This window comes from Paenibacillus sp. FSL R10-2736, assembly GCF_038000245.1.
Lineage (GTDB): Bacteria > Bacillota > Bacilli > Paenibacillales > Paenibacillaceae > Paenibacillus_AQ > Paenibacillus_AQ phytohabitans.
Genome location: NZ_JBBOBN010000002.1, coordinates 1,263,903 through 1,494,588, shown reverse-complemented (window position 1 = coordinate 1,494,588; position 230,686 = coordinate 1,263,903). Strand labels below are relative to the sequence as shown.

The window sequence follows — 230,686 nt, the reverse complement described above, 5'->3', positions numbered from 1 at the left end:
TGACCTCCTGCACGGTGGTAATCTCACGTACCAGCCCGGCAATCTGGCCGGCCATTACCGAACCGTTCTCTGTATCCCCGTCACGGACCGCAAGACCCAGAGAGCCCATTGCCAGTGCCTCCAGCTCCTCTTTACCCGTCCCGCCATTCTCCAGCCTCATGTACTCCAGTGTCATACGGTTCTTAATGCTGCGCACAGGAACACCAAGCGAACGGCCGGTTACCAGCGTATCGCCGTCTTGTGCGGCAACAACCGCCTGCTTAAACTGCTCATGGGCCGGACATTCGATTGTCGCCAGGAAGCGTGTGCCCACCTGCACCCCTTGCGCTCCCAGTGCAAAAGCTGCCGCCGCTCCCCGGCCATCGGCGATTCCGCCGGCAGCAATGACGGGAATGGCTACAGCATCGGCAACCTGTGGAACAAGCACCATGGTTGTAGTCTCGCCCACATGACCGCCCGCCTCTGTGCCTTCGGCCACAATCGCGTCGACTCCCAGCGCCTCCATTTTCCGTGCAATCTGCACAGAAGGAACTACAGGAATGACCACTATACCTGCTGCCTTCCACATGGCCACATAATTCTTGGGCGAACCCGCTCCTGTGGTCACGACCTTAACGCCTTCGTCTATCACCAGTTGCGCCAGTTCATCCCGGTTGGGAGCCATCAGCATCAGGTTGACGCCGAAGGGCTTAGCCGTCAGGCTTTTACACTTATGAATTTCTTCCCGCAGCCGGTCCGCACTCATCCCGCCGGAGGCAATGACTCCCAGTCCCCCCGCATTCGACACCGCTGCTGCCAGTTCGGCGTAGGCAATCTGCGCCATGGCCCCCTGGATTATCGGATAGGTGATCCCCAGCATTCTTGCAATACTCATAATCCTTCCCCCTTATCACATCAAAAAGCGGATCGATAAGGAAGGCTCCCCCATCTCTCCGCTTGCTGCGCTCTACCTATTTGGTGGCCGAAACCCACATTTTCTCCAGCCATTCATCGAAATTCTCGCCCTTCTCGCCTTCATAGGCATCGTAGACGTCAACCCGCATCTTCTTCAGCTTCTCTTTGAATTCCTCGTAAGAATGGTCTTTCGGAAGACTCTTCTTAATCCGCAGAATAATCTTCGATACCCCTCTGAACAGCTCGGCCTTGTTCTTCGACGGAACCTTGACCTCTTCGCCGAAGGCTCTCAGCTTGTTGTATGCGGCTTCTTGAACGGTATATACAGGATCGCTGATCATCAGACGATTAAGGATATCAATAATTTGTTTGTGGTTGTAGCGGCCCAGCTCTTCCACTGCTTCAAGACGCGCTCTCCAATCCGCGGAGCGGCCGGCGGCTTTCTTCAGTTCCTCATAATTCTCTGGCAGCTCTTGGATTACTTCTTCATTATTCAAACGATACAATCCCCTTCTTGGTTAAATCTGATATATAGAACGTTTATCTTGCATAGTGCAATTCTACAGTACTGTACTCCTTGATTTCAATCTTTTGTACAAACATTCATGCGATTCCGGAGCAACCGGCAGCTCTTACTCATTTCCTCCGGCATTCTCCGCTTCAGCACCAGGAACAGCAGCAGGCTTGCCTGCCTCGATCAGCACCTTATTACCCAGCAGGAAAAAGCCTTGGATAAACAGCAGCATCCCCGTAATGATCAGCAGCCATTCAATCTGTATGAGATCGGCCAACGGTCCAAAGACCAGCATGCCCAGCGGCATCATCGAACTCGAAATCATGCCCAGCACCCCGAAGACCCGGCCCAGGTAATCCGGCTCCACCTTCTCCTGCAGCAGAACTGTGGAAGGGGTATTGAAGAACGGCAGCGCCAGTCCCACCAGCCCCATTACGGCAAGATAAATCCAGAAGACCGGAATTACACCCAGCGCAAACGTGCATAACCCGACGGCAAGGGCCGATAGGGTCATCGTATGAACCCGGTTCCGGAAACCCGGCCAGACGGCCATCAGCAGCCCGCCAAGCATCATCCCGATCGAGAACGTAATCTCAATGGCGGTCAGCCGCCAGATATCCCCGCCAAAGGTTCGCGTAACCTGCAGCGGAGTCAGAAACGATACCGGGGCCGCCAGCACAAAGAAAAAAGCACAGAAAATAAAAAAGCTTCTAATATAAGCATGCTGCCGGATATAGCTGAAGCCCTGGCGCAGATCACTCAAATAGCTGAGTGTCTGCTCTGCAGCAGCTTTGGCGTGAAGCGGCACCTGCACGAAGAAGAACATCGTCATAACTGCCACTGCAGCAGTAATCACATCGATGAAAAATATAATTTCAATACTCGCCATGCTCAGCAGGGCTCCGCTCAGCATCGGGGACAGCAGCATCACCATTGCCTGAATGCTGCCGTTGATTCCGCTGATCCGGGTCAGTTTGTCTTCCGGCACCAGCTGCGGCAGCATGGCTGCTACAGCCGGTGTCTGCACTCCGCCTCCAAGCGCCCGCAGGGCAGACACCACAAAAAGCAGCCACATCTGGTCGTACCCCAGCAGAAACAATATCGCCAGAACCAGCGTCGAAGCCGCAATAATGGAATCCGAGAGGACAATCAGCCATTTGCGGCTGTAACGGTCTGCCCAGACCCCCGCAAAGGGCGACAAGAGAAACATCGGCACAAATCCGCAGATAATCGCTAACGTCATCATTACTCCGGACTGTGTATTCAGGGTAATATACCAGAGAATCGCATACTGGACCAGTGAAGATCCGAACAGCGAGACGGTCTGGCTGGTAAGGAAAAAGGCAATATTTTTCTTCCAGTCAGTGTTCATTGTCAGGGGATTCCTCCTCTTTCTCAGCACTTTAGAGTCATATTCTAGCATAGTTTCCACAGCGCTACCTAATGGATTTTGACCAAGCAGGAACGGTTTGCCGTCCTTTTTCAGGGCGCTACCGTTTCAGCGGGAAAGATAAGGATAATTTATGCGCAGAGCATATAAATTCTTAGCTTTTAAATACATCTGCAAAAGTATAGTATGTAAAAACGAATCTGCAAGCAGTATAGGAGGTTACCATCAATGAAAGCCATCGCTATTCATGAGTTCGGCCCCGCCGGAAATTTAACAGAGATTGATATCCCCGTTCCCATTCCGGGTGAGCATGAAATTCTGATTGAAATGTATGCGACTTCTGTTAATCCGGCGGACTTGAAGGTCAGGGAGGGCTCATTGCCTGCTGGCAGCGGCCACACTGCCGCCTTTCCGCTGATCCCCGGAATAGACGTTGCCGGAGTGGTCGTGAGCACAGGCAGCAGAGTCAGCCGGTTCAAACCGGGTGATGCGGTGTTTGGGCTGATGCAGGTTAAGGAGGGCGGGGCCTACGCGGAATATGCATTGGCAAACGGCCAGGAGCTGGCGCCGATCCCTCCGGGGTTATCCTTTGAAGCAGCCGGCGTTCTGCCTGCTGCCGGACTTGCCGCCTGGCAGGCGCTGGCCAGTGCCAGGGTCTCCAGCCGGGACCGCGTGCTGGTTCACGACGGCGCGGGAGGTATCGGCAGCTTGGCTATCCAGCTTGCCAAGCTCCGTGGAGCTACCGTGATTACGACGGTAAGCGGTGATGAGCTTGATCTGGTCTGGGGCATCGGAGCCGACCAGGCGATAGACTCGCAAGAGCAGGATTTCGCCGCTATTCTCGGGCAGAGCATAGATGTTGTAATCGACACCGCCGGAGGTCTGATCCTGAACCGGAGCTTCGCGGTTCTCGCACCCGGCGGGAGGCTGATCTCCACTGCGGAGCGGCCTGACCCGGTACAAGCGGCGGCTGGGGACATCACTGCAGCGTACCTCACTCCCGCCGCCGACCCGTTCCAGTTAGCCGAGCTGGCCCGGCTGACGGCCGAGCGCCGGTTGAAGCTGCTAATCGGCCATTCCTTCCCGCTCACTGCAGAAGGACTGCGCAGCGCACATCTGCTGTGCGAAGGCCGGCAGATTCAGGGCAAAATCGCTATCACATTCAAATAACGGTCCCGCAATGCGCATGCCCGTTCATCTGATATAAGGCAAGGATACCTCCACTTCAAGACCATTTATGGGCTAAGTGGGGGGTAGTTGATTATAGAAATATTAGCCGTTTCATCACAAGTTCAAGCGGAGGAAATCCCGTATGGCCCAGATTCTCTCAATTCAGTTGAAATCCATGCACCAGCACGACCAGCAGTACAGCCACAAGAATGCCGGGCAGAAGGTTGGCTACCTTGATCTTGGTAATTCCCAGCAGATTCAGGCCGATCGCCATGATCATAATCCCTCCCGCTGCGGTCATCTCAGCAATACAGTCGTTCAGCAGCGCTTCAGGTACAAACCGGGTAATCTGTGTAGCAAGCAGAGCAATAATCCCTTCATATAGAACAACAGGGACCGCCGAGAACAGAACACCGACTCCCAGCGTCGAGGTCAGAATAATGGAAATGAATCCGTCCATAATCGCTTTGGTATATAGAATCTGATGATCACCTTTGATGCCGCTGTCCAGGGCTCCGAGAATGGCCATTGCACCCACCACAAACACCAGGCTTGCCGTGACGAATCCCAGCGAGATACTCCCCTGTCCGCCTGCCCCCACTCTACGCTCCAGCCAATTCCCTGCACGGGTGAACCTGTCTTCAATGTTGATCCATTCTCCGGCTACCGCCCCGATCACGAGGCTTAGAATGACGATCAGGAAATTCCCGCTTTTGAGGCCCATCTGCACCCCCAGCACAACAATTGCCAGCCCAATCCCGTTCATCACCGTATTCTTCATACTCTCCGGTATCCGTTCCAGCAGCTTGCCCAGCATTGTTCCGATAATAATAGCTGCTCCATTCACCAAAGCTCCCAACAGCACCATCGCTCAGCAGTTCCCCCAACTATAATTTCTCTCTTATCCTAGCATTATAGGGGTAACAGGCACTGTAGCGTCAAGAGTGTTGCCGGCTGAGCAGATGCATATGGCCCATCAGGATTACATCCCCAGATTAAATTGACAGATTTCTGCTAACGATGGTACGCTCACTAATATCATTCTCTAAATACAAGTAGAAACGGCCAGCCTTCCTGAGAAGGACGGTATCCGTTTCAGCGGGAAAGATAAGGACATTCTAATGCGTCAGGCATATATATTCTTATCTTTGAACAAATCCGGTGGATCTGTTCAAAGCCAAGTAAGGAGAGTCTCTATGAATGAACGGCCTACCCTCGATAAGGGGAGCTTATCTAAGGAAACATTACTTCTTCTTGCGCTTTTAACTTCTGAGAATATCAATGAAACGGTACACCAGAATCCGCAGCTGTTCACGGGCCTGGACTGGGATGTATTCTTGCGGCTTACCTTGCATCACCGGGTATACCCATATTTGTACCCCAAGCTCAGCCGGATGGATGGGGATGTGATTCCTGCCAGCGTCCTGGAGCGGATAAAAATGGAGTATCGCCGCAATACCGTCCAGATGCTTCAGCTCAGCGGTGAAATGAGTAACCTCGGCACTCAGCTGGCCGAATTGAATATCCGCTGCCTATTCCTCAAGGGTCCGGTGCTTGCGCAGGCGTTGTACGGAGATATCTCGCTGCGGACCTCACGGGACCTTGATTTCCTGGTGCCGATGGCGCAGCTGCAGGATACGGAAGCCCTGCTGATCCGTCTGGGGTATGTGAAGGAAGAAACGTTCGAGAGCATCCTCGGAGACTGGAAATGGCGCGAGCATCATACTACATTCAATCATCCGGTTAGTAAGATCAAGGCGGAGGTACACTGGAGATTAAGCCCGGGGCCGTCCAAAGAACCCGATTTCGATACCCTGTGGAAGCATGCGCGGACAAGCAGCCCATTCGGCCGCAACGTCCACTATCTGGGCCAGGAGGATCTGTTCCTGTTCCTGGCTGCCCATGGAGCCAGACATGGATGGTCCCGGCTGAGATGGCTGCTGGACATCAAAATGCTGCTGTTGCAGCAGCCCGACTTCGCTGTATTGACCCGCCTGCTGCGGCGCTACAATTACAGCGCCGTAGGCGGACAGGCACTTATTCTGGCAGCCAGTCTGCTGGAGGCGGAGATAGAGCCCGGATTGTCCGCTCTGACGGACCAACCCAAAGCCCGCAGATTAGCACAGCGCGCCCTGTTCTATGTGGCGCGGATGGTCAATCTGCACAACCCTCCGCTGGAGCCGGAGGTCGAGCGTCATTATAAATATTACCAGCCGGCGATTCTATCCCCCTGGCATCAGGTACTCTATGTAACCGGCTTTATGTACCCTTATGCAGCGGATGCGAAGACACTGCCGCTGCCGGAGGCGCTGCATTTCTTGTATTTCCCCCTCCGTCCTTTCCTGTGGAGCTGGCGGAAGGTAACGGGTGCAGAGAAACGGATATAGCGGGCGGGATGCGGGAACCGCACTTTCCTCAACAACCGCACGAGTTGCGGTCAATATCGGTCGATCGCTGGCGGGACTGGTCAGACTGGTCGGACTGGTCGGACTGCCGGGACTTGCGGGACTAACGGAATAAACACTTAAACACTTAAACACTTAAATCCTCACTTCTGATTGATTTCCGGCAGAATTGAGTCTCTTAAGTAAGCAATGCGGGCATAAATGTAACCTTAAATAAGCAATATAGGCATAAATGTTGTACGTTTTGCAACTTTGACTTCTGGATTGCAGGGTTTGCGGGAGGATTGTTGTACAAAATACAAGAATAATCCAACAAAGCCGCTTGAATAAGGTGAAATGCTGCATTTTGTACAACAATATTGGATTTGAGCCGGTAACATGAGGAAAATGTTGTATTCTGTGCAGGATTTTATAAAGTTACAGGTTCACTACCGCGAACAGGGGATGATTAGCGGAGGATTAGCGGAGGATTAGCGAAGGATTAGCGGATGAATCCAGAAATTCATACTACAGTTCATCAGCCATCCGGAAGTCCAAGATCACCGCAGTGATGTCCAGCGTAGGCTAAAGACAATATAGGGGAGGGGCTAATTAGCCCCTCCCCTATATTGCTTCTTCCTGCCCGCTAAGCAGACGGCTGAACATGCCGCCCTTCTCTGAAGCCAGGCCGCTGTATATTCCCTGCTGGATCACCCGTCCCTGGTCGATGACCAGAATCTGATCGGCTCCCCGGATGGTGGACAGGCGATGGGCAATGACGATGACCGTCACCGATGCCTTCAGCCGCTCCAGCGCCTCCTGAATCCGCTTCTCATTCTCGGTATCGAGCGCACTTGTCGCTTCATCAAGCACAAGGATGGACGGCTTGCGGATAATCGCGCGCGCCAGCACCAGACGCTGCCGTTCCCCGCCGGACAGGCGTACGCCGCGGTCGCCGAGCAGCGTATCCAGTCCGTCCGGCAGCTTGCGCACAAAGTCAGCCGATGACGCAAACTCCAGCGCCTCCCACAATTCCGCTTCCTCCGCATCCGGCTTGATCATCGTCAGATTGTCACGGATGGTCGCATTGTACAGAAAAGGGTCCTGCGCAACATACCCGATGGATCTCCGGTAGGACAGCAGCCTCTCACCTGTGATAGGCGCGCCGTCAGCCAGGATCTCTCCGGTCTCCGGCTGCATCAGTCCCATGAGCAGATCAACGAGCGTGCTCTTCCCGGCGCCCGAACGTCCGACTATGGCGGTCATCTTCCGGGCCGGAATCGAGACATTTACGTTCTGAAGCGAATATTCCGGTTCATGCGGATGATAGCGGAAGTCAACATTTCTGGCTTCAAGACCATGCTTCAAGATCATAGGGGCTACAGCTTCTCCGCCTTCCACCCGGTCATGCTCCACAGCGGCAAGACATTCGTCCTGCAGCAGCTGCAGCTGCTTGAAGGAGGGCAGTACGGAGGCTAGCTGCTCCATCAGCGACTGCAGGGTAGAGAATGTCGGCCACAGCCGGGTAAATACCAGAATAACCAGCAGCAGATTAGGACCCTCTGCTTGCATAAACCGGAAGGAGACAAAGATAAACACGGCAATCAGCAGTGTAGAGGACAACTTGTACAGCAGCTGTGAGTTCGAACGCAGGCGGGTATAGTCCAGCTGCTCCTGCTTCACCTCTCCGGTGAAGGCATGCAGCCACTCCAGCCGGGAATGCTCCAGATTATTGCTTTTGATATCCTTGATTCCGTTCAGCTGATCCGTAATTCCGCCCAAGTAGGTCTTGCCAAGCTCCGTGCTGCGGCTGCCCAGCTTCTTAGCCTTACGGATGAAGCGGCGGGAGAACAAGGACAACAGGACAGCGCAGACGAGTACGGAGAGCGTCATCTTGGGGGACAGCCAGAAGGCGAAGCCGATCTGCACCAGCGTGAACAGCAGCGAGGTAAGAAACTGCAGGAAGCAGCTGATGCCGGCAAGCACTCTGGCCAGCTCCGTGGTCATCACGTTGATCAGATCGGAGGTGCGCTTTTTCAGAAAAAAAGACCATTCGGCCCGCAGCAACGCGCTGTATACCTCATAACGCAGCTGTCTGCCGTAGGTCTGTTGAATCTCCACATTGCGGATGGCCACGGACCGTGAGATCAGATTCTGGCAGAGCACAATGAGCACATAACCGCCAAGCACCAGCAGGAGCGCTGTGGTCTGCGGCAGTTCGGAGATGAAGCCAAGCATCGGAAGATGAAGACCGGCGGTGGCTGTGCCGCCTAACTGAATACCAGCCATACCCAGCATAGGTACAAGCAGCAATATGGCAGAGCTCTCCAGCAGACCACTGATCACCATACCGGACAAATTGAGATATAGTTTAGCTCCCGACAAGCGCTGAAGCTGCCGGAAATAATAGATTATCGCTTGCATGGGCCCACCTCGATCACTCAGCTTGTAACACTTTGGCGAATTTCTCCACAACCACGAATCCCTGCATGGCATCATCACCGGAGACATAATACGCCCCGCTTCGCAGCCAGGCATGGGCAATCATCTGCCCCTGCTTATCCCGCGCCACCCCCATGTAGAGGGTGCTCTCAATCCCCCGCTTCTCCAGCATCTTCAGACCGGCTACGGCTCTTACCATACAGGTGCTTTTCCAGGGCGTATAGCGGCTGATCACCCGAATGGCCTTCGTGATCTGCTGAATGCGGGGAATATCCGTATCTTTGGATACCGCCGGAGTCTCCAGGGATTTCACCCCGAGCTGCGGAGCCGTCTTGGCAAAAGGAAACAGCAGCTGGATTCTAACCAGGAAAAGCCGCCATAACGCCTCAGGAATCAGCGCCAGCGCGGCTTTGTCATACTTCAGCAGTAAACCGATGCGCCGGAGGGTAATCATGGCCCGTTGACGATGGCGACGAGATCCTCATTCAGCAGATTCTGCACAAAATCAAATACATCCTGCTGTGCCAGCTCCGCCGGAACCTCAAAGATCTCCTGCATGATCTCGGCAATCCGGCGGATGGACACCGGTGAAGCCAGGGCTTCCCAGATCTCGCCCCCGACCTCGCCAAGGTTGTAATACTTACCGTTCTTCACATTCAGCATCACCTTCTCGCCATCCATGTCACTGGCGATATTGCCTTCCCGCTGAACCAGAACCGAATCAAGGGACAGGACTGCTGCTGTATCCATATTCATATTTTCATCTCCTTCACCTTTTGGGTAATCGTCTCAAAGATCAGCTCCGTCTGCTGCGGTGCACTGAAGCCCTGCTCCGGACGGGTCAGCCGGTACATCGGCAGCCGGTTAACGAATGAGGCCAGCATACCGAAATGCCATTCCCTGACCCCCATGGGGTCCACCAGCGCTTTTTGATAGGTATGATTATATAAGGTATGAAGCCGCTCCAAGCCGCTGATAGCCTCTACTGACACCGGCCCTTCCTGTACAGACAGTTCAAATATTCCTGCAAGCGGCAGCGGTTCAGCCTGGAACCGGTCATGAACGGGTATGGCAAACTTGGTCTCCCGCTTAAACAGCGGGCGGTACGCAGACGAATTCATTCCCAAATAGTCCAAGCTCTGCTGCCACAGCTTCTGCTGCGGATAACCTGGAACAGCTAATGGAGATCCATTATGCACCAACACGGGAATAACGTCGTCACTGACCAGGAGATGTCCCTGATCCATTAAATAGGAGGCAAGCGTAGACTTGCCCGCTCCCGAACGCCCGACCAGCGCGTATGCCTTATTCTCAAGAACAAGTGAGCTTCCATGAAGAGCCAATACGCCTTTTTGCATAAGAAGAACACCCATGCAGCTGCCCAGAATGAACAGGCGGATGCTATCCGGATCGGCATGGACTGCGGGAGATACGGTAATAGTGCTGCCATTCTGTATAGAAAATACGGCTGTGCCTTTAACCATGAACATCACTTCTTGCTCTGCCATACCCAGATTCGGTGAAATCTTCGGTATCGCCTCCCAGCGCTCGGACAAATCAGCCTCCACAACAGATACGCTGCCCAACCTTCCGGGCTGCTCCGTACGGGGAAGTTCCGGCAAGGGGAATTCGCTGAGAATTTGCAGACCAAAAGCCTTATACCCCAGGCATTGCACTGTGCTCGCCATACGGTTCACTCCACCTTTATCAATTTCACCCGGCTGCCTGCCGGTGATGTGAGGATAGCCCTTATCCCCCTCCAGCAAGCTAAGAGGGATGAGGGCTGGGATGTTGCCAAGCAAAACTAGGAGTGACTAACGATTTCTTCCGGATCCGATTGGAAGGAGTCGGCAATAGCGATCCCAGGTCCAGCCATAGTCATTTTAACATCCAGAACTTCCAATGCAGGCTTGCTGTATTCCTTTTTCATATTTGTCACCCCCTTTCAAGAAACATCCATCAGGTCACACGCTTCAGAAAGCGGTAGAACACCAGTCCTCTCGTAAGAAGGCGGAAATCCGTGTTGAATATTAATAATGGTGCGGGCTCACTACCCAGCCGGTCTAAACACCCGGCGAGCCCGGCATGATTCAAGTAAGAGGAAGTCCGGGGGTCCTGAAGCATCTCCCTTAGCTCCTGCAGGAACATCTGCCATTGGGGCAGCATACGTGTAATCCCATCTGCTCCCTGTATACCGCGCCGCGTCTGGTTTAGTCTGACCTTGTCCGGCAGCCGTCCTTCCATGGCCCGGCGGATTAACGACCGGTCCACTCCGTTCTGGACGTACTGCCCTTCAGGGACAGACAGACAGAAGTTGATGACACGCAGATCATTCGTAGGGTCACGATCCCATACCCTGTACTTCAGCGACAGCTTGGTAGCTGCCGTTCCATTCACATTCCAGATATGCGGCTGCTGGAAATGCTGTCTGCGGATATCGTATACCGTCTGGGAGGAAGCATCTCCTTCAAGCTCTCTCAGCTTCTCTTGCACCCCTGTCCGCCGTGCGAATTCAGGATGAATCAGCTCTAGAGGGGCCTCCTGCTTCCCGGAGATCAGCTGGCCAAGGCCGGGGAACACCTTGCGGCCGACAATCTTCAGCATTTTCTTGCGGCTTGCCCCCATCGAACGACTATAAAGCTTGTTCTCGCGGTAGAATGAAATCCAGTGAAATTCGCGCAGCAGCTTCGCCTGGTAATCCAGTGCAGGCCCCCAGGAGATACTCCAGTTGCCCCGTTGTCCGCTGAGCAGAACACCGGCGCCTTTCATTTGTGCTTGTTCATATATGCCTTTGAGCCAATAGGAATTCTCTATGAATTTGTAGGGCATCTCCATAATATCCAGCCATTCGTCAATTTCACCATAAGGGCTCCGGTCAGGAAAGTTCAAGAAGCTGGGCTGAATGTTCCCCACATGGTCGATGGTCTCTTGAATATATGGACGCTCATCGGTGACCCGCTGGCCCAGTTTAAAACCTGTAAAATTGTCCAGCGGATAAGAGCTGAATGTAAATAATGGCTTGCCGCGGCGGCGGAGCTCCTCTGCAGCAAAGCTGACCACTGAGCCGGAATCCAGTCCGCCGCTCAGATTGGCGCCTACGGCGAGATGGGTCCGCAGCCGGTCTCTGACTGCCTGCCCGAATACCTCACGGAACGCTTCCTCGTATTCGCCGTTGCCGCGAAGCCTTAATGGAGGCGGAGTCCGGAAGGTGTAATACTGGGAGAAGGAAACCCCCTTCGCGCTGACTGTAACCGAGTGGGAAGGCGGCAGCTGTTCCACCCCTTGATAAACCGTGGAGAACATATCTGCCACATCGTTCCGGGCCTGGCTCGCCAGATACTCTGAAATCCAGCCTTCGTTCAGACCCTGCTGACCATCAGGCAAGGCCAGCAAGGGATGAATTACGGTACAGAAGGAGAATTCTCTGCCGGAACGGCGAAAGTAAAGCGTCCGGTTACCCGAGAAATCCCTCGCCCCAAACAGCGTCCGCTTGCGCGCGTCCCAGATCATGAAGGCAAAGTCACCGACCAGATGAACCGGCGCCTCTCCCCCCCATTTCTCATAGGCCAAGAGAATCAGTAGACTGTCTGGAATGGAATCACGATCTTCCCGGACAACCTGAAGTTGTCCGAACAGTTCGCTGCGGTTATCAATGATTGCATCGGCCACAATCGCCAGCCCGCGTTCCGGATCATAATAGGGGAGAATCTCATTCCTTGACTGTGGGGTGATCCACTGCGAGCGGCAGCCGAGGAAAAGTCCCTCTGCCCTCCAGGCTCTGGCATCATCAGCCGGATAACGCTGCAGCTGCTGCATAAGGCGCGGACCCAGCTCCGGGTCCAGCGGCCCATGCTGCATAGAATAGATCCCGGCGATTGCGCTCATTGTACGACCTCCAGCTGTCTAAGAATTCGATATTCGTTCTTAATAATGAACACTTCTTACTATATAAGATAACGTTCTTTCCATTGATTGTGAATAGTACCAGAGAGTACTTTTAGGTAGCCTTTAGCGTATTGACTTATCAATAGTTATATGATATATAGCAGCTGAGTGAAGACCTATATAAGTTGCTATAAAAGTAGCTTCATTGAAAAGCTTCATTATATGCAGCTATATATAATACTCACGCTCAGACTACATATCTCTCTAGGAGCTGAACTTATGCCTATTCATCCGATTGACCCGATCCTCCTCTCCATGCCGGAGAGCTTTGTAAGCAGCCGCCTGCTGATCCGTGCCGCTCTATGGGGAGACGGCGCCGCTGTCAACGAAGCCGTCCGGGAGAGCACAGCCGAATTAAGCCCTTGGATGCCGTGGGCACAGCATATCCCGTCTGTGGAGGAATCCGAAGCCTCCATCCGGAAGTCACGGCTGCAATTTCTGGAACGCAAGGATATCCGGCTGCTGCTCGTGAATAAGAAGACCGGCCAGCTGGTCGGCAGCAGCGGCCTGCACCGGATCGACTGGCAGGTGCGGAAATTTGAAATCGGTTATTGGGTGCGCACCTCCTGCGCCGGACAAGGTTATATCACGGAAGCGGTGAGGGCAATTGCCGATTTCGCCGTACAGGAGCTGCAGGCGGCCCGGCTGGAGATCCGCTGTGATTCCCGCAATACACAGAGTGCGCGGGTGGCTGAACGTGCAGGCTTCACTCTGGAAGGCATTCTGCGTAATGACAAATTAGATGTACAAGGGGCCTTAAGAGACACCATGATTTATTCGAAGGTTCGCGGGGTTGAATATTACTGAAGGAGCAGGTGCCATGGATAATCTTCAATTTGTCTGCAATTATAAAGATCGGGAGCCGCTAAGAAACAGCTTTTTCGCGCTGGCTGCTGATACGTTTGAACTTGAGCTGGAGCGCTGGTATGAGCAGGGCTTCTGGGGGGAACGGTACATTCCTTATTCTTACGCAGAGGGAAATCGGGTAATTGCTAATGTCTCGGTGAACCTGCTTGAGCTGATTATTAAGGGTGTGAAGTTCCGCGCCGTGCAGCTTGGGACGGTGATGACGCATCCTGACTACCGGGGACAGGGCCTGTCCGCCCGGCTGATGAACAAAGTGCTGGAGGATTACGGACAGCAGTGTGAATTCATGTATCTTTTTGCCAACGATACGGTATTGGACTTCTATCCGAAGTTTGGATTCCAGCCCGTGGAAGAGCAGATCTTCTCTATGAACTGCCCTCCCGCATCAGCCGGATCTGCCCGGTCTGCGGCAACCCGCAAGCTGGATCTGTCCATAAGTTGTGATCTGAGCCTGGTCGCCACCTTCGCAGCCCAGCGGCAGCCGGTATCTGAACGCCTCGGCGTGAGCGGCACCAATGGACTGCTGATGTTCTACTGCCTGAACGTCTTCAGCAGCAATCTATATTACCTGGAGGACGAGGAGGTCATCGCCATCTGCCGGCAAGAGAACGGCCGGTTAGAGATTTACGATCTGATCAGCACGAAGCCCGTCGCCGTCCGCGAAATCGCAATGAAGCTTACGGACAGCGTCACGAAGACTATAGTCTTCCACTTCACGCCAAGTGACGATGACCTTGAACTGGCGGGCAGCAGCTGCCCTAGCGGTTTGTTCGTGCGGAATCAGAGTAGACTGCAGTACCCTGCGAACGTCAAGCTTCCGGCAACATCCATCGCTTAAGCTAAGCCGTCATCACATAGGATTCAGAGTGTCATGAATTGCCCCTGCCGGGCCAGATAAGCTTCCTTCTCTTTGTAGTCCGGCATTACACTTCCCAGGCGGCGCCAGAAGGACCGGTCATGATTCATATGCAGCAGATGACAGAGCTCATGAATGATGACATAGTCGATCACCTCCGGCGGCGCCATGGCAAGGCGGTAGTTAAAGGTCAGTTTTTTATCAAAGCTGCAGCTCCCCCATTTGGTCCGCGATTCCACAATCTCGATACTCTTCGGCTTCACCTTCAGCTGGGCCTGATAACGGGTGATGCGCTCTGCAACGATTTTTTTCAGACTGGCTATATAGAACTTCTTCAGCGCAAGCTTCAGCTCCTCCGCATTCATACCGCCGGTCGCAATCAGCTCATGCAGCGCGTGCTCCTTCCCCAGATACAGGTATGTTTCTTCCCCCTGATACTCCTTGACCTTCGGCACCTGCCGGGCCGCCGCATTGCTGCGCAGCTTCTCCAGAATCTTCGGGCCGAGGCCTTCCACCGCACTGCGGATACTCTCTTCACTTGTTCCTGTAGGCACCTTAACGGTAATGAGATCTGATCCGTCAATCTGAACGGACATTTTCTTGCGCTTGGCATATTGAACATGGAGCGTAATCATCTGATCTTCGAGCTGAATCTGCATAGCCACCATCATTTCTGTAATTTCTAATACACCGGATACCCGGCTACAAACACTGCCAGATACAGCAGACTCCCCGCAATGAATAAGGAGGTAAGCGCGATATCCTTCCATTTCTTATCTTGTGTCAACACTACTGCCGCGAAGGCCAGCGGAAAAGCCACGGCGAAATAACGCGGAGCGGACAGCAGCCAGGTCGGACCCACAACGTAGACGAAATAGACGATTAAATACGCCATATACGCAGGATGAAGTCTCTTCGCGCTTTTGAACATCATCAAGAGCACCAGGAAGATACTAATCAGATTGGGCAGCCACAGCCCCAGGAAAGAACGGAAGTCTGCATCCTTGAAGGTATTCACGGCATACTCCATCTGATATCTCACCGTATCGAAAAAGAAGTAGAACTGCTGCGACCAATGCTCCCGCTGATAAATACTGAACTGGAACGCGTTGCCCGTAACATTGTAATTGATATAGAGATAAGCCAGCAGACCAAAGGACACTGTAGCCAGAGAGACCACTGCTTTGACCAGTCTGTTAATAAAAGCCTTCCGCTCCAGCTGTCTGTAGCCTGCTGCCAAATCCCGGGCAAATTCCACGGCAACCGGTATAGCCAGCAGTATCCCCGGAGAACGGGTGAAGCCGGCCAGCGCCGCACAGAGACAGCCGAGCAGCCAGCGCTTCTGGCGCACATAATACAATGCCATCAGGGAGAGCAGCAGGAACAGCGCCTCCGTCATGGGGATGAAGAAAAAGAACGCCGAAGGAAAGATGAAAATATATTTCACGACCCGCAGCGCATTGCTGCGTCCCATGTCCAGCCTGGCAAGCTCATAAGCGAACAACGCTGCAGCAAGGGTGCAAAGGTTAGCGGCTACAAAGCCGGCGACCATATAATTGCCTGTAAAAAACTGCGCCAGCTTAATAATGACTGGAAATAAAGGCAGGAACACAATGTGGAACCGGGAGTCTCCTTCCGTGACATACCCGTGCTCAGCGATCCCCAGATAAGACATGGCGTCTATTCCGCGAATATGCCAGGTATCGATAAAACGGGAGAATAAGCTTCCGGAAACCCCGTCTTTAAGCATCCAGAAGACATAGGCTATCAGAATGAGCAGCACACGGCTGGCCACCACCCAGAGCACAATCTTCCACCATGTCCGTTGCCGCTCCTCAGGCAGACTGTTGGTACGTACCGGCTCCTGCATATTCCATGAACTTATGTATCCGGTCAAAGCGGGAATGGCCCGCAGTCCCGTCCAGATAAACAGCCCCAGACAGACTAGCGAGGCAAGGGTGCCCATCAGGCTCCACGCATGCACGGACACCGCCCATATCCATACGGCCACTATCATTATAAGAATAAAGAGAGCTGAAACTGCTTTGTCGACCTTTTTCACCATAGCCTCCGGTTCCGCATCCATTGCGGCATTGATTAGGATTAGAATTATAATTACAATAATCAGTCTTTTTCTCATTTTCTTATAGAAGTGGCTTTTACACAATAATTAGTTTACGGCGGTATCAAAAGCAAAGAGGAGCGCTGCCCATAAACCCGGCAGCACTCCTCTTCATCTATTTCAAGTTTGTCCCTCCCGGCAGCCGGGGCTTCAGACTCTTATTTCGCTGTAACGCCGCCGTCTACCGGCAGTTCTACACCAGTGATATAAGCCGACTCATCGGAAGCGAGGAACAGCACGGCTTCCGCCACTTCGGAGGCACGGCCGACACGCGGCAGCGCCGTCTGGGACAGGAACCATTTCAGCCTTTGTTCGTCATTCACGAACTCAGCGCTCATTGGCGTTTCGATAAAGCCGGGATGCACAGAGTTGACCCGGATATTATCTTTGCCGAAATCAACAGCCGCCGCTTTGCTCAGCATGCGGACCCCGCCTTTGGAGGCTGTATAAGCGCCTGCGCCGCTGCTTCCGGTCAGACCTGCGATCGATGAAATATTGACAATTGAGCCTCCATTATTCTCCTGCATATGCGGAACCACATATTTCATCCCAAGGAAGGTGCTGGTCAGGTTAATGCTGATGACCTTGTTCCACTGCTCCATAGTTGTATCCAGAAGTCCGGTTGCAAGCGAAATTCCCGCATTGTTAACCAGCACGTCGATTTTGCCGTAAGTCTTCATCACTTCTTCGATCACATGGACCCATTGCTCTTCAGAGACCACATTATGAACATAAGCTGTAGCCTGACCGCCGTCAGCTTCAATTTCCTTCACTACAGCCTGCAGCGCAGCTTCATTAATATCGGTAACTGCAACCTTGGCACCCTCCCGCGCAAAAAGCAGTGCTTCTTCACGTCCCATGCCGCTGCCGGCTCCGGTAATAATGGCAACCTTATCCTTCAGTCGATTCATAGCTGTATCCCCTTCGTTGTGTAAATTAAAATGTGTGGTGATAGTTACACTATCACTGTGATATTTATCATATCACTTTGTGCGGATAAACTCAAACCCTCCTTGCTTAAAGAATAAGCACTAGCTATACTACTGGTAGTTCAAATACCGATAGTGAAAGGGTATAAGCTCTTATGGATCCCAAAACAAGATACGAGAAGGAACGCCTTGACGGCAAACAACAGCGCTTATCCCTGATTCTGGAAGCAGCAGAACGCGTATTTAATCAGAAGGGGATTGAGAAAACCACGATGCAGGATATTGCAACTGACGCGAATATCGGCATTGCTACCCTGTTCAGGTATTTCCCCAAGAAAGAAAAGCTGATTGTCGCCGTTGCTACCCGGCTGCTGGAGCCGATGCTGGAGCGGTTTGAATATGTGGCCGGATTGCCTGTGCCATGCCTGGACAAGCTTGAAGCATTATTCGATTTTTTCATTGAGGATCACTATAAATTAAGCACAACCTTCATGGTTGACTTCGAAAGCTACGCCGCCCATTTCCCGGAACCGCTGGAGGATATTCATCATTTCAATGCTCTGACCCGCCGAATTTCGCAGGTCTATTCCCGGATCATTCAGAATGGCATTGAGGACGGCTCGGTCCGCTCTGATCTCGAGGTGAGGGATACTTTAACTACATTAATTAATACGTTCGGCATTTTCTCGAAGAAGCTCTCGCTGCAGAAGAACATCCCTATGCTTGAAGCGGATCTTCCAACAGAGCTCCAGCTGGATATTCTCAAGCGGGTGTTTCTCGACTATCTGAAGCCCCCCGTATAGAGCACATATGCAGGGCAATGACTATTCCAGAGATACAAAAATAGGGGGTGACCCCGCAGCCAGTAGTGGATATGGCTGCGGGGGCACCCCCTTAATCTGCGGGACATCCTTAGGAAATCGCGGATTATCTATGAATTCGGAAGCAACGGGAAATGACAGGCCACCGGACGGCCTGGAACAACCTCTTCAAGCAGCGGCTCCACCTGGCGGCATTTGTCCTGGACAAACGGGCAGCGGGTATGGAACCGGCAGCCGGACGGCGGGTTAGCCGGGGATGGCACATCCCCCTCCAGCACAATGCGGTCCTGCTTACGTCTTGGTGTCGGCTTCGGAATCGCCGAGAGCAGGGCGGCTGTGTAAGGATGCAGCGGAGCTGCAAACAACTCCTCCGTCTCAGACACCTCCACCAGCTTGCCCAGATACATTACCCCGACGCGGTCCGAAATATGCCGGACCACATTCAGGCCGTGCGCAATGAACAGGAAGGTTAATCCGAGTTCTTTCTGCAGCTTCATGAGCAGGTTGATCACCTGGGATTGTACCGATACATCCAGAGCCGATACAGCCTCATCGGCAACGATAAACTGCGGATTCAGGGCAATCGCCCGGGCAATCCCGATCCGCTGGCGTTGTCCGCCGGAGAATTCATGCGGGTAACGGTTCCGGCGGCTGGCATCCAGCCCCACCAGTTCCATCAGCTCCACTACCCGGGCATCGATCTCTTTAGCCGACATGCTCCGGTGAATGCGCAGCGGCTCTCCGATAATATCCTTGACGAGGAACCGCGGATTCAGCGAGCCGAACGGATCCTGGAAGATAATCTGCATTTCTTCCCGGAGCTTCCGCATGTCACCGGAGCTCAGGGAATGGATATCCTTCCCCTTGAATAACACTTCTCCCCCTGTTGCACTCTGCAGCCGGAGCAGCACCCGGCCGAACGTGGATTTGCCGCAGCCGGATTCGCCGACCAGCCCGAAGGTCTCGCCTTTGCGGATGGATAAATTCACACCATCCACAGCCTTGACCTGTCCGACGGTGCGGTTAAGCAGACCCTTGGTGATCGGGAAATATTTCTTCACGTCCTTAACTTCCAGCAATATTTCCGAAGAAAACTTATGTTCTCTTACCGGTTGGGTTGCCGTTTCATTCATCATGCGCGTTTCACCTCATTGCTGTAATCTGCTTGCACCGGCTTATCCTTAAATAGCCAGCAGGCCGTCCGGTGATCGTCCGAGATCATGAAATCTGGCGGCTCCTGGTTCCTGCAGATATCCATGGCATGGGGACAGCGCGGATTAAAGCGGCAGCCGGAAGGCAGCTGGCCAATCGGAGGAATCGTCCCGAGAATGGTATACAGCTCGCCTCCCCGTCCGCCTTCAAACCCCGGAATCGACCGGAGCAGCCCGACCGTATATGGATGGCTCGGGTGGTCGAAAATCTCTTCGACCGTCCCCTCCTCCACGATGGCTCCGGCATACATAACAGCAATGCGGTCAGCCATCTCTGCCGCTACTCCCATATCATGGGTGATCAGCAGAATGGACATTCCGAGTTCGGACTGAAGCTTGCGCAGCAGATCCAGAATCTGAGCCTGCACCGTAACATCCAGTGCAGTTGTCGGCTCATCGGCGATGAGCAGTTCAGGATTACAAGCCAGCGCAATAGCAATGACGACGCGCTGGCACATCCCGCCGGACAGCTCATGCGGATACTGCTTGGCACGGATCTCCGGAGCCGGGATACCGACTAATTTGATCAGATCAACCGCCATCCGCATGGCTTCGGCATCACTCTTGTTCTGATGAAGCCGCAGGCTCTCCGCAATCTGTTCACCTACCGTAAATACCGGATTCAGCGACGACATCGGGTCCTGAAAGATCATGGCAATCTGATTCCCGCGGATTTCCCGCATCTCTTCCTGGCTCTTCGCCGCCAAATCCTGGCCGTGAAAATTAATACTGCCGTCAAGAATCATCCCTCCGGCATAATCAATCAACCGCATAATCGCGAGTGAGGTTACACTTTTACCGCTGCCGGATTCACCGACAATACAGACAGTCTGGCCTTTGTTCACAGAAATGGAGATGCCGTCGGTTGCTTTGAGAAGGCCCTTCTCGGTTGCAAAGCCGGCGGTCAGCTTCCGGATTTCGAGTAGTTTTTCCGCCATTGTTCCAGCCTCCTCCGGGATTTGGTCACTTGTTGTCTGGGATCTAGAGCATCCCGGATACCGTCGCCGATAAAGTTAACTGCCAGCACTACGAGCAGGATGCAGAAGCCCGGGTACACTGCCTGCATCGGGTCAACCAGCATGAATTCCTGAGCGTTGCTGAGCATTAGCCCCCAGCTTGTAGCCGGTGCCTGAATGCCGAGGCCCAGATACGACAACGCAGATTCACTCAGAATCGCACCGCCGACCATCAGGGTCGCATTTACGATAATCGGGAAGCTTGCATTACGGAGCAGATGCCGGAAAATGATGCCCCAGCTGGATACTCCAATCGCCCTGGCCGCCTCCACATATTGCATTTCACGCAGCTGCAGGAAGGTCCCCCGGACGAGCCGGGCAATACTCATCCAGCTCGTAAATGCCAGAATAAGAATCATGTATTTAATCTGTGTGCCGAACAGCGCCATAATCAGGATGTTCAGGAACAGGGTCGGCACAGAGTTCATCACGTCTACAATACGCATGAATACCGTATCCACAAACCCGCCGAAATACCCTGAAATCGCACCGATAACCGATCCCACAACTACGGAAACAAACGCAACGGAGAATCCGATAGCGAGTGAAACACGCGCACTGTACAGCAGTCTGCTGAGAATATCGCGGCCCAGCTCGTCTGTGCCCATAGGATGCCCTTCAGCCCCCGGCTTCAGATTGGCGAACATCAGATCAATCGTTTCCGGTTTATATTTGGTCAGCCACGGAGCGCAGAGTGCAATGAGCACAAATATAATAAGGACTACCAAACCGCCCATTGCGAACGGATTGCGCGAGAATTTCTTCCATAAAACACTCCAGGGACCCGGCGGCCGCTTGGAATCCACTACCGCAATCTCAGGGTCTGTCCCTCCGGGCATCGGATTCATGTCCGGGGTTCCAAACGACTTAGATACAGCCCCTTTGGTAAGCTCAGTATTCTCTGTATTCATGCCGTCTTGCCCCCTTGCTTACCGAGCTTCACCCGGGGATCAACTACGGCATACAGTATATCTGCCAGGAGATTGCCGATAACGACTATAACAGCCGTCACTATAGTAACAGCCATCAGTGCCGAATATTCGCGCGCACCTGCCATCTCAACAAACCAACGGCCCATTCCCGGCCAGTTGAATACATTCTCAGTTAAAGCGGCCCCTCCCACCAGTATGGGAAGATCAAGGCCGAGTATCGTAATAATCGGAATCAGTGCATTGCGCAGCGCATGGCGGAAGACCACCTTACGCTCTTTGACGCCCTTGGCACGTGCCGTACGGATATAATCCTGATCGAGCACTTCCAGCATACTTGCGCGCGCATATTTCATATAAGAGGCCAGGAAACCAAGTGCCAACACTGTTATTGGCAGCACCAGATGCATGAACAAATCGCCTATATTGCCTTCCTTGCCTCTGGTATACATGTCCGACAACGGAAACCAGTCCAGCTTCAGTGACAACCATTGCTGGAGGAGTATTCCGAACCAGAAGGTTGGCATTGCGAAGCCTAAGTAAGAAATGAATGAAGCCGTCTGGTCAGATAGACCATACACTTTGGTACTGTTATAGATTCCCCAAGGAATTGCGATCAGCAGTGATACCAGCCAAGCCGCACCCATCAGAATCACGGTATTACCAATACGCGGCCAGAGAAGATCGGATACCGCAATATGGTTCTTGAAGGTGTAACCCAAGTCTCCTTGCAGCAGGTCGCCGATCCAGCGCACATACTGTACCGGAACAGGCTGATCCAGCCCAAGGTTCTTGGCTTGCTGTTCAAATATTTCCGGGGATAAGCCCGGAGATAGCATGACTTGCGTTGGTCCGCCCGGAGCAGCATGGATGAGAAGAAAGGTCAGTATGGTAATCAGAAAGATGACCAATACCGATTGAAGCACGCGTCGTATCAGATATTCTGTCATGGGCTATCCTCCTAGAGATGGTAAGGCGATAGATTACGGAAGGCTCCCCCATTCATACAAAAGGGGGAGGTGAAAGAGAATTCTCTTTCACCTCCCGTAATTCTATTCAGTTTGTTCGGTTCGTTAGTCGGTTACCCACCATTTGATAGCGTGGAAGAACTGTCCATAGCCCAGTGACGGCTCAGGAGCATCTTCCTCTGCCCAGTGTACTCTAGGTCCTGTTCCGATAGCCTGACCATATTGATACAGGAATACATAAGGAAGGTCGGTAGAAATTTCTTTACCTACTTCTTTGTAGATCTCTTTACGTTTATCCTGGTCAACAGTGGAATAACCGTCCACCCACAGCTGATCCAGCTTCTCATTCTTATACCAGCCGCTGTTCTGGCCGGCAGGCGGGAAGTATTTGGAGGAGAAAATGCTCTCTGCATCCGGATCCGGTGTATTCAGAGACCATGCCAGCAGCAGGGCCTGGAATTTACCCGGTGTTACGTTCTGGTCAATCCAAGCTGCAAAGTCGATCGCCTTAGGTGTTACTTCGATACCAACATCCTTCAGGTTCTGCTGGATAACAGCGGCTACTTGCTCGCGGCGGCTGTTGCCGGCATTGTATTGCAGCTCGAAGGAGAAGCGGTGTCCGTCTTTAGTGAGAATACCGTCTTTGGCATCGGCAACCCATCCGTCTTCTGCCAGGAGCTTCTTGGCAGTTTCGGCGTTGTAGTCATAGTTCACAGCGGCATCACCCGGGTCAGCCCAAGTGTCCGGAAGGAATGGGGCATTCATCAGGGCGCCTACGCCTTTTAGAATATTGTCTACCATACCTTGACGGTTCAGTGCATGTGCAATTGCCTGTCTGGTCTTCTGTCCGGCGAAAAGGCCATAGTTATCAGGGAAGTTCTTGCCGTCGAAGTTAAACATTACATATTCATACTGTGCGCCCGGCTTCTGAATAATGTCGATATCGCCGTCAGCTTTAACGGCTTCAACCTGCGTTACCGGAATCGCACTGATATGGTCCGTGTCGCCCTTCATGATAGCCTGAACCTCAGTGTTCTGATCGGCGTAGATTTTGTAAACCACTTGAGCGATATGTGGCTTAACAGTACCCCAGTAGTTCGGATCGGCATCAAGGGTGTGGCTTTCGCCTTGTTTCCAGGCTGTCCATTTCCAAGGTCCGCTGGTTACGGTCTTGGCCGGGTCTGTACCGAAGGCATTGGTTTGGATTTCAGTCGGCTTTACATCCTTCAGAATGTGCGCTGGCACGATAGCCTGGCACAGGGCGTACAGGAACGGCGCATAGATTTGGGACAATGTGAATTTCACAGTCTGGTCATCGACCTTCTCAACGGTCTTCACCTTGTCAAATGCACTGGTCAGCGGTGAACCTGTCTCCGGATTTTTGCCGGTTTCGATTGTATACACCACATCATCGGCAGTGATCGGCTGGCCGTCACTCCATTTGATTGTATCTTTCAATTTCACGGTATAAGTCAGACCATCTTCAGAGATAACCGGAAGCTCTGCAGCCAGTGACCAAGGCTCCGGAGTTACGTTCCCTCCACGGTCCAGATCATACAAGGAGGCGAATACGAATTGGGCAATATCGCCTGAAGAGGTGTCATTGATTAAGAGAGGATTAATATTAACAATATCGGAGAATGTGCTGAGTACAATTGTTCCGCCGTCAACCGGTGCATCTGCGGCCGGTTCAGCTGTAGCATCAGGTGCTGCGCTCTCAGCGGCTGTTGTTGCTGCAGGAGCATTAGTTGGAGAACTTGCAGTGTTATTGGTGCTGCAACCCGTAAATAGAACCCCTACCAACGATACAACAAGTAAACTAGACCACCATTTTCTCTTTTTCGCCATTCCTTTTACTCCTCCTTAGTTAAGTGCGTGTAGTGAGCGTTACCCGGAACCACAGGTCCGGTTCGCCACCTTCTCTTCAAAGCTTCCGGGAGACTGGGTATTCTGGATGATTCTACCCCTGCCGCTATAATTCAGCTGACATCTGCAATTCATGTAATATAACATCACATGCAATGCCTATGACATTCAGAGATCAAATAGACCGCAGGTCAATTAGAGGCAGGGGCAACTTTCCCGGCTGGGAGTCTTAACAATTCCCTATAAATTATGGTTTATATTACATGTGAATATATCTTACGTCAATATATTTCTTTATCACTTTCATATCTTTTTTATGTGTACAAAAAATAATTCCTTCCAATATAGTAAAAGAAACTCACCTTAAACCTCTTTTCAAACTATTCAACTGTGTTTAATACGGTTAGTTTTCATGACTTAATGTTATCATTTTCGTGTTAATTCGACATCTTTCAGCATGATTATCATTTTTGCGAGCTTGGTCGCATAGTGATTTCTATATTTCAATACACAAAAAGGAAGAAAACCAGGCCAGGAGAACTCTTCCGGCAGCCTGTTTTTCTTCCTCATTTTTTTGCTCTTTTTATGTTTTTGACAAAATAGTGACTACGTTACTCCACCGATTTCAACGCTTCAATCATATGAATCCGCTTCAGCTTAAGGTGCATGAACGCCATTACAATCCCAGAGAACAGCACAGTCAGCAAGGCTGCGTACAGATAACTCTGCCATTTGATCAGCGGAGCGAACATCGTGGCATCCAGCTCAGCCGTTGACAGGACAAAGCCATGCAGCAGAATCCCCAGTGCACCGCCGAAGATGATCCCGAGCAGTGTTAAGAGAATATTCTCCCGGTATATATACATGGTGACTTCCTTATCATAGAAGCCCAGCACCTTAATCGTAGACAGCTCACGGACCCGTTCAGACACATTGATATTGGTCAGGTTATAGAGCACCACGAAGGCCAGCGCAGCAGCGGACACGATCAGTACTACTATAACAACGTCCATGCTCTTCATGGTTCCGTCAAAAGCTTCGCCCACCCCGCTGGAAAAGCTGACCAGCGCCACCTGGCCGTTGGCGGTTAATTTTTCCCCGAAGGTGTCTTCCCACTGCTTATCCTGCGCGCTGTAGTTCAGCAGCTGAGTGTTATAGACCGGCCCGCCGCCAAATACCTTGGCATAGTAAGCCGGCGTCATATACACATAATGCAGCACATAGTTCTCGGTAACCGCCGACACCTTGACCTGAAATTCCTCATTGTTGCTATCCAGAACAGTCAGGCTGTCTCCCGGAACCAGATCATACAGCTTGGCGAGCTTCTCGGTAATGATTGCGCCATCGTCTGTCAGCACCCGCGGTTCATCTGTTGTACGGTCCTTCAGTGTAACGAACGGAGCCAGTTTATCAGCATCTGCAGGGACAAAAATCCGCACCTCCTGATCGTTAACCCCTTTGGCCCGGGCAGTCATTGCTTCCTGAAGCACATCCAGCGTTCCCGTAACTGCGGACTCCTGTTTAATCAGTTCTGCGTAGGACGCCTTATCTTCGGCTGTTGCATTGTCATGCAGCGCAACCAGGGCGCTATATTTCATAATCCCGCCGAACTGCCGGTCGGCAATGCTGCCAATGGAATCCTTCAGTCCAAAACCGGTCAGAATAAGCGCAGTACAGCCCGCCACCCCGATTACCGTCATGAACATCCGCTGCTTGTAGCGGAACAGATTGCGGGCCGTCACCTTCTGCACGAAACTGAGCCGTTTCCACAAAAAGCTGAACCGTTCCAGCATAATGCGCTGTCCGCTCTTGGGGGCCTTGGGCCGCATCAGCACCGACGCATTGCTGCGCAGCTCCACCCGGGAAGCAATCATCGCCGTCATGGCTGTACATACCAGCGCTACTATTATGGAAATAATGGCGTAGGCGGGATAGAAGCTTTTGATCACGCCCGGCAGGTTATAGAGCTGGCTGTAGGCATTGTAGATAATGCCCGGAAATAAGGTAAAGCCGATCGCAAGGCCCGCAATGGATGCCGCCAGACTGGCGAGTGTGCCATACACCAGGAATTTGGTCATAATATCCATGGAACCATACCCCAGGGCCTTCAAAGTACCGATCTGCAGACGCTGCTCCTCAACCATACGGGTCATCGTCGTTAAGCTGACGAGTGCCGCAATCAGGAAAAAGAACACCGGAAACGCCGTGGCAATCGCCGACAGCCGGTCCGCATTATCCTTGTATTCGGCGTAACCCGGGTTAATCGTCCGGTCTGTCACATACACCTTCGGCAGCTCCAGCGGGTTCTGCGCTGCTGAGGCCTCCGCCTGCTGTTGCTGCGTTTGCTGTTGCTGCGCCTCGTCCATAGGCTGCTGGCCCGCAGCCAGCAGCTTTGCGGCTTCCGCTTTCAGCTCTTCCAGACGCTGCTGCGGGTAATCCTTCAGCGCTTCCTCGGTCTCCGGCAGATGCCGCTCGATGAGAGCATCATAAGCCGGAGTATAAGCTGTTTCTGCAGCCGTATCCGTGAAGCTGAGATAGGCCTCTGTGTACACCGGGAGGCTGAAGTCATCCTCCGGGATGACAGCAAACGCATCGGCTGTCCCTTTGCCGATCCGGCTCGTTCCTCGGGTCGACGTTTCAATATATTGCGGACTCTGCGCGAAGCCGACCACGGTATAGCTTAATGTCTGGAAGTTCCCCGCGAGATCATCCCCGGCCTCGCCGCTGAAAGTAATTGAATCTCCCAGCGAGAACTTCTCCTCCTGCAGCAGGTAGGCGTCAAGTACGATCTCCCCGGATGCCTCAGGCAGATGCCCGGAGGTAATCTTGTACCCGTTCAGTTCATTATCGTCAGCATAGGAATACACCTTAGCAATCAGTCCGCTCTCACCAAGAAACACATCCGAGCTGTACACAGGCTGAACACTCTGCACTCCGGGAATGTCCCGAAGATTATCAATACTCTTCTCTGTCAGCCCATAAGTGGACTGCACACGTAAATCCATCAGCCTATGATCCTTATAATAAGTCGCTGCGGTATCCAGCATATCCGGCCCCGCTGATTTGATCCCGGCAAAAAAACTTACCCCCAGCATAATAATCGCAAAAATCGAGAGAAACCTTGCTTTCGTATGACGGATTTCCCGAAAAACATCCTTCCATAATGCCCGTTTCTTCATGGCCTCCGGCTCCTTACCATTCGATATCTTCCACGGATACCGGTGTTGCGTTCCTCACCATTTTCCGTACCTTCGCGTTATTGATTTCAATAACCCGGTCCGCCATCGGTGCAATAGCCAAGTTATGCGTAATGACAATAACCGTGGTTCCGGTATTGCGGCAGGTATCCTGCAGCAGCTTCAGTACCTGTTTGCCGGTATTGTAATCGAGCGCACCAGTCGGCTCATCGCAGAGCAGCAGCTTCGGCTGTTTGGCCAGCGCTCTGGCAATGGCGACACGCTGCTGCTCCCCGCCGGACAGCTGGGCTGGAAAGTTATTCAGCCGCTCTCCAAGTCCTACATCCTCCAGCACCTTACGGGCATCCAGCGCACGCGGAGAGATCTGGGATGCCAGCTCAACATTCTCCAGCGTCGTCAGATTGGGTACAAGATTATAGAACTGGAATACAAAACCCACGTCATTACGGCGGTAGCCGGTCAATTCTTTGGCGCTGAAACGAGCGATGTCGGTACCGTCCACAATGACCTGGCCTTCGTCGGCGGAATCCATCCCGCCCAGTATGTTAAGCACCGTCGATTTCCCCGCTCCGCTGGGACCTACAATCACAGCGAACTCGCCCTGTTCAATTTCAAAATCAATTCCGTCATTGGCTACAATCAGGGTCTCCCCCATCTTATACCGCTTATATTCGCCTTTCACAGTAACAAACGCCATGCCATCTCCTCCTGTCTTCTCCACAAACCGCCTTTGCTTGGGCATACATGCCGGCAATGCAGCCCTGCTCTCAAGTTTAGCACAAGAGCCCCCTATAAATACAAAAGCGGGATTATGCGGCAACCCCCTGCCCCGTTCCTCGCGGAATAACGGAATCAGAACAAAATCACCCTAACGGCTGAATTAGGCTGGAGCTTATGCGGTTATGCGGGCTGTGCAGCTTATGTAGATATAAAGGCCACTCCTCATTTCCGCCTTCCGCCCACTTTCGGCGGATTCAGGGGCGCTAATGCTCTTCATTTTCTCCTTTTGCCCGCCCTCGGTGAAATCAGGGGCACTAATGCTCCTCATTTCCTCCTTTTGCCTGCATTCGATGAAATCAGGGGCACTAATGCTCCTCATTTTCTCCTTTTGCCCACACTCGGTCAAATCAGGGGCACTTTTGCTCCTCATTTCCGCCTCCCGCCCACTTTCGGCCGATTTAGAGGGATTTATCCCTTTGATTTTCCCGTACTGCCCACTTCCGGCGGGATTAGAGGGATTTATCCCTTTGATTTTCCCGTATCGCCCGCTTTCGGCGGGATTAGAGGGATTTATCCCTTTGATTTTCCCGTACCGCCCACTTACGGCGGGATTAGAGGGATTTATCCCTTTGATTTTCCCCTACCGCCCACTTTTGGCGGATTTAGAGGGACTTATCCCTTTGATTTTCCCGTACCGCCCGCTTTCGGTGGGATTAGAGGGATTTATCCCTTTGATTTCCCCAGGCCGCCCACTTCCGGACTTTCGGCGGATTCACTGGGAATCCTGCTATAAGAACACATTCGTCCGTCAGACGAATCTGCTCCTAATCCGACTTTATCCACTACAGACAAATATCATAATTCCCAATATAACAAAAAACCTCCTTGCGGAGGTTTGAGCTTATACGCTGATTTAAGGTGTCGGCATACCGCCGTTAGCATTCAAAGTCTCGCCGCTGACATAACTGGATTCCTGGCTGGCCAGAAATACATAGGCCGGGGCCATTTCAGCCGGTTGGCCGGGACGGCCGAGTGGTGTTTTGGCTCCGAAATCCTTCAGCGCTTCCTGCGGCTGTCCGCCGCTTACCTGAAGCGGAGTCCATACAGGTCCAGGTGCCACAACATTAACCCGGATTCCCTTGGCGGCTACCTGCTGAGCCAGCGATTTGCTGAAGGTGTTGATTGCGCTTTTGGTGGTGGCATAATCCAGCAGAATCGGCGCAGGCTCATAAGCCTGAATGGAAGCAGTGTTAATGATCGTACTGCCCGGCTTCATATGCTTCACCGCCGCTTTACAGAGCCAGAACAGCGCATATACATTGGTCTTGAAGGTTGCATCGAATTGCTCGGTGGTCAAATCAGCGATATCCGGTACAAACTGCTGCTTGCCCGCGATATTGGCCAGGATATCAATCCCGCCCAGTTCTTCCACGGCCTTCTCAATCAGTTGTTCACAGTACTTCTCGTCCTTCAGATCGCCTGGCACGGCAACGGCTTTGCGGCCGGCTTCCTCCACCAGCTGGACAACTTCCTTCGCGTCAGCTTCTTCCTCCGGCAGATAGGCAAGAACCACATCAGCCCCTTCACGGGCAAAAGCAATGGCTACCGCCCGCCCGATTCCGCTGTCCGCTCCGGTTACAACGGCCTTGCGGCCGGTAAGCCGTCCGCTGCCGCGGTACGTTCCCGCCCCGTCATCGGGACGCGGGTGCATCTTCTTCTCCAGGCCGGGACTCGGCTGCTGCTGTTCAAACTCCGGCGTAGCTTTTTCATATTGCTTCGCAGGGTCCTGAATCGTATACTGATCGCTCATTGTGTATTCCTCCTCTGTAGGCTTCTGACTCTTTCTATGTAACCAGCTTCCCATTTTCCTAAACGAATTATGTATGACAAGGGATATGAAAAAGCCCCCTACTAAATAAGCAAGAGGCTTAACACTTTCCATTCAACCCTTCTTAAAACTCTTCGTACACCGCAGGGTCCTGATCCCACAGCGGGCCGGTTGTCGGAATATCCGAGATTAGCTTCATCTCTTCATCGGACAGCGTAAAGTCGAAAATATTAATATTCTCCCGCTGATGCTCTTCCGAAGAGGATCGCGGAATCGGAACAGCACCCAGCTGAACATGCCAGCGCAGAACAATCTGTGAGATGGATTTATGATGGGCGGCGGCAATTGCGCCGAGCTGTTCATTCTTCAGCAGCTCCGTGCCGCGTCCCAGCGGACTCCAGGATTCTGTAATAATCCCGTGTTTCCCGTGGTAAGCACGCTGCTCTGCCTGATTGTAATACGGATGCAGCTCAATCTGATTGATGCTCGGTGCTACGCCAGTTTCCTGAACCAGACGGTCCAGATGCTCCGGCAGGAAATTACTTACCCCTATAGAGCGGATCAGCCCCTGCTTCCGGGCATCGATAAGTGCCTGCCATGCTTCTACATACAGGTTCACCTTCGGATTCGGCCAATGGATCAGATACAGATCATAATAATCCAGCCCTGCCCGGTACAGCGATTCCTGAACGGTCACGATCGCCTCATCATACTTGTGGTGACGTCCCGGCAGCTTGGAGGTAATGAACAGCTGGTCTCTGGGCACTCCGCCCTGCCGCACCGCTTCCCCGACAACGCCTTCGTTCTCATAGTTAAATGCTGAATCAATCAGGCGATAGCCCAAATCAAGGGCAGTCTTCAGATGCTGTACTCCCTCCGTGCCTTTAATCCACGCCGTTCCAAAGCCAATCGCAGGCACTTTCAATCCGTCGTTCAACACTACTTCTGGAATGTGATTTGCCATGATGATGCAGCCTCCCTATTAAGATAGTTGCTTACATTATCGCAGAGAATGAGGGTAATATCAAAAAGCCCCATATCATTATTCTCATGATCTGCTATACCAGGCGGCTCTCCAGCGGGTAGCATATACCCCTTCCTTCAGATAATTAAACGGTACTGCCTTCCGCCGTAATTCCGGCAAATAGCGGATCAGGTTCAGGTCTTCAATGATCCAGACTGCACCGTCCTGATCTCTGGTATCTACAAACTGCAAATCCCGGCTGCGCAAATATTCCACCAGGTTAAATCCGGAGCCGGAGTCCCCATCCTCTCCCGTTCCAGAACTGTCGGCCGTTAGGCCCTGCCAGTAAGGAAGCTCCAGACCCGCATCCGCTTCCAGCAAGCTAAGCTCCTGCTCCAGCACCGCCTGTCTGTCTTCTTCCCTGCTTCGCATTTCTTCCGTCCAATAGTCCGTCAAATTCGGCTGCCGGCTGATTTCCTGATAAAAGAATTCCGCCGTCTCCTCTTGCGCTTGCTCCGCAGCAATGAACCCCTCCGGCTCCGCCGCTGACCCCGGAGAGCTCGAATCTTCAACACCAGGTTCCCGTTCAAGCTCCTGCCATTCCCGCCGGATCTGCGCTGCCCTGTTTACGATAACCGTCTTCAGCGCAGGTTGTCCGGCATCCCCGTCATCCGCCTCCGCCTCCTGCCGGTGAAGCTCACGGGGAATATCGAGCTCCTCCAGTCTGCGGAACAGCGGCTGCAGCGCCTGCTCCGGATTCCGGAAATATTCACCGCCCCGCAGCCGCACAAAACTCCAGCCAAGGCGTTCCAGTATGGCTTGTCTATCCATATCTTCCTTAAGCTTCTCTGCCGGATGCCATTTGTCTCCGTCGCATTCCACCGCCAGACGTCTCCCGCCGCCTTCAACAACCATATCAATCCGGTACGCCCCTACTTTCCATTGAGGCAGTACTCTATAGCCTTCGTCCATCACCCGCCGCATAACCTGCCGCTCGAATTCGGATTCCAGTACAGGCTCATGCTGTTTATACGTTTCATCCGCTGCATACGGATTTCTGACATATTCAATTAACCGTTTCCGCAAATCCCCTTCTTTGAGCTGGGCTACGGAATCAAGTGAGTGCACCAGCCATAGCTGGTCGCGGGCGCGGCTTACAGCTACGTTATACCTTTTCTTGGTGCGGTTCCCCGGATCAGAGATGAGGCGCAGAGGCACAGCTTCCTCTGAAGCGTCCACCATGGACAGGAACACAATATCGCGCTCATCCCCCTGAAACTGGGCGGAGTTGCCGCAGCGAATCTTCCGCCGCTTGTATTCCGTTGCCGGAATATACTTCTGCAAATACTGGTCAATCAGAATGGCCTGCTCTTCGCCAAGCAGCGTAATCACGCCAAATGTAGCATCCTTGTATTCTTCCAGCTGGATAGCAGACAGAATTAGCGAAGCAATGGCCTCTGCTTCTGCCTCATTGCGTTTACTGTTCCGGTTCCCGCCCTCAACCCGGTATTCTACGGTATACGGTTTCGTGGTTACTCCGCCGGCATCGCGGAGCGGAAGAATGGAACCATTATAGGAGAGCAGGTTGCTGAACTGGATAATCGGCTCCACACAGCGGAAATGCTCCCTAAGCTGCGTCATGCCCGCGAATGAAGTTTTGGCTAAGTCATAAATTGAGGTGCTGCCGTCATAAAGTGCGGCATTGGGAATCCCCTCCAGATGGGCATCCATCAGCCTTCTGGTCTCATCGAGCCTCTGGCCGATGGCTTCCGGGCTCACCTGCTCATCATCGCCTACCACGACAATTTGTGTGCCCAGATACAGTGCTGTCAACGCCATAATATCTGCCTGGCTGGCTTCATCCACGATAACCACATCGAACCGGTTCTCCGACGGAGTGAAGCTGTCGACCACTCTGTATGTGGGCATAATCCAGACAGGAACAGCTGTCTGGCAGACCGGCATCAGCTTCCGGGCTTCGGCAAGCAAATGGGGAGCCGCTTTTCCCGTACGTTTGCCGGCTTTTTTCATCAGCAGCTTCCAGCCATGAAGAGCGTTCTGCTGCTTCAGCGTAGTTTTCCGGGCAAGCGCCAGCCAGGCCTTCTTCTCCACTAATTGAAGTGTGGCCGCTTTGAACTTTTTACGAATCTCCACCAGTTCTTCTTGAAGTTGTTGTGCGGAGATGCCCGCCCGCTGATCAAGCTCCATATCCAATTGTTTAAGCAGCCAACCCGCTTCAAGTCCATCGGGGGCCCGGTGCTCTCCGTGGATTCCGCTTCTGTCCTTGAGCGCCTCCGCCCAATCCGGAGCGCTCTGCTGCAGCCGCTCCAGCCATTCTTCCCTTTGGCCGATCCGCTCGCTTTTATCCCATAATTGCTGAACTGCCTGATACGCTTGCTCATAGGACTGCCGATCCAGCCGGGCTACACTCTCCTGCAGCCGGCGGGCTATAGCGGAACGGGAATCTGCCAGCGACTCTGCAGCCCTGCCTGCTTCCGCAATCTGCTCTTTAACTGTTCTCCATTTCTCTGCATTAATAATGGAACATATAATAGAAGGAAGCTCTTGCTCTACCAGCTCCCGCATATGAACCCACTCCATATGTTTGCCTACCGTCATAGGCTTGGCATTCAGCAGAACATTCCACAGCAGCCCCTCGCTCTCGAGGGAATGAATCGGCGCATCAAAGCTTGTCTGCCGCCAGTCCAGCAGGCTGCGGATCTCCTGAATAATGTTATCCATATACTCTTCGGGCTGCGGTCCGAACCGGGCCAGATCATATCCGCCCCCGTCCGTAACCTGACGCTTCCAGCGGATGACGGACTTGGCACGCTGCGCCTGATAGGTACCGATAGTAAGCAGAGCCTCCAGGTAGGCAGCGTTGACCTCTTCAATTCCTTTGCCGGGAGGCGCAATAAGCTCGCAGGCCTTCTTCCACTGCCTCTTAAGCAACAGCTGGAACGTGCTCAGCTTCCCCCCGTCTTCCAGATACCGCTTCATCTCCTCCAGTACAGGCAGCAGCGGCTGCAGGTCCGTATCGGCCAAATGTTCAAAACCATATCTGTACCGCGCAGTTCTGGCGGCACGGTACAGCTCAAGCCACTTCTCCACTTCTTCCAGCAGATCAGTCCAATCGTGCTTATCATTATCTTTTGCCGAAATCAGATCCAGCTTCCACTCTTCCTCAGTAACGGCACCAAACGCCTCATGCAGCTGCTGGAGAGCGGCGTTCAGCTTCCCGGGATGTACAATACCGGGCTTGAAGTAAGGAAGATGTCTGACGGTATCTGCAGCGGCAAGTGTCTGATATTCCAGCACAAGCTCATGGAAAATTTCAGGAGTGACAGGCAGTTCTATACGATTGCGTAAGTACTGGAATTCCGCTTCATCCAGCGCACTAATTTCCCCAGTGCTTCTATATAACTGTTCCAGCTCGTCAGGAGTAAGCGGACAAGCCTGCCCGGCCGCTATCCTTCCCGGCACCAGCTCCATCGTATGCCGGCCTGCGGAGATCATTTTGGCAGCTGCAGAAGGATCGAAGGAAGTGCCAAACATAACAATAGACCGGTAATCGTTCTCTCTGGAGAGCCGCAATCTGTCTTCAATGCCTCTGATCTGCTCCAGAATGGATTTGCGTCCGGCAGTCAGCTGCTCTACTTCCGCTTCCGTCTGTTCAATGGATATGGAGCTTAAGGTGGAAGTAATCTTATCGATGGAATTCTCCAGCTGCTTCTGCCCGCTGGCATCATCCAGCACACTGACACACAGATCCTGAAGCGGCCTTGCCACCTTATCACGCAGCACGGCGAGTGCCCTTGAGGTATGACTGGTGACCAGTACGCTTTTGCCTTCCGCCAGGAAATGGCCCAGCAGATTGGCAATCGTATGCGTCTTCCCGGTACCCGGCGGGCCCTGCACCAGAACAGAACCATACCTGCCCAGCTTAAGAGCAATATCCAGCTGCTCTGAGTTCGCTTCTTTGGTGAACAGAATCTCTTCGTTCTCACCATTCACATTCAAATTCGAATACGAAAACACCTGCGTTCCGTCTGAAGCCTCCCCCGGATCAATGCCGGTAATTCTGGCAATCGCCTGGGGGAGTTCCTCTCTATCTTGTAAATCCTGAATAATCTCTTCGAACGCATGATCGAAACCGGCCGACCGCTTGCGCAGGAAAATAACCGGTTCTCTCCGGATATACACTGCTGTCTTGTCCTGAGCCGGTTGTGCAGATGTTCTATTATAAGGAATAAACGCTGTCTGGGCAGACAAGTATCCGGATACTTTGCGCAAATATTCATCCGTATCCGTGAAATCCAAAGGGGAGCATGCAGCCTCGAGCAAATCCGCGATGCATTTCTTAATCGACCCGGGACTGACTTCAGGCACATCTCTGAACAAGGAGCCATGAAATTCGGGGGCGGCTTCGGAGGCTATAACTGTAAATTCGGGTCCTTCCGGATCGAATACAAGCTCGATCCTCTGTAGCAGCACCGGATGGTGAATCGTCTCCGGTGTAAGCTCCCAGTGCAGAATCCCGTCGCCGATCATCAGCTCCACAGTGTCCCGCTCACGCTCAATCCACGAATAGAGCATGTACAAATCCTCGAACAGCTTAATTGTTCTGCGGACAGGCCACTCCCGCTCCTGCCAGGCCTCACGCTCCTGAGTCCAATTCTCCCAGAGTCGCACTCTCTCTTCGTCCTGATCGAAACGTTCAACATAAGCCTCATATTCCCCGGAATCCGCAGCCTCCCGGTAGCTGTCCATGCTCTCCAGCCGTTCCGGGCGGGTATGAATTTTCTCCCAATCCGGCTTCAGCCAGCGCTGCAGCAGCTCCGGCGGCTTCGGACAGGCTATCCGGTCAGGCCGCTTCACGCGCAGCAGAACCTCAGGCATCTCCTCGTCTATACGTTCAGAAGGGCTTATCCCCTCTGTGAAATCACAGGTCACATTAGAATGAACCGGCAGATCCGCAAGGGACTGCGACCATAACTGCCCGGATATATGCTTGATTATCGGCTGCTTCAGCTGGTGCAGAGCCTGCAGATAGGTGAATACCTGAATAAGCTTCTGTTTCGCTGCGATTCGCTGATCTTCACTAATTCCCATACAAAGCCCTTCTTCTCTGTCCTTTTGCGACAAAGATCCTGTTTTTTGAACTAATTATAATATAATCGGCCAGGTTAAAATACCCATATTTCCATACCAAGTAGAAACGGTACCGTCCTTTAAAGGACCGTACCGTTTCAGCGAGAAATAGAAGGATAATTTATCATGTGAAACATATAAATTCTTATATTTTCAAATAACCCCGCAAGGCGGGGCTTTAACTGCGATGTTTAATCAGGTACTTTGTGTAGACTCCATAGTATAATTATTTCCAAAAAAAGAGACGCGGATTCCCCGCGCCTCTCATGAACCTTATCTGCTTTTCAATTACTCTTCTAAAGAAAATCCGCCCGTGCCGGTGTAAAAGCATCCAGTAAAATGCCGTCATCCTCCAGCGGGATACAGCCGTGAAGCACATTGGACGGGAAGTGGATACTGTCGCCAGCCTTGACGGTCTGTATATCCTGCGTTTCACCGTCATCGATCATGAACTGAAAGCTGCCCTGCAGCACATAAGTCACCTGTTCATGCACATGCTTGTGCAGCGGGATTTCTCCTGCCTGGGCTTGGGCGAACATCACCTTGGTATACATGATCTGGTCGCTGTGAGCGAGCACCTTACGGGTAGTATTGCTGTCTACAGTTACAGCCTGAATCTCTTGATCGTGATAAAACATAAATAATACCTCCTATTCAATAGTCACTAAATCGATTTAGTTAATGCGCAAAAAAATTAATGGAACCAGCGGAAAATCCCCCATAGGATAACCGACAAAGAAGTGAAGTCCGGATCAGCAAATGTTACCCCTTCAGCTCCCAGGTAGGAGAACAGTGGCAACGTAAGAGCAGGCAGCAGACACAGCAGGAAACCGTTCAGACAGCTGGAAATGACAGCCCCTCTGAAGCCGCCGCTGGAATTCCCAAAGATCGCAGCAGCACCGCCGGCCAGGAAGCAGGCCATAATTCCAGGAACAATTACCGGCAATCCAACGAGCGGGAACAGGAACACGCAGGCCACACCCGTGAAGAAGCTGACCAGGAATCCGACCAGAGCGGAATTCGGCGATTTGTCGAACAGAACCAGGACATCCACGCCTGGGATTGCGCCCGGAGCGAACACTTGGGAGAAGCCTTTGAAGGCAGGGACGATTTCTGTAGTAAACAGCTTAACACCGGCTTTGGCGATATACAACCCGGCGGCAAAAATTGCAGCCTGCTCCAGAATGAAGACGATATATTCCTTGCCCTCTGATAATTCATTTACAAAATCAGCACCGGCGACGAGCCCCGACACCAGCAGCAGCACCAGCATCGTTAAGGTAGTAGCCACATTGGGATCGCGCAAAAAGCTGATCCGGTCGTTAATCTTGATGTTCTCCGTATCATTCTCACGGTTGCCGAACACTTTGCCCAGGTACGTACCGATGATGTAGGAGGTCATGGAAGCATGAGCGATGGTATATTCATCCGACTTGATGATGTTCCGGCTGGCATTGCGCAGCAGATAAGGAAATACCGCCATGTAACTGCCTATGGCCAGGGAACCGACAATAACAGTCACTACTGAGCTTAGTCCCAGACCTTTCATAACCGCAGTAGCGGCGAAGCTCATGAACAGAACAAGGTGCAGAGACAGATAGATGTATTTGAACTTCGTTACCCGTGCAAGCACAATGTTCAGAATCATGGAGAACAGCAGGATCAGCGCAGCGTCTGCTCCAATCTGATCAATGGTCAGCGCCATGATCGCTTCGTTACTCGGCACAACACCCTTGAGGTGGAAGGCATATGAGAACATTTTGCTGAAGTTGGTGAGCACGCCGCCCAGGATACCGCCGCCTACTTTGATCATGGTGAAGCCCATGAAGGAAAGGGTTGTGCCCGTAATAATTTCAGGAATCTTCTTACGCTGGAAGATGAGGCCGAGAAGCGTCACAATGGCAATAATAATCGATGGTTCTTTGATAATACTCATAAACATATGCATGGCGGGTCTCCAACTTCTTTCTCAAGGTTATAGTTTTAAACTAGTTACTAAATCGATTTAGTAGAATTCTAAAAAAATTTGGTCCTCCCGTAAACCATGAAACAACATGCCTTAACATTGTGCAATAAAACTACTCTGTTTGTTTGTGAACAAAATCACAACCATAATCAAACACTTCACTCATTAACCACCATCCGGTACCCCCTCTTCAAAAGAACACGCTATCATTGTTAAAAACAGGAACAATCGGGAATGCAAGGGTATTCATTACTCGAATCATACGATCATTATAACGTGATATCTGCTTTTTGCAACAGAAAAAATAAAACCGTTTCCAAAGCAAAAAAAGACTTACTCTCCTTCTCCGGTTCTGTCTCCGGTCCAAAAGAAAGTAAGCTGCGCGATTCAATACTCTATGCTCCTAATCGTTCAGTCCAGCCTGCGGACCGATTCCCTATGGTTAATCTCAGGGTTCAAACGGACCAGCTCGGGCCGCCCATCCTGCTCTTCTTCCTTCTGGTCAATTAAGTCGAGCAGCAGCCGGGCGCTTCTTTTCCCCATTTCAAAGCTTGGCTGGGATATGGTCGTAATCGGCGGATTGTAGAAGGAAGCAAAGGATACATCATCGATCCCGATCAGGGAGAAATCCTCCGGTATGCTTAAGCGGTTATTCTTGGCGTAGATCAGCACCTGCTCCAGAATCATGTCATTGGTGGCGATGATGGCAGTAGGCGGATTGTCCATATGGAACAGCTGCCCGATCAGCGCCGGCATTTCGTCCAGCCTGCCGCTTTTGATATAGCTCTCTTTCACCGGAAGACTATGCTTCTTCAGCGTATTTCTGTAACCGGACAAGCGCTCAACCCGCGTGGTAATTGCCTTTTTTCCAAGCGGGAAGGTGATGATTCCTATTTGGGTATGGTTATGAAGGACGAAGGCTTCGACTGCCAGCTCGCTGGCTTTTTCGTTATTGAGCAGTACGGTGTCCACGCTGATATCATCTATTTTACGGTCAACAAATACAAATGGATAACCATTCTTAACCAGCGAGGAATACATCTTCTTATTCTCTTCCGTCGGAAAAATAATCAGGCCGTCCACCTGCCGCGCAATCATCGACTGAACGTATTTCTTCTCCTTGAGCGGGTCATCATCAGTGTTGCAGACGATCACCTGCACCCCCTTCAGCTGGCATTCATCCTCGATGGCACGCACAACCTCCGTAGTGAATTTTGATAGAATGGTTGAGGAAATCACACCTACAATGAACGTCTTCTTATGCTTGAGACTGCGGGCCACCTCATTGGGAATATAGTTAAGCTCTTCAATGGCCTCTTCAATCTTCTTCTTCGTATCCACACTCATATAGTTGAATCTCTTGTTCAGAAATTGCGAAACCGTACTTTTGGATACCCCTGCAAGTTCGGCAACTTCCTTCATCGTAACTGCCATGATCCAGCCCCCTACAACACTTTCCCTTATGCAAAAAGACACTTCGCCCGTGTGCCAAAGTGTTTTCACGACGCATGTGAGTTCTACTGTATTATATACTTTCTTGGGCGGGTAGGAAATCAGGCATAAATTTGCCCAGGCGGGAACGACACAGTTTGTTCAGAATTCATTCTTTAAGCGAATCGCGGGATCTTTTGCAGCCGGCAAAGCAATAAATCATAAATGTTGTACGTTTTGCAACTTTGATTCAATCATATCTGTGTGTTTAAGAGAATTGTTGTATGAAATACAAGAATTCTACCGCTAAGCCGTCTGCAAGAGGAGAAATGTTGCCTTTTGTACAACAATTTCCGATTACGGTCGATTTAATGAAGGTAATATTGTATTTAGTGCAGGATTTCAAGTCAGTGTAACTGACTGCTGCCAAAAGGAGCGCAGGAGGACCTCCACCAGTCCTCCCCCTCAACTAATCAGGCCTCGTTAAGCTGGCCAGATGCCGGTACTGCCATTCACGCTCCTGCGTGACGGCGAGTTCCGCTCCGTCAGGGGCCGCCGCGGCATGAACAGCCTTGACGGCATAGGTTGCGGCATGCACTGCATGAGCGGCAACATGCGCAGTTGCCGCAGCATGTCCGGCAGCGCGGGCTGCAGCGCAAGCCTCTGCCGGACCGGCGTCACGGGCCGCTGAATGAGCGGCAAACGCTGCCTGGCGGGCTGCGGCCATCTTAAGCTCACCGCGCACCCAGGCGCGTCCTGCTTCAACCGCTTGCCGCGGCCGCTGGTCTTCCGGGCATGCTGCCTCCAGATAAGGCAGCACGCGCTCGGCGCAGTCGGCAGCCCAGAGCGCTAACACTTGATGATTACTTGCGCCTGCAAGCGCGGCGATGGACTTATCCAGTCCGCCCGCGGCCAGTTTCGCTTTCACTATATTCCTCCCTTGGAAGAAGGCCGGAATCCTCCTGAGATTCCGGCCTTTTCCTATATTATATGTTTCTATCAGGCATTGCTTAGCGGAAGCTTGACCAGCACATTATACACCGTACCAGGTTTCAGATCCTTAAGAATACCACCCTCCGCTAACTGGCCGTCCAGATAGACCTCTGTCGCCTTAACCCCCGCTTCACGCTGCATCTTGATATGCAGCCCGGCACCTCTGAAGTTACGCTTAACCGTAACCTCCGGCCAATCGGAAGGGAGCTGCGGCTTCACCTGCAGTCCTTCGCGCATGCCCTGGAGTCCAAACAGGCCATCTATCAGGCAGCGGTATACCCACGGAACGGTGCCAGTATTAAACAGATGGCTGGAGCGTCCGGCAGTCTTCGGGAATTGCTTGTAAGCACCGCGGTAATAGTTGGGGATGAAGACAGGCAATTGGCCCCGTCTGATGATATCCTCAAAGTCGGGTCCAGGGAGCATTTTGCGCAGCAGGCGGTACGCCTGATCCTGCTCTCCCACCGCATACAGGCCATAGATATAGAACGCTGCGGCATGATTATAGACTGCCCCGTTCTCGGCGGTGCCCGGATGCTTCTGCGTGACCCGGCCTACATCCTCCCGCATGGCGGTATAGGAGGGTGCCAGCTTTTCAACCCCATATGGTGTCTCCAGCTGCTCCGTGACCGACTTCATCAGCTTCTCCCGCTTCTCTTCATCGGCCGCACCGCTGAGCAGCGCCCAGCCTTGCGGATTAATGAAGATCCGCCCTTCCTTATCCTCACTAATTCCGAACACGACATTGTCATCGGTGATTCCCCGTGCGTACCACTCACCATCCCAGAAATACTGATTGACGATCGCATTCGTCTCATCCGCCGCAAGGCGGAATGCCTTGCCAGCCTCCAGCCGGCCGCTGTGATCACAGATATCCGCCCAGATCATGCAGGCATACGCCGTAGCTATCGTCAGCCATCCGGATACTCCTTTGCCCCGGTAACCTACCATATTCATCGGGTCACACCAGTCACCCTGATTGATATAGTTCAGACCCCGCTCATCCCGCTCATGAATCAGCCAGTGCATCGCCCGGTCAATATGTTCGAAGACTGATCCGGTTTCCTCACTCCCCGCATAAGGGACAACCTCTTCCAGAATGCTGTAATCATCCGTCTCATCCAGATAGGTACTGAGGCAAATGGGCAGCCAGACACAATGGTCCGTATGCGGGACCTGATTAATATATTTCAGTTCAGCAGCCTCATGCAAAATAATGCCATCCGGCATAGCTCCGCTTACCGCCTGCTGGCTTAGAGCAGTCAGAAAAGCCTGCCTGGCTATCTGCGGCTTAATATAACTCATGCCCATATTATCCTGCAGATAATTACGGGTCTGGGGGTCTGTCGTCAGGCGGTTCGTCTGCCCGTGATAGTACATCTGCCGGGGCAGCCAGTGGTTGACCAGATTATCAAGATCCGCATCCGGAGTCGTGATCTCAATGCAGCCTCTGCCTTCGCGGATGTATTCCGCGTATTCACGTTCCGCAAGCTCGAATCCGTCTTCGCCGTCGGCATCCGCATTCTGGAACATCCGCTGGCGGATATCAGCGATCTCCTGCTCTGTCTGAGCCGGACCGAAGATGAACCGGTATTCGCGCTCTTCACCAGCCTCGAGGCCGAGCCGATATTGCAGAACGGCAACCGGCGATTCGTAACGGGATTCTCCCCGGGATAGCAGAATGCTTCTCAGCGCTGACGGCGAGCTGATCCCGCCTTCCCCTTCGAATGCTTCCTGGTTCACCTCCCAGGATGCCGGAGCGTGATCAGCCAGCAGGAAGGTCTTGTCCTTCAGGTGTTTGATTCTGTCGTATTCCTGATATTTCTGGTAAGGCGTAACGGCTGTAGCGACGATGCCTTGCAGAGCTTCCTTATACTCGCCGGACTGGTTCATCCATGACATGTAGCCGATGGTGAAGTAGGGATAGATGCTTATTTTCCGTGGAGCAGAAGACAGATTGGTTACCTTCACGCGCCACAGCTCCATCGGCTCATCCTTGGGCAGGCTCAGCGTCATCTCGATGGCGATACCGCTCTTCTCTATTTTCCACACAATATTATGTTTGCCTACTGCAAAGGTATAGTGATCAGGGGGCATACGTACGGGTTCATACGGGGCAGAGAATAGCTCACCGCTCTCCTCATCCTTCACATAGACAAACCGGCCGGGATGGTGGGCATAATAGGGCTGCTCCGGCTGCATGAAGGTCTTGGCTTCCAGATTCGGGGCATAGGAGTACTTGGCAGGCTCGGGCTGCATGAACTGGGCTACCGCATACCCGCGGCAATTCATATGAATCATCATCTGCTCATTCCATAGGAATCCTGAAGCCTTGGGCAGAATTGTCGGGCTCGACAACTCATAATACTCGTTATCTTCAGATGCTCTTATCATTCTCATGCCTCTCTTTCCAGGTTTATAATGCGCTGATGTACCTTCTCTATGTTCAAGAATACGCTCTCATAGGTTACACGGCAAGTCTATGAGATTAGATTCATTTTCATCATTTTGGTTTGTATAGTAGAATTAGCCCAAGTGTCCAAGTATAGATGAGAGGTGTACCCGATGAAGGAACAATACCTGGCAAGACTTGAATTGTTCGCTGAAAATGCACAGAGAATCAAGAAAGAATTCCCCTGGCAAAATGCTCAGGTGAACCGCCTGGCCGCATTGCTCTACACCGTGGAGAACAAAACAGCCGATCCTGAAGCGATCCGTGCGCACCATGCGTTGATCAAAGAGAACACCCGGATGTTCTCTTCCTTCCGCGGGACTTCCGCCATCAGTATTGCCACCCTGCTCTCTCTTTCTGCTAAACCGGAGCAGCAGCTTGCCGAAACGCTGGCCGTCTATGAGCTGATGAAGGATGTCAAATTCAGGGCTTCTGACTATCTTGTCATTGCCGCCTATCAGATTGCTGCCCATACTGCTTCCGAGCAATATGTCCAGGTGATCGAACGCACGAAGGCATTCTTCGATGGCATGAGAGCGAAGCACCCTTTCCTGACCGGACAGGATGACTATATCTTCGCTGCCATGCTCGGAATTTCCAATATCGGAATCGAGCACGGAGTAGAGCGCCTGGAACAGCTCTATGTAGCTCTGAAGCCTGAGTTTTTCTCCGGCAACAGCGTTCAGGCTCTGACACAGGTAATGCTGCTTGGGGAGGAAGATGGCGGATCTGCAGAACGGGTGCTCAGCCTGCGCGAGGCCTTCCGTGCACAGGACATCCGGATGGACAAGGAATATACCCTTCCTTCGCTTGGCATCCTGTCGCTGCTCCCTTATGAACAGAAAGAGCTGGTACGCGATGTCTCGGAGACGTATGAGTTACTGCGTACCCGGAAGGGCTTCGGAAATTGGTCGATTAACAAGCAGGAGCTGCTCCTGCTGTCTGCTGCACTGGTGTCCTATACGTATATAGACGACGTGAAAAGCGGCATTATCACTTCCGCGTTATCTACCAGCCTTACCAACATCATCATTGCCCAGCAGACGGCAATTGCGGTTGCAGCCGCAACATCCGCTGCTGCGGCCTCGTCTTCTTCGAATTAGATTTATAGGCCTGCCGTGTGTGGCAGAGACCGGTTATGTGATGGAATTCCTGCACCAAATACAACATTTTCTTCGAAAAATCGGCCGTAAACCAGAATTGTTGCACAAAATGCAACATATCTTCGGTTTCAGCCAGTATGACGGGAAAATTCTTGTATTTTGTACAACAATACTCCCAAACACACGGGTAACTATGAGCCAAAGTTGCATTACGTACAACATAAGGCCGATACAGTGTTTACCCAAAAGTCTCAATTCTGCCGGCATTGTATTCCGGCGACATTTCTATAAAAGTGGTTCCAGAAAAAGAGCCCGTCCCCAATTTATTGGAGACAGGCTCTTTATTATCTTCTATGCTTCCCCTGCCTCCTCCGGACGCTCACGCTTGCCAATGCCGAAGGCATAATAGCCTGCAACAACAATGGCCAGGAACGAAGCCCCCACAATCAGCGACAAGTGTGTGTCCGGGTTGAACCACATGCCGACGATCACGAGCGACAGGAAGATAATGATAATGTAGTTGCTTATCGGGAACAGGCGCGACTTGAACGGATGATCTGCCATTTCTCCCTTCCACTTGTCGCGGAACCGGAACTGGCTGAAGGCCAGAGCGAACCACGGAATCATTCCCGGAAGCACACTGGCGCTGTAAATATAGAGAAACAGCTTGGAATCCGGCATAAGGTAGTTGAACAGCACCCCGACCAGCAGCAGGGAGATGGTTGTAATAATACTGTTTCTGGGCACCCCGCTTGCCGAGACCTTCCCGAAGAACTTCGGAGCCTGTCCGTTCTGCGCTAATGTATACAGCATTCTGCCCGCACTGTAGATTCCGCTGTTGCAGCCTGACATAGCCGCTGTCAGCACGACAAAGTTGATGATGCCCGCAGCGCCGACAATCCCCACCTTGGCAAAGGTCATCACGAATGGACTGCCGATTTCGCCAATTTCGTTCCATGGATAGATCGTTACAATGATGAAGATTGCCCCCACATAGAAAATCAGGATACGCCAGATGATATTTTTGATCGCTTTTCGTAGCGTTTGCTTAGGGTCCTCGGCTTCCCCTGCGGTAATGCCCACCAGCTCAATCCCCTGATAGGCGGCCGTGACAATGCAGAGCGCAAACAGGAAGCCCTTCAGTCCTCCCGCAAAAAAGCCTCCATGGCTGTACAGATTCGACAAGCCGAGCGGCTGTCCGCCGTTCCCCAGACCAAAGAAGATCACTCCGGTTCCAATCACCAGCATCACGACAATGGCGACCACCTTAATCATCGCGAACCAGAATTCAAACTCCCCGTACAATTTCACAGCTGCCAGATTGGCTGCCGCAATAATACCTACACCAATCAGAGCCGGAATCCACTGCGGTATGTCCGGGAACCAATATCCCACGTAAATCCCGATTGCCGTAACCTCCGCCATGCCTACAGTCACCCAGAGGAACCAGTAGCTCCAGGCAGTGAGAAATCCGGCCAGCGGACTGATGTATTTGTGGGCAAAGGTGGCGAAGGAGCCGGTGACCGGTTCGAGCACCAGCATCTCCCCCATAATCCGCATCACAAAAAACATGATTATTCCGGCCAAAAGATAGGCCAGCAGCACCGACGGCCCCGCCCACTTAATCGTACTTGCAGAGCCCATGAACAACCCTACGCCAATCGTACCGCCGAGTGCGATCAGCTCGATATGGCGCGGCTTAAGCCCTCTTGTTAACTGTTTCGTTTCCAAAAAAATGCTCCCCCTCATATATGTCCCTTGCCTATGTAGAACGCAAAACTATCATAGTATGTCAGAATCATTGTAAGCTGTGACATACATTAACGCAATGCAGAATTACTCCACCAAAAGTTCGGTCGATTGTAACAAGAAAATTAGCTGTAAACCTATACATTTTGTTTCATAGTGTTATAATCACTTTGATTTATTCACACGAAATAAGAAAAACAGAAGCAGGTGATCAGATGTTTGAACTTAAATGGCTGTGGCAAAACCTGGAGGGCAACCGGGCACGGTATATCGTGGCGCTTTGTCTCTCGGTAGTGGGCTCAAGTCTAACGATTGTGAACCCGTACCTCAGCCAGCGCATTGTCGATACGTTTATAGCCGGCGACCATGCAGGGCAGAATCTTGCTACAGAGAGGGGTCTGCTCATCGCGCTCTGCCTGGGCATGATTGGCTTTTCCCTGCTCCGTACAGGTCTGGCTTATCTAACGACCATGCAGTACGAAATATCCTCCCAGAATATGATGTACAACATCCGCATTTATTTGTACAACAAGATTCAGGGGCAGGACCGGGAGTATTATGACCGCAACCGTACCGGTGATCTTATGACCAAGATGACAGGCGATCTGGATATGGTCCGGCATTCGATGGCGTGGATTTTCAAGACGATCATTGAATCGCTGACTATTTTTCTGGCGGCCGTTATTTATTTCCTTACGATTGATGTCCAGCTGACGCTGTGGATGCTGATCCTGTCGCCACCGATTTTTGTCGTGGCCTTTATCTTCGCCAAACGTGTCCGTCCCATGTACATTGATCTGCGCGAGCGGCTGTCCCAGCTTAACACTACGACCCAGGAGAACATTTCAGGCAACCGTGTAGTCAAGGCTTTCGCCCGTGAAGAGTTTGAGATTGCCAAATTCACGGAGAAGAATGTCAACTACTCTGTGGCGAACAAGAAGGCGGCCCTCGTCTGGCTTGATTACTTTCCTTATCTGGAATCCTTCGCCCAAGCTTTCAACGTCATTCTGATGCTGGCCGGCGGTTACTTCCTGATGCACGGCCGGATCACCTTTGGTGAGTTCGCAGCCTTCTCCTCGCTAATCTGGGCGGTATCCAACCCTATGCGCAATATCGGGATCATTATCAATGATATCCAGCGCTTTTTTGCCAGCTTATCCAAAATCGTAGATATCTATTATGCCCGCCCCGCTATTGTGAACGAGCACAATGTCACAGAGAGCCGCCGCTATGAGGGCCGGATTGAGTTCGAGCATGTCCGGTTCAAATATGACAGCGCTACCGTGCTTGATGATCTGAGCTTCACGATTGAACCCGGCGAAACGATCGCCATTATGGGCGCGACAGGCTCAGGCAAGACATCGCTGATCAACCTGATCCCCCGGTTCTACGATGTGGCCGGAGGCCGCGTGCTGGTAGACGGCAGAGATGTCCGTGAGCTTGAGCTTGATGAACTGCGCGGGAATATCGGGATGGCTACGCAGGACGTCCTCCTGTTCTCCGATACGATCGACGGGAATATCGCCTATGGTGACCCCGAGCTTACGGAAGAAGAAGCGCAGGCCTATGCCGGCCTCGCAGCAGCCCATGACTTCATCGTCAAAATGCCGGAAGGCTATGACACGGTAGTCGGCGAACGCGGTGTCGGCTTGTCCGGGGGACAGAAGCAGCGTATTGCGCTTGCCCGCGCGCTGGCGGTCCGCCGTCCGATCCTGATCCTGGATGATACGACGTCTGCGGTCGATCTGGAGACGGAGGAGCATATTCAGCGGAGTCTGCGTGAGCTGGAGTATCCCTGCACGAAGATTATCATTGCACAGCGGGTATCCACTACCGCCCAGGCAGACCGCATCCTGATTCTAGAGGGCGGCCGTCTGATTGAGGAAGGCACCCACGCCGAGCTGCTGGCCAAGCGGGGGTATTACTACGATGTATTCATGCTGCAGAACGAGGGCATTGGAAGGCAGGTGACCCAGAGTGGCCAGGAATAAATTCGATGTCGATGAGAATCTGGAATCGCCGTTTAATATTAAGCATTTCCGGCGGGCCATGGTCTATATCAGACGCAAGAAGAAACCGATGATTCTCGCATTCGTGCTTAGCGCCTTGTCGGCGGCTATCGCCCTATCCGCCCCGCTGATTATGCAGCATGTGGTAGACGTGACCATTCCCGCCAAAGAAATGGGCGCGCTGGTAGGCTGGTCCGCGCTGATGCTGGTGACCATTGTAACCAGCGTAATTCTGGCTACCATCCGCTCACGGATTATGACCAGTGTCGGGCAGGATATTATCTTCGATATCCGTACCGATCTGTTCAAGCATCTGCAGGATTTGCCGTTCAAATATTACGATGACCGGCCGCAGGGCAAGATCCTGATCCGGGTTGTTAACTACGTCAATGCGGTATCCGACGTATTGTCGAACGGAATTATTAACTTTATCCTAGAAATCGTGAATCTGATCTTCATCGCTGCCTTCATGTTCGCCGTCGATGTCCGGCTCTCCTTCGTCATCCTTGCCGGACTGCCTGTATTCCTCGGTGTCATGCTGCTTATCAAAACCCGGCAGCGCCGGGCATGGCAGGCGGTATCGAACAAAAGCTCCAATCTGAACGCCTATCTGCAGGAAAGCATCAGCGGGATCGGCGTGACCCAGATGTTCTCCCGGGAACAGCGCAATGAGGGCGTCTTCACACGTCTGGCCGGTAATTTCCGCACGGAATGGATGCGGGCACTGCGTTACAATACGCTTATTCCGTTCACTGTCGATAACTTGTCTACCATGGTTACGGCAATGATTTTCCTGGTTGGCCTGCTGACTCTGAACCCGCAGAGCATGACGCTTGGTGTCATTCTCGCGATGAGCAGTTATGCCGCCCGCTTCTGGCAGCCGATTCTGAATCTATCCCAGCTGTACAATAACTTCATCAATGCGGTAGCCTACCTGGAGCGTATCTTCGAAACGCTGGATGAGCCGGTTACCGTCAGCGATATTCCCGGGGCGAAGGCGCTGCCGCCCGTTCAGGGCCGGGTCACCTTCGACGATGTAACCTTCGCCTACGATCCGGGGCTGAACATCCTGGAGAACATCTCCTTCGATGTCGCAGCCGGAGAGAGCATCGCCCTGGTAGGTCCGACCGGTGCAGGTAAAACTACGGTCGTCAATCTGATCTCGCGCTTCTATAACCTTACCGGCGGCAGAATCCTGATCGACGGGCAGGATATTGCCGGGATCACGCTGAAATCGCTGCGCAGCCAGATGGGGATTATGCTGCAGGACAGCTTCATCTTCTCGGGGACGATTCTGGATAATATCCGCTACGGCAGACCGGATGCCACCGAGCAAGAGGTCATCGCCGCTGCGAAGGCTGTCTGCGCCGATGATTTCATCCGTGAATTTGACCAGGGCTACCTGACGGAGGTTAATGAGCGCGGCTCCAAGCTGTCCCAGGGACAGCGGCAGCTCATCTCGTTCGCCAGAACCCTGCTGGCCAACCCGCGCATTCTCATTCTCGATGAAGCCACTTCTTCCATTGATGCGCAGACCGAGCGTCTGCTCCAGAAGGGTCTGAATGAGCTGCTTAAGGGACGTACCTCATTCATCATCGCGCACCGGCTGTCCACCGTGAAGAACTGCGACCGCATCATGTATGTCTCGAATAAGGGCATTGCGGAAAGCGGCTCACATGATGAGCTGATCGCCCGCCGCGGCCTCTACCACCGGCTCTATACGGCGCAGAAGATGGAAGCATAAGCCTCCCCCGCAAAGTGAGGCTCCAGCTTCGAAGATAACTCAGGCACTTTGCGGGGACCCCAAAAATCACCCCAATAATTTAGTTCTTAACGCACCAAAAAGCTCAAGCCTATTAACGGGCCTGAGCTTTTTTTATCTTATTGTCACACCTGAATATAATCTTCCCTAAGCATACTGTATATCTCCAGATCGACAATTCCTTTGCCTGACCACAAGGCGGCTTGCCGCAGCATCCCCTCCTTGATGAAACCGGTCTTCAGGAGCACCTTCTTGGACGGTTCATTCATCAGCATGACTTCGGCCTGAATTCTGTTTACCTGAATCTCTCTGAAGATATAATCCAGCAGGATTTCAACAGCCTTGGAGGCAATACCTTGTCCCCAATGGGCTTCCGCCAGGAAGTAGCCGATCGTCACCATATTCACCTTCTGATTGAAATCACAGGCTTCAATTATTCCGAGCAGACGCCCCTCCTCACCACTGGCAAAGATCCCCCACTTGATCCTTGATCTTTTGGCGTAGTCCCGTTCGAAATGTCCTATCATATTGCTGACTGTAGCCTTGTTATGCTTCGGAATGATCCCGCAATATTCAAAGACCTTGTCATTGCTGTAAATGTCAAACAGCTCGTCCAGATGAGACTCCTCAATTCGGTTCAATACAAGTTCATCTGATCTTAGTACAGGAAACCGTTCAAATACAACATCCAAATTCATTCCCGCCACTCCATTCTCCGAAACTTATACGTGCTGCTTAATGGGGATGTACAAATCAACCTTACACTTGCCTTCCTGATCCTTCATGGGATCATTCAGACAGAATTCAAGACACGGCCTGTCGTCCGCTTCGTACCCGCTGCGGGGTAACCATACGCTGAACATACTCTCATACGCGAGGACAAATTTGTCTACCGTATCATAGTAAGAATACACCGCATATATCCCGCCGGATAATGTCTTGAATTCCACCTGCAGCCGGTGCGTCTCCCGCTCAAACCCTTCCGGAAGGGTGACGCAGGCATCATACCGGCAAGCAGACTCCTCTACGAGATCCCCGTCATCCAACGATATTCCGATAAACTGCTGATTCCCTTCATGAATACCCTGCTGGTCTGCCCAGCGGCTTAACTTGTCCCATGCGCTATACGTATCCAGGTAACTTCCAATATGCCTTATATAAGCAACTTCAACCTTAGGGATCTGCCTGATTTCTACCATACTCTCCCAAGCCCTCCTTAACAGCGGATTACTTCTTGCTCTATTGTAATCTGCCAGGAAAGCTGATTCTGCCTGCATATTGCTGAGGGATGATGCGAAATTGCTATTTCTCCGGCTGCTGTTCCTGATACTGCCCGGTGTACAGCCATAATACCGTTTGAAATGGGCATTAAAGACCGATACCGATTCGAAACCGCTTTGACCCGCAACCTCCAGAATGGTCTTATTCGTTTCGGTCAGCAGCACCAGTGAGTGCTGTATACGCTTCCTGTTTACAAAGGCCATCGGAGTCACACCGACCATAGCTGTGAATATTCTGCTGAAATGATATTTGGAGAAATGGGAGATCTCCGCCAGCGTATCGAGCTTAAGCGGCTGACCGCTGTGTTCCTCTATGTAAGCAATGACCTTATCGATCCGCTCTCTATAATCAAGATTCATCGCTGAATTCCCCGCTTCATTCATGATACAATGCATTACAAATATTAGCAGATGAGGTGATAAATAATGGTTACAAATTTGTATTTGGTAAGGCATGCGCACTCGGCTTATTCTGCCGATGAATTAAACAGACCTTTATCTGAACGCGGACAGGCAGATGCGCGAAAGGTCAGCGGACTGCTCATCCAAGAGAATATTCATGTCCTGATCTCCAGTCCCTATAAACGGGCAATACAGACCATTGAAGGACTGGCCGGACCCCTGGGCCTTGAACCTGTAATCGAAGAGGATTTCAGAGAACGGTTATTGTCCGGCGGACCCGTCAGTGACTTCGGCCAGGCCGTTGCGAAGGTATGGGAGAATCCCTCTTTTGCCTGGGAAGGCGGAGAATCAAACCTGATTGCCCAGGACAGGGGAGTTCAGGCACTCCACAAAGTATTGCAGCAATACCAAGGCAGTAACGCCGTCATCGGGACTCACGGTAACATTATGGTCTTAATCATGAATGCGCTGGATAAGCGTTATGATTACGGCTTCTGGAAGCAGCTGGATATGCCGGATATCTATAAGCTAAGCTTCAATGGAGATACACTTACCGGCGTGCAGCGGATTTGGAACAGGACCTGACTCTGGTTAAACTAGACAGACTGCTGTCACAGCTCTATGGTATAACCAATGTAAAGGAGTGAGCGCTATGGCAAGCTATGAATATTCGTCCAAACAGGAGCTGATGGAAACGATCCATACCCTCTACCTGCTCTTGGACGCCGAGTATGACGGTATTGACGATAAGTATAAGGATACGCGAATTCCTGAAGTGGATAAAACCCCTGCCGAGATCATCGCCTATCAGCTGGGATGGCTGGAGCTGGTGAGGAGCTGGGATCAGAAAGAGCTGGAAGGACAGGCCTTCCTCATGCCCGCCCAGGATTATAAGTGGAATGAGCTGGGCGGATTATATCAGTCCTTTTACAGCACATATTCTGAGTATTCACTGACTGAACTGCGCAGCCTATTCCGGCAATCAGAGCAGCAGTGGCTGGACTGGGTCGGCACATTGACGGAAGAGGAGCTGTTCATCCAGGGCTCGCGTAAATGGACCGGAACCAAGGACAACTGGCCAATGGCCCGGTGGATTCACATTAATTCAGCAGCTCCGTTCAAAACCTTCCGGGGAAAGATCAGAAAGTGGAAAAAACACTTCCCCGCCCAGCTGGCGTAACCTCTACTACCCGGCCGGCTCATTGCTGGCTATTGCTGGCTGCTGCCCGTTCCCCTATCCGTCCCCTGACTGCCGCCTCTGCGCGTTCCTCCCCGATCCATCCCCCGGCCGCCGCCATTGAAATTCGTGCCGCTGTTCATGCCGGGGAACCCGCCCGACCTGGAGTTGAAATCGTCACTTGAGATCTTCTGGGCAGTAATTGCCTCACAAGAGGTGAGCACCAGTGAACAGCTAAGCACAGCAATGAGTAAGGTGATGCGGATTCTCTTAGTCTGTATCTTTAGCCGCCTATTGAACTGCATGTTCAAGCCCCCTTTTCGTGGTCAGAAGTTCATAGACATCTTTAAAGCCCATATAGGATAAGACGATCAGCAGCGGATATACCGGATAAATATACCGGGCCTTGATCTCCCAGAGCAGATAGAAGCCGATGAAGCCCAGGATCACCAGCACCAGCGGGGTTTCCGCAAACCGCCTAGCCCGTATCCCGCTGATCAGCCGGAAGAGAATGAAGCCATACATCAGGAAATTCTGCACATACACCACCCATTGCAGTCCGCTCCGGTAATCCGAATCTCCCTTAAGCAGCTCAGATGACGAGGTAGAATAGATATACCGGTCCATCACAAAGCCGTTTCTCCCCCCGCCGCCTATAGAGGTTCCATCATTCCCTATGCCGTACCGTTCAAACTGATACGTTCCTTCGGTCCAAATCCATACGAGCTTTTTATAATACATTCCGGCAAGCTCCCCTAGAGTAGCCCCAGAGAGCTTATTGCTGATGGACGCTTTGAACAGCTCCACACTCTCCGCTTTATTGTATCCGGCATCCTGCTGATAGATATTATAGCTCTCCCGGTTATCCCAGAAGCCGAGCGTCTCCAGATTGATCCCCATATTCAGCCACATATAGACCGGCGCAGCATTGCTGGAAGGGGATTCGTCCACGATACCTGTTGCCTGGAGCGCAGCGTTCTGCGTCCAGCCCGGAATGTTAAATATCAGCAGTGTTATGGCTATGGAGGCGATGGCTTTTTTAAGCCCCAGGTGACGCAAGCTAAACAGCAGGCAGATAACTACTGCAATCAGGAAGATCATGCCTGTGCTCCGGAAATAGTTGCCGATGGCCAGCAGGATGGCCGCGAACACGATATCCTTCATGGATCTTCTGCGGATGAACGTAACGGCAAAGTACAAAGCGCTGGTCAGCAGAGCGGTTGCAATCACATCATTATAGATAAAGTTGCTCATAAACAAGGATGGAATATAGGTCGCGGCAAATACCAGGACACCATAGTCATTCGATCGGGACTTGGTATTCAGCTCTTTGTAGAGCAGGTAGATCATTAGCGTGGTGACCAGCGAGAACAGGATATTGAAGCTTTTGATCACCAGATAATTGTCCGGGAACAGGAACAGCAGCGTCTTCAGGTACAGAACGATTGAGAAATTGAACGGGAACATATACAGATATCCGCCCTGCTGGAAGGATGAATAATCCTTGTTGTACAGCATATCCCAAGCCAGCGACAGCACCGTTTGCGAATCGTCCGTAGGCATGCGGGTGAACAGGAGGATGATCACGAGTTGAATGGCGGCAGATAATAAAAGGACCGCAGGGATGACTATCCTCCTGCTGTATTTATTAAGCTTCAGGCAGAGCCTGTACAGCACATAGCTCAGTCCCAGAACGGCTGCGGTCAGCAGGGTAAAGAGCAAGATATTTTGTTTCTCCAGCACTGTTGTATCACCATAGATTGCATAGTTATACTTCGCCCTGATAAAGAAGGAGGAAGCAATAAACAGCCCTATGAAAAAGGCAAGCAGGACGTATAAAATTCGCTGGATTCCTTTTACCATGTTAACCTCCTCTACGGCAGCGTCCATTCTCCATCCGCACATGCCTTGATTTATAGAAGTAGTATAAACACCGAACCTGAATAACAGATGAAGATGGGGTTAAGGTGAATTTCAGATGCGCCAATATACTTGGAGAAAGCTGAATAGCACGCTCCCCCGCCCAGCAGCAGAGTAAATCCCACAATTTCACCCTCAGAAAATAATAATGTTGTACGTATTACAACTTCGAGTCGTAGATAACCGGGTGTTTGGGAGAATTGTTGTACAAAATACAAGAATCCCCCCGCTGAACTGCCAGTAGGAGGAGAAATGTTGCATTCTGTACAACAATTTTGAAATTCGGCCAATTTATTGAGGAAAATGTTGTATTTGGTGCAGGATTATATAATACTAACCCTTCAGGTTCACTCCTGGATCTGTTTTTCTTTCACGATCTATGATGTTAAAATATGTATAATAAAACAATTCTCTTACCAGGAGATGACCCCGATGCCAATTACCCCCACCCTGCACTTTAACGGGCAATGTGAAGAGGCGATCGCTTTATACACGCAGGCTTTTGACTTAAGAACAAACTATATCCTGCACTACTCTGACGCAGACAAACGGGACTGGGATACCCATCTCACCGGCGAACAGCTCAGCTATGTATATCATTCAGAGGCTTATATTGGTGAGCAGCGCCTGATGCTGGCAGATGAGCTTGAACTGCAATCTGCCGGAAGCCGCTCTTTCTTTCTCACGGTTACTTTTGAAGCTGAGGCTCAGGTAAAGCTGGCTTACGAGGTTCTAACGAGGGAGGGGAGTATCCTTCAGTCCTTACGTAGCACAACCTATAGCTCCTGCATGGCTTCCGTCATAGACAAATTCGGATTTCGCTGGGGGCTTATGACGGAGCAGGCATAGCCGTGCACCCTAACGACAATAATCAGCAATAACTGATCAGGAAAGTGCAATCTTTTGCCAAATATGTTGTGCTACTATGACAGCATTAATAGAGAATGGATGCTGACGATTAGGAATACACATAGAAATCCCCTCCAAGCCCTCTCCAGCCACCGCATCCTAAGATGCTGCTGCCGGAAAGTCTGCCTGAAGGGGATCTGCCGTACTTGAATCTATTTACTTAAGCGAGTTAATCATTAATACCCTAACAGACTCTTTGTCTTCGCAAAAATGTCATTGGCCATCTCCGTATACCGCGTGCTGCCGTTCGCTTCAACCTGAGCCGTATACTGGTCCCAGTTGTCCAGCTTTTCCTGGCCGGTCACGAACTTGAGCGTCATGGTCTTGACGTAATCCATCAGCGGCGTCGAGATCAGCTTCATCTGCTCATTCTCTTCAGGAGTAGCCATGATCGGCGGTGCCAGCTTGCGGGTATCCCGTGTCGACTGGACGCGGCTCACGAAGTCTTTCTCCCCATCGGTCATCTTGGACAGCTTCAGCTTCTCAGAGCCGCCGTAGGCGAACATCCCGCCGGCGAAGCCGTAATCCACATTCAGCTGCTTAGCAGCACCTTCATTGATTCCGTTATAATAGATATCCGGATTCAGCACTACATTTCCGTCTGCATCCAGGGTATACGTCTCCCCTTCTACGCCCCATAAGCTGAGCATCTGACCCTCATTAGAGTACCAGAACCAGTCGACGAAACGGAGCATCTTAATGAACTCTTCTTCGCCCAGGTCATCCAGCGCATTCTGGCTGATCATGATTCCGTTCTCCAGACGGGAGGTTTCAACCTGCAGCTTCCCTTTGGGGCCGCCCGGCTGGGTGATCATGTAGAGCTCGCTATCCGGAACCTGCATCTTGCTCTTGAAATCGGCCATAACCTGATAGATTCCGCTGATCACGTAGGTGTCGCCCTTGAAGAACTTGGCTTGTGCCGCATCATCTTCCTGAGTGAAGGATTCAGGGTCCATAATGCCTTCATTGACTAACTTGTTGAAGTAGCCCAGATAGTCCTTGAAGTCATCGGAGGCATCGGCAAAAACAAACTGCTGCTTATCCTGGTCAAAGACCAGACCGTTGGATAATCCCCAGCCGGCAGTAACGCCATATTGAACCGCAGCAATGTTCAGTGCGGAATCTCCCTTGAACTGGTCAGAGATGACATATTTGCTGCCTGTGAAGTCCTTGACCTTCTTCATCGCTTCATAGAAGTCTTCATAGGTCCAGTTGCCCTGCTGGCCTTCAACATCCACTCCCGCAGCCTCAAACACATCCTTGCGGATAATGTAGGAATAACCGCCGCCGGCAATCTCCCACATGCCTGGAAGCACGTAATATTTGCCGTCCTCCTTGAGCTTAGCCTTCAGATCCTCTTCCATTCCCCAGTCCTTCACGGCCTTCATATAGTTCGGCATGTACTGCACCCAGTCACTGACAGGTACAATCTGGCCTGTGGCCACGAAAGCGGATTCATCATAAGTCTTAGGAATAATATAAGGAGCATCTCCGCTGTTCACGAGCAGGGATTTCTGGTTCTCATATTCGGTTCTTGCCGTAATGGCCAGATCGAAGTTTACATTCGTTTTCTCCTGGATCGCACTCCACAGCCGCCAGTCTTTATTATATGGATAATTCTCATGGTCGCTGTACATCATGGAGTAGGTTACCGGTTCATTCGAGTGGAAGGTCTGATCTGCGCCAAAGGTATAATCTTCCGCCCCGGCTGTTGCAGGTGCATTCGTACCCGCAGCATTCGGTGCTGTGGAATTACTGGTGCCCGAAGCCTCTTTATTTCCGGATGAACAAGCTGTCATAGACAACATCAACGCCAGCGATGCCATTGCAAGTGGTTTACTGAATCTCATTGTTTGCCTCCCTTTTTGTGTATAGAGCTATATATAACAGAGAGGGCCATAACCCCTCCGGTTATACCGTTTATCCTTTGACCGCGCCGATCATCATGCCCTGTACGAAATACTTCTGCACGAAAGGATACACGCAGATGATAGGCAGTGAGGTTAACACCATGGCCGTCGATTTGATGCTTGCCGCAATCTGGCTCGTCTGATCGGAGGATGCCCCGATTTCGGTCGGACTGACCGCATTGTCGATGATTTGCTTCAGATACAGGGCGACCGGCCATTTCTCTTTCGACTGCAGATAGAGTGACGGTCCGAACCAGTTATTCCACATGCCGACCATCACGAACAGCATAATGGTAACCAGAATCGGCTTTGACAAGGGCAGAATGATTTTGGTGAAAATCCCGAATACCCCCAGGCCGTCCACCCGTCCCGCTTCTTCCAGTTCATAAGGCAGGCTGGCAAAAAACGTCTTCATCAGGATGACATTGAAGGCGCTGATCGCCCCCGGAATGACAATCGCCCAGATTGTATCCCGCATGTCTAACGTCTTGGCCACCAGAATATAGTTCGGGATGAGTCCGCCTCCGAAATACATTGTGAACAGGACAAACGGAATGAAAAATTTGTTGAGCCGCAGTTTATCTTTGGATAGCGGATAAGAGATTACTGCTGTTGCCGTCACGGCGATTAAAGTGCCTGTTACGGAATATACAATGGTGTTCCAGTAGTAATGGAAGAAATCCGGTTTGCTCAAGATAACTTCATACGTCTTGGTCGTAAACTCCACCGGGAATAAGGTTACCTTGCCTGCATAGATAGCGGCTTCCGAACTGAAGGACTGGGCCACCAGATAGACGAAAGGATATAAGGTGAAGATGACAATCAGAATCATGAATATACTGTTCAAAATGTTAAACAAGTTAAAGGTTGAGGTTCGCTTCACGGGTTCGGCTCCTTTCTACCACAGGCTTGATTTCGTAGTTTTTTTGGATACGGTATTGGCAATCGTCACCAGGATCAGTCCAATAATCCCTTCAAACAAGCCTACCGCTGTCGCATAGCTGAAGTTCCCTCCGGTGATCCCCATCCGGTACACATAGGTAGAGATAACATCAGCGGTTTCGTAGGTGAGCGGATTGTACAGCAGCAGGATTTTCTCGAAATTGGAGCCCAGGATGCTGCCGATATCCAGAATCAGGAGCACCATAATCGTCGGCAGAATGCCGGGAATGGTCACATGCTTCGCCAGCTTGAAGCGGTTAGCGCCATCAATCTTCGCTGCCTCATACAATGATGGATCGATGCCGGTCATCGCGGCCAGATAGAGAATCGTTCCCCAGCCCAGGCTCTGCCAGACGCCGGAGGTAACATAGATCACCGGAAACCACTGCGGCAGGGAGATGAAGGAGATTGTCTCCAGTCCAAAGGACGTCAGAACGCTATTCAGGGGGCCCGTTAAAGAAACCACCTCTTTAATCATCCCTGCGACGATAACCATGGAGATGAAATGCGGAAGATAGGATACCGTCTGGACGAATTTCTTCCATTTGATCCTCCGTATTTCGTTAAGCAGGAGCGCAAATGACAAAGTAACAGGGAATTTCACCAGGAGATAACTGACACTTAAGGTAAGATCATTGAAAAAAGCCCGCCAAAATGTCGGATCCTTCATAAACATCTCGAAGTACGTAAACCCGACCCATTCCGTACCCAGGATATTAGGCCCGCCTCTGTACTTCCGGAAAGCAATAATGTTCCCCAGCATCGGCGCATACTTGAAAATAATGAAGTAGATTACCGGGATGACCAGAAACGAATATAGCTTCCATTCTTGTTTAACATGCTTCCATAAGGGAATTCTGTCCGCCTTCTTGCGTGGAATCATGCCTGCAGTCTTAGCTTTAGCAGGAACTGCCATGTCATCATCACTTCCTCACGAATAATTCACTCTAGCAGGGACGGCTGCCTGACGCTTGCGGGCGGGTTCGCAGCCGTCCGGATGTAATCGCTTTCTGCTCCATCAATGTACTTGCTAACCCGGCGGCTCATCAATGTTCAATACCGGAAATGATGTACGTTAACCTGCAAATGGCGGTTGACATCTTGAAACGGATAGACGGTTTCGCGTATTTCCGCTCTGGAAACCAAAAAAGATGACCTCCGGCAACCGGAGATCATCTGTCACTCTGCCTCACTATCCTGTTTCACTATCCTGTTTCACTATCCTGTTTCACTGGATCGCCTTGTATTTCCCCGGCGTAATCCCTTCATACTTCTTAAATACCCGGATAAACGCATGGCTGCTGGCGAATCCAACCTTCTCGGCGGTATCGTCGATGCTGGCCCCTTCGAGCAGCAGAACCTTGGCTGCTTCAACCCGGCTCTGGCTGATATAATCACGCAGTCCGACCTGCCCTGTCTGTTCGCGGAACAACCGGGATACATACTGCGGCGTCAATCCGAAATGATCGCCGATCTGTGACACACTCAGGTTCTTGTCGCTGTAGTTCTCCTGCACGAACGCTGTAACCTTCTCGCCGATACCGGCACTCGTCTGCAGATTAGGCTTACTGCGGAGCACCGTGCATACCCGCTCAAAGATATCGAGCAGCTCCTGCTCGAATTCAGGCTTCGTGGTGCAGGACAGCAGCCGCTTGAGCGGCCGCCATTCATCCCAGGCGATGCTGGCCTGCTCTTGATCAGGAATGGCCTTAATCATCGTAGCCGCTACATCAAGCAGGATGCATTTCGAAATTTCATGCGACCTCTCTCTTTGGAACGCTTGCTGTAAGATACTATTAATCATCTCGTTGGCCTTATCGAATTCATCGGCCTTCAGGAAGTTGATCAGCATCATCTGGTCATTCACCGTGAAGAAATAACTGCCGGCGCTTGGCTTGATGCTTCCGTACCAGATCAGCATCTCATCTCCGAGCACGCTGCGGTATTCCTGGGCTTCCAGGGCTTGAAGGAACGCGAGATTCACGCCGTTCAGACCTGTCTGCAGCTCACTGCCCACTGTGGTGAAGCGGAGCTTGTACCGGAGAGTAATGAATTCGTAGGCTTGGGCCAGATCATCCTCGATATCATCCTTCCAGTGCTCTGCACGCTCCGGAGCTACGTTCACGACCGCCGCCAGCATGCCGTCCATATCTGTGAAATTGATCGTCCAATGATTGCTGACCAGGTCGGCAACAATATTGGATACAATAAATTGGGATAACGCGAGATCCTGTATCCCATCGTCATCGCTATCGATATAGAACAGCAGCACTGCGAAATGATCAGTCGTCCAATTCAGCTTATACATCTTCGCCAGCTCCGTGAACGGGACGTTACGGTCGGCCTGACCCTTCAGTAGCCTCCCTAAATAGTAATTCTGCAGCACGCGCAGCTGTTGATCATGCTTATTGTTCGTATCATCCCGTTCCCTGATCGTCTCCAGAACATTCCTGCGGATGAACGTATATTCATCCAGGTATTCACCGGTGCCCTGCGCCGGATTGCGGGTGAATACGCTGACCAGCTCTTTGATCGGATCATAGTTTTTGCGGGCGAAATAATAGATAACCGCACTGCCTACCGCAAAGCACAGCAATAATCCGTACATGTTCATCGTCCGCATTCCCCCGATATGCTCCCAGAAGACATCGGTCGGAAACACGCTGATATACTTCCAGCCTGTCGTATCGGACGACTCGATGGTGATCATCGATTTAACTCCCTGAAAGGTACTCGTAAAGGTGCCGGTGCCGCGGTCATTCCATTCCTGATAAGCCGAAGGTTCGATCAGCGTATCTCCAGCATTCTGAATCATAATCCGGCCATTCGTGTCCATAATAAATACCCGGCCCCGCTCTACCCAGTCGATATTCGCGAGCATCGTCATCATCTTCTCCACATTAAGCGGTATGATGAGTGCGCCTGTTAGTTCGGCAGTCGCCTGAATCGGCAACGAACGGATATAGAACGGGGTATACGTAGCTTTTTTATCCGAATTCTTGAGCGGAAGCAGCACGTATTCACCCGAATGATGCTGGCCCATAAGCTGCTGCCAATCATCGTAAGCGAAAGTATCCGTCTGAAGCTTCATCTCATAAAAAGATTGTTCTTCTATATAGGTCTCACTGGAAAGCACCGACTGCAGCGGCTTCGAATATAAGTTAATCTCCTTAATGAAGTTGTTGGCAGATAACATTTTGCCCAGCTCCTGCTTCAGCCCGTATATCTTGTAAGCGTTATCAGGTGTGGATGAAGACAGAAAGCCTTTCACTTCGGAATGAACGGCCAGCTGTGTGGCCAGGCTCTCTGTCTGCAGCAGCTCCCCGTCCACAATATATCTTACCTGCTGAAGCATCGCTCTGCTTGCCAGCTTAATCTCATTTTTCACAACTTCTCTCGTCTGACCATAGATGATCACACTAAGAATGACAGGTATGCACAGAATCACCGCATACGAGACAATTAACCGGAAAACTACACTTTGTGTGAAGTGACCCCTTTCCAAATTCAATTGCAATCCCCCTAATTCCCTTTTTTGTACATTTCAATCATAAATGAAATTGGGGTAAGCTTCATATGTACAATTTGAAATCTGATGTACAGTTTAAGCAGGTTGGCTATTTACTCACTGCGGATCACACGAAAACCCTGGTCATTTCCCCTGCTGCTCCCCTCAAACTTGCCCCGAAACGATACCTCTGTATTGTTAACGCCGCCGATCCACCCGCCGCCCTTCACCAGTCTGAGGGAGCCGATGCTGCTGTCCGGGCCTTCGTACCAGTTCCAGCACCATTCCCTCACGTTACCTGACATATCGTAAAGCCCCAGCTCATTGGGTTTCTTGAGGCCGCTAATTTTCGTCTGGTTATGGTTATTCTCGATCGCCGGCCAGTTCCAATCCCCGGTTAAGAATTGATCCCCGGAATTCCTCCAATACCAGGCTACCTCATCAGCCTTGCTACTTCCGCTATAGCTGCTGCTCTTGCTCATCTGTCCCCCGCCTGCTGCATATTCCCACTCCGCTTCAGTCGGCAGGCGGTAGCCGTTCTCTCCTGCATTGACCGTTACGGTCCATTTCATGAAATCTCTGTCGCTTGTATTATTCGGATCAACAGTGTTCTTGTCTATATTGTAATAGGGCTTCAGGCCCTCTTTCATACTCCGTTGATTGCAGTACTCCACAGCATCATACCAGGTTACACTCTCTACGGGCAGATTATACCCCTGAAACTGGGAAGGGTTATTCCCCATCACCTCCAGCCATTCTTGTTGAGTCACCTCATACTTACTGATATAAAAATCAGGGAGGGTCACATCTGTTCCGTAATAATTGGATTTTGTGTCTACAAAGGCACCGCCCTCGACCCATACAAGACGCTCTTCCCTGGCAGGCTTCTCCTGCGAGCAGGCAGCGGCAATACCCGTTAATGCTATTAAAATGACAATCAATAGTTTTCGCATGGATATATCTCCTTTGAACCGATTGGGAAAGGTACGGACCTGCTGATTAGCCTCTATATAGGCAGCACAGTAGTTATAAAGGTTGTACGTTCTGCAACAGCATGACGGAAATGTTGTATTAATTGCAGGATGATATAAAAGATTTCAAGTGGAGTTCAGCCTATATAGCTGGCTTATTAAGGCCGCCGGCTGTGTGACCGGCAGGCCTCAGTCCTATCAATGATCAGCCGTCTTTCTGAATAGCCGGAACCCGGTTAGTGCCTGTCAGCCGCCTGTTACCACACCGTTACGTTAGAGCTGCCGCTGCTCTGATAGCCTTCTGTTGCAAGCACCTGATAGGACCAGCTGCTTCCCAGATTCATCCCTTTGCTCTTCCATGCGTTAACATGGTTACTGAAAGTGATAGCAGAATTGCTTCCCGTCGCTCTCTTCGACTGTCTTACACTCCAGTATTGAGGGAATGTGGCATTACCATCAATGGAAGGCGCGTCGTAGCGCATGGTGGTATAGATATCATAGGTGCCCCCGTCACTGGTCACGGTGCCCTTATACGTTCCGGTAGGTCTATAAGTACCCCAGCTGTCTACAACGTAATATTCGATGAGTGAATTTCTTGTCCAGCCGTACAGGGTTAAATACCCGTTGCCGGATGGCGCCCAGACGCCTGCATTGTAGTTGATTGTTCGTGTTGGCGATCCAACATTCCAGCCTTTACCGACCACGAAATTTCCGGTATTGGACCAGTTCACACTGTAATTCCCGCCTGTTCCGTTCGTAGCATTGACTGTACCTCCGCCATCAGTCCAGTTCTGCCAATAATCTGTTGCTGCACTTGAGGTCGCTGCAAACGCGCTGAAGCTCATTGTGGCTGCCATGAATACCGTTAGAATTTTCTTGTTTAGCTTAAACATTGAATTACCTCCTAAGAATAATTTGTTGTGTACAGCCTTTCTTCCCCGCCCTCACTTGCCCGTAGCCTCTGTCCGCAGAATCTAACTTATCCTGAGTTATCTCCCAGATATTTACTTGTCCTCCTTCACGAGTAAATTATATAAGGTAAGCGTTTACATTTCTCTCTGCAAATTAAAGGTTTAATCCCAATTTTTATAGGTCTTATGGAGACGAGGCGGCATAACTTATCAATTAAAAAAGCCGCCCCATGAAAGGACGGCTCTGCATCAGCAATCTTATGGATTCGTCAGCCCATCTTGATTACGGCCTTCACCACATCTTCCTTGTTATTGATGACGAAATCAAAAGCTTTCTGGGTATCCTCGAAGTTGAATTCATGGGTCACGATACCCTTGACGTCAATTTTACCGTCGGCAATCGCTCCAATGGCGGCAGGATACAGGTTCCGGTAACGGAATACCGATTTGATATCGGCTTCTTTGAACATAATCTGCATAAAGTCGAAGTCGATGATATCCTTGGCTGCGAGTCCGACGAGCACAATCGTTCCGCCTCTTTTGACCAGATAAGGCGTTTGCTTCACGGTATGCTCGCTTCCTGCGGTTTCAATGACCTTATCCACGCCCTGACCGTCTGTCAGTGCAGCGATTACATCCAGAACATTCTCCTGCCTGGCGTTGATTACCCGGGAGGCGCCCAGCTTCTTCGCCGCTTCCAGCCGCTTCTCAATGATATCTACGACCACAATATCCGTTGCTCCGTACGCCTTGCAGGCCAGAAGTGTGACAAGCCCGATGCACCCCGCTCCGAGGATCACAACACGGTCACCCAGCTTAATTCCGCCTTGCGCCGCAGCATGCAGGCCCACGGCCAGCGGTTCCACCAGCGCCCCCTCTTCCGAGGATACGTTGTCCGGCAGCTTGAAGGCCATGTTCTCCGGAAAAGCCATATAATCCATCAGGCAGCCATGGTAGGGCGGAGTGGCCAGAAACTGCACATCCGGGCAGAGATTGTACTTGCCGCTCTTGCAGAATTCGCACTGGCCGCAGGTGACTCCAGGCTCTAGCGCAACCCGGTCACCCACCTTAAGATGCTTCACCCCGGGGCCAAGCTCCACCACTTCTCCGGCACATTCATGCCCGAGGATGAAATCTCCGTCGACCACGAAGTCGCCGATCCGCCCATACTCCAGATAATGCACATCCGAGCCGCAAATTCCGACATATTCCAGCTTTACGACAACCTCGCCCTCTTTGGCCACCGGCATGTCAATTTCATTCATTTCCAGCTTCTTGAGCTCTGTCATATAAAAGGCTCTGTTCTTCACAAGTTTCTCCTCCTCAGGGGCATTAGCGTTCTGTATAACCATCTGAATTACTTCAAGGCCTCTGCCTTCTCCAGCAATGCGATATACTCATCCACGTTATCCTTGGCAATCAGCGGGTTGCCGATATCGGTGTCGATCTGTTTCTCCGCGCCGGTCAGCAGCTTGTTGCTGGTATCGAGCAGCTTCTCTGCCAGCTCAAAAGCATTCTGCAGACAAGTGGAGGTCATCTTGCCCTCCTTGATCAGCTGAAACGCCTCAGCCGTTCCATCCACTCCATAAGCCAGCATGCTGCTGAACTTGGCATTATCCTTAACCGCTTCAATCGCGCCTGCCGCCATATTGTCGTTCATGGAAACAACAGCATCGATGGTATCGTTGGCCTGAACCCAGTCCTCCATATATTTCATCGCTTCGTCCTTGTTCCAGTTGGCGATCTGTTCGCCGACGATCTGCACATCCGGACGTTTGTCGAAGAATTCCTTCTGCCAGCTTTCTCTCCGCTTATCGGCGTGGAAGTTCCCGGACGGGCCGTTGAGTACTACGACCTTGGCATTCTGTGGGATCTGTTCCAACGCTGCGCGGGCATTGACTCCGGCCTGCTCGTAAGGATCGGCATCCACAGTGGATGCTCCTTCAATGCCGGAGATGCGTGCATTAGTGGTGATGGCATAAATACCGGCTTTGATTACCTTCTCTACGTAAGGTCTTTGCGCCTCACCGTTATTCGGCTGCACAATGACAAGGTCGAACTTGTTCGTGATGGCATTCTCGATCATGGAATTCTCTTTATCGTCACTGGCCTGCCCGTCGAAGACCTCCAGCTTGATGTTCGGATATTTCTTGGCTTCTTCCTTCACGGCGTTGGCAAGCCAGGCGGCAAAGGAGTCAGACTGCGCACGGGCGATGTAGGCAACCTTATATACTTTCTCACCGCTGTTACTTCCTTGCGCTCCTGAATTAGACGAGCTTGACGTATTCGAATTGCCACAGCCTGCGAGCAGTCCCAGTATCAACAGCATCAAAACTAAGGTGATCCATGTTTTTCTCATTGTTTTTCCCCTTTTATTTATTTTAAACAGCGCCGCTGTTTAATCCGGTTGCCTGGACATCCTCTTACCTGTGCCGGGTCACTTGGCGATTCCCGGACTCTGCTCCCTCTTGCGTCCGCTGCTCTTGCCGTTCCTGCCGTTCTTGTCTTCAATTCTGCCAAGTGTGTTCTTGGTTCTGCGGTTCTTGGACCGGATATCGTAGATTACCGCCAGCGCAATGATGGCCCCGCGGATAATCTGCTGCATGTAAGAGTCGACATTGGTCAGGTTCATGATGTTATCCAGGAAGCCCACAATGAAGGCGCCAGCCAGGGTGCCTCCCGCCGAGCCGATCCCGCCGGAGAAGCTGGTGCCCCCGATGATCGCCGCCGTCAGCGCCGTGAATTCATAGTTGATTGCACCGTTGGGAAGCCCGGCATTCACCCGGGACATGAAGAGAATTCCGGCAACCCCTACGAAGATACCGTTGATGATAAAAGCAGTGTATTTGACCTTGGATACGTTGATACCTGAAGCGGTAGCCGCTTCTTCATTCCCGCCCACTGCAAACAGCGAGCGTCCGAACCTGGTGTGCCGCAAGATGTACCAGGTGATAAGGGCAAAGGCAATCAGAAATAGCACGGGGATAGGAATGAAGCCGATGGAGCCTTGGCCGAGGACGGTGAAATCCCCCAGCTGCAGGATGTTCTGTCCTTTGGTGAAGAGGAGGGCAACCCCGCGCGCCATCGTCAGCATGGCCAGTGTAGCAATGAAGGGCGGCGTCTTGAAGGTGCTGACCATCACGGCATTGACAATATTGCACACCACGCCGGTCACGATGCCGACGACAATAGCGGCTGTAAAAGAACCTGTAGATTTGTAAGCGGATACAGCAAACACTCCGGAAAGGGCCAGCACAGAGCCCTGCGATAAATCCAGCATCCCGCTGATAATCAGCAGGGTCTGGCCAAACGCCAGGATGGTAGTTACCGCCAGCTGGGTGGAGATGTTGGTCAGGTTATTAATGGACAGAAAGTTCGGGTTGGCAAAAGAACAGACAATAAATAATGCCAGCAGCACCAGATAGATGCTGTACGTCTTTTTAAATGTGCTCCAGAATTGGCTCCAATTCATCTCTTTCAATTCAGTTCACCTCATTTGATGTAATCGTTCCGGTGGCGTACTTCATAATCTTCTCCTGGGTGAAATCCTCCCGGCTGATCTCCCCGGTAATCGTGCCTTTGGCCATCACGTAAATCCGGTCGCACATCCCCAGCAGCTCGGGCAGCTCGGAGGAGACCATAATGACGACCTTGCCCTCCTTGACCAGATCGGTCATCAGCTTATAGATTTCGTATTTGGCGCCCACGTCGATGCCCCGGGTAGGCTCATCCAGAATAAGAATATCCGGACCCAGAATCATCCATTTGGCCAGCACCACCTTCTGCTGGTTGCCTCCGCTCAGCGAGGCGATAACTGTATCCATCGAGGGTGTCTTCACCCGCATCTTCTGGAACATCTCCGACACGATATCCTGCTCGGCCTTGGCATGATGCCGGAAGCGGTAGAACACGCTCTTCAGGGAAGACAGGGTCGTATTCTCCTTCACCGACCGCATAGGAATGATCCCGTATCTGCGTCTGTCCTCGGAGAGCATGACCATACCATGCCTGATGCTCTGCTCCACGTTCTTGATTGTGACCTCGCGGCCCTTGATGTACACCTGCCCGGAGGCGATGGGATCAAGCCCGAAGAGCGAACGCATCACCTCGGTTCTCCCTGCCCCGATCAGTCCGGCGAAGCCGACCATTTCCCCCTTGCGCGCATGGAAGCTTACATTCTCATAGCCGCCGTGACCGCTCAGATTCTCTACCTTCAGCAAGGTGTCGCCAATCTCTACCTCTTCTTTCGGGTAGGTATTGGTAAGCTTGCGGCCGACCATCAGCGAGATCACCGTCTCAATGTCCAGCTTCTCCTTGGGATGGCTCTCCACTACCGTTCCGTCCCGGAATACGGTAATCTCATCGGCGATCTGAAAAATCTCGTCCAACTTATGCGAGATGTAGATAATGCTGACGCCCCGGGCCTGCAGCTCCCTGATCTTCACGAACAGCTTATCTACTTCCTCGTGGGTAATCGCAGAGGTAGGCTCATCCATGATGATGATATCTGACTTGTACGAAATCGCTTTCATAATTTCCAGCATCTGAATATCGGACACCGTCAGGTCCTTGAGCAGGGTAGTCGGGGAATACGGCAGATTCTCTGCACGCAGCAGCTCCTTGGTACGCGCTCTGACCTGCTTCCAGTCCACCTTGCCGAAGCGGTTCGCCGGCAGATTTCCGAGGAAGATGTTCTCTTCCACGGTCATTTCCGGCACATAATTCAGCTCCTGGAATATCATCGAAATCCCCAGGCTCCGTGCCTGAATCGGGTTGCTGATTCTGACGGGCTTCTCGTCTATGAAGATCTGCCCGCCATCCGGCTGGTGAATGCCGTTGATGATCTTCATGAGGGTTGATTTACCTGCACCGTTCTCGCCGCACAGGACATGCACCGAACCTTTTCTTACCTTGAAATCAATCTTGTCTAACGCCTTGACCCCCGGAAAGGACTTCTCGATCTGTGACACCCTGAGTTTAATGCTCTGTTCCATTCCTTTCCCCCCAAATGATGAACTGATTTCCCGCCTGCTCCAATTGTTACTAAAGTACTTTTATAAAACCTTCTAAATAAGATTATAGCCAGTTTTGTATTGAAGTCAACAAAAACTTAAAGCGTGATGGAAACGCATTCAATTAGCGGTTTTCTGAAGGCAGACATACAAAAACGCCTCCGGCAGAGGGCGGAGCCGCAGATGCAGCACCGTCCCTCTTCCGGAGGAGCGGGAGAAGAACACGATATTCTTTTGATTAAAGGTTATATCTAGATGCTGTCAATAAACTCCGTTACCAGTTCCAGCGCAGCTCCCACGGCGGTAGCCTCCAGCTTGTATTTGCAGACCCGGAGGTAGGTGCCGTCCTGCTCGAAGGTGTTCTTCCGGGCCGCGAGCGCCTGGAGATCATCAATGTATTCCTCCATGTACGCTCCGGCATAACCGCCGAGAATTACATCGCAATCGTACAGCATCCGCAGGTTGTTAATTGTAATCACCAGGTATCCAAGGTACTCCTGCCAGATGGACTTTTGCGGCTCATTCCCTTCCCGCAACAGCCGGAAAAATTCAGAAATGCTGCCCCCGGTGCTGTCCGATAGTATTCTAGCTGAGCAATAGGCATCCACACAGCCCTTCTGTCCGCAATAGCAGGTACGGCCCTCAGGCATAATCGTCATGTGTCCGAACTCTCCGCCACGGTGGTTCTGACCGGCATAGATCTGGTTACTAACTATAATTGAACCGCCCACGCTGTTGTTAAGCGATAAATAGACTACATTGTGAATGTCTTGCTCCCCCCACAATTCGGTGAAGCCGGCCGCATTCGCATCATTGCTGAGAATACAAGGATAAGGGATGAATTCCGCGAACCGCTGGACACTTCCCCCCTTGAAATCAATTACCGTGGCATAGCTCACCGTCTGGCGGTCATCGGACAGAATCGCGGGCAGCGCAATCCCCACGCCCAGAATCCGGCTGCGGTCAAGCTGACAATCTTCCACAAAATCCTCCACCAGCCTGCCCACCCCCTGGAAATAGACCTCGCTGTTCGCGAAGGGGAAATGGTTTCTGACATTCTTAACGATTCTGCCGCTTAAATCAATGATGACTATCCCCACATGATTCAGGGTCACATCCAGCCCGATGGCATATCTCGCCACACTGTTGCAGGCCATCGACTTGGCTTTGCGGCCGCCGGTGGATTCGAACAACCCCGTCTCCTCGATCAGCTCTCTTTCCTGCAGCTCTTTAAGATTCTGGGTAACTGTAGGCAGGCTTAGATTGAGCGCCTGCGCAATCTCTTGAATAGAAGTAGATTCACGGTGATACAGATATCGGTAAATGGCGTTCCGGTTCATCTTTTTAACTTCCATACTGTTCAAGCGATGTGTCGCCATTATATAGCCTCCGACTTTTACAAATGTACTTTAATAATGTATATAAATATAATATACAATCACACCCGTTTTTGCAATCATCTGTATGTTTTATTTGTGAATATTTTCACTAATGTAAAGTCATTGTATCAAGTATTTATTTCCCCGTCATTAGTCTTTTCACACTAGCACCCCGGATTGCGTTGTTTGGTCTGAAGCGCGTCCCCTAGACTAGTTGGACTCTTACGTTCACCCGCACTAACATCCTAATGTTGTACGTATTACAACTCTGCCCCCTAAATAATAGACGCCTCGTCAGAATTGTTGTATGAATTACAAGAATTGTCCCGCTCAACCGCCTGTTGGAAGGCAAAATCCTGCCTTTTATACAACAATTCCCGAATAGGACTGATATTAATAGAGTAATGTTGTATTTCGTGCAGGATTTAGTAGGGTAGAAGTGACAGAGCACGGTTGAGCCTGAATGCAGCCAGGACAACAGCTAAGCATCCGGCAGCGGGGGAGCAGGCATAGGCATCATAAACAGATACCGGGCAAAAAAGAGAATGCCGGAAAGAATGAATGTGATTCCGCCAAACTTAATCAGGTTAACCGTTGGTTTCAAGCCGCTTCATCTCGATTCAGTTATATATGAAATCAGCCTCAGAATCCATTTCTTGTCGTATGCTATAATCATAGCAAAATTGCCAGGAGGAGCCTATGAACCGGATACAAAGAATTACAGATAGAAATCAGGCCGTATTGCAAGAGCTGCTGGACATTTGGGAAACAGCTGTCCGTGCCACGCATCTTTTCCTAACAGAACAGGATATTGAAGGATTACGTCCCTTGGTTCATCAAGGTATCGGACATATCTCCCATTTGCTTGCCTATACCGGTCAGGAGCATGTTCAGGAGCAGAAGATTGAAATGCTGTTCGTAGACCCCGCCGTCAGAGGACAAGGCATTGGTAAGCAGCTAGTCACTTATGCCCTGCACACTCTGAACGTACTCTACGTGGATGTGAATGAGCAAAATCCCCAGGCTCTCGGATTCTACGAGCATCTGGGATTCCAGGTCTATGACCGGTCTGAACGGGATGAACAAGGCCAGCCTTGGCCTATTCTGCATATGAAGCTATCACAGATATAGCAATCCGGGTAGCCTTAACAATATCACCCAGCGCCATGCTGGCCTTGCCCGGTTTATCGAGCACTTGCTCAGGGATATAGGGCACATGGATGAAGCCGCCGCGCATAGCCGGATAATGTTGCTCAATGTGATGGAGCAGACCGTACATGGTGTTGTTGCAGACATAAGTTCCAGCGCTGTTCGAGAGGAAGGCCGGCAGGCCGTTGTCTTTGATCGTCTGAACAATTCTTTTGACAGGCAGGCTGGAAAAATAGGCATTCGGTCCGTCCGCGCAGACCGGCACATCCTCCGGCTGGCAGCCTTCGTTATCGGCAATGGAAGCATCCATCAGATTAACGGCAATCCGTTCCACCGTAATGCCGCTGACCCCGCCCGCCTGTCCGATACAGACCACCGCATCCGGCCTTTCGGCCCCGATATACCCGATCAGTGTCTCCACCGATTTCTGGAACACCACGGGCAGAGACCGCTTGATGATCTCCGCACCGCCAATGTAATTCTCCAGATGCTGTACCGCCTCCAGCGAAGGGTTGACAAGCTCTCCGCCAAACGGCTCGAAGCCTGTTATAAGGATTTTCATAGCGTGTAGCCTCTCTTTCTTTCTGATCATGTCAGCTTAACCTCTACTCCCTCGCTGTCCAAATATTCAGCGCACGCGAGCGGACCGCAAGGTTCGTGTGATTTCTGAACGACCGCAAACGCTCTGCCGGTTCCGGGCTCCAATGTAGAGCCTGTCCTGCTACTTCCAGCAATGAAAGTCCCATATACGGGGATTCGTAACGCTGTTCAGCCCCTAGCACATCCACAATTTCGAGCAGAGTCTCCGGATTCCAGTATCCTGTGCTGTCTTGTATACTATGGGCGATCTGGCTGTACGCTTCGCTTAACAGCTGCGGCTGATCTGACATACCATCAACCATCCGGTTCAGATACGCGGCGGATTCCTCCACGTTATTCCAGTCCATGGCAGCGATATACAACTTCATCACAAGCTGCTGTAAAGTCTCATCGGCTGCGTGACAATCGATCAGTCCCAGGTACAAAGGGATAAGATGTACACGTGTATTCTTCGGCAACGAGGTCAGCTGGTTAATTAATTTCTGGAGGCGCTGCCGGTGAGGCAGATCTCTTCCCGCAGCTGCATTCCAATCCCCGCTTATCCCTGTACCGGCCAGCTTCCGGCAAACACCAATTACAACCTCGTTGACCTTGCCGTCGCGGCAGGTTTCGATCAGCGTGTTCACCGCAGCTTCCCATCTCGTGCTGTCTTCCAGGTCCGTAATCGCCTGAGCAGCGGCAGCAGCAATCACATCTTCATTTCCATTAGTCCACCAAATCATAGCAGCAAAAGCATACCTGCCAACGGACGTATCCGGATGATTGGCAATCTCAATGATTAAGGCCAGATAGCGCGGTCTATAGTCAAGCGGAAGAGCATTAGGCTGCTGGGATAATAAGCTTAGTGCGATATCACTTTGCGGGGAAGCAGCGATGGCCCGTAGAATCTCCCAGCTGCGTTCATCATCCAAAAGCTGCTTCGCAGCATGCCCTATGGCGATGATCACATCCTTATGGGCGCTTGGTTTGCCGAGCTCGTTCAGGAGCAGCGGAAGGCTGTCCTCACTTCTATACGCGCCCAGCAAGCGGATGGCTTCTTTCCGGACCGTAATCTTCAGCTTATCCCGGTTTAGCAGCTCCTTCAGCAAGGTAACCAATAACACCGGATTCACTCTGCGGATGCACCTTGGTATGGAGTACATCGCTACACGTGCCCGGTCTCCATCCAGATTGTCCAGCAGCACGGGGAGCACCTTCTCCGGCTCTTCCAGGAGTGACAGGGCATGAAGCGCCGCCTCTGCTACAGCGACTTCCTCATCCTGTACCAGTCCAAGCAGCCTGTCCGGGCCAAGATCAGGCATACCGGCCATAATCCTGATCACTCTTGCACGCTCGGACAGACTGCGCTTAGGATCATCCGCAATTTTCGCTAAGAGGGAACTGTAAGCTTGCTGCTGACGCGGCAGCCACCGGTAGAATCCGCTCTCCGCCGGCACGGGATAAATCGTTTTGCCTGACAGGAACCTGCCTTTGATCACAGCCCCCGAAATATACGGATCGAGCCACTCCTGGCGCTTCAAGTGCAGATGCCGGAACACTTCATGGATCGTAATATACGATTTATCCGAGGCCAAAAGTTCCTTAACTCTGGCATCACGCATCTGATGTGGTTCAAGCCAGAGCCGGGTTGCACGCATAGCTATTGCATCTGCCTTGGCCCTCGTGGCTTCCTGTAACAGATTCTGAAGTTTAATAATACCGTGACCTCTTTTGCCAAAAGAACCCGCCAGGCTCATTACCAGATAGTAGTTCTCTGTCCGGTTGGCCTGTGCAGCAAAGGCGTATATGCCGTCGAAGATCATCTCTTCTACTCCCTGGGGCAGTTTCTCTAGTGATGGAAGAGATAGCTGCCCGTTCTGCTTGGCCAGCTTCTTGATTGTAGCTAACGCAAACTTGAACAGCTCACCGTGAGGCTGCCCTGCGTTATGCCGCAGAATCGCAAAGGCCAGCTGCTGGACAGAGAACTTCGTACCATGCGAGGTATCTCTGGCATCGATAACACTATCAACGAGTAAAGTAAGCGCCTGCACATGGGCATCCTCGTATACAGACGCAGGACTTTCCGACAGCTCCTTGAACACTGCGCTGCGTACAGGGTCCTGGTCATTCTTAATCCGGCCCAGATAGACCAGGGTTTCATTCATCCCCTGCCTCGACAGAACCGTACTTCGGATCAGCTGCATAAGCGCCGTAGCACGTTCGTCTGCACTGGATACCCGTGTAGCCAGCTCAAGCTGCTCTCTTGAATGAAGAATGGAGCGGCAGGCGGTAATACGGAGGGTCCGGTCCCGGTTATCCTTGATCTCACGAAGGCCAAGCATCCGGGCAGCTTCCTTATCACGCAAGGCATACGGCAATTCATACAGTAACTTTTCCGGGAAAATACGCTCTTTGCGTCTATCCTCCTCATACACGGCATCAAAAATCACCTTGCGGTTAGACGGCGCCATATGTTCAAGCAGCTTCGCTACATGCATAGGGTAATCTGCGAGTAATTTCGCAATCCCGATCCACTGGTCTATGGACAGAACTTTCTTTCTTTTCAGCACAGCCTCAGGAACACCATGGGACAGCAGATCGCTCCGCAATTCCGTTTGTGTCAGCAGCTGAAACACCTTATCCGGATTCTGGCGTACAAGTGTGCCCAGATGTTCTTTGAGTGCAGGATGTATAATGCCCATAGGACCGTGATTCAGTGCACACGCAAGCATCAGATCCGCCTTGTGATTGCACAGATGCTCCATAGCAGACGAGAACCTCGACCAGACATGCCCTTTTCCCCTGAGTGGGGTGCTCTCCAGCGTGGCTGCGAAGTATTCCGCTACTACATCTAGATGCCGGCTTGCTAACTTCTTCCAGTCTCTGATGGCAAAACCGATATCCGCAAGCCATGTGCTAACCGTTGCCTTATGGCAGGCCTGCAGTATTATCGCTGCCTCCTCCGCACCCCACCGGGCGTATACCACGGGTAACAGGCGCTCCGCCAGTTCCTGACGGTCTATCTGTGAAATGGTGCGGAGCAGCTTGCGGCGGCATTCATGTGATAAATGCGGGAGCTCACGTTCTATTTCTTCATCTGAAGCCACTTTAGCCAATAGGCCCGCAGCCGTGTTCCTGATACTTGCCAGGGGATGCCGCAGAGCAGACAGAATAACCGGAGCATCCAGTGTGGCGATGGCACCCATTAAGGCAAGGCGCGCTTCATACGCACCGCCCTCCAGTAATGAGGCCAGTAATTCGGAGTACTTGGCTGATCCAAGGTGCTCACGGCCCAATGTCGTTACTCTTCTGATTCTGTCGGAGTAACCTAGTGAATCCAGTTCTTTAAGTAAGCTCTGCTTGTCCAATGGATCTCTTCTCAAAATCATAAGTCCTCCTCGTTAACCTGTTCTGATTTCATTCATTATAGGCTGAACTTAAGATACTAACTTAAACGCAATTGTCACTACGGTGAATATTTGCGCTATTGTTATTTTCTTTTATTCAGCTTAGATATTCTTCTTAACAAAAAAAAGGCAACCCCAATCCGGTTATTCAACCGTCTTCAAGATTACCCGTTGCAAGCCTTACTCTACCATTTCAGTCTTATCGCGCTTCTGTTGGATAAACACATACGTGTTCTCATCTGACAAGCCTTCCGCAAATGCGAAATCAAACCCGTCGAAGCCCTTAATATCCTCCACACGGGTAATTTGCCGCTCGGCCATGTAGCGGACCATTTCACCCCTGGCCATCTTGACCAGCGTCGCCCGCTCAACCACCTTGCCGCCGATGTCCTGCCCGAACACCACACTAATCATTCGAGCGTCCTTGCCAATGTACGGCGAGATACACTTGCTGTATTCCTTGGAAGCCAGGTTCAGAATGATGTCACTCTCCGCGAACAGCTGGTCCGCCAGTCTTTTATTCCAGAACTCATAGAGAGAACTGAAGCCCTTACCACCCAGCTTAGCCTGCATCTCCAGCCTGTACGGCACAACGCCATCAAAAGGTCTGACGATTCCATAGAATCCGGATAAAATCCGCAAATGCTGCTGAAGATAATCCAGCTCCTCCGTCTGAAAGATCCCGGGCGCCAAGTACTGGTACTGTATTCCCTCATATGAGAAGATAGCCGGCGTCAGATTCCTGGTGACATCCATCTCCCGGATCCGTTCCATATTCAGCGTGGCGATGGCATCATTGCATTTCCATAGCGCTTTGGCTTCTTCATAATTCAACTTGCGTAATAAGGCCAGAAGAGTCTGCGAATCGCTGATGAACTGCGGCACTTGGCGGTAATCCAAGAAATCCGTGTCCGTCTTCATCTTCTTGGCAGGCGATATAATGATTCTCATGCTGCTCCCTTTTCTACCCCCGCGGGGAAAACTAAATATACCTTTATACTATCATAATTTATATTATATAAGCTGAACTCAAGATACTAACTTAGTATACTAACTTAAACCTTAGTCGTCACTGCGGTGAATATTTGGACTTCCGGCCGCTGTTGTCCGTCCTTCTAGTGACACATTGTATTCGATTTTTCGCATACATTAGGCCCCTTCCCCCTATCGCCGGCACATTGTATTCGATTTTCAGCATACATTGGGCCCATCCGCTCTATCGCTGCACATTGTATTCGGTTTTTCACATACATTAGGCCCGTTTAACACCTCACACAACACAAAAAGCCCAAGCCCGGCATAACACCCCAGGCTTGAGCTTTTTCACATTCCTATTCCCCAATAGTCCGAATAATCGTATCGAACGGTTCCAATTCCACAGTCTGCGGCCCATACTCCGTCTCAATCGTAGTCTTTTGCAGCTGGTCGCTGTTATTGATCACGACAAGCATCTTGCTCTCCGGATAATACGCGCACTCGGTATAGAGGTTATCCGGAATATATTTCGTTTCCTGTAGCTCCTTACCGGCATAGCGGATCAGGTTCAGCAGCAGACGGGTATTCTCCCAGCCGAATTCGAAGGAAGGCAGGTAGATTCCCTTACCTTTACCGAAACTATTCGCAGATAGTGTGATTTTACCGTCTACCTCACTGAGCACAGCAGCGGAACCATCCGTAAGATGGATACCGTTCTTCGGCGAGATGCTGGCGCCATCAGGCACCAGACCTTGCTCAGCTTGAACCTCATATGCCCATTTGCCATGTGCTACCCGCGCACCCGTGTCCTCATCCACACCCAGAACATGCGCCATTCTGAAGTAGCTGTCGTATCCCTCAACGGCCGAAGGCTGGTTAATCCCGATAAAAGCACCGCCCTCATACACCCATTTGGTCAGGACATCCACCGGTTTGCTGTCTTTCCAGTACTCCCCTCCGCTCCAGGCTGTACCGGCACTGCCTGCATTAATCACTACATCCACATGCTGCAGCACGCCCTGGCGGATATCCTCGAAATCAATGAACTGCACCTCAACCGGCAGACCGGATAGTGCTTCATTAATGTGAATCAGATCATGCATATACGTCTCATGGAAGTGGCCGGACAAGGTCCAAGATCTCAGCTTGCCCCAGCTATGCAGAATGGCTACCCTGGTCTTGATATGATAGGGCTTGCCTTGCTCATGCAGCTCCTTAATCTCTCTGAATTCATTCGCAATCTTCTCGATATAATCACAGAAATCCGGGTAAGGCTCGACCAGATGCAGATATCCGCCCAGGCCAATCCGGTCAATCGGCTCACGCAGGAGGGCACGCCGGATGTTGATCCAGTATTTTTTGGCATCCAGTGTCGGATTCCCCCCTTCCATGAAGGTAGGCGCACCGCCTAAACCAACCGGGAACAAGTACGGATGCAGCCGGATCTCATGCGTATCCACTTTCACCCCTGAACAGAGCCTTGCCTCATATCCCGAGAACACACATTTGATCATTCCGTCGAAACCAAACTCACCGAAGCGGTCATTGTAAGGCTCTGCGCCAACCCAGCTGTCATCGTAGAAGACATACGCCAGTTTGTCATGCTTATGCACAATATCAATTAACTGCTTGCCGAATCCGATCACGAAATCATTGATAAAAGCCATATAGTCGAGCTTGCGCTGCTCCGCCGGGATATGACTGACACGGTATTTGCCGCCGTTCACGAAATCTTCTGCCGTCAGCGAATAGCCGTATTGCTGCGCGAACAGATCCAGACCCCTCGCACTCACCGTGAAATCATAGGAACCCCAGTCTGAGAAAAGATGGCGGTTACGCTCACTGCTGCCCCAGATCCAGGCGAAATTATAGAACAGGGAAGTAAACCGGACAACCGTCGTTTCCTTATGCTCCTGGCACCAGTCTTCCATCCATTCCAGCAGGTATTTCTGCGTGTCAGCATACATAGGATCAATCTGCATCAGATGCTCTTTGTTCCAGTTGTTCGTGGTGTGATTGTACATGGAGATCTCTTCCCAGATCCGGTAGGCCATGAAGCTGACGGTGTATTTATGCCAAGGTACGATTCCGGTAAGCACCACATTGCCTGATTCCCGGTCGTAATTCCACTGCTCTCTCGGTACTTCCTCACCGGTCGTCCGGTCATACACCTGCCAGTACTTATACGCCTCACGGGAATCATTCACTCTGAACTGTTCAGCGAAGAAATCCTCCATCAGGTAGACCGACAAATAATCTTGCACAGCTACCTTCGGATTGGTAATAAGGAAGCTCTGCTGCAGCTTATCCGGGTTCTGCGACGCCCATTCATTATGGTCCCGGATGATACAGACTGTAGAATAAATGCCGTATCCGGCATTGATAATCTCATCAGATAACTGTGTACCGTCACTGTCACGGATGACATCGGCACCCCAGCGTTCAGCGAGTTCAAGCGTTAGCGCTTCGTAACCGGATTCTCCCGGCAGTGTGAAAGCGCCTGTTGATGGTTTGGACAATTCGGTTCCCTCCTATTTAAGCATATCGGACAAGAAAGCAAGCGCTAAGCCTTGGCCCCAGCCTTGAATCCAGTCTTTTGGAATATTGCGGTACCCTTCGCGGTCCTTCATTACGGCTGTGCCGCCGGATACGCCCAGGACACGTCCGTCTTCGCTGATGTTTGCAAGAATGCCCTTTAACGCTTTTTGCACATATTTGGTGTGCAGCGGATTGCCGTTGTTGATCATCGCCGCCGCAATGCCGCAGGATGCCGATACTTCTTCATAAGATTCCTCATCATCCAGCACCGTCCGCCACAAGCCGTTCTCTGTCTGGACAAGCTTCAGCGCCGCCAGCTGATCACGGAGCGAACATTCCACGTCCATACACTGCGGATACAAATACCAGTCCTTCAAAAGCGGCTTCACCTGCGACATCGTATACGCACCCCAGGCATTCGCTCTGCCCCAGTATAATCCGGACATATGATCCTGCTTCACATTGTTGTAGCCATGGAACCAGAAGCCGGTGCCAGGGTCCTGCAGATACTTGATATGCCAGTAGTATTGATTGAGGGCATCCTGGATCAGCTCCTGATCCTTCAGCTTACTGCCTACACGCAGCAGGAAGAATGCCGCCATAAACAGCGTATCCGCCCAAGCCTGTTCCGGAAAATCATTAGAAATCGATACCGTATGCTGCAGCACATTGTCTCCGAACCGCAGCGCATTTTTACGGATGTATTCTACCTTGCTCATCGCAATATCCCAATATTTCTGCTCTCCAGTCGCTTCATACAAGGTGATCAGCATGTGGCCCATGGCACAAGTATTAACCGTCCAGTCCGGCAGCCCCAGCTCAATATATTCATCCGCCCACTGAACCAGTCTGTCCAGGTACTCTTTGTTCCCTGTAGTCTGATAAGCTCTGGATACCCCATAATAAGCTACGCCGCAAGGCCAGTCCCATGTTAAGTCCATCGCCAGTGTTTTGTTGGTGACCTTGTCGATAATACTTAGAATCTCTTCCCTGTTGAAATCCACTTGAATCATCTTATTACCCCTCTCTTGTCTCACGCGCCTCAATAGCGCTTACTATCCGTCTCATTGCAAGCGCTTTACATACTCCATTGTAAGCAGTAAAATATTCTATATCTAAGCATATTCACAGCAAAACTGCGCATTTTCGACCATTTATCTATTTTAATATTATAGAGGAGCCCCCGGATATGCCCAGAAAAAAGAAACCCGTCATCGAGTACCGCCACTACAGCCTGCCGATCCATTTCCCTGTGCTGCTGTTAAGCGGGGAACGCTGGAAGATCTCCGATATTAAGAGCGAGCACCTGCATTTCCATAACCACCTGGAGATTGGGATTTGCTATTCGGATAGCGGCATCATGGAGATCAAGGGCGAGTCTGTACCTTTTACAGCCGGTGATGTGACCTTCCTCCCCCGGTACCTTCCGCATACGACGTATAGTTCTCCGGGTGAGGCCAGTCTGTGGTCTTATCTCTTTTTCTCGCCGGAGGACCTCTTTCAGCATTCCTTCAAAAGCGCCTATAGCAACTTCGAGCCGAATTTGTGGGCGGTGCTGGGGAAGAACTGTATCCTGAATAAGGATAAGCATCCCATGGTGTATAGTCTGGCCACGTCGATTGTGGAGGAATTGCAGCAGCAGAAGCCTTATTATCAGGAGAGCGCCTACGGCTTATTGCTGTCGCTGTATATCGAGCTGCTCCGGATCCATTCCACGAATGAGGCGCTGACCGATCAGGAAGCAGGGCATAATCTGAAGGGCGACTTCGTCATCTCCCCGGCGCTGGAGTATATCACCAGGAACTATATGCTGCCGATGACCATCGACTTCCTGGCCGACCTCTGCCACCTGAGCACCACCCACTTCCGCCGCAAATTCCATGAAATGATGGGCACCGCCCCCCTCGACTTCCTGAGCAGCACCCGGATCGAAGAGGCCTGTAAGCAGCTGAAGAGCACCGAGGATTCTATTCTTGAGATTTCTGAAAAGGTGGGGTTTCATTCCATCTCCAGCTTCAACCGCTGCTTCTCTAAGCTAATGGGCACGTCACCCAAGGAATGGCGTAAGAGTGCACAGTCCGAGACGCAGTCGGCGAAGGCAAGTATTCTGGAATTTACGGGGTGGGTATGAGAATGAATAATAAGGGTGAAAAGTCTGTCCTTGCAGACAAGATTCACGAACTGAACAAGCAGGTGCTGGCAAAAGAAGAGGAGCTTGCCGTCCTAAAAAAGACCCGCGCATATCTTCCGCAATCTAAAGCACAAAGATTTCAGTTCATCGAAGACCATAGCTCCGAATTTACGGTAGAGAAGATGTGCAGCATTCTTGAAGTATCACGGAGCGGATTTTACAAATGGAGAAGTGCCGAAGTCAGCCCTCAGGCGAAGCGAAAAGCCTTACTGCTAAAGCGGGTCGCTTACCTCTTTGAGGCTAACCACGGCCAGTACGGCAGTCCAAAGATCACCCTCCTCTTAAGGGAAGAGGGCTATATTATTAGCGAGCGCACAGTAGGAAAGTACATGCGGGAACTTGGTTTACGTGCGTCTTACAACAAGCAGGTGGATAAACTCGCAGAGGATCACTCCTGAATGCCCCATACCGAATCAAGCAGCTCATCCACTGACCAGCAGATTAGGCCCAACATACTGGTTCGCCTTCATTTCATCCCTTAACTGAACATCTGTATAGAAGAACTCCCCTACACTGCGCATAGTGGTTACCCCCGAATGCAGTGCGGTCAGAGCATTCCGCTTCATTCTTTTCTTCAGTACACTCCGGCCAAGCTTCGTTTCAGAATATGATGATAGGCAAAATGCAGCAGCCCTTCGCTGACGGGCAACGTGAACGGCTTACCATCTGCAAACAGATGGACATGCGCATGATCAGCCCGGCATCAGATATTTCCCCGCTACATCAATCGATTGATAACATTAGTAATTGGATAAACGTATCTTAATTTGGACGTTATTATCCAACTGTTGCCCGTAAGGGAGCCGTCCCGTTATGAAATTTAGTGAACAATCAGGACGGGGCAATTTGATAACTGTGAAACTTTGTGACTGACACTACCTAACATCATTTCTTTTATACCGCTTAGCCCGCGACTTCCAATAATAATTAGTTGCTGTTTGGTGTTTTTTGCATAATTTAATATTTCATGCGCAGGGTCTCCCTTAAGATGAATCGTTTCTGCAAAGATCCCTTCAGCCGCTAATTTGAATCGGGCTTGTTGAAGCTGTTCTAAACTCATCTTTTCCATCTCATTTAACATTTCTTCCAAGTAGCTCTCTGGTATATATGGCATTCCGCTGTTTACATATGCATGGCTGACATTCACCAAAGTTACCTGAGTATTTTTGTTTTGTGCAATTTCAACGGTTGCTTCAAGGATTTTGTTAGTTATTTCAGATTTATCGATGGCCACGAAAATTTTCTCGAACATTATTAAATCAATCCTTTCCTTCGTATGTCTTAATTGATTCGGCATTTTTTCTCTGCGGATGTCATCCTCATGATGAAGAACGGTATGATTATTGAAAAAGGAACCCATGAAGAGGTTCCTTTCCGGCGACACCTTCTATGCGGATTTTTGTATAACAGCCTCTTCTGTTAAAAGGAAGTTAGAATACTTGTACAACCTCTTTAATCTCATCGATTTCCTCAAGAATTGCGCGCTCAATAGCAGCCTTTAACGTAATCGTAGCACTTGGGCAACCGTTGCAAGCTCCCAAAAATCTTAATTTGGCTATACCGTTCTCCACCTCGACGAGTTCAGCATCTCCGCCGTCACGCAGTAAGAAAGGACGTAGTTTGAGAAGCACTTCCGATACTTCATCGAATAAAATTCCATTCTCCTCCATAATTCCAGCTCCTATCATTGTTTTACCAACAGTCAATTCTCTTTTTCAACCTAGATAGTCTGAGTGATCCTTTGCTTTTTGCCTAAGAATGGCCTCTTGATCCGAAAGTTCCCTTATAAGCGTATAAACAGAGTCTAAAGGTATCAACGCACCACAGCTTGCGCTCAATCCTGACAGCATATTGTAGTAGAACTGAAGTTTCCGTATCTCCCGGGTAAGTTGAGCTAGTTCTGAATTGTCCGAATTCTTTTTCTTCATTACCAACACCTCGTACTTCCTTTATGAATCAACCGATGCTTCCTTCCATCTCAAATTGAATCAGCCGATTCATTTCAACGGCATATTCCATCGGCAATTCTTTGGTAAACGGCTCAATGAAGCCCATTACAATCATTTGTGTGGCCTCTTGTTCTGTAAGTCCGCGGCTCATTAAGTAAAACAATTGCTCCTCGGACACTTTGGATACTGTTGCCTCGTGCTCCAAAGTAATCTGATCATTTTTAATTTCATTGTACGGAATCGTATCTGATGATGACAGATTGTCCAAAATCAACGTATCACACTTAATATTAGACTTGGAGCCTGCGGAATCGCGGCTGAAGCTGGACAATCCCCGGTAGTTTACTTTGCCGCCCTGCTTGCTGATGGATTTGGATATAATCGTAGATGTTGTCTCGGGAGCAAGGTGAATTACCTTCGCGCCGGCATCTTGATGCTGATCTTTACCGGCTACGGCAATAGACAGGATGGACCCCTTGGCTCCCCTTCCTTTCAATATTACAGCCGGATACTTCATGGTTACCCTGGAGCCAATGTTGCCGTCCACCCATTCCATTGTGGCATTTTCCTCTGCCACAGCCCTTTGGGTTACCAAGTTGTAGATATTAGGAGCCCAATTCTGGATTGTCGTGTAACGGACACGGGAATCTTTCCGGCAAATAATTTCAATAACTCCGCTGTGCAGAGAACTGGTACTATAAATAGGCGCTGTGCATCCTTCCACATAGTGGACAAAGCTGCCCTCTTCGGCAATAATTAATGTCCGCTCGAATTGTCCCATATTTTCAGAATTAATCCGGAAGTACCCTTGGATCGGCACCTCACACTGAACACCTCTCGGGATGTATACAAAGCTGCCACCTGACCAAACCGCGCTGTTAAGCGCAGCAAATTTATTGTCGGCGGGAGGGATGATCGTTCCGAAATACTGCTTGAACACTTCAGGATATTGCTTTAAAGCAGTATCCGTATCAAGGAAAACAACACCTTGATCCTCCAGTTCCTTCCGCATACTGTGATAGACTACTTCCGACTCGTATTGAGCGGATACGCCTGCCAGAAACTTTTGCTCCGCTTCAGGAATACCTAGCTTGTCAAAGGTTGCTTTAATCTCAGAGGGAACCTCCTCCCAGGTCTTTCCCTGTTTTTCCGATGGCCGAACGTAATATTGGATGTTATCAAGATTTAGCCCGGACAAATCCGCTCCCCACCCAGGCATCGGCATTTTGTAGAATTGCTTCAAAGCTTTCAGCCGAAAATCGAGCATCCACTCCGGCTCTTCCTTAATTCGGGAAATTTCCCGGACAATCTCTTCAGTCAGACCTTTTCCAGATTGAAAAATAGACTGGTGCTCATCGCGAAACCCGTATTTATATTCACCCATATCCGGCGCTTTTTTAGCCATTAGTGTCGCTCCTTTTAACCTTCATAAGAATCACTTTGATTGGCTCTAATTCCCTATGATCTGCCAAGCTTTTTCTCCACTACATCCTGCAGGCGGCTACGCACTCCCTCCAGCGGGATCTCCGAAATGACAGGAGCGAGGAATCCGAAAATAACAAGATATTCGGCTTCACTCCGTGAGATGCCGCGCGACATCAGATAATAGATTTGTTCCGCGTTTACTTGCCCCACGGATGCAGCATGACCGGCGGTTACATCATCCTCATCTATCAGCAGGATCGGATTGGCATCGCCGCGCGCATTTGGACTTAACATCAGTACACGTTCTGTTTGCTGACCATCACAATGGGTTGCACCTTTTTCGATTTTTGTAATCCCGTTGATAATGGCTGTAGCTTCTTCACGCATTACTGCGCGTGTGATCATTTGGCTCACCGAGCTTCTGCCAAAATGCTGGGCTTGCGTAGTAAAATTCAATTTCTGGTCCCCAGAGCCTATCGCAATCACCTTAGCGTCAGAGATGGACCCGTTGCCTTGGAGTAATGTCTTGGTATCACTGGCGGTATAGCCATTATTCATCTCGCCGACAATCCATTCTACACCGCCATCCGCAAGCACAACCGCAAGCCGCTGGGTGAAGTCCGTTGTTGCTGCAGCAAGCTGATGAACAGAAGCGACCTGCACCTTGGAGCCTGCCCCTGCAAACACCTCTACCACACCGTTATGCAAAACCTTGATATCATCTCTGCTCGATATATAATGATCCACATAGCTGATCTTGCTGTTGTTACCAGTCACAATCAAGATATGAGGAGCAAAACGAACCCCGCTCGTATCACTATAAAAGATCGCTTGAATGGGAACTTCAATCTCTATACCGTCTGGGACATATAGAAAAACGCCACCACTCCATAAGGCACTGTGCACAGCTGACAATCTGTGCTCTTCCGGCTTCACTGCCTGAAAGAGATAACGTTGAACCAACTGCTCATACTCTTTTGCCGCAGTATGCAGGTCCGTTAAAATTACTCCCTGGGCGGCTAAGCTCTCGAACAATTTCGTATACACTACATCCGAATTGAACTGAACGATTAGTCCGCCTGTCACTGGAGAAGCAACCAAACCTCGAACAATCTCCGGCGCATCTTCCAAACCTGACCACGCATTCTCAGCTTTGTAGTCTCCACTCTCGTAGATATCCCATTTTTCGAGTTTGATTTTCTCCACGCTTGGCAGCTCCAGCGTCCCTGCCAGCTCGAGTGCCTGAATCCGGCGTTCAAGCAGCCAACGAGGTTCATTCTTAGCGCTTGACAACGCGCGTACATCGTCCACATTCAATGAGTTTCTTGCTTGTATACCCACTTGCTCTTCCTCCTCTCCGGCTCTTAAACTTCCTCGCCTACTGCCTCATCCGTAATCCCAAGCTCCTCCTTCACCCAATCGTACCCTTCTGCCTCTAAACGGTGGGCAAGCTCCGGACCGCCAGATTTAACTATCCGGCCTTGCATCATGACATGCACAAAATCCGGGGTAATATAATTCAACAGCCGTTGATAATGGGTGATGATTAAAAAGCCTCTATCCGCGCTGCGCATCTCATTTACACCATTGGCCACAATACGCAGTGCATCAATATCAAGCCCGGAGTCCACTTCATCCAGGATCACAAACTTGGGTTCAAGCAGCATCATTTGCAAAATCTCATTCCGCTTTTTTTCACCGCCGGAGAAACCCTCATTCAAATAACGATGCGCAAATTCCGGGTTCATCTCCAGCCCCTTCATTTTGCTCTCCATTTCACGGATGAAACGGATTAAGGATATTTCTTCTCCTTCTTCACGCCGTGAATTGATGGCACTTCTGAGAAAATCCGAATTGGTTACGCCGGCAATTTCACTTGGGTATTGCATAGCGAGGAACAAGCCTGCACGGGCACGCTCATCCACCTCCATCTCCAGAAGATCTTCATTGTCTAGTGTCACCTTGCCGCCAGTAACCTCATATTTGGGATGGCCCATTAAAGCTGAAGCCAACGTACTTTTCCCCGTCCCGTTTGGCCCCATAATCGCATGAATCTCTCCGCCCTGAAGCTCCAGTGTGAGCCCTTTTAAAATTTCTTTCCCTTCAATCTTGGATCTTAATTCCTCAATCCTTAATGTCGTCATTTATCGTAAACTTCCCTTCGGAGTATTCTTCGGCACGCGCCACCAAATCGCTCATGAATTTTCCAATAGTCTGCAGTTCAGCCTCTGTATAGGATTCAATGAATTGGTAAAACCTTTCTTCTTTTTCTTTGTGCAGCTCTTTATGCAAATCATAAACGTGTCTTCCCTTATCCGTTAAACTAAAGTAAATCTCCTTACGATTGTTGTTCAGCTGACTTCTCATAATGAAGCCCATTTCCAGCAGCTTTGAACAAATTTTATTAATGCCAGCTTTGGACAACCCCATCTTCTCCACAATCCCGGTATGATTTATCGGTTCATAATCACCAATGCAATCTATAACGTGTACACTAGTAATATTGTTGGAGAGCATGTCAATCTCGTACTTTCTGGCCTGTTCCCGAAACGAATTAAATTCTTGTTCTGTATACAACTCATTCAGATGCAGCATTCTAATATATTGCTCGTAAAGATGACCTTTAAAATTATTTTGAAACTCCAATTTCGCTGTCTCCCCTCTCCTGTAGTAGTTGCAGACCAAGTTCAGTGTCAGCAATAGACTGTTTTATTTTGTTCTCTAGTGAACAAAATTATATTAACATAATTGATATTGATAATCAATATCAATTAGCATTAGGAAGCCAAACGAATGCCCGGATCGACATTTTTGGAAATTGTATAATTTTCCAAACAATAAAAAAGCGAATCCAGCTCTACGTCTGAATTCGCTTCTCCTATAATTAACTTAATTAATCAATCAAATCCGACTTCTGCAGCAGCCGCTGAATCAGCACTGCCACTTCCGCGCGGGTAACATTAGCTTTCGCCTCCAGCTTGCTGTCTCCACGGCCGGTGATTAAGCCAGCCTTAGCAGCAAGCGCCAGACTATCCCCGGCCCAGGCGCCTATGCTGTCTGCATCTGTAAAGGCTGCAAGTACACTTGCTGTATCCACTGTGCCAGTCTGGTCTGCCAGGCCTGTCAGCTTCATCGCTTTGGCGATAATGCTCATGGCCTGTTCACGTGTGATTCGGGCTTCCGGACGGAAGGTTCCGTCCTCGAAGCCGGTGATCAGACCGTATTCGGATGCTGTTTCCACCGCTGCTGCATACCAGCTATCCGCTGCAACATCCGCAAACGCCGATGTTCCTTCCCCAGGCTTCAATCCCAGGCCGCGTACGATAATCGCTGCGAACTCTGCACGGGTGATGTCTGCGTTCGGGTTGAAGGTGGTTTCGTTCACACCGTTAATGACCAGACGCGATCCCATATCGTTCACTGCGTTCTTCGCCCAATGATTGTCCACATCCGCAAAAGTCAGCGGATGCCAGACCACTGCATACGAGCTGTTCGTCAAGCTCTTGATATCTGCGTAATATCTGCCGTCATTCCGGACGAGTCTGGTCGGCACATGGCGCACTGTACCATCCGGATCTACGACGATGCCCGTCGTAATCCGGTTAGGGTCAATACCATCCGGAAGAGCTACTGTCCGCTCCACGTAAGCATTGAACCGGCTCACTTCCACTGTCAATATACCGTAAGTTGCGGTAACGGTGAAATCTATTGGCGGTGCAACAAGGGTAAAGCCCCCTCTGCCTGCAGCAGCTGTCACTACCTGGTTCATGGATGCCGGGGTTTCGCCAATCGTAATCCTCAGCGTAATGTCCTCCAGCTTAATCCCGTTTCCGAGTCTCTCGGCCAACGCACCGATGTTGATCTCGGAGGCCGGCAAAGTATAAGTCCCTTTGGTTGTCTGAAGCACCAGGGTAGCCGATACATTCTCCATGTTCTTGATCATCTGGCCGTTCAACTCCGCGATGATGATATTGGAATCCAGCATCATCGGAATTGTAACTACAGCGCCATTTCCTTCCGCATCCAGCTTCGCTTGAAGCTTCGCCGGATCAACAGCGATAGTAGTTATCTTCAAGTTTCCGGAGGTCGTTGTTGTGGCTTTGCCCGCGTTCTCTTCCTTGCCGTTAACAAGGACGATCACATCGGTAACATTGCTTGCCGCGTTACCGGTACTGGTTCCGCTGCCCGGATTGCTTCCGGTTCCCGGACTGACGGGATCGGGATCTGGTGTTACGGTATTAGCCGCCACAACAACCGCTGTTGCGCTGCCGTACTTCACTACCTTGCCGTCAGCATCCACTTCTGCTATTCCAATCCTATCGCCGTTAGCTGCAGGAATTAGACCATCGATTCCTACAAGGGTGTATCCCGTCAGGGTTTCCCCCGCATTAGGTGCAACAACGCTGCCAGTGCCAAAATTCTTGTACAGCAGCTTATGTCCTGCAGTTGGCTCCGGTGTAACACTGATCTGCGTATATCCGTTATTCCCTGCACCACTTGGATCGCTGGCGCTCACGGACAAGCCCCCCGCAGGGATAAGCTCATTAGTTGTAAAAATCAGCGTAGTTGCCGGACCCGCCGGAACCGATCCGCTGGCCGCAACCCTTACCTTAACGGTGTGTTCACCGCTCAAGTCCGTCAGGTTGGTTCCGTCGTAGCGCACGAAAGTTCCGTCGTCCACTGAGAATTCCATGCTGGTGTTCAGACCAACAATTGTATTGTTCTGGTCATCCGCTGCCACTTCAGGTGCATCCGGAATAACTGCATTTGAGTCATGAACGGTAACCTGAGCAATATTAGAAGCGAATGCTGTTGCCGTTGCCTTCTCCCGTACATAATACGTGTCCGGTGCAAGGCCAGTAATGATTGTGTCTGTAACTTCTGACCAAAGACCTGTACTGCCAATCTTGTACTCCATTTGTACTGTCAGATTCTGCAGGGTACCGTCATTCGCCCCGTTGTACGTCACATCTGTAACAGTGACACCAACCGGAGCTGCCGGACGGGCTGGAAGACTCACAGTCTGCGACGCACTGTCTATAGTCGTCGAACCGTTCCCCTTCTTCACAATGTTCAGTGACGTTCCCAGCCAGCTGCTATCTATAGCCAGCTTACCACCTGCGGCCGCTGTTACTGTCAGTGTACCGTTTATTGTGTACGACCCGTTTGGCGTCAGACCCGTCAGTTGCTCAGCCGCATAGTCAATCTCTGCAGCCGGAATTGCTTCCGATGTTGGCACAAACGCCACAACCGTTACACTCTGTACTTCTGAGGCAAACGCCATCGAAGTCGCCTTCGTCCGTACATAATACGTGTCCGGCGCAAGCCCTGTCGCGCTTGTGCCCGTTATACCAAGCCACGTACCCGCGATGCCCTTCTTGTATTCCATCGCCGTGGTTACCCCAGTCAATGCGCCATCTTCGGCGTCTATTGCTGTTTCATCCGTCGCCGCCACACCAGTAGGTGCCGCTGGACGACTAGGAATATTTACCGTCTGCGCCGCACTATCTATAGTCGTCGAACCGTTACCTTTCTTCACAATACTCAGTGAAGTTCCCAGCCAGCTGCTATCTATAGCCAGCTTACCATCTGCGGTCGCCGTTATTGCCAGTGTACCGTTTATCGTGTATGCACCGTTTGCCGTCAGACCCGTCAGCTGCTCTGCCGCATAGTCAATTTCAGCTACGGGGGTCGCTTCCTGCGTCGGCACAAACGCAGCCACCGTCACGCTCTGTGCTTCCGACACAAATGTCGCAGGCGTCGCCTTCGTCCGGACGTAATACGTATCCGGCGAAAGCCCTGTCACGCTTGCGCCCGTTATACCAAGCCACGTCCCCGCGATATCTCTTTTGTATTCCATCGCTGTGGTTACGCCAGTCAATGTGCCATCTTCGGCATCTATTGCTGTCTCATCCGTCGCCGCCAAACCAGTAGGTGCCGCCGGACGAACAGGGATGCTCACCGTCTGCGCCGCGCTATCTATAGTCGTCGAACCGTTACCTTTCTTCACAATACTCAGTGACGTGCCCAGCCAGCTGCTATCTATAGCCAGCTTACCATCTGCGGCCGCTGTTACTGCCAGTGTACCGTTTATCGTGTACGAACCGCTTGCCGTCAGACCCGTCAGCTGCTCAGCCGCATAGTCAATCTCTCCGGCCGGGGTCGCCTCCGATGTTGGCACAAAAGCATTTACTGTCACGCTCTGTGCTTCCGACACAAATGCTGTCGATGTCGCCTTCGTCCGGACGTAATACGTATCCGGCGAAAGCCCTGTCACGCTTGCGCCCGTTATACCAAGCCACGTCCCCGCGATATCTCTTTTGTACTCCATCGCCGTGGTTACGCCAGTCAATGTGCCATTTTCAGCACCTATTGCTGTCTCATCCGTCGCCGCCACACCAGTAGGTGCTGCCGGACGACTAGGAATACTCAACGTCTGCGCCGCACTATCTATAGTCGTCGAACCGTTACCTTTCTTCACAATACTCAGTGAAGTTCCCAGCCAGCTGCTATCTATAGCCAGCTTACCATCTGCGGCCGCTGTTACTGCCAGTGTACCGTTTATCGTGTACGAACCGCTTGTCGCCAGTCCCGTCAGCTGCTCGGCCCCGTAGTCAATACCGGCTGCCGGGGTTGCTTCCGGCAATGCCGTGAACAGCGATACAGCTACCGTCATCGGCGAACCGCTGATCTTGTACCCGCTTGGCGAATTTACCGCTACCGATACGTCTCCTTCAGTTGTCACTGAAGTAAGCGCGATGCTCCAATCTGTCCCTGCTCCGCTCAACGTTCCTTTTACCGCAGAGCCTGCACCATTCGTAATCGTGATGTCGTCTGCCGTCAGCCCGACAATCGCAGTATCGAAGGTCAGATCAATTTTTGTCGATGTTGTTGTTCCGGCTACGCCGTCGGCTGCCGCTGACAGCAGCACAACCGGAGTTGAAGTCTCTGTATCAAACAGCTTCCCCTTTATTCTATAGTGACTCGCATCCGTATTATCTGTTTTGATGAGAACAACCTTATCGCCGAAGGCGGGATACAAAGCGAATTTCGGATAATATTCTACAGCGAACATCCAGCTGTCTTCATCATATCCCTGAAATACCACCGGAGCGGAATCTACAGGCTGATCTGAGGTTAAGACCAGGTTGCCTTCATAATCATAGTAGTTCAGGTAAGCATACTGAGTTCCTGACCACTCTGTACCGTAGTTGTATGCATCGTTGATGGCTTCATTAGAGGTGGGATCAGTGCTTACTGTTACAAAACCCGGCAGTGCACCGTTCTTATAGATTGCAGCCGAAGCTTCCCCCAGGGAACCGCTTATCGTAAATCTGCCTTGGCTATTCCCCTCGTTATCATATAAGGAGACCGTAGAGCTATCATTAACCCAGTAATATTGGCTGAGCATGAAATTCCCGTTATTTAGCGTAGACAGATACAGCTGTCTCTCATTCGTTCTTGCTCCTACATCAATTGTTCTTAAGAGTGTTCCGCTGTTGCTGAATAGCTTCAGATAAATATTATCGTTCGAGGGCCCCGAATTGTAAGCAACCATATATACACCATCTCCGGCGGATACATAAGACATGCTCGCATTAGCATCTACCAGAAGTGTTTCACTTGTAACAGGCGAACCCGCAGCGGTGAACACACGGGTAACTGTGCTCTTATTGTCGTTTCTTTGCCAGGAGAAGGCGATGTTACCATCGGACAATTCTGCTATCGATACATTACGTGTAAGCTGCGGCGGAAGACTTCCATCACTAAATGTATTAATCTGAGTCTGGGCGGTTACTTTGTGCCCCTCTTTGTTAAGTACCATGAAATAGGTGTTAGGAGTGCTCTCCTTCACTGTCCCCAATTGCAGATTATGTTCATTAGAGTCGCTTTTATTGTAAGTAATTAATAGATTACCGTTATTTAGCGCAAGCATACTCACATAAGTCATTTTGTAATAAGTGTCCATTAAACTGCTCAGATCCACATCCGTGATCAGCGTTCCTGCACTATCAAAAACCCTCAAAAAATTAGATGAAACAAAAACATTACCTTCATAGACAAATGAATTCAGCAACACTGCCGTACTTCCGTCCTGAAGACCTTGGGCAGTGGAAATATTTTTGCCCGCATTGTATGTTGCCGGAGGCTCGATAACAAAGTCCTTTGTTTCCGTGAATGAAGGCATCGCCGCGTATGCGCGGAGTGACATCAGGGGCAGCAGCCCAATGACCAGCACCAGAGCCAGTCCTATTTTGCCTACCTTGCCTATCTTTTTCAACATTTCGTTCCTCCTTGTCGAATGAGTATCTTTTATAAATTGATAACGTTTCCGTATGAGCGCACAACAAAAACTCTTAGTCTACTTTATCGACATTTCGCATGAATAAGTTTAATTTTCGACAAACAATCGTAGTAATTAGCCTGATTCACATGACTTTTATTATTGCTTAATAACAAGAAGACCCAAGCATCCATGCCCAGGCCCTATGTCTATATCTATTCCGGGGTAACCCTATCATCGGATTCCGCATCTACTTTTGGTTCCTCTTTTTGGCATCTGCAAGTATTTATTGCTATAGTAGAATGGTGCCTGGCATGTGATCAATCAGAAGGTCATCATAATTAACTATGGATGGGGAGGGCTTCCTTTGCAAGAGCTGTTTAAGACGATCATCAAGCAAGACGTGAAACCTTTTTTCTCCGCACAGGGCTATCGTACAAAAGATCTGAATTTCTACAAAACAGAAGGCCAACTCAGCTATAAAATCAATATCCAGAAATACAAGTACAATACACACAAGCAACTCAGCTTCTATGTGAATTACAGTCTTCATTCCGAAGAGCTTGCACAATATAGGCCTGCTTCGTCTCTGGGCTTGCCTCACTTCTATGTCCGGATCAGGAACATCGTCCCCGCCGCCCCGGAACGCTACTTCCTGACGCCGGAGGTAGATGTGGACAAGTTCACGGCAGACCTGCTGCTCCATTTGGATCAGGGTCTTCAATTCTTGTACACCTTAACCGATGCCAGGGCCATTATTGAATACTATATGCAGCGGACAGCACTGCATTTAAGTGAGGAGACCTTCGGGTTCCTGCTGGATACAGGGGATACAGAGACTGCGGAGCAATACCTGAAGCAGCTCCAAGCGAAATACGGCGCCGAGAAGCGCTGGGCGATCTTGGAGAAGAAGTATGCAGCGGTTTGGGAGAAATACGGGCTGAAGCTTTAGCGTTAGCACATTGGGTTCGGTTTTTCGCATACATTCGGCCCGTGCGCACTCGCACCAACCCTACACAAATAAAAGGGCTTCCCGCTCTCGTAAGGAGACGCCGGGATAGCCCTTGTTCAATATACATCTATCTGCACAGGTCAGGATAGATTCTCCGACATCAGTGTAAACCCTTCAATTACAGCATCCTCATCAATCTCAATCAGGATACAGCGTTTCCCTTGATAATTTACCTGTCTCACATACTTCAGATCCTGCGGGCTGACCGTAATCGAAGCTACCTTTGTATCGATCTTTATCGATTTGGATGTGAATTTCGGGATCACGCTGCTTGCTTTCATCTCATAATTCTTATCGTCGACGATGGTTTCGAACGCGCGCTCTACCTTCTCCATCGTCACTTCCTCTACGCCGCTTGCCTTCAGCACACGCTCTACATCCCGGTAATCGAGCTTCGGCGGTTCTTCCTCATCCTCATGGTCCTCGATGACCTGATGAATACTTTCGTATACCTGCGCAATGGTCGCCACATCGAGTTGTTCGCCCGTTATTTCCTTTACGATATCCTCGAAGATGGATCTCTCTTCCATGGCTGTCACGGACCGCTCCGCATTCAGCACCTGTTCGATGAAATGAGGGTTCGGATTATTCGAGCTCCCTGTACAATACAGGATACGATTAATATCCGAATAGTTGTCCGTTACACTCGGGTAGAAGAACCCTTGCTCCGGCGTGCTAAGCTTGATGATCGGATCAACCATCACATTGTATTTGAATTCCCGCTCCACGTAATCGAACAGGAGAGTTTTGCGCTGCTGCTCCGTGGAGTTCACACTGCATAGGATGAACGGATGTGAGAACATCTCATCCTTACCGGTCTCTTCGGCTTCATCATTCCGGGCCTTGGTCGGCCGGAAGTATTGTCCGCGGACAAACGTGATTACCGCATCCTTCTCATACTTGACGTCCACCAGCATTTTATCCACCAGCATCAGCATCAGGTCCTGCCATTCTTCCGGATCGCCCGTCACCAGCCCCTGGTGAAGCATGACCTGCGACGGCTCCTCCGCTTCTTCAAGGAACTTCAGCTCGAACAGTTTATGATCCAGCTCCCCGGTCAGCAGCTTCCGGAAATTCGCCATATACAGCTCCTGCTTCTCCCGGTCCAGCATGGCGAACGGCTGGCGTTCACAATGGTAGATTTCATTGGTTTCCTTCATAATATACACGTTCAGAATATCGAACAGATGCAGCTGATCGTGGTCCATCTTAAATTGCTTACGTATATGTGCAGCTTCTTTCTTTATCATGTTCTGGGCACAGCTCCTATGAAATAAATTGGTTTAATCAGTATAAACGATATAAAAACCCTTCGCCAGAAGGGTTTTTATTGCCGGTTCTGTTCAGTTGTGTACACACGCCACAGGAATCTACGGTTCCGGTTCGCTCTGATTGCTGTTTTCTCTGCTCCTGCCGCTCAATCATTCCCAGGTAGCGGTCAAGCGAGCCCATCCTGCCTGCTCCTTTCCTTTGCTTAATTATTGCCCTGTTCCTCTACCGCCACCTGCGCCCCCCCGGCCACCTCCACCGCCGAACCCGCCTCCGCGTGATTCCGTGATTTCAGTGATTTGTTCGCCATTGACCGTGACAGTGCCGCCATTCAGTTCAGCTGTACCATCCGCATCAAAAGCGGAAGTCGCTTCTACATTAATGGTCCCGCCATTGATATAGATGTCACCATTTGAATCAAAAGCATCCGTATCCCCGCTAGCCATACTTACTTCAATCGTACCGCCATTGACTACAATCGATGCATCCGCGTTGACTTTTGGTGTTGCATTTATACCGTCATCAGTCGCATACAACGTAATCTGACCTTCATTTACGATAATGTTGTTTGCCTCGATACCTTCTACTGCACTCTTAATGTTGATGATTCCGCCATCGATTTGCACCAGGTTATTGCCGGTAATGGCATCGTCAGCAGCAGTGATTGTTAAGGTGCCGCCTTCAATATAAATATTTCCAAGGGTAGTATCCTCTTCGTTCTCGCTATGCAATCCATCCTTCTGTGTATCAATCGTGATCGTTCCATCATGGATCAGAATCGCATCATTCGCTTCTAATGCATCCGCAGAGGACTCTATGGTATACGCACCTCCGGTAATTTTGAGATCATCCTTGGAAGAGATCCCATTTCCTTGACCCGATACAATATCTAAGGTTCCGGTTCCATTCAGGGTCAGATCTGCTCTTGAGAAAATAACCGCATCCAGATTGGTCTCCCCATCCGTCACATAGCTTCCGGACACCTCCATATAGTTCTCACTGTCCGTGGAGGTAACGAATACCTTATCCGCTGCTTTCACATAAATGGCAGGTGCATCTTCATTGGTTATACTCACACCGTCAAGAACGATCTGAACTTTGGCATCGTCGGCAGCCTCAACCGTTACTGTCACATTGTCCGCCTCGCCGCTTAAGACATAGACGCCTTCCTCACTTAATGTCACATCCTGATTGCTTTCCAGATTCATTGGTGTGGCCGCGGTAAGATCCGCCGAATGCTCCAAGTCCCGGTCACTGAATAATTCCGCGGTGTCCAGAGCGGAAACGGCAGCCTCCGGTGTTTCAACAACAGTACCTTCTGCTGCGGATGTTGCGCTTGGCGACATGGCCTGAGCAACAGATGGAGTGGTTGCAGCAGCAACCCCGCTGCCTTCTTGTGCATTAGAGCATCCTGCGGCAGATACGGTAAGTACTGCGGCTAGAGCAATGACACTTATGCTGTTCAGCTTTATGATTTTCATGAATTAACACTCCTCGTATAATTAGTAGCCGTTCCTCAACTTTTGCCGTTCAATAAGCACTATCGCTTCCTGACTTATTCCAAGCATAAGCCATAACACTTAAATCAAACTTAAACCGCGAAAACTAACTATATATGACAATAGATGTCATTCCCATACTCTATAATGAAGCTGTATTCAACAAAGGAGGTAACCACGGAATGAGGAGTTTACAAGGGAAAATCGCTTTAGTAGCCGGAGCTACCAGGGGAGCTGGCCGGGGGATCGCTACCGAGCTAGGGGCAGCTGGCGCAACGGTATATGTGACAGGAAGATCGACGCTAGCCCAACGTTCCGAATATGACCGTCCTGAAACCATAGAAGAAACGGCAGAGCTTGTCACCCGGGCTGGCGGTCACGGAATTCCGGTTCAAGTCGATCATCTCGATCCTGTCCAGGTAGAGAAATTGGTCAATCGAATTGAAGAGGAGCAAGGCCGGCTCGACATTCTTGTGAATGATATCTGGGGCGCCGAAAAGATCATCGAATGGAATGTTCCGTTGTGGGAGCATTCCCTTGAGAAGGGGCTGCGGATGTTACGGCTCGCGATAGATACCCATCTCATTACAAGCCATTACGCGCTCCCTCTTCTGATTAAGAACAAGAATGGGTTAATTGTAGAGATGACGGACGGAATCGCTGAATACAACAATCAGAATTACCGGGTGTCGATGTTCTATGATCAGGCCAAAACCTCCGTGACCCGTATGGCCTGGGCTCTTGCCCAGGAGCTTAAGCCTTATGGCTGTACAGCGGTAGCACTCACACCAGGCTGGCTTCGTTCGGAGATGATGCTCGAACACTATGGGATACAAGAAGATAACTGGCGGGATGCTGCTGCCAATGAGCCTCACTTCATCATCTCGGAATCCCCACGTTATGTAGGCCGGGCCGTCGCTGCTCTTGCTCAAGACCCCGAATTATCCAGATGGAACGGACGGTCACTCTCAAGCGGAGAGCTGGCGCAAGTCTACGGGTATACTGATTACGATGGCACGCAGCCGGATTGCTGGCGTTACATGGTCGAGGTCGCAGATGCCGGTAAACCGGCGGATGCTGATGGATACAGATAAAATACAAAAACCCGGGCGCTGAACGCATCCGAGTCTCCTTATATCAACCTGCCCTATACTGATTCTGGAACAGCAAATCATAGGCTTCGTTCCGGTTAAACAGGTTCTCATGGGTATCGAAAGCTGCGACCCTGCCCGCTTGCAGAACCATTACCTTGTCGCAATCCAGAATGGAAGATAGACGGTGTGCAATGGAGATCATGGTTTTCCCGGAGGAAAGACTCTTGAGTTCGCTAATGATGTCACTCTCATTCTCGCTGTCCAGCGCGCTTGTGCTTTCGTCGAAAATAATGATGTCCCTGTCCTGCAGAAAAGCACGGGCAATCGATAACCGCTGTCTCTGGCCTCCGGAGAGCTTCACACCCTTTTCTCCAATGATCGTATCCAATTGATCCGGCAAGGTGTCAATGAAATCATATATACTCGCCCTGCGGCAGCACTCTATCAATTCCGCGTCGGTTGCCCCGGCCTTGGCCAGCAACAGGTTGTCTCTAATCGACATGTTGAATAGAACGGGTTCCTGCACAACTATACTCACTTTATCGGATACACTCTCACTGTTCACCGAAGAGATATCTGTGCCGCCAATGCTTACCGTTCCCCCTTGCGGTTCCATCTGCCCTGTCAGCAGCTTGGCGATGGTGGATTTGCCGCTGCCGCTTTGTCCAACGATCGCCAGATGCTCCCCCTTACCCACAGAGAATGATATACCGTCAAGCGCAAATGAATCGTTCCCCTCATAGGTGAATTTCAGCTGGTCAACATTGACATCTGTTCCTTCAATCTTCTTATAAGGCTTCTTAGCTGCTTCTATATTTAGAATCCCGATCACTTTACCGATACTCACCGAGTCATTCTTGAAGTTCATCATGGAATTACTAATGTTCTCGATGTATCCGAAAAACTGCCCGTAAAAGCTGATAAACACAAGCAGCACACCAACCTCCGAGTAGCCTTTGATGACAAATAATCCGCCGATAAAATAGATGAACAGCTGGGTAATGAAATTCTTGGTGAAGAACGAATAGGTAATCCCCAGATGCATATAGAGCTGGTTAAGAAACCACACATGCCTGATCTTCTTGTAATGTCCGTTTAGCTTAGCCGATTGTGTGTCTTCAAGATTATTGGTTTTGATATCCTTCCAGTTTTGAAAATTGGAGTGTAAAAAGGATTCATACTGAATCTGCAGTTTCCAGAGCTCCTCTCCGGTAAGCTTCGCTTTCCCTCCCAGAAAATTAACCGTTACCAAAGAGACCGGAACAAAAATAAAACTGATGAGCGCAATCCGCCAGTCATAGCATAGTAGAATTACCGCTAACGCCACAGCGTAAACAACAGCGTAGATAAAATCCAATATATGCGTCTCGAAAAATTTCCCGGCAATTGACGAATCGTTCTCAATCCGGCTCTTAACATCGCCAATGCTGTATTGGCTATAGTCATCGTTATCGAGGCTGATAAGCTTTTTGAGCAGTTTATTCTTGATTCTCAGATCATATTTCAGGATTAACTGGTTAGAAAACCGCTTACTGACGGCAATCCCGTTTGTAGTAAGCAGGAAAACCGCCAGATATCCGCTGATAATTAGCCAAAGCTCATTCAACTGCTTATCTACCAAAACGCGGTTAACCAATAACGAGTACAAGAACAGGGGGATCAGCCCGAATACTAAACTCCATATCTTGAACATCCCCAGCGCAAGGAGCGGTTTTCGGATACCGTCTATATCCCGGGTTAAGGCCTTATAGGTGTCCCATCGTTTCATACAGCTTCACCTCCTGCATACTGTTCGCTGAATAAGTCTATGTATGTTGGATTGCCCGTAATCAGTACGTCGTGGGTATCGTAGCCTTTGACAACACCGTCTGCTAACACCGCGATTCTATCACAGCTCTGGATGGTGGAGAACCGGTGGGCGATGATGATCAGCGTCCGGTCCTGCGAAAGCTCACGCATTACTTTCCGGATCAGCGCTTCGTTCCGGCTGTCGAGGAAGGATGTAGCTTCGTCGAAGATCAGAATCTTCGGATTCTTGACTAAAATCCTGGCGATTGCCAGACGCTGCTTCTGCCCGCCGGATAATTCCTGCCCTCCCGTCCCCAGCAGAGTATCCAGTCCGTCCGGGAAGGTCATGACCACATCATACAGAGCAGCCTTCTTGATCGCTTCTATCAGGGCTTCATCATTATCCTTAAGATTTGTAAATGAAAGATTGTAACGCAAGGTCTGATCGTACAGAATAGTCTCCTGATGGACAATCCCCACCTGGCTCCGCAAGCTATGCAGGTTATAGTCATTAACATTTACACCGTCGATCAGAAGCTCGCCGCTGTCCACTTGATACAGATTGTAGAGCAGGTTGCCCATCGTTGTTTTACCCGCACCGCTCCTACCGACAATGCCGATCGTGCTGCCTGCATCGACGCGGAGATTGAACCCGTTCAGAACCTGTCTGTCTTGGCTGTATCCGAAGGTGACATTATTAAATTCAATCAGGCCCTCTTTTATGGGCTGCGGAGGCTGGTTTTCCCGGTAATCCTCTTCATCCTCATTCAGAATATCCACGACACGCTGCAGGGAGACCCTCTGCCCCCAGACATCGGTAATTTTGCCGTTAATGGAGCTGAAGTAATTCACGGCCATATTGAAATAGCTTATCGCGGCTACAAACACACCGAGCTGCATTTGGCCTTTAACAATGAAATAGGCGCAGATAATAAATATGAGCAATTGTGCGGCAAGCGTGATGAATGCATTCACCCTTTCTGTGGTCACTCCGATTTTTCCGTTTTCCACATTCATTTTATGAATGGCAGCCGTTTTCCTTAGATAAGTGCTTGTTACTTTTTTACCTGCGCTAAGGATTTTGACGTCCTGCAGATTCTTCACAATTTCGAATAAATACGAGGATAGCTTTCCCTGTTCCGCCCGAAGCTCCTCGTTTACCTGTTGCGCTCTGGTCTTGAAATATTTCGAGGCAAAAAACACGGCGGGAACCAGAACAACCGTAAAAGCGCCCAGCAGTATATTGTAGTAAAACATAAAACAGACAGCGAATAGGATATGCAGCAGGTTGGAGTATCCCCACAGTCCGCTCCAGAAGACGAGATTCATAATATCCGTAGCGTCGTGGTTCATCCGGCTGATCATATCCCCGCTGTACATCCCGGAGAGGTCTTTGCCTTTTTTATGTAATATCTTGTTGAACAGAGCCCGCCGGATATCGAAGACAAACCCGGTCATCATCTGCGACGAAATAAGATTGTTTAACGTTGCAACAACAAACTGATTGAACAAGAGTATGCCGGCATAGACCAGACATAGATCCAAGAAGGCGCTCATGTCCTTATCATAAAAAGCGATATTGATCATCTTCCCGCCCAGGAACGGATAAATCAGGTTGACCATCGTCATCAATGTTGTGATCATGAACCCGCATAGAAAAACCCATTTGTGCATCAGCATAAATTTCATGACCCATTGCCTCTTTGTCATAGACTCACGCAGCCCCTTCCATATATTCACAAAAGGTATTGTAGCACAAATGTTCGTATATGCGAATGATGATTTCCATTGCGGAACCATGACCGATTGATTAAATATGTACCACGCAAAAAAAGACACGAGTCCATTCGTGTCTTTTGGCTTTGAATTCCTGTGGCGGTTAAGCCCCTTCAACCATATCCCGTTTGCGATATCCAATATAGCCCAATCCCATTAAGGCAACGCTAATCACGGACATCGAAATAAAGATTACTCCATCAAACTTATCTATCGGCATCCGTGGAATCCAACTTTGGACGGCTGTTTTGGAGAACCATTCCGGTAAATCTAGAATCCCGCCAAAGTAGTTCAAGGCAAAAGAATAGCCCAGATAGGCATAGATAGCTTTACCCAGTCTTGGTGCCCAGCCTAAAGTCAAAGCTGCAAGTCCGGTAAAGAACAACACAGACGGCAGGAAGTTATAGCCTGCAGCGAAGAAGTCCCTCATATCCATGGATGAGCTGTCACCCATTGCAGAAATCGCTGTACCCCCAAGACCGGCTGAAGCCAGCAAAACGCCCACTAATCCAGCAATGACCGCCATAATGACACTCGTCCAATAGAGCTGAGCCCGGGTCACTTTTGTTGAATACATCTGGCTCAAATGCAGTCGCGATTCTTCCGAGAACAGTTTATTAACGATGGCAATGGGTAAAATAGAAACCATTCCAATCATTACCATCATAATCGTTCCAGTGAATGATTCTTCGATTGAGACCCCTGCTATCGTAAACATTTGACTCATCATTTCATTGCTTCCCAGGAAGGTCTGCATATCTCCATAAATTGAGCCATAGGCTGCTCCCATGATTACAAAGGCAATCAACCAGCTAATGATAATGCCTTTATTAAGCTTCATAAACAAGCCGGGTACGGACAACAACGATTTTTTCGCAGACTCACGCCCTTCTCTTTCCGGTAAATAACCAGCCCCCATATCCCGGCCGCCCTCAAGGGCAAAAGCAAGAATCAATACAATGACACTGAAGGCTACGGCCAAAATTAGGGGAACCCAATTGTTGTCTGTAAATGGATAAGTCAGATAGGTCCAGCCCATAGGATTGATCATTGAGAAATCAACATTCGATACATCCGTACCCGCACGAATAATGTAGAGCAGACCTACAATTCCTAGCGAAGAACCCGTTGCACCGGAGGAAGTTGGCATAATTTGTGCCATAACTAATGCAATCACAGCTCCCAAAATACCGGCTATCCCGATGGAAGCGCCAAACAGGAATGACCCTTCGGCCGAAATCGTATCTACACCAAAGCTAGTCATAACCCCGCCAATAAGGAGTGCCAATACAATATTGATACACACTACTTCGGCAATGACAGCAAACGAATTGGCTTGACGACCTACTTGAAAGGAGCGCACCAGTTCAGTAAGCCCGTACTCTTCTTCTTTACGGGTATGGCTCACAACATGCAGAGCAGCTATAATCATCGCAAACAAACCGCAGAATAACAACATTTCGTGCGCATACATTGCACCCAGGGTATAACCAGCTGCGGTGTTAACCGGTGTCGGCCCAACCATTGAGATCATGGCGGGATTCTGCAAGGTCTCATACATCCCCTGCAAACCTTGCCCCTTGCCGATTTCTTCAAACGCCGGAACATAACCCGCTGAAAATAAACCCAGACCTATAATCCAGATCATTATTTTTTTCCAATCACGTTTCAGATATAGCATGAATAGTACATTCCAGCGTGCAAATTTTTCTTTCATCGCATTTTCCTCCGTCCACCGTTTAGACTTCATAATGCCGCATGAATAAGTCTTCAAGCGTTGGCGGTACAGATTCAAACCTCTTAACACCCAGTGTTGCCGCTCTGGTCAATATTTCATTGATATATTCATTATCCGCAGAGAATGTCGCCTGATTGCCTGTATGCTTAAAGTCATGGACACCGTTAACAGATGCCATCTCAGCCACATCCCCCTCGGTTACCAGAGTTACTGTAGAACGGGTCAGGTGACGCAGTTCATCCAATGTCCCGGTTTCAACAACCTTTCCTTGACGAATGATAACCACCTTATCTGCTAAACGTTCCACTTCACTCAAAATATGAGAGGATAGTAAGATTGCTTTCCCTGTATGCTTGATTTTCTCAACCTCATCCTGGAAGACAGCTTCCATCAACGGGTCAAGGCCAGAAGTCGGTTCATCGAAAATATACAAATCGGAGTCAACGGACAAAGCCGCAATCAAGCCAACCTTTTGCCGGTTTCCTTTTGAATAGCCTTTAGCCTTCTTCTTAGGATCGAGTTCAAAACGTTGAATCAAATAATCACGCTTATTCTTGTCTCCTCCACCATGTAACTTAATAAACAGATCAATAATTTCGCCGCCTGTTAAGGTGCCCCACAGAGCCACATCCCCTGGAACATAGGAAATCCGCTTATGAATCTCAAGGCTATCTTTCCATACATCCTTGCCAAAGATCTTCACATCCCCGGCATCACGATTGATAATTCCCAGCAAAGTCCGAATCGTTGTTGACTTACCCGCGCCATTCGGCCCAATAAAGCCCACAACCTCCCCGGCATTTACTGTGAATGTCACATCATGCAGTGCTTTAAATTTCCCGAACTTTTTTTGCAGGCCTTGCACACTTACGATTTTATCCATAGCACTAAAACCCCTTTTAAACAGTTTTAGTAACGTGCTTTCCAGTTTAAAGCAAAGTCTCAGATTAATATGAACTATTAATAGCATTAAAGTTCATAATTATCTAATTTAACCTTTGTTTTAAACCAAAGTTCATTTACATATTCAGTTATATATCTTTTTAGAGGTCTAGTCAATTTAAAAATCCTTAGTTTAGAACTATCGCATGCTTGATAATACATAACTAGCGCTATATACTTAATAGGAAAGAAAAATATGAACTGAACCACCCCAAAATATTTTTTACTTACTTAAGATAGAAGGCAGGAATGATAAATGAATGGTTTTGAAAAGCGGACACAGGAGAAGAAAAATCAAGTATTAGAAGCAACCTTTAACTTGATGAATTCAGATGCCGGTATAGAAAAATTAACAATGGATGAGATTGCTGAACAATCCAACGTTGGAAAAACAACGATTTTTAAATATTTCGGGAGTAAAGAAAATCTGATTCATGAGGTTTTTAAGTATTTTTTGAATAAAATGGGGGACACCGCCCGAGGGATTATGGCTGAGAATAAACCCTTTGAAGAAACTCTCATTGCCATGAGTCAGACAAAAATCCATTATCTGGACAAAATCAAAAAAGAGTTTTATTTAGAGATGATGGATTACTTCACCAGGAAGGGGGATGATGGCTTATCTTTGATGATGCAGGAATACGCTAAGGAAAGCTTTAATATCATGCTGGATTTATTCCATCGCGGACGTAAGGAAGGCAAGGTTGATCTGAAATATTCAGATGAATTTCTTCTGATTTATTTCCAGGCCTTAGTTGAAGGGATCTCAAGCCCACATATCTACGGCAGGATCGTCCCTTATACCGCCCATTGGACAGAAATGCTGATGAAAGGTATTGCTCCAGATTCGCCGTCCGGATCAGCCTATAAATAAGACAAACCGCCAATCGGTATAATTAAAAACGCCGCTCAATTAAGAACTATTGGCACCCCTCAGGCCAGCAAGGCGCGGGCTACCTGATCCACAATGCAATTGATGCCTGTCGGCCCATAGCAGCCGATCCATGTAGCGGCATCCACCGGGTATATATGCTGCCGTTCATCTGCATCCAGCAAGCCCCGGACGTTCTGCTCGGTCACAGCCAGGTCATCCTGCAGCAGCTCGTTGCTTAGCCAAAAGTAGTGGCTGGCATGCACTGCCGGCAGCCTGTCGACGGAAATATGATACGCCGTGTCGGAGGTATCTGCGACAAATAGCGGAGCAGGCAGACCCAGGTCGCGGTACAGCACGGCGCCTGTGCGGTGCGAAGCCGTATGTACCCGGACCAGTGACTCCCGCGGGCGGATCAGAGCCACGCTCTTGCCTGCCAGCACCGGGGCAAGCTCTGCGGACAGCAATGCCGTGCGGCGAAGGTAATCGGCAATAATACGTTCCGCCTCGGCCCGCTTGCCCGTCAGTTCACCGAGCAGGCTCAGAATCGTCTGCCAGCTCTCATTGCGCTGAAACATGATAGTGGGAGCAATCCGGTTTAAGCGTTCATAATGCTGATCATGCACCTCGGTACAGATAATCAAATCCGGCTGCAGCCGTTCCACAGCCTGCAGGTCCGGGTACTCGTAGGTTCCGAGCATTTCCGTTGCCTTAAGCCTTTCCCGGATATATTGGGGGAATTTCAACACTGCACTGCCCAATCCTACACTTCCTGCGGGCGACAGCCCAAGCGCAAGCAAATGGTCAGCATATTGAACATCGAGTACAGCGATTCGCTGCGGAGAAGCAGTGACGTTATATTCGCCCCGCATATGACTGATCACCGGGTCAGGCAGCCCGGAATACGCAGCGCTCGCACGGGGCTCTGAAGCGGCAGTCCGCCTGTAGAGCTGCGGGGGGACTCCATAATATTTCTTGAACGCCCTGCTGAAGTAATACATGTCGCGGTAGCCTGTTCTTTCAGCGATTTCGCCGATGGGGGCATCCGTATGACGCAGCATCCGCTCTGCGCTCTCCATCCGCAGCCGGATCACATATTCCATCGGGCCGAGCAGCTTCTCCTGCTTGAACCGCCGCTGCAGCTGTCTTGCACCGCATCCGGCAAGCGCAGCCAGCTCTTTAAGCTCCAGCTCCTGACGGTAATGCCCCGCTATATAGGCAGCAACAACCTCCACCATATCCGGCTCCCCGCCGCCCTGACCGCGTTCATGCTCCATAATAAGCTCGTACAGCATTCCTTGCAGCAGCGCATTGGTATGGAAGCGTTCCAGCCCTTCTCCCCGGCTCCATTTGGCTATGATCTTGTCCGCTGTCTGATGCAGCTCCGCCGGATGCGCGGGATGATGAATAAACGAAGTGCGCAGCGGGTGATTGCGCTGCGGGAACAGTACACGGGCCGCTCCCGCCATTGGAACAGCCTTGTAGATAATAACGGTATAATGAATGTTCTCCGGTCCGGCAGTCATCGTAAATGCCGACCCCTTAACAGCGTGGCAGACAAAAGAGGCCTGGATATGGCGAACCTCGCCATTCATCACAAGCCTCCCTTCCCCGCCGCCTGCCAGCAACAACAGATTGGCTGACAATCCTGCTTCGCTCAGAACACCGCCGGGCGGCAAAGTACCGCTGCGTACGTCAAGCGTCTTGATCGCCGTATCACTCCATAAACTTGCCTGCTCCTGCAGCGGCATTTCTCTCATCTCCTGACAATAGCATCCTTTTGCTAACGGACGACCTGTTGTCATTTTAATTGAGATTCATTCTCATTGTCAATTTTCGGGCATTTCCTGCAATACTCCCCTGACATCCGGTAATAGAAGCAGCAGGTGCTGCGCTTGTTCTTCGCAACCGTCGTCTCGTGATTATGCTCTGTGAACCGGGTAAACGGATTGCGCCTTGACCCAAACAACTCTCCGGGAGCCGTCCTTGTCAGAAAAGCGAAATCGGCTTGCATCCGCTGCCTGTCTTGCCCGGATTCGTCTGTTCCAGGAGAATATAGCGGGGCAATGCGCACCATAATATTCTCCCAAAGCACCGCCATCGGGACGGGTCCTATGGCGGCAAGCGTCTGCAGCAGCGGGGCAAGCCGTACCGCAAAAATCTCCTTAATGACCTCCTCCCGCCACGCTTCCCTGTCTTCCGGTGGCGATGCTGTTCGAAGCCCGTTCACCGCCAGGAAAGGAAAATGCGTATCCCCTTTAAACTCCGGGGAAGCCGGATGATAGAGGAAGCTATTGTCCAGCGGGAAGGAGACTTCCCGGTTATGAAAGGTCATCGCAGCCAGCAACGGTGCGATCCACAGATAGCCGATCCGCTTAGCCAGCATGGAAGCCGCAACCTGCATGTCCGGCGCGCCGATATAATCCTTAAGCCAGCTTACATATTCGCGGCATGCCGCTTCTTCCTGCAGCTGGCCCAGAGCAAGGGTGCGGATGCTGTCTTTAGGCGGACTGCCCATCCGCAGCCGGTATTCCTCCGCCATGTCCCTCCATGAGGCCGACGACAGATAGTTGTCCATTTCAATGCGTTCCCAGCAGTGCTTCCGAGGCCTGATCTACAATAATATTGAGCGCAATGGGGCCATAGTAAGCGATCCAGAGCGTTGAATTCACGTCATAGGCACGGTTATTCTTGACGGCATCAAGTGATTTCCAGACCGGGCTGCCTGCCAGAGCCTCTGCCTCCTTGGCGAACAAATCATCCGACAGCAGGAAATAATGATCTGCTCCGACATCAGCGACTGTCTCCATCGAAATTTCAACGGAGGTGTCATCTTTAATCTCCTGAACGAAGGCCGGGGCATTTAACCCCAAATCCTCATAAAGAATGCTTCCGGTCCGGTGTTCGGGACCATGTACACGGATACCCTCCGGTCTCGGACGAATCAGTGCTACGGTTTCAGCGCCCAGCTTCGCCGCCAGCTGCTCCCGCAGTCCGGTGATTTTGTCCCCGTAAGCCTGACGCACCACCTCTGCCTCCGCCTGCTTACCTGTTATCGTACCGATGACAGCCAGCGTATCCCGCCAATCCTCGTAGAAGTCGAGCACCACTGTAGGCGCAATTTGACTGACGCTGTCATATACCTCCTCCTGAAAGTCGGTCATCAATATAAGGTCCGGATTCAGCGCCACAATAGCCTCAAGATTGGGCTCATCCCGTGTGCCAAGGACCTTCACATCACCCAATTGGGCGTTTAAATATTCTGGGAACTCGTCCTTCGTCCCAGCCACAACGCTGCCCGCCGGGCGCTCGCCAACCGCTATCAATTGATCGACGAATTTCACATCAAGCGCTGCAATCACCTTCGGCTTCTCCGTCAGTGTATATTCGCCCTTCAGGTGTGAGATCGTTACCGGAAAAGCTGCAGCAGCCTGCGCCTCTGGCGACGACTTCGCCTCTGTATCCGGTGACGCAGACGACTCCGCTGAAGCTGCTGCAGACGGCTGCGCTGCTGTGCCTCCATTAGTGTCTCCTCCAGTGCCGCAAGCCGTCAGCACAAGTACCAGTGCCAGCATCCATATCATTAATAGTCCTGATTTCTGAGCGGCGTATACCCTGCTGCCGGTTGTCTGCCTCTTTTCTGCTCTCTTCATGCTGACTCCCCCTTTTTATGTGATAATGATTTTCATTATCATATTTATAAAGTGAGTATAATCGATCTGCCTGCTCCGTTTCCATGTACTTTTGCGACATTGCAGCCGGATTAATGCGACATTGTGTTTCATAGGAGCATGCTTCCTTTTACACAGTATCCCTTCGGGATTCCGATAATCCAATATAAAAAGACTGCCGACATTACCTTCGACAGTCTTAAGGAAGGGGACCTGCTCCCCTCATTAACTGAGTTAAATATTAATTACCCCAATATTGCTGGGCAATCTGTTGTCCTTGTTTAATTTTCGCCCACTGTTCATCTTCCGTTAATTCATTGCCGCCATCACAGGACGCAAACCCGCATTGATGAGAAAGTAATAATCTATCCTTATTAATGATTTTCGAGGCTTCATCAAGCATTTGAACTACACGGGCCTCATCGTCAAGCGTATTGGTCTTAGAAGACAACAATCCAAGTACAATTTCTGTATCAGGCTTATCTTTGAACACCGCAAACGCCTCAAGGGAGCCTGCACAGCTTGGTTTCACGGTCGCGCGCAGCTGACCGAGCTGTTTGTCTCTGCCACGATGTCTCATAAAATTAGATCTATAGCGTAGAATAGTAGAGAAGATTGAGGCCGTTATACACGATATGCACCACGACCCCGGGCCAGATGGAACCCGTCTTACGGAACAGTATACCATTCAGGATGCCGACCATGAATGCGTCGAACAGGATGACGTTGAATCCATGAACGACGCCGAAGATCGCAGCGCTGCCAACCACGCCGGCCCATGCTCCGTAACGGTTCAGCGCATTGGCAATAACGCCCCGGAATACAAACTCCTCGCCGAGCGGCGTGAGGATAGCGCCAGTGATAAGCAGAACGAAGAGTGAGAGCGCGCCACCTTGCGCTGCCGTCTGGAAGTCCGCTTGGTTGTTCAGCTCGGTGATGAAGTGAAAATACACCCCCTCTATAACGAAGCATCCGCCGAACGCGACAACACCGAGGGCGGCTCCCACAAGCAGCCATTTCCGTTCGATCGCCCGGAAACCGAAAGCGCGCAGACTTCGAACCCGCAGGGCGTAGGCTGCGAACAAGGCGGCGAGGCCAACAAGAGCATTGCCTGCACCCCCGATGTTAATTCGCAAAATGGCTTGCTCGTCAGGGATTTGCGTCATCCAAAGACCGAGCATAACTATGCCGATCAGATAGAGACCCAGTGCAGTTAGGGTCTCTGGCCAGCCAGGTCGGGCTTGGGGCATAGTAGACGTGGAAGAGCTAATTACCTCCATGAGTTCCTTTTCAGTTTCAGACAATTTTTGAACATTTTTCACGGGTGTACACCTCTTTGCATCGTTAGCGTAGATAACGACTTATTTAGTATATAAGTTGAACAAAAGGGGTTTATTTCCATGTCATCGAATAAAGAACTTCAACCTACGCTAGCTGCGGTGGATGAAGTCAAGCAACAAGCCTTCACAGAAGTAACTTTTCCTACTTTAAAAAAAGGTTAATGGACGAGAAAATCGCTCACTTGCTCTTCAAAGATGAGTCGATAATCCGCGATTACCAAGCGCTTCAGCATACGTGGTTTCTCAAAGGCAAGCAACGTGTCATCCAGACAAGAGGCAAACATCGTGGTGTTAAACGATCACGGCCGTCCCGCTTACGGCAACCATCAGCATGCCATCGCGAATGACTTCATAATCAATGTCGACACCGACAATCGTATTAGCTCCCATCCCTGAAGCTTTCTGAGTCATCTCAGCAAATGCCGTATCTCTCGCTTCCTGAAGCTTGCCTTCGTAAGCGCCCGAACGCCCCCCTACTAGGTCGGTAATCGAAGCCTTAAAGTCTCTGAATACGTTGGCTCCTATAATGACTTCACCGGTGGCAATGCCCAGATACTGCCTTATCGGGGAGCCTTCAATAGTTGATGTAGTGGTTATAATCATAAATTTTCCTCCTCAATTGGCCTGGCTATGGGTAATACTTTTGTTGCTGTTTTCCGCTTCAGGCCCCAACCGGCCTTTTTCGGATGAGCTCCTATTGGGCGCTGCTAACTTGGTTCAGCATCCACTTGCCGGTATCCTCAATGACCTCGGCTCAACATGTCCAGGAGTGTTCATCCCGTACATTCTGGAAAGCGCCCCATTAGGACGATCTTCTCATAAACCAATCCTTTGTATGTTCGAAGAGCTTTCTCACCCCTATCCTACCAGCCCCAATGAAACAGAACCTAAACGGATAGACAAACATCAGCTTAATTTCACTCCCGCCGTTTAGGTTCTGTTAAAGTGATTATGCTACTATGGAAATGGGTGAAAACAATGACAAATCTATCCGATTTTAAAATCGCAATCGTCGACGACGAGCCTTCGATTGTCACGATGCTGCAAATGGTGCTTCGCAGGGAAGGGTTTCATCAGCTGTACGCGGCTTCCACCTGTGCGGAAGCTCTCGATTTAGCGAAGCGTGAAGCCCCCGATATCCTCCTGCTCGACATCATGCTCCCCGACGGCAGCGGCCTGGAGCTCTGCTCCAAGCTCCGCAAATACGGGAATCCGCATATTTTGTTTCTGACGGCCAAGGCTTCGGATCTCGATGTCCTGCGAGGCTTCGCTATGGGCGGGGACGATTATATCACGAAGCCCTTCAATCCTCTGGAGGTGGCCGCAAGAATTCAGGCACGCATACGCCGACTGGAGCCAGAAACCTCGACGTCCAGTCCGGCGAAACGGCCCGATCCGGGGATTTATCGGTTTGGCCGCTTCACCGTCAACGAGGTGGAGGGCGAACTAATCGTGGAGGGACAGCCAGTTCCTTGCCCCGCGCAGGAGTTCCAGCTGCTGCTGCACTTCTGTAAGTTTCCCGGCATCGTATTTTCCAAAACACAGCTCTACGACAAGGTTTGGGGGATCAACGGACAGGGCGATGATTCGACGGTAATGGTGCATATCCGGCGCATCCGAGAGCGGATTGAGATCGACCCCGGTAATCCGAAGCTGCTGCTTACCGTACGCGGGCTTGGCTACAAGCTGGCGAAGGAGCCGCAGGAGCGATGAAGATCCAACAGCGCATGGCCTTCCACTTCACGTATCAATTGATTTTTTATGCCCTGCTTATGGTGGCTATCACTCTGGTTGCCTGCATCTTGTTTTTCCAGAACATGACGAGTAATGAGATACGCCGGAACTTTCCGGTTGGCGTCCTGCAACAGATCGCTCAAGAAGCTCATTACAAGGACGGGATGATTCAGATCTCCCCTGAGTGGGACAAGCTCATCGAGGAAAAAGGCATGTGGCTACAGGTTGTCAGTGCCGAAGGAGAGGTGATCTACGCCGTCAATACAACTCCGCATCATACGCTGCCGGCCTCCTACTCCATCGCTCAACTGCTCGATATCCAAGAGACACGGACGTTTGGGACGTATGCCGTACACACTCAGCTTAATTTTGCTTTCCAAGACCCGCTTCTGTATATGCTGGGCTATCCTAGTCCTGACCTTGACCAGCTCGTTGCCTGGTTTCATGCCTACGGGCAGCATGGAATCGTGCGTAGCGAAGCGGTTTCCCACTTGGACCGGCGGCTGCGCAAAACCGGCAGCTATCTGCAGGTGATCGACCCCGAGAGCCATATCGTACAAGGCATCGGCGATGGAGCATACGTGCATAAGGCGTATCGACAGCTGGATATCCTGGCCATCCAGCAATCGCCCAGCAACTATGACACGAATATTGTCGCCCATCGGGACAATCTGAGCGGAATGACGTGGATTCTCTATACACCCCATGCAGCGGGAGCCCCTCTGAAGCATCCTGTGATGGAAAAGGCAACGCGTGGACTCGTCCGGATTACAGTTCTGATCCTGCTCTTGGCGCTGCCGATCTCCATCTGGCATGGCTACCGCTACGGTCAGCCGCTGATTCTGTTTGCAGGCTGGTTCGAACGTATGGGCCGGGGACAGTACGACCAGGTACTGACCGCCAAGGACATGCGCAAGGTATTCCGCCGCAACGGCATGATGCGCATCCGCTACAGGCTCTATAAGGAAGTGATTGAATCCTTCTATCAGATGACTCATCAATTGGCTCAGATCGAGAAGGAACGCGAGAGGATGGAAAAGGCGCAAGCGGAGTGGATGTCAGGGATTTCCCACGATCTGCGCACACCACTGGCCACAATTCAAGGTTATGGGTATATGCTGGAGAGCTTGCCTGAGCAATGGAGCCAAGAGGAGATGCGCATCATGGGCTCGACGATCCGGGAAAAGGGGGATTATATGCTGGAGCTGATCTCCGACTTCTCATTGATTCATCAGCTCAAGCAGGGCGATTCAATCATGAAGTTTCGGGAGATCGACTTGGTTGAGCTGGTGCGCTGCTCCGTACTGAAGTACGTCAACGGCGCCATGATGTCTGAGTATCAGTTTCACTATGTTGGGGAGGATTGTCCCTTGCTGATACAGGCCGATGAAACCTGGCTGATGCGGTTGATGGACAATTTGCTGTCCAACGCCGTGAAGCATAACCCGCCTGGCGTGATTGTCAACGTCTATGTCGGCAGGATGAACGACAAGGCATGCATACGAGTAATCGATAATGGCAAAGGGATGGACGAGGAAACACTGCATCATTTGTTCAATCGCTACTACCGGGGAACGAATTCCGATGAATCGACGGAAGGATCCGGGCTCGGGATGAGCATCGCCAAAACCATCGTGGAAGCGCATGGCGGCGAAATCCAGGTAAAATCCAAACTGTGGCAAGGCACGATAATTGAGATCTTATTGCCCAACTGAGCGTTTGGCTGGGAATGATTCTTCCCTGTATGTACTCCCAACATTGAACACGATTCCACATGTGTGGAGTAAGCAGAGTCAACACATACAACAACAAATTAACGGGAACGCCTAAAAAAACCTCCCGATAAAGAGAGGGCATTCCCACGCCGAACAATCAGAACCGAATAAAATCAACCACGCCATGCGCAATCATCGCTGAAGTCACATCCCGCTTCCACTGCAAATAAGCAAAAGGCAGCCCGAAGAGCAGCCCCCATGTAATACTACCCGTCACCCCACCCTTTTCATTCCGTCTCAAACATTGAATCGGACTCTCCTGATATACTGCAAACGTACTTTCGAGTCTCATATTTGGAAGCTCCGTCCGTATCTCTGAAGAATTATCCATGAACAGCAATATAGCGTTCAATCCCCTGGAAGCCCCAGACAAATTCCAGATGCCACATCGATTTGGAATATTCCCCATCCGTAAGAATGGACAGCCCATTCTCGCTCTCTTGCTCGACTACAGTCTGAATCGCCTCATCCTCACACTGCTCATAGCCCTGGAAATCATGGTAAAAAGGATAGCTAAGATCATCCCGATGCTCAATTTGCTGTTTATATTCCAATCTGGTTATAGTGAAAGGTTATAGTGCGCCAGCCCGGATATCCAAGCTCTGCTCACTTCGTAAGACAATCGTAATACTTAGCTTAGAGAATCGTAAGCTCTCTTGCTTATGCTGTTCATGTAATCAAATAAAGCGATGGAGTGTGATAAACATGGTTAAAGGTAAACCAGGCAAAAGGTTAATGATGACGGCGGTATTGGTGCTCTCTCTGGCGGTGTCCGGAATAGCCGGTGCGGCAGGAATGAAAACGATGAAAAAGAACGGCATGGAGCTAGTGAACTTAAGACAGGCGGCCGGGATGTACGGCTATAGCATCGAGTGGAACAGCAAAGACCGGTCCGTATCCCTGGTTTACATGGACAAGATGATGGACGATGGCATGAAGCCGATGGGCAAAATGATCAAGGTATGGATCGGATCGAAAAAGATTATGGTCGACGGTATGGCTGTCAGCCTGAATATGGCCCCTGCTCTCTACGATGGCAGTACTTATGTGGTAGATATGGTAGTTGCAGAGTACATGAAGCCTGCCAAGGCGATGAAATAAGACGGACTGAGCGGTACCATCACCATATGCTATGATGGAGTCAAATGTATTTTTCCGGATATGGGGTGGGTTAGGGTGAATGAACGAATATTGGTCGCTGATGATGATTCAAATATTACCGATGTGTGCCGCAGGTATCTTGAACGGGAAGGTTACCTGGTGATCACCGCCAAAGACGGATTAGAGGCGCTGGAGCTGTGGCGCAGTCAGACTTCCAGCCTGATTGTGCTCGATCTGATGATGCCGCATAAGAATGGCTGGGAAGTGTGCAACGAGATCCGGCAGACTGAAGATGTCCCGATCATCATGCTGACGGCCCGCGGGGAGGAACAGGACCGTCTGATGGGGCTGACCATGGGGGCTGACGATTATTTGACCAAACCCTTCAGTCCAAGAGAACTAGTGCTGCGTGTGCAGGCGATCCTGCGCAGAATGCGGGTGGTTCAGGCATCGCCCGTTACCCCCGCTGAACACACCATTAAGTATGAAGGACTTACCGTGGATGTAGCGAAGCGTACGGTGGAGATCAGCGGGCAACTGATTGACTTGACGGTTACAGAATTCGAGATGCTGTACTTGCTGGCAAGTCATCCTGGCCAGGCGTTCTCGCGGACCCAGATTCTGAGCAAAATATGGGATTTCAGCTACGAAGGAGATACCACAACAGTTACCGTTCATATCCGGAGATTAAGAGAGAAGATCGAACAGACTCCCTCTGATCCGAAATATATCAAGACGGTCTGGGGAATAGGCTATAAGTTTGCGGGGGATGGCATCTCATGAAACTGCGTACGTATTTATTGTTGTCCAGCCTCACGGGGATTGGCGTATTACTCATCTGTTTATTCGTCAGCTACTCCAAAATGCTCCTCACCATCGATCAATTCTATTGGTTGTCCGGTATAACGGCCGGCGTAGGCTTGCTCTCCTTCATCCTGCAGCATTTGCTGACACGGCCGTTAGAGAAATCCATTGCACGGATTACACAGCAGACTGTGCGAATTGCCGAAGGGGATTTCCATACCGAAGTCCCCTTAATCGGCCCGCAGGAGTTCAAGCTATTGGCACAGCAATTCAATGTAATGAGCTTCAAGCTGAAGGAAAGCTTCGACAATCTGCACCATTCTGAATCCGCGCGCCGGGAGCTGATTGCGAATGTCTCCCACGATCTGCGGACCCCCCTCGCCTCCATTCAATCGTTTGTTGAAGCGCTGGAGGACGATGTCATCCAGGATGAGGTTACCTTTCAACGTTATCTGAATACCATCCGGCTGGAAACGAAGCGGCTCGGGGGGCTGATTCATGATCTATTTGAATTATCCAGTCTGGAAGCCAAAGGTGAAATCTTCGACCCGCTGCCTTATCATGCCGATGAGCTGCTGATCAGTACGCTGGAGAGCTTCTCGTTTCACCTCGCGGAGAAGAAGCTGAACGTGGAGATTGATCTGCCGGATAAACTGCCTGCCGCTCTGATGATGCCTGCGCAGATTAAGCGGGTCTTGTCCAATTTATTGCAGAATGCCATTCAGCATTCACCTGTGGAAGGAAAGGTCATTCTGGCTGCCGCTGAAGAGGGTCAATACCTGCGAATCTCAGTGACCGATGAAGGCCAGGGAATTGAAGCGGAGGAGACCGCACGTATATTCGAACGGTTCTACCGGATTGATAAATCACGCAGCAAGAACAACGGGGGTGCCGGTCTGGGCCTCGCCATCGCACAGTCAATTGTTGAGCTTCATGGCGGCGCAATTGGGGTGCACAGTGTTCAGGGGGCAGGCAGCTGCTTCTGGTTCACCGTTCCCATCTATACCAGCCGGTAAGCCTTAGGGTCAGGGTAAGCAGCATTTATTAAGGTGGTGACTGATTTGGCCGGTGATTCTATATTTCTGTTTGGCGTATTCGGCGCAGGGCTGTTATCGTTTTTTGCGCCATGTATTCTGCCGTTGCTTCCGGTATATGTGTCTTATCTGTCAGGAAGCCTAGCGGACGGCACGAATCAGGGAGTGGCTGACACCAGCTCCTTCCGGTTTCGTTCCAGTTTTATGCTGCGGACGTTGTTGTTTGTGCTTGGACTATCTGTTGTCTTCATCTTACTCGGTTTCGGTTCCGGCATCCTGGGCAATATCATATCCAGCCCGAGATTCATTGCCATCTGCGGAGCCATCGTTATCTTATTCGGGATCTATCAGACAGGCTTAATCAAGTTATCTTGGCTGGAACGGGAAAAAAAGCTATCCAGCAATCGTGTTACAAAAGGCGGATATATTGGTGCCTTCCTGCTCGGTCTGACGTTCAGCTTCGGCTGGACTCCCTGCATCGGCCCGGTACTCGCAGGCATTCTCAGCATCGCTGCCGGTGAAGGCTCTCCTGCTTATGGAGGCTTCCTCATGTTTCTGTATACGCTCGGTTTAGCCCTCCCCTTCCTGGTCATATCCGTATTCTCGGAAGTTCTGGTGAAGCGGATTCGCCGCTTGTACAGATTCATGGGAGGAATCAAAATCGCATCCGGCTGTATGCTGATTATAATGGGACTGCTGCTCATGACAGACCGGCTGAATACGATTGTCGGCTGGATTCAATAAACCGCTAGGAGGGTTAGCTATGAGGAGTGCGTGGAAATGGATGGGATATGTCCTGGTGATTGGCGGAATGCTGTCGCTCCTGATGGCCTGTGGTACGAAACCGAACGCACCCGCCGGCAATACCGGCTCCCCCGCTGCAATGGACAAAGGAAAGCCTGCACCTGATTTTGCATTACAGGATCTGAAGGGTAACTCCCTACAACTGTCGGATCTACAGGGTAAGAAAGTGTATGTGAAGTACTGGGCTTCCTGGTGTTCCATCTGTCTGGCCGGACTTGAGGACCTGAATACCTTGGCCGGGCAAGAGAATGATTTCCAGGTGATCACGATTGTTACACCGGATGCCAAGGGAGAAAAGTCCTCCAAGGAATTCACGGAGTGGTTCAATAGACAGTCTTATGACAACTTAACCGTACTTTTGGATGAGGATGGGGTATGGGCCAAGAAATTTGAAGTCAGGGCTTTCCCTACCTCCTTTTATATTGATGCGGACGGAAATCTAGTGAAATCACTCCCGGGTCATGCTTCCAATGAGCAAATTACCCAGACCTTCGGGGAAATGGAGTCCACGGTCCGCACTGTCAAGACCACTGCCATTGCCGATAAGGATCTGCACAGCCTGTATCTGGCGGGCGGCTGCTTCTGGGGTGTGGAGGCCTATATGTCCCGCATTCAGGGGGTTCAGGATGTAACCTCGGGTTATGCCAACGGGGAAGGCGAGAATCCGGCCTATGAAGATGTCATTCGCGGGGACCGGGGGTTCGCGGAGACCGTTCATGTGAAATATGATCCGAAGCAAGTGACGCTGCAGCAATTGCTGGAGTCTTATTTCAAAGTGGTTGATCCTACCAGCCTGAATAAGCAAGGCAATGACAGAGGCGTTCAATATCGGACAGGAATCTATTATTCGTCCCCTGAGGATGCAGCCATCATTCAGCAGGCCGTAGATCAGGAGCAAGCGAACTATGATAAGCCGATCGTAACGGAGGTTCTGCCTCTGAAAAACTATTATCTGGCCGAGGAGTACCATCAGGATTATCTGGAGAAGAACCCGAACGGATACTGCCACATTGACTTAAGCATTCTGGATGAGCAAGCGGTTGTGATTGATCCTGCCCAATACCCCCGCCCCTCCGATGAACAATTGAAGGAACAATTAACCACTGAACAGTATGCGGTCGTTGTCAACAATGATACCGAACATGCCTTCAGCAACGAATACTGGGATAATTACGAACCCGGCCTGTATGTCGATATCACGACTGGAGAGCCCTTATTCACCAGCCGGGACAAATACGATTCCGGTTGCGGATGGCCCAGCTTCACGAAGCCGATTACCCCGGAGGTGGTAACTTACACCACAGACACCAGCTTCGGCATGGAGCGCACCGAGGTCCGCAGCCAATCCGGCGATATCCACCTGGGTCATGTGTTCGATGACGGCCCCGAAGACCGCGGCGGCAAACGCTACTGCATCAACAGTGCCTCCATCCGCTTCATCCCCCTGGACCAGATGGAAGCGGAGCATTACGGGTATTTATTGGGACTGGTGGAGTAGATCAAGTGGAACCGTACAGATTCTTAAAAAGATCGCCCTCCATACGCTCAAGAGAGCTGTACGGAGGGCGATTGTTGTTTGTTACTTTACTTAACCCCAATATTGCAGGGCAATCTCTTGTCCTTGTCTAATCTTCGCCCACTGCTCATCTTCCGTTAATTCATTCCCGCCATCGCAGGACGCGAACCCGCATTGATGGGACAGTAACAATCTGTCCTTATCAATAATTTTTGATGCTTCATCAAGCATTTGAATTACACGGGCCTCATCGTCAAGCGTATTCGTTTTGGAAGACAGTAAGCCTAATACAATTTCCGTCTCCGGTTTATCTTTGAACACCGCCAGCGCCTCAAGGGAGCCTGCACGGTCATCATCCCATTCCAGGAAGAAGCGGTCATACTTCAGCTGCTTCAGGAACAGATTCGCAATCTTGGCATACGAGCCGCCGCCCATATTACGGGAATCATAGTTGCCGCGGCAGTTATGCGTCCACATTTTGAGGCCCAAGCTATGACCATAATCAATAATGGTATTGTTGATGTCAATAAATTCTGCAGCCAGACCCTGTACTTCCTCATGATTGATTTTCTCGCCGGTAAATGGAGAGTTCGGGTTATCATCGGCAAATAACTCCCATAAGCAATCGTCGAATTGCAGAATTTGTCCTCCGGCAGCAGCGAATTCCCCTACAAAATCCTTATAAGCCTTAACCAGACCGTCTTTCAGCTCATCTTTGTCCTTATACACTCCTGTACTGCCAATGTTATCCGACCAGGACAGCTCACCAAAAATATGGGATGGTGAAGGTACGCACAGCTTGGTCTCACGGTCGCCGGCAAGAGCCTGAAGCTTCTTATAGGCATGAATGAAATGATGGTTCTTTCCGCCCAATTCACCTGTAATGCGCAGACCGATATCTTTTCTGGTCTCATATTTGGAAGCTCCATCTATATCTCTGAAGAAATATCCATGATCCGCGATATAGCGGTCAATCCCCTGGAAGCCCCAGACGAAGTCCAGATGCCACATCGATTTGGAGTATTCCCCATCCGTAAGAATGGACAACCCGTTGTCTCTTTCTTTATCCACTACGGCCTGAATGGCCTCCGATTCACACTGCTCATACCCCTGAAAGTCCTGGTAAAAGGGATACTGGATATCATCACGGTGTTCAATCTGCTGTTTATATTCTAATAGCTCCGCCGGACGCAGCAGGCTGCCTACGATTTGAAATCTATTGCACATATATAGTCCTCCTCTATTCTCATACATCTCTTTCTCTTGTGTCTAAATTCTAGCATGGAGGACTTAGAGGTACGTAACACTTAAAAATGATATCTGGTTATAGTCAAAAGGTATAGTAAGGATCTGTTATGTAGTGTCCGTACCATTTTTCCTCCGTGACGACACAAATAGACTTTTCCCGGTGTGAATTCTAATTGAAAGCCCATGTGTAATTTGCTAATATTAATGGCTGATTGGGATTTCTAGGACTAATGACTCATGATGATCAAGGAGCGGCTGGGCCGGCTGGAGAATGATGCGGTCCGGTTTGCCATTAAGGATAACGGCAGGGAATATCGTCCAGGGCTGCCGGAAGATTGGCAGAGGGCAGATGTGGCTAAAAAAGAATAAGGAGGTGAACATATGCTTCGGGCGATAATTGTCGATGATGAACGGCTTTCACTTAATCAGCTTAGCTGGGTTCTGTCCGAGAGCGGAGAGGTCGTGATCTGCCAGACCTTCCAGAATCCGGTGAAGGCCTATGAATATGCCAGGGACAACCCTATCGATATTGCTTTTCTGGATATTTCCATGCCGGAGGTAAGCGGGATGAAGTTATCCCGGCAGCTTCATGAGCTATATGAAGCCATGGACGTGGTATTCGTTACCGGCTATGAGGAATATGCACTTCAGGCGTTCGACGCCAGCGCAACTGACTATCTGCTGAAGCCGGTTTCTGCGGAACGGGTGAGACAGACTCTGGATAAAATACGGAGGCGGCCGAGGCGGCCGGAGGTGGAGCCTGTGCTGGAGGTATGCATGTTCGGCGGCTTTAAGCTGCTGCACCCCGGACCGGACAGGAAGCCTCTCAGGCTGAGGAGCCCCAAGACGGAGGAGCTGTTCGCTTATCTCCTGTACAAACGCTCCGTCAGCCGTGACGAGATCATGGACACCCTGTGGAGCGGGTTTGAGTCCGGGAAGGCAAGCAACAACCTGAATAGCAATCTGTATTATATCCGCAAAGCTATCAGTGAAAGCGGGCTTAAGGTATGCCTGCTGCCTGACCGGAATGAGGTACAGATTGTGGAGAATTCCCTGTCCTGTGACCTGTATGCATTCGAGCGTTTGCTGAGAGAAATCAGAATGAACCGGGACGGGCATACGGAATTACTGAAACAGGCAGCAGCTTTGTATACCGGACCTTTTCTTAAGGGTAAAACCTACGAATGGGCCAGCACCAAGGCGCGCCGTCTGGAGCAGGATTATATAGAGCTGCAAGAGTTGGCCGCCCGTATCTATCTCGAGCAGCAGCAGACGGAGCAGGCACTGCAGGCATATGATGAAATCCTCCGGATCGACGCCCTGCGCGAGGATATCGCCGGGCAGGCCCTGCGGCTGTTGATCGGACTCGGAAGAACAAGCGAGGCCATCCGGCGGTACCGCAAGCTGGAGGAGGTTCTGCTGCAGGAGCTGGGAACACAGCCGGGCACCCCCATCCGTGAGATAATGCATAGATTGAACAGATAAGCAGAAAGTTTAAATAAGCAGACAAAAGCCGATTGCCCTGAAACAGGCAACCGGCTTTTTAGATTAGGATGATACTAACGGATAATCTCGATCCGTTTGTCTTGCGGGAACCACATGACATAAGCTCCTAAGGCTTCCGAAACGTAACGCAGCGGCACCATGATTCTGCCGTCAATCGCCTGCGCAGGTACGTCCATGCCTTCAATCAATTCTCCCAAAGTCATTGTCAGCACTTTACCGTCAAGCGTAATGGTAGCTGTTTTGGTTGCGTGGTCCCACTTGACTTCAGCGCCCAAAGCTTCCGCTACAGCCCGGATCGGCACCAGGGTTCTTTGCTCCTGGATAACAGGCGGCACATCGTTTTGCTTAGCAAGTGCTCCAATTGAATACTCTTTGCTGTCAACCTTGAACGTAATCTTGGTAACCGAATCAGCCTTAACGATGCTGTACAAGCTGAAGCTGTCCGTATAGAACTCAAAGCTATTCGTTGCCGGGATATAGACCCCGCCAAGCTTGATCGTCTTATACGTGCCGTCTGCCTGAGGTACGAATCGAACCGCTGTCAGGTTGGTCGTATCACCGGTCAATCCTAGCTCCTTCAAGTTAATCGTGACCTTGACCGGTTCAGCGAAGCTCTTGATTCTCGTGCTGGTGCCGTTCGAATAATTCAGCTGGGCAATCAGGTCCAGAACCTTCCCGCCGAGCGGCTGCATGCCCGCCTGATCCAGCTTGGCTCCTGCCAACACCTCATCGGTTTTGGACTTCTCTGTCATAAGTATTCCTAACTCCAGGGAAGCACCTAATCCTAGTTTGAGCTCCGGTAAGTTTAAGCCATTCTTACCAAAATCAATTACACCAAGCGTAGATTCAAGAATAACCGGCTTCGCAGCCTTCATGATCTCTTGAACCTCAGACGCAGCTGTTTTTACCGTGCCTTGTCCCGTTTCAACTGTGTTCAGTCCATCTGTAATTTTGGTAGACGGCTGTGTCACAGGCTGTGTAGCTGCCGGTGGGGTATCGGTGCTAACCGGCGGTGTATAGGAATTAACGGGCGGTGTATACGAATCTACCGGTGCAGTCTTGATTACAGCTGCCCGGAAGGCATTATAAGCCGCTGTTAATTGCTCATTAGCCTTGTCAATCTCTGCTTGTGTTGCCGCCGTGCGGATGACATTTTCCGCCGCCGTAATTGCGGCTTGCAGGATTGCTTTGGAACCCGCCGGATACTGCCCTACGCCGTTGCCCTCTGTGCTTTCATTTAAAAGAGTTGTCGCTTCAGTAATTTGGGCTTGAATCTCTCCGGCATTTCCAGCTTGAATGACTGCCGCTTCAAAGGCTGCCACCGCTGCTTCCAACGTCGCTTTGGCTGCGTCGATTTGTGCTTGTGTTGCCGGGTGATCAAATACTTCCTTAGCTGCCTTGATTGCTGCTTTCAACACGTCGACTGCTTCTGACGGGTATTGGCCTACGCCTTCGCCTACTGGCACATCGACCAGCAATGCTCCTGCTTCGGTCACAGCTGCGTCAGCTGCTTCACTGCTACCTTCTTTATTTACCGCAGCTTCAAATGTTGTGATTGCTGCTTCTAATGTAGCTTTGGCCTCATCGATCTGCGCCTGAGTTGCTGGATGTTCAAACACTTCTTTGGCTGCCTTGATGGCTGCCTTCAACACGTCGACCGCTTCAGACGGATATTGGCCTACACCTTCCCCTACTGGCACATCGACCAGCAATGTTTCTGCTTCGGTCACAGCTGCGTCAGCTTCTTCGCTGCTGCCTTCTTTATTCACCCTAGCTTCAAATGTCTTGATTGCCGCTTCCAACGTTGCTTTCGCTTCGTCAATTTGTGCTTGTGTTGCCGGGTGATCAAACACTTCCTTAGCTGCCTGGATGGCTGCTTTCAATACGTCGACCGCTTCGGCCGGATACTGGCCTACGCCTTCGCCTACTGGTACATCAACCAGCAATGTTTCTGCTTCGGTCACAGCTTTGCGTCAGCCTCTTCGCTGCTGCCTTTTGTATTAACCGCAGCTTCAAATGTTATGATGGCTGCTTCCAATGTAGCTTTGGCTTCATCAATCTGCGCTTGCGTGGCTGGGTGTTCAAACACTTCCTTGGCTGCCTGGATGGCTGCTTTTAACACGTTGACTGCTTCTGACGGATATTGGCCAACGCCTTCGCCTACTGGTACATCGACCAGCAGTGCTTCTGCTTCGGTCACAGCTGCGTCAGCTTCTTCGCTGCTGCCTTCTTTATTTACCGCAGCTTCAAATGTCGTGATTGCTGCTTCCAACGTTGCTTTCGCTTCGTCAATCTGCGCCTGCGTTGCCGGGTTTTCGAACACTTCTTTCGCTGCCTTGATTGCTGCTTTCAATACGTCGACTGCTTCTGACGGATATTGGCCTACGCCCTCGCCTACTGGTACATCAACCAGCAATGCTTCTGCTTCGGTCACAGCTGCATCAGCTTCTTCGCTGCTGCCTTCTTTATTCACTGCAGCTTCAAATGTTGTGATTGCTGCTTCTAATGTAGCTTTGGCCTCATCGATCTGCGCCTGAGTTGCTGGATGTTCAAACACTTCTTTGGCTGCCTTGATGGCTGCCTTCAACACGTCGACCGCTTCAGACGGATATTGGCCTACACCTTCCCCTACTGGCACATCGACCAGCAATGTTTCTGCTTCGGTCACAGCTGCGTCAGCTTCTTCGCTGCTGCCTTCTTTATTCACCGTAGCTTCAAATGTCTTGATTGCTGCTTCCAGCGTCGCTTTGGCCTCATCGATCTGAGCTTGCGTTGCCGGGTTTTCGAACACTTCCTTGGCTGCTGCAATCGCTGCTTCCAGTGTTGTTTTGGCTGCCAGCGGGTACTCACCTAAGCCTTCACCTACAACGCTGTCTTTCAGTAGCGTTTCTGCGCCGATCACTACCGCATCAGCTTCTTCACTGCTACCTGCTCCATTTACCTTAGCTACAAATGCGGTAATTGCCGCTTCCAACGCCGCCTTAGCTGTATCAATCTGCGCTTGTGTTGCCGGTTGTTCAAACACTTCCTTGGCTGCTGCAATCGCAGCCTCCAGTGTTGTTTTGGCAGACAGTGGATATTGGCCTACGCCTTCGCCTACAATGCTGTCTCTCAGCAGCGTTTCTGCGCCGGTCACAGCTGCATCAGCTTCTTCGCTGCTGCCTTCTTTATTCACTGTATTCTTGAAAGTTGTGATCGCTGCTTCCAACGCCGCTTTAGCTGTATCAATCTGCGCTTGTGTCGCTGGTTGTTCCAGCACTTCCTTAGCTGCTGCAATAGCAGCTTCCAGTGTTGTTTTGGCTGCCTGCGGATATTCGCCTACGCCTTCACCTACAACACTATCTTTCAGCAACGCTTCTGCTTCTATCACAGCTGTTCCTGCTTCTTCGCTGCTGCCTTCTTTATTCACCGCAGCTTCAAATGTCTTGATTGCTGCTTCTAATGTAGCTTTGGCTGTATCAATCTGCGCTTGTGTTGCCGGTTGTTCAAACACTTCCTTGGCTGCTGCAATCGCAGCTTCCAGTGTTGTTTTGGCTGTCAGCGGGTACTCACCTACGCCTTTGCCTACAATGCTGTCTCTCAGCAGCGTTTCTGCGCCGGTCATAGCTGCATCAGCTTCTTCACTACTGCCTTCTTTATTCACCGCAGCTTCAAATGCCTTGATTGCTGCTTCCAATGTTGTTTTGGCTGTATCGATCTGCACTTGTGTCGCTGGTTGTTCCAGCACTTCCTTGGCTGCTGCAATCGCTGCTTCCAGTGTCGTTTTGGCTGCCTGCGGATATTCGCCTACGCCTTCACCTACAACGCTGTCTCTCAGCAGCGTTTCTGCGCTGCTCACTACCACATCAGCTTCTTCGCTGCTGCCTTCTTTATTCACTGCATTTTTGAAAGTTGCGACCGCTGCTTCCAACGCCGCCTTAGCTGTATCAATCTGCGCTTGTGTTGCCGGTTGTTCAAACACTTCCTTGGCTGCTGTAATCGCAGCCTCCAGTGTTGTTTTGGCAGACAGTGGATATTGGCCTACGCCTTCGCCTACAATGCTGTCTCTCAGCAGCGTTTCTGCGCCGGTCACAGCTGCATCAGCTTCTTCGCTGCTGCCTTCTTTATTCACTGTATTTTTGAAAGTTGCGATCGCTGCTTCCAGCGCCGCTTTAGCTGTATCAATCTGAGCTTGTGTCGCTGGTTGTTCCAACACTTCCTTAGCTGCTGCAATCGCAGCTTCCAGTGTTGTTTTGGCAGACAGTGGATATTGGCCTACGCCTTCGCCTACAATGCTGTCTCTCAGTAGCGTTTCTGCGCCGATCACTACCGCATCAGCTTCTTCACTGCTGCCTGCTCCATTTACCTTAGCTACAAATGCGGTAATCGCCGCTTCCAACGTTGCTTTGGCTTCGTCAATCTGCGCTTGTGTCGCTGGTTGTTCAAACTCTTCTTTCGCTGCTGCAATCGCTGCTTCCAGTGTTGTTTTGGCTGCCAGCGGGTACTCACCTAAGCCTTCACCTACAACGCTGTCTTTCAATAGCGTTTCTGCTTCGGTAACTACCACATCAGCTTCTTCAGTGTCTCCAGCTAGTATCTGCGCCTTCTTAAACACATCGACCGCGTCTACAAGGGCTTGGTAAGTAGCATCAAGCTTCACTTGCGAAGAAGGTTTATCGATCACAATAATCGCTGCATCAAATACTGCCTCCAATGCTGCTATTGCTTCAGCCGGATATTGTCCAACTCCGGTTCCTGCTTTGCTGGCCTCCAAAAGCCTGCCAACCTCATAAATTTTTTCGAGAGCTTTCGAGATATTGCCCGCTGGAATTATTTTAGCGATGAAAATACCTGCCGCATCTATCAGTTCCTCATAAGCCTGATCAATCTCCTGCTGGGTAGCCGGTTCGCTGATCACATTCGATGCTGCCGTAACCGCTGCCTGCAAAATCGCTTTTGAACCTGCCGGATATTCTCCTGCGTCATCCCCCTCTTTGCTGTTGCTCAAAAGAGTGGTCAAATCCGTAATGGCCAATTGAAGATTTGTGCTGTCCCCGGCACGAACTACGGATTTCTGAAAATCTTCAACCGCATCCGCAAGTGTTTGGAGTGCTTCCTCTATTTCTTCTTGAGTTGACGGTCCGCCTGCTACTATGTTTGCCGCCTCAATGGCTGTCATGAACAACTCTTTGACTTCCGGCCAATATTGCCCTGCACCGTAGCCCTCCGGGCTAGTATCATAGAGTGTCATTGCCTCCGATAACGCGATTAGAAGCGGGGCATACTCGCCCTCCTGAATCTTAGCATTTTCGAAAGCTTCGATTGCTTGTACCAAATCATGATGGGCATCATCAATCTGTTGCTGTGTCCCGGGGGAATCCATCAGAGTCTCGGCAGCTTCAACAGCCTTATCCAAAGCATCGAAGGCTTCTGACGGATACTCTCCAGGGCGATCACCCTCTGCGCTAAAACTCAAAAGATTTCTTGCTGCTTCAATTTTGAGTTGGAGCTCTGTGCTGTTCCCTTCCTTGATCACCGCAGCTTCAAAAGCTGCAACTGCGTTGTTCAGAGTTAGGATAGCCTCATCCATTGCTACTTGAGTCGCTTCTTCATTTGCCAAGTTTTCTGCATCTGTAATCGCAGATGCCAGTAAGTCCATGGCTTCTAGCGGATATTCTCCTACAGCATTTCCTTCAGTACTTCCCTCCAGGAGGATTTTCGCCTCAGTAATTGCGGCTTGTAGTGCTGTATTGTCTCCCGCCTTAATTACAGATTCTTCGAATTTCTCCATTGCATCCGATAATGCCTGGAGGGCCTTATCCAGTTTGGTTTGGCTGGCTGGATAGGTCGCTATTTCATTAGCTAGCTCTATAGCTTCATCAAAGTCATTAAATGCCGCATCTGGGTATGCACCGATCCCATCGCCTCGTGGACTTTCCCGATATAGGGATCGCGCTTCTATAACTTTTTCTTGAAGTTTAAGGTAATTTCCCATTTCGACCGCTGCAGCATAAAAGGTTGTAATTGCAGCATTTAGTGTTTGAGTTGCCGCGTCAATCTCAGCTTGCGAAGCTGCTGACTTGTCGATCAGAACTTTAGCAGCGTCAATGGCTGCCTTCAAAGCCGTTTTTGCTTCAGCCGGATATTCTCCAAAATCAGTGCCAACTCGGCTCATATTGTAAGCAGATGTCGCGTCGTCAATTTTGCCCTGTAACGCTGTTTTATCTACTGCCTTGATTTCTGCAGCTTTAAAGGTCGTGACTGCTGTTTCCAGCGCTTGCCGCGCTTCATCAAGCTCGACTTGCGTCATCGGTCCGCTGATTGCCGTTTCCGCCACACCAATTGCTGCTTCAAGTGCATGCATAGCATCAGATGGGAATTGACCAGCACCCTCTCCTACTGGACTATTATCCAGGAGCTCTTTCGCATCAATGATGGTTACGTGAAGGAATAGCTGATCTCCTTGTACGAGGACAGATGCCTTAAAATCCGCCAATGCATCATTCACAGAAGTTAACGCTTGATCAACTTCAACTTGTGTAGACATCAGATTGATTAACGTTTCCCACGCTGCTTCTATGGAACCTTGGAGAATGTCCTTCGAATCTGCCGGATATTGTCCAACTTTGGTACCTACTTCACTGGCATCCAAAAATGCCCGGGCAGTCTCGATGCCAGCCTGGAGCGCTACTTTATTAGTATCGGGATTCTTTGAATCCTTAAAAACCTGTAGTGCATTCACCAAATTTTCATAGGCTTCATTAATTTGTGCTTCGGTCCCTGAATTCCTAATCAGAACATTTGCTGCATCGATGACACTGTACAAATCTGTGTAAGCTGATGAAGGATACTGTCCTGGTCCATCTCCTTCCGAAGCAAACCTCAGGAAATCCCATATCTCACCAATTTTCTCCTGGAGTACCGAGGGATCTCCCCTCTTAATTTCGGAGTCTAAGAATTTTGTAATTGCGGCATCCAAAGCTTGATAGGCAGCCTCTAGCTCAGCTTCGGTAGAGGTGGGATTATTCCATTCTTTAGCCGAAGTAATAGCAGCTCCTAACGTATCTCTTGCCTCAGCCGGATATTGACCGTAGTCTGTCCCCACAGTGGTATAATCGAATATCCTTTGCGCATAGCTAATCTTGGCCTGAAACGGTGTCACTGCTGCCGCGCGAAATATCTCTATGGCATCGGATAACATTTGATGTGCATTTTTAATCTCTGCTTGATTATCTGAATAGTGGTACACATCTACTGCTTGCATAATGGCATCGTTTAAAGCGTCTTTTGCTTGTCTTGAGTATTGTCCTTCGCCATCTCCCTCAAGACTATATAGATAAAGGTCGGATGCCTCGATAACTTTTAAATACAAGTCATCCCTAGTGATCTCGGGACTTTCTGGTTCTTCCGGCTCTTCCGGTTCCTCCGAACCGTATAGTTCACGCGGGATAGAGGTGCTATATAAGCCAGTAAGAGCATAAGGATTCATGCCCTGTGGATAATAGTACCATTGGTAGCCCCGGTTGGTGGATATATAATACTCTATCGTATAGGCTTCCATTTGTTTAAATTCGGGATCAGCCAAATTAACGGTGTACGTATCGCCGTCCACATGGGTTAGTTGACCCATCCCCTTCACTATACTTAATCCATCGGAAGTTAATTCTGACCTGTAATAGACATTGATTGTTGGAACTTCGCCTTCTTGCAACTGCGTAATCTTGAATGTAGCGGGTATATTGTCGAAACTGGTAACAACAGGCGGGGTGTGCTCGACTATAGCTGCTGTGGAAAAGTCCGGCGGATCAGCCAACTTAACCGTCAAAGCTCCTTCCAACGAGTTCATGTCAATAACCTCGGGGTATTGCAGGAATCCCCCATCTTCATCTAACATAGTGAAAAAATAAGTCATTTCATACGCATTGAATTCTCTTATCTTACTCTTGACTTGATAGGTAATGTCAGCAGAAAATACTGAACTATTGTCGTCTTCCCGTGTCAGGCTAATAATGTCACCCGGCACCATACCATAGGCATGCTTAAAAAATGTTCTTATCTGTACATTGTGAATTCCGCCATCCAGTGCCGTTGCACTTACGATGAGATGATTAAGATCACTTGTATCCAGCGGCGTAGGGGCTATTCTTGGCTGCGCCGGTTGCGGAGTACCCCCACCTGAATTCACAGTAATAGTATGAGTAGTATAAAAATTATCCGGCAATACAGCTTTGATGGTAATCGTTCCAGCTGGTGCTCCTTTATCAACGAACAGTGTATTGCCCACAATCCGCTTGCCTACCGGATTTTCTTCCACAATGGATAATTGAACATAATCTGGAGGATAAGACGCCTCCCCGTACTCAAAGGTAACAAGTATCTCTGCCTCATACGATTCATCCGTAACATCAATAGTATCCTCCAGGTCTCTCAATCCAGCAGGAGTATACTTCATAATATTTGCATCCTCTTTCAATACCAGATCAGCCGCATGTATCAAGCCCGTCGGTATGACCATAGCAAACACCAGCAACAAGGCGATTATCCGTTTAAATCTCAATCCCTTTTCCTCCATTATTTTCATTTTTTCTACATCAATTTATTCTACACGACAGCGCTAAACGTAGAATAAACAAGAAAACCGCCACGAAGGGTGGCGGCATGAAGTAATGGATTGTCTACGGGGTTCAGTCCTAATCCTTATTCTTTTTCCTATACTCTTCTTTGATTCTTTCAGCCTCAGCCCACTCCTCCGGCGGAGTGAAGTACGCATCATACTCCTTCAGCGCCTCCGGCGACTGCTTCTTTCTCCATTCCCGTAAATGAATCAAGTAATCTTCACCATACCCCATTCTCCAGCCAATGCTGAACGGCTCAATTTCAGGATACACTATCCATTGCGGCAGCAAGAATTCCGGCACATATTCATCTAACCCGTTCCTAATCTCCATCAGCAGCTTGCCCAGCATATTGCCGCCTTGGCCGTTACCGCCGTCTCCCCAGTAGGCATCATTGGCCGTATGTTCAACTAAGGTACAATCGCCCGTCGACAAAAGGATGGACTTTATAGCGGGATGCTGCTCAACTTTAGCCATCAGCGCTTCTCTCATAACCTCAACCTTGCATTCTTCCCAGTCGGAACGAAGCGGCTTACTCCGGTCCCGCCCCAATCGTGCTGTCTCCATCGGCGTTCCGGCGAGCCGGACCTCTTCCTCATGCTCAGTGCCTGCGAACTTCTGCGCCTGAAAATAATGCTCCGTGGTTGCCCACGCCTTGCCTTTTAACACAATGGGGTACTTCGCAAAATTAGAGAAACAACCGTAAGGCTTATCCGTTTCATAGAAGCGTATAAAGCGTTCTTCGGGATTGAGAGCCAGCAGCTTTCTTCTGTTGTCTTCAAGTATCTTCTGGATGTGTTCCGGGGTGTTCATAATGAGCGTGCCTCCTTGTCCGAATATCATCTAACCGTCATTCAAGTTCATAGTAAATCTGCAAAAAACGCACCGAAATACAACTCTACCGCCTCCTGAGAATAACCGTCATCCCCCTGCCACTCAGCCATAGAGTTAAAATCATGACTCCCGCCTCTGCGCTTCCGGGGTGTGTCCCGCGGTACCAGCAATCCGGCATATCCCCAGATCTCCATCAGCACATCCCGTTCATTCTTACTGGAGGGAATCACGTCCTTCCACCGCTTCTCCAGCATCCGCGCACTCTCATGGTCCGCACAATCCCGTATCGCTTCGAGCATCCCGGAGAGTATGGCAGTATCCTCGGCGGTAACCTCGAACTCTTCTTCTTTACTTAATAATTCAAGGTCCATCCAGCAGTATAAAAGCCAATTCAGACGAATACCGCCCCATTTAACCCGTTCGAAATTCAGCACATTCAGATCATTATTTATATATTCCCGGTCTGACATTAATCTGTAAAAGTTACAATCCCCGCAGCTGCTATAATTGGGCCGCACAACACTCCGCTGCTCATAATTATGTACTGGTAGCGCGGAAGTCAGAGCCCAGCTTGACAGGGCGCTCCGCAAATGGACCTTCTTCGTCGACAGACTGTGCAGGAACGCAGCGGCTACCCACTCCTTGGTGATCGTCTGATGCAACTCATGCAGCCGCAAGACAATCTCGTCATGAGTAATCGTCACAGGATCGAACATCAGACCTTTGCTTTTGGCATAGTCGAATTCCTCACCGGTGAAGGCAGCAGGACTACTCTTCCAGCCAGCGGAGGTCCAGAAGGTGTTCATGAGGATTTTCTTTGCTTTGTTGTCCATGGAGTCACTTCCTCGGGTTTGGCTTAATCCGCTCTATAGCTTAGTTCTATAGCTTCTATATAATTACCTGTTTTCCGGAACTTTGACTAAGCTTAATTCTATCTATCCGCACTAAAATAGACCGCCAGGAGGCGATCTACTTATTACTGCCGATAAGCGAGCTTAACCGCTCTAGGAGGTCTCCACCGCCGGTTACAGAGATAGAGCCGATTTTGTCGCATATTTTCTCGAGGAATTCCAGCTCCTTCAGACGGAACAGTGTCTGATTCTCATCCATCAGCTTCGCTGTATTCAACAGGCTGCGCGTGGAAGCCGTCTCTTCCCGGCGGGTAAGCAGGTTCGCCTGCGCCTTCTTCTCTGCGAGCAGCACGGTGTTTAGGATGTCTTTCATTTCCCCCGGCAGAATTACATCCTTCACCCCCGCCCCGAGGAAACGCACCCCGAACGCCTCTTCCTTCTCCTGGATACGGGACAGAATGAATGTGGCAACATCCTCTTTTCGTTTCAGGAGATCGTCCAATTTCAGCGTCCCGACATATTCCCGGAGCAGGAGCTGAAGCTGGATGTGTATCTGCTCGTCAAAAGCCTTCATCTCCAGAACGCGGTGCGGACTTACGATTGTGTACTGACATACGAAATTCAGACGCAGTGTAACTTTATCTTCTGTCATCATTTCCTGGCCGACCAGATCCATCTGCTGTTGTCTTAGATCGACCGTCTTCGTCAGCACCGAGACCGGTCCCTTCCAGAAATAATACTTACCAGGCGTAAGCTCCCGCTCGAGCGTATGATCATAGAACAGGAATCCCTGCTCGTAGCTCGCAATTTCAGTGCACTGCACATACGGAGTAAGCTTCGGGATAATCGAACGGTCGATCCCGGCAGGCAGCTCCGGCTGCCCTATATCCGTATGTACGAAGGTGTGCTTTCTCAGGAGGTTCCAATATGCATACACACCCGGCTTCAGCACTTGCATGAATTGGCCATCCTCATAGTGCAGAACAATCTCATGATCCTGTACGCGTACGACATCGAGCTCCCGGAGGAGCTCTTCATCCTGTAGGAACAGCTGCAGGTCTTTACCCTCGACACTAAACGGTTTGGCAATATTCAGTACTGCCACTGTATGCTGCGACCATGATAAGTAACGATAGGTTCCCGGCAGCAGCCGCTTCACATAACTTCCCTTATGAAAGAGCAGACCGCGCTGGTCCGCTTGAATCGTTATTTGCTTCAACATATGTATGCCCCCTTCATGTTTGACCAATGGCTGACAGAATCCCGCTGCAGCTCAGGCGGAATCACGTTTGAGACAGGCGGCCCTGCCGGGAGGTCCGGGAGGACTACTTGAGGTCCGAGGCTAACCCATACTTCAGCCGGCCTTCGTTCCCTTCTTTCCTTGCCACAGCCTCCCAGCTACCGCACCATCGGTATCCACGGATTGCAAAGCCCTTCCGCAGTGCGCTAGACTAGCCGCCTGAGATTCTGTCCATTGGTTTCCTTACTCAGATTGTGCTTCAATAGTCGCTCGATGGAAATCGAGTACTGTACCAACGTCGCCTAGAAGGCGATTAGGGACTCTTACCGAAACGGACCGTACAGGATACCGTAACATACATGCCGGCACTGCGGGATCACCTGAGATCCCCGCCTCGTTACGCCCGCCCGGATAAGAACCGAATGTATGATGAACGCGCTCGGCGTTATCTTACAGGATCTATCATCGCCGATATCCAGCGGGGCGAACATGGCGAAAGTATTACGACGGAAGAATAAATTTCCATGGAGAGTCTTGGGCTGCATAGAAAAAAGCCCAAAGGCAGGTGTGAGGAGCCTGCGCTTGAGCTTTTTTGGGGGATTCGGTTCGTATATAAAATTTATTCATTCGTGGTCCCTGATGTTCATGTTCGGCATGTTCATTATCGCGCTGCTAAATTACCTCAAAAAGAAATAGACCGCCCTTCTCAAGGGAAGCGGTCTATTCTTTGACTGGTTTACCTTTAAAAGCCTCCGCCCTTAAAAGCGGCTATTGCGCAGAGAGTCGTGTTACCAGCACGGATCTCTTTGCCAATGTACTTTGTTTCTGAGTTCATCATACCATGATGACAAGGGTTTACAATCATAAAACAACCATGTATTTGCTTCTTCACTCTATCTTTTTCAAACTATATATTCCTAACCTCCACAACACTACCCAAATCCACATACTCCTCATGATCCAGCTTCACCTTCACCCTGCCCTTGCGGCGCTTCTCCCGCCATTCGCGCAGCGCTTCCTCTGTTTCCAACCGAAGCTCAGCAATCTCCAAGGCCCGGTCCAGGATATACTTACTGGTGTAGAGCACCCTGAGAATCCCTTGTCCCCCCAGCGTTATAGGAACAGCTACGCTCTTCCATTCCTCAACCGTGAAGCGTACATACAGCTCCTCCTCGGTACCCGGCCGACAAGGAACTTCCTTAATCTCTTTACGCCGCAGCACCTTCCAATCCGCTACCTTCCCTACCCAGTGAATGCCTGTTTTGGCGGGATCAATGAACTTTTTCCGGGATTGGCACATGGCAATGTATTCGATTTGGGTTAGGAGCTTCTGGCTGGCAAGATTCTTAAGCGGCATATGATAAAAAGCTTTCCGCACCGCCACCGCCACCTGCTCCGGCCCCCGGACAGAACCGACCAGCACATTTTTGCCTGCAAGCTGATTGGTATAGTATTCCTTCGTGCCGCGAGGACGTGTCGAGCGTTCGTAGGCTTTTTCCGGACTATCCTGAATAATCTCAGCTAAGAATTGCTCCACCAGACTTGTGGAATTCGGTAGGAACGGCAAGGCGCCAATGTTCAGCAGCCCGATGCTTTTGTAGAAACGGTGGGTCTTGTACCGCTCCTCATCAGGGTACGGAAATAACACATACGCCCCGAACATGCTTCGTTCGTATTCCCCGGAGCCTGTCTCCTGATAGACTATCGCGTCCCGGTAGCGGTGCATCGTATTAATGTCATCCTCTTCCGGCCCAGGCTGACCATATTTCTGCTGATAAGAAGTCCCCTCATACGCCGGATTCAACCGATACTTCGCATCGAACACATACTTATACTCCTTGATCTGACCCGCATCCTTCTTCTTCAAGGTAAGCACATTGTCAGGACGTTGACTGAGCGTTGGGGTCCTATCTGTTCCAGGAATCGCATTATAGTACAGGATGAACTGCTCCCCGTTAACCGGATTCTCATAGACCATCTTCGAGCTCTGCGAGCGATCCAGCGTCACAAAGATCCCGTTCCGATTCACCTTAATGATATCCTGCTTCACCAGCGTATACTTCTGCCCCAGAAGCTGATTCAGCTTAAGGAAGCACCAGTATTCATAGAGCTGCGCGACATCCTTCATGGATAGGCGAAGCAGGTCGCCTTGGATCGACAGGCCTTTGAGCAGCATGAGATAACAGCGATAGACCTCACGGTATCCGGGGGCCATCTGCAGCACCAGCGTAACGGACATCTGCTTCAGTGCTCCAGCCTCCCGCAGAAAATCTATCTTAAGTACCCGCTCCAGCTGAGTGAGCATCGTGTCGATTCTTCGGATGAGCAGCGGATCTGAGGTTCGGCTGTTCTCTTTCCAGCGGCTTTTAAGCTCCTTCAGCTTCCCGTGAATACGTTCCAGCATCCAGCGGACGAACCGGTTCTCACTCGTATCATAGGCAAGGCGTTTCCGTGTCTCCATTAAGTGCGATGCTGTGTAGTTCCGGTTGCCGATCGTTAAGAACCCATGGTCCATGTCTTCTCTTAACCGTTCAGGATGCTTCGCGAGCTCGCGGATGTTCTCTCTTCCGGCTTTTTTGACCCGGCCTGCATCCATCAATCGACGCTCCTGGAGCAGCGCATAATTAGGATTCTTGTTGATCCGCTCAACGGCATCCAGAAGCTGTCTAAATACATGCTGTAGGATCGCGAAGAACTCAGTCAGGCTCTGATGCTGCGTCTCCCGCAATCCGGTTAGCTGGTAGGTCCGGCGCAGAAAGTCAAAGGCTAAATTATAGATCTGCCCGTTCACTTCATTCAGAATGTTCTGGTAATCCAGCTTATAATCCATCTTCGAGGGGAAGATCTCCATCTCCACCCGCAACAAGGTCTGTCCATTACTACGAACTTCCCATTCCGTCAGCCCAACCTCATTCCCAAAGTTCAGCACACCTGCAAGGATAGACTCACCCAGCGGCTTAACTGCCTGCCGTAGCAGCACATTCTCATGGTAAAAAGAAAGGTTCGCCGTTGTCTTGTTCTGAATCACCAATTCATAAGGCTGAGTCTCATAAAAGCAAGGAAAGGACGACTCCCCCGGCTGCCAGTCTATCAGCCCATAGGCTTCAGGCGAGAACACCTTAATTTGTACTTCCCCAAGCCGCTGCGAGCAGCTAATTCCAAGCTGAGCATTCACCCACTCCTGATCCGCAGAGCGATGAAGCTGCAACGTCTCCACCGTAGGATGATAGGGCCGTCCCTGCACATATAGCGTAAAAAGCTCCGTCTCGATACGGAGCAATTCCACCGCCTGATTAAGAGAGCCAGTATGAGGTGAATCCATCTTCCTCCAGCCTCCTCAGCATATAAGCCAATTTACGGGCACTTTGCGGATGCTTGACCCCAGGCGGATTCTGCCCGGCAGCCCATCTCAGATAGAGTGGCGAAGCATCATCGTCCATGAGTTCTTGAACATTAACCGTAATGCCAGCACCGCTGCCTATCGCAACCTTCATCAGGCCCAGCAGAACCCGGCGTACCGAGGAATGACTCCCCTGGATACGCGGCAGAATCTTTTGCAGCAGCTGCCAGTCAAATGCCTCTTCCTCTTCCATCAGGCCATACCGTTCGTTATAAATCATATAGAAGCAAATCGCATCCCGGACCCGGAAGCCCACATGAGCATGGATATCCTCCAGCAGCGTATTGATCTGAACCAGTCTCTCCGTTGTCCGCACAACGAGCTCCTGATGGGTATCATAAGCATCCACTAGCTGCAAATAATCGGAACGGAGGAAGAGATGATTCAGCTCATTAAGATCAGCGGGATCACCCGCGTCCTGCTCAGCCCCTTGCGGATACTGCTGCAGATTGATGTAATTGAACTCCAGGGTACTTGCGCGGTCGAGAACTTTTTTGCTAAAAGGATGCGTAGTCTCGTCCATATTCACCGTCCCGATCAGGAACACATTCTCCGGGATGCCCAGGCCGCCATATTTCACTTGGTCCTCAGTTGTACCCAGCAAGGCTCGAGAGATCAGCTCCTGCGTCTGAATCTCACTCTCCCGCCACTCCTGCGTCTCCAGCACACTTAACAGATCACTGAAATAATGCTCCACCCGGGCCAGGTTCATCTCATCCAGGCAGATAAAATAAGGCTTATGCCGATTCTCCGGCTGCCGCGCCTCCACGAATACCTCCGTCATCGGCCCCGGCTGGAACCTGCCCGACAGATCCTTATACCCCAGCAGATCCGCAGGATCACTCCAATCCGGCCGCACCGGAATCAAGGTATACTGCCCATTATCCCGCGTCGCCCCCAGCGCCTCCGCAAACAGCTTCACCAGCCGCGTCTTTCCCGTCCCCGATATCCCCGCCAGAATAACAAAAGGCTTGGCCTTCAGCGAGAGGTAGAAGTTCTCGATTAGATGCTCAGGGAAGAAGAAGCCTTGGCGGCGGATGTGGGATTGGATTTGGTGAAGGAATGTTGAAATACTAGAATCGGATGGTGGCAAAATAGGAATCACCTTACGCAAGCTCTCCATATTAGAGCCAGCCTCTTCTTGATTTAGAATAGCAAAGTCAGGCCAATTCACTTCTGCCGTGAGTGCCTGAAGCACTTGAAGAACTTGTCTTGAGAAGCGGAACAAATACCCCTGGTTGACTCCGCCTCCAGTATGGAGCGGTCCTTGGGTGATATTTAATTGCATAATTTGCTGATTGAATTGTTGTAGGGCAATGGGCGGAATGAGTTCTACATAATGGGTCCGAACCAATCTTCCTTCCTCTTGCCAGCCCGTATTAGCCATAGAGCCTGGTTTCGGCGCTTCTACTGCCGCATCTGTAACCTGGCTAACATAACGAATAGCCTTATTGGAGTAATGAAGGATGATATCTCCTTCCTTAACCTCCTTCATCGTCTCCCAGTGATATAGCTTACGGCCTTGAGTATTCAGTAGAGGTGCCCACAGAATCCCCGCTTCCTTCTCCGCTTGAATGGTGGTTCCCTGATTTACCCACCATACATTAGGCTTCGGCTTATACGTTATAAACTCTAACCGGTATTCGAAAGGAACTCCTGTCGCAAAGAAATCTATGTATTCTGCTTGATCTTCAGGAACAACAACCTGGGGTTTCTTCACATCATCGGATTGTTGATTTTCTCTTTCTTGCAAGATGTAAGAATAGGAATGAGAGAAGATTTTTATTAACAACTCCTTCAGCGTCTGATTTCCATTATAACGGAGGTGAAGTACTTCTCGGCCTGTAGACTTTTGATCAATTTTAATTAATAAAGCTTCATAGATTTGATCTTCATAGATCAGCTTAACCTTCCGTCCTTTACCTAAGTTTGGTTGTTGACCTTGATTAGCCTCTAATAAATCTGGATAAAACTCACCTGGAATATGAGTGCCATCACCAAAGATGGAGAAGTCCACTTTTTTGCGGCCGATTAGGTTAGGAATCTCTGTATCTTTCCACCAGCTTCGTAGTTGTTTGATCATGTATATTAACTCCCTTAGTCCAATGATAGATATTATACCGATGCTATCTTTGGTCCCCTTTATTCTCTGTACATGAAGCTTACGAATCTCGGAATCGGTGATATTAGCCTGAACCAATGAAACGTATATCGTTTGGGCCTGTGCCGCAGAAATAGGTGGTTCAGGGGTTCCCATTTTCAAACTGATCAGCTTTCTAGAGATATACTCACTTAGTTCCACATCATAGACAACCAGCTCGTCCGAATGGATCTTCCGAAGCTCAGGATCAATGCTGAAACGACATCTCATTGTGAATGAGACCATGGAGATAAATTTCACTGCTGCTACACCTTTTAACAGACTCTCGATGGCCTTGATATGTCCGTAGTTTTGCTTCAGCGAATTATACATCTTATAACGATTGCTCACTGACCATTGTTGCTCCGTCCGCCCACCTTTAATTTCCCCATTGAAGTTTTTCGTCTCAATGACAAATAAGCAATATGGGGAAATAACAATATGATCTATCTGGGCGTATCCTGTTCGAGATTTGGGATTAGGGAGCAATAAATCACTTAAAGATTTACACTCCTTAGGTAAATGATCAAGTTAGATATTGATTTTATGCTCGCCTAGCTCACCAATTCGTGTGGAGGCCACTTTTGGCTTTGGAGATTGTATTTTCTGCACGGCCTGTGGCGGCTTTGCATCAGACTTTTTGAAGAGAGACAACAGTGCTTTAAACGTAGCCCAACCTCATATCAACTAGATTTACAATATGTATGGTAATTCGACAATATGGGAGGGATTACCTTCCAAAAACTGCACAAGAAAAAAGACTGTCGCATGGACAGCCTCAACATAAAGTTAACGTATACCTTGGATTCCGTCTTAACCTGAAAGGACAGAAGGAGAAGCAAATGCATCAGCAAGCTGCATTCCATCTTTGAGTCCTTGTAGGTATAGACGTTCATATAGAACAGATTGCTTTATAGACAGCTTATCCTCCCAATTCTCAAACTCTGGCTTACGTGCAATATCTATGGAGGTAAACAACACTTGAAAAGCTTTACGTTCTTCTTCAAAAGCTTGTCTAGGCTCGGATTGATGTTCAATTCGCGCGCTCACTTCGACCAAACGACCTTGAATCGTTTCTATAAACCATGATGGAAAGCTCACCATATCTCCTCCATGACAGAATTTTAAACGAAACGCATGTGAATATCCGTTCTTTCCTTGATGCATTTAATTAATAAGTTCATCCACTCTTCGGCTCTAAGAATAAAGCGGCACAATGGTGCTTAACGAAATTCCCTGATCCAGCGACCTCTGCCCGAGTTTATTCAGCTTTCGATTCTCCTCATCATCATATTTGTACATTAGTTGTTGAGTTACACTCCCTCCTTTCTGGAAAGGTATTTCTGTAGACGATGCATAGAAATTTCAGTGCGTATTAATCCAATTGTATGTGAGGTAAGTATTATTTTAATGCGAATATCGAATTAAAATAAAAAATTGTGAGAAGCGACTGAAGCAAAAGGATTTTCTCGCTAGGTTGCAAACCTTCGGCATAGAAATCAGCCCGAGGTGGTTGCTATTGCGAAAGCGCTGGAGGTTTTCTGTTGGGGAGTTGTTGGGGGAGGGTGAGTGCCTAAAATTAAAAAAAATCTTAGTTATTCCCCACTTTAGTAAAACAGCCGGAAAAACTTTAAATTTGTCTTTACTTTATAAAATCAATATCCACTTAAACAATATCCATTTTTAATTGCATGCTAAACCATGATGTCGTGCGTAAGTAGTAACAAATTTTTGCGTATAAAAACAAATAAAAACTAACTGTGCATAAAATTATCATCATAGAATTTCACTCCAAACTCCATAAGCGAGTTGGTTAAAACCCTTGATTATCAAAGTTTTAACCAACTTATACTGTTATACTATTCTATTTTTTTATTATTTGTAACAACCCAACAATACAAATACACCTTGACCTTAACTCAACCAGCTGCTTGTGATGATAACGGTTTTATTCTTACCTTTAACGTATTGCCACAAATCTCTATTTTGGGATTAAAAATATTATTAGTAATATCTATGTACCCATTAATTTCTATGCCTCTCTGATTGGGGACTTCAAGTATGAATTCTTCTTTTTTCAACATCACTCTTAGTGTGTTGTTACTTAAAAGCTTCACTTTAAAACAATCATTACTGAATTCGGCATCGTTTAATTTAAGACTGTTAAAAGAAATAGTGTTTATTATCACTTCTTTATTATCTTTTATTTCAAAATTAATTCCTTTCTCTTTAAATTTAACTTCGTAGCTTGGCATTAATGGTAACAAACTTGTCTTGTTTGATTCGAAAGTTCTAAACATTTCTGGATGCACAAATTCCTGATCAAAAAACTCTTCTACATCTTGATCCATATGATAGTGATTTTGCTCTAAATGCTCTCGCAACTTCCATGTATTTATATAAACTGAATTGTTTCCTTTACAATAAAAGCAAGGTATTTCCGACTTTTCCTTATTAACAGTCACTTTCATTTCTAGCAAAATCTCATCGGATGGATCTAGCATTAAAGGAACCCTTGTCTTAATATCAACATAGTGTTTCAAGACTGAGAAAGCTTCGTTATATTGCAACCTTGACTTTCTATTTATCTTAAAGGATGTTTTGTGTCCATCTTTAGTTAAAGTATAGGCTACCCCCATGGCGCTGTAATAATTATTTCCATCTTGCAAACATCCAAATTCATCTTTAAATTGTACTATTAGTTGCTGCATATAAGTAAAGAAGGAGTTGCTCCATGAAAATTTCTTTTCTAATTCACCTTGACTATCGAGTTCTGCTGCTCCCAACTTGTTTAGACTGACCAAATCAAGTATTGCTAGAGGTATGGAATAATTTTTGCGAACATCGAATGTTATATCTTCATTACCCAATCGAAATGAAACACAACTTTTACCAGACGGTTTTGGTACAGACAATATTAAAGTGGATAGGTAATCGTTTCTACCATAAACATCTGTTTGTAATTCTCTTATAACAAGATCGCAAGATTGATTTAGCAATATAGCATAAGTTGTAATGTCCCCAAGTGAAATTTCAAAAATATCACCAAAATCAATAGGGGCGAATCGGTCATTAACCGATTTATCCAATAATTGCAATTTCCTCAAATCCCTTAAATGATCATCGGTCTCATAATCCCATATTTCACAAGACCATCCTTGTATTTTTTTTAATTTATCATGTATTTCTTCTATTTGTTCAACTTTTTCGTTGACTAAATTCTTGATCATTGAAAGAGAGAAGTCGACTAAATAAAGAGTTTCAGATGCTCCCTCAGATTCAAGTTTGTCTGTCATTAAAGCTTTCATTGTCTTTGTATTCGAGAGAAGTAACTTTCTCATCGCAATATCAACAGAGCCATGCAAGAGTTTTTGAACAGAAGTTATTGCATCTACCATCAGTTTACCAGAATGTAATTCTAATAATACTTTAGTTATTTCGCTACTGAACTCCAAAAAATCTGTCGCTTTCGACTTATTAATATAATTAAGAATCCCCTTAATTTGAGGGAATTTGTCTGTTGCACACTTTCTAAATAAATCTTGCTTGCTTGCAGGATCCTTCATATCAAATGAATTATCCATATATTCAAATGATTCATGGGAACTTAAAAATACTATGTAGTAGAGTTTATCTTGCTTTAATCTTAAGTCATCCAAAACATCAAGAGCTGTGAATTGACGACCATAATCGTAATCCATTATTATTAGATCATATTCGTTTGACCCTTCAAACCCTGATGGTGAGGCAATAGGTGTAAAATCCAAATGACTAAAATAGTTTTTAATTCCGTCAATTATATACTGCACTGGCGGTTTAAAATAATTAGGTCTGTAATCCTCTAATATTCTTATTACTTTTTGTTGTTTTTCCTCTTCATTCTCAAAACTTGTTAATTCCCCAAATATCCATTGATCTTCTAACTCAGATTTAGAGATTACGTTTGATAATAAATCCCTAAAGCTGTTTTCATGAATAAATTGAGCAATTAAATCCCTTGCAATCTGTATTTTTTTTTCAGAATCTAATACGACTTCATCATCAATAAACAAAATACGGTTAATCTCTAACTTTTCTAATAATTCTTCAGAATCCATTTTTATCCCTCCAGTATATTACCAAAATCAATTTTAAATTTAAAATATTTATTTTTTTGATTAAGTTCCTTCGTAAGTTCTAAAGAGATTAAATGGAAGGAACAGATTTCTTTTGCAATAAACAATCCTAGTCCCTTCCCTCCCTCCCTCCTTGTAAAGAAAGGCTCAAAGATTGAATCTCCATCATTTATCGAAATTCCCGGTCCGTTATCAGATACAAATACCTCTCCGTTTTCAGTTATTAATATATCTACCATTCCCTCGTCAGTTCCATCTGATGTGCCCCTATCACTCAACCAAAATATCGAGTTAAGAATTAAGTTATCTAAAAGTTGAATAACTAAACCTTTATTAACTTTCGCAGTTAATGATAAAACCTCTGATATTACGTTTATCTTTATAGGAATCTTCGCTTCATCTGCTACTGATTGCATTGTCTTACTTATATCTTTTATCTGAGGAATTAAATTTATAGTTGATTTTGCCCTCCTAAGAGTAGCCGCTTGTTCATCAATCTGTGAAACAATTGCCCTTAAGGACCTTAAATTAAATTCAAGAGTTTCTAATTGCACTGCATATTCACGAGGTATACTAATTCTCATCTCATTTAATATTGCAACAATTTTATTTATGAAATTATGAATTTCATGTGCAATTTGCATTGAGGTCATACCAACCGATGCCGTTTCAATGATTGCTCTCTCTCTTTTTCGAAGAAGAGCTATCCCTTTTTCTATACTTTTTGAATCTTTAATAATTAATTTCAAATCAGAATCATCAATTTCCCCTTTTCGAGATATTTCTAACACTCTTTTCTCAATATTATTAGCTGATTGCTTTGCTATATCAGTGATTTGACGAGCTGTTTCTTTGGGTTCATTTTGTGACAATACCGACAAAAGTGTTAGGAATATCTGTTTTATCATAAAATGAAAATTATAATATGAAGCGTTATTAACTAAACCCTCTCTATTTGTTTGATCTGCCAAATAGGGTGATTTATTAGAGTTAATCGCAATATATCCAGTTGTTTGCTCTCCTATGATACTTGTTTTTCCTCTTCTATATTTTTCTTTGTTTAATTCTAACCAATCGTCTCCTGGTTCTCCATAAGGAAAAATCCGAAAGCCATCACGAAAGACCATTGGACCACCAGTGTAAAAATTCAATATTTGCTTCAAGTATTGTGTTTCGTATCCATTAATTTCCTTCAAACGTCTTCGATTAAATACATAAAAATGAAAACTAAATGCCCCGACATATCCTTCCTCTTCTGGGTCAAAAATATCAGCACTCGAATTAAGAATAATAGCATCCTTCCCCGAATCAACTATCATGCCATTTCTTCGGATAACATAACCGTAGTTGATGCTTCCATGAATGCGAACGGTTTTACCATCTACTTCCTTCAATTTCCCTGGAGTATAATTACCTTCTATTTCATGATGCGCCTGCGTCAATAAATTATAATCTGCTTCTGAAGGTTTCCACGATTTCATTGTTCCATGTCGATCAATAAGTGTCACTCTAATCTCAAATTTCCTTGGCAACCCAATAAACGGATTAATATATTTACTTGCAGTGCTTCGTATATACTCGTCTATCTTTACATCAGTCCAATCTTCACTAACAAAATCTTTCAAATTTGTTATTGTAATTTTGGTGTATGATGTTATGTCCTTACCTTTGGGAGTCGAATAGAGTGGATTTTCAATTTCATCGAGAAATAACGAGCTTTTATAACCATACTTATTCCAATCCACGTCTAGATTCCATATGCAATTTGAATCCTTTGTGGTTGTTTCTAAATGTAATCCCCCCCCTAACTTCATGGTCGAGAACCTTCCGAGACCCTTTTCACCCAGAGGAATCTCGCTCTCTTCAGTGATCTCTTCCTTGTTTACCAATCTATTTGACGTGCCTACAACAAGCCAGTGGTTATCTATCGTAAAGTCATCCATACCGTATCCATTATCAAGTATCGTCATAACTTTTTTACTCTGATCAATTTTCAGTTGAACTATTGTCGCTTTAGCATCATATGAATTTTTAATCAATTCAAGTAATGCAACTTTACTACTACTTATTAACCTTTCACCTAAATGCGAAATTATCCGTGCCATAGGTCTAAATTGAGCCATTATGTCATCCTCCCTTCAAAAGACAATAATAAGTTTTATTCTTTACTAACCATATCCCTCCTTTTTGGGTTTATGTATTGTCAGACTAAGTGCGAAATTCTATCCAGACAGGCGTCGTGAGTGAGCTTTCACCTAAGGTATTTAATATGTTTTGGTTAATTAAACGATGGAATTAGTAAGTTCTTGTTAGATTATGTAGGCAAATTCATGCCCCTTCCGAAAGCCCCTCTAATTAGACCATTACTGTTCCGTTTTAACCTCGTTGCTATAAAGATTATTGGTACGTCAAAAATGACCTCCGTGCAGCTAAACAAGCAGTTTTTTACACTTGATGTTAGTCACCTTATCTTACTGCACAGAGTCTCAAAGAGCCTTTTGTTCTTCAAGTTGTCTCGATTCTTATTACAATTCGTTAGTTACTTCTTTAATATTTTCAGAGGTGATGAAAGGAACTTGTGCAAATATCAATCCTGTTTCCCCTTGTAACCTTGCTAATAAATGCCCTTTTCCAAGCAATTTCTCCGCACCTTTTTCCCCGAGGGAAATTTCCGAAGTTCCTACACTCTCGACTCTCAGAATCAACCGATTCCCCAAGTTATCCCTCAATTGAACGGGTAAAACATTAGCGTCTGGGCGTTGAGCAGCAAAAATTAAGTGTATCCCTGCAGCGCGCGCTTTCACCCCTAAACGTTGAACAATGGAGGAAACCGCATTCTTATATTCATCAACAAGCATCCATTCAGCAAATTCGTCGTGAATCAAGAATATCAGTGGCAACCTTTGATTATGCGAGACCTTAGCATTATAATCTTTAAGGTTATTTACTTTAATCTCCTTAAATTTCTGGTATCTATCATTCATTTCATCCACAAGCTCTTCAAGTATCTGTGTAGCTTTATTCTGATCGTCGATAATTCCTTCAACAAGATGTGGAAGTTCTGCAAGATGCATATAATCAACGCCGTATTTAGGATCAATTAAGTAAATATGTGCTAGATCTTTACTATTTGTTACGCAAATATCAAGAATTAAATTTTGTAACAAAACCGATTTACCACTTCCAGTTGCCCCCGCAATGAGTGTGTGTGGAGCATGCTGAGCTCCACCTTCAAACTCTCCCCCTAAATTTAAGTAAAGTAGCTCCCCATCAATTTCCTTAACCCCAATAACAAAACTCATATTCAACCCTGATGTATTGGTTTGAACCTTTCTTACCTTCCAAACATCTGCTAACGATATGCTTTGCCTTCGAGGACGAGCTAAAGACACAACAATCTCTCCTGGGTAAGCCATAATGTTTATTACATTAAGAGCATGTGTAGTAAGAAGGATCGATCTCCGTTTTTCTATGTCGTCAACCTTTAATTGATCCGAGCCCTTCAATCTTATAACAACAGCATTAGGTGTAAGTCGATGTCCATTTACTTTCGCCTGCAAGTTATAGCTAATTAAAGCCATTCTAAGTTTATTCACTGTCTCACTAACCCAGGATTGATCCTCACTGGTTTCTTCCGTGCTTTGAGCATTCTGTAATATCCATTCTTGCAACCCAGCATTCGCCCAAGGAACTTCACCGCCCATTTCTACAATGGGTCGCTTTACGTCTGGCTCTAAAGATACTGTTTTTTCTTTCTTGCTTACGGAATAGCTTTCTCCTGTATCTCCTGCAGCTTCATCTGTCTCAAAGTTAATCTGCATTTGTTTGTCATCTGAAGTTTCAAAGACTTTTTTTTCTCCAGTGACAGCCTTATTATTACTAGCAGCAACAAAATTGATTCTAGGAGCTGGTAATTTAGGATCAAATAATTCCCAAGGCTTACTTTCGTCAAGCTGCTCCCTGACTTTAATGATCGAGGTCCCGCGATGATAAGCCAATACTAATTCTCTTACAAGATCTCTAGTAAAAACTTCTTGATAGGAGTTTTTAGCATTTACAATGGGGTTTCTTTCACTATCTAAAACTGTATCAGGTACGGTAGATACAAATACATGAGAATAACCCTTGATTTCGATAGGAATTTCCCCTGCTCGAATAACCTCACGCAACTCTTCAACAGTAAAGGTAGAATTCGGAGCTAATTCAATACCGTCATTTAGCAGATCACTTAATCTGGAAAGCCATAAGTCACGGTCAAGTCGCCCCGGATTGCCAAATAGTGCGTTATCCATTCTGTTGACGGTATCGCGCAACTGCTTTGAAGAGTTTTTCCTTGCTTCGGAGACACCCTTGGCATCGACATACTTTGCTTCAGAAATAAATACTTGAAGAATTGGCTTATCATTAACCATTTTAGGTACAAGCGCCAAAATATCTGCAATTTGCTCTTCTTTTTGTCCAAGCCAACTTGCATAATCATCAAGAAAAAACCAACCTACAGCCTGTTCTGTTCCTATTTCGGGGTGAAGGAGCGTCTTACTTAATACGACACCAATTAATTCACCTGCAAATACACCTCGTTTTGCAGCACGTAGTACGATGTCGCCTGATATTGCATTGGCATCCTCAATAAATCGCTCCGTGAGCTGCACTAATTCCTCTTCATTTAACCCTAGGCCTAAAGCATTTAATCTTCTTTTCACAAGTACATTTAATAGGTTCAATTTAGATTTTGAAGATACAACAATGTTTGAGCCATGGGATTTATTGTGCTGGTACTTTATAACCTTCACCCCAAGATTCCTAAGCTGTCTTCGTTCTAATAATTGATCATAATTGACTACCCATTCGCCGAGTTTGTGAGCTTCATCGAAGATTTCCTTCACCTTATCATTCTGGAACGAAATTTGCCTTGCCGGTAAAAAGAATGTCCCTGGGCTAACATCCTTTCCCTTAACAACTGAATATATTGATGATAAGTAAGACCATCCAATTGAAGGTTGACTTGGACATGCCAAGTACACCGTAGATTTAAGTTCATCTTTCGCCGTAGATCTTCTTTTTGCCCACCGCGGAGGATAGTGATTAAGTAACTCCGGCATCTGTCTCACTTTAACTTCATCCCATTCAAGATTTGCTTGCCGCGAGATAACATCTTGCAAAAATACGATATCAGCTAACTTCCCCTCTTTTGAGTCTAACATAGTAGCCTCATGTGCCATTACTTCTACACGGAGACGTGCCATAAAATCACGAGTCACCTCGCTCGCAACAAAGGAGTCGGCGTCACTATCCGTACTCTCTATCATTTTCATATACAACTCGTTTAATTTATTTGTATCACGATGCCTCAATATCACCTGACAGCGAACTTCATCTTCAACCTCATGCATTGCGGCTAGGGAATTTACAATTGTCTCCGGAAGCCTAGTGGAATCAGAGTTGTACAAGACTAAACTTAAATTCGTCCTTTCATGTGGTTGAAGATCCAAGTAACGTTCAACTAGGTTAAGAAGTTTGTTACTTGCTTCTTTTGGGTCTTCATTCGTCTGCATTTCTTCTTCAGTCCGTACTGGGCTTTCCATTAAGGTGTAATCATTCTTAGTATCTGTAATTGAAAGAAGCACCGGTTCATACCCCTTATATCCTAATGCAACTTCAGGATAATATGGGCTCAATATTTCTTCTTTGAGATCCGTAAAGAACAAACGCTGATCACCAAAGTCGACTTGGTCCGATATTAATACATGATTTAACAAACCAATGACTTGCCTTGCCTTAACCGCCTTTGCCGCCATTCGCATTGGGTGCCATGGGGCTACAATTGTCATTGGTTTATTTTTATCTCCATCCACTCTTATATTCCCTATATCCATAACCGGCTGCATAACATGAATTCGATTCATATCGCCCAAAGCATGCTCTTGTATGGAGCGTAAAAACTTATCGTACATCTCACTTTGTTCAATCATTGAATCAGAACTGATACCATCAATTAGCCAATCATTTATAGACTGTTTATACTTTACTGAAAATTGATTCCATGATTCTTTAAGCGCTTCATAATTGCTGTTTGTGAGTCTTGTTTCCTCGAACAACTTCTTCAGGTTATTTAGAATTGTTTTTTGCAAATCAGTTGTTTTTGCATATACACCAACCAGCGAACCCCTATCCTGTCCGAACACTGCTTGAATTGTACCTACATCACTTAAAGATAACCCCTGTAGCTTGCCTTTTTTGCTAACTGGATTTAGGGATACACTAGAATAAGAGAAGGGATGATCAGCAAGTCTCTTTAAATCCTCGTGAAGCTCGAGGCCAATCTCTTGAGGGTTTCCTTGCCATACCAATTTCACTTCATTTTTTTGTTTCGATCCCTGTAAGTCAAGGTAGCTAAGCTCTATGTAGAATACGATTTGAATAGCGGATTTTGCTGTTGAGGTATTTCTTTTATAGCCTTTCTTCTGTTTGGCCTCTAATAATAATTCATCGTACTTAAACAAATAATACGTTTCCCAATTCACTTGCCAGTTAGTCAACTTTTCAAGCCCTCTGTAAGCATTGCAGAATGCCATACTTACATCTGCATTTAGATCCAGCCAAGACTTTTTACTAACGGTCTTCTGAGTACGAATTTTTAAAATCTTCTCCCCAATAAAGTTATCGCATTGAGCAAAGAGGCGCTCAATTCCCTCTAATAAACCAACTAAAAAATCTGTACATTCAATCGCCTTTCCATAAACAAATCGATCCCATTCCGCCTTTAGTACTTTTTCTGTGTCTAAGTTATGACGGTGCTTATCGTAAAAATCTTTATCTTCCTCTGTAGCTTCCTTCGCTTTTTTCTTTTTAAAAAGCTCGTTTAGATTATCTAGATAAAGAATTTCAGCATCCGTTAATGTATCTGGAAACTCATCATCGTACAATTGCCGAGTTTTTTCTGCCAAATTCACTTTCATTGGCTTCAATTCGAAAAATAGTAGGTTGACTTTATCCATCTCCCACTCTAGCTCTGACAGGTTTTCCGCGGCGACGGACCAGCTCACATTCGATTCAATGAACAATTCCATAATTGGCTGAACAGACGGATCAATTTGACTTTTCACCTTTTCGTAAGATGCCTGGATCTCACTGTTCTCAATGACTTGACGATTCGGATGTTGCTTGTATAGATAACAAGCTCTTTTGTTATATGCATCTGTAAAAAGTTTCTTCCATCTATTAGCATGACCTAAAGCACTCTCTGGGATTGCGTCAAAATAATAAGAATCACGTGGAATGCGAAGTGCAGGTAGCGCCCAGCCAATCGCCCTAACAACAGGAATACCATTCTCCGCAATTGTTTCACGTACTTTTACGGTAAATTCACTAAATTCCTCAAGACTGCACTCATTTGCCTCTTGCAAACCTTTCAACGCTTGCTGCCATTGCCTTTTTTGCTCATCAGTTAGAGGGAGATCGCGACTCGCTACTTGCACCCATATATCAGGGTGACTTTTTAAATCTCCTGCCCCAACCCTTGTTATATCTCTTAATGATTGCCCTTGATCATCGTTCGTATTCGCTAATAAGATAGCGGGCTTATCACATGAAGCATTTCTCCAAAATGTTGTCTTCTCGTCAGTAACCATTTCAGATGGCAAATCGACCGCTTCAACTAATTTTCGCGGGACCTTTATGGCCATAGTCGAAACTAATAGCATATCTTGGCTTATTGTTTTGCATATATAAGTGACCTGATCTCCGGTAAGGCGATCCAATAAGAAACGCGCAATTCCCTCTTCAGATTGGCTATTTTGTAATTCCCGCCGAAGAAATTCGGTCGCTACCTTTCCAATCAACTCTAGTTGGTTCATGGTTATTCCTCCTGAATCCCAAAGGGATTTTCTACATATGCGCATGCATCAGATAGTCTGCGTAGTAACCCCATACTTGCCAATCGTTGCTCAAGTCGTCTTGCATTGTCTGAGAAAGCTTCTAAATCTGCTCTCCCAGCCTCTGTCAATTTAAAAGCCTGCTTATCGCCAATGATAAAACCATATTTTTCGTACAATTTATCTAAGAAGTCTTGGAATTCCATTCTCTTTGGAACAACACAAAGCACCAAAGATTTTAAAAACATATCTTGGGGAGCATAACGTAATCTTCGCGCGCCTCTTCTCGACGTGAGTCCTATTTCTTTTCCCCAGACACCGTGAAATTTATCGACGTGTTGCTTATGTCTATTAATTGCCGCTGATATAAACTTGTTAATCAAATCCTCTGGCGAATTGGCAGAATCAATCTCATTTTCCTGAGGCCATTCATATCTAGTTTGAAGAACTTTTATTGCTTCCGAAAGATCTGTTACCTTCTCCCATTCTTCAGTTTGTTCAACGTGCCTAATATAAGTTTCGACCGCTCTTCGCGACATATTATTATGTTCTGTGAATGAATCAGAAGACAGCTCCCTAACAATTGTTTTCTTAGGTGATATAATTTCTAACACAAATGTTAATTTCGTTTCATCTTCCAAAACATCCTTAGCCCTATTCAAACTGTAGATAATCATATGTAGTCCCATTATATTAACCAGGTGAGGAAGTGCGTCATATTTCGGAATATTACCATCCAATAAACTTAACCAATCTCTTGCGAGCTCTTGGTATTCAGGCAGTTCCAAATACGGCAAGTAACCCCCTGGTCTAGCGGTAGAGGAATTCATAGAATCTTTAGGTTCTAATGAAGCAACTAATCGGTTAAACTTATTCCTCTTGTTCAAAACACTTTCTTGTAAATTTCCAAGTAGTTCAGGTCCCTTCCCACTCCTAGCCAACATTAAATACAAAATCTCACCTGTCCTACCAAAAAATCTTCGGTCATTTGTGGGAGATTTATTTTCTTTTATATTTAGATCTTCATACAAACAATTAGGACCATATGGGAATATAAACTGAGAACTCCACCGCTTATTATTTTCCCCTTCAATCGTCGTTTCTCTCAAGAATTGAACTACTGAAACGAAGTGTTCAAACTTAGGAAATCGCTTTTCCAAGTATGCAAAATCAGCATTATCGATTCCTGATTGGCCCTTATTAATTGCTTCTTGCCACTTTGACCATGCTTCTTTGTCATCATTACTATAAGTACGTGCAATTACTGGAAGTTGAGGATTATTGAAAAGAATGTTACGCAAATATAGTCTTGATTTAGGTACGTATACTAAGTTGTTTGGTATCTCTTCAAAAAATGCCCTTCCTGCATCAAGTTCAGCTTGAAGAACGTTTAAAAACTCCATAAAGCAAAGCCACGGTGTTTGTTCATTATATAATCGGTGGCCCCAAATCGCCTCATCAACCCACATATCCGATGGGATTTTAGTTGGGCGCGGAAGTCTTTCATTATTCATCGTAGTTAACCTCCACGATTCTATCGTCAATCAGACCATCTGGATTTAGTCGAATAATTCTAAAGGATAGATCACTGTCATTATCCGATTCTTCTTCATCTATTGTACGGCGTTCCTCTAGTCTTTTTAGAAGCTTGCTTTTAAAACCTAGGATATCTTCATAACATTCTCTGGAAAAGCTCCCCGGTAGTGCACCCTCAGCAACTCGAGAAAGAAACTCATAGCGAACCAAATGAAGTGGTAGTTCAACTGCAGCAACTGAAGATGATAATTTCACTTCTATTACGAGCTTACCATTTGCATTCATTCGAATCTGCATGCTTTCTCCGCGTTTTTTCGGTACGGAAATATACTCTTCAAAAATCCTACTCACTTTTGCTTGAGAATGACTTCCAGACGTAGCTAAAATCAATTCATCATTATTTTTTGCTAGTAGACCTGTAAAAATTCTATTTAACCCCTGGGAAATCCTCGATATTATTTGTGTAGAAACTTTACCTTCACTAGCTACTCTGTAAACATGAGACAAAAACTCCCCAGCGTATTGGAAGGTTGTAAGATGCCAAAGCTTGAGTGTATTTTCTTTTTCTCTAGGAATTACAAAAAATAATCTTTGCCTTTGGGATCGAAGTGATTCTAGAAAGGTCTCACTACTATCCACTACTCCTTCTAAATATTCCTTTTGCTTTGCACGGTAACTCTGATCCGCACCGTAGTATTTATCGCTTAGCACAAGCTCCTCGTAATAAGGACGCAGCTCAGGATCATCTTCACCAAAAATCAAAATATTATCAATCGTATTGCTTGTCTCGTAACCTATCCCGAATTTCCCTAATGCAGTAAATACATCAGTAGATTCGCGGCGTCTTTCAGTGAGATTCTCACCGAATATGTTTCGATAAATACTTGCAAGTGATGATTTATTATCTCCAACTATTTTCATTGCATCAGAACACGTCATGAGACGATCCTTAGCCTCTGGATGACCTAGAAGCATATTTGAAGTTAAGAGAAGTAATTGTCTTATAGGAAGGTGTACACCATTTAACTCACACAATTCTAGAAGATCAGTTACACGTGATAGTATTAACTGTTTATCCATCTCACCTTCGAGTCTTTTCCGATTTTCCAATATAGGACATAGCGGTCCTGTCTGATTATTTCCCCTCAAAGAACAATTATTACAATTATTCCATCCTGAATGGTTTAGTACGACATCCACAATCTGCACAAAGAGTTTCGCTGCGCTTATTTGGCTTAAATTATATAATTTTAGGTTAAAACCGTTTTTTTCTTGGATCTCAGCAACTAACAAGTCCTCTACACACTGTTTAACTAATTCTGTTTGAGGATCTTTATCCAAATTCTTCCACGCTTCAATCAATTGTCCATCGTTTGCTGCCATTAAGAATACATTGCTATCGTTCGGATTAAGTACTGAGTGAACAAACTGATTTAAAAAATCTCTTTCCTTATCCTGTAACTCACTCAGATCTTTTATAACATATAATATTTTAGAATTAGGAAGAGATAACTGTTTCACTTTATCATCATTCTGCCATACTTTTAACGAACCATTTAATGCTAGCCAGACTTCTCTGCAGTTATATGTTTTTCCATCTCCTGCAGTTCCTGTTAATATCACTGACTTCGGATTAGGCGACTTATAATTTTGAATAAGTTCATCTAAATAAACGGATTCTACAATAATCGGATCAATATTCTTCCGCTTAATAATCCTGTGAATCGCTTCATCATACATATTATCGTTACGAGGAATTGGTCCGTATTGACGAAGAAAACCGATCCATTCCGATTGACTAATAGTCATTATGTACTACCACCTTATTTAGTTACATAGTCTTATACTTCTTTTCGACAAAATTACATTGTTTCCCTCCTTAACCACAACATAATTATCCAATTTATTTATGAAAAAGGACTAAATATAACATTTTTTCTATATTTAAAGCAAAAAATAGAAAAAGACCTCCCTTTAACAGGAGGCCTCTATAAACATTATGAAAACGAACAAACACATGGAATATCCGCATCTGCTTTAAACAAAAACTTCTCAAACCCCTCTCTTTCCATGACTTCGCGAAATTCTTTCATGGTATAGGAACTACCATCTTTTTTAAGAATCGATACATCCTTCTTAAAGTCTGCTCTAAAACGTTCCTCCATCTCTTCTTGCTCCCGATATCTTTCCGGCCAAATCGAATATAAAAGGGCATAGTGTTGGAAGCCGCCCCGTACACATCTACCAGCACAATTCGCATGAGAAAAACCTTTAATACCATATTTCAGAGCCAACTTAGCATTTACGTTATTTTCTTTCTCCGCTAATTGTTCTGCAATATTGTACATTCGGGGCAACTCAATTCCCCATTCATCCCGAATGATTCCTTTGGCATCAAGATCCTCTCTGAATAAGTCAATTAGCGGAAAGCGAGTTTCAACAGGCTCTATGGGACGATGCTCGTAAAACTCTTTTAAATTAACTGCACGCTGTTTCTCATGTGGACCGATTCCAAAATAGAGTATTGGTTCTAAGTTCTTTTGATTCCTTAACTCGTCATCCAAAAAGAGAATGGTTTGTCTTACTTTAAGCTCTTCAGAACACTTAGCTAACCGCGAATTGCCAAGAAATCGCTCGTCATAGAAAACTTCCTCTGGGGTTCTTCCATCGAGTCTTTCTGTTATTTCTAACTCCACATATCTGGACACTTCTTCCATAAAACGGTAGTTGTCTTCATCTTCCCATAAGGTGTTAGTGAAAAACAAAATACAATTTTCTTTGCCATATGTTTTTACCATATGATTAGCAACATATGCACTCCCAGCTCCGCCACTAAACATAGCTACATGTACAACCTTTTTTTCTTGGATGTCCATATTATCACTCCGATTTTACTACATAATTTTCAAACAGTTGATAGATAAGATATTCGAGTTCTTGACGTGGTACATTTTTCCCAGCACTATTCACAATTCTTTCTAAATTCGAATAGATCGTTGTAGATTTAACAGATAAATCAACCTTATTTATTAGTTTTCTACTATTGTTAAGTTGAAAAGAGACCACATTTAAATTATTTTGTTTTATCTCGCTATCTGTTAATATCAATTCTTTTAAATCATGTTTAAGCTGTGTAAAAAATAAATCATGCGTGGTATCAGACCAATCCTCCACTTTAACCCCAACATACTCTTCTGGAAATCGTTCTATCCATGTTTCTTCGTTCTCACAGGAAAGAGCAGCGTCGATTCTTTCTGGCAGCTTATTAATCGAGTAAGATCCTTCAGCTTTCTGGGTCTCAATCCATTTTTTCAAGTCATTAAAGCTACTGACACCCACAACTTGCAATGTCTTACTAGCCAGCTCTTTTTTTAGCAATGTAGTGAAATTCTCCGCATATTTTTTAATTGCTAATAACTGCTCTTTGTTGTGGTAGTATTGGCTCATTAGCTGTGCAACTGATTGTTGAGGATCTACCTCAGACCTTTTAATAAGATCCCTGAAACTTCTAAATTCTTCGTCCACATTTACTGAAGTTTGCGCTATCCTAGGAAGTGACCTTAGCCATTTCAGTAGAGTACCACAAATGAATATGAGTCTAGACTGGTTATTTAATCGCGTTTCTATAAAATCAACAAAGTATCTCTCAATTGTGTTAAAGAATTCAATATAATTATCATTTATGTGTTCATAAGCGTACTGGTAGTTATTCGCGCCTATCTCCATTATAATTTCAAACAACTTAGCACCATTAATACCAGGAACAAACATATCATTCCGATACAACATAAACTCATTCCAACGATCCCTAAGTAATGCTACTAGAAGAATAGGGATCAATGGTTTTCTAATCCCAAAAGGTGGAGCTAAAAATAGCTCGACTATATCTTTAAAATCTCCTGTAGGATTATTCTCTAATCCTTCAATCAATTTTGTTCTAAGTGCAAGAAAGGATTCATTTTTTATGTTTGAATAATCTAAGCTATTGACGTTCTCATCAAGCCTATCATTGTTTTTAAATATAGCAGCAAATAAAGCATAGTCAGGTCCATTTCCTTTAATACCAAAATCCTTATTACGTGGATCTTCAATCATTTTATCGATTATCTGTATTGCTGCATTTCTCTGCACCCCCGAGATCACGTTCCTATTAAATGAGTCATTCAAAATCACCGGAGTACAATTATACAACTCATAGCACTTATCCGACAGTATTTCTGCTAAATCAAACTCAGAAGCAATTGGCACTTTTATTCCACAAATATACCAATCCTTTTCTTCGTTATAAGAAGATATTTCTGACAAATATGAGGATATTCTATATTTAGTTTCATTAAGGAGTATTTCTAGTTCTTCCTTAACGCCTTTATCTTCAGAGAGCAAATCCTTGTTTTTTCTTAATAGATCCAATCCACTATAATTATATACTTCAGGTAAAATCACTGATACCGGTTTAGGATGTAAAAAGAATAACTCCCTGTCCGATCTTTTGCTTAAATCTTGTAAGATTAAATCTAACGAGATATACATTTCTTGGTCATTCGCTAAAACATAGTATATTGTTAAATCGTAACCGTTAGCCCTTTGATTCAACTTGCCCTCTATTATGTCTATTCCGTATACAATTTGTACTGCAGAGAAGCGAGTCATTCCCTTATCATCGTTGTAACGTTCCGGCAGGTAAAATTTGTTTATTAGGTTATTGTGTAATACCTCAACTTCTCTAGCTGGGTCTATTTTTAACAATTGCTTCTCACGGTCTAGTTTTTCTTGCAAATCAACTGAATTACCTGCGAATAATTCCCAATAATCATTCACTCGATTAAATCGAATAACCTTATGCGTGCTTAATATTTGTAAAATTTCTAATAGTTCTTCCTCATTAATTCGCGTAGCAAATTTTAAAAATTCGGTGTTCAATTTCTGTTCACTTTGCACTGCACACAGATTCCAAAGGGTTATAATTTTCACTAAATTCATTGCCGATTTTTTATTTAAGAACCCCTCAGGAAGACGAGCCACTGCTTTTCTATAGAGAAGAATATGTTCAGAAAAATCTTCATTACCGATATCATACGAATCAGGAAAGAAAAAATCGAATAACTGATGTACTAAATAATAGTCATTAGTTTTATTAATATGATTTAATAAACCACCAGTTTCTTGGCTTTCTAGAAAAGTAAACAATGTTCTTTCATTCTGTCCAAATACTCTAGTCAGATTTGGCAACAGAAAGATCGTTACGGGATGAAGAGGAAACATCCCTCTAACCACAAGTTCATCTCGCTCCGTTTGATTAATACTAGGAAAGAGCGGGTATTTCCTCAACATTTCCCGTGTACTATTGAACTCTTTAGTGCTTATAATCGGCTTTTGATTAAGGTTCTCTGTTAATATGATTTCAGCAATCCTTAGAAAAGTTACTTGGTCACTTTTCACTAAATATTGACTAAACCTTTTCTCAATACGCTGAAATTCCTTTGCTGCGTCCTCATTAGAAGAGCTGAAATAGTAACGCAAACTTTTATGAGTAATAAGCAATAAGTGAATCGAACTCGATCTATTGGCTAACTCAGCAAAATCTTGAATATCTTGCATCGCTTCATTAAATCTAGCCGTATTCAAACCTTGTAAAAATCTTGCGAATTCATCGTAAACCACAAATACTCCTAGGTTATTATCTTGAAGAACGGCTGTTAAGTACTCCATATGTGAAAGAAAGCTATAATCGTAGTCAATATCAAAGTTAGCACCAGCACTAAGAAATGGATAGATAGCCGAAAAATATTTAATCTCAACTTCATTTTGCTTTTTTATCTCTTCAATCCAATCGTCAGGATTTCTCCCATCTTTCTTCAATTGAAAACAAAACTTACGATAAGTATCAGGAAATTGCTGTTCCCACACCTCAACAGACTTTATGATTTTAGTGGATAACCCAGGTAATACAACGTCAATTCCTTTTTCTTTAAGTTTTTTTATTATTCCGGATAAAATAGAATGTCTAAATCTTCCTTCATTACCGCTCAATAAAATCGGTAAATAGGGTTTTGATAATTTACTAACAATTTTGATTTTCGAAGCTATTTGATCATCAACTTGTTCAAACTTCCCCACTAATGTTTCGATATCATAAGGGCTAGCCATTTTTGATACTATAGTTCCAATTACATTCGCTAACAGTGATTTACCTGTGCCATATGGACCAACAATAATGTGTGCTCGATTGGCATCAGTAGTAAAACCATTAATTATCCCTTTCATCGCCTCCGCATGGGAAGGTGTGGGAATATAACGTGTTATTAAATCAGCGTTCCCCAAATCGAATTTTATGTTAATACTGGACTTAAAAGCCATATCTAATAGCTCATCCTTTCAGAAGCTCACTCTTAATAAATTCAATTGACGTAATCAACGGTACTCTTATATAGTCCAAATTATTTGTTCTTACGTACTCAATAGGGTACTTTTCGTGGTTAGTAAGAATATTTAGCGCTTCAACGACCTTATTTCGAGACAGATTAAATGTTTTCCCCCATAGGTTATCACCATTCACAATCTCATCGACACTAATAAGCCGATCCTCAGGGATAGAGTCAAAATCAAGAAGGATGTAGTAAAGTGATGCTATTCCAATTGAATTAAGCTCAGGGATTATTTTTTTGATTGTATCAAAACCCTCCCCTGAACGTTCACTTCTCATCAACTTTAGTTTTGAAAATGGGGAAAACATAGTATCCTCGGGATCATTATCATCAGGCGATTTGGTATAAAATTGAACTAAACAGTCTATATCTCGTTTCAAAGAATTTCCTGATATATCCTTCGCCTCATTTTGGCTAACCCATGTTACAAAGGAACTAAGTAAATCAGGTCTGCTAACAGAAGTTTCTCGATAACTATTAAAGTACCAATCAAATACGGTTGATTGATCATTATTATTTTTTACCAAGTGATAGTGAAGAATAGCCAACGAATCATTTTTTTGTAAAAGACGATCACTATTAAATAAAATTTCTCCTAATTCCGTTAGTGCATGTACCCGTTGTCCCTCTACTGTTCGTTCCTCGACAACATCAAAAGCAAACAACCAATATTTTAAAGCTTCAAGCATATTTTTCCCAAGCCCAACTGTCTCAAATGCATATTCATTGAAGAAAAACCTATTATTCTGTTTTACTGCCCTTAACCCTTTACTGAACCACTTATCTCTTATATAAAAGCTTTGATGTCTAGCATATGCCATATATGTAAAACTTCCTTTCTCAGAAAAATCATCCCTGGAGAATAGTCTCCAGGGATGATTATACACTAAGATATAAAATATGGATAGTTTTTTAAAGGAACCTATGTTCTATATTTTGTATTTTTGCAACGTTTTCATGAAATTCAAAATAGAAAACATTCATTTTCAAATGTCATTAAAACAGCCACACCCACCGATGTCCATTATATCAATCAATGTTTCCTTGTTGTTCAACTCATCCTTTTCTATTTGCTCCCTAAATTCCTTTAAACTCAAATAGTTTATCTGTTTATCTATTGTTCTTCTTATGAAAGGAACTCTTTTCCCTAAGATTAGGAAAAGTTCTTCTTGCTTGGCTTCATGATAAGAGTATCGTTCGGGAATTTGCTTTAGTAAATTGTAAAAGTGTCCTTGCCCTCCTTTTACACAAAATCCCCCACAATTATTATGTGAAAAGCCCATATTATATAAACGTGGCCTATTAACTTCGTATTTTTCAATCCAGATACACATATCCTCTTTAGACAAATATGGCTCATTAATTAGTGGAAACTCAACATGGTATGGCTTCCAATAGTCTCTACACTTTTTTGCGCGATGTTCTTCAGTCCAATCAATTCCAAGATATAAAGTAACTTCATCTGGAGAAAATCTCTTTTCAATCCACTTCCTTGCCGCCTCCCTTTTTAGTATTCTACTACACGGATCAATCCTTGTATTCCCCATATACCTTACCTCTTCAAAAACTTGCCAAATATGCTTACCTACAGATATCCATTCCAAATCCCCACCGATATATTCCCAACTTTCATTTAAAAATCGGTATAGATCTTGATCCTCGCCCCGATGAGGATGTCCATCATTTTTCTTTTTCGTATCAGTAAATAAGTTTATGATATCCTCGCTCCCGTATTTCTGCATTACCCGCATTCCTGCCGCCCAACTTCCAATTCCTCCAGATAAAAAAACTATCCTTTTCATACTAATCCTCCCCAATAAAAGTTAACCAATAGTTAACTTTATTATATGTTATCTATTAGTTAACTTCAATTATTATTTATTAACTTCTTATTAACTTTGAGGTAAGATATTTCTGAGGTGGGTTTAATGCTAATATCGAAAAGAATAAAAAAGTTAAGAATTCAAAACGGCTTAACACAATCACAATTAGGGGATGCCATAGGTGTAACAAAGGTATCAATCTCCGGTTACGAATCTAAAAAAAGGATTCCTGATGTAAATACATTAATTAGGCTTGCCGACTATTTTGAAGTCTCTGTGGATTTTTTGATTGGAAGAGAAGGAGGAGCATACATTAAAGATTTACTAAAAGAAGACCGTTCACCTTATATTTTCTTTGGACAGAATAATTTAGAGGAAATAACAACGGAAGAGGCGCAGCGGTTAAAAGAAGAATTAGAAATGTATCGTCTTTACCAGACAAAACAGAAGAAATGACTATTCTAAAATAGCTTCTTCATCTTTGTTTTGCATCAATTCGAATTCGGGGGAGCCATGAATATCGCCCTAGTATGACAACGGTGATAATAAGCTTATGCGACCAAAAACCCTTTGGCGTAATCTGTACTTTTTCTGCTTCTGTTAGAAAATCCCCTATTGCATCTTGATTTGCTCCCTAACATGTAATCCCCTTATAACAAAATAGAGGACAGACTTGTTGGCTCTGGGTTCCCCATCTCCACTCATCCAATCCTCCATCTTTTCAAATCAATGATTTAACTTTCCATCGCCCTCAATAGTCCTTATCCCGAAATAACCGCCGAACTTTGCAAAGCCAATCGCCTCTGCAAGTAAGCCTTCAGATGAGGGTCCACACAGTAGATGTAGCACCCCTTCGTTCCCCGGGTCATTAGCGTCCTGTAGGTGTTTCGTATAATTTGATCGGCCATTCGGAGCGCCTCGTCCTTATCTTTCTTATACAAGGTCTTGAAGCCTGAAAGGGACTTATCCGTCTTCGCACGCTTGAACGGGTCGGTGATGATCCGGTTGTTCTCATAGCGCATATCTTCGCCAATGATAACTCCGACATAGTCAAATTCAAGGCCCTGTGAGGTGTGGATGCAGCCCACTTGTTCGATGGATTCTGGGTCGATTGCCCAGGTCGTTGTATTGTTCAGGTTCCAGCTCATGAAGAATTGATACTGATCTAACTGAATGTCATGAACGCCAGGATTGTTCTTGCCATCCGTCTTCCAATCCCAGCAGTATCCGGCGAGCATTCTTGCCTTATTATTAATCTGATTCTTGCTGAAGATTTCGTCCCGTAATTCATTCGGGTCATCATAGAGCCTGATGTCATAGTCGAAATCGAAGCCATCTGCGTTAGCCGTTTCACGGATACCCAGTACATCATCGAGCCATGCCAGATATCCATCAGAGCCATTGCACCGGAATTGAGAAGCCAATGTTAACTCCGTGATATCCGCATCCATTTGCTCCGCATACCGTCTAATCTGCTCTTTACTGCCCACATCATGCATCGCAATCTTCTGATATTCATCAATGAAAAATACAGAAAACCGGGCAGCGCGGATAATCTCCATCGTTTGGTTAATCCCTTTATTTTTGAATAGACCCGACTTTTCATTTAAGCGATGTGCTTCGTCCACAATCAGGCAACCGAATTCATCGGGCAATGCTTCATAGTACACGCCTGATCCCTTAAACAGGTTATCAATGAACGATTTCTTCATGTTCTGTTGTAGCTTCTTCATGTACACGGCACGCGGTGCGCTATTCTTGGTTACATATTGGCAGACTAATTCTCGTGCCGTAAGCTCTACCAAAAGATTAATTCCAAGAACCGACTTACCTGTCCCAGGCCCACCTTCGACTATCAGGACCTGTTTCTTGCCCGACTGTGCTTGCTGCGCCAATCTTAATGCTTCCTCATATACTACCTTCTGATCATCAATCATGATGAATTCTTGATTTCCCTCCAGCATACTGAGGAGTGAATCCTGTAGCGATTTAGAGGGTTTGATTTTGCCATGTTCTATGAGGTAAAGTGATTTGCTTCTATCGGTTTTTTTAATAAAGGTCGAAATAAACCCTCGTAACTTTAGAGCATCTCCCTTTGAGAAGATAGGAGCTTCCTCAATGTATTGATTGTAGACAGGATGCAGTAGAGGATCATTATCGGCCCGTACATAGTTATGTAAATAAGCACAAGGATAGAGCTGGACTGCTTCGTTCTGCACAGTCTCGTTATATTCGCTAATTAGCCTGGCATAAGACCATGCCTGAAAAGAGGGATGCGCCGTTTTAGTCTTTGTTCCTTTAAAGCGGGTTCTAACAAGACCATCTGCATCCTCAACCGTTTCAACTTCATCCCACTGCTTAAGCTCAATGATAACGACTGAATATTGATCCTGTTCATTCAAGCCTGTAATCATGAAGTCTACTCTTCTCGAGGTCGTCGGAATTTTATATTCAATCGCAATGCCTACGTCATCTGGAATAGTAGCTGTGTTTAATACTTTATATAGATAATTCATGGAATTATTCCATGCGTTAATTTCACCCGGAGAAACCCTGCCGACTTTTTGCACGTACTGGGTATGAATTTTTACCGCAATCGTATCTTCGGTTACATCGTTCATAAATTGCTGCTTGGTCGATTCATAGATAATCATGATGCTCTCCCCTATTCATTCACTGCCGTGTACTTTTTTGTGAGCTTCCCTTGGAGCTGGATATGGGGTATTTCTTCGCGTTTTTGTCTATCTTCTGAAGGATAGCATCCTTAACATCGATCTGCAGATCATGAGCGAGCGTTAGCGTGTAGATGAGAATATCAGCGATTTCGTCCTGCATGTCGGAGTAATGCTGCTCTATGGCCTGCTGACTATTCTTCCATTGAAAAAGCTCCAACAGTTCGCTAGACTCCAGCGTGATAGAGAGCGCCAGATCCTTGGGATCGTGAAATTGCTTCCAGTCCCTTTCGTCGCGGAATTGAATGATTCTCTCGATTAGTTCGTCCATTTGTAGCACCTCATCCTGTTGTTCTATTTCAATCTTTAATACTTGCTCTGCACAAAATAATGATAGCCCAATCCTCAATGTAAATCCATGAAATTCCTAAAATTACACAGAAAAGGACTCCTGTTAATCAGAAGTCCTTATTAATCCTCAATCCCCACGCATCTCTACCTCAATCCTTATACGGATCGAACTCATCCGCTCCCGCCATGCACACACCAACCGGCTTCAGTACGTGCATGACCTCGATGGTCTCGGCATGCGCATCCAGCACCTCCTGAAGCTTCCTGTACACAAAAGGACTTTCATCCGTGCCTGCACCGCGCAGCTCAACACCGAAATCCCGGACCGCCTCCATCATTTGTGCTGACGTAATTTGGCCGCCGCTGCGGGTGCGGGTCTTCCAATTCATTTTGCCAGCCGCTTGGGTCCGGCTCATTATTCGTCCTGCACCATGAACGGTGCTGTAGTAGGAGTCTTTGTTCTCCACGCTATCTTTTCCTTTAACGATTACGGATATATCGCCCATACTGCCGCCGATGAAGCCAATCTGGCCGGGTGCGGATGGGGTCGCCCCTTTGCGGACGACGACGACTTCTTTGCCAGCATGTGTTTCTTTCCAGGCATAGTTATGATGGTTATGCACTTCGAGGTCCGCCTCCGTTCCAAGGATGGCTAATACTTGCCGGATCACATAATCCCTGCCGGCATAGGCGTAGCGTCCGGCCAGCTTCATAGCTCTGTAATACATGTCGCCAAGCTCACTGCTCGTATTAAGCAGTACGGGCGGCTGGTCCATCTTTTCACCGGGGGCATTAGCCAGAAAGTCTCTGCCCGCTGCCAGGTTAATGAATCCGCTCGCCGTCTTATGCCCGAACCCTCTGCTCCCGAAATGATTGGCGATCCACACCCGGCCTGTTCCGGCTTCTTCAAACAAATCTACGAAGTGGTTGCCGCTGCCGACTGTGCCTAGCTGACTCTGTGCCAGAGCTTTCAGCTTGTCATGCTTCTGTCTGCCTACTGCCATGAACACGGCCCAATCCGGATCGTCAAATAGCTCATGATCGACCCGCTCACTATTCACACGGCCTACTCCGAAGGAAATTCTCCGGGCAATCTCGTCCATAATATTTGCCAGCCGGGGCCGGATCTCATCAACAGTCAAGCTGGTTCGCACCGCTTTATTCCCGCACGCAATATCATAACCGACGCCGGAAGGGGAGATTTGCCCATCGTATACGACCACCCCGCCGATCGGCTGGCTGTAGCCTTTATGATGATCTGCCATGAGCAGGGTTTGCACAACATTCCCTGTTTCCGCGCACGTCTTTGCTTGCGCCAGCGCTCCGCTGTCGGGATTACCCCAGACCCGCACGCCTTCTATATTCATATAAGCCATATTGTTCAACTCCTTCATGATGAGTGTTGCTCAACCTTACAACCCCTTAGCCTTACGGAGCTGGTCCAGCCATTCTTGAACCGAAGCCTCAGGCTCAACTGCTGACAAATGAGTAACCGCGTGAACCAGCTGCTCTCCCCAGGCTGAAATGCCCCAGCCCTCCAGTGCCTTGATCGCCATGTTCCGGTTAGAGGTCACTGGACTGTTCAAGCCCGTGAGGATCAACTCTGCCCCTATCCCCTCGAACCGGTCCAAGCACTGCAGGATCACGCCCAGCTTCCTATGCGCTGCATATTCTTCGCCGAATCCCATTTCAGTTCCGGGGCCTGTGGCGATCTGCTGCAGGGGAATGTGTTCACTGGCGAATTGAACAAATCTGTGAATCCGGTCCCGGTCATCCGATCTTATTAGCTGATAGTAATAGAAATCCTCCAGCGGGTTAGCTGCAAGCTGATCATAGAGAGTATCCCAAATATCCAAGCCAAGCTTCTCTGCACACGCTATACCATAGTAAACGTCTGACATATCACTGCTGCTAACGGCATCCATAACCATACTGTTCCATTTGGTGTCGGGCATAATCAACTGGCAAGCCTCCCGCATATCGCTTCTTAGCTGCTCACTCCAGCCTGAGGACATCCGAGCGGTCCACTTCTCCTCATCCTCCGCCAGGAAGTCGTGAATGCTGAATAGTACTGACAGATGCTTTGCCGTTGTCTCTGCCTCCTGGACAAGCCTCACATAATCCCATAACACCTGCGGGGCATACTCATAATCGTCAATATTCTCTGCCGGCCCGCCATTCAATAACGCTTCAATGATATCGGTTGCCCCATTAAGTAGTGCGCTGTCTACCCGTTCAGCCGAAAGAGCCTCCTGCAAACCGCCATTTCTTGCACAGGTACAGGCTAAATATTCGTTCATAACGTTGTTCTGGCATCCTTGCCGGAGCAGCCAATCCTTGATCTCCTGACTAGCGGGCTCAAGTCTCTCAACGATATGTATTTTGCCCCAGCCGTGAACCTGCCCAGCGAGTTCGAATAGCACCTGATTGCAGTCTTCCATTCCATTGTGAATCGCAACCGTGGCATATAACGTAAATTCCTCGTGTCTCCCCAGCGTTAGAAGCAATTCCTTGACCTGCCCATTCTGAAAAAGACCCAGCAATGCAATGCCGAATTTGACGGCATTCCGGTGTGCTGCATGCTCTGCGAGCCATTTTGCCTCCATGAATACAGCATCCGGCTGAATGCCGGGCTGCTTGCGCACCTCATCTAGAACGGCGTCGATCATGCCGCCTACATCTATTTTCACAAGCTTAGCATATAGGGCCTTTCTGGTTGAACGCTTAGGCTTCCTGGATTGCTTCGCCAGCAGCTGAACGAGCTCCCGTGCTTCATCCGTCATCTTAGCAGATCCGCCATGATGACCAAAAGCTCCATCTAATCCGCCCGCTACCCATCTAATCTTGTCCCCGGACCAGAATTCTTCGTCATCCGGCAGCGATCCGTCCACGGACTCTCCTTGCACCTTAATATAAGCGTAAATGGAGGTTCTGCCCTCCCATAACGGCCGTTTCGCTCTTTCGAAGAATATAACCATCGTTCACCACACCTCTTCCTATACTTCCTTCAATACCAATCGAACAACTCAATGATTTTAAGCAGCTGCGTTAGCGTATCCGCTTCTATATCTATATTGGCTTATTTTGGGAGTCACGAACATGGCGAAAGTATTACAACTGGGCATATAATTTTTATAACCAAACAGAGGACAGGCTTGTTGGCTTCGGGCTCTCCCCTTCCCCATACATCCGATCCTCACTCTTTTAGCGTCAATTCTATTCACTACACGGATTTCTACAATCCTGGCAGTTTAATCGCCCAGCCCCTCCACCCCTGTATACTCATCCATAACCTTTTGCATTTGTACAATGTGCCGTTTGGCATGTTGACACAGGAAATAGATATATTGATAAACATCAATTTTGCCTAAGTTGTTTACGGTCATTGTAGTTTTATAAAGTATTCCCTCTCCGTTGTTCATCTCTTTCAAAAGCTCTTTACATTCGTTAATTTGATTATCTAGTAATGCTCTTATTTGTCCTAATTCTTGTTCACCCTTAGGCTCCATATGGTCTGGTCTAACCCAATCAAAAGACTTATGTATAGCTATCGCATCAAGTTCTTGTAAATTAATTTGGCTTGATTCTTTTATTGTATTCAAGTCTTTCTTTGTTGATAGTTCAATTGCTTTCCGAGTCCCTTTTCTTATTAGGATCAATAAAAAGTGATTGGTTAGTGTTACATGCTCTAATATTTGTTCAATACTCCATCCGGTCTGAGGTTTAAAGGATAGTTCTTCGGGATTTAAAGTAAACCAGTGTTGGTAGTCACTTAATGTTTGAGATAATTCCTTATCTATAACGTTAATCGCTTGGTTTATATTCATGTTTACACCCGCTTTCGAGTTATCTATGAATTGCCTTACCTTCTAAAATTTCATACTACACAAACCCATCCTCAGGCTCCCCCACCTCAAACCCTAACACTTTAGTTGCTTCTGATTTAAACGCTCCTATCCAAGAATCCCAATCACTCTGATTCATTCGAGCATAAAATGACAATCCACTTGGCTCAACGGATGCCTGAATATAAACATCATCATCTTCCTGCCCAAACCAGTGTGGAATCCCATCTATGTACCCTCTCCAACCAGGCATACGCTCATAAATATTAGCAACTGTATTCCATACTTCATCAGGCAGATGAGCCCAAATATTCAGATTACAATTATGAGAGGTTATTTCATTCATTTGCCTTCCCCCTTAGCCTTACAACATATACAAAATAAACCTTACGCACTTCCATTACATCGTATCATATGTTGGAATTCCCTTCCTATCGTTTGAGGCTCCAACGAGTTAATTATCTACTTGCAAAAAGGATTATTTTTCTATATTTTTAAATATAAAGTAACCATTATAATAATAAAAAAGGATACTCACTAATGAAAAACAAAATGTTATTACTTCTTATATTGTTATCCGTGTTGTTTGTAAGCTGTGACATCAAAATTGTAAATGAGCCTCAGGCGGAGGAGCTTTATAACCCTCCATCAATCCAGTTAGAAATTGCAGTTGTTGGTGATGTTCCTTTTGATACAATTAGAAATCTAAGCTACATACCCAAAAGCCTCAAAGATATTATTAAAGACACTAATATAAATTATGATGGCTTAATCATTGCAAAGGATTATCTGGCTGAAGCAGCCAAGCAGGAATATAAAGATTTTTTCAGTAACATAACGTATCCGGTATTTTTCATGGGGACTGAGAATCTACTGGTGAATGTATTTCATGACGACAGATTAACTCTTGAATCTGCAAGAATAAATGGTTTTGGAGCTCATGTATCCGGATTTGTTCTATTAGAGGGCAAGTTTCAGCAGTGGGGCTTATACTTACCAAATAACCCTACAGAACAAGATATGAATAGAGATATGATTATAAGAATCTCCAATATATTAGAAGATTTCAAAATTCTACGCAGTAACATGAAAACTGCAACTTAAATTCACCCTATAGTGGTGCACGGCAAATCCCCCCACAACTACTTATAGATGTCCAGAAGATGTCCTGCCATCCCTGGCCAGACAAACAGAAATACCCTCTCCGTAAAGAGAGGGTACCCTTATTATCTGCTCTTATACCATCAACTCATAGAAATACTTAGCTTCCTGGGTCTTGTAGAGACTATACCAGGCCTTCAGTTTTTCTGGAGCCATTACATCCAGGGCTTTCAAGACATGTACAGTGAATTCTAACGGCGCTATTCCAGAGGCAGTGATCAGCTTGCCATCCGTTACAGCAGACTGCATCTGGTAGAGCTCTTCGCCGGTGTACGCGGGACAGATCATTTTGAGGTACTCCAGATCATTGCTTGTATGCGGGCGTGAATTCAATAGTCCAGCCTGGGCAAGCCCCATTGTAGCCCCACAAATCGCTGCCACTAATATATCTTCCTGTATGCATCTCTCAGCAAGCCCGAGGATGGGCTTATGAATGGCTTCGGTCCATGTCTCTCCACCGGGTAGAATCAAGGCATCTGTGCTTGTAATGCTGCACTCATCCACCGTGGTGTCAGGCATTATTGCCAGTCCGCCCATGGTAGTGATCAGCGTCTTCTCATTGGCTACGGTTACTATTTCAGTGGGGGCTTGCCCCTTCTTGTAGTACCTTCCCGAGTTCAGTTCGGCAGTTAAATACCCTATCTCCCAGTCTGCCATGGTGTCGAACACATATAGATATACTTTATTATTCATTTGTACGTCCTCCTTCAAGTCCTTTCCTGTATTATAAAATAGCTTCACTGACAGCTGCTGTCAGTGAAGCTATTTTAGCTGAACATATAACAAAGACGCTCCGAGACTCCTCCCGAGCGTCTTTCTCCTTCTTTTATAGAAGATAACCCCTTAGTTCTTCCCCCCATACCCCTTATATGTAGCGTAAACGGCATTGGCATATTGATCTGCCAGAATCGGACGGCCATAGGAGTCGGTAGCGCCCGGATACCAGTTGTCGCCTCCGTTATAATGCAGCAATCCGTTATAGATATCTCCGAATCTGACAATTTTCTCATTCAGGATCAATGCGCCCAGGTATACCTGATCCTGTTCGCTGCTGTGATTATACGCGCGGCCGAATTTGGCGCTGAATTGTGAGGCATAGGCATTGCGGGTGTTAGGTTCGACCTGCATCAATCCGTCGCCGGCGGATGGGCTGCCGGGAAGGCCTGCTCCGAAGCTGCTCTCCTTCTTAATCACCGCACTCAGCAGCAGTGCGAAATCTCCACCCTTGCCATAGGCATTGTCTGCATTTACGACATAGGTCCAGATTTGGCTTGGAACCTCGGAAGGTTTGGTTGCAGAAGGAGGCGTTGAACCTGTATAGATCTTAACCGAAGTCATCTTGTCATTGACACTGTCGCCAACCCAGGAGGAATCTGCCGTATAGGTCCATTTGGAACCTCCAAAGCTATCATTCTCATAGACTTCAACCGTCCAGCCGCCGGGAACCTTGAGCGAGGACATCCAGTCATTCGGAATGCCTGCAGCATTCAACTGGGACAGTACATAATTGCCTACTCCAAGGGTTACTGCCTTCCCGCCATAGTTGATATCTGCATAGAATGTGACTCCGTTTGTTGCTGGGGGTGTTGTGGGTGCCGGTGTGGGGGTCGGTGTTGTTGTTGTTCCGCTCTTCCAAAGTGCAGGAACATTAGGCGGCTCCCAGCCTGTGAGGGAAGTATGTGCCTGAAGACAGCTATACGTACTTCCGCCATAGGTTACTGTATCATTTACTGCATAAGCCGTATTAGGAGCCCATGCTCCTCTGGCGGCCGCGTTTGCCTGCGGTAAGGCTGTGAAGAACAGGGACAGGAATATGGCTGCAACTACCAAAAGGGATAAGGCTCTGGCTGGAACTTTTTTAATCAATCTCTTAAACCTCCTTTATTTAATTTACCGGTTTCGCCCATTAGGCGAACCACAGGTATATTGTATTGTCGTTTGTGAAAATAATTCCATCAATTTTACTCCCCAATCCCTTGCTGTAATGACAAATTCCGCGTTTTCATCAACACAGCTTCCTGTAATGATGCTATCATGAAACAATCAACTCATTTATAGCGAATTTTGTAGATTGGGGTCGGCTTCATGATGAGGGGTATTCTAAGGTTCGTTTCTCGTAATATCTTCTTTCATATAGCGGTTGCCGTTGTTATCGGTCTGGCCATAAGCTATGCCATCGTGCCTGTAACGCCAGATGCCCCCAAGCTTCGAAGCGAAGAAGGCGTTCTGGATCTAACGCAGGCTTCTATCCTTAAGACTCCGCTAAAGTTGCAGGGAGAATGGGAGTTCTACTGGCAGGAGCTGCTCTCGCCAGAGGATATACGGAGCCGGATGGCAAGCGGGGAAAGGGCTGACCGGTATATCAGCATCCCCAGCTCCTGGCTGGGCTACAAGCTTGATGGTCAAGAGCTGGAAGGGCAAGGCTATGCAACCTTTCGGCTGGTCACCCGGCTTAGCGGGCAGGACAGGAATGAGCGGCTTGCGCTGCGGCTGCCTACCATTTTTCATGCATATAAATTATGGGTGAATGGAGAGCTGCTGGCAGAAGTTGGCGAGGTTGGTCAGGACAAGAGTAGCGTGACACCGCGTCTGGCAACGAAGCTGGTGTTCTTCCAGCCCGGGAGCGATACCGTAGAGCTGGTTATGCAGGTTGCAAACTTCCATCATAAGCGGGGCGGCATCACCACGTCTGTAGAGCTGGGTGGCAGTAACGTATTAGCGGCCAAGACCACTCGGAAGGTTGCCGCAGAGATGTTCATAACCGCAAGCCTGCTGGTCATCGGCGTGTATCATCTGCTACTCTACATGCTGCGGCGCAAGGACAGGGCACCGCTTTATTTTGGACTGTTCACTGTGTTGTTCGGTATCCGGTCCCTGCTGGTCGGCGAGCTCATGTTCACACAATGGTTTCCCCGTTTTCCGTGGGAATTGCAGTTCAAGCTCGAGTATCTGATTCTATGTGTCAGTGGTTATATCATCACCATGTATTTTGAATGCATTTTCCCGAATTATGTGTCGCGGTGGTTTCGTCTGGGCAGCCGGATCGTAACGAGCGCACTCTGTCTGGTTGTTGTACTGACCCCTGCAATTATATATTCAAGAATGTTACTGCTGATCGGTGTAATCGTTGTTCTTCACATGGTATATCTGATGGTGGGTCTGGCTGAGGCGGCTGTGCGGCGTATGGAGGGTGCGCTGATCTTCCTGCTCGTGTCGATGGTTGCTCTGGTAACGGTGATCAACGATTTCCTGTATTTCAATGAATGGTCACTCATCGGTAATACCTCTCCGTTTGGGCTGCTCATATTCACGATCGCACAGATGATTCTGCTGTCTTCCAGATATACGCGGGCGGTAACGAACGAAGAGAGAATTGCACGTGAGCTGTACGAAGCCAATAACAAGCTGACTGAAATGAATTCCAATCTGGAGCAGCTCGTAATGGAGCGTACACATGCCTTATCCGCAGCCCACGAAGACCTCAGCATGTCGTATGAGCGGTTACTTCACTCCGAGCAAGGCAGGAAAAAGCTGCTTGCCTACATTACACATGATCTGCGAATGCCGCTGTCCAGCATGCTTGGTTATGTCGAGGCTGTGATCGACATGGTTAAGCCGGAACGCAATGAACAGTACCTGGAGTATATTCGGGATAACACGGTAAGGATTAACCGCATGATCGGGGAGTTGTCCTTCTTGTCCCATCTGGAGACGGGGCAGGTAGAATACCGTATGGAGCCGGTTCATGTGATTCATTTCCTGCGCGGCTTCTATGAACAATATGAGCTGGTAGTGCGTGACGCGGGGCTTGATTTCAACCTGGATACCGGACATACGGAGGGTCTGGGAGCCTTCTTGCCTGTTGCCGAGATCGATGCGCAAAGATTAACGCAGGCGCTATTTAATCTGGTGTCGAATGCGATGAAGTTCACCTCTAGCGGCGGGATGGTGCGTCTTGCTCTAACCTGGGATGAGGTGAAGGATACCCGCACTGCAATCATTAGCGTACAAGACTCTGGTACGGGCATCCCCCCTGAGCAGCTCGAGCAAATCTTCGACCGCAATTACAGGGTTGAGCGGCCGGGTATGGACATGGGAGTAGAGGGCAGCGGGCTTGGGCTGGCGATTTGCAGGGAAATCGTACAAGCGCATGGCGGAACGGTCCGGGCGGAGAGCGACGGCAAGACGGGGTCGGTATTCTATGTATCGCTGCCTTTGTATCCGGGAAGCAGGAAGGTGACAACATGATGGACACGTACAAAATTATGATCGTCGATGATGATCCCCATATCTGTGAGATTGTTCAGGCGTATTGCGAACGGGAAGGCTTCGTATCCTCGTATAGCCATAGCGGGACAGAAGCCATGCTGCTGCTTGCATCGTTTAATCCGGATCTGATTGTACTGGATGTCCTGCTCGCTAATGAGAACGGCATTGACTGGTGCAGGAACGCACGCAGCTTCACGAATGCGCCGATTGTGTTTCTGAGCAGTCAGGAGGAGGACGAGGTGAAGATCAGCGCTTTATCTTATGGCGGCGACGATTACGTGACCAAGCCGTTCAGTCCGGGAGTCCTCATGGCCAAGATTAAGGCTCACCTTCGCAGAGTGTCGACAGGCAGAAGGGAACAGCTGCTGGAGTTACCGGGCTTGACGCTGGATTTCTACGCACAGTCTGTCAACCTGGGCAGTAAAACGATTTTTTTATCTAAGAAAGAGTTTAGTCTACTGTCCTATATGGCCCAAAACGTTAATCAAGTCGTCACGGTCGATACGTTGTTTCATCTCATCTGGGGAATGAAGAGTCTGGAGGATACGAGAACGGTCGCAGTACACATCAGTAACTTACGCAAAAAAATCGAGGCTGATCCTGTCAATCCGGAGAGAATCCTTACGATTCGGGGGGCCGGATATATGCTGGTTGCCGGCAAGCGTTGAGTATAGCAAGGTTCCCATAATAAAGGTTCAAGCATGAACTCTCGCTTGAACCTTTGGCATACTATTCAGAGCGCCCCCCGCCGCAGCTCATAGAAATACTGCACCACCGGATGCTTCAACTCCATCTTCTCCGTCATACTCAAAATCCGCTTTTTCCCGACTCTTCGATCCACCAGCGCAAGAATATTAAGTACCATGTCCCTGCTCTCCAGGCTCTCCTCAATAGGAGTAGTCAGGAACTTATTCGCAACCACGATGAAATTCGATTTAACGAGTGTTGCCTGCGCTGACATTAGCTCTTTGGCATGCTCTGTACTTAATCTGCTTCTGGCCATTATGATTAGGCGATCCTCCGGCACGGGTCCCTTGGCAGCTTGTCTGACCGCTTCAATCTCTTCCTTACTGACAGGAATGCGGATATCCGGATCATTCTTAATCTCCAGCTCTGTTTGATACCATCGGATCGTGTTTGTTTTATCACCCATATTGAGTATGTTCCTTCTGTCCACTGAGATGTAACAGATCCCTGATTTATCAGGCAGATAACGGTAACCCGGCGCGCGGTATTCTACCCTGCCCTCTAATGCAGGACTGAGAAAGCCCTCCAGCTGCTGCTTCAATTTGCTCCAGGACATGTAATCCCCTCCATATACAAAAATGAGGAACGGCTTGCTGGCTCCGGGCTTGTCCCTTCCCCATCATCCGATCCTCAGTCTTTCACGTCAATTCTTTTTTCCACCCGGAATTCTAGAATCCCGGCCGTCTAATTTCCAAGCTCGTCCGCCCCGTCCTGCTCCCTGCTCCCAAACTCATCCAGCAGCGCACGCACTTCACGGGTAGACTTGGTGTTCATTAAGTTATTTCTAAGCTCACTCGCTCCGCGGAAGCCGCGGACATAGATTTTGAAGAACCGCTGGAGCGGACTGAATGAACGTGGCTTCTGTCCCGAATACTCATCATAGAGATCCAGATGTAGCCGCAACAGATCAAGCAGTTCCGCGCTGCTATGCTCCTTCGGCTCCTGTTCAAACGCAAACGGATTCTGAAAAATCCCGCGCCCGATCATAATCCCGTCCACACCGTACTCTTCAGCGAGCCTCAGGCCGGTCTGACGGTCGGGGATATCCCCGTTAATGGTCAGCAGGGTATGCGGTGCGATCTCATCACGAAGCTTCTTGATCTCCGGAATCAGCTCCCAGTGGGCATCCACCTTGCTCATTTCCTCCCGGGTGCGCAAATGAATCGACAGATTCACAATGTCCTGCTGCAAAATATGGGTTAACCAGCCTCGCCATTCGCCCAGGTCAGTGAACCCGAGCCTTGTCTTGACACTGACGGGCAGTCCTCCGGCTTTGGCCGCCTGGATAATCTCCGCTGCGAGCTCCGGGCGGCAGATCAGGCCGCTTCCCTTCCCGTTCTCGGCTACATTCGCTACAGGACAACCCATGTTAATATCGATGCCCTTGAAGCCTTCCTCGGCCATGCCGATGCTCATCTGACGGAAGTATTCCGGCTTATCGCCCCATATATGAGCTACAATCGGCTGTTCATCCTCTGTATAAGTCAGACGCCCGCGCACCGCATGGTGCCCCTCCGGGTGACAATAGCTCTCTGAATTCGCAAACTCCGTGAAGAAGACATCCGGTCTGCCCGCTTCACTTACGACATGGCGAAACACGACATCCGTCACATCCTCCATGGGTGCCAGTATGAAAAAAGGGCGTGGAAGTTCACGCCAGAAATTATTCATCATATTAAAAACCTCTCTATAAATAGCAAGATATTAAAGCAAATTATATCATAATCCCGGAGGAAACATACTTACCCAATTAATTCATGTAAGACGGAACGACTCGCATATGGTAAAATAAAGCAGAATTTACTTTCCAGGTGAATGTAACTTCAAGCGATCAAGAAGGAGAATGAATATGAGAATATGCAGTGACAACGCTCCGTGCAAAGTCTGAACCGGACGAAACTGCACGGAGCGGACTACAGCTCGTCCGTTCGGCTTTGCACTTTCATTGAATTGTTAAGAATTCATTGAAAGAGGAGCAGAGTCATGATAACAAAATTCAAAGTCAACCTCAGGGAGCTTCGTACTTTCCTGATTTTATGGATTACACAGTCATTCTCGGCACTGGGCAGTGCAATGACCGCCTTTGCCCTGGTGATCTGGTCTTATCAGCAGAATGGATCGGCTCTAACCAGCTCTCTGTTGGTTATCTGTTCTTACGCACCTTATGTCCTGCTCAGTATCTTCGCAGGTGCACTGAGCGACCGGTGGAACAAGAAAGCTACGATGCTGATCAGTGACAGCTTTGCGGCACTTTGTACCGTCACGGTCCTTATACTGATGACAATGGGTAAACTCCAGATCTGGCATCTGTATCTGATTAATACCTTGACTGGCGTGATGAACACTGTACAGCAGCCGGCGTCGGATGTAGCCATTAGCCTGCTGGCTCCGCAGCAACATTACCAGAAGGTTAGCGGAATGCGTTCCTTTTCTAATTCGCTGGTTACCATATTGACGCCTATACTCGCTACTTCAATACTTTCCTTCACCAGTATCCGGGTTGTGATCCTGTTTGATCTGATTACCTTTGCCACAGCGTTCACGGCATTGCTATGCTGTGTCCATATCCCGCAGGTTCCTAAGCGGAGCAGCACCGATAGCGAGACGATATTGCAATCGGCTTCAAGCGGCCTGCGGTATCTCAGGGATAACCGTGGCATTCTGGATTTGATCCTTTTTTTAGCCTTGATCAATTTCACCGCCTCCATTTTCAATGCTGCCCTGCCCGCAATGATGCTCTCACGGACGGGTGGCGGAGAGCTGGCGCTGGGGATGGTCAACACCGTTACAGGGATAGCCCTGATGCTTGGGAGTATTTCAGTTGCTATCCTGCCGCCGCCCAAAAGCCGGGTCCGGGTCATTTGTAATTGCCTGCTTTTTTCCATGAGCACCGAGAATTTCTTCCTTGCCTTTGGCAGAAGCACGCCTATATGGTGTTTGGGTGCAATCCTCGGATGGATATTCATTCCTGTTATGAACGCTAATATGGATGTGCTGTTCCGCTCCACAATTCCAATTGAGATGCAGGGGCGTGTCTATTCGGCAAGGAATACCTTGCAGTTTTTCACCATTCCATTGGGATATCTGTGCGGCGGTATACTGGTAGACAGGGTGTTTGAACCCTTTATGGCAGGGCAGCCGCTAGGCAGCCTGTGGGTCGCACTGGTCGGAACAGGCAAAGGCTCCGGAGCAGCTTTGCTATTCCTGGTAATCGGAATTACCGGTGCATTATCTTGTCTGCCGTTCCGGGCGGACAAACATATCTGGAGGTTGGAGGAATAGCTTCTCCTCCCCCAACTTACCCCAACTGCAATTAGCACAGGGTGGCTCTAAGGCTGCCCTGTGCTTTTTCAATTTCCGAATATATCCCAAATGCGAATTAACATAAACGTTTCCAATTATTCATAATTCATCCTAATTCAGATGAATACGTTAACATTCGGATCGTATGCTATAAAGTCTGACCTCACTGAAATCACTAAGAGGAGGAAAATGGATGTCGTTCGGGTTCCGGAAGTTGGGTGTATGGTTTGCAGCTTTGATATTGCTGGCAGGTGCTTATGCGTATCCGGGTTATGAAGTGAAGGCTGAAGGTGCAGCAGGCTATTATCACACCTCAGGCAACAAAATCGTGGATTCCGCCGGGAATACGGCCGTATTCAACGGACTGAACTGGTTTGGCTTCGAAACCGCGAATTACTCTCCGCATGGGCTGTGGTCCCGTTCCATGGATGATGTGCTCGACCAGATCAAGACGGAAGGCTATAACCTGATCCGGCTGCCCTACTGCAACCAGATGTTCGATGCAGGCTCTGCAGCCAATAGTATCGATTATGCCAAGAATCCTGATCTGGCCGGCCTTACGCCGGTGCAGATTATGGATAAACTGATTGAGAAAGCCGGGAACCGCGGCATCCGGATTTTCCTTGACCGGCACCGGCCGGACTCCGGCGGACAATCGGCGCTGTGGTATACTGCGGCCTATCCCGAAACCCGCTGGATCAGTGACTGGGTGATGCTGGCCCAGCGCTATGCAGATAATCCTACCGTCATTGGAGCCGACCTGCATAACGAACCGCATGGTACGGCAAGCTGGGGAACAGGTAATCCTGCCACAGACTGGCGGCTGGCTAGTCAACGGGCAGGCAATGCCATTCTCGCCGCGAATCCGAACTGGCTCATTATTGTCGAAGGCATTGAGACCAACGTTCAGGGCAACTCCAGCAGCTATTGGTGGGGCGGTAATCTGACAGGCGTGCGTAATTACCCGGTTACACTTACTGTGCCGGACCGGGTGGTCTATTCCCCGCATGATTATGGTCCCGGCGTTGCCTCACAGACCTGGTTCAGTGCTGCCGACTTCCCCAATAATCTGCCGAAGCTGTGGGATGATACCTGGGGATACATCAGCAAGGAACAAATTGCCCCGGTTCTTGCCGGAGAATTCGGCGGGCGCAGCGTAGATACCTTATCGGCGGAAGGGAAATGGCAGCATGCGCTCGTAAGCTACATCGGCCAGAACAATCTCTACTGGACGTACTGGAGTCTGAATCCCAATAGCGGAGATACCGGAGGTCTGCTGCTGGATGACTGGACCTCCTGGAATGCGCCGAAGCAGGCTATGCTGGACCTTATTATGAAGCCGGTCACCTTCACCCCTATTGGTGATCCTGGCGGACCCGGTGAAGGCCCCGGATCTGGCGACCCTCATGCCACACTGCTCTACCGTGCCGGTGAGACGGGGACGGCCGTGGGCTCAATCCGGGCGAGTCTACAGCTGAAGAACGAGTCCGGTACCTCTATTCCGCTGAATGAGCTTACGATACGTTATTGGTACAACAGAGATGGAAACGCTGCACAGACCCTGGAATTTGATTACGCGGTCATCGGCAAAGAAAAACTGCTGACGCAAATCGTCCCCTTGGCTACACCGCGGGCAGGTGCCGATACCTATGCGGAGATCGGGTTCACGGCAGGTGCAGGCTCACTCGCAGCTTCCGGCACAACCGGAGATATTCAGTTCCGCATTCACAACACGAATTGGGCGAATCTCAACCAGACTAATGACTACTCATTCCAGCCCGCCATCATCAGCTACGCCGCGAATGACCACATCACGATTTATCATCTAGGCCAGCTAATTTACGGAATTGAACCCTAAATGTCTGAATTGACCATAGCTGGTGAGCTGTCTAATGGTTACGCTTAATGTGCAGGAGCACGTTAAGGGAGGATGAAAGAGATGTATGCGCACCATAGACAGACGCTGGAGAAGCTGGTGGAGAAGCAGGAGAAGGACCCTTCCTGCCTGGCGGTAATCACCAGTGGTTCAGTAACCCAGGGAACCGCCAAGGAGACCTCGGATGTGGATGTTCACCTGGTATTCACCGATGAAGCCTATGAAGAGTATCACCGGAAGAATAGGCTGTCCTACGTAGACCGTGAAGTCAGCACCTATGAAGGCGGATACGCCGATATCAAAGTGATCAACCTCCGGTTCCTGGAGCTTGCCGCGGGGCGGGGCAACGAGCCGACGAGGTATGCTTTTACCGGTTCAAGCGTTTTATTCTCCAGAATCCCGGAGCTGGGCGAACTGGTCGCCCGAATCCCTGTCTATCCTGAAGAACACCGGGAACGTAATCTGCGGGACTTTTGCGCCCAGATCTTCCTGTATGCTTTTTATTTCGCCAAAGAAGCATCCCGGAAGAACGACGCTTACCTGCTCGCTCACACGGCCAGTAATCTGGTCTTCTTCAGCGGGCGAATGATCCTGGCCTATAACCGGATGCTCTTTCCAAGCCACAAGGGGCTGCTGGATGCCATTGAGGCTGCAGAAGCTAAGCCGAAGGACTTCCGTAAGCTCGCTGCAGAGCTGCTGCAGTCGCCCGGCGCCGATAAGAGTATGCGCTTCGCCGCGAAGGTGCTGGCTTTCTATAATCACGGCCTTACCTTCGAGCAGGCGCTGGGCATTTATGTAATCAACAACGAGCGCTCTTGGATAGAGCAGCCCCCTTCCTTGCAGGACCGTTAACAACAAACAGCGACTCTCCGATGATGGAGAATCGCTGTTTTGACGTTTGGGCCAGGGGCAGATTGCTTCTTCATAGATAAACCCGGTGCTGCTGCGCCTCGGCCATGATCAGGGATTGCAGGTGTACCCGTTCCCATGTAGCTTCCAGCTGCTCCGCCCTTTGCCCGCTCATTATTTCTGCGAAAGCCTCCAGCTGATTGACATAATAGTTCATCGGCGCGAATTCACACAGGGTGCTGCGGTTATCCGGCAGATCATGCCGTATCTTGATTTTGTAGAAGCCTTTGACCGGCCGGAAGAAATCCGGGACCGTCAGCACTGTCTGCGCGAAATGCAGGGTATGCGAAGCCCGGAAGGGCAGCTCGAAGGAAGTCAGACATTCAGCTTCCAGACCGTTCTCATATTGCAGCGCCGCCTGAAGGGTCCAGTCACAGCCCTCCGGCCCGTCAAACGCAGACTGCGCCCTGATTTCACTAGGCTGAAGACCGATAAGGGTCTGCAGGAACTGCAGCCAATAGCAGCCCAGATCGGCAAAAGCGCCTCCGCCCTTCGCCTTGACACTGCGGTAATTCCCGGCATATCTGTCCTTGGCAGGTACCGATATTCTGGTACTAATCCTGCGGAGCGGGCCGAATTCCCCGGAGTCGACTATGGATTTCAAGGCCTGCTGCCAGGGGTGGAAGGCAATCATCATACCTTCGGCGAGCTTCGGAGCAGCGGAGCTTTCTTTTAGCAGCCGTAACCGTTCAGCTTCTTCGGGATGCAGGCACATCGGCTTCTCTACCAATACATGCTTCCCTGCCTCCAATGCCCGGACTGCCCATTCTGCATGAAGCTCATTGCTGAGTGCAATATATACCCCATCCAGATCGCCAAGCTCCAGCAGTTCCTCCAGACTGCCCGCAACATAAGGAATATGGTAAGCCTCTGCCAGTTTCCCTGCCTTTTCCAATGTCCGGTTGGCGATTGCGGTTATCCGCACCTTCTCCACAACCCGCGCTGGCTCCAGCATGGCGGGTACAGCAATATTCGAGGCACCCAGGATACCGAGCCTATAGGCAGGTTGATCACACCCGTTCTTCATACATGCGTCAGGGCAGCATAGGTATTCAGGTACAGCACATTGCATTTGGAGCAGGCCGGCGATAAGCCTTCATCCAGAATCCGCCGCAGCCTGTCGTAGCGGGCTGAATTCCATATTTCCGTCAGCGGCTGCTCCATCACATTGCCAATGGCCAGCTCGCCAAAAAATTTGCAGGCACTGACCATGCCGTTCGGAGCAATATCCACCCGGGTACTGAGCGCCAGACATTTCGATGTACTGCGGGAGAGCATCGGCTTGCCGGCCACAAAATCCTCGATTTCATCAAAGTCGAGCCCCGGCTGGTAACGGATTCGGGTATTATGCCAGGTGTTGCTGTTGATCCGCTTCAGGTCTTCGGTAAGCCTGGTGACATTCTCCGGTTTGATATGGTATTTGAAGGCATGCCAGCTGCTCCGGTGATCCGGCGGAAGCTCCGCCAGCCACTGGAAGTGTTCATCGTAGAAGCGGTCCATTTCCAGGCTCGTGTCCGCAGAGATATACCACGGAAAGCAGAGCAGTACCAGATCGACGCCCTTGTGCTCAAAAAACTCCACCAGCTCATACAATCTGCCGATCATATTGTCATTAATCACATTGTGCACAGAGATCCGGCCGCGGAAGCGGCCTTGCCTGCGCAGCTCGAGCAGCCGTTCGACGCTCTCGATCACCTTCTGAAAGGAGCCTTTGCCGCGCAGCAAATCATGCTCCGCCTCGAACCCCTCGATCGGAATCAGCAGCTCCAGGTTGTCGGATATTGCACACAGCTCCTCTTCATACTTAGGAATCAGATAGGCATTGGTACAGATCGTGGTGTCCCGGGGATGCTCTTGCAGGAGCTCCAGAATCTGCTTGGTATTCCGGTGAAACAGCGGCTCGCCGCCCCATAAATACAGGCGGGACTGCGCTTCATCTGTCTCCTCGAGCAGCCTCCGGATCATCTCCACATCCATATCGAGATTCTGCTCGGCGGTGTCCATATCATGATGATAGCCGGATTCATTCCACTGGTAGCAATGCTTGCAGCGGAGATTACAGCGGTTGGTCAGCTTCAGGGACATAATCTCCGGCATAACGGTTTTGAACCCTGGATCTAGCTTGCGTTCCCTGTGCGGGACCACCACATTCTTAATCGTACGTTTCAGGGCCTCAAAGGACTTGGCGTCCAGGCTCACTCTACTGGTAGGCTGCATTAGCTTCTCCCTTCTGCTGCGGATAGCTGCTCCGCATAGCTTGCCGAATAATCCGGGTACCGGCCCTTGGCTGACTGGAGGTTGTCCGCCAGCTTGCGCAGCGCCTCACGGTCAAAGCCCATCTCGGCCCACTCCCCGTAACGGATACCGTACCCAAGCTCTACCCACAGATCGCTGTTAATCTTCTCATGCGGGCCGAAGGGGTCCAGCAGCACCAGCGGTGTGCCCGAGGCCAGTGAATCAATCAGGGCGCCTCCACCCGGCTTGCTGATGACTGCGGATGCCTGCCGGATGACGCCATACATCCCGTCCTGGTAGTTACGGCAGGGCGGATAGTGGTCCGGCTGGCTGACGGTTACCTCTGCAAAAGGCGGGAAGGTATACTGCCCGCTGCTGTCACGCTTCCAGGTCCGCCACTCCGGATCGTTCATATAATAACGTCTTCCATGGACGGACTCTCCAATCTCCTGAGGACTGTACGCGGCAATATCCAGTTCATACCCTGCCGACTCCAGGCTATCAAACTTCTCGCGGAAGGTGCCAATTCCCCAGCCGCCGCCATGAACAATCAGTCTCCCGTTCCTGGCCGCAGCGGGCAGCGCCTCCGCGGGTCCGGCATCTATGCTGCATAGAATCTCCCTTGCCGCAGGGTCATACATACTTACTTCGCGGTAGCCTTCCGCGTAACCGGGATTCAGCCTGCGGAGATTCTTCCATGACGGCGAGAGGTCGGCATCAATATAGAGCAGGTCAGCCTCCACAGGAAAGCCGGCCAGTTCACGGTACCTGTCCATGACATGCACCCAATGCCCGGATAATACAATGAAGCGCTGCCGTTCTTCCCGCTTCCATTGCTGCAATAAATGTTCCACGGCCGCAGCATCCAGGCTGCTCCGGATATCACCCGGTATTTTCTGCGAGGTCAAGGCTACGGCAAAGCTCTGCTGGTACGCTTTGCGGCTGTTGTCTGTCTGCTGTTTTTTGCTGTCGGACATGAGTGTTTCAAAAACCTCAATCTCCGCCTGGATGCCAAGTGCGGTAAGTCTCCGTTCCATCAGCAGGCCGGGGACATAGAAGCCCAGACCAAAACCAGAGCATAGAATCGTCACGGTGTTATTCATTGGAGGGTCCCTTTCTTTATCGCAGTATAGTGTAGCCCGAGCGCAGAAGCGATTCGTCCAGCTTGCGGGTGAGTCTGTGCTTGCTGTCTTCATCCCGGTAAGCGAGTGCGGCATACAGCTTGCCCTTAGTGGAGCCGGCAGACCGGGACGGGTCAGGAGGCTGAAGTGTGCCCGAAGCCAAAGGAATCACGCCTTCCCCGGCTCCCAGCGAAAATAATATGCCTTCCCGCTCAAGCCGCTCCAGCAGCTCTGCATAATGAACCTCGCCCATGGTTGCCAGCGGCACCTGTAACAGGCAGGTATGCATTCCTTCCTGCTTGAGCTGGCGGTCTACATTATGCTTGATCAGACTCATCGACTTCCGGGCATTGATCTCGACCAGAGGGGCGAGGCTTCCGTCACGCAGCAGCATCGAATCGACGCATACATCACCGAAATAACCGTCTGCATACAGCTCCCGCCCAATGCTGTGCATGATCTCCCAATAGTCTTCCCGGTCCAGCCTTTCGAGCAGAGCCGGCTCCGGGGAGTGGGACTCTCCGAAGGCAAAGCCATGGTTGACCAGCTGCTGAACGGACAATATCGAGATCCGGCCTTCCGGATCAATGTGAAATTGGCAGGAGAAGTCGGTCTCCCGGTCCAGCAGCGGCTCGAGCACAAACTTTATTCGTTTGTCCTGGTTCCGGCTGGATTCCAGGTACCCGGCAATCCGGCGCAATATCCGCTCAGAGTCCACGAGCTGATTGCCTTTGCCGGATACACCATACTCATCCTTGATCAGAAAAGCCCCCTTCTCCAGCAGCGCTTGTCCTGATTGCAGCAGCTCTTCCGCGCTATGGACAACAACAGCGATATTCGGCAGCAGCAGCCTGTCCCGCATAGCAGCAGAGTAGGTTTTGGTGTTCACTTTGCGCACAGTCTGTTCATCCGGGAGAGCGGGCTGAAGCTTATACCGCTTAACCGCCTCATGCGTTCCGGGAAGCACGGCAAAGGGCTCAAGCCATGCTCCTTCCGGTATTAACCTGTCCGGCTCCTGCCCGGGGTTCAGCCTGCCCAGCAATTCGAATACATTCATTGCATTCAGTGCGTTCTGTGCTGTGCCAGATGCCTCCACGCCCAGGGTTAATGGATTCATATTGGTCTTGAATGAATAATGGAGAGATTGCAGATAGTCATATTGAGCCTTGTCCATCCCATGACGGGTTAATAGAATATCTCCGCTCCCGCAGAAGACAAACAGCAGTTCATCCATGGCCTGCACGATAGCCAGAGCCTTCGCATCAGGAACGGATGGCAGAGCAGCCAGATCTTCCTCCCGCCAGTACCGCTCCGATTCCAGGCTGCCGCAGTGTACAGCGTGCTTCATCGTACAGCAAGCTCGGTGACATACGCGGAGAAACGGTCCACCGATTTCAAATGTTCAAGATCAAAGGTATCAAAGTCTACTTCGACATCGAATTCGTCTTCGATTCTCAGAATAAAGTTGATGATTTGCAGCGAATCCAATGCGGCGTCCAGCGTCAGATCGGAGGCTCCGTTCAGCGTCTGAAGCAAGCCCGGCTCCTCCTTGATTTCCGCGATAATCTCAATGACCTTTTGCTGCATGTGTATACCCCTTTCAGTAGGCATAATAGGAATGAATAGGATGAATATACCAAAATTCAATATGTTAATATATGGTTGAATACGCCAAAATATTCAGATATACTAGGATGGGTTCCAGATGTCTATCCTAAGGAAGCAGGAAACGGAGGTTTGTTTTATGGAAGTTTTTCCGGTCTTTACTGGGGAATATCTATTTGACTCCTGTTCGCCGGTACAAATGCTCCTGACTCAGGAAACGGTCACTTCCGTACGTCATCAGCACGATTTTGTGGAGCTCGCCTATGTGGTTCAAGGGGAAGGCATCCATCTGGCAGGTGAGGATAAAATGCAGGTTATGCAAGGGGATTTGTTAGTTATACCGCCCGGGGTTTCCCATGTCTTTCAGCCGCAGGATCTGACCGGTGCAGAGCCGCTCCTCATCTACAATTGTATGCTCAGGCCTGAGCTTGGCAGGATGCTCAGCGGGCTGCCGGAACCCTTCGCTGAAGAAGAGATGTTCCCGCTCCTGGAGCTTCTGGAGGTGAAGCAATGGTTCGGGTATAGGGAGCGCAGCGTGGAGCTGGCCTTATTGCTCCGCCGTATGCATGAGATGCAGAGCTGCGGCTCACTTAAGGATAATCAACAGCAGCTATATCCGTTGCTGTTCGAACTGGCAGACCTCATAATGCCCGCAGCCGCCCTTCCGTTCGCTCAACAGCCCGAGATAGAGTATGATCCGCTGCATGACGTCATCCTGTATATGATCAGTCATTTCAGAGAGAAAATCACACTGAAGGAGATGAGCCGCCAGATTGCGGTGAGCTCCCGCCAGTTTCAGAGATTATTCAAAATTAAGACCGGCAGGTCCTATATCCAGATGCTCCAGGAAATCCGCATGAAATATAGCTGCCTCCTACTGATGTTCACAGAGCTTGGGATACAGTCCATTGCCCTGGAGGTCGGAATTTACGACATGAAATATTTCTACCGGCTATTTCGTGAATATAGCGGTATGACTCCTGCCTCTTATCGAAACCGGTTGCAGAGTCACTTTTTGTCGGCAAAGGAGATGATGAGCAGTGCTGAACATTGCTCCCATTAAGAGTACGCCCTATCCTACCCTGCGCAGCTGTATTGATGACTGTATCCAGTCTGTTGCAGAGTGGCAGGGCAAGGACAGCAAGTGTATGTATGGCAATGCCTGGCAGATGTCCTTCGCAGAACAGCAGTCCCCGGATCAGCCGTTAATTGAGCGGTTAGTGCTGCCGCGGATCAGTACAGAATCCCTGTCTGAGTATCATGGCCTTCTATTCAATTACATTGAACGGAAGGGTCCGGCCATGGATAAGAACTTTCTACTGGACCTTCTGGAGAGCCGGCTGTCTTCGGGAATGCCGGTTCTGGTCGCCTTCGATTCCTATGACTGCCCCTGGTGTGTGGCCTACCGCAGGCTGCATACCAGCCACGCCTGTCTCGCTGTTGGACTGGACCGGCCCGGCAATATCATCTATCTGACGGATGCCTACTATGGCAAAGAGCTTGAAGCAATAGATTTCGATATCCTCGAGCAAGCCTGCCATTTCTATGCCATCTTTGAGCTTTGTGATACTTCGCGTTCCTACACAGATTGGCAGACAACACTTCATGAAATGCTGACGAATCCAGCCAATCAGGTTCAGCCCGGCGAGGTTGCTGCTAACCTCAGATCCTATGCCGGGACCTATCTGCATACAGGAATTCCCGCCGATCATTCTGCCGAAGCCGGTTCCCGCTTCAAGCTGTACGCCAACGCCCTGCCCATCAGCCGGATCCGGTTCAGCCAGTTCCTGCAGCTGCTTAACCGCGAGGCCTCTGAACCTGCACTCTCCCGGGCCACCGAGGGCTACCGTCATGCAGGAGAGCAGTGGGATCTGATTAATCAATTCATGATCAAGGTGATGTGTTCCGGCAATAAGCCGGCCGGGCGGGAGAAGATTCACAGAAGAATGTGTGAAATCATCAGTCTGGAGGAGCAGCTGCTGGAGGAATTGGTACAGTTGACGATGCAGGCTGGACGGGCCCGGTAAGTTCGTTAACAAGGATTATTGCATAGGTACAAAAAAGAAGACGCCCAGGACTTGCAGTTTCCTGGGGTCTTCTTTTTCATTTTTGGGGAAATAGGTTGAAATTGGTGGATTTCCACATTAATATTATGTCAAATCTGTCTCCCGCCATCTGTATCACCTTTACCTGCCCTCACCAACCAAGCCACCTACAAATCACTTGCTTTTTGACAACAGCTGGCTCTATCCTCTCTGGAAAGTGTAATAGAATATAAAGAAGTATAATGAACTCAGATGCCAGCTCAGTATGAGCTTATCATCATCACATCATGAAGGAGGAGGCATTCGTGGCATTTATTCCGTTAAACTGCCCCAATTGCAGCGGAAGAATTGATTACAAGGAAGGTACGATCCTCAAGTGTCCCTATTGCCATACAGAGCTTCTATTGAAGCAAAATCATGTCTACTATGTGGATCAGACCATTAACCATTATCACGGGACAGTTCCTGAGGCCACGGCCACGCCAAAGCCGTCCGTCTCTGTCTCCGTCCCCCTAAGGCTGGTACTTATCCTGTTGCTCGTCCTATCAGGCGCCATCGGTACTTATTTCTATTACGGCTTAGACTCCCCTCAGCACACAACAGAAGCCAATCTGTCTGTGCGGAAGATGCCCGAAAGCGAGGTCCTGCTCTCCTTTTTGCGGGAGATCTTGGATAAAGGCTCTGCAATGCCGACAGAAGAGGAATTGGCCCGTCTGCGCTATTTAACCGTAGATCATTCGGAGAATGACCAGTGGCGTTTCACCTACAGCCTCTCCGATCCCTTCAGCAATGAGCGGGCCGAGAAGATCACATATGTTACCCAGGACAAAAGACTGAATACCCAGCGGATCGATCAGCGGGATTTCGAAGCCTTTAAGGGGCTGACGGCACTGAACCTGATGGATACCTACGAAATCTCCCAGGCAGACCAAACAACGCTTGCCCATATGGCCGGATTAAAAAGCTATGGCGGTGCCTTTAACGAATCCTTCAGCACATTTTCCCGCTACTTTGGCGATAAGTCTAAAATTACGGAGCTAACCACCCAGCTTCGCAGCAATCAGGAGTTGGCGATGTTGCTGGAATTCCCCAATCTAAGCTCTCTGTCCATTACCTATGTGGATGAGTCTGTGACGGATTTTCATTTATTGAATAAGCTACCGCTGAAGTCCCTGTCGCTTACCTTTGTCGATGAACTGGGGTGGTTATCGTCCATGACCGGGCTGTCATCCCTGGCCATCCATTACAGTGAAGCCACAGACCTGCAGCCGCTGTACGCCTTAACCCAGCTTCAGGAGCTTCACCTTTCTTATCTGACCAATGTAAAGTCCATCGACTTTGTGCAAAACATGCCTGCTCTGCAAACGCTTGACACGGAAAATTTGAATTTTTCCAATCTGAAGCCTCTGGCCGGAAAGACTTCCATTACCACACTCCGCCTGGCTTCCTTAAGCCAGCTTAGCTCGGTAGCGGCCGTGAACAGCCTGCCCTCTTTGCGGGAATTCACGTTGTCCGGGTACTACGAGAAGGCAGAAGCGCTGACATTGCCGGGCGTAAGACGGGTCGAAATACCCGGCGACTTTCTCCCCGGACTGAAAGCGCCTGCCGTAACCGCCCTGACGATCCGGGGCGGAACTGCGGAGCTCGATATGGCCGCTCTGGGGAAATTCCCGGAGCTTGCGCAGCTTTCTCTCTGGGACATCGACGAAATGGTCCAGCTTGACGCCCTGAGCGACTTGACCCGCCTGAAGACACTAAGCATCTACGATTCGTCGCTGTATAAGGAGAGCGATGCCTTATTTCGTTTGAAGCAGGTGAACACGCTGGTGTGCTCGGAATGCCGTCTGGATTTCGGCCAAAAGGCTGGCGCGGCGAACAGCGTGCTTGAGCATTTGACCTTAGACCGGCCCTCTTTTAGCATGAACAATAACTCCGTCAGTGAAGTTGACCAGGTGCTTCCTTATTTCGCCAACCTGTCCGCTCTGCGTTCCTTCACCCTGCAAGACAGCAATTTGGCTTCTCTGGAATTCATGAGCAACTGGCAGGCCATCGAAGAGCTTCATCTGGAGAACAATGCCATTTCCAATATAGAAACCTTAAGCCGCTTGCCTAATCTGCAAAAGGTATTTCTGGCCGGCAATTCCGTGTTGAACAAATCCGTGCTTGGTGCGGGCGTGCATGTATATTAATTCCCCTGAAGGTTAATGGTCTATTAAGAAAAAGCCATCCCCAGGCGGAATGGCTTTTTTAACGAACATATCAATACTTATCCAAAAACTACTTTTTTCTAGGAATAACAAAGGCTTTATCAGAATTTTCAAATCCAATGCGAGGGTAAAATTCCATAGCTACCGGTGAAGAAAGTAAAACCAAAGAAACTTCTTCTCCTAATTTTTCTTGTGTCAGTTCAACAAGCCGTTTACCCAAACCATTTTTTTGAGACTCTTTGTCTACAGCCAAATCAGATAGATAACAACAATAATAGAAATCAGTAATGGAACGTGCAATGCCAACAAGTTTATCTTCATGCCATGCGCTTATCATTACATCTGCGTTCTGAATCATTTTTTGAATACGGTCTGCATCGTGTACAAGTCGCTTAATTCCAGACTTTCTAAATAGCTCAGCTACTTGTTCACCAGTTACAGCTTCATCCTGCTTATATACTATTTCCACATTTATCATCCCCCGCCAAAGTTTCACATCAACAAGGTTGCCTTTCGCAATCTATCCAAGGGCCTGTAAGCGTGTTATAATCGCAGGAGCAATAGAAGGCTTGCAAGGGGCGGTCGGCTAATCTCCCGGAAGGGAGGTGATGCTCATGGAGGTTTATCAAGCGTTGTCACTGATGTTCATGTTTGGCATGTTCATTATTGCTCTGCTGAATTACCTCAAAAAGAAATAGACCGCCCTGGTCAAAGGAGACGGTCTATTTCTGCCTAAACCTATTACCGAGCCGCCGCCCTTAAAAGCGGCTATTGCAAACGGGGAGTCGTGTTGACGCACGGCTCTCTTTGCATTGTACGTCTTTTCTGCCTTTACTATACCACAAATAAATTAATAAAGTAATAATGTAGTAACGTACAATTACTACGCTACATTACTACATTTAAAAGTTTTAAATTATTTCAATTGGAACGACACCGTACCAATTTGCTTATCACTCTGCTGACCAAGCTGCGGCAGATAAACTCGACTTCCTGTTGTCTAATAAGGAAAGAGCGCATAAATAAAGACGCTGCGGGGAGCAATTCCCGAGCGTCTTCTTGTTTTCTTTTATGTCGAAATATCTCCAGTTACTGGCGAGTGTTTAGCTTTCCACATCAATTTCACATCAACGAACGATTAAACCCACTGTTCTATTAACTTCCGCTCCAGCCAAGCCACCGACTCCACATGCACCGTATGCGGGAACATATCCACCGGAGTGACCTCCACGGTTCTGTACCCGCCATCTTCCAGGACTCGCAAATCGCGGGCCAGGGTGGACGGGTTACACGACACGTAGACCACACGCTCCGGCTGCATCAGCAGGATCGTTTCCAGCAGACGCGGGTCGCAGCCCTTGCGCGGCGGATCGACGACGATAACATCCGGGGTGATGCCCTGCTCTTTCCAGGCAGGGATGACATCCTCTGAAGCGCCGACTTCAAACTTCACATTGGTCATGTGGTTTAACTTGGCATTGGCCCGGGCATCTTCAATAGCTTCGGGCACAATTTCCACACCGTAGACCTGGTCGGCATGCTGGGCCAGGAACAGGGAAATGGTTCCGATGCCGCAGTAGGCGTCGATTACGGTCTCGCTGCCGGTTAACGCAGCGTAGTCCAGGGTTCTGCCGTACAGTACCTCGGTCTGTACCGGATTCACCTGATAGAAGGAACGCGCTGAAATAGCGAATTGCACATCTCCGATATAATCGTAGATCACATCGCTGCCCCATAAGACGCGGGTATCGTTACCGAAGATTACGTTGGTCTTCTGGGTATTGATGTTCTGGCAGATGCTCGCCACTTCAGGAAGCTGCTCACGGATACTGCCGAGCCAGGCATCCAGATGCGGGATATCCCGGCCATTGGTTACCAGCACCAGCATCATCTGGCCGGTGCGGAAGGCCTTCTTCACCACAACATGGCGCAGCAGCCCGCGGCCGGTCTCTTCGTCATAAGCGGTGACCCCAAGCTCACGGCCGAGGCTCTTCACGGTGGCCACGACCTTGTCATTATCTTCATGCTGAATCAGACAGGTCTCCATGTCGATGATCCGGTGGCTGCCGCGTGCGTAGAAGCCGCCGACCAGGCCGCCATCGGTTACACCGATCGGCACCTGGGCCTTGTTGCGGTAACGCCAAGGCTCGTCCATGCCAAGGGTAGGCAGGACGCGGATTCCTTCAGCTGTTGCGGCATTACCGTCAGCCGCACCCGCCACCTGCAGCTTCCCGATCCGCTGCAGGTTGTCCACCACCAGCTGCCGTTTCCACGCCAGCTGGGCGGTATAGTCCATATGCTGCAGCTGGCAGCCGCCGCATTGATCATAGATCGGGCATGGCGGCCCTATTCGGTCGGGGCTGGCCTGCACCAGCTCCATCAGCTTGGCGTAGCCATACTGCTTCTTGGTCTTCAGCACTCTGGCGCGGACCTTCTCACCGGGAAGAGCACCCTGCACAAAAAGGGTAAAGCCCTCTACACGGCCTACCCCTTCACCTTCATGGGTCATGCCGATAATATCGAGCAGGACCTCATCATTCTTATTCACTGGCAGTCCGGCGACAGAAGCCGGCCCTTGTTCCCGGCGGCTTGCGCTGCGCCCGCTGCGGTGTTTACTCATGTGTATAGGTTCACTTCTTTCATTATCTTCACTATTAATCTTGTTAATTATTCTGCGCGAAGATCCGCAGATGATGCGGCAGAATACTGAAATTGCCCGGCAGCGTGCCGCCGAGTTCGCCGTCCAGATTAAGCTGGACGTAGCCTGGAGAGGTAACCTCCATCGCATCCGTGCGGAAATGGATAACCTTCTTGTCATTCAGATGATCGCCGCGGATCGTAAGCCGGACCAGCCGGATGAATTCGGCCAGGTTGCATTTCTTGACGGCAATTACGTCGAGCAGACCGTCATCGATTCTGGCACCCGGAGCCAGCTTCTCGAAGCCGCCGACGGAGTTCGTATTGGCGATCAGGAAGAGCATGAACTCGTCATGGATCATCTCTTGGCCGTTCGCGCGGATGTACAGCTCCTGCGGAGCAAGGCTGGCCATCTTCTCAATACCCTTCAGGTAATAGGCAAGCTGGCCCATCATGGTCTTCAGCTTACTGGGAACCTCATAGGTAAGCTCCGTCAGCTGGCCGCCGCCGGCTATATTAATGAAATAACGGTCATTGGCTTTGCCGAGGTCAATCAGGCGCGACTCCTGGCGCAGAATCAGGTCGCAGGAATCCTCCCAATTCTTCGGAATGCCCATGGCCCTGGCAAAATCGTTGGTAGTCCCGAGCGGTAATAAGCCGAGCGGGGGAAGGTTAGGCTTCTCAGCCATCCCGTTGATTACTTCATTGAGCGTACCGTCGCCTCCGGCAGCTATGATCAGATCATACGTACCGCGCTCTACAGCCTCAGCTGCGGCTGCTGTGGCATCGCCCTCGCCGGTTGTTGCATGACAGGAGGCTTCAATGCCGCCAACATCCAGCCGGTCTAAAATATCGGCGAGTCGTCTTTTCATTTCTTCCCGACCAGAAGTGGGATTATAAATCAATCTCGCAGTTTTCATTACCGGAACGCCACCTGTTTATATAATGGATAACCTTACTGATTATACCCAATTCAGGACCCCACAAGCAATGTCAGGGAGCTTTAGAGGATTATATTTATACTCCCGCGCAGCGCCGAAGACTCCTCAGCCCGGCAGAAAGTATAGATATATGTATGCGGCGGCTGCCAAAATAAATACTGGACGCATTCTATTTTTTCTATATAAGCTGAACTTAAGATGCTAACTTAAAGCTCAATCGTCACTACGGTGAATATTCGGACTCCGGCCGCTGCCCGCCCCCAGATTTCTTGATTTTTTGTTATTTTCTAACCCCGACCCCGCAGACGCTGCAGCGCCGCCTCCACCTGCCGTTCAATCCAGCGCGGCAGCAGCGGATGCGGCAGCAGGGTCTGGCCGGAGTAGGCATATTCGAGCCCTTTCAGCCGCTGCGGAATAACAACCTTGGTGAAATACCCCTCACTTAAAAAGAGCGGAGCCACCAGTACATCATGGCCCTGCTCCTGCCAATACTCCACTTTGCTTCTTACGCTGTCCGGGTTCAGCAGCCCGTAATCGGCCGCAGCCAGCCCGCTTATGTCCCGTACCCGCGCCGCGAGTGAGGAGATCCCCTGCTCCCAGCGCTGCCGGAAGCCCTCATGCCTGCTGCCGTGTCCGACAAGCAGCAGGGTCTCCCGCTCCGGATTCTTCGAGAGTTCCCGGAGCTTATCCCAGATCATCAGCGCAATGTCCGGATCGTCGTCGACGGGATAGCCGAAGTGGATCTGCGCTGTAACCCGGAACCGCTCCAGATCCGTCTCCCGTTCCGGAACCGGCTTAGCACCCAGTGCATACTCTATCTCATCGATATGCGTACTGCCGGAAGACACAAACAAGGGGATCACAATTATATCTGTGACCCCTGCATGTTCCAGCTCGTCTATACCGTCCTGAATCAATCGTCCTTCTACCAGCTCCAGGAAAGATACCGCCACAGGAATCTCTTCCTCCAGCGATAAATGACTCACGGCTTCCTCTACGATCGACACCCAGGTCTTATCGCGGGAGCCGTGACTGATCATGAGCACACCCGGCTGCATCGATTATCGTCCCAGACGTTCCAGCGTGAGCTTGTAGCCGTCATTGCCGTAGTTCAGGCAGCGCTTCACACGGGAGATTGTTGCTGTGCTGGCACCTGTTTCTGCTTCAATTTGATTGTATGTAGACCCTTTGCCCAGCATCCGCGCGACTTCAAGGCGCTGCGAGAGCGATTGAATTTCGTTCACTGTGCACAAATCATCAAAGAACACATAACACTCTTCCATATTTTTCAATGTTAGAATAGCCTCAAATAATTGATCGATACTTTTATCGTTTAGCTTCTTAAGCTGCATCGTTAATCATCCCCTAAAAGTTTGGTCAGCATTAGCATCACTGATTAGGCTTCGTACAAAATTGGATACTCGGAAGCATAAACTTAATGTGACTATCTTGCCTCTACTATATTGCACTGGAGCACATTTTTCAAGCATTAACGGTTTCACGCTGTAAAGAACGAAAATGATGGACAAACGTCCACCCCGGGCGCACACCACTCATGGGGCTAACGACCCGCTTCCCCAGCTTCATAGGATTTACCGCCTTAACTATAGTACTACAAAACCTCACGAAATCAAGCATGGACACGGTTTCTTCACTTCCGGAGGGTACTTGTAGGCATCCGCCCTTTTCCGCTAGTATCCCGGTTACCCGGGCATTCGTCTATACCGTATGTTCGCCCATGACATACAGTATAGCAAACCACTAACGAAGGAATGTGATATTATGCCTGAGCATTACTATAATCATTCCCGCAGGGAAGGGCGTTCACTGGCTGAGCCGTACAATCCGTCACCCTATCCGGGCCTCTCTTCCTACGCCCCTGCCCCGCTTCCCGGGGAACCCGGAATACTGCCTGCCTTCGGTGCTGAAGCTGCCGATACTGCACTTGTTGTGCCCGCTGCCGAAGCTGCTACTGCGAAGGCCGGGGGTCTGCTGGGCGGGCTGGGCAACCTCGGGAGTCTGGCGAATATGGAGCAGATCAAGGGAATTGTCGACCGGATGGGCGGGATTGACGGGATCGTCAACTCCATGGGCAAGGTACAGAAGGTTATGCAGGGCTTTTCGCAGATGGCTCCGATGGTGAAGCTGGTGATGGGCGGATTCGGCAAAGGCAAGGGAAGCGCAGCGGGAGCACTTGCGGCGGAAGAAGATGCGGCACTGTATACCCCCAAACGGCGCAAAAAAAGACGCCCAACCACGCAGCGCCGCAAAAATACCTCCAAGAGCCGCAAAACCGGGGCCCCTTCCTCTGTTAAGCGCCGCCGTTCTTAAGCGGCGGCGTTTAACACGCCTTGTCTGTCTGCTGCCGGACCGCTGTATTCCATGAATACCCATGCGCCGTCAGCCATAACCATTCTTTTATACCGCCGGTCCTTGTCCGGTTCTCTGCACGGTTTCACTTAAACCAGCCGCTCCGCCGGAACCACCTGAACATCCCTACTCCCAGCACCAGCATCAGCAGCAATACCGCGAAATAACCATAATCCCAGTCCAGCTCCGGCATCACCCTGAAGTTCATCCCGTAGATTCCGGCGATCAGCGTCAGCGGCATAAATACGGTTGTAATCACCGTCAGTGTCTTCATAATGGAATTCATCCGGTTGGAGTTGAGCGAGATGTAGCTGTCACGCAGATCGGCGGTCATTTCCCGGTCAACTTCAATCATGTCGGTCAGCTTCAGCAGATGATCATAAATATCACCGAAGTAGATCCGTTCTTCCCCGTTGCTCTGCACATGCTGCGAGTTGACGATCCGGTACATCAGATCACGCATCGGCACGATCGTCCGGCGCAGCTTAAGCAGTCTTCCGCGCACGTTGAACACCTGACTCATCAGCTCTTCCACCGATTCACTGTCGCTCTTGCTCTCCAGATCTGCCAGTTCATCCTCCAGGGTGTACAGCGACGGGAAATACCTGTCGACCAGCTTGTCCATTACCGTGTAAGCAGCAGCCATCGGCCCGCCCGACCAGCCCTTACGGCTATGAATTTCAGCTTGGACCATCTGCCACGCTTCCTCCATTTCCGATTTATTCTGGTGATGGTAGGAGACGAGGAATTTTTTGCTGAGAAAAAGGTCGACCTCTTCCGCCTCCAGCGTACGCTCATTAAGCGCATGCAGCACGAAGAACTGCACATCCTCGTAGTAATCCAGCTTCGGACGCTGCAGCACATGCATACAGTCTTCAATGGCCAGCGGGTGAAAATGAAAATAAGTGTCCAGCAGCAATGTCTCTTCTTCAGTAGGCATGGCAAAATCCACCCAAATCCAGGCATAGTTATCCAGCACTATACTCTGAAGCGGCAGGTCAGTCAGCACCTCGCCCTTATGCGTTACCGCAAGCGTTCGTATCATATATGAGTCCTCCACCTTATCCTGCTATCCGCATTGCAACAGCCCGTTGCCTGTCGGCCTGCTACTATTGTAACGCATTAGGTTTACTATTATGAAACTTCTGTATCCGCCCGGACTCCTGTTATCTCAAAAAAATAACCGCCAGTCCGCTGGCAGCGGTTCCGGAGGTTTATTCTTTGCTTCATTTTCCGTATCAATCCTGTTCTAGCGGCCCATACCCTCCAGTACCTCCAGATGAAGCACCTGCAGGAACTTCTTGATGTTCACCTTCACCTTGCCGGTGTCGCGCCCCTGTTCAATCTCTTTCATCTTCAGGCGCACTTCTTCAAAGTCGAAATACAGCGGCGCATAATGCTCGAACTTCGGATTGCCGTAATCCGTCAGACCGATGGAAGCCAGGTTAGCAAGCCCGGCCGCGAGCGCGCGGCGCAGCCGCTGTTCAATGGCTTTGACTTCTTTGGCGGCATCAGCCGGCACCGGCTTGTACGTAGCGGCGGCCATTTCGTATAATTCCTTCAGCGGCGGAAGGCTCCCGCTGTTCCCGCCCGCTACCGCCAGCTCCATGATCGTGATAATATCCCTGCTGCCGTTCTCCGAGATCATTCCCATATTCATTAGAATCGGCTGGATAATCTCCTTGACCGTACGTTTGCCGGATGGCATCTGCGGCATTCCAAACTGCAGCCCCTCCAGCTTGCCGAGCGTCAGCTTGATCTCATCCAGATAACGGCCCATCGCATAACGTTCATTCACCTTGTACAGCACAGATTCGACTTCAATCTTGTTGATCGGCTTACGGATGAAGAATTCAATCCCGCTTTTGTATGCGCGGCTGACCATATCTCCATTCTCAATCTGTGAGATCATCACGAATTTGGACCGACATCCCTGTGTCTGGAGGGAGATAATGGTCTCAATACCATCCTGGTCCGGCATCAGCAGATCCATCAGCACAATATCCGGCGTCTCACTCAGGATCAGGGCTACCCCCTCCTGCCCGCATTCCGCCGTACCCACCACTTCACCTAGTCCGCTATCCTCAATAATATGCTGCAGCATTCTTCTTGCCGACGCGTCGTCATCTACAATACAGAAAGAAAGCGGCATTCTCTATTCCTCCTTCCGCAGCTTTGCACTCGGCACAATAATCTGGAACATGGCCCCTCCGGCATGCGACACCGGCTGAACGGTAATCGTTCCCCCGAACATATTCACTATATCCCGTACATGAGAGAGTCCAATCCCCGTAGCGGCGATTCCCTCTTCATCAAATTTCGTAGTAAAACCCGGCTCGAACAGCAGCTCCAGGTCACGCTTTTGAATCCCTGCCCCGCTATCGGTCACTGTAAAAATGGTCATGCCGTCTTTCTCATAAGCATCCAGGTTGATGCTGCCTTTACGTTTGATGACTTCCACCGCATTGGCAGTGAGGTTGTTAAGCAGAGTCAGCAGAGGAATATAACTGTCGGTTGTGTAATCGGAGGTAATATGAATATGAAAATCGATCTGCTTGCCCAGCATTTCGGCGTATTTAGCATTGCTCTTGACCGTGAACCGCAGAATTCCCGATAACTGCATATCACCGGTAACCTCGCGCTCCACCAGCTTCACAAGCCCGGCCAGAATCCGCTGGGAATCCTTCTTCACCTCATGAATCTGCTGGGTGATATCCAGCACCTGCCGGCTATACGGCTCCGGTCCTTCCCCGGCCTTCAGATTGCGGTACAGCTCGAAGCTGTTTAGCGTCACATTCTCCAGTGTTCCGATGGATTTCTTCAGATAGAATACTTCGCCGTACAGGCCGGAGCCGAATCCGAGCATCTGCTCAATCCGCTCATTCTGCTCACGCGCTCTGATCCGCATCTGGCTGACCGAGATACTACTGTATACCCCGGTTGTGAAATACGTACGCAGGACAGCAATCGCCATCAGATAAGTCCACTCGTTCAGCCGGAAGGAAGCCGAATCCAGCACAATCAGCCGCGTCAGCAGCTCCATTTCATTCGACAAGAGGTCGATTACCGCGGCAACAGCACCCAGCACCAGCGGATGGAAAGTATCCAGCCGGCTTTTGATGGCATGCATCAGCAAGGCGAACACAATATAATAGACCATCGCGGAGAAATGACTGCTCAGGCTCTGCTCAAACGTCAGTCCGCTTCCTTCTGCTGCATCCATTGCCGTCCGGAACAGCAGGACGACCACACCCGTAGCAATGCCTGTACTGATATACGGCAACTGCCTCATTAAAAGCAAAAACAGCAGAAAAGCGCTGCTGCCCATAGCGATCCGGAAGATGTCCCCGTCAAACGGATTTATTTTGAATTCACCGGCTACAGCCGTAACGACTGCCACCAGCAGAATCTGTGCAACTCTCATTCTCAGAATAGATTGTCCCATCGCCACTGCTCCTGCCTAGAGATGTTGACAATTATAGTATCATACCCGCACTTTATTTTATACGGCTTTGCCCCGATTCTATCCTATTTATGCTGTTTTGTTCTCAAGTCTTCTGGAGAGCATCGACAGCAGGAAGTTTACGGTGAAATAGATCAGTGCCACAAGCGCGAGCGTCGGTATAGCATAGCCATAGCTGTGCCCGATGACGATATTGGCATTGTGCATCAGCTCCGGCAATGAAATGACTACCGCGAGCGAGGTATCCTTCAGCAGCGAAATGAACTGGCTGACCAGTGGCGGAACCATCCGCCGCAGTCCCTGGGGGAGCACGATATGCCACAGAGTCTGGAAATTGCTGAGACCGGAGGAACGTGCAGCCTCAATCTGCCCTTTATCAATGGACGTCAACCCGCCCCGGACAATCTCAGCGATCATCGCCGCCTCGAATATCGTTAGTGCAGCAATCGCCGCCGTTATCAGTCCAAGCTTAATCCCTACCTCCGGCAGGGCGAAGCGGATGAAGAATATGATCAGCAGCAGCGGCAGATTACGGATCAGCTCGACCAGGTAGAACATCACCGGAGACAATACCGGCACTTCCGAGTAGCGGATGACTCCAATAATACAGCCAATAACAAAACTCAGGATGATCGATACAAAGGCAACGATCAGCGTAATATACAGTCCGTCCAGCAAAAACTTCAAATTATCGGCGGAGTATGCACCAATAAAATCCATGATATCCCTCCTTTATGCTTTGAGTGGCTTCTTAATATTTGCGCTGCAGTCTGCGTTCCCACACGCGTACGCCGTAGCTGAGCGGAAGGGTAAGCACCAGATAGAACAACGCCACGAAGATATAGGTGTCGAAGGTACGGTAAGTCTCTGTTGAGATACTGTCCGCGAAATACATCAGATCAAGGCCGGCTACCAGTGTCAGCACCGAGGAGTTCTTGATCAGGTTGATGAACTGGTTGCCGAGCGGCGGGATAACCAGCTTGATCGCCTGCGGCAGGATGATATGCAGCATCGTCTGTATGTAGCTAAGGCCGGATGAACGTGAGGCCTCCATTTGTCCCTTGGGAACGGCCATGATTCCGGCGCGGATCGCTTCGGCGATGAAGGCTGAGGTGTATACCGCAAGTCCAATTGTTCCCGCCTTGAAGCCGTCCAGCGTAAAGCCCAGAGCAGAAGGTCCATAATAGAAGATGTACACTACAAGCAGCAGCGGGATATTGCGGATGAACTCCACATACGCCGTTCCGAACCAGCGCAGCGCTCTCACGGTAGTAATGCGGAAGACGGCAATTACCGCTCCAATCAGGAAGCTGCCGATCAGGGCCAATACACTGGACAGCACGGTGCCGTAGAATCCTTCCATATACAGCCCGAAATAATTCGTTAATATTGAAAATTCCATAGATTTCACCTGCCTTTGCCCATAGATGAGTTCGTTCTTGCACCACACATGAATCCTTCCTATAAACAAGTAGAAACGGCAGTGCCATCCTCATGGGATGGCATCCGTTTCTGCGAGTAATATAAGGCAGGTTGTTAAGTAAGCTGAAGCTTAGAACATGCTTATTTCGCTGGAGCTTTACCAATCCATTTCGTATAAATGGCATCATACTCACCGTTTGCCTTCAGTTCAGCCAGTGTATCATTCACGGCTTTAACTACGTCGGTGTTGCCCTTTTGTACTGCAATGCCGTAAGGCTCATCGGTGAACGGCTCGCCTACAACTTCATAGCCCGGGTCCTGCGAAGCCATACCGTACAGAATTGCATCATCCGTAGTCAGTGCATCGCCTTGGCCGGCCTTCAGGGCGCTGAATGCATCCTGATAGTTATCGAATTCAAGCACGGTTACACCCGGCACTTTTTCTTTGATATTCTTAATGGAGGTTGCGCCCTTGGAGCCCAGGATCTTCGTATCCTTCGTTACGTCATCCAGTCCGGTAATCGGGCTGCCCTTCTTCACCAGCAGGGATTGGCCTGCCTGGAAATAGACGTCGGAGAAATCAACTTCCTTCTTGCGTTCTTCAGTGATGGTCATTGTAGCTACAACCATATCGATTTCGCCGTTATTCAGCATCGGAATACGTGTCTTGGAGGTTACTTCCTTCAGCTCAATCGCGTTCTCGTCACCCAGAATTTTTTTGGCGATGGCTTTGGAGATATCAATGTCGAAGCCCTCTACGTTGCCGGATGCAGGGTCCTTCAGACCGAACAGGCGGGTGTCGTACTTCACGCCTACGAGCAGCTTGCCGCGTTCCTTGATCTTGGCAATCGCCTCAGAGTCAGTAGCCGTTCCTGCAGCAGCGTCATTCCCTCCGGCATTGTTCTTGGCATTGTTGTTGCCGCAGCCGGCAATCACGAGCATAGCCGCAATCATCAGTACACTTAACATTTTGAAGCTTTTGGACATTTTCATTTCTGTTCCTCCCCTGAATCCTATATATTTGTTTAATGACTTAATACACGGCTGAGAAACGTTCGTGTCCGGTCTTCACGCGGACTGGCGAAGAATTGCTCCGGCTCCGCTTCTTCCACGATCTGTCCCTGATCCATGAAGATTACCCGGTCGGCCACCTCGCGGGCGAAGCCCATCTCATGGGTAACGACAACCATTGTCATGCCCTCGCGGGCCAGAGTCCGCATCACATCGAGCACTTCCCCGACCATTTCCGGGTCAAGCGCCGAGGTCGGCTCATCGAACAGCATAATCTTCGGCTTCATCGCCAGCCCCCGGGCTATCGCCACACGCTGCTGCTGTCCGCCGGACAGCTGTGAAGGATAGGACTGTGCTTTATCGGCAATCCCGACCTTTTCCAGATAATACATCGCCGTCTTCTCGGCTTCCGCTTTGCTTAGTCCAAGCACCTTAATCGGCGCGAGTGTGATATTATCGATCACTTTTTTATGCGGGTACAGATTGAAATGCTGGAAGACCATTCCGATCTCTTTGCGCAGCTTGTTGATATCTGTCTTGCGTTCATTTACAGTTATACCGTCAACGGTCAGTCCGCCGCTCGTAATAGCCTCCAGTCGGTTAATGCAGCGCAGCATAGTGCTCTTGCCGGAGCCGGAAGGACCGACTACGACAACCACTTCCCCTTCCTGAACATGCAGGTCAATGGCTTTCAGTACATGGAAATGTCCGTAATGTTTGTCTACCTGATGAAAGTCGATCAACGACAGGGCCTCCTTTGTATATCATTATGTGTTTGTCAGCTATGGTAACACTTAAAACACACCTTACTTTAAAGACTACCGAAAACTACAAAAAACTACGAAAACCTTTAATCACTCATGTCATTTTCTTTTCGAAATGTGACGTATTTCATTTTCTTTTTACGCCTATTAATGTTTTTTATCGGTTCGCTGTAACTTATTGTGACATTCCTCTCTTGAAAAACCAAAATACTCCCCGCAAACTCAAGAAAAGCCGGAAACACAAAAAAAGATGTCCGCAGCCATTCATGGCTTCCGCGACATCTTGTACGGGCAATCTATTCAATTCAAATCTAGAAAAAGAGTTTGAAGATTACTCCCGCCAGCACTGCGCTGATCGGAATGGTAATAAACCAGGTCACCACGATACGTCCGGCTACTCCCCATTTCACAGCGGAGAAGCGTTTGGCTGAGCCTACCCCGAGGATCGCAGAGGTAATGGCATGTGTCGTACTTACCGGCAGATGAAGCAGTGTAGCTGTGAAGATAACGGACGCGGCCGAAATATCTGCTGCGAAGCCGTTAATCGGCTCAATTTTGAAAATTTTGGTGCCCATAGTCTTAATGATCTTCCAGCCGCCGATGGACGTTCCGAGCGCCATGGATGTTGCCGCTGCGATCTTAACCCAGAGTGGTACATGCATAGTGTCGAGCCGTCCCGACGTAACGAGGGCAAAGGTGATAATCCCCATCGCCTTCTGGGCGTCATTCGTACCATGTGTGAAGGATTGGAGCGCCGCCGTAATAATCTGCATGGAACGGAAACCCTTGTTCACGGTATGCGGACTGCGCTTGGCAAAGATCCACTTTAGAATCATCATCACAACATAACCGATGGCAAAAGCGATCAGCGGGGAGAAGATCAGCCCCTCCACAATCTCAATGAACCCATGCCATTTCACATTCTCCGAACCTGCACCTACATATACCGCTCCGGCCAAAGCTCCGATAAGCGCATGGGAGGACGATGATGGAATCCCGAGCCACCAGGTTACCAGATTCCAGATAATCGCCGCAATGAGCGTCGCAATAAGAATATCTATCCCGTTATCCAGGAGTGCCGGGTCAGCAATGCTGCCGCCGATCTTCTTCGCTACGCCTTCAAACATCAGCGCACCGATAAAGTTCATACTTGCTGCCATCATAATGGCTGTACGCGGCTTCAGCGCGCGTGTAGAGACTGAGGTAGCGATTGCGTTGGCTGTATCATGGAAACCATTGATAAAGTCAAACGCCAGCGCAAGAAATATAACAAAACCTAGTACATATATAGATGTATCCATATTTCAGAGCCCCTTATGAATTGCGCATGATGATCGATTCCAGCATGTTGGCTACGTCTTCACATTTATCCGTGGTCGTCTCCAACCGCTCGTACAATTCTTTGCGCTTAATCAGTTCAATCGGGTCTTTTACAGTTTCGAACAGGGCCTTCGTACAGATACGAAGCACTTCATCGCCTTGGTTCTCCAGATCATTCAGACGGATCGTGTATTCACGGATCGCCAGCAGCTTCTTCTGGGAGAGCAAATGAACCGCTTTTTGGATTTCATACGCACTTTGGCGCAGAATTTCCGCGAACTGGACGATATACTCATCCGCATCCAGCAGGTTATACATATAGAAGCGCGAGGCAGAAGCCTCCAGACCATCAATAACATCATCCATGCTTGTGATCAGGTCCATGATGTCGTCACGTTCCAGCGGCGTAATAAAAGTTTTGTTCAGTTCCTTGATGACGGTGTGCGTGTAGGTATCGCACTGGGATTCGTATTTCTTCATCACCCCGGCGAAATTCTCAACATTGTCCTGGAGAGTCGAAATATTCTGAGCGAAGTAATCTGCCGCCTGAACAATGGTATCGGCCATGTTTTCCAGCGTCTCAAAGAATATATCCTTTTTTCTCAACTTCATTAGCTTTAAACCCCTTTACATAAAATTGCCGTGAAAACGTGAAGCCACCCAAATGTAAACAGCATGAAAATGAATGACAACCCTTGTTATCTTATCATATCAATAGAATGGATAGAAGTAAAAAACCGAACTTTTTTGCACTATAATAACAATTCCCTGTAATTGCGAAAATAATCATATGAACGGTTAATTATCCGGTGCTTATCAGGTGGGACTAGGTGCCAGCGCATAATCGACATGGCTGCCGAAGGATGGACTGTTCGGTACAATCAGAATATGCGTTATGCCGGGGTACATCAGCGCTTCCTTGCCGTCTTCTTTCACGAACCGGATGATGTCTCCGGGCCTGCGCGACCATTTGCCGGGTATCGCTACGCCGCGCTGAAACAGCAGCGCTTCCCCGCCCAGCTCCACGTCCACCTGCAGCCTGCCGACATCATCGAGCACCTTATGGTCAGAGCCCATTACGATTACGTTCGCCGCTGCCACCGGACTGTTATTATTCAGATCCAGATGCGGTTTGCCGTTCACCCAGCGGACATAGGTACGCTGCTCAGCATTATATTTATACCCCACCGTATAGCTCTTCAGCAGGAAGCTTACATTGAATTCCAGCGCGGGATTTCCCTCAGTAGGCGCATAATCCGGATCTGTGAAAAGCAAACCGGGAACCTCGACGCTCTCGGCAAATCCCAGCTTCCCTGCACCTTCCCGCAGCTTGTCGGCATTGCTGTACAGATTATGCGGGGCTTTGCGCTCCTTGTCCCGCCAGAAGTAGGCACCTGCACGGCCGATCTCGTCCATGTCCTCCTTCTTCTCCTTCTGCAGAATGGCGTAAGCCGCCGGACTGCCTCCCGCATGCACAGTCACACCGCCGTAGCTCTCGCCAATGTCGAGCAGATAAGGGCGGATACTGCGGATCGGGCCGATCTTCACCACCCCGGTATGACTCTGGAAGATTCCGATCAGCCGGGTAATTCCGCCCTCCGCCAGTACTTCGTAGAGGATATCCGCTTCGCTGACTCCGGATTGCGGCCGGGCGGCCGGGGCATTATTGATCATGACTGCGAGCGGCCGGGGCAGCGTTCCGTCCGTAGCCGGAAGCCCTGTTAATCCGGATACTATTCCGGCTGCAGGCGCTATTGTCGGAGTGGGCTGCGCAGCTTCTGTCGGCTGGGGTTCAGCAGTAGCTGCTACTGTAGTCGGCACTGGAACCGTTACTGCATTCTCTGTCCCGCAGGCGGAGAGCAGGGCGGCAGTAAGGACGAAGACAGATATAGGACGGACTGAAGACCGGTTTATCGTCATAAACTTGTTGTTCCTCCTAAAGTTTTGTCAGTAAGCATTCTTTCATTTAATCATAGCTGGCAGAGTTTGTCTTGAGCACACCGGAAATTCTGCATACAAAAAAGGATACAGCCATTAAAGCGGCTGTATCCTGCATTTATTTGTGTATTAATCGACCATCCAGCAGTTTAAGCTTAGGGTACCGTATTGATAGGCCTGAATCATTAACTGCGCCCGTCTGCCCTCATCAGCTGTACCCATTACATAGAAGAGCGGTACGAAATGTTCCTTCCCGTAGGTGGGAACGGCCTCCCGCACATGCGGAGCCTGCTTCTCAAAAGCAAAAAGTGAAGCCAGATCCCATGCTTCGAGCCGCTCAGCGATCCAGGCATCGAAGTCGAGCGCCCAAGGCTCGGGCTGATCATCCTGCTTCAGCAGCCTGAGATTGTGGACCAGTCCTCCGCTTCCGATCAGGAGGATTCCTTCATCGCGTAGCGGGGCCAGCATCCGTCCGATATTGTACTGCTCTTCGGGAGAACGCATCGAATCGACGGATAAGGCTACGACGGGAATGTCGGCCTGCGGGAACATTTTCTTCAGAATAACCCAGACCCCATGGTCAAGGCCCCGGCCGAGTATAGGCTGATGACAAAGATTGCTATCCTTGAAGAGTGCGGAAATCCTGCTGCTTAACGCGGGATCGCCCGGGGCCGGGTAGGCCAGCTTATACATCTCTTCCGGAAAACCATAGAAATCATGCTGCGTTTCATGCTGTGCGTCCACTGTAATCAGCTGCTGGGGACTGTCCCAGTGCGCCGAGAAAACTACAATGCCGCGGGGCTTCCCCAGATCAGAACCCAGCCGCTCCAGGAAACGTGTGTATTCGTTATCCTCAAGAGCCAGCAGCGGAGAGCCGTGCGCAATAAAGAATGCCGGTAATTTCATAGGGTGCCAACCTCCATAACCCAGTATATGGTCTGCCCTTTTATTTTACCGCTTATTCTTACGTATTGCACGCATGGGACCTCTCCTATATCATCCAGTTCTGCCATTCCTCCTGCAGATGCTCCTGCTGATTCATCCATTCCCTGGTGCGCTTAAGCACCTGCTCCTGTGCCGGACCCGACGAGAAGGTATGGTCGCCCTGGAAAATAATCTCCTTGTCGCAGCGGCCTTCAGGACGTGTCCAGAACAGCTTCTGGTAGAGGAAGGCATAGTCAACGGGAATAACATCATCGGAGGTTCCGTGGATGACCAGCACATCACCGCTGAATTTCCCGGCCTCCTGGAACGGCTGGAACGCTGCCAGTGAGTTGAAGTACACCGGGGTGAACGAATAGCCGGAATAATCGGCTGAGCCGCTCTTCACCGACCGGTCATAGGCTTCCCTTCCGACAATCTTTACGATATCATTGAACGGATAGCCGACCGCAGACCACAGCACCAGGTTCTTCACCCGCCGGTCACGGACACCGGTCAGCAGTGCTACTGCCCCGCCCAGACTATGTCCGATCAGCGTCACACGCTGCGGGTCCACATCGGCCGAGCTGATGCCGTAATCCAGCACTGCCCGGGTCTGGCTGATCATCGACTCCATATCTTCGCTCCCGTAATTACCGCTGCTCTCCCCGCAGCCTACGTAGTCAAAGCGGATAACCATATAGCCATCCTGCGCCAGCTCACGGGCTGCCTTAACGAAGATCCGGTCTACACCAATCCGGCTGCCCACGAAGCCGTGGCAGATCACTGCAAGCGGCACCCGGTTCTTGCACCGTCCGGTGCCTGCCTTGTCTGCGGATGGATAGTGTATGCTCGCTGTCAGTTCCTCTCCATTATGCCGGATGATAATATTCCGTTCCATTGCTGCGCCCTCCCTGAAAGCTGATTTATTTCAAATTATAATTATTCCGATTAATTTAGTATGATTTATATCTTTATTATACGATTCTCCTTAATTTCTTGTCAATAACCATAGTCCTCCGGATTTCCTGAAAAGAGCCCCTTCCGCTCCCGCAGGAGCAAAAGAGGCCGTGGGTCAAGCTTGAGCTTCACTCAGTCATAGCTGTCGTGAAACATATCATGGGTCTCCTGCCGGCCTTCCCAGTCTTCAAGTCCGTTCTCCGGTGTCACGCCCGCAGCATCCCAAAGACTGAAGCCGTCAGAATTGCCCCAATCCCCCACTTCATTAGCAGGTGCAGGCGCGAAGCCGTCGCCCACAAATTTGCCGGGTTCCTGTTTGTTCTCCTGTTTCATAACGCTCCCTGCCTTCCTCTAGCTATATTTGGTGAAGCAACCACCTCTTCAGTGTTCACTCTTCCAAACGGATTATTCAGGGATTACCGAAAGAAAAGTTACGCGGAAGCGGAATCTTCTTATCCGCTGGAAGGGTTGTCCTTGCACACCACTGCTGCACAAACGTATACTCTAGGTTAAAGGCTAACTTGATTAATCCACCTTGGAGGTATACGTCCATACTATGAAAGTTAAAGCTATGATCAAGCAAAACAACCTGCTGCGTGAGCAGATGACGCCATTTAACCGCTCTTTTTTTGAAGATATGATTCTGGCCATGCGGGCCAGCTCGGTAGACTCTGTCCGTGCAGAGGAGCTGCTGCTGGAGGCGGCTGAACTGCTGCTGAAGGGGCAGGCCAAAGGCCGGAATGCCAAGCAAATCTTCGGCGAGAACCCCGGAGATTATTTCAAAGATGTGATGAACAGCAGCCCCCCGCGCTCTCCGCGCAGCAAGCTGAAGAACTCCCTGATGATCTCTTTGTCCGCCCTGACCATTCTGTTCGGAGTGATGGGCGCTGCCGGACTGATCATGCAATGGAGCGGAGGTCCGGATGAAATCTTCGGCCAGATCAGTATTTTCACCCTTATCATAGTAGGTATCGGCTCGATTGTTCTGATTGAGCTTATTATGAAATGGATGGCCTCGTTGTCTGAGGACGATAGCCCGAAGCCCAAGGCTTTTGACATCAAAGGCCTGGGACTCTATGTCGGAATCGCGATTGCGGCCGTATTTGCCGGGATGTTCCTCGATAATCTGTTCCCGGTCATCCGGATTGCGCCTTGGGTCAGTCTGGCTCTTGCCGCAGCCGGTGGTCTTGGACTGAAATTAATATTTTTCAAATCATAGAGAATATATTCAACTTTTATTCCACACAGGAGGAGACTTGTATGAAGAAGCACGTCGTTCTATCCGCCGCTATTGCTCTGCTCATGGGGCTGGAGGCAGCAAGCTCCGCTCCTGCCCGTGCTGAGAGCAGCGCGGGCCGCGGCACAAGCACCTCTGAGGCGGCTGCCAGCACTAAGGCGGGTGTTACCGGTGCGGCCGTCCTCAGCCATGCTGAGGCTGTCTACAGGGCTGCGCTGCCGCTGTTCTCCTCAGGCAACCTGCCGGGTGCTATTACTTATATGAATACCAATCTGTATGCTGTCACTCCTTATCAGGCGACCGTTCTGACGCTGAAGCTGGAGAACCTGCACAAATCGCTCCTGCCTTCCTGGGAGAAGAAATTCAGCAGCAGTGAAGTACAGCGGAAGCTCATCTCCGTCTATAAAGCGGGAGTCAGCATGGTGAAGCTGGCCGAGAGTACTGAGAATGCTTCACTGCGTGCGCTGCTGAAGAGCGCGGGAGAGAGCGGCTATAAGCTGGAGACGGCCGAAGGCACTTTTTTCCCGGTGATTGATTATGCCGCTTACCGCAAATATAAACTGTACGTGACGGAGGATATCCGTGATTATATTTCAATAATGGCGACCGAGTCGGATCTGCCCCCTTCCAAGGATAACGGGCTTGTGATCGCCTGGGGGGATGTCGCTTCCCGCGCACTAACCCAGGAGCAGTTCATTCAGACCTATCCCAAATCCAACCGTCTATCAGCAGTCAAGACACTTTATAACATGTACGCAGTGAATACATTCTATGGCCAGAACAACACGCCGCTCTTCCATTACGATAATCTGGAAATGGATCTGGAGGCACAGAAAGCCTACAGTAGCATCCTGGCCAAAAACAGCAGCACCAGCCCGTTCCTGCAGAAGCTCGATGGCTTCATGAAGCTGATGAAGAGCAACGGCTATCTCTTGGATGATGACGCAGAGCAGTATCTGAAGACAGAGGTGCCCCAGTCCTGATAAGCGTATAACTCAGCAGCACCGGATGTGCGCAGCAATCTTATCGCTATGAAAGAAGACCCGCCCGGGTTGAACCCGGGCGGGTCTTCTTCATATCCATATAAACGGCTATTGCCGCTGACAACGATTATATTAGATCAGCATGCTGAATAAATTGACATCCTTGTTGATCTCTACGTAATCCACGCCCTTCTGCTGCATCCGCTCAATCAGCGGGGCGTAGGCATCTGTAGACATCAGCTCAATGCCCACCAGTGCCGGGCCGTTCTCCTTCTCGTTCTTCTTCGTGTATTCGAACCGGGTAATGTCATCGTCGGGTCCGACTACCTCAGTCAGGAATTCACGCAGGGCACCCGCGCGCTGCGGAAAATTAACCATGAAATAATGCTTCAGGCCTTCATAGATCAGTGAACGCTCCTTGATCTCCTGCATCCGGTCGATATCATTATTGCCGCCGCTGACGATGCAGACCACGCTTTTGCCGCGGATCTGATCCCGGTACATGTCCAGCGCAGCAATCGGAAGCGAGCCTGCCGGCTCCACAACAATTGCATTCTCGTTATACAGCTCCAGAATGGTTGTACAAGCCTTGCCTTCCGGCACTTTGACTACATCATCCAGGAGCTTCGAGCAGATGTCGAAGGTCAAGCCGCCGACACGTTTCACCGCCGCACCGTCAACAAACTTATTGATTTCCTTCAGGGTGATTACCTCACCGCACTCCATCGCCTCGCTCATGGAAGCTGCTCCGGTAGGCTCCACACCGATCACCTTAGTCGCCGGGCTCACGGTCTTCACATAGGTGGCTACCCCTGCCGCCAGGCCGCCTCCGCCAATCGTAACAAATACAAAGTCAGCCGGCTTGTCCAGGCTCTCCATAATCTCCATCGCAATCGTACCATTGCCGGCGATAATGCGCGGCTCATCAAACGGGTGAATCAGCGTCATGCTATAGTCTATACAAGCCTGCAGCGCTTCATCGTAAGCATCGTCGAAGGTATCCCCCTTCAGAATCACTTCCACGAATTCGCCGCCAAAACGCCGGACCTGCTTAATCTTCTGATTAGGTGTAGTGCTCGGCATAAAGATTTTGCCTTTGATTCCCAGTGCCTTACAGGAATACGCCACACCCTGGGCGTGGTTACCCGCGCTTGCACAGACAATCCCCTTCGCTCTGTCCTCGTCGGACAGACTGCGGATCATATTGTAGGCTCCACGGATCTTGAAGGAGCGTACAATCTGCAAATCTTCGCGTTTCAAATACACATTACAGCCGTATTTAGCTGACAGTACCGCATCCAGCTGCAGCGGCGTACGGACGATAACCTCCCGCAGCACATGATGTGCGCGTACAATATCTTCCATCCCTACGATCCGGTTTTCGCCTTCTCTCATCTTTTCCTCGCCTCACTGTCTCTTTCTTATCGTTTCGCTTCTTGTAACATACTCTTCCAGAGACATTTTTTCAACCCTTGTCCTCGTCACACAATACAGCATCCACTGCCGGTGGAATCAAGCTACTCCACTCCTCCATTCTTAAGTTCATCTTATATAGTTGTATAATGTGCAATTAAAAATAGCGAAAAGGGAGGCTCGCCTCTTATAACTGTATTCTGTACAACTAAATCTGCCCGAATGGGCAAGAACCGTCTACATAGTGCTTTTTAGTTGCACGAAATACAACTAAACGGATAATAGGTGGAGAATCAGACGTTTTAGTTGTACAAAGTGCAATTAAACCCACCGGAAGACACTCCTAGGCATATACCGTAATCTGGTCACGGCGTTCTACCCTCATATTCCTCATTTCCTCATATCGCACTCCAAACACCCCGCCTATGCGCCTATGCTTACTTTCCAAACGCAACAAGCAAACGGCCCTGCCATACATCAGCAGGACCGTCCCCTAACTTGCTATACCTAGACCTTAAACCGCGATACCGTCTGCAGCAGCTGCGCCGAGCTGATCTTGATCTCCTCCATCTCGGCAACGATGCTGCCGGACTTGCCGATGATCTGCTCCGCCTGGACGGCGATGACCCCGGCCCCTTCTGCGCCTTCATTCGTTGCACTGCCCGTCTCGCTGATCGCAGTCAGCATGCTCTGAATGGAAGCCAGCAGCTCTTCGGAGGTGGCGCTGAAGTCCGTAACCAGCTCATCAATATACTTGGCATCTTCGCTGTACCGCTCACCCGTCTCCTGCATCGCATCGTAATCCTTCAGCACCTGCCGGTCCATGAAGCGCAGCATGCTCTCCGCGCCCTCGACCAGATTGGATACCGCCTGGACTACCGCTTCAGTAACTCCCTGGATTTCGGTCACCGTCTCCCGCGAGTTATCAGCCAGCTTGCGGATCTCTTCCGCCACAACAGCGAACCCTTTGCCTGCATCTCCGGCCCTCGCAGCCTCAATGGAAGCGTTCAGCGACAGCAGATTGGTCTGGGCGGCAATTTCCAGAATTGCTCCTGTGAGCGCGCCTATCTGCGAGATCGACTTCGACTGCTCAAGCGCCATGCGCAGCTTCTCTTCACTCTGTCCGTAGATATGATCCGCCTGCCTGCGTGACTCAAATGCTCCCTCTTTCAGCTTATCCGCCCGCACATTAATTTCCCGGGCCGCATCTGCCCCCTCTTGGGCTTTGCGGGCGATACCGTTAATGGCATGCTCGAACTCAATCGTGCTGGCGTTCATTTCTTCCATCGAAGCCGCCGTCTGCTGCATGCCCGCTGACAGCTCTTCGGTAATTCCCGAAATATCGGTGATGCTGCCGTCGAGCACGAACACATTCTTCTCCGTATTCTCCACTGCGCCAGAGATGCTCTGCGAGCTGCGCATGATTTCCTGAATCAGCGACTGCTGTGAGGAGATCATATCGTTGAAGCCCTCTGCCAGTACGCCGATTTCCCCTTTGGCGGTAACCTTTGCTCTTACCGACAGGTCGCCGGACATCGCTTTCCGGAAGGCAGCCGTAAGGATAGGAATCTGCTTCAATATACTATTGGAGACAAAGTACAGCAGCACGGACATCACTACAATCGAAGCAATAATCGAGAGAATAAAGATGAGCTCGAATTTCTTCAATTCCTGCTCCGCTTTTTTCTCCGGCACAATCAGCGCCACGGACCACTGATTCTCTACAGCCGGCGAATACGACACATAACTGGCCTCTCCGTCAATATCCGTCTTTATCACATTCGAGCCCCACTGTACCATCTTATCCCCGACAGCTTTCCAGTCTTCGCCAAGATCGGACATTTTCTTCAGCAGAATATTGTCTGTATCCGGATGGTAGATGAAGGTTCCTGTCTTATCAATCAGTACGGCATACCCGCTGCCATTGTAATTAAAAGCGCTCAGCGCCTGGGTAATCTGCTCCGTGGAGATATCCGCACCCGCGACACCGATCAGCTTGCCGGCATCGTCGAGAATCGGTGCGCTGACGCTGACGACCATTTTGCCGGAGCCGGCATCAATATAGGGGTCCGTAACCGTAACACGCTTATTCTTGGCTGTGTTGGCATACCAGCCCCGCTCCTTCAGCACGAAGTCCGCCGGCGGCTCGAACTCATCCTGCGTAATCACCTTGTTCGCAGCATCCAGACCTATATACACATTCAGCAGGTTCTTATTGTTGTTCTTGACCAGATTCAGGGTGCGGATCAGTTCACTGTACCCGCTGGTGGTCTTCGCTGTTTCCGGATCACTTACACTGGCGATATAGTCACGGATATAGGCGTTGGCATTCAGAAGCTCTACACTGTCCGAAGCGGGCTGCAGCAGCTCGTTGACCTTAACGCTTATCTCTCCTTTCTCATAGGTCAGCGAATTGTTCAGGCCATTGACTATAATCTGCTTGGCATTGCTGTAAATCACTACGGATACAATAACGAAAATAGCAACTACAGAGATAATCACCGACAAAAACAGCTTGGCGCGAATCCCCATATTGCTTAAAGATAATGTCAGCAGCGCCTTATCTTTCTTGCTCTTCTTCTGTGCCATAGGACTCCCCACCTTCAAATGTAAATAGGCTCAGGTAATACTCTCACTCGAATGCTCCCTGTCTTTTCGACTTATTTCTGCAAAAAAACTCTTTATCCCTTTAACGTTTTACTTCGAGCTGTGAAATAAGTGTGACCATGTCAGGTATTTTCAGAAAAACACAGCATTAAACAAACATTTTCATTTGAAAATAGGCTTGTTTTACTAGTTTTTTTGGATAATGTAGGTCGGAGGCTTAATCCATGTCAGGTTATCTACAAAAAAACACAGCCCCGGAGGACTGTGTCAGATATTTCATGTTCAGATCATATATAGATCATCTATATTCTATTGTTTCAGCATCCATTTGAGCAGCTCCGGCATGCTTGCCCACAAACGCGAATGCATAATGACATATTCAATGGCTTCATTGGAATCGCCCATTCCGACAAAATCCGGGAGATTATGCGGCAGGCGCTTCACGCCCAGCAGATAATCAGGCACATGCTTGTTCACTCCGCGCGCAACACGATACAGCATTTTGAGCTGCGAGGTAATTCCGTTCTTCTTGAACTCCAGCACAATCCGGTCATAGGCAAAAGCTGCCGCCGCATCGTCTTCCCCGTAGTTCTTGATCACCCGCTCCGCTTCCTTCAACTGGTTGCTGTACAAGTAGACAGCGGCCAAAAGATAGCGTGCACCGGTATTGTCATCCGGGTTAAGCTCGAGAATATGCTCCAGAATCTCCGCTGCTTCCTCTGCCTTCCCGCCAAACCAGCAGGATTCCGCATAGCTTTGGCAGATACGGATATAAGGACGGGTCTCCGTAAGCCCCCAGAAATACCCTTTGTTCTTGGTAAAATAAAGCTCGCCCAGTTCACGTCTGCCTGCTGCGATTCCCGCTTTGAGGAATTTACGCGCCTCATGCTCGTTCTCCGATTCCTCGGCCAGGATAAGATAGGCATCCGGACTGTCCGGATAAATCTCCAGTGCCGTCTCCGCCAGCTGAACACGGCGTTTCGCAGAAGTGGCCTCTACTGCTTTGTACAGAAGGGCTTGGGCCTTCTCCTGTGGAGTGCCCGGACCATTCAGCGCGATCAGCTCATCAGCTTCTCCGCCCATTCCGTATTCTTCGACATAATTATATAATTCTTTGACCTTACGGGAGATGGTGGCCGCCGTAACTTCGTATTTATCGGCAAGATCCGTCTGCGACAGCATGAAGCCGTATTCCTCTGACAGCAGATATTCGATGGCCGCGCAGAACGAGCCGGCTTTCTTCACCGCAGGTTTGGTCTGCCGGGAGAAGCCATTCCACAGCACCAGGGCTTCCAGAATCAGTTCCCGGTCGTATTGATTTCTCATGCTCTCAATGAGCTGCAGCGCCAGCTGTTCATGGGCCGGATGCTCCCATTTCAGTTCGCGTGCGACCATCTTTTTCAGCTTGGGCAGTGTAAGCTTACTCTCGGTACGTACCGCGGCCTCCGCTGCTGACTGTTCCTGTACGGATTCGCTGAATACAGCCTCTTGTGCTGCCGCATACTCCGTCGTTACCAGCCGCAGTATGGATTCGACCGCTGACGTTTCTTTATCCAAGCAGCACTTCTTATATTTTTTCCCGCTTCCGCATGGGCATAAGTCATTTCTTCCGACCTTACTCAAAAACAATTCCCCCTTAAATCTGTAACTAAGCATCCGTAAAAAAACGGCATCGCTGTTATTGTACTTATTATTTAAGTATCATTTCCCGGCATGGGGCTTTCTATATCCCCTGAACATTCAGCAAGTGGAAACGGCTTAGCCGTCCTGTTAAGGACAGTTCAAAAATATAAATCCCTAAATTTTAAAAAAGGCCTTTCCATGAAAGGAAAGACCCTTTATCTGTATATATCCGCACATTTTCCCCCGTACGAGTTGTATTATAGCACTTCTCCTACTACTTGTCAGTCCTTTTTTTGGGACTAATAGCATAAACTAACCCCGCAAAGTGGGGCTTTAGCTTCGACGAGTATACAGGTAATTTGCATTGGCCCCAAAGCATAGGCACTCTTATCTGGCTGAAATACAGTGCTTTATCCTCAGATCAGAGCCTTCATAGCGATGTCACTACGGCACTGTTTGCCCGGGAAGGTGATCTTTCCGGCACTGGCATATGCTGCTGCACGCGCTTCAGCAATCGTAGGCCCCATGCCTACAACTCCAAGCACCCGGCCGCCGTTGGTTACCCAGCTGCCGTCCTCACCGCGTGCGGTTCCCGCATGGAAGACGAGTCCGTCCGTATCCGCTTCAAGGCCGCTGATCGGCACACCCTTCGGATAAGGACCGGGATAGCCTTCCGAAGCCAGGACCACGCAGACTGCCGCCTCATCGCTCCACTCAATCTGGATATCCGCCAGTCTGCCTTCTGTAACAGCCAGAAAGATCTCCAGCAAGTCGCTTTGTAGCCGGGGAAGAACAACCTGCGTCTCGGGATCACCGAAGCGGGCATTGAATTCTATCGTCTTCGGTCTGCCGTCCGGCGAGATCATGAGCCCTGCGAACAGCACGCCGCTGAAGGGACGTCCCTCAGCCACCATGGCTTTGGCTGTCGGCTCGATGATGGTCTCCACCGCTTCGCGGATAATAGACTCATCGATATGCGGAAGCGGGGAGTATGTCCCCATGCCTCCCGTATTAGGTCCTTTATCGCCGTCGAATACCGGCTTATGGTCCTGTGCAGCCGCCATCGGCCGCACTGTTTCGCCATCCACAAAGGCCAGAATCGACATTTCCTGCCCGGCCAGAAACTCCTCAATCACGACCTGTGCGCCGGCTTCACCGAACACCTTAGCCACCATGATATCCTGCAGAGCCGCCTCCGCTTCCTCAAGGGAATACGCCACGGTCACACCTTTGCCTGCGGCCAATCCGTCCGCCTTGATTACAATAGGCAGCTCCTGAGTACGCAGATAGGCAAGTGCAGTCCCATAATCACTGAACTTCTCATACGCCGCTGTCGGAATGCTGTACTTATGCAGCAGATCCTTCATGAAGGTCTTGCTGCCCTCGATTTCCGCCGCATTCTTCCGTGGGCCGAATACAGGAATATCCTTCGCTTCAAATGCATCGACGATCCCCGCTGCCAGCGGATCATCCGGTCCGATGACGACCAGCCCGATCTCCCGTTCCTTGGCAAACGCGGTCAGCTTATCGAACTCGAATACGCCGATCGGCACACATTCGGCAAGCTGCGCAATCCCGGCGTTGCCGGGTGCACAGTAGATTTTACCGGCCTTGGGGCTGCGGGTTAAGCTCCAGATGATCGCATGCTCCCGGCCGCCGCCGCCGACCACTAAAATATCCATAAGTATGTTACCCTCCCAGCGTTCTAGTGTTTGAAGTGGCGAACGCCGGTAAAGACCATGGCAATGCCGTATTCATTAGCAACCTTAATGGATTCCTCGTCCTTAATTGATCCGCCCGGCTGGATAACCGCCGTAATACCAGCCTTGGCAGCCATCTCCAGGGTGTCGCCCATCGGGAAGAAGGCATCTGACGCCAGTACGGAGCCTTTGGATTTCTCTCCGGCCTGCTCAATCGCAATCTTGGCCGCGCCGACACGGTTCATCTGTCCGGCACCTACGCCTACGGTCATATTATCAGCCGCCAGCACGATCGCGTTCGACTTCACGTGCTTAACCACCTTCCAGCTGAACAGCAGCTGCTTCAGTTCTTCTTCCGTTGGCTTGCGGTCGGTTACGACCTGCAGCTCCTCCGGATTCACGGAATGAACGTCACTTTCCTGCACAACCATTCCGCCTTCAATGGAGGTTACGACAAAGCTGGTTTTGCGGGAAGCTGCCGTGCTGAGGTTACCAAGCTTGAGCAGGCGGATATTCTTTTTCTTCGTCAGGATCTCCAGCGCTTCATCCGTGAAGCCCGGAGCCAGAACGATCTCAAGGAAAATATCCTTCAGCATATTAGCCGTATCCTCATCGATAATCCGGTTCGCCGCAACAATTCCGCCGAAGATGGAGGTTGGGTCCGCACTGTAAGCTTTTTGATAAGCTTCGTAGACACTTGTGCCCACGCCGACTCCGCAAGGATTCATATGCTTCACGGCTACAACGGCAGGCTCTTCAAATTCTTTGACAATCTGGAGCGCAGCGTTCGCGTCATTAATGTTGTTGTAGGACAGCTCTTTGCCGTGCAGCTGCTCAGCAGCCGTAAGGGTATCCTGCGCCGCCAGCGGCTTGCGGTAGAACGCAGCCTTCTGATGCGGGTTCTCGCCGTAGCGCAGATCCTGGATTTTCTCATAAGTGACCGTATAGCGCTCCGGCAGCGGTTCACCTGTGACATTCGCCAGATAATCGGCAATCAGGGCATCGTAAGCCGCCGTATGGCGGAAGACTTTGGCCGCAAGACGTTTGCGGGTTGCAAGGGTTGTATCTCCACCGGCGCGTACTTCTTCAAGCACATTCGCATAGTCGGCCGCATCCACCACCACACTGACAAACGCATGGTTCTTCGCCGCAGAACGCAGCATGGTCGGTCCGCCGATATCGATGTTCTCGATAGCCTCTTCATAAGACACATCCGGCTTGGCAATCGTCTCCGCGAACGGATACAGATTCACCACAACGAGGTCGATGTAATCAAGGCCAAGCTCATTCATCTGACGGGTATGCTCTTCGTTGTCACGAACGGCCAGGAGGCCGCTGTGTACAGCAGGATGCAGCGTTTTGACGCGTCCATCCATAATTTCGGGGAAGCCTGTCACATCGGATATCCCGATGACCGGAACGCCTTCTTTAGCCAGAAGTGTGCTGGTGCCGCCTGTGGAGATAATTTCTACGCCTAGTGCAGACAACTCGCGGCAAAAATCCACGATGCCCTGTTTGTCCGATACGCTGACCAGCGCTCTTTTGATACTCACTTTGAATAGTCCTCCTCTGGATTCACGCTAGATTAGGTTGTGGCCTATGATCGCAGGATCATTGTCGCCGGTTAGCCCGTGCTTATAACTTGAGTTTTAGAGTGTTTATAGAATAAGTGGATTTACGTCATTTAATTTCGGCTTGTTATCAGCCAGATAGAAAAGTAGTTGGAAATTGTCCATCTAAATGATGCCATATGCGCCTTAGAGCCTACAAACGCCAGAATTAGTTGTACTTTATCCAATTACGTTCTGCGATCACTGGTATTCAGACAAATTAAGTGGAGTGAATCCAATTGCTATATCGACAGCAACCGGCATGTCAGCAAACCCGTAATTCCGGCAATTTCAAACTGCTCAGTCAGCCAATCCGACATCTTGCAGACTTTGTGCAATATTTCCCGAGAAATATCAGAATCAGCCGCACCTGCCTGAAATACATTTTTTGTGTTTGTCAGATCCGGCTGGTATGGCTCTGCTATTATTCGCCAATTGTCGTTATTCTTCCGTTCAGATCCACTCTGCCGGCTGCCAAAGCTGCCACCACTTCGGGATACAGCCCGTACTCTACCTGGTGGATACGTTCTGCAAGTGAATCGGCTGTGTCTCCCGGCTTCACCTCAACGCTGCGCTGGGCAATAACCGGTCCGGTATCCATGCCTCCGTCGACAAAATGCACCGTAACTCCCGTCAGCTTCACGCCATAATCCAGCGCCTGTCCGATCGCGTCTTTACCGGCGAAGGCCGGCAAAAGCGATGGATGGATGTTGATGATCCGTCCGGCGTAAGGCTCAAGCAGCACCGGTGAGATCAGCCGCATATACCCGGCCAACACGATCAGCCCGATGTCCCGGCGCTGAAGCTCGGCAACAATCGCTGCCTCGTACAGCTCCCGGCCCGCGAAGTCCTTCGGCCGCAGCAGGAGGGCGGGAATTCCCGCTTCCTCCGCCCGCTGTGCCACAGGCGCTTCCGGCTTGTCCGAGACCAGCAGCTCTATGCTGCCTCCGCCGAGCTTACCCTCCTGCTGCGCCTGGACCAGTGCGGCGAAATTGCTGCCCTGTCCGGAGGCAAATACAGCGATCCGGCTCCACTGCATCAGACTTCAGCTCCTGTAAAGGTTACCTTGCGTTCGCCTTCCGTTACAGTCCCGATAAGATAAGCTTCTTCCCCGCTGGCCTTCAGCAGCTCCAGCGCGCGCGCTCCGTCCGCTTCAGCTACTACCAGCACAAGACCGATGCCCATGTTAAATGTGGTGAACATATCGCGGTTGCTTACATTGCCTTTGCTCTGCATCAATCCGAAGACCGGCTGAATCGGCCAAGAGCCGTAGTTAATCTCTACGTTTACATTCTCAGGCAGCACGCGCGGGATATTCTCGATGAACCCGCCTCCGGTAATGTGAGCCATGCCTTTAACCTGAAGCTGTTCCAGCAGCGACAACAGCGGCTTCACATAGATTTTGGTTGGAGCTAGCAGCACATCCACGAGCGGAGCGCCCAGTTCAGGCACTACTTCATTCAGTCCGTAGCCGTCTTCCTCCAGCAAAAGCTTACGCACCAGTGAGAATCCGTTGCTGTGAATGCCACTGGAAGCCAGACCAATCACCGTGTCTCCCGGTGCAATGTCCGCGCCGGTTACGAGCTTCGCCTTGTCGGCAACGCCTACCGTAAATCCGGCGATATCGTACTCACCGGCCGAATACATCCCCGGCATCTCGGCCGTTTCGCCGCCAATTAATGCGCAGCCTGCCTGATGGCAGCCTTCGGCGATTCCGGCGACAATCGCCTCGATCTTCTCCGGCACTACCTTGTCGCAGGCCAGATAGTCGAGGAAGAACAGCGGCTCTGCGCCCTGTACTACGATGTCATTTACACACATGGCTACGGCATCGATGCCAATCGTGTCGTGGCGGTCCGCTGCGAACGCGATTTTGAGCTTCGTGCCCACGCCGTCCGTTCCCGATACGAGAACAGGCTCTTCATATTTGTCCTTATTCAGGCCAAACAGTGCGCCGAATCCGCCCAGCTCCGTCATCACTTCAGGACGGTAGGTGCGCTTCACATGCTTCTTCATGCGTTCTACCGCTTCATTGCCAGCCGCAATATCCACTCCGGCGTTTTTATAAGCTTCCGACACTTTTGGACACCTCATTTAAATTAGTTTAGAGCGCGGGTTCGGGGCGGCAGGGATTTGAATCTTTTGGTGGTTATAGTCGTCATTACGAAGAATATTTGGACTTCCGGCCGCTGTTATATTTGGATTTCCTGATTTGAACCGCAATTTGCGGTAGAAATCCAAATATAAAGGCGAACGCTGACGCTCCTACAGTTCCAAAATTCCTCTTCATGACTCCAACCACCGGGGTTAAAACCCGTGCCGCAAGCCGAAATTCCGCGCCTTGCACAGCAGCAATTGTTCGGTGCTGTGGGCGAAGCCCAGCGCCTCCAAGCTCACGGGGCGAAGCCGTGCGCATCCTTTAGGCGACCGGCCCCCCGACTTTGCGTTAGCAAACAGGACGGGGGCGGGAGCCTCTAGCGCACGGGGCAAAGCCGTGCGTATCCTTGGGCGACAGAACCTCCGGATTTGCGGCAGCAAACAGGACAGGTTCTGGAGCCAGGGCCCGGCGGGCAGCATGCCGCCAGGGCGCGCAGCGCCGTAAAGCGTGTCCCGGCCGTGCGCAGCACACAGGGACAAAGCGGGCACCCGGCACCCACGCCCTCTTAGCAAGTTTAGAGCAAACTCCTACCACCAAACTTTCGGGTGGCCGGAGGGCAGCGCCCTCCGGGGTCCCCCTTTGCAAGGGGGATTTAGGGGGATGGGCCTACGACTTAGGGGGATGGGACCCGCAGGGGGATGTCCCAACTAGCACGAGCATCCGTCCTTCTCTTCCCCGCCGAAATCAACCTGTGTCGGGTAATCATTATCGAAGCAGGACAGGCATAGTCCGCCTTTGTAATCGTCACTATTATAGCCGCCGATGGACTGGATCAGTCCATCCGGTGAGAGGAAGGCAAGTGAGTCCGCATTGATCTCCTCGCACATCTCGGCGATCGTCTTATAAGAGGCGATCAGCTCGCGGCGGTCCGGGGTATCGATGCCATAGAAGCAAGGATTCTTGAACGGCGGCGAGGTGATCCGCACGTGAACCTCAGCCGCTCCGGCCTCGCGCAGCAGATTCACGATCCGGCGCGAGGTCGTGCCGCGCACGATGGAATCGTCGATCATGACTACACGCTGGCCTTCCACGACACGGCGCACCGCGCTGAGCTTCATCTTCACGCCCTGCTCACGCAGCTCCTGGCTCGGCTGGATGAAGGTCCGGCCGGTATATTTGTTCTTGATCAGTCCAAGCTCGTACGGGATGCCAGTCTGCTCAGCGTAGCCGATGGCTGCGGAGATACTGGAATCCGGCACGCCGGTTACGATATCGGCATCCACGAAGGCTTCGAGCGCCATCCGGCTGCCCATCCGCTTGCGGGCGGAGTGCAGGTTGGAGCCGTTCAGATCGCTGTCTGGCCGTGCGAAGTAGATGTATTCCATCGCGCACAGCGCTTTGCGTTTAGGCTCCGCGAAGCGGTCCTCCCGGAAACCATCCTTATCCAGCACGAGCAGCTCACCCGGCTCAATATCGCGTACCAGCTTAGCGCCGATGACTTCGAGTGCACAGGATTCGGAAGCGAAGACGTAAGCTTCGCCCAGCCGGCCCATCACTAAGGGACGCAAGCCATGCGGGTCAGAAGCAACAATCAGCTTGTCGTTTGTCATCAGCAGGAAGGCGAAACCACCAACCAGCTGGGCCAGGGCATCCTTCGTGGCTTCGACAAAATCCTTCTGTGAACGCGCGATCAGATGCGCCAGCACCTCAGTGTCGCTGGTGGTCTGGAAGATCGAGCCGCCCTGCTCCAGCTGCTTACGGATCAGAGGTTCGTTGACGATATTGCCGTTCGTGGCAATCGCGAGATCACCGTCACGGTATTTGAAGACCAGCGGCTGCGCATTGGTCAGCCGGCTGTCTCCGCTGGTCGAATAACGCACATGTCCGATAGACATATCTCCGATCAGCGAAGCGATCTTGTCTTTGTCGAACACTTCCTTCACCAGGCCCATACCGCGGTGGTAGTTGAAGTCGCGCCCATCCGCTACGCAGATGCCCGCGCTCTCTTCGCCCCGGTGCTGCAGGGCATGCAGACCGTAATAGGACATGGAAGCGGCTTCCGGGTGTCCGAAGACCCCGAAGACGCCGCATTCTTCTTTTAACGTGTCAAAAATATCTCCCGAGCCCGTTCCTTCGTTGTAAAAGTCGCCGGTCCACAGGATAGGGGCTTCCTGCTCTTTCCCGGTCTTTATTTCATAAGACATGGAATAGCATCCTCCCAAATGGTCTTAAGTTCAGTAACTGCTTCATCCAGTGCAGCTGCTCCGTCCAGAGCAACACGCAGGCGGTCCCCGCCGACGGTTCCAATGATCTCTACAGGTACGCCGTATGCGGCAACCGCCGCTTTCAGTTCTTCAGCACGGTCAGGCGCTGAAGTCAGAATAATCCGGGATTGGCTCTCGCTGAACAGCGCCACATCTGGACGCAGTCCGCCGGCAGACAGTTCAATATTCGCTCCGGTTTTGCCGCTGATACAGCTTTCTGCAAGCGCTCCGGCCAGGCCGCCTTCGGATAGGTCATGGGCCGAGCGGACCAGCCCGCTGCGGATCGCAGCAAGTACGGCATCCAGCAGCTTGCGTTCCGTTGCCAGATCGAGTTCTGGCGGACGTCCTTCGGTCAGGCCGTGAACAGCATACTGGAATTCACTGCCGCCTAGCTCTGCTTTTGTAACACCAAGCAACAGAATCGAATCGCCTTCCTGCTTGAAGGCCTGAGTTGTAATATGATCGGTATCTTCTACAAGACCCACCATGCCGACAACCGGTGTCGGATAGATCGCTCCTGAAGCATTTTCATTGTAGAGACTGACGTTACCGCCAATTACAGGGGTATCCAGCACACGGCAGGCTTCAGCCATACCGTCTACCGCACGTTCCATCTGCCAGAAGATTTCCGGCTTCTCCGGACTGCCGAAATTCAGGTTATCCGTAATCGCCAGCGGCTGGGCACCGGAGCAGACAATGTTACGTGCTGCTTCGCTGACGGCAATCCGCCCGCCCACTTCAGGATCGAGATAGACATAACGTCCGTTACAGTCCGTAGTCATCGCCAGAGCTTTGCGTGTGCCGTGGATCGTTACTACTGCTGCATCAGAACCCGGACGAACGGCCGTGCTGGTCCGCACCATATAATCATATTGGTTATATACCCATGCTTTGCTGGCTACTGTAGGTGATCCCAGTACGGTGCGCAGGGCGCTGCCCAGATCGGTGACTTCTTCATAGCGAAGCGTATCCACCGAGGCATTCTCCTCATAGTAAGCAGGAACAGCAGATGGTTTGTTATAAATCGGACATTCATCGACCAGAGCTGTTACCGGCATGTCGCCGACCACTTCACCGTGATGGAACAGCTTCAGGCGGCCGTCATCCGTTACCTTACCCACTTTGCGGCAAATCACGCCCCAGCGGTCGAAGATTTCCTGTGCCTGTGCTTCATCCTTAGGCTCAACCACGAACAGCATCCGCTCCTGGGATTCGGAGAGCATCATTTCATATGGAGTCATGCCGTCTTCGCGCTGCGGCACCTGATCCAGATACAGCTCCAGGCCGTTGCCCGCTTTGCTCGCCATTTCAGCACTGGAGCAGGTGAGTCCGGCTGCACCCATATCCTGAATACCGAGGACGATACCGCTGTCGATCAGCTCCAGGCATGATTCCATAACCAGCTTCTCCATGAACGGATCGCCAACCTGAACCGCCGTCCGCTTTGCTTCTGACTCTTCACTAAGCTCAACCGAGGCGAAGGTCGCACCATGAATGCCGTCACGGCCTGTTGGAGGACCCACGTAGAATACGGGATTACCTACCCCTTTGGCGACACCGCGCTGGATTTTATCGTGATCAATCAGACCCACGCACATCGCATTAACCAGCGGATTACCGTCATAGCTGTCATCGAACATGATCTCCCCGCCGACGGTCGGGATGCCGATACAGTTGCCATAGCCTGCGATCCCGGACACAACATGCTCGAACAGATATTTTACCCGGTCGCTCTCAAGCTTCCCGAAACGCAGGGAATTCAGCAGCGCCACCGGTCTTGCACCCATGGAGAAAATATCGCGGATAATCCCGCCCACCCCGGTCGCCGCGCCCTGATAAGGCTCAACTGCCGATGGATGGTTGTGACTCTCGATTTTGAAAACAACCGCCTGGTTGTCTCCGATATCAACGATTCCTGCGCCTTCGCCCGGTCCCATCAGCACCTTCGGTCCGCTTGTCGGGAAACGGCCCAGCAGCGGCTTCGAGTTCTTATAGGCACAGTGCTCAGACCACATCACGCTGAATACACCGATTTCTGTATAGTTAGGCTTACGTCCCATGAAGGAAGTAATGAGCTCATATTCGCTGTCCGATACACCGAACTGACTGTAGATTTTCTGCTCCGCGATCTGCTCTGCGGTCGGCTCCTTAGCGGATACTTGCTGCGTCATAACGATCCCTCCACGATGTAAGAATGGATGTGAACATCCGTTTGCCGTCTTCCGAACCAAGCAGGCTGTTCGCTGCACGTTCCGGGTGAGGCATCATACCAACCACATTGCCCGCTACATTGCTGACTCCGGCGATATCGGCGACTGAACCGTTCGGGTTGTCGCTGTAAGTGAATACGATTTGATTATTAGCTTTGAGCTCAGCCAGCGTCTCTTCATCACAATAGTAATTGCCTTCGCCATGCGCAATCGGAATAACGATCTCTTCATCCTGCGCATAGTCGATCGTAAACGGAGTTGTGTTATTCACTACCTTAAGCACCGTGTCATGACAGCGGAACTTCATCGACATGTTGCGGCGCAGAGCGCCAGGCAGCAGGCCGGCTTCGGTCAGAATTTGGAACCCGTTGCAGATGCCGAGCACGAATTTGCCCTGCTCCGCCGCTTTGGCCACTTCAGCCATCACCGGAGCGAACCGGGAAATTGCGCCGCAGCGCAGATAGTCACCATAAGAGAAACCGCCCGGCACGAGAATGCAGTCATAAGCCGACAGATCTGTCGCCGTATGCCACACATAATCTACAGGTTCGCCGAGGCTGTCTTCTACTGCTTTGTAGCAGTCAATGTCACAATTGGAGCCTGGAAAGACAAGTACAGCAAATTTCATGACTTTTAGTCCTCCAATTCGTAGCGGTAATCCTCGATCACCGTGTTGGCCAGCAGCTTCTCGCACATATCCTTGAGGCGTCCTTCCGCTTCAGCGCGGTTGTCGGTATCGAGGGTCAGCTCCATATATTTGCCGATACGCAGACTTTCAACTTCCTGAAAACCTACGGAATGCAGCGCCCCTTGCACGGCTACACCTTGGGGATCGAGCACGCTTTTCTTGATGGTGACGTAGACTGTCGCTTTTAACATACGCTTGTAGTTCCTCCTAAAATTTAATGAGCTGGACTGGGTACCCGGAATGAAAACTTACCGTAACTCAACATTACAACGATGTGCTAACCTCTAACGGTGAGCTGCAACAACTCACTTCACTGCGGGCAGCTAACTTAACTGCATAATGTACAGCTATAATCTCAATATCTCCTGTGATAACAACTATAGTTGCATTTCGTACAGCTATTTCTCTAAAAAATCTGCTTTTCAGGCCATTTCACACATTTTAGTTGTATCAGATACAGTTAAAGAGCAAATGGCATCTTTTTCGGGCAAAATAACTGCAGAGAATACAATTAAAAGTTGGCTGCTGCTGGTCGGAACAGGCGTATCAGATAATCTATAAGGACTTTCCGGTAAGGCGGTGATAAATATCCAGGTACCGGCGTGAGGTCTCTTCCACCACTTCAACCGGCAGCGGGTCCGGCGTGCTGTTCTTGTCCCAGGAGGATGCCGAAAGGTAGCTCCGTACAGGCTCCTTGTCCATACTGTCGATCTCGATATCCAGCGCGTATTTGTCCTTGGCCCAAAAGCGGGAAGCATCCGGCGTGAAAATCTCGTCAATCAGGATGACCTTGCCGTCCAGCAGCCCGAACTCGAATTTGCAATCGGCGAGGATGATGCCGCGGTCTTTACAATATTCTCTGGCAAAAGCGAACAGCTTCAGGCTCTTCTCCTTCAGCTCCTGCGCAAGCTCTGCGCCAATCAGCTCCTGCATCTGCTCAAAAGGAATGTCCTCATCATGGCCGACATCATTCTTCGCCGCCGGCGTAAAGATCGGCTCGGTCAGCACCGCATTCTTGCGCAGCCCTTTGGGGAGCTCGATGCCGTTCACTTTGCCGGTCTCCTGATACTGCCGCCAGCCGCCGCCGGTAATACAGCCGCGCACGACACATTCGATATCAATCCGCTCTGCTTTGCGGACCACCATGATGCGGTTCTTCAGCGCTTCGCGGTCCCGTACAATATCCCCGAGCCGGTCCACGTCGATATGAACCACATGGTTCTCAATGAGCTCCTTGGTCTGGCCGAACCAGAAGGCGCTAAGCCGGTTAAGCACATTGCCTTTGTCCGGCACTGCCGGGTCCAGCACGTAATCAAATGCGGAAATGCGGTCCGTAACGACAATCAGTACCTCATCCCCCAAATCGTACAGCTCACGAACCTTACCTTTGTAGAGCAGCGGTGCATTTACGAGTTCCACGGCAGTGGATACGGCCGTTGATGTCATGACCTTTCCTCCCTTGAACAAATGATCTTGCTTATATTTGGGCTAAAAGCGTTGAGACGCTTGTTTCCTGCGCTTCGCATCAAAGGAATTGAAAGCTCCTTCGGGTTAATAGGGTCACTGCGGGAAATTTTGGACTTTCGATCGCTGTTATGTTTGAATTTCCTGATTTGAACCGCTGGCTGCGGTAGAAATCCAAACATAAAGGCGAACGCTAACGCTTCTCCAGTTCCAAAATTCCTCTCCGTTCCTCCTTTACCCCCAATGTCTAATCGTATTCCCCTGTTGCTACGCTTCCAGGGAACAACTCCCCAACACTCCGCCCATATCTTCTCCAGCTCATCAGTTCACCACTGACTCACCTTTTTTAATTAGATAAGCTCCAGCTTGCGGAAGATGGTGTCCACATGCTTGAGGTGCCAGGAAGGGTTGAAAGCATCCTCGATCTCTTCCGGACTAAGTACGGCTGTGATTTCCGGTGTAGCTTCAACGATGTCACGGAACTGGGTTTGTTCCTCCCAAGCCTGCATCGCACGCGGCTGTACAGTGTCGTATGCCTGCTCGCGGCTGAAGCCTTTGTCGATCAGCTTCGTCAGGATGCGGCCGGAGAACGGAACACCGAAGGTGCGGTTCATGTTGCGCTTCATGTTGTCCGGGAACACGGTCAGGTTCTTTACGATATTGCCGAAGCGGTTCAGCATATAGTTCAGCAGCATGGTCGCATCCGGCAGGATGATCCGCTCTACCGAGGAATGCGAGATATCGCGTTCATGCCACAGCGGCACGTTTTCGTATGCTGTAACCATATGGCCGCGGATCACGCGTGACAGACCGGAGATATTCTCGCAGCCGATCGGGTTGCGCTTATGCGGCATAGCGGATGAACCCTTTTGACCTTTAGCAAAAGCTTCCTCCACCTCGCGGATCTCACTCTTCTGCAAAGCGCGGATTTCAGTAGCGAACTTGTCCAGCGAAGTGGCGACCAGTGCCAGCGCAGCCATGTATTCAGCGTGACGGTCACGCTGCAGCGTCTGCGTGGAGATCGGTGCCGGGCTGGTGCCCAGCTTGCGGCAGACAAATTCTTCAACGAACGGGTCGATATTGGCATAGGTGCCGACAGCCCCGGAGATTTTGCCGAATTGGACGCCGCTCGCCGCATGACGGAAACGCTCCAGATTACGCTTCATTTCCTCATACCACAGCGCCATCTTGAGTCCAAAAGTCGTCGGCTCAGCGTGTACGCCGTGTGTACGGCCCATCATCGGGGTATCCTTGTAAGCTACTGCTTTATCTTTAAGAATCTCAATGAACCGGATAATATCCTGCTCCAGAATTTCGTTGGCCTGACGCAGCAGGTAGCCGAGCGCCGTATCGACAACGTCCGTGGAGGTCAGTCCGTAATGCACCCATTTGCGTTCTGCACCCAGGCTCTCCGATACTGCACGGGTAAAAGCAATCACATCATGACGCGTTTCCTGTTCAATTTCGTCGATCCGCGCGATGTCGAATTTGGCGTCCTTGCGCAGCTTCGCGGCATCCTCATGCGGGATCACTCCCAGCTCGGCCCAAGCCTCACAGGCGCAAATTTCAACTTCCAGCCACGCGTTAAATTTATTTTCTTCGGTCCAAATGGCCCGCATCTCAGGTCTGCTGTAACGTTCGATCATAGCTTGTCAGTTCCTCCAAAAGTTAGTTTGCTCTACCCAGGACAGGCCGTCTCCGGTGTCCTTGCAGAGCAGGTTGATATGGCCCATTTTGCGGCCGGTCTTGCTCTCAGTCTTGCCATATATATGAAGCTTAGGGGATACCCCAAGCCGGTTTGATTCTTCATCCGCACTGCAGGCCGCCTGAATGGCGCCCTCCAGATGCTGGCCGAGCACATTCACCATGACTACAGGCGTAAGCAGCGTAGTGTCGCCCAGCGGCAGATTGCAGATCGCCCGCACATGCTGCTCGAACTGCGAGGTTACGCAGGCATCCATTGTATAATGCCCGGAGTTATGCGGGCGCGGAGCCAGCTCGTTAACGAACAGCTCTCCGTCCTCCGTCACGAACATCTCCACAGCCAGCAGTCCAACGGCATCCATGCCGGACACAATCTGCTCGGCCAGCTCGCAGGCCCGCCGCTGAATCTCCTCCGGCACCCTGGCGGGTACAATCGAGAGATGCAGGATATTGTCTACGTGTATGTTCTCGGCGGGCGGGAAGCTCTTGACTTCACCTGACGCGCTGCGGGCGGCTATGACCGAAATTTCGCATTGGAAGGCGATAAATTTCTCCAGCACCAGCTCGGGTGCATGTGGCCTGGCTTCGGCAGCGTCTTTCGCTTCAGCCGCTCCCGGCGAGTCGGGCGAAGCCGCTACCCCGCTTGCTTGCGGTGCTGGAGCCGCCGCTCCCGGTGCTACCTGCCGGAACGCTGCTGCCAGCTCTTCCGGCCGGCGGATGACGGCTTGTCCCTTGCCGTCGTACCCCCCTGTGGCTGTCTTCAGCACACAGGGCAGGCCCAGCTCGGCAGCCGCGGCCTCAAGCTCCGCCAGGCTGCCGACCTTGCGGTACGGGGCAACGGGCACGCCCGCCGCCTCGATGGCCGCCTTCTCGCGCAGCCGGTGCTGCGTCGTATACAGCAGCGCGCTGCCCTGCGGCACGTACGATTCCTCCGTCAGCAGCGCGGCTACGCCCGCGTCGACGTTCTCGAACTCGTACGTGATCACGTCCGCGCGCTGCGCCAGCTCACGCGCCGCATCCCGGTCGTTGTACGCCGCAATAATCTGCGGCGTAACCTGCCCGCAGGGCGCATCCGGCGCAGGGTCCAGCGCCACGAAGCGGTACCCCATGGCGCTGCCGGACAGCGCCATCATGCGCCCGAGCTGCCCGCCGCCGAGCACGCCGATCGTCGCGCCGGGCAGCAGCGTCCGGGGCGTTCCCGCCCCTGGTGCTTCAACAGCACCAGCGGCTGCCTCCTCCCGGCGCTCCATTCTCTCAGCTCCAGCTTGATCCCGCTCTGCTCGTTGCTGCTCCAAGTTCTCCAAGCCTCCGGTCTTCGACTCCATCGGTCTCATAGCGTCTCGCTGCTTTCCAGCACTTCGCGCTGGATCGCCTCGCGCCGCAGCTGCACCTTTCTCGCCACCTCCGGCTCGAAAGCACCGATGATCTGCGCCGCCAGCAGCCCTGCATTCGTAGCTCCGGCACGGCCAATGGCTACCGTGGCTACCGGGATGCCAGCCGGCATCTGCACAATCGACAGCAACGAGTCCAGGCCGTTCAACGCCTTGGACTGCACAGGCACCCCGATGACCGGCAACGTAGTTTTGGCTGCCACCATACCCGGCAGATGCGCCGCACCGCCCGCTCCGGCGATAATCACCTTCAAGCCGCGCTCCACCGCTTCCTCGGCATAACGGAACATCAGATCCGGCGTGCGATGTGCCGAGATGACCTTTTTCTCATAAGGCACACCCAGCTCCTCAAGCACAGCACATGCATGCTCCATAGTTTCATAGTCCGATTTGCTGCCCATAATGACACCTACTTGCACAGACATTGTTCACCCAGCCTTCCGTTTCCCTTTATAGATATTCCTTGGATTTAAGTGTGTCCCATTTCCCTCTAGTTTCCCATAAATCCGAAAAAAATAGCCCGGATTCCAGACGCATTTTGCTGCGGGTGGACCCGGACTACTAAGGAATTAGGAGAGTACTGCTCCGGCATCTGCAGATACCCGGCCTTTAAGAGAGCCGGCGCAGAGCACACCCCCGGTATATGCGGCGGCGGCTGGCCGTTTCAGTTATCCTATTTCCTCGTAGTCCGGCAATTTACGGTTACCGGGTAGAAACTTCCGGGCCTTATCCCCGGTTTTATACGAGCTCTTCATAGGTTCAGTTTAACAATGCCCTACACTTCGTGTCAACTTAAACACGAACATTGTCATATCATGTCTCTCAAATGTTCGCTTTTGGGCACATTTAATTTTCTTATTCCGCCTATTCCGGCCATCTCCGCAGAAAAAAAGGGGAACGCCTAAGCGCTCCTCTGCAAGTATCTCTATTATTTAACAACCAGCACCGGAATGCGCGCGCTTTGCACTACATTGTGGCTGACGCTGCCCAGAACGAACTCCCGGATTCCGCCAAGCCCGCGGCTGCCGATAACGATGACATCCACCGTGTGCTCTTTGGCATAAGCCAGAATCACTTCGGCAGGCGATCCCTGCAGCAATTCTACAGTAGCGTTCAGGCCTTCGGCTTCCAGCCGGCTTTTCACTTCATCCGTAGTCTGGACCGCGAGGTCATAATAATCCTTGTTCACTGATGCCGGCAGAGGCGCGAGAGCTTCCCCGATGAAGAACCGCGGGAATTCAAATGCGTGTACGACGTACAGGGAGGACCCTGGAGTTACCTTGGCCAGTTCAATCGCACGTTCCAATGCCTGATTGGAAGCCTTCGAACCGTCATAGGCTAGCAAAATTTTAGAGAATAACATATACGCCACCTCTTTCTATTGTGTACAGCCTTAGCCAAACTACAAGAAACTTAACTCAAAAAATATCCATACAGCAGGATATTCAGCAGCAGCAGCAGCGGAATTCCAATCCTGAAGGAAGTATGCCTCGTCTTGTGGCGCTTGCGGTACATGGCAATCAGCACACCCAGCGCGCCGCCCATGAACGCGAGCAGAAACAGTGTTTTCTCCGGCACCCGATCCCGTCTTTTGCGGGCCTTGTTCTTGTCTTCCGACATCACTACATACCCGATAATATTGATCAGTGCGAACCACAGCAATACAACCTTGACCATCCTTCCGGCCCCTCCTCCTTGCATCCTATCTACTCTCTATTATATTACCCTTTTCGGCAAAAAACCAATAAGTTCCCCCACAAAGTGAGGTTTTGGCGCAGGT

180 protein-coding genes, 3 pseudogenes and 1 riboswitch (1 of these 184 running past the window's edge) are annotated in these 230,686 nt (G+C 49.6%); of the genes and pseudogenes, 42 read left to right on the top strand and 141 right to left on the bottom strand.

The genetic code is table 11. The annotated features are described in order from the left end of the window. The 3 genes from NSQ73_RS34540 to NSQ73_RS34530 form a co-directional block, all read right to left on the bottom strand. Positions 1-874 carry the 5' portion of a DUF561 domain-containing protein gene (locus NSQ73_RS34540; protein ID WP_340990688.1) on the bottom strand. The gene continues 86 nt to the left of window position 1, outside the view, so the window shows 874 of its 960 coding nt (coding positions 1-874); its start codon is at positions 872-874; its stop codon lies beyond the left edge, outside the window. A 76-nt stretch (positions 875-950) separates the two neighbouring features. Beyond that, on the bottom strand, positions 951-1,391 hold the full coding sequence (locus NSQ73_RS34535) for a HEAT repeat domain-containing protein (RefSeq protein ID WP_042133669.1): 441 nt from the start codon (positions 1,389-1,391) through the stop codon (positions 951-953). Between the two features lie 135 nt (positions 1,392-1,526). Next, positions 1,527-2,780: an MFS transporter gene (locus tag NSQ73_RS34530; RefSeq protein ID WP_039306503.1), complete on the bottom strand. Its 1,254-nt coding sequence runs from the start codon at positions 2,778-2,780 to the stop codon at positions 1,527-1,529. A gap of 246 nt (positions 2,781-3,026) precedes the next feature. Between NSQ73_RS34530 and NSQ73_RS34525 the strand changes: the two genes are divergently transcribed. After that, the gene (locus NSQ73_RS34525; protein ID WP_340990687.1) at positions 3,027-3,968 is read left to right on the top strand and encodes an NADP-dependent oxidoreductase; all 942 of its coding nucleotides are present in this window, start codon (positions 3,027-3,029) and stop codon (positions 3,966-3,968) included. Between the two features lie 157 nt (positions 3,969-4,125). Here the strand turns inward: NSQ73_RS34525 and NSQ73_RS34520 are convergent, their stop codons facing one another. Further along, positions 4,126-4,836, bottom strand: a complete 711-nt coding sequence (locus NSQ73_RS34520) for a DUF554 domain-containing protein (RefSeq protein ID WP_042133665.1) — start codon at positions 4,834-4,836, stop codon at positions 4,126-4,128. A 328-nt stretch (positions 4,837-5,164) separates the two neighbouring features. On the opposite strand from NSQ73_RS34520, the gene NSQ73_RS34515 reads away from it, so the two are divergent. Then, positions 5,165-6,355 (top strand): nucleotidyltransferase domain-containing protein, encoded by a 1,191-nt coding sequence (locus NSQ73_RS34515; RefSeq protein ID WP_340990686.1) that lies wholly within the window; start codon positions 5,165-5,167, stop codon positions 6,353-6,355. Further along, entirely contained in the window at positions 6,336-6,488 is a 153-nt protein-coding gene (locus tag NSQ73_RS34510; RefSeq protein WP_156118524.1) for a hypothetical protein, read from the top strand. The genes NSQ73_RS34515 and NSQ73_RS34510 overlap by 20 nt, the downstream gene beginning before the upstream one ends. A gap of 488 nt (positions 6,489-6,976) precedes the next feature. Here NSQ73_RS34510 and NSQ73_RS34505 read toward each other — a convergent pair whose 3' ends face one another. The 6 genes from NSQ73_RS34505 to NSQ73_RS34480 form a co-directional block, all read right to left on the bottom strand. After that, complete coding sequence (locus NSQ73_RS34505; protein ID WP_340990685.1) at positions 6,977-8,776, bottom strand: ABC transporter ATP-binding protein; 1,800 nt, start codon at positions 8,774-8,776, stop codon at positions 6,977-6,979. Between the two features lie 13 nt (positions 8,777-8,789). Continuing rightward, the gene (locus tag NSQ73_RS34500) at positions 8,790-9,248 is read right to left on the bottom strand and encodes a lasso peptide biosynthesis B2 protein (protein WP_042133659.1); all 459 of its coding nucleotides are present in this window, start codon (positions 9,246-9,248) and stop codon (positions 8,790-8,792) included. Then, positions 9,245-9,544 carry a lasso peptide biosynthesis PqqD family chaperone gene (locus NSQ73_RS34495; protein ID WP_042140743.1) on the bottom strand — a complete coding sequence of 100 codons (300 nt, stop codon included), beginning with the start codon at positions 9,542-9,544 and terminating at the stop codon, positions 9,245-9,247. The genes NSQ73_RS34500 and NSQ73_RS34495 overlap by 4 nt, the downstream gene beginning before the upstream one ends. 2 nt (positions 9,545-9,546) lie before the next feature. Then, entirely contained in the window at positions 9,547-10,482 is a 936-nt protein-coding gene (locus NSQ73_RS34490; protein ID WP_340990684.1) for an aldolase, read from the bottom strand. Positions 10,483-10,598: 116 nt separating this feature from the next. Continuing rightward, complete coding sequence (locus NSQ73_RS34485) at positions 10,599-10,724, bottom strand: paeninodin family lasso peptide (RefSeq protein ID WP_039306512.1); 126 nt, start codon at positions 10,722-10,724, stop codon at positions 10,599-10,601. Between the two features lie 29 nt (positions 10,725-10,753). After that, positions 10,754-12,679 (bottom strand): asparagine synthase-related protein, encoded by a 1,926-nt coding sequence (locus NSQ73_RS34480; RefSeq protein ID WP_340990683.1) that lies wholly within the window; start codon positions 12,677-12,679, stop codon positions 10,754-10,756. Between the two features lie 279 nt (positions 12,680-12,958). Here NSQ73_RS34480 and NSQ73_RS34475 point away from each other — a divergent pair, with 279 nt between their 5' ends. Together NSQ73_RS34475 and NSQ73_RS34470 are read left to right on the top strand one after the other, a co-directional pair. Next, positions 12,959-13,546, top strand: a complete 588-nt coding sequence (locus NSQ73_RS34475) for a GNAT family N-acetyltransferase (protein ID WP_340990682.1) — start codon at positions 12,959-12,961, stop codon at positions 13,544-13,546. A 13-nt stretch (positions 13,547-13,559) separates the two neighbouring features. After that, positions 13,560-14,444 carry a GNAT family N-acetyltransferase gene (locus NSQ73_RS34470; RefSeq protein WP_340990681.1) on the top strand — a complete coding sequence of 295 codons (885 nt, stop codon included), beginning with the start codon at positions 13,560-13,562 and terminating at the stop codon, positions 14,442-14,444. A 23-nt stretch (positions 14,445-14,467) separates the two neighbouring features. Here the strand turns inward: NSQ73_RS34470 and NSQ73_RS34465 are convergent, their stop codons facing one another. The 3 genes from NSQ73_RS34465 to NSQ73_RS34455 all read right to left on the bottom strand — a co-directional run bounded on the left by NSQ73_RS34465 (position 14,468) and on the right by NSQ73_RS34455 (position 17,495). Next, entirely contained in the window at positions 14,468-15,121 is a 654-nt protein-coding gene (locus NSQ73_RS34465; protein ID WP_340990732.1) for a M48 family metallopeptidase, read from the bottom strand. Between the two features lie 23 nt (positions 15,122-15,144). Next, entirely contained in the window at positions 15,145-16,602 is a 1,458-nt protein-coding gene (locus tag NSQ73_RS34460; protein ID WP_340990678.1) for a hypothetical protein, read from the bottom strand. A gap of 140 nt (positions 16,603-16,742) precedes the next feature. Beyond that, the gene (locus NSQ73_RS34455) at positions 16,743-17,495 is read right to left on the bottom strand and encodes an SDR family NAD(P)-dependent oxidoreductase (RefSeq protein WP_340990676.1); all 753 of its coding nucleotides are present in this window, start codon (positions 17,493-17,495) and stop codon (positions 16,743-16,745) included. A 173-nt stretch (positions 17,496-17,668) separates the two neighbouring features. On the opposite strand from NSQ73_RS34455, the gene NSQ73_RS34450 reads away from it, so the two are divergent. Next, entirely contained in the window at positions 17,669-18,316 is a 648-nt protein-coding gene (locus tag NSQ73_RS34450; protein ID WP_340990674.1) for a TetR/AcrR family transcriptional regulator, read from the top strand. Between the two features lie 128 nt (positions 18,317-18,444). On the opposite strand, the gene NSQ73_RS34445 is transcribed toward NSQ73_RS34450, so the two are convergent. The 15 genes from NSQ73_RS34445 to NSQ73_RS34375 all read right to left on the bottom strand — a co-directional run bounded on the left by NSQ73_RS34445 (position 18,445) and on the right by NSQ73_RS34375 (position 42,968). Beyond that, positions 18,445-19,470, bottom strand: coding sequence for an ABC transporter ATP-binding protein (locus NSQ73_RS34445; RefSeq protein WP_340990672.1), 1,026 nt, complete (start codon positions 19,468-19,470; stop codon positions 18,445-18,447). Further along, positions 19,467-20,483, bottom strand: a complete 1,017-nt coding sequence (locus tag NSQ73_RS34440; protein WP_340990670.1) for an ABC transporter ATP-binding protein — start codon at positions 20,481-20,483, stop codon at positions 19,467-19,469. Before NSQ73_RS34440 ends, NSQ73_RS34445 begins: the two co-directional genes overlap by 4 nt. Then, positions 20,450-21,409 carry an ABC transporter permease gene (locus tag NSQ73_RS34435; protein WP_171717896.1) on the bottom strand — a complete coding sequence of 320 codons (960 nt, stop codon included), beginning with the start codon at positions 21,407-21,409 and terminating at the stop codon, positions 20,450-20,452. The genes NSQ73_RS34440 and NSQ73_RS34435 overlap by 34 nt, the downstream gene beginning before the upstream one ends. Before the next feature lie 59 nt (positions 21,410-21,468). Further along, on the bottom strand, positions 21,469-22,440 hold the full coding sequence (locus NSQ73_RS34430; RefSeq protein ID WP_039306525.1) for an ABC transporter permease: 972 nt from the start codon (positions 22,438-22,440) through the stop codon (positions 21,469-21,471). A gap of 123 nt (positions 22,441-22,563) precedes the next feature. Next, positions 22,564-24,306 carry a peptide-binding protein gene (locus NSQ73_RS34425; RefSeq protein ID WP_042133640.1) on the bottom strand — a complete coding sequence of 581 codons (1,743 nt, stop codon included), beginning with the start codon at positions 24,304-24,306 and terminating at the stop codon, positions 22,564-22,566. Positions 24,307-24,935: 629 nt separating this feature from the next. Continuing rightward, positions 24,936-27,503 (bottom strand): ABC transporter permease, encoded by a 2,568-nt coding sequence (locus NSQ73_RS34420; protein WP_340990669.1) that lies wholly within the window; start codon positions 27,501-27,503, stop codon positions 24,936-24,938. Between the two features lie 13 nt (positions 27,504-27,516). Beyond that, entirely contained in the window at positions 27,517-28,218 is a 702-nt protein-coding gene (locus NSQ73_RS34415; RefSeq protein ID WP_042133636.1) for an ABC transporter ATP-binding protein, read from the bottom strand. A 936-nt stretch (positions 28,219-29,154) separates the two neighbouring features. After that, complete coding sequence (locus NSQ73_RS34410; protein WP_076247963.1) at positions 29,155-30,051, bottom strand: SDR family oxidoreductase; 897 nt, start codon at positions 30,049-30,051, stop codon at positions 29,155-29,157. A gap of 142 nt (positions 30,052-30,193) precedes the next feature. Then, positions 30,194-31,033: an aldo/keto reductase gene (locus tag NSQ73_RS34405; RefSeq protein ID WP_340990668.1), complete on the bottom strand. Its 840-nt coding sequence runs from the start codon at positions 31,031-31,033 to the stop codon at positions 30,194-30,196. Positions 31,034-31,117: 84 nt separating this feature from the next. After that, a complete protein-coding gene (locus tag NSQ73_RS34400; RefSeq protein WP_340990667.1) occupies positions 31,118-36,145 on the bottom strand; it encodes an AAA domain-containing protein in 5,028 nt (1,675 codons plus the stop codon). A 335-nt stretch (positions 36,146-36,480) separates the two neighbouring features. Continuing rightward, positions 36,481-36,822, bottom strand: a complete 342-nt coding sequence (locus tag NSQ73_RS34395) for a cupin domain-containing protein (RefSeq protein WP_340990666.1) — start codon at positions 36,820-36,822, stop codon at positions 36,481-36,483. 56 nt (positions 36,823-36,878) lie between these two features. After that, positions 36,879-38,132: a PTS ascorbate transporter subunit IIC gene (locus NSQ73_RS34390; protein WP_042210595.1), complete on the bottom strand. Its 1,254-nt coding sequence runs from the start codon at positions 38,130-38,132 to the stop codon at positions 36,879-36,881. A 429-nt stretch (positions 38,133-38,561) separates the two neighbouring features. After that, entirely contained in the window at positions 38,562-39,584 is a 1,023-nt protein-coding gene (locus tag NSQ73_RS34385) for a LacI family DNA-binding transcriptional regulator (RefSeq protein ID WP_340990665.1), read from the bottom strand. A 466-nt stretch (positions 39,585-40,050) separates the two neighbouring features. Next, complete coding sequence (locus NSQ73_RS34380; RefSeq protein ID WP_340990664.1) at positions 40,051-40,509, bottom strand: putative immunity protein; 459 nt, start codon at positions 40,507-40,509, stop codon at positions 40,051-40,053. Between the two features lie 71 nt (positions 40,510-40,580). Beyond that, positions 40,581-42,968 carry a GH36-type glycosyl hydrolase domain-containing protein gene (locus NSQ73_RS34375; protein WP_340990663.1) on the bottom strand — a complete coding sequence of 796 codons (2,388 nt, stop codon included), beginning with the start codon at positions 42,966-42,968 and terminating at the stop codon, positions 40,581-40,583. Between the two features lie 171 nt (positions 42,969-43,139). Between NSQ73_RS34375 and NSQ73_RS34370 the strand changes: the two genes are divergently transcribed. After that, positions 43,140-44,129 (top strand): DUF4003 family protein, encoded by a 990-nt coding sequence (locus tag NSQ73_RS34370; protein ID WP_340990662.1) that lies wholly within the window; start codon positions 43,140-43,142, stop codon positions 44,127-44,129. 351 nt (positions 44,130-44,480) lie between these two features. Here the strand turns inward: NSQ73_RS34370 and NSQ73_RS34365 are convergent, their stop codons facing one another. Next, positions 44,481-45,860, bottom strand: coding sequence for an amino acid permease (locus NSQ73_RS34365; RefSeq protein WP_340990661.1), 1,380 nt, complete (start codon positions 45,858-45,860; stop codon positions 44,481-44,483). A 233-nt stretch (positions 45,861-46,093) separates the two neighbouring features. Between NSQ73_RS34365 and NSQ73_RS34360 the strand changes: the two genes are divergently transcribed. Both NSQ73_RS34360 and NSQ73_RS34355 read left to right on the top strand, forming a co-directional pair. Continuing rightward, complete coding sequence (locus tag NSQ73_RS34360) at positions 46,094-47,869, top strand: ABC transporter ATP-binding protein (RefSeq protein ID WP_340990660.1); 1,776 nt, start codon at positions 46,094-46,096, stop codon at positions 47,867-47,869. Then, the gene (locus tag NSQ73_RS34355; RefSeq protein WP_340990659.1) at positions 47,856-49,631 is read left to right on the top strand and encodes an ABC transporter ATP-binding protein; all 1,776 of its coding nucleotides are present in this window, start codon (positions 47,856-47,858) and stop codon (positions 49,629-49,631) included. The genes NSQ73_RS34360 and NSQ73_RS34355 overlap by 14 nt, the downstream gene beginning before the upstream one ends. A gap of 143 nt (positions 49,632-49,774) precedes the next feature. Here NSQ73_RS34355 and NSQ73_RS34350 read toward each other — a convergent pair whose 3' ends face one another. After that, positions 49,775-50,347 carry a GNAT family N-acetyltransferase gene (locus NSQ73_RS34350; RefSeq protein ID WP_340990658.1) on the bottom strand — a complete coding sequence of 191 codons (573 nt, stop codon included), beginning with the start codon at positions 50,345-50,347 and terminating at the stop codon, positions 49,775-49,777. A 24-nt stretch (positions 50,348-50,371) separates the two neighbouring features. After that, a complete protein-coding gene (locus NSQ73_RS34345) occupies positions 50,372-51,289 on the bottom strand; it encodes an AraC family transcriptional regulator (RefSeq protein WP_340990657.1) in 918 nt (305 codons plus the stop codon). Positions 51,290-51,355: 66 nt separating this feature from the next. Between NSQ73_RS34345 and NSQ73_RS34340 the strand changes: the two genes are divergently transcribed. Next, positions 51,356-51,916, top strand: coding sequence for a histidine phosphatase family protein (locus NSQ73_RS34340; RefSeq protein ID WP_042133609.1), 561 nt, complete (start codon positions 51,356-51,358; stop codon positions 51,914-51,916). Between the two features lie 67 nt (positions 51,917-51,983). After that, entirely contained in the window at positions 51,984-52,511 is a 528-nt protein-coding gene (locus tag NSQ73_RS34335; protein WP_340990655.1) for a ClbS/DfsB family four-helix bundle protein, read from the top strand. Positions 52,512-52,540: 29 nt separating this feature from the next. On the opposite strand, the gene NSQ73_RS34330 is transcribed toward NSQ73_RS34335, so the two are convergent. Both NSQ73_RS34330 and NSQ73_RS34325 read right to left on the bottom strand, forming a co-directional pair. Continuing rightward, positions 52,541-52,813 carry a hypothetical protein gene (locus NSQ73_RS34330; RefSeq protein ID WP_340990654.1) on the bottom strand — a complete coding sequence of 91 codons (273 nt, stop codon included), beginning with the start codon at positions 52,811-52,813 and terminating at the stop codon, positions 52,541-52,543. Continuing rightward, the gene (locus NSQ73_RS34325; protein WP_340990653.1) at positions 52,800-54,371 is read right to left on the bottom strand and encodes a glycosyltransferase family 39 protein; all 1,572 of its coding nucleotides are present in this window, start codon (positions 54,369-54,371) and stop codon (positions 52,800-52,802) included. The genes NSQ73_RS34330 and NSQ73_RS34325 overlap by 14 nt, the downstream gene beginning before the upstream one ends. Positions 54,372-54,860: 489 nt before the next feature. Between NSQ73_RS34325 and NSQ73_RS34320 the strand changes: the two genes are divergently transcribed. Further along, entirely contained in the window at positions 54,861-55,277 is a 417-nt protein-coding gene (locus NSQ73_RS34320; protein ID WP_076247930.1) for a VOC family protein, read from the top strand. 236 nt (positions 55,278-55,513) lie between these two features. On the opposite strand, the gene NSQ73_RS34315 is transcribed toward NSQ73_RS34320, so the two are convergent. The 11 genes from NSQ73_RS34315 to NSQ73_RS34265 form a co-directional block, all read right to left on the bottom strand. After that, positions 55,514-57,187 (bottom strand): ABC transporter substrate-binding protein, encoded by a 1,674-nt coding sequence (locus NSQ73_RS34315; RefSeq protein ID WP_340990652.1) that lies wholly within the window; start codon positions 57,185-57,187, stop codon positions 55,514-55,516. Positions 57,188-57,257: 70 nt separating this feature from the next. After that, the gene (locus NSQ73_RS34310) at positions 57,258-58,130 is read right to left on the bottom strand and encodes a carbohydrate ABC transporter permease (protein WP_042210579.1); all 873 of its coding nucleotides are present in this window, start codon (positions 58,128-58,130) and stop codon (positions 57,258-57,260) included. 15 nt (positions 58,131-58,145) lie between these two features. Beyond that, a complete protein-coding gene (locus NSQ73_RS34305; RefSeq protein WP_171719090.1) occupies positions 58,146-59,105 on the bottom strand; it encodes an ABC transporter permease in 960 nt (319 codons plus the stop codon). A gap of 312 nt (positions 59,106-59,417) precedes the next feature. Next, positions 59,418-61,700, bottom strand: coding sequence for a helix-turn-helix domain-containing protein (locus NSQ73_RS34300; protein ID WP_340990651.1), 2,283 nt, complete (start codon positions 61,698-61,700; stop codon positions 59,418-59,420). A 110-nt stretch (positions 61,701-61,810) separates the two neighbouring features. Next, on the bottom strand, positions 61,811-62,650 hold the full coding sequence (locus tag NSQ73_RS34295; RefSeq protein ID WP_340990650.1) for a formylglycine-generating enzyme family protein: 840 nt from the start codon (positions 62,648-62,650) through the stop codon (positions 61,811-61,813). 275 nt (positions 62,651-62,925) lie between these two features. After that, complete coding sequence (locus NSQ73_RS34290; protein ID WP_042133591.1) at positions 62,926-63,561, bottom strand: glycoside hydrolase family 11 protein; 636 nt, start codon at positions 63,559-63,561, stop codon at positions 62,926-62,928. Positions 63,562-63,848: 287 nt separating this feature from the next. Next, positions 63,849-64,889 (bottom strand): NAD(P)-dependent alcohol dehydrogenase, encoded by a 1,041-nt coding sequence (locus tag NSQ73_RS34285; protein WP_336103120.1) that lies wholly within the window; start codon positions 64,887-64,889, stop codon positions 63,849-63,851. A 47-nt stretch (positions 64,890-64,936) separates the two neighbouring features. Beyond that, entirely contained in the window at positions 64,937-65,938 is a 1,002-nt protein-coding gene (locus NSQ73_RS34280; protein ID WP_340990649.1) for a sugar ABC transporter substrate-binding protein, read from the bottom strand. Positions 65,939-66,016: 78 nt separating this feature from the next. Then, on the bottom strand, positions 66,017-67,051 hold the full coding sequence (locus NSQ73_RS34275; protein ID WP_340990731.1) for an ABC transporter permease: 1,035 nt from the start codon (positions 67,049-67,051) through the stop codon (positions 66,017-66,019). Positions 67,052-67,061: 10 nt separating this feature from the next. Next, positions 67,062-68,573 carry a sugar ABC transporter ATP-binding protein gene (locus NSQ73_RS34270; RefSeq protein WP_340990648.1) on the bottom strand — a complete coding sequence of 504 codons (1,512 nt, stop codon included), beginning with the start codon at positions 68,571-68,573 and terminating at the stop codon, positions 67,062-67,064. Between the two features lie 269 nt (positions 68,574-68,842). Beyond that, the gene (locus NSQ73_RS34265; protein WP_340990647.1) at positions 68,843-69,970 is read right to left on the bottom strand and encodes an ROK family transcriptional regulator; all 1,128 of its coding nucleotides are present in this window, start codon (positions 69,968-69,970) and stop codon (positions 68,843-68,845) included. Positions 69,971-70,669: 699 nt separating this feature from the next. On the opposite strand from NSQ73_RS34265, the gene NSQ73_RS34260 reads away from it, so the two are divergent. After that, positions 70,670-71,101, top strand: coding sequence for a GNAT family N-acetyltransferase (locus tag NSQ73_RS34260; RefSeq protein ID WP_340990646.1), 432 nt, complete (start codon positions 70,670-70,672; stop codon positions 71,099-71,101). On the opposite strand, the gene pcp is transcribed toward NSQ73_RS34260, so the two are convergent. From pcp to NSQ73_RS34235, 5 genes are all read right to left on the bottom strand, one after another. Continuing rightward, positions 71,070-71,681, bottom strand: a complete 612-nt coding sequence (gene pcp, locus NSQ73_RS34255) for a pyroglutamyl-peptidase I (RefSeq protein WP_340990645.1) — start codon at positions 71,679-71,681, stop codon at positions 71,070-71,072. The genes NSQ73_RS34260 and pcp overlap by 32 nt on opposite strands. Before the next feature lie 43 nt (positions 71,682-71,724). Further along, positions 71,725-75,087, bottom strand: a complete 3,363-nt coding sequence (locus tag NSQ73_RS34250; protein WP_340990644.1) for a HEAT repeat domain-containing protein — start codon at positions 75,085-75,087, stop codon at positions 71,725-71,727. A 198-nt stretch (positions 75,088-75,285) separates the two neighbouring features. Further along, entirely contained in the window at positions 75,286-76,056 is a 771-nt protein-coding gene (yaaA, locus tag NSQ73_RS34245) for a peroxide stress protein YaaA (protein ID WP_340990642.1), read from the bottom strand. Between the two features lie 380 nt (positions 76,057-76,436). After that, positions 76,437-78,599, bottom strand: coding sequence for a 1,3-beta-galactosyl-N-acetylhexosamine phosphorylase (gene gnpA / locus NSQ73_RS34240; protein WP_340990641.1), 2,163 nt, complete (start codon positions 78,597-78,599; stop codon positions 76,437-76,439). Positions 78,600-78,611: 12 nt separating this feature from the next. After that, on the bottom strand, positions 78,612-79,631 hold the full coding sequence (locus NSQ73_RS34235; protein ID WP_171719105.1) for a glycoside hydrolase family 88/105 protein: 1,020 nt from the start codon (positions 79,629-79,631) through the stop codon (positions 78,612-78,614). Between the two features lie 176 nt (positions 79,632-79,807). Between NSQ73_RS34235 and NSQ73_RS34230 the strand changes: the two genes are divergently transcribed. Together NSQ73_RS34230 and NSQ73_RS34225 are read left to right on the top strand one after the other, a co-directional pair. Next, positions 79,808-80,749, top strand: a complete 942-nt coding sequence (locus tag NSQ73_RS34230; RefSeq protein ID WP_039292517.1) for a helix-turn-helix domain-containing protein — start codon at positions 79,808-79,810, stop codon at positions 80,747-80,749. Between the two features lie 2 nt (positions 80,750-80,751). Continuing rightward, complete coding sequence (locus NSQ73_RS34225) at positions 80,752-81,207, top strand: IS3 family transposase (RefSeq protein ID WP_340990638.1); 456 nt, start codon at positions 80,752-80,754, stop codon at positions 81,205-81,207. Between the two features lie 24 nt (positions 81,208-81,231). On the opposite strand, the gene NSQ73_RS34220 is transcribed toward NSQ73_RS34225, so the two are convergent. From NSQ73_RS34220 to NSQ73_RS34185, 8 genes are all read right to left on the bottom strand, one after another. Further along, complete coding sequence (locus tag NSQ73_RS34220; RefSeq protein WP_340990637.1) at positions 81,232-81,375, bottom strand: hypothetical protein; 144 nt, start codon at positions 81,373-81,375, stop codon at positions 81,232-81,234. Between the two features lie 254 nt (positions 81,376-81,629). Next, complete coding sequence (locus NSQ73_RS34215; RefSeq protein ID WP_042140736.1) at positions 81,630-82,061, bottom strand: universal stress protein; 432 nt, start codon at positions 82,059-82,061, stop codon at positions 81,630-81,632. A gap of 178 nt (positions 82,062-82,239) precedes the next feature. Next, the gene (locus NSQ73_RS34210; RefSeq protein WP_042133566.1) at positions 82,240-82,479 is read right to left on the bottom strand and encodes a NifU family protein; all 240 of its coding nucleotides are present in this window, start codon (positions 82,477-82,479) and stop codon (positions 82,240-82,242) included. A gap of 286 nt (positions 82,480-82,765) precedes the next feature. After that, entirely contained in the window at positions 82,766-84,163 is a 1,398-nt protein-coding gene (gene sufB / locus NSQ73_RS34205; protein WP_340990636.1) for a Fe-S cluster assembly protein SufB, read from the bottom strand. Positions 84,164-84,216: 53 nt separating this feature from the next. Continuing rightward, complete coding sequence (gene sufD / locus NSQ73_RS34200; protein ID WP_340990634.1) at positions 84,217-85,524, bottom strand: Fe-S cluster assembly protein SufD; 1,308 nt, start codon at positions 85,522-85,524, stop codon at positions 84,217-84,219. Between the two features lie 23 nt (positions 85,525-85,547). After that, positions 85,548-86,327, bottom strand: a complete 780-nt coding sequence (sufC, locus tag NSQ73_RS34195; RefSeq protein ID WP_340990632.1) for a Fe-S cluster assembly ATPase SufC — start codon at positions 86,325-86,327, stop codon at positions 85,548-85,550. After that, positions 86,308-86,829: a MarR family transcriptional regulator gene (locus NSQ73_RS34190; RefSeq protein WP_340990631.1), complete on the bottom strand. Its 522-nt coding sequence runs from the start codon at positions 86,827-86,829 to the stop codon at positions 86,308-86,310. The genes sufC and NSQ73_RS34190 overlap by 20 nt, the downstream gene beginning before the upstream one ends. 247 nt (positions 86,830-87,076) lie before the next feature. Beyond that, complete coding sequence (locus NSQ73_RS34185) at positions 87,077-92,467, bottom strand: beta strand repeat-containing protein (protein ID WP_340990630.1); 5,391 nt, start codon at positions 92,465-92,467, stop codon at positions 87,077-87,079. Between the two features lie 367 nt (positions 92,468-92,834). On the opposite strand from NSQ73_RS34185, the gene NSQ73_RS34180 reads away from it, so the two are divergent. Beyond that, on the top strand, positions 92,835-93,419 hold the full coding sequence (locus NSQ73_RS34180) for a DUF4304 domain-containing protein (protein ID WP_340990629.1): 585 nt from the start codon (positions 92,835-92,837) through the stop codon (positions 93,417-93,419). Between the two features lie 140 nt (positions 93,420-93,559). Here NSQ73_RS34180 and NSQ73_RS34175 read toward each other — a convergent pair whose 3' ends face one another. Together NSQ73_RS34175 and NSQ73_RS34170 are read right to left on the bottom strand one after the other, a co-directional pair. Beyond that, the gene (locus NSQ73_RS34175; RefSeq protein ID WP_042133552.1) at positions 93,560-94,729 is read right to left on the bottom strand and encodes a DUF4317 domain-containing protein; all 1,170 of its coding nucleotides are present in this window, start codon (positions 94,727-94,729) and stop codon (positions 93,560-93,562) included. A gap of 228 nt (positions 94,730-94,957) precedes the next feature. After that, positions 94,958-96,229, bottom strand: a complete 1,272-nt coding sequence (locus tag NSQ73_RS34170; RefSeq protein WP_340990628.1) for a carbohydrate-binding domain-containing protein — start codon at positions 96,227-96,229, stop codon at positions 94,958-94,960. Between the two features lie 200 nt (positions 96,230-96,429). On the opposite strand from NSQ73_RS34170, the gene NSQ73_RS34165 reads away from it, so the two are divergent. Beyond that, positions 96,430-97,341, top strand: coding sequence for an SDR family oxidoreductase (locus tag NSQ73_RS34165; protein WP_340990627.1), 912 nt, complete (start codon positions 96,430-96,432; stop codon positions 97,339-97,341). A 43-nt stretch (positions 97,342-97,384) separates the two neighbouring features. Here NSQ73_RS34165 and NSQ73_RS34160 read toward each other — a convergent pair whose 3' ends face one another. From NSQ73_RS34160 to NSQ73_RS34145, 4 genes are all read right to left on the bottom strand, one after another. Continuing rightward, positions 97,385-99,109: an ABC transporter ATP-binding protein gene (locus NSQ73_RS34160; protein WP_340990626.1), complete on the bottom strand. Its 1,725-nt coding sequence runs from the start codon at positions 99,107-99,109 to the stop codon at positions 97,385-97,387. Further along, positions 99,106-100,818 (bottom strand): ABC transporter ATP-binding protein, encoded by a 1,713-nt coding sequence (locus NSQ73_RS34155; RefSeq protein WP_340990625.1) that lies wholly within the window; start codon positions 100,816-100,818, stop codon positions 99,106-99,108. Before NSQ73_RS34155 ends, NSQ73_RS34160 begins: the two co-directional genes overlap by 4 nt. Positions 100,819-101,008: 190 nt before the next feature. Beyond that, positions 101,009-102,622 (bottom strand): ABC transporter permease, encoded by a 1,614-nt coding sequence (locus NSQ73_RS34150; RefSeq protein ID WP_340990624.1) that lies wholly within the window; start codon positions 102,620-102,622, stop codon positions 101,009-101,011. A 22-nt stretch (positions 102,623-102,644) separates the two neighbouring features. After that, on the bottom strand, positions 102,645-103,526 hold the full coding sequence (locus tag NSQ73_RS34145) for an ABC transporter ATP-binding protein (RefSeq protein WP_340990622.1): 882 nt from the start codon (positions 103,524-103,526) through the stop codon (positions 102,645-102,647). A 315-nt stretch (positions 103,527-103,841) separates the two neighbouring features. Between NSQ73_RS34145 and NSQ73_RS34140 the strand changes: the two genes are divergently transcribed. Continuing rightward, entirely contained in the window at positions 103,842-104,459 is a 618-nt protein-coding gene (locus tag NSQ73_RS34140; RefSeq protein ID WP_340990621.1) for a TetR/AcrR family transcriptional regulator, read from the top strand. A gap of 59 nt (positions 104,460-104,518) precedes the next feature. Here NSQ73_RS34140 and NSQ73_RS34135 read toward each other — a convergent pair whose 3' ends face one another. From NSQ73_RS34135 to NSQ73_RS34105, 6 genes and pseudogenes are all read right to left on the bottom strand, one after another. Further along, entirely contained in the window at positions 104,519-106,207 is a 1,689-nt protein-coding gene (locus NSQ73_RS34135) for a helix-turn-helix domain-containing protein (RefSeq protein ID WP_340990620.1), read from the bottom strand. 50 nt (positions 106,208-106,257) lie between these two features. Next, positions 106,258-107,034, bottom strand: a complete 777-nt coding sequence (locus tag NSQ73_RS34130) for an IucA/IucC family C-terminal-domain containing protein (RefSeq protein WP_340990618.1) — start codon at positions 107,032-107,034, stop codon at positions 106,258-106,260. 1 nt (position 107,035) lies between these two features. Further along, complete coding sequence (locus NSQ73_RS34125; RefSeq protein ID WP_340990616.1) at positions 107,036-108,109, bottom strand: ABC transporter substrate-binding protein; 1,074 nt, start codon at positions 108,107-108,109, stop codon at positions 107,036-107,038. 259 nt (positions 108,110-108,368) lie between these two features. Then, positions 108,369-108,644: pseudogene (locus NSQ73_RS34120) on the bottom strand (5-methyltetrahydropteroyltriglutamate--homocysteine methyltransferase); the annotation flags it as partial. Between the two features lie 73 nt (positions 108,645-108,717). Next, entirely contained in the window at positions 108,718-109,449 is a 732-nt protein-coding gene (locus tag NSQ73_RS34115; protein ID WP_340990615.1) for a CPBP family intramembrane glutamic endopeptidase, read from the bottom strand. A gap of 309 nt (positions 109,450-109,758) precedes the next feature. Beyond that, the gene (locus NSQ73_RS34105; protein WP_038585821.1) at positions 109,759-110,070 is read right to left on the bottom strand and encodes a YbjQ family protein; all 312 of its coding nucleotides are present in this window, start codon (positions 110,068-110,070) and stop codon (positions 109,759-109,761) included. Between the two features lie 375 nt (positions 110,071-110,445). On the opposite strand from NSQ73_RS34105, the gene NSQ73_RS34100 reads away from it, so the two are divergent. After that, complete coding sequence (locus tag NSQ73_RS34100; protein ID WP_039292569.1) at positions 110,446-111,180, top strand: response regulator transcription factor; 735 nt, start codon at positions 110,446-110,448, stop codon at positions 111,178-111,180. Positions 111,181-111,413: 233 nt separating this feature from the next. Continuing rightward, on the top strand, positions 111,414-112,916 hold the full coding sequence (locus tag NSQ73_RS34095) for a sensor histidine kinase (RefSeq protein WP_340990614.1): 1,503 nt from the start codon (positions 111,414-111,416) through the stop codon (positions 112,914-112,916). Positions 112,917-113,073: 157 nt separating this feature from the next. Here NSQ73_RS34095 and NSQ73_RS34090 read toward each other — a convergent pair whose 3' ends face one another. Together NSQ73_RS34090 and NSQ73_RS34085 are read right to left on the bottom strand one after the other, a co-directional pair. Continuing rightward, positions 113,074-113,268 (bottom strand): hypothetical protein, encoded by a 195-nt coding sequence (locus NSQ73_RS34090; protein WP_340990735.1) that lies wholly within the window; start codon positions 113,266-113,268, stop codon positions 113,074-113,076. Further along, a pseudogene (locus NSQ73_RS34085) lies at positions 113,231-113,539 on the bottom strand (5-methyltetrahydropteroyltriglutamate--homocysteine methyltransferase); the annotation flags it as partial. The gene NSQ73_RS34090 and the pseudogene NSQ73_RS34085, both read right to left, overlap by 38 nt. Positions 113,540-113,681: 142 nt before the next feature. On the opposite strand from NSQ73_RS34085, the gene NSQ73_RS34080 reads away from it, so the two are divergent. The 5 genes from NSQ73_RS34080 to msrAB all read left to right on the top strand — a co-directional run bounded on the left by NSQ73_RS34080 (position 113,682) and on the right by msrAB (position 118,217). Then, positions 113,682-114,077, top strand: a complete 396-nt coding sequence (locus NSQ73_RS34080; RefSeq protein ID WP_340990613.1) for a stalk domain-containing protein — start codon at positions 113,682-113,684, stop codon at positions 114,075-114,077. Positions 114,078-114,152: 75 nt separating this feature from the next. Beyond that, positions 114,153-114,860, top strand: a complete 708-nt coding sequence (locus NSQ73_RS34075) for a response regulator transcription factor (RefSeq protein ID WP_340990611.1) — start codon at positions 114,153-114,155, stop codon at positions 114,858-114,860. After that, complete coding sequence (locus tag NSQ73_RS34070) at positions 114,857-115,897, top strand: sensor histidine kinase (protein ID WP_340990609.1); 1,041 nt, start codon at positions 114,857-114,859, stop codon at positions 115,895-115,897. Before NSQ73_RS34075 ends, NSQ73_RS34070 begins: the two co-directional genes overlap by 4 nt. A gap of 36 nt (positions 115,898-115,933) precedes the next feature. Continuing rightward, complete coding sequence (locus NSQ73_RS34065) at positions 115,934-116,659, top strand: cytochrome c biogenesis CcdA family protein (RefSeq protein WP_445669725.1); 726 nt, start codon at positions 115,934-115,936, stop codon at positions 116,657-116,659. Between the two features lie 19 nt (positions 116,660-116,678). After that, complete coding sequence (gene msrAB / locus NSQ73_RS34060; RefSeq protein ID WP_340990606.1) at positions 116,679-118,217, top strand: bifunctional peptide-methionine (S)-S-oxide reductase MsrA/peptide-methionine (R)-S-oxide reductase MsrB; 1,539 nt, start codon at positions 116,679-116,681, stop codon at positions 118,215-118,217. A gap of 90 nt (positions 118,218-118,307) precedes the next feature. Here the strand turns inward: msrAB and NSQ73_RS34055 are convergent, their stop codons facing one another. Further along, positions 118,308-119,462: a cobalamin-independent methionine synthase II family protein gene (locus tag NSQ73_RS34055; RefSeq protein WP_340990604.1), complete on the bottom strand. Its 1,155-nt coding sequence runs from the start codon at positions 119,460-119,462 to the stop codon at positions 118,308-118,310. A 258-nt stretch (positions 119,463-119,720) separates the two neighbouring features. Here NSQ73_RS34055 and NSQ73_RS34050 point away from each other — a divergent pair, with 258 nt between their 5' ends. Both NSQ73_RS34050 and NSQ73_RS34045 read left to right on the top strand, forming a co-directional pair. Then, a complete protein-coding gene (locus NSQ73_RS34050) occupies positions 119,721-119,852 on the top strand; it encodes a hypothetical protein (RefSeq protein ID WP_340990602.1) in 132 nt (43 codons plus the stop codon). 12 nt (positions 119,853-119,864) lie between these two features. Next, the gene (locus NSQ73_RS34045; RefSeq protein WP_340990600.1) at positions 119,865-120,968 is read left to right on the top strand and encodes a response regulator; all 1,104 of its coding nucleotides are present in this window, start codon (positions 119,865-119,867) and stop codon (positions 120,966-120,968) included. Between the two features lie 74 nt (positions 120,969-121,042). Here the strand turns inward: NSQ73_RS34045 and NSQ73_RS34040 are convergent, their stop codons facing one another. The 5 genes from NSQ73_RS34040 to NSQ73_RS34020 form a co-directional block, all read right to left on the bottom strand. Next, the gene (locus NSQ73_RS34040) at positions 121,043-122,953 is read right to left on the bottom strand and encodes a stalk domain-containing protein (RefSeq protein WP_340990597.1); all 1,911 of its coding nucleotides are present in this window, start codon (positions 122,951-122,953) and stop codon (positions 121,043-121,045) included. Continuing rightward, positions 122,950-129,525 carry a hypothetical protein gene (locus tag NSQ73_RS34035; RefSeq protein WP_340990596.1) on the bottom strand — a complete coding sequence of 2,192 codons (6,576 nt, stop codon included), beginning with the start codon at positions 129,523-129,525 and terminating at the stop codon, positions 122,950-122,952. Before NSQ73_RS34035 ends, NSQ73_RS34040 begins: the two co-directional genes overlap by 4 nt. A gap of 133 nt (positions 129,526-129,658) precedes the next feature. Beyond that, positions 129,659-130,396, bottom strand: coding sequence for an NADAR family protein (locus tag NSQ73_RS34030; RefSeq protein ID WP_340990594.1), 738 nt, complete (start codon positions 130,394-130,396; stop codon positions 129,659-129,661). A 47-nt stretch (positions 130,397-130,443) separates the two neighbouring features. Continuing rightward, the gene (locus NSQ73_RS34025; RefSeq protein WP_340990593.1) at positions 130,444-131,250 is read right to left on the bottom strand and encodes a hypothetical protein; all 807 of its coding nucleotides are present in this window, start codon (positions 131,248-131,250) and stop codon (positions 130,444-130,446) included. A 136-nt stretch (positions 131,251-131,386) separates the two neighbouring features. Next, on the bottom strand, positions 131,387-132,490 hold the full coding sequence (locus NSQ73_RS34020) for a slipin family protein (RefSeq protein ID WP_340990591.1): 1,104 nt from the start codon (positions 132,488-132,490) through the stop codon (positions 131,387-131,389). A 444-nt stretch (positions 132,491-132,934) separates the two neighbouring features. Here NSQ73_RS34020 and NSQ73_RS35035 point away from each other — a divergent pair, with 444 nt between their 5' ends. Further along, on the top strand, positions 132,935-133,204 hold the full coding sequence (locus NSQ73_RS35035) for a putative holin-like toxin (protein WP_445669717.1): 270 nt from the start codon (positions 132,935-132,937) through the stop codon (positions 133,202-133,204). 211 nt (positions 133,205-133,415) lie between these two features. Here the strand turns inward: NSQ73_RS35035 and NSQ73_RS34015 are convergent, their stop codons facing one another. The 13 genes and pseudogenes from NSQ73_RS34015 to NSQ73_RS33955 all read right to left on the bottom strand — a co-directional run bounded on the left by NSQ73_RS34015 (position 133,416) and on the right by NSQ73_RS33955 (position 159,800). Continuing rightward, positions 133,416-135,830 carry a restriction endonuclease-like protein gene (locus NSQ73_RS34015; protein WP_340990589.1) on the bottom strand — a complete coding sequence of 805 codons (2,415 nt, stop codon included), beginning with the start codon at positions 135,828-135,830 and terminating at the stop codon, positions 133,416-133,418. Then, positions 135,802-137,991, bottom strand: a complete 2,190-nt coding sequence (locus NSQ73_RS34010) for an McrB family protein (protein WP_340990587.1) — start codon at positions 137,989-137,991, stop codon at positions 135,802-135,804. Before NSQ73_RS34010 ends, NSQ73_RS34015 begins: the two co-directional genes overlap by 29 nt. A 300-nt stretch (positions 137,992-138,291) precedes the next feature. Continuing rightward, a pseudogene (locus tag NSQ73_RS34005) lies at positions 138,292-138,558 on the bottom strand (nuclease-related domain-containing protein); the annotation flags it as partial. Positions 138,559-138,861: 303 nt separating this feature from the next. Continuing rightward, positions 138,862-139,152, bottom strand: a complete 291-nt coding sequence (locus NSQ73_RS34000) for a hypothetical protein (RefSeq protein ID WP_340990585.1) — start codon at positions 139,150-139,152, stop codon at positions 138,862-138,864. A gap of 815 nt (positions 139,153-139,967) precedes the next feature. Further along, positions 139,968-142,145, bottom strand: coding sequence for a hypothetical protein (locus NSQ73_RS33995; RefSeq protein WP_340990584.1), 2,178 nt, complete (start codon positions 142,143-142,145; stop codon positions 139,968-139,970). Positions 142,146-142,147: 2 nt separating this feature from the next. Further along, complete coding sequence (locus NSQ73_RS33990) at positions 142,148-144,286, bottom strand: sensor histidine kinase (protein ID WP_340990582.1); 2,139 nt, start codon at positions 144,284-144,286, stop codon at positions 142,148-142,150. 402 nt (positions 144,287-144,688) lie between these two features. After that, positions 144,689-150,019 (bottom strand): FtsK/SpoIIIE domain-containing protein, encoded by a 5,331-nt coding sequence (locus NSQ73_RS33985; protein WP_340990581.1) that lies wholly within the window; start codon positions 150,017-150,019, stop codon positions 144,689-144,691. Between the two features lie 2 nt (positions 150,020-150,021). Beyond that, positions 150,022-151,551 (bottom strand): hypothetical protein, encoded by a 1,530-nt coding sequence (locus NSQ73_RS33980; protein ID WP_340990580.1) that lies wholly within the window; start codon positions 151,549-151,551, stop codon positions 150,022-150,024. Next, positions 151,544-153,382 (bottom strand): hypothetical protein, encoded by a 1,839-nt coding sequence (locus tag NSQ73_RS33975; RefSeq protein WP_340990578.1) that lies wholly within the window; start codon positions 153,380-153,382, stop codon positions 151,544-151,546. The genes NSQ73_RS33980 and NSQ73_RS33975 overlap by 8 nt, the downstream gene beginning before the upstream one ends. A 188-nt stretch (positions 153,383-153,570) precedes the next feature. Further along, entirely contained in the window at positions 153,571-154,449 is an 879-nt protein-coding gene (locus tag NSQ73_RS33970; RefSeq protein ID WP_340990576.1) for a hypothetical protein, read from the bottom strand. A 4-nt stretch (positions 154,450-154,453) separates the two neighbouring features. After that, on the bottom strand, positions 154,454-157,930 hold the full coding sequence (locus NSQ73_RS33965) for a hypothetical protein (protein ID WP_340990574.1): 3,477 nt from the start codon (positions 157,928-157,930) through the stop codon (positions 154,454-154,456). Between the two features lie 10 nt (positions 157,931-157,940). Then, positions 157,941-158,819, bottom strand: coding sequence for a DUF4007 family protein (locus NSQ73_RS33960; protein ID WP_340990572.1), 879 nt, complete (start codon positions 158,817-158,819; stop codon positions 157,941-157,943). A gap of 165 nt (positions 158,820-158,984) precedes the next feature. Further along, positions 158,985-159,800 carry a hypothetical protein gene (locus NSQ73_RS33955; RefSeq protein WP_340990570.1) on the bottom strand — a complete coding sequence of 272 codons (816 nt, stop codon included), beginning with the start codon at positions 159,798-159,800 and terminating at the stop codon, positions 158,985-158,987. 126 nt (positions 159,801-159,926) lie between these two features. On the opposite strand from NSQ73_RS33955, the gene NSQ73_RS33950 reads away from it, so the two are divergent. Further along, positions 159,927-160,277, top strand: coding sequence for a helix-turn-helix domain-containing protein (locus NSQ73_RS33950; RefSeq protein ID WP_340990569.1), 351 nt, complete (start codon positions 159,927-159,929; stop codon positions 160,275-160,277). A gap of 305 nt (positions 160,278-160,582) precedes the next feature. On the opposite strand, the gene NSQ73_RS33945 is transcribed toward NSQ73_RS33950, so the two are convergent. From NSQ73_RS33945 to NSQ73_RS33920, 6 genes are all read right to left on the bottom strand, one after another. After that, on the bottom strand, positions 160,583-162,475 hold the full coding sequence (locus tag NSQ73_RS33945) for a DUF2075 domain-containing protein (protein ID WP_340990567.1): 1,893 nt from the start codon (positions 162,473-162,475) through the stop codon (positions 160,583-160,585). 19 nt (positions 162,476-162,494) lie between these two features. Beyond that, on the bottom strand, positions 162,495-162,824 hold the full coding sequence (locus tag NSQ73_RS33940; RefSeq protein WP_340990565.1) for a nucleotide pyrophosphohydrolase: 330 nt from the start codon (positions 162,822-162,824) through the stop codon (positions 162,495-162,497). 169 nt (positions 162,825-162,993) lie between these two features. Continuing rightward, positions 162,994-164,220, bottom strand: coding sequence for an RtcB family protein (locus tag NSQ73_RS33935; protein WP_340990564.1), 1,227 nt, complete (start codon positions 164,218-164,220; stop codon positions 162,994-162,996). A gap of 36 nt (positions 164,221-164,256) precedes the next feature. Next, positions 164,257-165,822 carry a limonene hydroxylase gene (locus NSQ73_RS33930; protein WP_340990563.1) on the bottom strand — a complete coding sequence of 522 codons (1,566 nt, stop codon included), beginning with the start codon at positions 165,820-165,822 and terminating at the stop codon, positions 164,257-164,259. 273 nt (positions 165,823-166,095) lie between these two features. After that, positions 166,096-166,671 (bottom strand): DinB family protein, encoded by a 576-nt coding sequence (locus tag NSQ73_RS33925; RefSeq protein ID WP_340990562.1) that lies wholly within the window; start codon positions 166,669-166,671, stop codon positions 166,096-166,098. Between the two features lie 55 nt (positions 166,672-166,726). Beyond that, a complete protein-coding gene (locus tag NSQ73_RS33920; protein ID WP_340990561.1) occupies positions 166,727-167,035 on the bottom strand; it encodes a hypothetical protein in 309 nt (102 codons plus the stop codon). 194 nt (positions 167,036-167,229) lie between these two features. Between NSQ73_RS33920 and NSQ73_RS33915 the strand changes: the two genes are divergently transcribed. Next, positions 167,230-167,793 carry a hypothetical protein gene (locus tag NSQ73_RS33915; protein ID WP_340990560.1) on the top strand — a complete coding sequence of 188 codons (564 nt, stop codon included), beginning with the start codon at positions 167,230-167,232 and terminating at the stop codon, positions 167,791-167,793. A gap of 132 nt (positions 167,794-167,925) precedes the next feature. On the opposite strand, the gene NSQ73_RS33910 is transcribed toward NSQ73_RS33915, so the two are convergent. Together NSQ73_RS33910 and NSQ73_RS33905 are read right to left on the bottom strand one after the other, a co-directional pair. Continuing rightward, positions 167,926-168,543, bottom strand: a complete 618-nt coding sequence (locus NSQ73_RS33910; protein ID WP_340990558.1) for a type 1 glutamine amidotransferase family protein — start codon at positions 168,541-168,543, stop codon at positions 167,926-167,928. 150 nt (positions 168,544-168,693) lie between these two features. Then, a complete protein-coding gene (locus NSQ73_RS33905; protein ID WP_340990557.1) occupies positions 168,694-169,716 on the bottom strand; it encodes a carbohydrate-binding protein in 1,023 nt (340 codons plus the stop codon). A 219-nt stretch (positions 169,717-169,935) separates the two neighbouring features. On the opposite strand from NSQ73_RS33905, the gene NSQ73_RS33900 reads away from it, so the two are divergent. Together NSQ73_RS33900 and NSQ73_RS33895 are read left to right on the top strand one after the other, a co-directional pair. Further along, positions 169,936-172,098: a sensor histidine kinase gene (locus tag NSQ73_RS33900; protein ID WP_340990555.1), complete on the top strand. Its 2,163-nt coding sequence runs from the start codon at positions 169,936-169,938 to the stop codon at positions 172,096-172,098. Next, complete coding sequence (locus tag NSQ73_RS33895) at positions 172,095-172,787, top strand: response regulator transcription factor (protein ID WP_340990553.1); 693 nt, start codon at positions 172,095-172,097, stop codon at positions 172,785-172,787. Before NSQ73_RS33900 ends, NSQ73_RS33895 begins: the two co-directional genes overlap by 4 nt. 65 nt (positions 172,788-172,852) lie before the next feature. Here NSQ73_RS33895 and NSQ73_RS33890 read toward each other — a convergent pair whose 3' ends face one another. Both NSQ73_RS33890 and NSQ73_RS33885 read right to left on the bottom strand, forming a co-directional pair. Continuing rightward, positions 172,853-173,422, bottom strand: coding sequence for an SF0329 family protein (locus tag NSQ73_RS33890; RefSeq protein WP_340990552.1), 570 nt, complete (start codon positions 173,420-173,422; stop codon positions 172,853-172,855). A 128-nt stretch (positions 173,423-173,550) separates the two neighbouring features. Beyond that, a complete protein-coding gene (locus NSQ73_RS33885) occupies positions 173,551-174,540 on the bottom strand; it encodes a tRNA dihydrouridine synthase (RefSeq protein WP_340990551.1) in 990 nt (329 codons plus the stop codon). Positions 174,541-174,849: 309 nt separating this feature from the next. Between NSQ73_RS33885 and NSQ73_RS33880 the strand changes: the two genes are divergently transcribed. From NSQ73_RS33880 to NSQ73_RS33870, 3 genes are all read left to right on the top strand, one after another. Next, positions 174,850-176,148, top strand: a complete 1,299-nt coding sequence (locus tag NSQ73_RS33880; protein ID WP_340990550.1) for an MFS transporter — start codon at positions 174,850-174,852, stop codon at positions 176,146-176,148. 214 nt (positions 176,149-176,362) lie between these two features. Beyond that, positions 176,363-178,027 (top strand): cellulase family glycosylhydrolase, encoded by a 1,665-nt coding sequence (locus NSQ73_RS33875; RefSeq protein ID WP_340990548.1) that lies wholly within the window; start codon positions 176,363-176,365, stop codon positions 178,025-178,027. An 81-nt stretch (positions 178,028-178,108) separates the two neighbouring features. Further along, a complete protein-coding gene (locus NSQ73_RS33870) occupies positions 178,109-178,897 on the top strand; it encodes a nucleotidyltransferase domain-containing protein (RefSeq protein WP_340990547.1) in 789 nt (262 codons plus the stop codon). 70 nt (positions 178,898-178,967) lie between these two features. Here the strand turns inward: NSQ73_RS33870 and NSQ73_RS33865 are convergent, their stop codons facing one another. The 5 genes from NSQ73_RS33865 to NSQ73_RS33845 are packed head-to-tail and all read right to left on the bottom strand — an operon-like array spanning position 178,968 to position 183,897. After that, positions 178,968-179,981: a Gfo/Idh/MocA family protein gene (locus tag NSQ73_RS33865; protein WP_340990545.1), complete on the bottom strand. Its 1,014-nt coding sequence runs from the start codon at positions 179,979-179,981 to the stop codon at positions 178,968-178,970. After that, complete coding sequence (locus NSQ73_RS33860; RefSeq protein WP_340990543.1) at positions 179,978-181,171, bottom strand: radical SAM/SPASM domain-containing protein; 1,194 nt, start codon at positions 181,169-181,171, stop codon at positions 179,978-179,980. Before NSQ73_RS33860 ends, NSQ73_RS33865 begins: the two co-directional genes overlap by 4 nt. Further along, positions 181,171-182,292 carry a UDP-glucuronosyltransferase gene (locus NSQ73_RS33855; protein ID WP_340990541.1) on the bottom strand — a complete coding sequence of 374 codons (1,122 nt, stop codon included), beginning with the start codon at positions 182,290-182,292 and terminating at the stop codon, positions 181,171-181,173. Before NSQ73_RS33855 ends, NSQ73_RS33860 begins: the two co-directional genes overlap by 1 nt. A gap of 16 nt (positions 182,293-182,308) precedes the next feature. After that, entirely contained in the window at positions 182,309-183,658 is a 1,350-nt protein-coding gene (locus tag NSQ73_RS33850) for a hypothetical protein (protein ID WP_340990539.1), read from the bottom strand. Further along, complete coding sequence (locus NSQ73_RS33845; RefSeq protein WP_340990538.1) at positions 183,655-183,897, bottom strand: acyl carrier protein; 243 nt, start codon at positions 183,895-183,897, stop codon at positions 183,655-183,657. The genes NSQ73_RS33850 and NSQ73_RS33845 overlap by 4 nt, the downstream gene beginning before the upstream one ends. Positions 183,898-184,054: 157 nt before the next feature. On the opposite strand from NSQ73_RS33845, the gene NSQ73_RS33840 reads away from it, so the two are divergent. From NSQ73_RS33840 to NSQ73_RS33830, 3 genes are all read left to right on the top strand, one after another. Beyond that, on the top strand, positions 184,055-184,978 hold the full coding sequence (locus NSQ73_RS33840) for an AraC family transcriptional regulator (protein ID WP_340990537.1): 924 nt from the start codon (positions 184,055-184,057) through the stop codon (positions 184,976-184,978). Continuing rightward, positions 184,956-185,942, top strand: coding sequence for a hypothetical protein (locus NSQ73_RS33835; RefSeq protein ID WP_340990535.1), 987 nt, complete (start codon positions 184,956-184,958; stop codon positions 185,940-185,942). Before NSQ73_RS33840 ends, NSQ73_RS33835 begins: the two co-directional genes overlap by 23 nt. A gap of 323 nt (positions 185,943-186,265) precedes the next feature. After that, entirely contained in the window at positions 186,266-188,149 is a 1,884-nt protein-coding gene (locus tag NSQ73_RS33830) for a leucine-rich repeat domain-containing protein (protein ID WP_340990534.1), read from the top strand. Positions 188,150-188,237: 88 nt separating this feature from the next. Here the strand turns inward: NSQ73_RS33830 and NSQ73_RS33825 are convergent, their stop codons facing one another. After that, entirely contained in the window at positions 188,238-188,645 is a 408-nt protein-coding gene (locus NSQ73_RS33825) for a GNAT family N-acetyltransferase (protein ID WP_340990533.1), read from the bottom strand. 130 nt (positions 188,646-188,775) lie between these two features. Between NSQ73_RS33825 and NSQ73_RS33820 the strand changes: the two genes are divergently transcribed. Continuing rightward, positions 188,776-188,865 (top strand): putative holin-like toxin, encoded by a 90-nt coding sequence (locus NSQ73_RS33820; protein WP_332910058.1) that lies wholly within the window; start codon positions 188,776-188,778, stop codon positions 188,863-188,865. Between the two features lie 440 nt (positions 188,866-189,305). Here NSQ73_RS33820 and rlmD read toward each other — a convergent pair whose 3' ends face one another. The 4 genes from rlmD to NSQ73_RS33800 form a co-directional block, all read right to left on the bottom strand. Beyond that, positions 189,306-190,787 carry a 23S rRNA (uracil(1939)-C(5))-methyltransferase RlmD gene (gene rlmD / locus NSQ73_RS33815; RefSeq protein WP_340990530.1) on the bottom strand — a complete coding sequence of 494 codons (1,482 nt, stop codon included), beginning with the start codon at positions 190,785-190,787 and terminating at the stop codon, positions 189,306-189,308. 43 nt (positions 190,788-190,830) lie between these two features. Further along, entirely contained in the window at positions 190,831-191,724 is an 894-nt protein-coding gene (locus NSQ73_RS33810) for a diacylglycerol kinase (protein WP_042133438.1), read from the bottom strand. A gap of 308 nt (positions 191,725-192,032) precedes the next feature. Continuing rightward, positions 192,033-192,803 (bottom strand): sirohydrochlorin chelatase, encoded by a 771-nt coding sequence (locus NSQ73_RS33805; RefSeq protein WP_340990529.1) that lies wholly within the window; start codon positions 192,801-192,803, stop codon positions 192,033-192,035. Between the two features lie 3 nt (positions 192,804-192,806). Then, positions 192,807-193,097, bottom strand: a complete 291-nt coding sequence (locus NSQ73_RS33800; RefSeq protein ID WP_019913624.1) for a YerC/YecD family TrpR-related protein — start codon at positions 193,095-193,097, stop codon at positions 192,807-192,809. Positions 193,098-193,527: 430 nt separating this feature from the next. Between NSQ73_RS33800 and NSQ73_RS33795 the strand changes: the two genes are divergently transcribed. Further along, positions 193,528-194,076, top strand: a complete 549-nt coding sequence (locus NSQ73_RS33795; protein ID WP_042133435.1) for a hypothetical protein — start codon at positions 193,528-193,530, stop codon at positions 194,074-194,076. Here the strand turns inward: NSQ73_RS33795 and NSQ73_RS33790 are convergent. From NSQ73_RS33790 to NSQ73_RS33725, 14 genes are all read right to left on the bottom strand, one after another. Beyond that, positions 194,073-194,204: a hypothetical protein gene (locus NSQ73_RS33790; RefSeq protein ID WP_340990527.1), complete on the bottom strand. Its 132-nt coding sequence runs from the start codon at positions 194,202-194,204 to the stop codon at positions 194,073-194,075. The genes NSQ73_RS33795 and NSQ73_RS33790 overlap by 4 nt on opposite strands. Then, positions 194,201-195,160 carry a magnesium/cobalt transporter CorA gene (gene corA / locus NSQ73_RS33785; RefSeq protein WP_340990526.1) on the bottom strand — a complete coding sequence of 320 codons (960 nt, stop codon included), beginning with the start codon at positions 195,158-195,160 and terminating at the stop codon, positions 194,201-194,203. The genes NSQ73_RS33790 and corA overlap by 4 nt, the downstream gene beginning before the upstream one ends. Before the next feature lie 204 nt (positions 195,161-195,364). Further along, a complete protein-coding gene (locus tag NSQ73_RS33780) occupies positions 195,365-196,267 on the bottom strand; it encodes a response regulator (protein WP_340990524.1) in 903 nt (300 codons plus the stop codon). Between the two features lie 3 nt (positions 196,268-196,270). Then, positions 196,271-197,560 (bottom strand): ATP-binding protein, encoded by a 1,290-nt coding sequence (locus tag NSQ73_RS33775; protein ID WP_340990523.1) that lies wholly within the window; start codon positions 197,558-197,560, stop codon positions 196,271-196,273. Positions 197,561-197,647: 87 nt separating this feature from the next. Then, positions 197,648-198,298, bottom strand: a complete 651-nt coding sequence (locus NSQ73_RS33770) for an amino acid ABC transporter permease (RefSeq protein ID WP_042133429.1) — start codon at positions 198,296-198,298, stop codon at positions 197,648-197,650. Between the two features lie 31 nt (positions 198,299-198,329). Further along, a complete protein-coding gene (locus NSQ73_RS33765; protein WP_039298474.1) occupies positions 198,330-198,980 on the bottom strand; it encodes an amino acid ABC transporter permease in 651 nt (216 codons plus the stop codon). A 161-nt stretch (positions 198,981-199,141) separates the two neighbouring features. Further along, a complete protein-coding gene (locus NSQ73_RS33760; RefSeq protein ID WP_039298300.1) occupies positions 199,142-199,993 on the bottom strand; it encodes a glutamate ABC transporter substrate-binding protein in 852 nt (283 codons plus the stop codon). Between the two features lie 32 nt (positions 199,994-200,025). Next, the gene (locus NSQ73_RS33755; RefSeq protein WP_039298298.1) at positions 200,026-200,754 is read right to left on the bottom strand and encodes an amino acid ABC transporter ATP-binding protein; all 729 of its coding nucleotides are present in this window, start codon (positions 200,752-200,754) and stop codon (positions 200,026-200,028) included. 332 nt (positions 200,755-201,086) lie between these two features. After that, entirely contained in the window at positions 201,087-202,076 is a 990-nt protein-coding gene (locus tag NSQ73_RS33750) for an inorganic phosphate transporter (RefSeq protein WP_039298295.1), read from the bottom strand. A 13-nt stretch (positions 202,077-202,089) separates the two neighbouring features. Beyond that, positions 202,090-202,707 carry a DUF47 domain-containing protein gene (locus NSQ73_RS33745; protein ID WP_039298293.1) on the bottom strand — a complete coding sequence of 206 codons (618 nt, stop codon included), beginning with the start codon at positions 202,705-202,707 and terminating at the stop codon, positions 202,090-202,092. Between the two features lie 204 nt (positions 202,708-202,911). Continuing rightward, a complete protein-coding gene (locus NSQ73_RS33740) occupies positions 202,912-204,015 on the bottom strand; it encodes a DUF3048 domain-containing protein (RefSeq protein WP_340990521.1) in 1,104 nt (367 codons plus the stop codon). Between the two features lie 147 nt (positions 204,016-204,162). Next, positions 204,163-204,939 carry a DODA-type extradiol aromatic ring-opening family dioxygenase gene (locus NSQ73_RS33735; protein ID WP_042133424.1) on the bottom strand — a complete coding sequence of 259 codons (777 nt, stop codon included), beginning with the start codon at positions 204,937-204,939 and terminating at the stop codon, positions 204,163-204,165. Positions 204,940-205,024: 85 nt separating this feature from the next. After that, a complete protein-coding gene (locus NSQ73_RS33730; RefSeq protein ID WP_039298286.1) occupies positions 205,025-205,855 on the bottom strand; it encodes an alpha/beta hydrolase family protein in 831 nt (276 codons plus the stop codon). A gap of 191 nt (positions 205,856-206,046) precedes the next feature. Next, positions 206,047-206,247: a hypothetical protein gene (locus NSQ73_RS33725; RefSeq protein ID WP_042133422.1), complete on the bottom strand. Its 201-nt coding sequence runs from the start codon at positions 206,245-206,247 to the stop codon at positions 206,047-206,049. Between the two features lie 223 nt (positions 206,248-206,470). Between NSQ73_RS33725 and NSQ73_RS33720 the strand changes: the two genes are divergently transcribed. Beyond that, a complete protein-coding gene (locus NSQ73_RS33720; RefSeq protein ID WP_340990519.1) occupies positions 206,471-207,133 on the top strand; it encodes a DUF1129 family protein in 663 nt (220 codons plus the stop codon). A gap of 41 nt (positions 207,134-207,174) precedes the next feature. Next, entirely contained in the window at positions 207,175-208,134 is a 960-nt protein-coding gene (locus NSQ73_RS33715; RefSeq protein ID WP_340990518.1) for a hypothetical protein, read from the top strand. A 132-nt stretch (positions 208,135-208,266) separates the two neighbouring features. Here NSQ73_RS33715 and ilvA read toward each other — a convergent pair whose 3' ends face one another. The 17 genes from ilvA to NSQ73_RS33630 form a co-directional block, all read right to left on the bottom strand. Continuing rightward, on the bottom strand, positions 208,267-209,529 hold the full coding sequence (gene ilvA, locus NSQ73_RS33710; protein ID WP_171719877.1) for a threonine ammonia-lyase IlvA: 1,263 nt from the start codon (positions 209,527-209,529) through the stop codon (positions 208,267-208,269). A gap of 525 nt (positions 209,530-210,054) precedes the next feature. Continuing rightward, positions 210,055-212,136 carry a methyl-accepting chemotaxis protein gene (locus tag NSQ73_RS33705; protein ID WP_340990516.1) on the bottom strand — a complete coding sequence of 694 codons (2,082 nt, stop codon included), beginning with the start codon at positions 212,134-212,136 and terminating at the stop codon, positions 210,055-210,057. A 327-nt stretch (positions 212,137-212,463) separates the two neighbouring features. Continuing rightward, a complete protein-coding gene (locus tag NSQ73_RS33700) occupies positions 212,464-213,810 on the bottom strand; it encodes an SEC-C metal-binding domain-containing protein (protein ID WP_340990515.1) in 1,347 nt (448 codons plus the stop codon). Between the two features lie 383 nt (positions 213,811-214,193). Then, positions 214,194-215,459 carry a phosphoribosylamine--glycine ligase gene (purD, locus tag NSQ73_RS33695; RefSeq protein ID WP_340990514.1) on the bottom strand — a complete coding sequence of 422 codons (1,266 nt, stop codon included), beginning with the start codon at positions 215,457-215,459 and terminating at the stop codon, positions 214,194-214,196. A gap of 23 nt (positions 215,460-215,482) precedes the next feature. Continuing rightward, positions 215,483-217,030: a bifunctional phosphoribosylaminoimidazolecarboxamide formyltransferase/IMP cyclohydrolase gene (purH, locus tag NSQ73_RS33690; protein ID WP_340990513.1), complete on the bottom strand. Its 1,548-nt coding sequence runs from the start codon at positions 217,028-217,030 to the stop codon at positions 215,483-215,485. 481 nt (positions 217,031-217,511) lie between these two features. Further along, complete coding sequence (gene purN, locus NSQ73_RS33685) at positions 217,512-218,126, bottom strand: phosphoribosylglycinamide formyltransferase (RefSeq protein WP_340990512.1); 615 nt, start codon at positions 218,124-218,126, stop codon at positions 217,512-217,514. Continuing rightward, positions 218,126-219,166 carry a phosphoribosylformylglycinamidine cyclo-ligase gene (gene purM / locus NSQ73_RS33680; RefSeq protein ID WP_340990510.1) on the bottom strand — a complete coding sequence of 347 codons (1,041 nt, stop codon included), beginning with the start codon at positions 219,164-219,166 and terminating at the stop codon, positions 218,126-218,128. Before purM ends, purN begins: the two co-directional genes overlap by 1 nt. Positions 219,167-219,892: 726 nt before the next feature. Beyond that, entirely contained in the window at positions 219,893-221,389 is a 1,497-nt protein-coding gene (gene purF / locus NSQ73_RS33675) for an amidophosphoribosyltransferase (protein WP_039298466.1), read from the bottom strand. Beyond that, complete coding sequence (gene purL, locus NSQ73_RS33670) at positions 221,374-223,620, bottom strand: phosphoribosylformylglycinamidine synthase subunit PurL (protein ID WP_340990507.1); 2,247 nt, start codon at positions 223,618-223,620, stop codon at positions 221,374-221,376. Before purL ends, purF begins: the two co-directional genes overlap by 16 nt. Continuing rightward, positions 223,598-224,287 carry a phosphoribosylformylglycinamidine synthase subunit PurQ gene (gene purQ / locus NSQ73_RS33665; RefSeq protein WP_039298250.1) on the bottom strand — a complete coding sequence of 230 codons (690 nt, stop codon included), beginning with the start codon at positions 224,285-224,287 and terminating at the stop codon, positions 223,598-223,600. The genes purL and purQ overlap by 23 nt, the downstream gene beginning before the upstream one ends. Before the next feature lie 5 nt (positions 224,288-224,292). Then, a complete protein-coding gene (gene purS / locus NSQ73_RS33660) occupies positions 224,293-224,538 on the bottom strand; it encodes a phosphoribosylformylglycinamidine synthase subunit PurS (RefSeq protein ID WP_039298247.1) in 246 nt (81 codons plus the stop codon). Between the two features lie 364 nt (positions 224,539-224,902). Beyond that, complete coding sequence (locus NSQ73_RS33655) at positions 224,903-225,793, bottom strand: phosphoribosylaminoimidazolesuccinocarboxamide synthase (protein WP_340990505.1); 891 nt, start codon at positions 225,791-225,793, stop codon at positions 224,903-224,905. A gap of 368 nt (positions 225,794-226,161) precedes the next feature. Continuing rightward, on the bottom strand, positions 226,162-227,457 hold the full coding sequence (purB, locus tag NSQ73_RS33650; RefSeq protein ID WP_042133396.1) for an adenylosuccinate lyase: 1,296 nt from the start codon (positions 227,455-227,457) through the stop codon (positions 226,162-226,164). Between the two features lie 6 nt (positions 227,458-227,463). Next, on the bottom strand, positions 227,464-228,765 hold the full coding sequence (locus NSQ73_RS33645) for a 5-(carboxyamino)imidazole ribonucleotide synthase (RefSeq protein ID WP_340990730.1): 1,302 nt from the start codon (positions 228,763-228,765) through the stop codon (positions 227,464-227,466). 80 nt (positions 228,766-228,845) lie between these two features. After that, positions 228,846-229,331, bottom strand: a complete 486-nt coding sequence (gene purE, locus NSQ73_RS33640; protein ID WP_042133394.1) for a 5-(carboxyamino)imidazole ribonucleotide mutase — start codon at positions 229,329-229,331, stop codon at positions 228,846-228,848. A 239-nt stretch (positions 229,332-229,570) separates the two neighbouring features. Next, a riboswitch (purine riboswitch) is annotated at positions 229,571-229,672 on the bottom strand. A gap of 162 nt (positions 229,673-229,834) precedes the next feature. Beyond that, entirely contained in the window at positions 229,835-230,269 is a 435-nt protein-coding gene (locus NSQ73_RS33635) for a universal stress protein (RefSeq protein ID WP_042133392.1), read from the bottom strand. Positions 230,270-230,319: 50 nt separating this feature from the next. Beyond that, a complete protein-coding gene (locus NSQ73_RS33630) occupies positions 230,320-230,583 on the bottom strand; it encodes a DUF1294 domain-containing protein (protein ID WP_039310312.1) in 264 nt (87 codons plus the stop codon). Between the last annotated feature and the right edge of the window lie 103 nt (positions 230,584-230,686).

Coding starts and splice junctions, on each gene's coding strand:
- NSQ73_RS33880 (WP_340990550.1), top strand. CDS start 174,850: ATGATAACAAAATTCAAAGTCAACCTCAGGGAGCTTCGTACTTTCCTG.
- NSQ73_RS33925 (WP_340990562.1), bottom strand. CDS start 166,671: ATGAATATAAACCAAGCGATTAACGTTATAGATAAGGAATTATCTCAA.
- NSQ73_RS33870 (WP_340990547.1), top strand. CDS start 178,109: ATGTATGCGCACCATAGACAGACGCTGGAGAAGCTGGTGGAGAAGCAG.
- NSQ73_RS34500 (WP_042133659.1), bottom strand. CDS start 9,248: ATGATTACCCTCCGGCGCATCGGTTTACTGCTGAAGTATGACAAAGCC.
- NSQ73_RS34325 (WP_340990653.1), bottom strand. CDS start 54,371: ATGGTAAAAGGAATCCAGCGAATTTTATACGTCCTGCTTGCCTTTTTC.
- NSQ73_RS34250 (WP_340990644.1), bottom strand. CDS start 75,087: ATGATTTTGAGAAGAGATCCATTGGACAAGCAGAGCTTACTTAAAGAA.
- NSQ73_RS33655 (WP_340990505.1), bottom strand. CDS start 225,793: ATGACATCAACGGCCGTATCCACTGCCGTGGAACTCGTAAATGCACCG.
- NSQ73_RS34230 (WP_039292517.1), top strand. CDS start 79,808: ATGCCCAGAAAAAAGAAACCCGTCATCGAGTACCGCCACTACAGCCTG.
- NSQ73_RS33975 (WP_340990578.1), bottom strand. CDS start 153,382: ATGACTATTAGTCAATCGGAATGGATCGGTTTTCTTCGTCAATACGGA.
- NSQ73_RS34170 (WP_340990628.1), bottom strand. CDS start 96,229: ATGAAAATCATAAAGCTGAACAGCATAAGTGTCATTGCTCTAGCCGCA.
- NSQ73_RS34340 (WP_042133609.1), top strand. CDS start 51,356: ATGGTTACAAATTTGTATTTGGTAAGGCATGCGCACTCGGCTTATTCT.
- NSQ73_RS34050 (WP_340990602.1), top strand. CDS start 119,721: ATGATGATCAAGGAGCGGCTGGGCCGGCTGGAGAATGATGCGGTCCGG.
- NSQ73_RS33630 (WP_039310312.1), bottom strand. CDS start 230,583: ATGGTCAAGGTTGTATTGCTGTGGTTCGCACTGATCAATATTATCGGG.
- NSQ73_RS34515 (WP_340990686.1), top strand. CDS start 5,165: ATGAATGAACGGCCTACCCTCGATAAGGGGAGCTTATCTAAGGAAACA.
- NSQ73_RS34395 (WP_340990666.1), bottom strand. CDS start 36,822: ATGTTTTATCACGATCAAGAGATTCAGGCTGTAACTGTAGACAGCAAT.
- NSQ73_RS34220 (WP_340990637.1), bottom strand. CDS start 81,375: ATGAAGCGGAATGCTCTGACCGCACTGCATTCGGGGGTAACCACTATG.
- NSQ73_RS33985 (WP_340990581.1), bottom strand. CDS start 150,019: ATGAACCAACTAGAGTTGATTGGAAAGGTAGCGACCGAATTTCTTCGG.
- NSQ73_RS33910 (WP_340990558.1), bottom strand. CDS start 168,543: ATGAATAATAAAGTATATCTATATGTGTTCGACACCATGGCAGACTGG.
- NSQ73_RS34495 (WP_042140743.1), bottom strand. CDS start 9,544: ATGGATACAGCAGCAGTCCTGTCCCTTGATTCGGTTCTGGTTCAGCGG.
- NSQ73_RS33855 (WP_340990541.1), bottom strand. CDS start 182,292: ATGAATAACACCGTGACGATTCTATGCTCTGGTTTTGGTCTGGGCTTC.
- NSQ73_RS33760 (WP_039298300.1), bottom strand. CDS start 199,993: ATGAAAATGTCCAAAAGCTTCAAAATGTTAAGTGTACTGATGATTGCG.
- purL (WP_340990507.1), bottom strand. CDS start 223,620: ATGACGCAGCAAGTATCCGCTAAGGAGCCGACCGCAGAGCAGATCGCG.
- NSQ73_RS33765 (WP_039298474.1), bottom strand. CDS start 198,980: ATGGAATTTTCAATATTAACGAATTATTTCGGGCTGTATATGGAAGGA.
- NSQ73_RS34030 (WP_340990594.1), bottom strand. CDS start 130,396: ATGAACACCCCGGAACACATCCAGAAGATACTTGAAGACAACAGAAGA.
- NSQ73_RS34425 (WP_042133640.1), bottom strand. CDS start 24,306: ATGGCGAAAAAGAGAAAATGGTGGTCTAGTTTACTTGTTGTATCGTTG.
- NSQ73_RS34070 (WP_340990609.1), top strand. CDS start 114,857: ATGAAACTGCGTACGTATTTATTGTTGTCCAGCCTCACGGGGATTGGC.
- NSQ73_RS33700 (WP_340990515.1), bottom strand. CDS start 213,810: ATGCTTAGTTACAGATTTAAGGGGGAATTGTTTTTGAGTAAGGTCGGA.
- NSQ73_RS34130 (WP_340990618.1), bottom strand. CDS start 107,034: ATGGACAACTATCTGTCGTCGGCCTCATGGAGGGACATGGCGGAGGAA.
- NSQ73_RS33740 (WP_340990521.1), bottom strand. CDS start 204,015: ATGACGATAAACCGGTCTTCAGTCCGTCCTATATCTGTCTTCGTCCTT.
- NSQ73_RS33930 (WP_340990563.1), bottom strand. CDS start 165,822: ATGGTTATATTCTTCGAAAGAGCGAAACGGCCGTTATGGGAGGGCAGA.
- NSQ73_RS33900 (WP_340990555.1), top strand. CDS start 169,936: ATGATGAGGGGTATTCTAAGGTTCGTTTCTCGTAATATCTTCTTTCAT.
- NSQ73_RS34485 (WP_039306512.1), bottom strand. CDS start 10,724: ATGAAAAAGGAATACAGCAAGCCTGCATTGGAAGTTCTGGATGTTAAA.
- NSQ73_RS33770 (WP_042133429.1), bottom strand. CDS start 198,298: ATGGATTTTATTGGTGCATACTCCGCCGATAATTTGAAGTTTTTGCTG.
- NSQ73_RS33995 (WP_340990584.1), bottom strand. CDS start 142,145: ATGGATTCTGAAGAATTATTAGAAAAGTTAGAGATTAACCGTATTTTG.
- NSQ73_RS34430 (WP_039306525.1), bottom strand. CDS start 22,440: ATGACAGAATATCTGATACGACGCGTGCTTCAATCGGTATTGGTCATC.
- NSQ73_RS34265 (WP_340990647.1), bottom strand. CDS start 69,970: ATGGCGACACATCGCTTGAACAGTATGGAAGTTAAAAAGATGAACCGG.
- NSQ73_RS33775 (WP_340990523.1), bottom strand. CDS start 197,560: ATGGGACAATCTATTCTGAGAATGAGAGTTGCACAGATTCTGCTGGTG.
- NSQ73_RS34530 (WP_039306503.1), bottom strand. CDS start 2,780: ATGAACACTGACTGGAAGAAAAATATTGCCTTTTTCCTTACCAGCCAG.
- NSQ73_RS34410 (WP_076247963.1), bottom strand. CDS start 30,051: ATGAGCGATCAGTATACGATTCAGGACCCTGCGAAGCAATATGAAAAA.
- NSQ73_RS34335 (WP_340990655.1), top strand. CDS start 51,984: ATGGCAAGCTATGAATATTCGTCCAAACAGGAGCTGATGGAAACGATC.
- NSQ73_RS33850 (WP_340990539.1), bottom strand. CDS start 183,658: ATGAAGCACGCTGTACACTGCGGCAGCCTGGAATCGGAGCGGTACTGG.
- NSQ73_RS33955 (WP_340990570.1), bottom strand. CDS start 159,800: ATGAAAAGGATAGTTTTTTTATCTGGAGGAATTGGAAGTTGGGCGGCA.
- NSQ73_RS33780 (WP_340990524.1), bottom strand. CDS start 196,267: ATGCCGCTTTCTTTCTGTATTGTAGATGACGACGCGTCGGCAAGAAGA.
- NSQ73_RS34235 (WP_171719105.1), bottom strand. CDS start 79,631: ATGATTCAAGTGGATTTCAACAGGGAAGAGATTCTAAGTATTATCGAC.
- NSQ73_RS34160 (WP_340990626.1), bottom strand. CDS start 99,109: ATGAAACGATGGGACACCTATAAGGCCTTAACCCGGGATATAGACGGT.
- NSQ73_RS33735 (WP_042133424.1), bottom strand. CDS start 204,939: ATGAAATTACCGGCATTCTTTATTGCGCACGGCTCTCCGCTGCTGGCT.
- NSQ73_RS34320 (WP_076247930.1), top strand. CDS start 54,861: ATGCCAATTACCCCCACCCTGCACTTTAACGGGCAATGTGAAGAGGCG.
- NSQ73_RS34460 (WP_340990678.1), bottom strand. CDS start 16,602: ATGAGAAAAAGACTGATTATTGTAATTATAATTCTAATCCTAATCAAT.
- NSQ73_RS34440 (WP_340990670.1), bottom strand. CDS start 20,483: ATGGCGGAAAAACTACTCGAAATCCGGAAGCTGACCGCCGGCTTTGCA.
- yaaA (WP_340990642.1), bottom strand. CDS start 76,056: ATGAGAATCATTATATCGCCTGCCAAGAAGATGAAGACGGACACGGAT.
- NSQ73_RS34375 (WP_340990663.1), bottom strand. CDS start 42,968: ATGATAAGAGCATCTGAAGATAACGAGTATTATGAGTTGTCGAGCCCG.
- NSQ73_RS33645 (WP_340990730.1), bottom strand. CDS start 228,765: ATGGAGCGCCGGGAGGAGGCAGCCGCTGGTGCTGTTGAAGCACCAGGG.
- NSQ73_RS34210 (WP_042133566.1), bottom strand. CDS start 82,479: ATGGAGGAGAATGGAATTTTATTCGATGAAGTATCGGAAGTGCTTCTC.
- NSQ73_RS33840 (WP_340990537.1), top strand. CDS start 184,055: ATGGAAGTTTTTCCGGTCTTTACTGGGGAATATCTATTTGACTCCTGT.
- NSQ73_RS33970 (WP_340990576.1), bottom strand. CDS start 154,449: ATGGACATCCAAGAAAAAAAGGTTGTACATGTAGCTATGTTTAGTGGC.
- NSQ73_RS34520 (WP_042133665.1), bottom strand. CDS start 4,836: ATGGTGCTGTTGGGAGCTTTGGTGAATGGAGCAGCTATTATTATCGGA.
- NSQ73_RS34470 (WP_340990681.1), top strand. CDS start 13,560: ATGGATAATCTTCAATTTGTCTGCAATTATAAAGATCGGGAGCCGCTA.
- NSQ73_RS33730 (WP_039298286.1), bottom strand. CDS start 205,855: ATGGAACGGAATATTATCATCCGGCATAATGGAGAGGAACTGACAGCG.
- NSQ73_RS34315 (WP_340990652.1), bottom strand. CDS start 57,187: ATGAGATTCAGTAAACCACTTGCAATGGCATCGCTGGCGTTGATGTTG.
- NSQ73_RS33865 (WP_340990545.1), bottom strand. CDS start 179,981: ATGAAGAACGGGTGTGATCAACCTGCCTATAGGCTCGGTATCCTGGGT.
- NSQ73_RS33940 (WP_340990565.1), bottom strand. CDS start 162,824: ATGGACGAACTAATCGAGAGAATCATTCAATTCCGCGACGAAAGGGAC.
- NSQ73_RS34135 (WP_340990620.1), bottom strand. CDS start 106,207: ATGCCGCTGCAGGAGCAGGCAAGTTTATGGAGTGATACGGCGATCAAG.
- NSQ73_RS33890 (WP_340990552.1), bottom strand. CDS start 173,422: ATGTCCTGGAGCAAATTGAAGCAGCAGCTGGAGGGCTTTCTCAGTCCT.
- purF (WP_039298466.1), bottom strand. CDS start 221,389: ATGTCTTATGAAATAAAGACCGGGAAAGAGCAGGAAGCCCCTATCCTG.
- NSQ73_RS34020 (WP_340990591.1), bottom strand. CDS start 132,490: ATGTTGAAGCAAATAACGATTCAAGCGGACCAGCGCGGTCTGCTCTTT.
- NSQ73_RS33750 (WP_039298295.1), bottom strand. CDS start 202,076: ATGGATACATCTATATATGTACTAGGTTTTGTTATATTTCTTGCGCTG.
- sufC (WP_340990632.1), bottom strand. CDS start 86,327: ATGACGACATTAAGGATTGAGGAATTAAGATCCAAGATTGAAGGGAAA.
- purD (WP_340990514.1), bottom strand. CDS start 215,459: ATGGATATTTTAGTGGTCGGCGGCGGCGGCCGGGAGCATGCGATCATC.
- NSQ73_RS34450 (WP_340990674.1), top strand. CDS start 17,669: ATGGATCCCAAAACAAGATACGAGAAGGAACGCCTTGACGGCAAACAA.
- NSQ73_RS33725 (WP_042133422.1), bottom strand. CDS start 206,247: ATGAAACAGGAGAACAAACAGGAACCCGGCAAATTTGTGGGCGACGGC.
- NSQ73_RS33635 (WP_042133392.1), bottom strand. CDS start 230,269: ATGTTATTCTCTAAAATTTTGCTAGCCTATGACGGTTCGAAGGCTTCC.
- NSQ73_RS33795 (WP_042133435.1), top strand. CDS start 193,528: ATGCCTGAGCATTACTATAATCATTCCCGCAGGGAAGGGCGTTCACTG.
- NSQ73_RS34435 (WP_171717896.1), bottom strand. CDS start 21,409: ATGAATCCGATGCCCGGAGGGACAGACCCTGAGATTGCGGTAGTGGAT.
- NSQ73_RS34275 (WP_340990731.1), bottom strand. CDS start 67,051: ATGAATTGGAGCCAATTCTGGAGCACATTTAAAAAGACGTACAGCATC.
- NSQ73_RS34505 (WP_340990685.1), bottom strand. CDS start 8,776: ATGCAAGCGATAATCTATTATTTCCGGCAGCTTCAGCGCTTGTCGGGA.
- NSQ73_RS33980 (WP_340990580.1), bottom strand. CDS start 151,551: ATGAATAATGAAAGACTTCCGCGCCCAACTAAAATCCCATCGGATATG.
- sufB (WP_340990636.1), bottom strand. CDS start 84,163: ATGGCTAAAAAAGCGCCGGATATGGGTGAATATAAATACGGGTTTCGC.
- NSQ73_RS33810 (WP_042133438.1), bottom strand. CDS start 191,724: ATGAAAACTGCGAGATTGATTTATAATCCCACTTCTGGTCGGGAAGAA.
- NSQ73_RS33885 (WP_340990551.1), bottom strand. CDS start 174,540: ATGATGAATAATTTCTGGCGTGAACTTCCACGCCCTTTTTTCATACTG.
- NSQ73_RS34105 (WP_038585821.1), bottom strand. CDS start 110,070: ATGATTATAACCACTACATCAACTATTGAAGGCTCCCCGATAAGGCAG.
- NSQ73_RS34215 (WP_042140736.1), bottom strand. CDS start 82,061: ATGTTCGAGAAAATTTTCGTGGCCATCGATAAATCTGAAATAACTAAC.
- NSQ73_RS34490 (WP_340990684.1), bottom strand. CDS start 10,482: ATGGCGAGCACAGTGCAATGCCTGGGGTATAAGGCTTTTGGTCTGCAA.
- NSQ73_RS34390 (WP_042210595.1), bottom strand. CDS start 38,132: ATGCATATGTTTATGAGTATTATCAAAGAACCATCGATTATTATTGCC.
- NSQ73_RS34330 (WP_340990654.1), bottom strand. CDS start 52,813: ATGCAGTTCAATAGGCGGCTAAAGATACAGACTAAGAGAATCCGCATC.
- NSQ73_RS33945 (WP_340990567.1), bottom strand. CDS start 162,475: ATGATTATCTATGAATCGACCAAGCAGCAATTTATGAACGATGTAACC.
- NSQ73_RS33935 (WP_340990564.1), bottom strand. CDS start 164,220: ATGGCTTATATGAATATAGAAGGCGTGCGGGTCTGGGGTAATCCCGAC.
- NSQ73_RS34125 (WP_340990616.1), bottom strand. CDS start 108,109: ATGAAGAGAGCAGAAAAGAGGCAGACAACCGGCAGCAGGGTATACGCC.
- NSQ73_RS34480 (WP_340990683.1), bottom strand. CDS start 12,679: ATGAGCGCAATCGCCGGGATCTATTCTATGCAGCATGGGCCGCTGGAC.
- NSQ73_RS34280 (WP_340990649.1), bottom strand. CDS start 65,938: ATGAGAAAAACATGGATCACCTTAGTTTTGATGCTGTTGATACTGGGA.
- NSQ73_RS34025 (WP_340990593.1), bottom strand. CDS start 131,250: ATGGACAACAAAGCAAAGAAAATCCTCATGAACACCTTCTGGACCTCC.
- ilvA (WP_171719877.1), bottom strand. CDS start 209,529: ATGAGAGAAGGCGAAAACCGGATCGTAGGGATGGAAGATATTGTACGC.
- NSQ73_RS34445 (WP_340990672.1), bottom strand. CDS start 19,470: ATGATGAATGAAACGGCAACCCAACCGGTAAGAGAACATAAGTTTTCT.
- NSQ73_RS34525 (WP_340990687.1), top strand. CDS start 3,027: ATGAAAGCCATCGCTATTCATGAGTTCGGCCCCGCCGGAAATTTAACA.
- NSQ73_RS34015 (WP_340990589.1), bottom strand. CDS start 135,830: ATGGATTCACCTCATACTGGCTCTCTTAATCAGGCGGTGGAATTGCTC.
- NSQ73_RS34095 (WP_340990614.1), top strand. CDS start 111,414: ATGTGGCTACAGGTTGTCAGTGCCGAAGGAGAGGTGATCTACGCCGTC.
- NSQ73_RS34465 (WP_340990732.1), bottom strand. CDS start 15,121: ATGCAGATTCAGCTCGAAGATCAGATGATTACGCTCCATGTTCAATAT.
- purE (WP_042133394.1), bottom strand. CDS start 229,331: ATGTCTGTGCAAGTAGGTGTCATTATGGGCAGCAAATCGGACTATGAA.
- NSQ73_RS34225 (WP_340990638.1), top strand. CDS start 80,752: ATGAATAATAAGGGTGAAAAGTCTGTCCTTGCAGACAAGATTCACGAA.
- NSQ73_RS34305 (WP_171719090.1), bottom strand. CDS start 59,105: ATGGCAGTTCCTGCTAAAGCTAAGACTGCAGGCATGATTCCACGCAAG.
- NSQ73_RS33915 (WP_340990560.1), top strand. CDS start 167,230: ATGAAAAACAAAATGTTATTACTTCTTATATTGTTATCCGTGTTGTTT.
- NSQ73_RS34360 (WP_340990660.1), top strand. CDS start 46,094: ATGTTTGAACTTAAATGGCTGTGGCAAAACCTGGAGGGCAACCGGGCA.
- msrAB (WP_340990606.1), top strand. CDS start 116,679: ATGAGGAGTGCGTGGAAATGGATGGGATATGTCCTGGTGATTGGCGGA.
- NSQ73_RS34350 (WP_340990658.1), bottom strand. CDS start 50,347: ATGAATTTGGATGTTGTATTTGAACGGTTTCCTGTACTAAGATCAGAT.
- NSQ73_RS34455 (WP_340990676.1), bottom strand. CDS start 17,495: ATGAATCGACTGAAGGATAAGGTTGCCATTATTACCGGAGCCGGCAGC.
- NSQ73_RS34010 (WP_340990587.1), bottom strand. CDS start 137,991: ATGATCAAACAACTACGAAGCTGGTGGAAAGATACAGAGATTCCTAAC.
- NSQ73_RS34165 (WP_340990627.1), top strand. CDS start 96,430: ATGAGGAGTTTACAAGGGAAAATCGCTTTAGTAGCCGGAGCTACCAGG.
- corA (WP_340990526.1), bottom strand. CDS start 195,160: ATGATACGAACGCTTGCGGTAACGCATAAGGGCGAGGTGCTGACTGAC.
- NSQ73_RS33720 (WP_340990519.1), top strand. CDS start 206,471: ATGAAAGTTAAAGCTATGATCAAGCAAAACAACCTGCTGCGTGAGCAG.
- NSQ73_RS34405 (WP_340990668.1), bottom strand. CDS start 31,033: ATGGCAAATCACATTCCAGAAGTAGTGTTGAACGACGGATTGAAAGTG.
- purQ (WP_039298250.1), bottom strand. CDS start 224,287: ATGAAATTTGCTGTACTTGTCTTTCCAGGCTCCAATTGTGACATTGAC.
- purB (WP_042133396.1), bottom strand. CDS start 227,457: ATGATCGAACGTTACAGCAGACCTGAGATGCGGGCCATTTGGACCGAA.
- NSQ73_RS34385 (WP_340990665.1), bottom strand. CDS start 39,584: ATGGCAGTTACGATGAAGGAAGTTGCCGAACTTGCAGGGGTATCCAAA.
- NSQ73_RS33990 (WP_340990582.1), bottom strand. CDS start 144,286: ATGGCTCAATTTAGACCTATGGCACGGATAATTTCGCATTTAGGTGAA.
- NSQ73_RS34090 (WP_340990735.1), bottom strand. CDS start 113,268: ATGAGACTCGAAAGTACGTTTGCAGTATATCAGGAGAGTCCGATTCAA.
- NSQ73_RS33845 (WP_340990538.1), bottom strand. CDS start 183,897: ATGCAGCAAAAGGTCATTGAGATTATCGCGGAAATCAAGGAGGAGCCG.
- NSQ73_RS34175 (WP_042133552.1), bottom strand. CDS start 94,729: ATGATAAAGAAAGAAGCTGCACATATACGTAAGCAATTTAAGATGGAC.
- pcp (WP_340990645.1), bottom strand. CDS start 71,681: ATGAAAATCCTTATAACAGGCTTCGAGCCGTTTGGCGGAGAGCTTGTC.
- NSQ73_RS34260 (WP_340990646.1), top strand. CDS start 70,670: ATGAACCGGATACAAAGAATTACAGATAGAAATCAGGCCGTATTGCAA.
- NSQ73_RS34290 (WP_042133591.1), bottom strand. CDS start 63,561: ATGTTTAAGCTAAACAAGAAAATTCTAACGGTATTCATGGCAGCCACA.
- NSQ73_RS33820 (WP_332910058.1), top strand. CDS start 188,776: ATGCTCATGGAGGTTTATCAAGCGTTGTCACTGATGTTCATGTTTGGC.
- NSQ73_RS34270 (WP_340990648.1), bottom strand. CDS start 68,573: ATGGAACAGAGCATTAAACTCAGGGTGTCACAGATCGAGAAGTCCTTT.
- NSQ73_RS35035 (WP_445669717.1), top strand. CDS start 132,935: ATGATGAACGCGCTCGGCGTTATCTTACAGGATCTATCATCGCCGATA.
- NSQ73_RS33800 (WP_019913624.1), bottom strand. CDS start 193,097: ATGCAGCTTAAGAAGCTAAACGATAAAAGTATCGATCAATTATTTGAG.
- NSQ73_RS34420 (WP_340990669.1), bottom strand. CDS start 27,503: ATGAAGAAACGGGCATTATGGAAGGATGTTTTTCGGGAAATCCGTCAT.
- NSQ73_RS34080 (WP_340990613.1), top strand. CDS start 113,682: ATGGTTAAAGGTAAACCAGGCAAAAGGTTAATGATGACGGCGGTATTG.
- NSQ73_RS33875 (WP_340990548.1), top strand. CDS start 176,363: ATGTCGTTCGGGTTCCGGAAGTTGGGTGTATGGTTTGCAGCTTTGATA.
- NSQ73_RS34400 (WP_340990667.1), bottom strand. CDS start 36,145: ATGGGAATTAGTGAAGATCAGCGAATCGCAGCGAAACAGAAGCTTATT.
- NSQ73_RS34475 (WP_340990682.1), top strand. CDS start 12,959: ATGCCTATTCATCCGATTGACCCGATCCTCCTCTCCATGCCGGAGAGC.
- NSQ73_RS33825 (WP_340990533.1), bottom strand. CDS start 188,645: ATGATAAATGTGGAAATAGTATATAAGCAGGATGAAGCTGTAACTGGT.
- NSQ73_RS34100 (WP_039292569.1), top strand. CDS start 110,446: ATGACAAATCTATCCGATTTTAAAATCGCAATCGTCGACGACGAGCCT.
- rlmD (WP_340990530.1), bottom strand. CDS start 190,787: ATGAGTAAACACCGCAGCGGGCGCAGCGCAAGCCGCCGGGAACAAGGG.
- NSQ73_RS33960 (WP_340990572.1), bottom strand. CDS start 158,819: ATGGCATATGCTAGACATCAAAGCTTTTATATAAGAGATAAGTGGTTC.
- NSQ73_RS33715 (WP_340990518.1), top strand. CDS start 207,175: ATGAAGAAGCACGTCGTTCTATCCGCCGCTATTGCTCTGCTCATGGGG.
- NSQ73_RS34140 (WP_340990621.1), top strand. CDS start 103,842: ATGAATGGTTTTGAAAAGCGGACACAGGAGAAGAAAAATCAAGTATTA.
- NSQ73_RS34185 (WP_340990630.1), bottom strand. CDS start 92,467: ATGTTGAAAAAGATAGGCAAGGTAGGCAAAATAGGACTGGCTCTGGTG.
- NSQ73_RS34345 (WP_340990657.1), bottom strand. CDS start 51,289: ATGAATCTTGATTATAGAGAGCGGATCGATAAGGTCATTGCTTACATA.
- NSQ73_RS34150 (WP_340990624.1), bottom strand. CDS start 102,622: ATGAAAGAAAAATTTGCACGCTGGAATGTACTATTCATGCTATATCTG.
- NSQ73_RS34045 (WP_340990600.1), top strand. CDS start 119,865: ATGCTTCGGGCGATAATTGTCGATGATGAACGGCTTTCACTTAATCAG.
- NSQ73_RS34295 (WP_340990650.1), bottom strand. CDS start 62,650: ATGCGAAAACTATTGATTGTCATTTTAATAGCATTAACGGGTATTGCC.
- NSQ73_RS33895 (WP_340990553.1), top strand. CDS start 172,095: ATGATGGACACGTACAAAATTATGATCGTCGATGATGATCCCCATATC.
- NSQ73_RS33705 (WP_340990516.1), bottom strand. CDS start 212,136: ATGGCACAGAAGAAGAGCAAGAAAGATAAGGCGCTGCTGACATTATCT.
- purS (WP_039298247.1), bottom strand. CDS start 224,538: ATGTTAAAAGCGACAGTCTACGTCACCATCAAGAAAAGCGTGCTCGAT.
- NSQ73_RS33965 (WP_340990574.1), bottom strand. CDS start 157,930: ATGGCTTTTAAGTCCAGTATTAACATAAAATTCGATTTGGGGAACGCT.
- NSQ73_RS34145 (WP_340990622.1), bottom strand. CDS start 103,526: ATGGATAAAATCGTAAGTGTGCAAGGCCTGCAAAAAAAGTTCGGGAAA.
- NSQ73_RS33745 (WP_039298293.1), bottom strand. CDS start 202,707: ATGAAGTTGAGAAAAAAGGATATATTCTTTGAGACGCTGGAAAACATG.
- NSQ73_RS34055 (WP_340990604.1), bottom strand. CDS start 119,462: ATGTGCAATAGATTTCAAATCGTAGGCAGCCTGCTGCGTCCGGCGGAG.
- purN (WP_340990512.1), bottom strand. CDS start 218,126: ATGCAGTGGAGCCGGATCGCTGTATTTGCCTCCGGACAGGGCAGCAAT.
- NSQ73_RS33805 (WP_340990529.1), bottom strand. CDS start 192,803: ATGCAGCCGGGTGTGCTCATGATCAGTCACGGCTCCCGCGATAAGACC.
- NSQ73_RS34000 (WP_340990585.1), bottom strand. CDS start 139,152: ATGGTGAGCTTTCCATCATGGTTTATAGAAACGATTCAAGGTCGTTTG.
- NSQ73_RS33920 (WP_340990561.1), bottom strand. CDS start 167,035: ATGAATGAAATAACCTCTCATAATTGTAATCTGAATATTTGGGCTCAT.
- NSQ73_RS34370 (WP_340990662.1), top strand. CDS start 43,140: ATGAAGGAACAATACCTGGCAAGACTTGAATTGTTCGCTGAAAATGCA.
- NSQ73_RS34415 (WP_042133636.1), bottom strand. CDS start 28,218: ATGGCGTTTGTTACTGTGAAAGGCGAATATAAGCGGTATAAGATGGGG.
- NSQ73_RS33950 (WP_340990569.1), top strand. CDS start 159,927: ATGCTAATATCGAAAAGAATAAAAAAGTTAAGAATTCAAAACGGCTTA.
- NSQ73_RS34155 (WP_340990625.1), bottom strand. CDS start 100,818: ATGAAATTTATGCTGATGCACAAATGGGTTTTTCTATGCGGGTTCATG.
- NSQ73_RS33860 (WP_340990543.1), bottom strand. CDS start 181,171: ATGCAGCCTACCAGTAGAGTGAGCCTGGACGCCAAGTCCTTTGAGGCC.